Raw genomic sequence first — 230,686 nt, 5'->3', positions numbered from 1 at the left:
GATCTCCGGTGTCGACACGTCCGGCGGTCTGCCGGTCCCGGCGGGCGGAGTCGCCGTGGTCCGGGAGGTGTGAGGTGCTCGCACGGCAGCGTCAGGCGGTGATCCTGGAGGAGATCCGGCGGATCGGCGCCGTCAAGGTCAGCGACCTGGTGGTCCGGCTCGGGGTCTCGGACATGACCGTCCGGCGCGACCTGGACGTGTTGGCCGGCCGAGGATTGCTTGAAAAGGTTTACGGCGGCGCGACCACGGTCGGCGGGCGCAGCACCGACGAGCCCGGCTTCGAGGCCAAGTCGGTCCGGCAGCTGCCGGAGAAGGAGGCCATCGCCCGGCTGGCCGCCGACCTGGTCCGCCCTGGCACCGCGATCGGCCTGTCCGCCGGCACCACCACCTGGACGATGGCCCGCTTCCTGGACGACGTGCCCGACCTGACCGTGGTCACCAACTCCATTCGGGTGGCCGACGTACTCCAACTGCGCGGCCGCACCGACCGCACCGTGGTGCTCACCGGCGGCGTGCGCACCCCGTCGGACGCGCTGGTCGGTCCGGTCGCCGTGCAGGCGCTGCGCTCGCTGCACCTGGACGTGGTCTTCCTCGGCGTGCACGGCATGGCCCCGCGAGCTGGCTTCACCACCCCCAACCTCAACGAGAGCGAGACCAACCGCGCGCTGGTGGACGCCGCCGGTCGGGTGGTCGTGGTCGCTGACAGCACCAAGTGGGGCACCGTCGGCATCTCCACCATCGCCGATCTCGACGAGGCCGACGTGTTAGTCAGCGACACCGGGCTTTCCGAGCAGGCCAAACAGGTGTTGACCGAGAGCGTGGGCGAGCTTCGGCTGGCCGAGCAGGCCAAACAGGGACAGGAACAACAGGGAGTCGGTGCGTGACCGAGGCATCCACCAGCAGCATCCGGCGCACCTCCAGGAGGTTGGCGGACGGCCGCGAGATCATCTACTTCGACGACACCCCGACGGCGCCCGAGCGCGTCGCCGTGGACACGCGTGACCTGCCGGAGCAGGCCCCGCACAGCGAGGTCCGGCGGGACCCGCTGACCAACGAGTGGGTCGGCATCGCCGCGCACCGGCAGACCCGCACCTACAAGCCGCCGGCCGACCTGTGCCCGCTGTGCCCGAGCTCGCCCGGGCGGCCCACCGAGGTGCCCGAGTCCAGCTACGACGTGGTGGTGTTCGAGAACCGCTTCCCGTCGTTCGCCGAGTCGGTGCCGGACGTGCCGTCCACTGTGGACGGGATGCCGATGGTGGCCCGCGCCCCCGGCCGCGGCCGGTGCGAGGTGGTCTGCTTCACCTCCGACCACAACAGCTCGTTCGGCGCGCTGACCCCGCGCCGCGTGCGCACCGTGGTCGACGTGTGGGCCGACCGCACCGAGGCGTTCGCCAAGCTGCCCGGCGTGGAGCAGGTCTTCCCGTTCGAGAACCGCGGCGAGGAGATCGGCGTCACCCTCAGCCACCCGCACGGGCAGATCTACGGCTACCCGTTCGTCACGCCGAAGACCTCGCGCATGCTGGAGGTCGCGGGGGAATATCTTGCGGCACATGGCACTCACGTGCTCGGTGACGTGCTCGCGGCCGAGCGGGCCGCCGGCACCCGGGTCGTCGCGTCGTCCGATCACTGGACGGCCTACGTTCCCTCGGCCGCCCGCTGGCCGGTCGAGGTGCACGTGGTGCCACACCGCCAGGTGCCCGATCTGCCCGCGTTGTCCGAAGTGGAGCGTGACGACTTCGCGGTGCTCTACCTGGAGGTGCTGCGCCGGCTGGACGGCCTGTACAACCGGCCGCTGCCCTACATCGCCGCCTGGCACCAGGCGCCGGTGCGCACCGGGCGTGACCTGGCCTGGCTGCACCTGGAGGTGTTCTCGGTGCTGCGCACCGCGGACAAGCTCAAGTACCTGGCCGGATCCGAGTCGGGCATGGCCGTGTGGATCAACGACACCGCCCCGGAACAGGTAGCTGAGAGGTTGCGGGCGATCTGAGGGGGATTCCTCACAACACGCCCAGGATGGTCTCAGGTCGCTCTCAGCAACACCGGGCACAGTTACTGCCATGACGGAGAACTTCCCGGGTGCCGCTGGGCCCACGCCCGAGCGGCCCGAGCAGCCCGCTGAGCAGGCGACCCAGCACGACCCGGCGGCCAACCACGAGGCGACCCCACCGGCCGCCCCGCCGGCCGCCGGCGCCCCGGGCACGCCCTCGTGGAGCCCGTGGGCTCCGCAGGGCCAGGAGCGACCCGCGCAGGAGCAGGGCCTGCCGGGTCAGGAACCGCCGACTGGGCAGGCGTGGCAGCAGGGTGCCGCGCAGCCCGTCGGCGGCCCCCAGCAACCGGAATACCAGCACACGGCCGCCTTCGCGCAGCCCGGCTACGCCCAGATGCCGCCCGGCACCAACCCGCTGACCCTGAACGCCGAACAGCCGCACGGGGTGTACACCACGCCGCGCAAGCCCGGCCGCACCAAGCTGGTGGTCGGCGTCGCCGTGCTGGCGCTGCTGGTCGGGGGCGGCGCCGGCGCGCTCGGCGGCTACCTGGCCGCCGCCAACGGCGCCGGCGCGTACAACTCGGTGTTCGCCAACACCCCCGCGCAGGCCGCCTCCAACGCCGCGCCGGGCTCGGTCACCGACGTGGCCAACAAGGTGCTGCCGACCGTCGTCGAGATCAAGACCCAGGAGGGCGAGGGCTCCGGCTTCATCGTCTCCTCCGACGGCCAGATCATCACCAACAACCACGTGATCGCCTCGGCCATCGGCGGCGGCGCCATCGAGGTCGACTTCCAGAACGGCAAGACCGCCCAGGCCAAGATCATCGGCCGGGACCCCACGACCGACGTGGCCGTGATCAAGGCCCAGGGCGTCTCCGGGCTGCCGACCGCCACCCTCGGCACGTCCAGCAGCCTGCAGATCGGCCAGCAGGTGGTGGCCATCGGCTCGCCGTTCGACCTGGCCGGCACCGTGACCAGCGGCATCGTGTCCTCGCTGCACCGGCCGGTCAACGTCGGCGACGAACTGGACCAGGGCCAGGGGCAAGGCCAGGGCCAGGGACAAGGCGGCGGTGGCTTCGGCGGCGGTCCGTTCGGCGGGCTCGGCGGCGGCCAGCAGCAACAGCAACAGCAGCAGGGCGCCTCGCAGCAGACCGTGCTGGACGCCATCCAGACCGACGCCGCGATCAACCCCGGCAACTCCGGCGGGCCGCTGGTGAACATGCAGGGCCAGGTCATCGGCATGAACTCGGCGATCTCCAGCCCCAACTCCAGCGCGCAGAGCCAGGGCGGCTCGGTCGGCATCGGCTTCTCCATCCCGATCGACCAGGCCAAGCGGACCGCGCAGCAGATCATCCAGACCGGCAAGGCCACCCAGGCCCAGCTCGGCGTGTCGGTCACCGACACGCAGAACGGCACCGGCGCGACGATCAAGGACGTCACCGCGGGCGGCGCCGCCGACAAGGCCGGCATCAAGGCCGGCGACGTGGTCACCAAGCTCAACGACCGGGTCGTCACCGACGCCGACAGCCTCGTCGCCGCCGTGCACGCCCAGGCCTCCGGCGACAACGTGACGCTCACCCTGTCCAGCGGCAAGACCGCGCAGGCCACGCTCACCGGCAAGACGATCGACGTCCAGAACTGAGTTCTTGCCGCGCGTTCCGCGCGGGGCTCGGCCCCTTCGGGGGCCGATGCCTCGCGCTCCCTTGCGGTGGCGGGGCCGAGCGTGAGTGCAGAACCAGGACCTGGATGGGTCGGTTCCCGGAATTCGGGGCCGGGGACCAATCCATCCACGGAACGGCTGTTCCCGGCAATCGGGGGCCGGGAACAGCCAAGGAATCCCGATCCGCCGCCATCGGATCGGGCCAACGGGACCAGAAGCTCGCCGGGAAACCCCTCACCCGGCCAGCGACTGGTCCCGTTCTGTCGTGTCATGAAGGGGCCCTTCCTGACGTTCAACGTCAGGAAGGGCCCCTTCATGAGCTCGGAGTCGCGCGGTGCGGGTCCGCAGCAGGCCGGCGAGCAGGACCACCGCCCACAGGACCGCCAGGGTGATCAGCGTGTCGGTGACGTAGTCCCGGTCGTGCAGGCCGGGTTTCGGCGGGAAGCCGTACTCGCGCCAGGCCTCGGTGACGGCCAGGTAGGTGATGATCGCCGTCGACCCGATGCCGAAGTGCAGGGGCCAGCGCCAGGCGGGGCTGGTCCAGCGGGCCACGGCCAGGCTGGCCAGGCCGGCGACCGGCAGCACCACGGCGTCGTCGAGGATGGGCGGCGCGAGGAACCAGGTCCAGACGTCCTTGATCATCGGGTACGTCATCCACGCGCCCCAGGCCAGCGCGGCCAGCCCCAACAGCCCGAGCAGGGCCCTGGCAGTCCTCACGTGATCACCTCCAGCCGTCGCACCCACTTGGTCTGCAACACCCCGGGCCGGCTCGGCGCGATGATCCGGCACGGATAGCCGTGATCGAGGTCGAGCACCTGGCCCTCCAGCCGCAAAGCCAGCAGCGTCAACGGATCCGCGGTGTGCGTGCCGGGCAGGGTCGTCGAGTTGTACAGGCCGCCCTTCTCCAGCGAGCTGACCCGGATCGACGAGCCTGGCGGTGCGCCAACGGCGGCCAGCAGATCCATCACCGGCACACCGGTCCAGTTGGCGGTCTGGCTCCAGCCCTCGACGCAGGCGATCGGCAGCGCCGCGGTGGTCTGCCGCATCGTCTGCAACTGCTCCCGGGAGAACATCGTCGTGCCCTGCGGGCCAACGACTTCCAGCCGCCAGCTCGAATCCACCGTCGCCACACTGGCTTCCTTGGCCGTGCGGTTGACCGGCAGGCCCTGCAGACCGTCGTTGGATCGCTCGGACAGCGCGGACACGTTGCGCAGGAACGGAATCGTGCTGCCGCCGAACACCAGCACCGCCACGCCGCTGGTCAGCCAGGTCGTGCGCAGGAACGCCCGTCGGCCCACGTCGATCTCGCGGCGCTTGTCCTTGCTCAGCGACTCCCGGATCAGCGGCAGCTTCACCGCGATGTGCACCAGCAGCGACCCGAAAGCCACCCAGGCCACCGCGTAGTGCGCCGTGGTGAAGAAGAAGTTCCACGGATAGTTCTGTGCCGCGTTGAACGTCCCCGACGCCAGCTCGAAGAACGCCGCCCCGGCCAGCACCAGAATGGAGATCCGCTCCAGCGCGTGCAGGACGGACTTCACGGCCGGCCGCTCGAACAGCTTCGGGTAGACCGTCCACAGCTTGGCGATGAGCAGCGGAATCGCCGCCACCCCGGAGATGACGTGCGCGCCCTGCGTGATCCGGTACAGGTTGACCGGGCGGCTCGGCCAGGAGAACCACCCGGCCGGATGCTGGATGAAGTGGCTGATCACGCCGGTGACGAAGCAGATCGTGAACGCGATACCCAGCCACGTCCCGACCCGCGAGGTCACCTTGGGGTCGTGCACCCGGCTGTTGAACCGCAGCAGTCCGAACGCCCTGTCCTGCAACCGCTTCGCCCGCTCGACCAGCAGCCCCAGTCGGCCCTGCGGGTTCTTGGCCAGGTCCCGAACTCTGGTCAGGACCGCTGGAGCTCGGCGAACCACCGTCCGCCCCTTTCGTTCAGCCATCGGATGTCCAGGCCGGCCTCGGCGGCGGTGCGGTCCAGGCCGTCGGGGCCGACCCGGGCCCAGTCGAACCAGCCGCCACGGCCGTCCACACTGGACAGTCGGACCTGTTGGCGGCGCAGGCCGGTGCCGGGCGGGTCGAGCTCGGTCAGCACGCTGCCGCCCGGCCGGAGCAGTTCACGGACCCGGCGCAGCAGGGCGACCGGGTCGCCGCCGATGCCGATGTTGCCATCGGCCAGCAGGACGTGCCGCCAGCGGCCCTCGCCGGGGATGTGGTCGAACACGTTGCGGCACAAGGCGGGCGCGCCACGGGCGGTGGTCAGTTCCACCGCGACCGGCGACACGTCGACGCCGAGCGCGATCACGCCCCGTCGGACCAGTGCGTCCACCAGTCGACCCGGGCCGCAGCCGACGTCCAGTGTCGGCCCGAGGCATGCGGCCAACAGCAGTTCGTCGGCGCTGTCCGGATCGTCTCGCCACCTGGTCACCGGCAACATCACTCGCTCCCCGTTCGCGCACTCCAGCCAGCAGTGCTCGCCGAGCAGCCCGGGATCGAACTCGGTCGTGGTCACGGGATGGGCTGCCCGGCCGTGCTGATCGCCGCGACCGCGGCCGCGAACCTGCTGCCCGGCACCAGTTTCGCCACCCGCCGCGCGTCCTCGACGGTGTCCACATCGGACAGCACCGGCAGTGGTGCGACGTGCAGGTCCAGGTCGTGCAACGCGTCCAGGGTGCGGCTGCCGGTGTCCGGCTGCGACATCGGGACGTAGCGCAACGCCCTGGCGTGCAATGGATCCTTCAGTCCCAGGACCCACCAGCCGCCGTCCTCGGCGAGGCCGAGCGCGGCGTCGCCGGTCACGGTCCCGGCGATCGCCGAGCCGAGCAGCCAGGGCGTCACCTGCGGCGTGTCCATGCCGATCTGCACCACCGGCAGGTCGGCGACATCGTGGTGGGCGTTCGCCAGCCGTTCGGCGAAGTCGTCGCCACGCTGGGGAATCACGTCGAACCAGCGCAATGTCCGGCGCAGCTCGGCGGCCCGCGCGGTGGCTTCGAGATCACCGGTCATCGCGACGACCCGCCTGACCCGCGGCACCGACAGCACGGCGTCGAGCGTGTCCAGCAACGACGCGGCGGCCACCTCGGCGGCCTGTTCCGGCGTCGCCGCCGGCGTCAGCCGGGTCTTGGCCAGCCCCGGCACCGGAGCCTTGGCCACCACCAGCACACAAGCGCGATCGGTCATCGCAGCACCCCCGCCATGTCGTGCACGGCCCGCAGGGTGCCGCGCACGGAACCGGAAACCTTGGACTTCGTGCCGGCGGTCCGTGGCCGATAGGTCACGTCCGACTCGACGACCCGCCATTTCGCGTCGGCGGCACGAATGAGCAGTTCGAGTGGATAACCGAAGGCGCGGTCCTCGACGCCGAGTCGGAGCAGCTGTTCACGGCGGGCGGCCCGCATGGGCGCGATGTCCCGCACCTTCAGGCCCCGCCGTCGCATCAACGCGGCGAGAATGCGGTTGCCCAGCCGGGCATGCCACGGCCAGCTGCCCCGTCCTTGCGGAATTCGCCGCCCCACAGCCATGTCGGCGTCGCCGTCTCTGACCCGTCGCACGAGTTCGGGCAGCTGCTGGGGATCCAGCGACCCGTCGGCGTCGAGAAAGCAGACTATGTCGGCGGTCGCGTGCTCAAGACCGGTGTGCACGGCCGCGCCGTATCCCCGCCGCGACTCGCGCACGACCGTGGCGCCATGCGCCGCGGCCACCTCCGGCGACCCGTCCGACGACCCGTTGTCCACGACGATCGCGCGATATCCCGGCGGCAGCGCGGTCAGCACGGCCGGCAGCGCCAATGCCTCGTCGAGACACGGCAGCACCACATCGACGGTATCCACCCGGCCGAAGTTAGGGCCGGCGCGGAACCGGCAGAACCCTTTCCGTGCTTACCGAAAACTGACGGATCGGAAAGTCTTACGGAGTTCTTTCGAATCGCGATTCCGGCTGGCGTGGCCGCTACGGTGACAGCCATGGCTCACCGCATCGGCTTGCGCCTCGATCTTGTCGTGGGTGGCGCGGCACTGGTGTTCGTGGGCATCGCCACGGCAGTGGGCCTGGCCGTGCCGAACATTTTCGCGGCGGCGCCGCCGCTGTTCGCGCAATGGATGCCGCACGTCGGCATCGGCACGCCGCTGGCGATTCTCGTCGCTGTCGCTGTGATTGCCTGGCGGCCGCCGCTGCGGTTCGCCTATCCGCTCGCGGTCGCCTGGACGTTCTCGCTCGCGCTGATCGACGGCTGGCAGCGCGGCATCGCCGACCGGCTCACGTCACAGGACGAGTACCTGCACGAGGTGCCGGGCGTGCACGACATCGGGGCGATGCTCCGGACGTTCAGCACCCGGATCCTCGACTTCCAGCCCGACTCGTGGACCACTCACGTCGCCGGGCACCCGCCGGGCGCGCTGCTGGCCTTCGTCTGGCTGGACCGCCTCGGCCTCGGCGGCGGCGCGTGGGCCGGTGTGGTCGTGATCCTCATCGGCAGCCTCACCGCGTTCGCTGTGCCGTGGACGCTGCGCTCGCTCGGTCACGCCGAGCTGGCGACGGCCGTGGTGCCGTTCTCGGTGCTGCTGCCCGGGGCGGTGTGGGTCGGCGTCTCCGCCGACGGCCTGTTCGCCGGCATCACGGCGTTGGCGGTTGCCCTGCTCGTGCAGCGGCACTGGATCGCCTGGCTGGGCGGCGGGCTGCTGCTGGGTTACTCGGTGTTCCTGTCGTACGGGCTGCTGCTGTTCGGTCTGGTCGCCTTGGCGGCGGTGATCGCCACCCGGCGTTGGGTGGCACTGGGGGTGGCCGTGGTCGCGGCCCTCGCAGTCATGGCCGCCTTCGCGGCGGCCGGGTTCTGGTGGTTCGACGGCTATCACCTGGTGGTCGAGCGCTACTACCAGGGCATCGGGGCGCTGCGGCCGTACTCCTACTGGGTGTGGGCCGACCTGGCCACGGTGGTGCTCGCCGCCGGCCCGGCCGCCGTGGCCGGCCTGCGCCGGCTGCCGGGATCGCCGCTGCTGCTGATCACCGGCGCGGCCGTGCTGGCCATCCTGCTGGCCGACGTCACCGGCCTGAGCAAAGCGGAAGTGGAACGCATCTGGCTACCGTTCACCGTGTGGCTGGTGCCGGCGGCGGCGCTGCTGCCGGCGTCGACCCGGCGGTGGTGGCTGGCGGCGCAGGCGCTGACCGCGCTCGCGGTCAACCATCTGGTGCTGACGAACTGGTGAGGACATGACTGGACGGGTCCTGGTCGTCGACGACGACGAGACGGTGCGCGACGTGGTTCGCCGCTACCTGGAGCGCGACGGCCACGAGGTGGTGGTCGCCGGGGACGGGGAGAGCGCGCTCGAACTGGTGGCCCGGCAGCTGCCCGACCTGATCGTGCTGGACCTGATGCTGCCCGGCATCGACGGCTTGGAGGTGTGCCGGCGGCTGCGGCAGCGGCACTCGGTGCCGATCGTCATGCTCACCGCCCTCGGTGAGGAGGAGGACCGCGTGGTCGGCCTCCAGCTCGGCGCCGACGACTACGTGACCAAGCCGTTCAGCCCGCGCGAGCTGGCCCTGCGGGTCGGCTCCGTGTTGCGGCGGGCCAAGGGCACGCCGGCCGCGGCGTCCATGGGCGAGCTCGCCGACGGGGCCCTGCGGCTGGACACCGTGGCCCGCAGCGCGACCCTGAACGGCGCGCCGCTGGCGCTGACCACGCGGGAGTTCGACCTGCTGGTGTTCTTCATGGTCAACCCCGGGCAGGCGTTCAGCCGGCCGCAGCTGCTGGAACGGGTGTGGGGCTGGGACTTCGGCGACCAGTCCACTGTGACCGTCCACGTGCGACGGTTGCGGGAGAAGATCGAGGACGACCCGGCCAACCCGAAGCGGATCGTCACCGTGTGGGGCGTCGGCTACCGCTTCGACGCGATTTCGGGATGAGGCAGCCATGCTGGTCGAGCTGATGCACATCGCGCCGTACGCGATCGCGTTCACGCTGCCCATCGCGCTGCTGGGCCTGGTGCTGCTGCAGTGGCTCCGGGAGCGGTCGCTGGCCACGTCCATGACCGTGCTCGTGCTGGTGCCGCTGGTCGCGACCGCCATCGGCGTGATCGGCGTCAGCGGCTTCATGTTCACCGCGATGCTCAACACCACCATGCTCGTGTACCTCTGGGTCGCGATCGTCACCGTGCCGGCCGCGCTGCTGCTGGGGCGGGGCATCGCCAAGCGGACCGTGTGGGAACGGGAGGCCCGGTCCCGGGAACGCGCCGCCGAGGCCTCACGGCGTGAACTGGTCGCGTGGATCAGCCACGACCTGCGCACCCCGCTCGCCGGGATCCGGGCCATGGCCGACGCCCTGTCCGACGGCGTCGTCTCCGCGCCCGAGGACGTCGCCGGCTACGCGTCGCGGATCAGCACCGAGACCCAGCGGCTGTCCGGCATGGTCGACGACCTGTTCGAGCTCTCCAAGATCACCGCCGGGGCGCTGCGGCTGACCATGTCCGCCGTGCCGCTGCGGGACGTGATCAGCGAGGCCGTCGCCGCCGAGGGGCCCGTCGCCGCGCGCAAGGGCGTGCACCTGGAGGCCAACGCCGAGGCGTGGCCCGTGGTGCTCGGCAGCGACCCGGAGCTGGCTCGCGTGATCCGCAACCTGCTCTCCAACGCCATTCGGCACACCCCCGCCGACGGCACCGTCGCCGTGCACGTCGACGCCGAGGACGATCGCGCCGTCGTCCGAGTCGACGACGCCTGCGGCGGCATCCCCGACAACGAACTGGACCGCGTGTTCGACGTCGCCTTCCGGGGCAGCTCCGCCCGTACCCCCTCTGGCGACGGCGGCGCCGGTCTCGGGCTCGCCATCGCCCGTGGGCTCGTCGAAGCCCATCGCGGCGAGATCGCCGCCCACAACCACGGGCCCGGCTGCCGCTTCGAGGTCAAGCTGCCCATCGCCGTCTAACGTTGGCGGCATGGGGGAGCTGCCCTTCGGGCCCATCGCCGAGCAGTACGACCGCTTCCGGCCGTCGCCGCCCGAGGGACTGGTCGACGACCTCGAACGCCTCGGCGGCGCGGTGCTGGACGTCGGCTGCGGCACCGGCAAGGCGGCGGTGGCCCTGGCCGAACGCGGGCTGACCGTGCTCGGCGTGGAGCCGGACGAGCGGATGGCGTCGATCGCCCGAAGCCATGGCGTGCCGGTGGAGATCGGGGCCTTCGAGACCTGGGACGCCGGCGGCCGGCAGTTCGACCTGCTGACCTTCGCCGACTCCTGGCACTTCGTCGACCCGGCCGTCGCCGTCCGGCGGGCCGCCGAGCTACTGCCTCCCGGCGGCAAGGTCGCCCGGTTCTGGAACACCTACGTGCTGGAGCCGGCGGCGATCAAGGCCCTCGACCCCGTCTACCGCCGGTTCGCGCCCGAGATCCTGCCGACCTGGCGGCAGACCGCCGCGTGGGCCCCGTTTCGCCTCGACGACGACCCGTTCGCGCGGACCGGGTTCACGCCGCTGCGGATGCGCTCCTACCGGTCGTCCGCCCTACGGTCCGCCGACGAGTGGGTTGCCACCATTGCCACGACCAGCGGCCACCTTCGTCTCGGTGACCGCCTCGCGCCGCTGATGGCCGAGGTACACGCGGCCATCGACGCACTCGGCGGCGCACTGCGGGTGCACCGCACGACGTTTCTCGCGCTCACCCGCCGCAGCTAGGGCCGGACCGGGTCGCGCAGCGGGGCGTTGGCGAAGTCGGCGACGCCGGCGGCGAACTCCACCTGGGCCTTGAAGCCGAGGAGATCGGCCGCCTTGGTGGGATCGGCGACCACGTGCCGCACGTCCGCCGGCCGCGCCCCGCCGACGATCCGCGGCGCTGGACCATGGCATGCGACAGCCAGCTCGGCGGCGAGTTCGCCGACGGTGTGCGGATCGCCCGAGCAGACGTTGACCGCCTCCAGCGTGCCGTCCGGGGCGGGCTGCTCGACGGCGAGAGCGTTGACCAGCGCGACATCGGTCACGTGCACGAAGTCCCGCATCTGCCGGCCGTCCTCCAACACGGTCGGCGCCTGCCCGTTGCGTAGCGCGGACCGGAACAGGGAGGCGACGCCGGCGTACGGGGTGTCGCGCGGCATGCGAGGGCCGTAGACGTTGTGGTAACGCAACGCCCATACGTTGCCGCCGGTCTGCCGCGCCCACGCGGCGGCAAGGTGCTCCTGCGCAAGCTTCGTCGCTGCGTACGTGCTGCGCGGCTCCAGCGGCGCGTCCTCCGGCACCTTCCGCCAGTCCAGCTCCGCGCCGCAGCACGGGCAGCGCGGGTCGTAGCGTGCGGCATCCACATCGGACTGCTGCCGTGGCAGCGGCCGTACGACGCCGTGGTGCGCGCAGAAGTAGCGGCCCTCGCCGTACACGACCATGGACGACGCCAGCACCAGCCGCCGCAGCCCCGCGCGATGCATCGCCGCGAGCAGCACCGCCGTGCCGTAGTCGTTGTGGGAGGCGTACTCCGGCGCGTCCGACGGATCCACGCCGTGGCCGACCACCGCCGCTTGGTGGCACACCACGTCCACTCCGGTCAGCAGGCGGTCCAGGAGCTCGCCGTCCCGCACGTCGCCGAGCACGATCTGGTGCCGCGCCGTCCACGCCGGCGGTTCGGCGGTGCCGTGCGCCTTGGCCAGCATGGCGTCGAGCAGGACCACCTGGTGTCCGCGGTCGGCCAGTTCGTCGGCGACGTGGGAGCCGATGAAACCGGCCCCTCCGGTGATGAGGACTCGCACCGCCCCGACGTTATGGGCAGATCCGCCGCCGTGGTCGTCCGCGAGCCGGTACGTCACACAACCGTCAGATCCACCCGACCGCTAGGTTGGTGGCATGGAACGCAGTGCGCAGCGTCTCGGCCGTGCCCTTGTCGTGATCATCAACGACGCGGTGATGCACGGCGAGCACGAGGACACCACCGGGCCGCTGGTGACCGAGCTGTTGGAGGAGGCCGGCTTCATCGTCGACGGTGTCGTCGCGGTGTCCGGCGACGTCGTGGGCATCCGCAACGCGCTCAACACCGCCGTCATCGGCGGCGTCGACCTGGTCGTCACCGTCGGCGGCACCGGCGTGTCGCCCCGCGACCAGACGCCCGAGGCCACCCAGGGTGTGCTCGACCGCCCCATCCACGGCATCGCCGAGGCGCTCCGCTCCTCCGGCCTCGCCGCCGGCGCCGTCGACGCCGGCATCTCCCGTGGCCTGGTCGGCATCTCCGGCAGCACCCTGGTCGTCAACCTGGCCGGCTCCCGCGGCGCCGTCCGCGACGGCATGGCCACCCTGTCCGCGCTGGTGCCGCACGTCATCGAGCAGCTGTCCGGCCTCGACGAGGTCTGACCGCGGCCCGCTCTCGGGGTCCGGGGCGGAGCCCCGGCGTCGGGTCTGGGGGCTCGGCCCCCAGAAAGGACAACGGGAGACCCATGCTCGCGCTTTCAGCGAGCATGGGTCTCCCAGACTCACGTTCCGCTACTTCTTGTCGTTGTTGAACAGCTCGGTGACCTTGTCGCCGACCGCGCGCACGCCCTCGCTGAACTTGCCGCCGGTCAGCTCGTCCATCTTGGCCGCGGCCGCGTCCGCGCCCTTGTTGATCGCCTCGCCGGCCTGCTCCAGGTAGGGCGCGGCCTTCTCCCGCAGCGGCTCGGCCTTCTCGGCGAGGTCGCCGGCGACCTCCGCGGCCTTGTCCCGCAGCGGGGCGGCCTTGTCCGCCAGGTCGTTGGCCATCTCCTTGGCCTTGTCGAAGAAGCTGGTCACTCCGGTCCCCGCCTTCTGCTTGATGACAGCCTGCTCACTCAATGATGGACGATGGTCGGGTGAGCGAGCCACGCGAACAGCCCGAACCCACCCGCCGCCTCGACCCGAAGCGCCTGGGGGAGGTCTTCGGCGACGTGCTGCCCGAGACCACCTCCGACGAGCGGGACCCGGAGCGCCGCCGGGAGAGCAGCGACAGCTGGTACGAGGAGAACCGTCCGCCCCACCACGAGGACCGCTAGCGCGATCCCCGCGGGGGCTGGCGCTGGCCGTTGAGCTGACTCCGCTCATCGGGCCGAGGCTGCTGGTCGGGGACCGGGTGCTGCCTCTGTGCTGGGCGAAGGCCGCCGGCTGGCCCGGGGCGGGCCGACGGTGCCCGGGCTGGTGGTGTCTGTCGTCCCCGCCCGGGTCAGCGCTGGCCCTGCTGGGCGCGCAGGAGGTCGCGGATCTCGGTGAGCAGTTCGATGTCGGTGGGGCCGGCGGGCTTCGCCTCCTCCGGCTTCTTGAAGCGGTTGGTGATGCGCTGCACCGGCACGACGATCAGGAAGTAGACCACCGCCGCGATGATCACGAAGTTGATCACGGCGGTGATGAACAGCCCGTAGTCGAAGGTCACGCCGACGACGGTGAAGGTGCCGCCGATCTCGCCGCCGGTGATGGCCTTTACCAGCGGGTTGATGAACGCGTTGCCCAGCGCCGTCACCAGGGCGGTGAACGCGGTGCCGATGACGACGGCGACGGCCAGGTCGACGATGTTGCCGCGGAACAGGAAGTCCCGGAAACCCTTCAGCATTGCGACTCCTCAGGGGGGCGAGTGATCGGCCCAAGAATGATCAGCGCAGAGTAACGGTGACCGACTGGGCCAATGACGCCGCCGCCACCTTGGCGGCGACCCGGCGCGGCAGCGCCATGACCACCAGCCGGCCCTTCGCCGACACACCCTCGCTCGGACGCACCGCCACCACCACCGCGTCGCTGGCCAGCACGGCCGGATCGCCGACCACGTCCACATGGCTGCCGGGCCGCAGCAGGTCGGCCACGGCCGCGTCGGTCAGCCGCACCGGCACGGCGACGGCATCCGGGTCACCGGTGGTCAGCAGCGTGTTCTCCCGCCCGACCAGCTGCACGTCGGTGATCGGCTCGCCGGCCCGCGCCGGGCCGGCGAGTGTCCGACCGACGGCGGCGCCGGGCTCGGACAGGGCCCCGGCGGGGGCGTAGGCCAGCGGCAGGTCGCGTATTCGCACGTCGTCGACGGTGAGCGTGACGCCGGCCGGCACGTCCCGGGCCGCGACCAGCACCGGGGCGGTGTGCTCCTGGCCGTGCAGCATGGTGGCCGCGGCCAGGGCCACGGCGAGCACGGCCAGCAGCGCCGCCGCGGTCCGGCGGAACAGGATGGTGCGCGCCCAGCTGGACGTGGTCAGCAGGCGGCGGAGTCGGGAGATGCGGGTGACGACCATGCGATCGACGCTAGGGCGTTGTGAACAGCGAAAACACCGGTTGTCCACGACCTGTGGACAACCGGTGTTCCCTGTGGACAACTCAGCTGGCGGCGGCCTTCGCCGGCGTGGATGAGCTACTCTCCGCCTTCGCCGCGGCCGGCTTCGACTCCGACTTGGTCTCGCTCTTGCTCTCGGTCTTGGACTCCGAGCTGCTGCTGGCGGCCGGCGAGGAGGCGGTGGAGCCGTTACGGCTGTCGGTGCGGTAGAAGCCGCTGCCCTTGAAGACCACGCCCACGGAGCCGAACAGCTTGCGCAGCTTGCCGCTGCACTCGGGGCACTCGGTCAGCGCGTTGTCGCTGAAGGACTGGACCGCTTCGAAGCGGTGTCCACATGCGGTGCACGCGTACTGGTAGGTCGGCACGGTTCCTCCGCGAGCGGTCAGGGTTGGCACTCGGGTGCGGAGAGTGCCAACAATCATGATGCGCCACGACGGCGTGGCCATGCAAACAGCAAGGGGAATCGTCACAGTCGCACAAGTCCACCCGTAGGGGTGAGGACCGCGGTCATCAGCACGTCGTGCGGCTCCGCCGGCAGGCGCTCCACGAACTCCTCCGCCCGGACCACCGCGATGCGCGGGGCGGTCACGCCGCCCAGCGACCGGTCGTAATGGCCGGCGCCGCGCCCGAGCCGCACTCCCCGGCGATCCACGGCCAGCGCCGGCACCAGCACGGCGTCGGCATTCGCCACCGCGCCCGGCCCCAGCCGCAGCCCGCTCGGCTCCCGCAGGCCGTACGGACCGGCGACCAGGCTGTCGGTGCCGAAGTAGACGCCCCAGTCCAGCGGTTCGCGGCCGGTGACGATCGGCAGCAACACCCGCCGGCCCGCCGCGCGCAGGGCGTCCAGCAGCGCCGCCGAGCCGGGCTCGGCGCCGACGGGCACGTACGCGCACACCGTCGCTCCCAGCCAACCCACAGCCGACGCAGCCACTTCGGCAAGCGCTTGCGCCTCCGCCGCCCGAACCTCGCTTGACACCTCGGAACGGGCCTTGACCAGGCGTTTCCGCCACAGGTCCTTCTCCGGGGCCGGTCCCGTCGGTGTCACGATCCCACCTCACAGAGTGACGGATAGTCTTTTCGTCCATGAGCTCGCCAAGCGCCTTCCACACGGCCATCGTGCCCGCTGCCGGCCTGGGCACCCGCTTCCTGCCGACGACCAAGGCCGTCCCCAAGGAACTGCTGCCCGTGGTGGACACACCCGGCATCGAGCTGGTCGCCACCGAGGCCGCACAGGCGGGCGCGACCAAGCTGGTCATCGTGACCTCGCCCGGCAAGGACGCGGTCGCCAACTACTTCCGGCCCCAGCCCGAGCTGGAACAGACGCTGGAGGCTCGCGGCAAGACCGAGCTGCTGGCCAAGGTGCAGCGGGCCACCAAGCTGCTGTCGGTGGAGACCGCCATCCAGGACAAGCCGCTCGGCCTGGGCCACGCCATCGGCTGCGCCGAGGGCAACCTCGACGGCTCCGACGACGCCGTCGCCGTGCTGCTGCCCGACGACCTGGTGCTGCCCACCGGTGTGCTGACCAAGATGGCCGAGGTCCGCTCCCGGCTCGGCGGCACCGTGCTGTGCGCGTTCGACATCCCGCGCGAGGAGATCTCCGCCTACGGCGTGTTCGACGTCCGCGACACCGGCGACGACGACGTCAAGCAGGTCGTCGGCATGGTGGAGAAGCCCAAGGCCGAGGATGCCCCGTCGACCTTCGCCGCGGCCGGCCGCTACCTGCTCGACCGGGCGATCTTCGACGCCATCAAGCGCATCACCCCGGGCGCCGGCGGCGAGTTGCAGATCACCGACGCGATCGCGATGCTGATCAACGAAGGTCACCCCGTGCACGTCGTGGTCCACCGCGGCGGCCGGCACGACCTGGGAAACCCGGGTGGTTTCCTGCGTGCCGCGGTGGACTTCGCCCTCGACCACCCGGAGTATGGCGCTGACCTGCGCAGCTGGCTGGAGGGTCGAATCGGGAAGGCTTGAGCGAAACCACGATGAGGTCAGTAGACGAGCAGCTCACCCGGGTACTCGGGGCCGCGGTCCGGCCCTCGCCCGTTCGGGTGGCGATTTCCGAGGCGCAGGGCCTGCTGTGCGCCGAGGAAGTCGTGGCCGAACGCGCCCTGCCCGGCTTCGACCAGGCCGCCGTCGACGGCTACGCGGTGCGCAGCGTCGACGTGCAGCCGGCCACCGACAGCCCGGTCGTGCTGCCGGTGGTCGGGGAGATCGCCGCCGGCTCCCGGCAGCCCCGCCGGCTCCAGCCGGGGCAGGCGGTCCGGGTGGTCACCGGGGCCCCGCTGCCGACGCTGGCCGACGCCGTGGTCCCGCTCGGCTACACCGACGGCCACCCGGCCAAGGTGACCGTGACCATGTCGGTGCCGTCGGCCGCGTTCGTCCGGCGCACCGGCGAGGACGTGCAGACCGGCGACGTCGCCGTGCGCACCGGCACCACCATCGGCTCGGCCCAGGTCGGCCTGCTGGCCGCCGTGGGCCGGGACAAGGTGCTGGTGCACCCCAAGCCGCGGGTGTCGATCATCTGCGTGGGCGACGAGCTGGTCGACATCGACCGCACGCCCGGCCCCGGCCAGGTTTACGACGTCAACTCGTACGCGCTGGCCGCGGCCGCGCGGGACGCCGGGGCCGAGGTGTCCCGGGTCGGCATCGTGCCCGGCGACCCGCGGCGGCTGCGCGAGGTGGTCGAGGGCCGGCTGCTGCTGTCCGAGATCGTCGTGGTCGCCGGCGGGGTCGGCGGCAGCGGCGGCGACGAGGTGCGGTCCGCGCTGGCCGAGCTCGGCGACCTGGACACCACCCGGGTCGCCATGCACCCCGGCTCGGCGCAGGGCTTCGGCCGGCTCGGGCCGGACGCCGTGCCCACGTTCCTGCTGCCCAGCAACCCGATGAGCGCGCTGGTGGTGTTCGAGGTGTTCGTCCGGCCGCTTATCCGGACCGCGCTGGGCAAGGCCAACCCGTACCGGCGCATGGTCAGCGCGCGGCTGCTGTCGCCGCTGACGTCCACCAAGGGCCGGCGCGGCTTCCTGCGCGGCCAGCTGCTGCGCGACAGCGGCAACGACGACTTCCTGCTGCAACCGCTGGGCACGTCCGGCTCGCACCTGCTGGCGTCGCTCGCGGAGGCCAACTGCCTGGCCGTGGTCGACGAGGACGTCACCGACGTCGGCGTCGGGGAGGAGATCCAGGTGTGCTTCCTCGCCCAGCGTGGGTGAGCCCGTGGAGATCGCCGAGTTCGGCGGCGGTCGGCACCCCGGCTGGCCCGCGCGGCTCGGACCGCTGACCGTGCCGGCCGGGGTCGTCGAGCTGCGCCCGCCCCGGCTGTTCGACGCCGGCGCCTGGTCGCGCATCCGCGTGCGGGAGCGGTCGTACCTGGAGAACTGGGAGCCCACCGCGCCCGGCAGCTGGGAGGAGCGCAACGGCGTGCTGGCCTGGCCGAGCCAGTGGTCGGCGCTGCGCAGCCTGGCCCGGCGGGGGCAGACCCTGCCGTTCATGATCATGGTGGACGGCGTGCTGGCCGGGCAGGTCACCGTCGGCAACGTGCTGCGGGGCTCGCTGCGCTCGGCCTGGGTCGGCTACTGGGTGGATAGCGAGGTCACCGGCGGCGGCGTGGCCACCGCGGCCACCGCGATGGTCGTCGACCACTGCTTTCGCCACGCCGCGCTGCACCGCATCGAGGCCACCGTGCGGCCCGAGAACACCCCCAGCGTGCGGGTGCTGACCAAGCTCGGGTTCCGCGAGGAGGGGCTGTTCCGCCGCTATCTGGACGTGGCCGGTGGCTGGCGGGACCACATCTGCTTCGCCCTGACGGCCGAAGAGGTCACCGGGGGTCTGGTAGACCGTTTGGTCCAGGCCGGACGCGCCCGTCACGCGTAGTCGAGTTCACCCGATAGTGCGCTTTTCGCCACACTTGCGGAACCGTGTATCCCCGGCGCGCCTCGGAGACACGTGTGACTGTTGTGACTAACGTGGCGTCTGCGGTCAGCGCACGCCCATCGAACTGACGGGGGAGGTGACGAACGTGCCCAGCTCATTGATCATCGTCGCCCTGGTTGTGGCATGGCTCGTCGTCCTGGTCCCGATGATCGCGCGCAAGCGGCAGGAAGTGGCCAAGACCTCCGACACCGCGATGGCCGCCCGAGTGGTCCACGGCGATCCGGAGGACGTTGAGGAGGAACTCGACATGAGCGTCGACGAGTCCGAGACAGCGATCACGGACGACGACTACCGCGACTACGACGAGGAGCCCCGGCCCTACCGGCCCGGGCGCGGCGGCTACGACCCGGAAGCCGCCGCCGCCTCCGCGCGCGCCAAGTACGCCTTCCGGCAGCGCGCCGTCCTGGCGCTGCTCGTGCTCGCCGTGCTCAGTGCCCTGTTCGCCGCACTGGTCATGCCCATCGCGTGGTGGGGCCACGGCGGCGTCGACCTGCTGCTCGTCGGCTACCTCGGCTACCTGCGCCGCCAGGTCCGCATCGAAGCCGACGTGCGTGAACGCCGGCAGGCCCGCATTCGCGGCCGCGTCGCCGACGAAGCCGAATTCGTCGAGACCGAATACGACGACGAGGACTACGACGAGCCGGCCGTCGCCGAGGCCGAGCCCGTCCAGCCCGAGCCGGTCGAACCCGAGCTCTCCGAATACGAGGACGCCCCCCGCTCCACCCCCGCCCGCGACCCCTACCGGCCCGGGCCGGCCCTCAACGGCACCACCGTCGTCGACATCGACGACGAAGACCCCGCCTTCGAGGACCTCGACCGGCCGCTCCGTCGCGGCTACCACCGCGCCGCCGGCTGACCAGGGGGGTGGCAAAAACCACCCCGCCGACCCTGCTATAGTTCTCCACGTACGGACGCGAGAGCAGAAGTACGACGGGGCTGTAGCACAGTTGGTAGCGCGTCTCGTTCGCATCGAGAAGGTCAGGGGTTCGATTCCCCTCAGCTCCACGCGATTCACGGGAGAGCCCTGCTTGCGGAAAACGCAAGCAGGGCTCTTCGCGTTGTGTCTTCTGGGGGCCCGGCCCCCAGGCCCCCACGCCGGAGGGCTTCGCCCCCGGACCCCCACCGTGGCTGGGTTGGGTGAGTGGGTCCCGTCGGGTGGCGGGCGGGTTACGGGCGGAATGCGTTAGCGGGTGCTTGAGCTTTTGTTCTGGCGGGGGAGTCACGCCGTTCGGTTAGCTCAGGGGTGTGTTGTCAGAACGGTGGTGGGTGGGGAGAAAACGACCGCGGCGCGGGCCCTTGTGCGGGAAGTGGCGAAATTGGCAAATTGGGGGCGGGGGAGAGTTCGCGGCGCGGGCACGAGGGCCGGTCGGTTCGGGGAGGACGTGAAGTTGTGCGAAGGGCTCCCGGAAGCGGTGGTCGGTGTTCTGGTCATCAAAGGGGTAGACGCACAGGCCGAGGCCAGGTTGCCTGCGGGGCGTTGATCGTTGCGGGCGAGGTGGGTTGACGGGGCGGAAGCAGGTGCGGCCCGTCGGTGTCGGCGCAGGTGAGAGCCGGTGACGTGGGGTATGAGGGGCGCGTGGGCCGTGGTCGGGGGACGTGCGGGGGCCCGCGATGCTACTGGTTGGTAACGTGTTGTCGGCAAATCGGACCCCCACATACTTGCCGTCATCGCCGCGCTGCTTACACTGCCCGGCATGGCCTACAGCGAACGAGCACGAACAGCGGCCCCCCGCACCCGATCGCTGGCGTCCGCGTCCTCCACGGCCGTCCTGACGACAACGGGAATCACGATTTTTGGATGTGGGCGGGACGAGGAAGTCCTGTTCCGTGAGATGGCGCCTCAATTTGGTGTAGTGCCAACCATCACCGAGGCGGCGGTGTCCGAGGTCAATGTCGACCTGGCATTCGGAAACCGGTGCATCAGCGTAGGCCACAAGACTCGAATCACGAACTCCACCCTTCTCGCGCTCAGTGAAATCGGTGTGAGGTACATTTCCACGAGAAGTATCGGGTTCAATCACATCGATGTGAAGTACGCGGAGAGCGTCGGCATCTGCGTCGGGAACACCTACTACTCGCCGGACAGCGTCGCCGATTACACGCTGATGATGATGCTGATGTCGATCAGACATGTGAAGTCCCTGATCAGACGCACGGACGCGCATGACTACCGGTTGCACCCGATGCGCGGGCGAGAACTGCGCGACCTGACCGTCGGAGTGGTGGGAACGGGCCGGATCGGCGCGGCGGTCATCGAGCGGCTGCGCGGTTTCGGCTGCCACGTGCTGGCCTATGACAATCGCCCCAAGGCGATGGCCGAATACGTTTCCATCGATGAGTTGCTGGAGCGTAGCGACATCGTGACGCTGCACACGCCGCTCACGACGGAGACCTACCACCTGCTCGATCGCCACCGTATCGAGCAGATGCGCGACGGCGCGTTCGTCATCAACACCGGACGTGGCCCGCTCATTGAGACCGAGGCTCTCGTCTCGGCGCTGGAAAGCGGCAAGCTGGGCGGCGCGGCGTTGGATGTCGTCGAGGGTGAGGAAGGCGTGTTCTACGCCGACTGCCGGAACAAGCCCATTGAGAGCGCGTCGTTGTTACGGCTCCAAGAGATGCCGAACGTGCTCATCAGCCCGCATACCGCGTACTACACGGACCACGCGCTGAGCGACACGATTGAAAACTCCCTCATCAACTGTCTGGAATTCGAAAGCGGGAACCAGCATGGCTAGGTTGAAGCTCGGCATCATCTTCGGTGGCGTTTCCGAGGAGCACCCCGTTTCCCTCAAGTCCGTGCGTGAGGTCGCCAAGAGCCTCGACCTCGACAAGTACGAGCCGTTCTACATCGGCATCACCGAGGACGGCGTGTGGCGGCTGTGCGACGGCGGCCCCGACGAGAACTGGGAGACCAACAGCCGTGCGGCCATGCTGTCCCCGGACCGCGGTGTGCACGGCCTGGTCGTGCTGGAGGACGGCAAGTACGACACGATCCGGCTGGACGTGGTGCTGCCCGTGCTGCACGGCAAGCTCGGTGAGGACGGCGCGATCCAGGGCCTGTTCGAGCTCTCCGGCATCCCCTACGTGGGCTGCGACATCCCCAGCTCGGCCCTGTGCATGGACAAGTCCCTGACCTACCGGGTCGTCAGCGCCGCGGGCATCCCCACGCCGAACTTCCAGATCGTGCTGCCGGACGACACGGTCGACGCCGACCTGCTCAACTACCCGGTCTTCGTGAAGCCGGCCCGGTCGGGCTCGTCCTACGGCGTCACCAAGGTGTCCGGCAAGCAGGAGCTGGCCGAGGCGTTGGAGACGGCCCGCAAGTACGACTGGAAGGTGCTGATCGAGGAGGGCGTGGTCGGCAGCGAGATCGGCTGCTCGATCCTGGGCAACGACGACGACCTGTTCGCCGGCGAGCCGGACCGGGTGGCGCTCACTTCCGGCTTCTTCCGGATCCACCAGGAGGCCTCGCCCGAGACCGGGTCCGAGAACTCCGCGTTCATCTGCCCGGCCGACATCTCGGAGGAGTCGCGCGCGGCCGTGCAGAAGACGGCCAAGGCCATCTACCGCCTGATCGGCTGCCGTGGACTGGCCCGGGTCGACCTGTTCCTCAAGGAGGACGGGACCGTGGTGCTCAATGAGGTCAACACCCTGCCCGGCCTGACCTCCTACAGCCGCTACCCGCGCATGATGAAGGCCGCCGGCCTGTCGCTCGGCGACCTGGTCGACCGGTGGGTGCCGCTGGCGCTGGCGGCGAAGTGACGATGCACGAGGACTTCGTCTTCGTTGACGAGCTCGTGCCCGGCATTCGCTGGGACGCCAAGTACGCCACCTGGGACAACTTCGTCGGCAAGCCGGTGGACGGCTACCTGGTGAATCGGATCGTCGGCACGAAGGCGCTGTGCGCCGCCCTGGAGAAGGCGCGGGACAAGGCGCAGTCCCTGGGCTTCGGCCTGCTCATCTGGGACGGTTATCGGCCGCAGCGCGCCGTCGACAACTTCATGAGCTGGTCGCGGCAGCCGGAAGACGGCCGCACGAAGCAGCGGCACTATCCGAACATCGAGCGGGCGGCGATGTTCGAGTTGGGTTACGTGGCCGCCAAATCGGGCCACAGCCGGGGCAGCACGGTCGACCTGACCCTTTTCCACCTGGACTCGGGCGACCTCGCGGACATGGGCGGCGACCACGACCTGATGGATTCGGTCTCCCATCACGGGGCCGACGGGGTCGGGCCGGACCAGGCGCGAAACCGTCAGCACCTGTGCTCCGTCATGGAGGACTGCGGTTTCAGCTCGTACCAGTACGAGTGGTGGCACTACACGCTGAAGAGCGAGCCGTACCCGGACACCTACTTCGATTTCCCCATCGAATAGGCGGCGTGCCGAAGGGTGATGACGTGCGTCGGACTGGCCGTGGTCGGCCAGCCGCGCACGTCCCCCTACGGGGTCGGTGAAACGGGCCCTGAAGCCGTCGTCCGTGCCGACGCGGTGGGCAGTCGCACCGTGACCCGGAGACCGCCGGTGGGGCGGGGGTCGAGCGTCAGGGTTCCGCTGTGGGCCTGGGCGATGCTCTTGACGATGGCCAGGCCGAGACCGACGCCGGCGTGGTCGGTGTGGATGCGCTCGGTGCCGCGCTGGAAGGGCTCGGTGAACGTCGGGACCAGCTCCGGGGCGAGCTTGTCGCCGGAGTTCTCGACCGTCAGCACCACCGTTTCGGCCTGGACGCCGGTCGTCACCCGCACGGTGCCCCGCGCCGGCAGATTGTGCACGATGGCGTTGTGCACGAGGTTGGTCGTCATCTGCAGCAGGAGCGCCGGTGACCCGAAGGTCGGGGTGATGTCGCCGGCGGCCTCCAGCACGACGCCGCGTTTCTCGGCCAGCGGGAGCAGCGTCTCGGTGGCCTCCTCCGCGAGCAGCGACAGGTCCACGGGCTCACGGGTGAAGGATCCCCGGTCGGCCCGGCTGAGCATGAGCAGCGCCTCGATGAGGTCGATCGCACGGGTGTTGACCTGGGCGATGCGCTCGACGAGTTCGCCGGTGTCGTGGTCCGGGTCGTTGCGGGCCACGTCGAGCAGGGCCCGCGTGATCGCCAGCGGCGTGCGCAGCTCGTGCGAGGCGTTGGCGGCGAACCGCCGCTGCTCGGCGACGTGCGCCTCGAGCCGGGCGAGCATGGTGTCGAAGACGTCGGCGAGCTCGCGGAACTCGTCGTTGCTGCCCTCCAACTGGATCCGGTGGGACAGCGACGCGGTCGAGGCCGTGCGGGCGGCATCGGTGATGCGGGTCAGCGGGGCGAGCATGCGGCCGGCGAGAATCCACCCGCCCACCAGACCGAACGCCAGCAGCAGCACCAGCAGGACGGCGGCGGTCGGCGCGAAGGCACGGATGAGGGTCCGGCCGGACGGGGCGATCACCACGGCCGTCGGCGGAAAGCCGATCCGCTGGTAGCCCATGAGGAAGACGCCCACGGCGGTGAGCAGCAGGGCGCCGGCCACCATGAGGAAGGCGGCGTAGCTGAGGGTCAGTTTGAGACGGACGCTCAGACCGGGCGCTCTATCCACCGCTGCGCATCTCACGTCCGACGACGGGCACCGGTTCGATGCGGTAGCCGACGCCGGCCACGGTGGCGATGATCCACGGCTCGCCGAGCCGTTTGCGCAGGGCCGAGACGGTGATGCGCACGGCGTTGGTGAGCGGGTCGGCGTTCTCGTCCCAGGCCCGGGCCAGCAGCTCCTCGCCGCTGACGACCCCGCCTTCGGCGTTGACCAGGACCTCCAGCACCGCGAACTGCTTGCGGGTCAGCGCGACGTACCGGCCGTCCCGGTAGACCTCGCGGCGGAACGAGTCCAGCCGCAGGCCGGCGATCTCCCGCACCGGCGGCCGGCTGTGGGCCCGCCTGCGGTTGAGCGCCCGCAGCCGGAGCACGAGCTCGCGCAGGTCGAAGGGTTTGGTCAGGTAGTCGTCGGCGCCGAGTTCGAAGCCGGAGGCCTTGTCGTCGATGCGGTCGGCCGCGGTGAGCATGATGATCGGCATCCCGCTGCCGGAGGCGACGATGCGCTGGGCGACCTCGTCGCCGGACGGGCCGGGGATGTCGCGGTCGAGGACGGCGATGTCATAGGCGTTGACGGCCAACAGCTTCAGCGCGGTGTCGCCGTCGCCGGCGATGTCCGCCGCGATCGCCTCCAGGCGCAGGCCGTCGCGAATGGCCTCGGCCAGATACGGCTCGTCCTCGACGATCAACACACGCATGCTTCGACACTCCCCCACGGTGCTGGCATATCGTGAGCGTATCGAGAACGACATACGGGCTGGCAACATCACACTGCCTAGACTGCGTTGATGACCCACAGCGGACCGTCGTCAACGACCCGCCTGAATCGCGACCAGGACGCTGGCGCGCTCGGCGAGGCCGATGGGGTGGCCGACGGCGCTGTCCCGCCCGACACGACCGTCTTCAGCGACGAGGTGCCGGGCGTGGTCAATCTCAATCCGGACCTTCTGGACGCGCTGCGCCGGGCCGCGACCGATGCCGCGGACGACGGGGTGGAGTTCTTCGTCAACAGCGGCTGGCGTTCCCCGGAGTACCAGAATCGCCTTCGGCGCGAGGCGGTTTCGACCTACGGCTCCGAAGAGGAAGCCGCGCGGTGGGTGGCCACGCCGGAGACGTCGGCCCATGTGGCCGGGCAGGCGGTCGACATCGGGCGGCGGGCCGGCGCCCAGACGTGGCTGTCCGAGCATGGCGCGGGTTATGGGCTGTGCCGGATCTACGGCAACGAGCCCTGGCACTACGAACTGCGTCCCGAGGCGATCGAGCACGGCTGCCCGCCGATGTACGCCGATCCCAGCGAGGACCCGAGGATGCGCCGGTGACCGGCATGCCGGCCGACGCCCGCGGACGCACCAGCGGACCGGCCGGCCAGACCTCCAGGGACGACCGACCAGTCGATGCCCGGAGTGTCGGATTTATCACATTCGGGGTTTTCGGCTGCCGGGAGACCGGGTCCGCCGATCGATCGCGACGCACGCCCGTCGAGGCGGGGCGGCGCGCCGCCGTCGGCGACCGCTTCCGGCTCGAACGCGTCGAAATTCTCGCCTGCGTCGAAATTCTCGAGGACGAATCGGGAGCGTCCGACGCCGGCTTCCCGCTCGGGGATGAGGTCGACCGGACGTCGGCGCCGGGCTTGGACCGGATCGTCCACGTCGGTCTCTTGGTTGCACGATCTGTTGCGGCACAAGGGGAATCGGGCGTGCAGGCGAGCTCGGTCTCGTGCCACCCCGGCCACGCGCGGCCGCTCCCGGCGGCTGCGCGGCCCATGCGGTGTCGAGCGCGGCGGGGTCCGGCCCGGTCGGCGCCGTCTCGGTCGCGGCGGACGGCGCGACCACACACTCACATCGGCGCCGCCACGGTGTCTGCCGTCCATCGGACGAAAAGCGTGACTTTTCGGGACGCGGATTCGGTCAAAGGGCGCAACACGATCGAAGGGCGTCACTATCACCCCGCACCGGCGAATTAGGTTCGCAAACGGACGAATTTAGTGACACTTTAGTCCGCTCGGGCGGCGGGTCGCGCATCATACTAATGATTGGCTAGTGCGTCAACACCTTTTGCAGAAATGCACAGGCTCGGGTCTTGGGTGACCACTTCGCTAGGTGGACGCCCATTGTTTGCCGGCGACGATTGCTCATGTCATGCTGGCCCGGGGTTGAGGGGGGTGACGGTGGTACGCGACCACGAGGCAATCGCAGATTCCAACCGGGGAAACCACTGAGCAGGGGCTGTGCGCAGTGGGCGTCGGACTCGGGGCCTCGCATTACCGCGAACGGCGGTCCTGATCGGGCGTATGTTGCTTCTGTTGGCCTTCTGGGAGGCTTCCGGAGGCGGTTCGTAGGCACACGGGGTGGTGTGCTGGGGATCCTCGCTGTGGGAGGAAACCCGCTGCTCGGCCGAGGTTTGGTTGGACCACGAGGCATCGTCCAACCGCTGGGGCTGAGCAGTTGGACGATGCGGTTCTAGTCCGCATCGCATAACTGGCGAAGAAGAGATCCGGTGGGGGCTAGGTGGATCCGACGAGAGTTGACATATCCGCTCTTCCGATCGTCGAAATTGAGTTGTCCCAGTTGTCTGTCATGTGCTCGCCGCGAACCTCGGGAGAGGATCCGGAGCACATTGAGGCACTGTTGTCGGCAGAAGGGGAGCTGCCGCCCATTCTCGTTCACCGGCCGACGATGCAGGTCGTCGACGGTCTGCACCGGTTGGCGGTGGCGAGAATAAGAGGCGACACGACAATTGCGGCAAGATTCGTCAACGGCACCGAATCCGACGCGTTCGTCCTGGCCGTCGAGTCGAATGTGCGGCACGGCCTGCCGCTCTCGCTGGCCGATCGCAAGCGCGCGGCCGTCCAGATCGTCGGCACGCATCCGCAGTGGTCGGACCGGCGGGTGGCCACGGCCACCGGCATTTCCGCCGGCACCGTGGCCGACCTGCGAAGACGCGGCGGCGAGGGGGGCAACGAGGCCAGGATCGGACGGGACGGCCGCATTCGTCCCGTCGACAGCACGGAGCGCCGCAAGCTGGCCGCCGAGCTCATTCGCAGCGATCCGGGCCTGTCGCTGCGGCAGGTCGCCAAGCAGGTCGGCATCTCCCCGGAGACGGTTCGGGACGTGCGGGGCCGGCTGGAGCGCGGGGAGAGCCCGACCCCGGACGGAAACGGGCGGCTGCCGGCCAAGCCGCACACGCTGACCTGGGTGAAACCCGATCTGAGCCGGGCGCTGGACCGGGAGCGCATCGCCGTGCTGGAACGGCTCAAGGCCGATCCGGCGCTGCGGCAGAGCGAGGTCGGCCGGGTCCTGCTGCGCATGCTCGCGATTCACTCCCTCGACGGGCAGCAGTGGGAGAAGATCCTGCACGGCGTCCCGCCGCACCTCTACGGCGTGGTCGCCGCGTTCGCCCGGGACCACGCCCGGGTCTGGGCCGGGGTCGCGGACCACCTGGAGCACCAGGCGACCGATCTGGCCGCCGGATGATCGCCTGACCACGCGGGCGGATAGCCGTACGAGCGCGAACCGCGGGGAGTTCTCTTTCCGGCCCTGATCTGACCGTGTCCATTGTGGATCCGGTTCGGTGGGGCGACGGCCTTGAGAAGCGGGGCCGTTTCCGGTTGTCCGGCTATCCGTCAATTCCTTTTGTTTGCCCAAGTCCGCGGCTGGACTTCGCCCGGTGCGCGGCCTAAGAAGGAGCGGTGACCATCGAGCAGGCGCTCATTGTCGGCACCGGACTGATCGGCACTTCGGTCGCGCTGGCCCTTCGCGAGAAGGGGGTGGCGGTTTACCTCTCCGATATCGACGCGCAGGCCGTGTGGCTGGCGCGGGAACTCGGCGCGGGCCAGGAGTGGAACGGCGAGGAAGTGGACCTGGCGGTGCTCGCGGTGCCGCCGCACATTGTCGGGGAAAGGCTCGCCGAGCTGCAGAAACAGGGCGTCGCGCGGGCCTACACCGATGTCGCCAGCGTGAAGGTGGACCCGATCGCCGACGCGGAGCGGCTCGGGTGCGACCTGGCCTGCTACGTGCCGGGGCACCCGCTGGCCGGCCGGGAGCGGTCCGGCCCGTTCGCGGCCCGCGCCGACCTGTTCCTGGGCCGGCCCTGGGCCCTGTGCCCCGGCCCGGAGACGGATGCCGGCGCCGCGCGGCTGGCGCGGGAACTGGTGTCGATCTGCGGGGCGAACGCCGTCACCGTGGGCGCGGCCGAGCATGACTCGGCGGTGGCGCTGGTGTCGCACGCCCCGCACGTGGTGGCGTCGGCGGTGGCCGCGACGCTGGCCGACGGCGACGACGTCGCCCTGGGTCTGGCCGGGCAGGGGCTGCGCGACGTGACGCGCATCGCCGCCGGGAATCCCTTGCTGTGGCGGATGATTCTGTGCGGGAACGCGCTGCCGGTGGCCGGGGTGCTGGAGCGGATCGCGGCCGATCTGGCGGCGGCGGCCGCGGCGCTGCGGTCCGGCGATCTGGCGGGCGTGACGGACCTGCTGCGGCGTGGCGTGACCGGCCACGACCGGATCCCCGGCACGCAGGGCGGGTGCGCCCTGGTCCGGGTGGTGCTGCCGGAGGGGCCAGGGGAGCTGGCCCGGCTGTGCACCGCGGCGGAGCTCGCCGACGTCGTCATCGAGGACGTCCGGCTGGAGCGGTCGGCGGAGCTGTCGGCCGAGGTGGCCGTGCGCGCGGAGGACGCCGGCCGGCTGGCCGAGGCGCTCCGCTTCCACGGCTGGCGCGTGCCGCCGGTTCGCGGCGTCACGGTGTGATCGGGGAATCCTTTCTCCCCGGGCCGGCCGGAAAATGTTCGCTCGGACGTACTCGTGGACATCGACGCCATTTAGCACGATAAAGATCGCTGACTGCACGTTTCGTGTGAGAGGGGTAGCCGCGTGGAGGTCGTGTTGCGCTTCGGGGGGGTGGAAAAGAGTGAGGGAGACCCCGATCCCTGGCCCACCAGGATCAGCCCGGGAACGCTGCGCCGGGTGTTCGGCTACTTTCGGCCGCACTTGGGCAAGGTGGCGCTCTACGTAATCGTCGCCGTGCTGGAGTCGCTCACCGTGGTCGCGACTCCATTGTTGCTCCAGCAGCTCGTGGACAACGGCATTCTCAAGAATGATGCCGGGGTCGTGGTCACGACGGCGTTGCTGGCCGCCGGGCTCTCGGTGGCGAACGCGGCGTTGGCGCTGGTGTCGGCGCACATCTCCGGGCTGATCGGCGAGGGCGTCACCTACGACCTGCGGGTGCAGGCGCTCGACCACGTGCGGCGGCAGCCGATCGCGTTCTTCACCCGCACCCAGACCGGTGTGCTGGTCGGCCGGCTGCACACCGAACTAATCATGGCGCAGCAGCAGTTCGGCTACCTGCTGGTCGCGGCCACCAGCGCGCTGTCGGTCCTGCTGGTGCTGGGCGAGCTGTTCTTCCTGTCGTGGTTCGTCGCCGTCATCACGCTGCTGATGGTGCCGCTGTTCCTGCTGCCCTGGATCCGGGTGGGCAAGGTGCTGCAGAAGCGCACCGTGCGGCTGATGGACATGAACGCCGGCCTCGGCGGCGTCCTGCAGGAGCGGTTCAACGTGCAGGGCGCGATGCTGGCCAAGCTCTTCGGCCGCCCGGACGAGGAGATGGCCGACTACCGGGACCGGGCCGAGGGGATCCGCAAGATCGGCGTGAACCTCGCGGTGTACGGCCGGATCTCCTTCGTCCTGATGGGACTGATGGCCTCGCTGGCCACGGCCGTGATCTACGGCGTCGGCGGCGGGCTGGTGCTCGGCGGCGCGTTCCAGCTGGGCACGCTGGTCGCGGTCGTGACCCTGCTCGGGCGGCTGTTCGGGCCGATCGCCCAGCTGTCCGGGATGCAGGAGACCGCGCAGACCGTGGTGGTGAGCTTCTCCCGCATCTTCGAGGTGCTCGACCTGAAGCCGCTGATCCAGGAACGTCCCGACGCGGTCGAGCTGGCGAAGGACACGGCGCCGGACATCCAGTTCGACAACGTGGTGTTCCGCTACCCCGCCGCGGACGAGGTGTCGCTGCGGTCGCTGGAGCACGTGCGGGCCGCGCGCGAGCGCGACGAGGTGATGGCCGATGTGCTGCGCGGCGTGGACTTCCACGTGCCGGCGGGCACCATGACCGCGCTCGTCGGACCGTCCGGCGCGGGCAAGAGCACCATGACCCACCTGGTGTCCCGGCTGTACGACCCGACCGGCGGGACCATTCGCATCGGCGGACACGACCTGCGGGACCTCACCTTCGACTCGCTGCGTGGGGCGGTCGGCGTGGTCAGCCAGGACGCCTACCTCTTCCACGACACGATCCGTGAGAACCTGCTCTACGCCCGCCCCACCGCCACCGAGGAAGAGCTGGTCGAGGCCTGCAAGGGCGCGCAGATCTGGGACCTGATCCAGTCCCTGCCCAGCGGCTTCGACACCATCACCGGCGACCGCGGCTACCGCATGTCGGGCGGCGAGAAGCAGCGGCTGGCCATTGCCCGGCTGCTGCTGAAGGCGCCTTCGATCGTCGTGCTCGACGAGGCCACCGCGCACCTGGACTCCGAGTCGGAGGCCGCCGTCCAGCGGGCCCTCAAGACCGCGCTGCGCGACCGCACCTCGCTGGTGATCGCCCACCGGCTGTCCACGATCCGCGAGGCCGACCAGATCCTGGTGATCGACGACGGCGGGGTGCGCGAGCGCGGGACCCACGACGAGCTGCTGGCCCTGGGCGGTCTCTACGCGGAGCTCCACCACACGCAGTTCGCCAACCCGGTCAAGCCGGTCGTCGACGACCCCGAGGAGGACGACGAGCCGGAGCCGTTGCCCCAGGTGGTTATCGGAGGATGACGATGAATTCCGCAGCACGGACCACGCCGACTGTGCTGGATCTGTTCGCCTGCCAGGTGGAGCGGACACCCGACGCGGTGGCCGTGGTCGACGGGGATCGGGTTCTGACGTACCGGCGGCTGGCCGAGCTCGCGGGACGGTTGTCCGGGCGGTTGACCGGCCGCGGCGTCCGCCGTGGCGACCGCGTCGCGGTGCTGATGGACCGCTCGGCCGACCTGGTGGTGGCGCTGCTCGCCGTGTGGCAGTCGGGGGCGGCGTACGTGCCGGTGGACACCGCTTATCCCGCACAGCGGGTGGCGTTCATGGCGGCGGATTCAGCGGTGTCCCTGATGGTCTGCTCCGACGCGACGCGCGACGGTGTGCCGTCGGGGATCGAGCCGGTCGTCGTCACGGACGCGGGTGACGGCGACGCGCCGGCGGTCACCGTGCGGCCGGCGGATCTGGCCTACGTCATGTACACCTCCGGCTCGACCGGCACGCCGAAGGGTGTGGCCGTGCCGCATCGCAGTGTTGCCGAGTTGGTCGGTGATCCCGGCTGGGCGGTGGAATCCGACGACGCGGTCCTCATGCACGCGCCGTATGCCTTCGACGCTTCCCTGTTCGAGATCTGGGTGCCGCTGGTGTCGGGCGCTCGGGTGGTGATCGCCGAGCCGGGGCCGGTGGATGCCCGTCGCCTGCGGGAGGCGGTCGCGTCCGGCGTCACGAGGGCGCACCTGACCGCGGGGAGTTTCCGTGCGGTGGCGGAGGAATCGCCGGAATCCTTCGCCGGGCTCCGTGAGGTGCTGACCGGCGGTGATCTGGTGCCCGTGCACGCGGTGGAGCGGGTCCGCGCGGCTTGCCCCGAAGCCCGGATCCGGCATCTGTACGGGCCGACGGAAACGACCCTGTGCGCGACGTGGCATGTGCTTGAGCCGGGGGACGCGCTGGGTTCGGTGTTGCCGATCGGCCGTCCGCTCTCGGGCCGTCAGGCGCAGGTGTTGGACGCGTCGCTGCGGCCGGTGGCCCCGGACGTGATCGGCGACCTGTACCTGTCCGGCGCTGGACTGGCCGACGGCTATCTGGACCGGGCGAGCCTGACGGCGGAGCGGTTCGTGGCCGACCCGTCCAACCCCGGCACGCGGATGTACCGGACCGGTGACCTGGCCCGATGGACCGCCGACGGCGAGTTGCTGTTCGCGGGCCGGGTCGACGACCAGGTGAAGATCCGCGGCTTCCGGATCGAGCCCGGCGAGATCGAGGCCGCGCTGACCGCGCAGTTGGACGTCCACGAGGCCGTGGTGGTGGCGCTCGACGGCCGCCTGGTCGGCTACGTGGTGGCCGACGTGGACACCGATGTCGTCCGGGAACGTCTTGCGGCGGTGCTGCCGGAGTACATGGTCCCGGCCGTGCTGACCAAGTTGGACACCCTGCCGCTGACCGGCAACGGCAAGGTGGACCGGGCGGCGCTGCCCGCGCCGGAGTTCACCGCGCACGCCACCGGCCGCGAGGCCGGCACCGAGGCCGAGCGGGTGCTGTGCGGTCTGTTCGCCGAGGTACTCGGCCTGGAACGAGCCGGTGTCGACGACGGCTTCTTCGAGTTGGGCGGGGATTCGATCGTCGCGATGCGGCTCGCGGCCCGTGCGGCCAAGGCCGGTCTGCTCGTGACGCCGGCCCAGGTCTTCGCGGAGCAGACCCCCGCTCGGCTGGCCGCCGCGGCCGGTGCCGTGTCGGCTGACAGCGTTGCGGATCGAGACCTGATCACGCTGGCCGCGGAGGACGAGGCGGAGCTGGCGATCGTGGCTCCGGGGGCCGAGGCGGTCTGGCCGCTGGCGCCGCTCCAGGCGGGCCTGCTCTTCCAGTCGAGCATGGACGACCAGGGGCCCGACATCTATCAGACGCAGTGGCTCCTGGAGCTGACCGGGCCGTTGGACACGGCCCGGCTGCGGGCCGCGTGGGAAGGGGTTTTCGCCCGGCACGCCGAGCTTCGCCTGAGCTTCCACCGACTCTCGTCGGGCAAGACGGTGCAGGCCGTCGCCGGGCCCGTCGCCCTGCCGTGGCGGGAGGTGGACCTGTCCGGCGCGAACGATGTCGAGGCCGCGGTCGAGGCCCTGGCCGAACAGGAGCAGCAGACCCGGTTCGATCTGGCCCGGGCCCCGCTGTTCCGCCTGGTGCTGGCCCGCCTCGCCGCGGACCGGTTCCGCCTGCTGGTCGTCAACCACCACATCCTGACCGACGGCTGGTCGGTGGCGGTGGTCCTGAACGAGGTGTCCGAGGCGTACGCCGGCGGCGGGCAGGTCCCGGAACGGGCCTCCTACCGTGACTATCTGTCCTGGTTGGACAGTCAGGACAAGGACGCGGCCCTGGAGGCTTGGCAGACCGAGCTTTCAGACCTCGACGAGCCGACGCTGGTCGCGAAAGCGGTCGACGCCACGGACTACGACTACCGCGTCGCCTACCTGCCGCAGGATCTGTACGCCAGGCTGACCCGGTTGGCCCGCGACCACGGGCTGACGCTGAACACCGTGGTGCAGGGCGCCTGGGCGCTGGTGCTGGCGCGACTCGCGCGGCGGACCGACGTGGTGTTCGGCACCACCGTCGCCTGCCGTCCGGCGGAGCTGCCGGGCGTGGAGTCGATGCTGGGCCTGATGATGAACACGGTGCCGGTCCGGGTGCCGCTGGCCGGCGGGCAGTCGGTCGCGGACCTGCTCACCGACCTCCAGCGCCGACAGACTTCCCTGACGCCGCACCAGCATCTGGGGCTGACGGAGATCCAGAAGGCGGCCGGCCCGGGCGCGGTGTTCGACACCCTGCTGGTGTTCGAGAACTACCCGCGCGACTTCGCCGGCCGGTACACGTACCTGGGCACGATCGAGGGCACCCACTATCCGCTGACCGTCGGCGTCATCCCGGGGGAGCGGTTCCGGATCCAGCTCGCCTACTGGCAGGGGCAGGTCGACGAGGCCGTCGCCGACTCGCTGCTGGCCTGGTTCGTCGGTGTTCTCGACGCGATTGCCGCCGATCCCGCCGGCCTCGTGGGGCGGATCGGCGTGGGCACGGCCCCGGTGCGCGACTGGGATTCGCCTTTGGTGGCCGGGGAATCGCTGCCGACGTTGGTCGGGCGGATGGTCGCGCAGCGACCGGATGGCGTGGCCGTGGCCGACGGCGATGGCGAGCTGTCGTACGCGCGGTTGTGGGAGCGGTCGCTGCGGTTCGCCGGTGCGCTGCGGGCTCGTGGCGTCGAGTCCGAGTCCCGCGTGGGCCTGGTGGTCGGGCGGTCGTCGTGGTGGCTGGTCGGGATGCTGGGCGTGATGCTGGCCGGCGGCACGTTCGTGCCGGTGGACCCGGCGTATCCGGACGAGCGCAAGACTTTCATCTTCGGCAGCGCGGATCCCATGTTGGTGGTGTGCTCCGGGAAGACGCGGGACGCGGTGCCGGCGCAGTACGCGGACCGGCTGGTGGTCATCGACGAGGTGGAACTGGTCGACGGCACGGAGTTGCCGCACGTCGGTCCGCGCGACGCGGCGTACGTGATCTACACGTCGGGGTCGACGGGACGGCCGAAGGGGGTCGTCGTCACCCACGCCGGGCTCGGGAATCTGGCGCTGGCGCACATCGACCGGTTCGTCGTGACGCCGAAGTCGCGGGTCCTCCAGTTCGCTGCGCTCGGTTTCGACACCATCGTCTCCGAGGTGATGATGGCGCTGCTGTCCGGGGCGACGCTGGTGATGCCGCCGGACCAGGACCTGCCACCGCAGGCCTCGCTGACGGATGCGTTGGAGCGGTGGGACATCACGCAGGTGAAGGCGCCGCCGTCGGTGCTCGCCACCGTCGACGCGCTGCCGGCCCGGGTGGACACGGTGGTGGCGGCGGGCGAGCTCTGCCCCCCGGGCCTGGTGGACCGGCTGTCAGCCGACCGTCGGATGATCAATGCCTACGGGCCGACCGAGACCACCATCTGCGCGACGATGAGCTGGCCGCTCACGCCGGGCCAGCACCCGATTCCGTTCGGCGCGCCGGTTCCGGGGGTTCGCGGCTATCTGCTGGACTCGTTCCTGCGCCCGTTGCCGGCGGGGGTCACCGGTGAGCTGTATCTGGCCGGGATCGGCGTGGCCCGTGGCTATCTGGGGCGTTCGGCGCTGACGGCCGAGCGGTTCGTGGCTGATCCGTTCGTGCCCGGTGAGCGGATGTACCGGACCGGGGATCTGGCTTACTGGACGGATCAGGGCGAACTGGTGTCCGCCGGGCGGGCCGACGACCAGGTCAAGATCCGTGGCTTCCGGGTCGAACCCCGTGAGGTCGAGTTCGCCCTGTCCAGCGATCCGAACGTCACGCAGGCCACGGTGACCGTCCGGGACGGCCGCTTGGTGGCGTATGTGTCGCCGGGCGACATCGACACCCAGGCGCTACGGGATGAGCTCGCGTCCCGGCTGCCCCAGTACATGGTGCCGGCCGCCGTGATGGCGCTGGACGTCCTGCCGCTGACGGCGCACGGGAAGATCGACCGCCGCGCGCTGCCCGATCCCGTCTTCACCACCGGGACGGGCCGGGAACCGGCCACCGAGGCCGAGCGGATCCTGTGCGCGGTGTTCGCCGAAGTGCTTGGCCTGGAACAGGTCGGGGTCGGCGACAGTTTCCTGGAGCTGGGCGGGGACTCGATCTCGTCGATGCAGCTCGCGGCCCGTGCACGGCGCGACGGCATCTCGCTGACTCCACGACAGGTGTTCGAACTTCGTACTCCCGAACGACTCGCGCAGCTGGTGGCGGAATCGCCCACGGCGGAGCGTGATCACGCCGCGATGGCCGACGGTGTGGGCGATGTCGCCTGGACGCCGGTGATGCGGATGTTCGGCGACGGTGCTGTGGCTCCTGGGTTCGCACAGTGGGTTGTCGTTGGTGCGCCTTCGGATCTGACCGAGAAGGCGTTGGTGACGGCGTTCACGGCGGTGGTCGACACGCACGACATGCTGCGGGCACGGGTTGCGGACCGACGTTTGGTGGTAGGCGAGCGCGGCTCCGTGAATGTGGCCGGGCTGGTCACGCACGTGAAGGGCGGTTCGCTCGACGACGTCGTGGCGAATGCCGTGGGGCGGTTGGATCCGGCGGCGGGCGTGATGGTCCAGGCCGTGTGGGTGGACGCCGGGACGGATCGGATCGGTCGCCTGCTGGTGGTAGCCCATCACCTCGCGGTCGACGGGGTGTCGTGGCGGGTCCTGGTGTCGGATCTGCAAGCGGCGTACGAGGCGGTGGCCGCGGGACGGGCTCCGGCGTTGGATCCGGTGCCGGTGTCGTTCCGGCGGTGGGCCGGCTTGCTGGCGCAGTGGGCGGTCTCCGCCGAGCGGGTCGCGGAAATGCCGGCGTGGCAGGCGATTCTCGGCCAGGAGGAGCAGCCGGTGCCGCCCGCGCTTGGCGGTGTTCGCACGCAGTCGTGGATGGTGCCGGAAGCGCAGACCTCGGTGTTGGTGGGCCGGGCGCCGGCGGTCTTCCACTGTGGGGTGCACGAGGTTCTGCTGGCCGGGCTGGCCGGTGCGGTGGCCCGCTGGCGCGGCGGCGACGTGGTGCTGGTGGATGTCGAAAGCCACGGCCGCCATCCGGTGGGGGACATGGACTTGTCCCGCACGGTGGGCTGGTTCACCAGCACGCATCCGGTCCGGCTGGACGTGACCGGGATCGACCTGGCCGATGTGCTGGCCGGCGGTTCGGCGGCCGGGAACCTGTTGAAGGCGGTCAAGGAGCAGTCGCGGGCGGTGCCCGGAGACGGCCTCGGCCACGGGTTGCTGCGCCATCTCAACGCCGAGACGGGGGCGGCGCTGGCGGCCCTGCCGTCGGCGCGGATCGGGTTCAACTACATGGGCCGGTTCGTCGCCGGCGACCAGGGCGACGTGCGGGCGTGGCAGCTGGCCGGGGACATCGGCAGTGCCACGGATCCGGGCACGGAACTCCCACATGCCTTGGAAGTCAACGCGATCGTCCAGGATCTGCCCGATGGTCCGCGACTGTCGCTCATGGTGGAATGGCAGGGCGACCTGCTCGACGAGGTCGAGATCGAACGACTGGGCCAGGCCTGGCTGGACACGCTGGCCGGGCTGGCCCGGCAGGCGGGCGATCCCGCCGCGGGCGGACACACCGCCTCCGACTTCAGTCTCCTCGACCTGGACCAGGACGAGATCGAGGGCTTCGAAGCACTAGCAGCGGAACTCAGCGAAGGCCGGGCATCGTGAACAATTCGACCACGTCCTCTGGATCGGCGCTGGCGGAAGTCTGGCCGCTGTCGCCGATGCAGGAGGGAATGTTCTTCCACGCCTCGCTCGACGACGAGGCCCCGGACATCCACGTCATCCAGCAGTCGCAGTTCATCGACGGTCCCCTGGACACCAAGCGGTTCCGCGCGGCGTGGGAGACCGTCGTCAACCGGCACGCGGCGCTGCGCGCGAGTTTCCAGCGGCGCAAGACCGGCGAGACGATCCAGCTCATTCCCCGCCAGGTTCCGCTGCCCTGGGCCGAACACGACCTGTCCCACCTGGCCGAGCCGGACGCGCTGGCCGAGGTGAGCGTGCTCGCCGAGCGGGAGCGGGCCCGGAAGTTCGATCTGACCAGGCCGCCGCTGCTGCGGCTGACGCTGATCCGGCTCGGCCCGGACCGGCACTGCCTGGTGACGACGAGCCACCACCTGCTCATCGACGGCTGGTCGCGGGCGATCATCGAGGCGGACCTGCTCCAGGTCTACGCCGGCGCGACACCGCGGCCCCCGGGGTCCTACGGGGACTATCTGGCCTGGCTGGGCCGGCAGGACCGGGAAGCCGCGAAGGCGGCCTGGCGGGCGGAGTTGGCCGGTGCCGACGGAACGGCGCTCGGGCTCCCGGAAACGCCGGGACGGGCGCCGGGACTGCCGGACCGGGAAGTGGCCAGCTATTCAAGGGAGTTCACTTCCGCGCTGGCCGAGTTCGCCCGCGGTCACGGCCTGACGCTGAACACGCTCATCCAGGGGGCGTGGGCGTTGGTGCTGGCCCGGCTGGCCCGCCGCCGTGACGTGGTGTTCGGCGCGGTGGTCTCGGGCCGTCCGGCCGAGCTGTCCGGCGCGGAGCAGACCGTGGGGCTGTTCATCAACACCGTCCCGGTGCGTGTGCGGTTGGACGGCGGGCAGTCGGTTCTCCAGCTGCTGACCGAGTTGCAGGGGCGGCAGTCCGCGCTGATGTCGCACCACCACCTCGGGCTGCCGGAGATCCAGAAGCTCGGCGAGGCGAGCTTCGACACCATCGTGGTGTTCGAGAACTACGCCGACCCGACGGCGAAATCCGACTCCCCCGGCGGTCTCCGGTTCACCCTGCGGGACTTCCACCAGGCGACGCCGTACGCGATCACGCTGGGGGTCATGCCGGGTGAAAGCCTGGAGTTCGAACTCCAGTACCACCCGGACGTGCTCGACGGCCTCGTCGCCAAGGGGGCGATCCAGGGGCTCACCCAGGTGCTGGAGCGGATCATCGCGGCGCCGGGCACAGCGGTGGGCCGCCTGGACGTGATGGGTGACGCCCAGCGCGAGCTGATTGTCCGGCAATGGAACGAGTCGGGCCCGGCACTGGGCGCGCCGTCGGTGGTGGACCTGTTCCGTCAGCAGGCGGAGAAGACGCCCGAGGCGACGGCAGTGGTCGGCAGCGACCGGGAACTGTCGTTCCGGGAGCTCGACGAGTGGTCCGGTCGGCTGGCTCGGGTCCTGGCCGATCGGGGCGTGCGCCGCGGCGACCGCGTCGGGGTGGTGCTGGAGCGGTCGGTGGAGCTGCTGGCGGCCTGGCTCGCGGTGTGGAAGGCGGGCGCGGCGTTCGTGCCGGTCGACCCGGACTACCCGGCGGACCGGGTGGCCTTTCTGCTGGCCGACTCCGCGGTCGTGGCGGTGGTGTGCCGGGCCGGGATCTCGATTCCGACGGAATATCAGCAGATCATCGTGGACGAGCCGGTCGACGGCCCGGTCCATCTGGCGCCGGTCGGGCCGACCGATCTGGCGTACGTGATGTACACGTCCGGATCGACCGGGACGCCGAAGGGTGTGGCCGTCTCGCACGGCGGCGTGGCCCGGCTGACCGGGTATCCACTGTGGAACATGCACCCCGGCGACGCGATTCTGATGCACGCCCCGCACACCTTCGACCCGTCGCTGTTCGAGGTGTGGGTGCCGCTGGTGGCGGGTGCGCGGGTGATGCTGGCCGAGCCGGGCGTGATCGACGCGCAGCGGCTCGCCGCCCATGTGGCCGACGGTCTCACCGCGGTGAACTTCACCGCCGGGCAGTTCCGGGCGCTGGCCCAGGAAGCGCCGGAATCCTTCTCAGGTCTGCGTTACGTGCAGACCGGTGGCGACGTGGTGCCGCTCGGCGCGGTGGAGCGGGTCCGACAGGCCTGCCCGACGTTGCAGGTCCTGCACACCTACGGTCCGACGGAAACCACGTTCTGCGTGTCGTGGAACATGATCGAGCCCAGCGACCCGGTGGGGCCGACGCTGCCGATCGGCGTTCCGCTGCCGGGCCGGCGGCTGTACGTGCTGGACGTCTTCCTGCGGCCGGTGCCGCCAGGCGTCACCGGTGATCTCTACATCGCCGGCGCCGGGGTGGCCCACGGCTACCTGGGCCGCACGCCGTTGACGGCGGAGCGCTTCGTCCCCGATCCGTTCGTCCAGGGTGAGCGGATGTACCGCACCGGCGACGTGGCGTACTGGAACGGCGAGGGCCAGCTGGTGTTCGCCGGGCGGGCCGACAACCAGGTCAAGATCCGTGGCTTCCGGATCGAGCCGGGCGAGATCGAGGCGGTGCTGGCCGAACAGCCCGGCGTCGACGAGGCGGTGGTGGTGGCCCGGGACGGCCGCCTGCTCGGCTACGTCGTGTCCGCGACCGGGGCGGATCCGGCCCGGCTGCGCGAGCAGCTCGGCGGACTGCTGCCGGAGTACATGGTGCCGGCGGTGGTGATGGCGCTGGATGCGCTGCCGGTGAACGCGAACGGCAAGGTCGACCGGGAAGCGTTGCCGGATCCCGATTTCGGCGGCCGCGTCTCCGACCGGGAGCCGGCCACGGAGACCGAGCGGGTGCTATGCGGCCTGTTCGCCGAGGTGCTGCGGTTGGAGCGGGTCGGCGTCGAGGACAGCTTCTTCGAGCTGGGCGGGGACTCGATCACCTCGATGCGGCTGGCCGCGCGGGCCCGGCGCGAGGGCGTGGCCTTCGGCGCGCGGGAGGTGTTCGAGCACCGGTCGCCGGCGGGGCTCGCGGCGTTCGTCGACGGGGAGGCGCCCGCCGTGCCGGAGCCGGCCCCGGCCGACGTCGCCCTGCTCGACCTGGGCCAGGACGAGATCGACGAATTCGAGACCGAGTTCGACGCCGTGTGAGTTCATCGCTGTCCAGAACTGAGTAATCGCGAATGGCGGGGCCGGCATTTGCCGGTTCGCCATTGGCGGTCGTAGTGGTGTGCGTTGGGCCGGGGGTATTGGACATGTTGTCCGCCCCGGCCCGTCGGGCGGAAGATTCTGCTGCGGGGGACATGCCGTGATCGGCGATGGCCGCGCCGGCCCCGATCGGGGAATTGGCGGCCGGGTTTCGGCGGCGCACGTTTCAGCCCTTCGCTGACCGAGGGAGATAGTTGATGGCTCAGTCGCGGATCGAGGACATCTGGCCGCTGTCGCCGCTGCAGGCCGGGTTGATCTTCCATGCGGTCTACGACGGCGAAGGGCTCGACGTCTATGTGGGGCACTGGATCCTGGAACTCGACGGGCCGGTGGAGGCGGCCCGGCTGCGGGCGGCGTGGGACGCGCTGCTGACCCGGCACGCCCCGCTGCGGGCCTGCTTCCGGCAGCGCAAGTCGGGCGAGACGGTGCAGATCATTCCCCGGCAGGTGGAGCTGCCGTGGCGCGAGGTCGACCTCTCCCACCTCGACGACGCCGACGAGGCCGTGCGGGAACTGGCCGAGCAGGACCGCACGAAGCGGTTCGACCTCGCCACCGCGCCGCTGCTGCGGCTGACCCTGATCCGGCTCGGCGACACCAGCCACCGCCTGGTGGTGACCTGCCACCACACGATCATGGACGGCTGGTCGCTGCCCATCGTGCTCGACGAGCTGTCGGCCCTGTACGCGGCCGACGGCGGCCCGGCGGACCTGCCGGCCGTGACCTCGTACCGGGACTACCTCGCCTGGCTGAGCCGGCAGGACAAGGACAGCGCGCTGGCGGCGTGGGTGGCCCAGCTGCGTGGCTCGGACGAGCCGACGCTGGTCGCGCCCGCCGATCCGGGTCGAGCGCCCTCCGTGCCGGACAGCGTCGAGGTCGAGTTCCCGGCGGACCTCGTGAAGTCGCTGGAGGATCTGGCTCGCGCCCATGGTCTGACGTTGAACACGGTGGTGCAGGGCGCGTGGGCGTTGCTGCTGGCGCGGCTGGCGCGCCGCACGGACGTCGTGTTCGGGACCGTGGTGTCGGCGCGCCCGCCGGACCTGCCCGGCGTGGAGGGCATGGTCGGGCTGTTCCTCAACACCGTTCCGGTTCGGGTGCGGTTGGACGGCTCGATGTCGGCCGTCGAGCTGCTGACGACATTGCAGAAACAGCAGTCGGCGCTCATCCCCGACCAGTACGTGGGATTGGCGGACATTCAGCAGGCGGCCGGCCCGGGCGCTGTCTTCGACACATTGCTGGTCTTCGAGAAGTTCCACCACGCGCCGGACCGGCCGGAATCAGCCGACAGCTTCGGCATTCAGGTGAATCAGGGGCAGGAAGCCGCCCACTATCCGCTGACATTGGTCGCCGTGCCCGGCGACTCGATGCTGGTCAAGCTCGACTATCTGACGGACTTCTTCGACCGGGACACGGCGCTCTCCATTGTCGAGCGATTCGGCGAAGTGCTGCGGCAGCTGACCGGTGACGGGATCACGGTCGCCGAGATCGACGTGACGACCGCGGCCGAGCGTGCGCTGGTGGTCGGCGAATGGGGCACGGCGGCCGCCGCGGCGCCGAGCCGGCTGGCCCTGGAGCTGTTCGACGAGCAGGTGGAGCGGCGCCGCGACCGGCTCGCTGTGGTCGATGGTGATCGCGAGGTGTCGTACGGGGAACTGGCCGAGCACGCGGAGCGGCTTGCCGGCTATCTGAGCGGTCAGGGCGTGCGGCGCGGGGATCGGGTGGCCGTGGTGATGACCCGGTCCCGCGATCTGATCGCGACGCTGCTCGCGGTGTGGAAGACCGGCGCGGCCTATGTGCCGGTGGATCCGGCTTATCCGGCCGAGCGGGTGAAGTTCATGCTGACCGACGCCGAGCCGGCGGCAGTGGTGTGCGCGCAGGCGTATCGCGACGCGGTGCTGGACGGCGGGCTCGACCCGATCGTCCTGGACGACCCGCGGACCCGGCAGGCTGTCGCGGAAAGCACCCGTCTGTCAGCCGGCGTCGGTGCTGATGACGTGGCGTACGTGATGTACACGTCGGGGTCGACGGGCACGCCGAAGGGCGTCGCGGTGCCGCACGGCAGTGTCGCGGCGCTGGTCGGTGAGCCGGGCTGGGATGTCGGCCCCGACGACGCCGTGCTGATGCACGCCTCGCACGCGTTCGACATCTCCCTGTTCGAGCTGTGGGTGCCGCTGCTGTCCGGTGCCCGGGTGGTGCTGGCCGGAACCGGTGCGGTGGACGGTGCGGCACTGGCCGGCTACGTGGCCGGCGGTGTCACTGCCGCCCACCTGACCGCGGGCGCTTTCCGCGTGCTGGCTGAGGAATCGCCGGAGTCGGTCGCCGGCCTGCGCGAGGTGCTGACCGGCGGCGACGCGGTGCCGCTGGCCGCTGTGGAGCGGGTCCGGCGGACGTGTCCGGACGTGCGGGTGCGGCATCTCTACGGCCCGACCGAGGCCACGCTGTGCGCGACGTGGTGGCTGCTGGAACCCGGTGACGAGACGGGATCGGTGCTGCCGATCGGCCGACCGCTGGCGGGGCGGCGGGTCTATGTGCTCGACGCGTTCCTGCGGCCCGTGCCGCCGGGAGTCGCGGGCGAGCTGTACGTCGCCGGAGCTGGTGTGGCGCAGGGCTATCTGGGCCGTTCGGCGTTGACGGCCGAGCGGTTCGTGGCCGATCCGTTCGTCCCCGGCGAGCGGATGTACCGGACCGGGGACCTGGCGCACTGGACCGACCAGGGCGCGCTGGCGTTCGCCGGCCGGGCCGACGACCAGGTCAAGATCCGTGGCTACCGGGTGGAGCCGGGCGAGATCGAGGTGGTCCTGGCCGGCCTGCCCGGTGTCGGCCAGGCCGTGGTCCTAGCGCGGGCCGGGCAGCTGATCGGCTACGTGGTCGGTGATGTCGACCAGGCCCGGCTGCGCGAGCAGCTCGCCGCGACGCTGCCGGAGTACATGGTGCCGGCCGCGGTGCTGGTGCTGGCCGAGTTGCCGTTGACGGTCAACGGAAAGGTGGACCGGCAGGCCCTGCCCGAGCCGGACTTCGCCGCGAAGTCGACCGGCCGCGAGCCGGCCACCGAGGCCGAGCGGGTCCTGTGCGGGGTGTTCGCCGAAGTCCTCGGCCTGGACCGGGTTGGCGTCGAGGACAGCTTCTTCGAGCTGGGCGGCGACTCGATCTCGTCGATGCAGGTGGCCGCCCGTGCCCGCCGCGACGGCATCTCCCTGACGCCGCGGTTGGTGTTCGAGCACCGGACCCCGGAGCGCCTGGCCGTGGTGGCCCAAGGGGCTCCGACGACGAAGCAGTCCACAGTGGACGCCGGCGTGGGGGAGATCCCCCGGACGCCGGTGATGCGGGCCCTCGGCGACGACGCGGCGCGCCCCGGCTTCGTGCAGGCGCGGGTTGTCGTCACCCCGGCCGGCTTCGACCCGGACGCGCTGGTGACCGCCTTGCAGGCTGTGCTGGACACGCATGATCTGCTGCGGGCCCGAGTGGAATCCGACGGTCGGCTGGTGGTGGCCGAGCGGGGCGCGGTGGACGCGGCTCGCCTGGTGACGCGGGTGGCCGCCGGGACCGGGAACATCGACGAGACCGCCGCGCACGAGGTCGAGACGGCAGCGGGCACGGTGGACCCGGCGGCGGGAACCATGCTGCGCGCCGTGTGGGTCGACGCCGGAAGTGCCGAGCCGGGGCGGTTGGCCCTGGTGGCGCACCACATGTCCGTGGACGCGGTCTCGTGGGGAATCCTGCTGCCGGATCTGCGTGCGGCCTACGACGAGGTCATCGCCGGCGGAACCCCCGACCTCGAACCCGTGCCGACGTCGTACCGGCAGTGGGCGCGGCGGTTGACCGAACAGGCGCTCAGCGAGAGCACCGTCGCGGAGATCGAGCACTGGGTCACTGCGCTGGACGGCGTGGACCCGTCGCTGGAGCAGCAGCCCGGGCAGACGCACTCGTGGTCCGCGACCCTGGCCGGCCCCGTGGCCCGTGGCCTGGCGGCTCAGTTGCCGGGCGCTTTCCATTGCGGGATCCAGGAAGTCCTGCTGGCCGGCCTCGCCGGCGCGGTGGCGCGCTGGCGTGGCGCGGACGCCGGGTTGCTGGTGGACGTGGAGGGCCACGGTCGCGAAGCCGCCGACGGCGAGGACCTGCTGCGCACCGTGGGCTGGTTCACCAGTGTGCACCCGGTCCGCCTAGAAGTCGCGGGCGTCGACCTTTCCGCTGCGGTGGCGGGGAATGCGGCGGCCGGGCAGTTGCTGAAGGCCGTGAAGGAGCAGGTCCGCGCGGTCCCCGGCGACGGGCTCGGCTACGGGCTGCTGCGCTATCTCAACCCCTACACCGCGCCCCGGCTGGCCGATTTGCCGTCCCCGCAGATCGGGTTCAACTACCTCGGCCGGACGAGCCTCGCCGCCGCGGACGCCGCCTGGCAGCAGTTGGGCGAAGGCCCGCTCGGCGGCGGCCCGGACATGGTTCTGGCCCACGCGCTGGAGGTTGGCGCGGAAGTCCAGGAAACGCCGGCCGGTCCCCGGGTGGCGCTGGCCATCGACAGCCGGGACCTCGACCCTGCCTCGGTGGAACGGCTTGGCGCGGCGTGGCTGGAGATGCTGACCGGCCTCGCCGCCCACGCCGAGAACCCTGACGCCGGTGGGCACACGCCGTCCGACTTCGCTCTGGTCGAGGTGACGCAAGGGGATGTGCAGGAGCTGACCGCTGCGACGCCGAGGCTGACGGACATTTGGCCGCTGTCGCCGTTGCAGGAAGGCATGCTCTTCGAACGGGCCCTCGATGAGGACGGGGTCGACGTCTACCAGACGCAGCGGATCCTGGACCTCGACGGACCGCTCGACCCGGCCCGGCTGCGCGCGGCGTGGCAGCAGGTGATCGACCGGCACGAATCGCTCCGGACCAGCTTCCACCAGGTGGAGTCGGGTCAGACGGTGCAGGTTGTCGCCGACGGCATCGAGATCCCTTGGCAGGAAGCGGATCTGTCGCAGCTCGACGAGGCGGCCGCGGCCGCGGAGGTCGACCGGCTGGTGGCGGCCGACCAGGCCGAGCGGTTCGACGTGACCAGGGCTCCGCTGCTGCGGCTGCTGCTGATCCGTCTCGGTGCGCAGCGGCACCGGCTTGTCGTGACCTCGCACCACGTTCTCCTGGACGGCTGGTCGACACCGCTGGTCCTGGGCGAGATGTCGACCGGCTACGCGGGCGGACCGGTCCCGTCGACGGCACCGTCCTATCGGGACTATCTGGCCTGGCTGAGCCGTCAGGACCAGGACGCGACGCGGTCGGCGTGGAGGTCCGAACTGGCCGGGGCGGCCGAGTCGACCCTGGTGGACGCCGACGCCGGCAAGACCATGGTGATGCCGGACAACCACTCCGAGTGGCTGCCCGAGGAAACGACCCGCGCCCTGGCCGACTTCACGCGTGGCCACGGCCTGACGACGAGCACCATCGTGCAGGGCGCGTGGGCATTGGCATTGGCGCGGTTGGCCGGCCGGACCGACGTGGTGTTCGGCACCGTGGTGTCGGGGCGTCCGGCCGACGTGCCCGATGTCGAGCGCATGGTCGGCATGTTCATCAACACCATCCCGGTCCGGGTGCCGCTGGATGGCGGCCAGCCGGTGCTGGAGATGCTGCAGGACCTCCAGGCGCGCCAGTCGGCGTTGACCGAACATCAGTACCTGGGCCTGTCGGAGGTGCAGAAGGCCGCCGGCACCGGCGCGGTCTTCGACACCATCGTGATGATCGAGAACTACCCGCACCAGGCCGCCGGTCTCGGCGACGACGGCGGGGTGGCGATCAGCTCGGTCGTCACGCGGGCCGGCACCACCTACCCGCTGACCATGACGGTCAGCCCTGGTGAGCGTTTGCGGATCAACGTGTCCTACCGGCCGGACCGGATCGGCCAGGAGACTGCCGCCGAGATCGCCCAGCAGGTCGTACGGGTCCTGGCCCGGGTGGTGGCGGAGCCCTCGCTGCCCGTCGGCCGCCTGGACGTGACAACCGAGTCAGCGCGCGAGTCCGTGGTGGAGCAGTGGAATTCCACCGGCGAGGCGTCCAGCGCGTCGTCCGTGCTGGAGCTGTTCGGTCGGCAGGTCAACGCATCGCCAGACGCGGTGGCGGTCGTGGACGGGGACCGCACCCTGTCCTACGCCGAACTCGACCGTGAGTCGGACCGGCTGGCCGGACACCTGGCCGGACGGGGCGTGCGGCGTGGCGACCGCGTTGGTGTGGTGCTGGAGCGTGGCGCGGACCTGTTCGTGGCCCTGCTCGCGGTCTGGAAGGCCGGTGCCGCGCAGGTGCCGGTGAACGTGGACTACCCGGCGGAACGAATCGAGCGGATGCTGGCTGACGCCGGTGCCTCGATCGCGGTTTGCGCTGCTGCGACGAGGAATGCGGTGCCGGACGGGATTGAGCCGGTGCTGGCCGACGCGCCGGAGATTGACGGAGTGCGGCCGCCGGTAGCGGTCGGGGCGCACGATGTGGCCTACGTGATGTACACGTCGGGATCGACCGGCGTGCCGAAGGGCGTCGCAGTCCCGCATGCGAGCGTGGCGGCCTTGGCCGGCGACCCGGGCTGGTCGCAGAGCCCCGGTGACTACGTGCTGCTGCACGCGTCGCACGCGTTCGACGCTTCGCTGGTCGAGATCTGGGTGCCGCTGGTCAGCGGGGCCCGGGTGCTGGTCGCGGAACCGGGCGCGGTCGACGCACAGCGGCTTCGCGAGGCGATCGAGCGCGGCGTGACCACCGTCCACCTGACGGCCGGGAGTTTCCGTGCGGTGGCCGAGGAATCGCCGGAGTCCTTCCGTGGGCTGCGCGAGATCCTGACCGGCGGTGATGCGGTGCCGCTGGCCTCCGTCGCTCGGCTGCGCGAGGCCTGCCCGGAGGTTCGGGTCCGGGAGCTCTACGGCCCCACCGAGATCACCCTCTGCGCCACGTGGCACGTCATCGAGCCGGGGGCCGAAACCGGCGACACCCTGCCCATCGGGCGGCCGCTGGCCGGCCGGCAGGCCTACGTGCTCGACGCGTTCCTCCAGCCGGTGGCCCCGAACGTGACCGGCGAGCTCTACCTCGCCGGCGCCGGTCTGGCCCACGGCTACCTGAATGCCAACGGACCGACCTCAGAACGGTTCGTTGCCAACCCGTTCGCGACCGGCGAGCGGATGTACCGCACCGGCGACCTGGCCCGCTGGACCGACCGGGGCGAGCTGCTGTTCGCCGGGCGCGCCGACTCCCAGGTGAAGATTCGGGGCTACCGCGTCGAACCCGGGGAGATCGAGGCCGCACTGGTCGCGATTCCCCTGGTGGCACAGGCAATTGTGGTGGCACGGGAGGACCGTCCGGGCGACAAGCGCCTGATCGCCTACGTGACCGCGGATGCCGGCCTGGAGCCGGACGCGGTGCGGGGGCAGCTGGCGGAGCGGCTGCCGGAGTTCATGGTGCCGGCGGCGGTGGTGGTCCTGGACAGCTTCCCGTTGACGGTCAACGGGAAGATCGACCGGGCCGCCCTGCCCGCCCCCGAGTTCACCGGGAAGCCGGCCGGTCGCGAGCCGCGCACCGAGACCGAGCGGGTGCTGTGCGACCTGTTCGGCGAGATCCTCGGGCTGGACCGGGTCGGCGCCGACGACAGCTTCTTCGAGCTGGGCGGCGACTCGATCCTCTCGATGCGGCTGGCCGCCCGCGCCCGGCGCGAGGACGTCGTCTTCGGTGCGAAGCAGGTCTTCGAGCACAAGACGCCGGCCGGGATCGCGGCGATCGCCGAGCGCGGCGTGCAGCATCGGGCATCCCTCGCTGATGGTGTCGGCGACGTCGAGTGGACGCCGGTGATGCGGGCGCTGCTCGAAGGTGATCCGCACGCGATGACCCGAGGCGCCATGGCCCAGTGGGTTGTCGTGGGTTCGCCCGCCGACCTGACGGAAGCCGTGCTGACGGTCGGCTTCGGCGCGCTGGTCGACACCCACGACCTGTTGCGCAGCAAGGTCGTCGGAGACCCGCCCCGGCTGGTGGTGACCGACCGGGGAACGGTCGACGCGGCGACGCTGGTGGAGCGGGTAGAGGCGGGCGACGGCGACCTGGACGACATCGCCGATCGTTGTGCCGCTGAGGCGGCCGCGCGCCTCGATCCCGCCGCCGGCGTGATGATCCGGGCCGTGTGGGTGGACGCTGGACCCGGCCGTATCGGGCGGCTGGTGGTGGCGGCCCACCACCTCCTGGTCGACGTGGTGTCGTGGCGAATCCTGTTGCCGGACCTGCAACTGGCCTGCGAGGCCGTGGCGGCGGGCCGGGAACCGGTGCTCGACCCGGTGGACGTCCCGTTCCGGAGCTGGGCGCGGACGCTGACCGATGAGGCGGCGATCCGGACCACGGAATTGGCGACGTGGAAGGAAATCCTTGACGGCGCGCTGTCAAGGGTGGGCGAGCTCGACCCGGCGCGCGACACCATCTCGACCTCGGGACGTCGATCCTGGACCGTGCCGAGGGAACACGCGGGCGCGCTGGTGGAGAAGGCCACCACGGCCTTCCACTGCGGTGTCCACGAGGTGTTGCTGGCCACCCTGGCCGGCGCGGTGGCCCACTGGCGCGGCGGCGACGCCGTGGTGGTGGACATCGAAGGCCACGGCCGCCAGCCCATCGGCGAGCTGGACCTGTCACGGACGGTCGGCTGGTTCACCGACGTGCACCCGCTCCGGCTGGACGTGACCGGGATCGACACGGCCGAGGCGATCGCCGGTGGCGGCGCGGCCGGCCGATTGCTGAAGACTGCCAAGGAGAACGTGCGGGCGGTGTCCGACGGCGGGCTCGGTTACGGGATGCTGCGGCACCTCAACGCCGAGACCCGGCCGGTTCTCGCGGCACTGCCGGCGGCGGAGATCGGGTTCAACTACCTGGGCCGCTTCTCGCCCCGAGTCGACGGTGCGACGCAGCCCTGGCAGATCGCGGGAACCATTGGCGGCGCGGCGGAAGAGGACCTGCCGCTGCGGCACGTCGTGGAGGTCGACGCGGTCGTGCTGGACGCCGCCGACGGCCCCGAGCTCACCGTGACCGTGACCTGGGCCGGCCGGATTCTCGACGAAGCGGGGGCCGACGAGCTCGGGCAGGCGTGGCTGGATCTGTTGACCGGCCTGGCCAAGCACGTCGACACCGACGGCGCCGGCGGCCACACGCCGTCCGACTTCCCGCTCACCGCGCTGACTCAGCCGGATGTGGCCGAGGTCGAGGCCGCCGTGCCGAGTCTGGTCGACATCTGGCCGCTTTCCCCGCTCCAGGAAGGCCTGCTGTTCCACGCCGTCGACGAGCGCGGCCCGGACGTCTACGCGGGCATGCGGACCGTCGCCCTCGACGGCCCGCTGGACGTCGCCCGCTTCCGGGCGTCCTGGCAGACCCTGCTTGACCGGCATCCCGCGCTACGGGCGAGTTTCCACCAGCTCGGGTCCGGCACGGCCGTCCAGGCGGTCGCGGGCGATGTGACGCTGCCCTGGCTGGAGACTGACCTGTCCCAGCTGCCCGAGGACGAGGCGCTGGCCGAACTCGGGCGCATCGAGACACAGGCCCACACCGACCGGTTCGACCTGACCAAGTCGGCGCAGCTGCACCTGCACCTGGTGCGCCTCGGCGACCGCCGGCACCGGCTGATCCTCCGGTCGCACCACATCTCGGCCGACGGGTGGTCGCTGCCGGTCTTCCTGATCGAGGTGATGGCCGCCTACGAAGGCCGGGACCTGCCGACTCCGACGTCGTACCGCGACTATCTGGCTTGGCTGGCCCGCCAGGACAAGGCGGCCGCCCGGGAGGCGTGGCTGACCGAGCTCGCCGGCCTGGACGAGGCGACCAACGTCGTGCCGCCGGAGACGATCACCGCGCCGATCGAGCCCGACCGGCTGCGGTTCGCGCTCGACGACGAGCTGAGCCGGCACCTGGTGGAGTTCACCCGTCGCCACGGCGTCACGATGAACACGCTGTTCCAAGGGGTTTGGGCGCTGCTGCTGGCCCGGCTGACCGGCCGTGACGACGTGGTCTTCGGGACCACGGTGGCCGGGCGGCCGATCGAGATCCCCGGCGTCGAGTCGGCGGTCGGCCTGTTCATGAACATGCTGCCGGTCCGAGCCCGTCTCGTTGGCGCGCAACCGGTTCTGGACATGCTGGCCGACCTCCAGCAGCGGCAGGTCGCGCTGATGCCGCACCAGCACGTCGGACTGGCCGAGATCAACCAGTTCGCCGGTCCCGGCGCGGCCTTCGACACGATCGTGGTGTTCGAGAACTACCCGTCCCCGCCGCCCCCGTCCGACGACCCCGACGTGCTCGCCATGCGCCCGGCGGCCATCCCGGACGACACCGGGCACTACCCGCTGTCCATCCGCGCCTCCGAGGGTGGCGGCGTCCACGGCGAGATCATCTACCGTCCGGACGCCTACGACCGGGTCCAGATCGAAGAACTGCTGGCGTCGATTCTCCGGGCGCTGGAACAGGTTGCGGCCAACCCGCTGCTGCCGGTGGGACAGGTCGGACTGATCGGTCCGGAGCAGCGCCGCCTGGTGGTGGACGCGTGGAACCAGACTGATGTGCCGCTGGCCGCGGAGGCTTTGCCGGTGCTGTTCCGTCGGCAGGTGGAGCAGTCGCGGGACGCGGTCGCGGTGGAGGACGGGACGCGGAGCCTGTCGTACGGCGAGCTGCTGGACGAGGTGGAGTCGCTGGCCCGGCTGCTCGTGAAGTTGGGCGTGCAGCGGGAAACCCGGGTGGGCGTGGTGGTCGGGCGCTCGGTCGACCTGGCCGTGACCCTGATGGCGGTGTCCTTCGCCGGCGGGGCGTTCGTGCCGGTGGATCCGGACTATCCGCGTGAGCGGGTCGAGCTGATGCTGGCCAGTTCCGCGCCGAAGGTGTTGGTGTGCACGGCGGCGACCCGATCGGTGGTGCCGGCGGAGTTCACCGGCACGGTGCTGGTGCTGGAGGAACTGCCCGCCGCCGACCCGGCGGTGCAGCTGCCGCCGGTGGCGGCGCGGGACGCGGCGTACGTGATCTACACGTCAGGGTCGACCGGTGTGCCCAAGGGCGTGCTGGTCACCCACTCCGGCCTCGGCAACCTGGCGCGGGCGCACATCGAACGCCTCGGCGTGACGTCCACCTCGCGGGTCCTTCAGTTGTCCGCCATCGGATTCGACGCCATCGTCTCCGAGCTCTACATGGCGTTGCTGGCCGGCGCGACCCTCGTGCTGCCCGACGCGGCGAACATGCCGCCCCGGGTGACGCTGGGCGACGCGCTACGCCGTGGGGGCATCACCCACCTCACCGTGTCGCCGAGCGTGCTGGCGTCCGAGGAAGACCTGCCGGACACCCTGCAAGGCCTGCTGACCGGCGGCGAAGTCTGCACGCCCGCGTCGGTGGACCGCTGGTCGCCGGGCCGTCGGATGATCAACGCGTACGGGCCGACGGAGACGACCATCTGCTCGACGATGAGCGCCCCGCTGTCCCCGGGCCACGAGGTGGTCCCGCTCGGCGGCCCGATCCACAACGTGAGGCACTACATCCTCGACTCCTTCCTCCAGCCGGTGCCGCCCGGCGTGGCCGGCGAGCTCTACATCACCGGCGTGGGCCTGGCCCGCGGCTACCTCGGCCGACCGGGCCTGACCTCGGAGCGGTTCGTGGCCAGCCCGTTCCGTACCGACTCCCTTGGGCCAGGCGAGCGGATGTACCGCTCCGGCGACCGGTTCCGCTGGACCCGGGAGGGCCAGCTGGTCTTCGTCGGCCGGGTCGACGCGCAGGTCAAGGTGCGCGGCTACCGGGTCGAGCCGGCGGAGATCGAGGCCGTGCTGCTGGAGCACCCGTGGGTCGGCCAGGTGGCGGTCGCCGTCCGCCGGGACGGGCCGGGCGACAAGCAGTTGGTGGCCTACGTCGTGCCGACGGCCGACGCCCTGTCCACCGAGCTGGTCAGCGCCCTGCGGGAGCTGGCCGCCGACCGCCTGCCGGAGTACATGATGCCGGCGGCGTTCGTGCCGCTGGACAAGATGCCGTTGACCCCCAACGGAAAGCTCGACCAGCGGGCGTTGCAGGCCCCCGACTTCGCCGCGCTGTCCTCGCGGCGGGAGCCGCGCACGCCGATGGAGGCGACGCTGTGCGAGCTGTTCGCGGAAGTGCTCGGCCTGGACCAGGTCGGCGTGGACGACAGCTTCTTCGAACTCGGCGGTGACTCGATCATCTCGATGCAGCTGTCGGCCCGGGCCCGGGGCCTCGGGCTGAAGCTGACGCCGTGGCAGGTGTTCGAGGAGAAGACGCCGGAACGGCTGGCGGCCCTGGTCACCGAACTCCCGGCCGAGGACGAGACCGGGACCGCCGCGGCGTCGGAGCCCGCCGGGAGCCTGCTGCTCGACCTCTCACCTGACCAGATGGACCAACTCGAAATCGGACTGGCCGGCGAATGACCGCCATTAGGAGCAGATCGTGACCGTTGACGACACTCGGGCGAAGCCGCGCTCCAGCGTGGAAGACGTCTGGCCGCTTTCGCCGCTGCAAGAGGGAATGCTCTACCACACCGCCCTCGACCAGGACGGCGCGTACACCGTGCAGACCGTCTACGGCATCGACGGGCCGCTGGACGCCGCGGTCCTGCGGGCGTCGTGGCAGGCGCTGGTGGACCGGCATGCCGCGCTGCGGGCCTGCTTCCGCTATGTGAGCGGTGCTCGGATGGTGCAGGTCATCGCCCGGGACGCCGAGATCCCTTGGCGTGAAACGGATCTGTCCGGGCTGGCCGATGACGTCGCCGACGCCGAGGTGGACCGGGTGGCGGCCGAGGAGCTGGCCGAGGGGCTGCGCATCGAGGCAGCGCCGCTGATGAAGCTGCACTTGGTCCGGGTCGGCCCGGAGAGCCACCGGCTGGTGCACACGCTGCACCACGTGCTGACTGACGGCTGGTCGATGCCGATCATCCACCGCGAGTTGGCGGCGATCTACGCCGCCGGCGGCGACGCCTCCGGGCTGCCGCCCACTGTGTCCTATCGGGACTATCTGGCCTGGCTTGGCAAGCAGGACAAGGAAGTGGCCCGGTCGGCCTGGCGCGATGAGCTGGCTGGGCTGGACACGCCGACCACGGTTGCGCCGTCCGACCCGACCCGGGTGCCGGACATCGACACCGTGGTGGTCGAGCTGTCCACGGAGCTGACCGACGGCCTGGCCCGGCTGGCCCGTGGCCATGACCTCACGCTGAACACCCTTGTGCAGGGCGCGTGGGCGGTCGTGCTGTCGCAGCTGGCCGGCCGGTCCGACGTGGTGTTCGGCGCGACCGCCTCGGGGCGGCCGGCCGAGTTGGCCGGCGTGGAGTCGATGGTCGGCCAGTTGCTCAACACCCTGCCGGTGCGGGTCCGCCTGGACGGCGGGCGTCGGGCCATGGAGCTGTTCGCCCAGCTTCAGCGCGACCAGTCGGCCCTCATGGCCCACCAGCATCTCGGTCTCCAGGACGTGCAGTCGGTCGTGGGTCCCGGGGCGGTCTTTGACACGCTGGTCATCTACGAGAACTTCCCGCGCAAGGGGCTTGGCCAGGCGCACGACGGCCTGACCTTGCGCCCGGTGAAGCGTGGGCGTAACTCGTCGCACTACCCGTTCACCCTGGTCACCGGTCCCGGCGAGCAGATGCCGCTCATCCTCGACTACGACCGTGGCTTGTTCGACCAGTCGGTTGCGGAGTCGGTCGTGGGCGCGATGGCCCGCGTGCTGGAGCGTTTGGTCACCGAGCCCGAGGTTCTGGTCGGCCGGCTGACGCTGCTGAGCGAGGCCGAGCGTGCCCTGGTGATCGATGAGTGGAACGCCACTGCGGGCCCGGTTCCCGGTGATTCCGTGGTCGAGCTGTTCGGGCGGCGGGTCGCCGCGGCGCCGGAGGCGGTGGCGATCACCGACGCCGTCGGCGCGAACTTGACCTACGCCGAGGTCGACCAGGCGTCGAACCGGTTGGCTCACTACCTCGCCGGTCGTGGCGTCGGTCGCGGCGACCGCGTCGGGGTGGCCATGGACCGGTCGCCGGACCTGCTGATCGCGTTCCTGGCCATCTGGAAGGCCGGCGCCGCCTACGTCCCGGTGGACGTCGAGTACCCGGCCGAGCGGATCGCGTTCATCTTCGACGACGCCAAGGTCTCGGTCGTCCTGTGCACCGAGGCCACCAGCGGGGTCGCGCCAGAGCACGGGATCGTCCTCGACGCCCCGCAGACGCGTGCGGCTGTCGCCGCCGAGGCGGCCACCGCGCCGGAGATCACGTTGTCGGCCAACGACTTGGCGTACGTGATGTACACGTCGGGGTCCACCGGTCTCCCCAAGGGCGTCGGCATTCCCCATGGGGCTGTTGCCGGTCTGGCTGGCGACGAGGGCTGGCAGATCGGTCCGGGTGACGGCGTTCTGATGCACGCGACGCACGTCTTCGACCCCTCGCTCTACGCGATGTGGACGCCGCTCACCGCCGGCGCCCGGGTCCTGCTCACCGAGCCGGGCGTGCTGGACGCGGCCGGGCTTCGGCAGGCCGTCGAGCGGGGCACGACCTTCGTGCACCTCACCGCCGGCACTTTCCGGGCCCTGGCCGAGACTTCGCCGGAATGCTTCGCGGGTCTGGTCGAGGTCGGCACCGGCGGCGACGTCGTTCCCGCGCAGTCGGTGGAAAACCTGCGGCGGGCCCAGCCCGGACTGCGGGTGCGCAACACCTATGGGCCGACCGAGACCACCCTGTGCGCGACGTGGAAGCCGATCGAGCCCGGTGAGACGGTCGGGCGGGAACTGCCGATCGGCCGTCCCATGACCAACCGCCAGATCTACATCCTCGACGCCTTCCTGCGCCCGGTCGCGCCGGGCGTGGTCGGCGAGCTCTACATCGCCGGCACCGGGCTGGCCCGCGGCTATCTCGACAGCCCGGACGTGACGGCCGGGCGGTTCGTGGCCTGCCCGTTCCGTACCGACTCCCTTGGGCCAGGCGGGCGCATGTACCGCACCGGCGACCTGGCCCGCTGGAACCGTGACGGGGAAGTGGTTTTCCTCGGCCGGGCCGACGACCAGGTGAAGATTCGGGGCTACCGCGTGGAGTTGGGCGAGGTGGAGGCCGCGCTGGCGGCCCAGCCCGGCGTGGTCGAAGCCGTTGTGGTGGCACGGGAGGACCAGCCGGGCGAGAAGCGCCTGGTCGGCTACTTCGTCTCCGACGGCAGCGACGCGGGGCCGGCGGAGATCAAGCGGCAGCTGGCGCTGGTCCTGCCCGGATACATGGTGCCGATGGTTGTCGTGGCCCTGCCTGGCCTGCCGGTCACCCCCAACGGCAAGGTCGACCGCCGGGCCCTGCCCGCCCCGGATCTGGCCGAGCGCGCGTCGGAGAAGGCGCCGGAGAGCGAGACCGAGAAGGTCCTGTGCTCGCTGTTCGGGGAGATCCTGGGCGTCGAGCAGGTGGGCGTGGACGACGCTTTCCATGACCTGGGCGGCAGTTCGGCCCTGGCCATGCGGCTCATCGCGCGGATCCGCGAGGAACTGGGCGCGGATCTGCCCATCCGGCAACTGTTCTCCTCGCCGACGCCGGCGGGTGTGGCCCGGGCGCTGGCCGCGAAGTCCCGCCCCGCGCTGGAAGCCGTGAAGCGGCCGGAGCAGCTGCCCCTCACCGCACGGCAGCTGCACAACTGGCTGCTGGCCGGTTCCGGGGACGAGATCGCCGGTCTGCACGTCTCGCTGGCGCTGCGGCTGCGCGGCCGGCTGGACGTGCCGGCGCTGTCGGCGGCGCTCGGCGACGTCGCGACCCGGCACGAGATCCTGCGCACCACCTTCCCGGGCGACGCGCAGACCGTGCACCAGCACATCTACCCCGAGCTGACGCCGGAACTGACCCCGATGCCGGTCACCGAGGAAGACCTGGCCGACGTGCTGGCCAAGCGGCGCGCGAAGAACTTCGTGCTCACGCGGGACGTGCCGTGGCGCTGCGACCTGTTCCGCTTGTCGGAGAAGGAACACGTGCTGCACCTGAAGGCGCACCGCATCCTCGCCGACGACGACTCGATCGACGTGTTCTTCCGTGACCTGGCGGCCGCGTACGGTGCTCGCCGTGACGGCCGGGTCCCGGAACGTGCGCCGCTGGCCCTCCAGTTCGCCGACTACGCGATCTGGGAGCAGCGGCTGCTGGCGGACGAGCAGGAGCCGGGCAGCCTGATCAACGAGCAGGTCGTCTTCTGGCGGGACCACCTGGCCGGCATCGAAGGGGAGACGGTGCTCCCGTTCGACCGCCCGCGGTCGGCCGTCCCGTCGCGGCGGGCCGGCACGGTCCCGGTGCGGCTGGAGGCCGGCCCGCACGCCCGGCTGCGGGCAGCGGTGGACGCGGCCGGCGCGGACGCGCTCCAGTTGGTGCACGCCGCGCTTGTCATGCTGCTGGCCAAGTTCGGCGCCGGCCACGACCTGGTGATCGGCACGAGCCTGCCGCGCGACGAGGACCTGATCGACCTGGAGCCGATGGTCGGACCGTTCGCCCGGCCGTTCGCGCTGCGCACGGACCTCTCGGGCGACCCGACGTTCCTGGAGGTCGTCACCCGCGTGCAGGAGGCGGTGCGGGCCGCGCGCCAGCACCTGGACCTGCCGTTCGAGCGGATCGCCGACCTGCTGGACCTGCCGGCCTCGCTGGCCCTGCACCCGGTTTTCCAGGTGGCGCTGGAGGTCAACGAGGAGGACATCGGCGCGTGGGACGCCGCCGAACTGCCGGCCCTGCGCACCACCGTCGTGCCCGGTGGGGTCGAGGCCATGGAGTTGGACCTCGCGTTCAAGCTGGCCGAGCTGCGTGACGAGGAAGAGAACGAGGACGGCATCGAGGGAACTCTCCGCTACGCCACCGATCTGTTCGACGAGGCCACGGCCGAGTCGGTGGCCCGGAGGCTGGTGCGAGTCCTGGAGCAGGTGGCAGAGGATCCGCAGCGGCGGATCAGCGACCTGAACATCTTCCTGGACGACGTCGAGCGCGACCGGCCGGCCATCGCGCCGGCCCGGTGGTCCGGGGCCGTGCCGGCAGTGGTCGCCGGTCTCGCCGAGCAGGGCCCGCTCGGCGCGCTCCTGCTCGACGACCAGCTCCGGCCGGTTGCTCCCGGAGCGGTCGGCGATCTCTACGTCACCGGTCCGGCCGTGGACGCCGATAAGTCCAGTGTGGACTGTCCATTCGGCACGCCTGGACACCGGATGCTGAACACCGGTCTACTGGCCCGCAAGTCTCCGGCCAAGACCCTGGTCGTGGTGGGCGAACGGCGGCAGTCCAGCGCTTCGGTGAAGGTCAGCACGGGTGACTACGAGATCCTGATGCCGCTGCGTGTCGGCGGTGACCGTCCGCCGCTGTTCTGTGTGCACGCCAGCGGCGGCCTGAGCTGGAACTACGGCGCCCTGCTGCCGCATCTGCCGGCCAACCAGCCGGTCTACGGCGTGCAGGCGCGTGGCCTGGCCCGCACCGAACCGCTGCCCGGCAGCGTCGAGGAGATGGCCGCCGACTACCTCCGGCAGATCCGCACCGTCCAGCCGTCCGGGCCCTATCACTTCCTTGGTTGGTCCCTGGGCGGCAGGATCGCTCAGGCGATGGCCGCGATGCTTGAGGCGGAGGGGGAACAGGTCGGCCTGCTCGCCCTGCTCGACGCCTATCCGGTCTACATGGGCAAGAACGCGACCGGCACGGTGACCGAAGAGGCGGCGCGGGACGAGAGCGCGCTGGAGCAGCGCAAGCAGCAGGAACTGGAACTGGCTGGGGGAATGGTCCAGGGGCCGGGCGCGCGCGAGCGTCTGGAAGCCGTGATGCGCAACCTCTGGAAGGTCGGGCCGACGCACACCGCTTCGCCTTCGGCCGGCGACATCCTGTTGTTCGTCGCCGCGCGGGAGCGGCCGGAGCACCTGCCGGTGGACGCGGCGATCGCCACCTGGAAGGACTTCGTCAGCGGGACCGTCGACTCCCACGTGATCGAGACCAATCACTACGACATGGTGCAACCCGCGGCGCTGGCCCAGATCGGGGCCGTCGTCGCCGAGAAGCTCCGGCCCCGGCCGGGCGCCTGAGAGGACTAGAGCGATGAGCAACCCGTTCGACAACGAGGACGGCTCCTTCTTCGTGCTCGTCAACGACGAGGGCCAGCACTCCCTCTGGCCGACCTTCGCCGAGGTGCCGGCCGGCTGGACCCGGGTGCACGGCGAGGCCACCCGCCAGGAGTGCCTGGCCTACGTCGAGGAGAACTGGACGGACCTCCGTCCCAAGAGCCTCATCCAGGAAGTCGGCGCCTGATCGAGGGTGTCCAGCCGCTCAATGCGGACGGTTGGACGAGCCCGGCGGCTCGTCCAACCGGTCTGAACCAACCGTTTCCGCTTGCCCCGGCTGGGTGAGGCGAAAGGATCCGCGCAGTGTTCGAGGAGATCAACGTTGTCCGGGGTCTGGAGATACACCGGAGGGACCGGTTCGATCCGGGGGCGCAGCTGCGCACCCTGATGGCCGAGGGCCCCTTGTCCATACTGGGCATCGAGGATTCTCCCGAGGGCCGCACCGCGTGGCTGGCCACCGGGTACGACGTGGTCCGCCAGGTTCTCAGCTCGGACAAGTTCAGCTCGAAGCTGATCTACGGGGGGACCGCGGCCGGCTTCGCCTGGCCCGGTTTCCTCACCCACTACGACCCGCCGGACCACACCCGCCTGCGCCGGATGGTGACCTCCGCGTTCACCATCCGGCGGATGCAGGGTTTCCAGCCGCAGGTCGAGCAGATCGTCACGGCCGTGCTGGACGACATCGAGGACATCGGCGGCCCGCTGGACTTCGTGCCGCACTTCGGGTGGGCGGTCGCGACCACAACCACCTGTGACTTCCTGGGCATCGCCCGGGACGACCAGGCCGACCTGTCACGCAGCCTGATCGCCAGCCGGTCCGAGCGGACCGACAAGAAGCGCAACGCGGCCGGCAACAAGTACATGACCTACATGCACAAGGCGGTCAGCCGCACCCGCCAGGATCCCGGCGACGACCTGTTCGGCGTGGTGGTGCAGGAGCACGGCGACGCCATCACCGACGCTGAACTGGCCGGCGTGGCGGCGTTCATCATGGGCGCGGGCGGCGACCAGGTGGCCCGGTTCCTCGCGGCCGGCGCGCTGCTGATGGTCGACAACCCCGAGCAGTTCGCGCTGCTGCGGGAGAAGCCGGACGCCGTCCCGGACTGGTTGGACGAGCTGAGCCGGTATCTGACCACCGATGAGAAGATCCACCCGCGCATCGCGCTGGAGGACATGCGCATCGGGGACTGCCACATCAAGGCCGGCGACACCGTCACGTGCTCGCTGCTGGGCGCGAACCGCGCGGAGTTCCCGGGCCCGGCCGACCAGTTCGACATCACCCGGGAGCGGCCGGCGCACGTGGCGTTCGGGCACGGCATCCACCACTGCCTGGGCCGGCCGCTGGCCGAGATGGTGTTCCGGGTGGCGATTCCGGCGCTGGCGCGACGTTTTCCCACGCTGCGGCTGGCCGAGCCGGACCGGAGGCTGAAGTTCGGGCCGCCGCCGTTCGCGCTGGAAGCCCTGCTGCTCGACTGGTAGCTGAGGAGAGTCATGGTTGTTCCCCTGCCGCACCAACGGATCCGGCTCGATCCGGCGCCGGAGCTGGCCGCGCTGGCGAAGGAAGGGCCGCTGCACAAGTACGACACCGAGACCGGGCTGAACGGTCGCCGGCAGTGGTTGGTCACCGGGTACGACGAGGTCCGCGAGATCCTGGCCGACGCCGAGCGGTTCAGCTCGATGCGCCCGGTCGACGACGAGGCCGACCGGGCCCACCTGCCGGGGATCCTGCAGGCCTACGACCCGCCCGACCACACCCGGCTGCGCGGGACGGTGGCCCCGGCCTACAGCGTCCGGCGGATCGAGCGGCTGCGGCCCCGGGTGGTCGAGACCATCGAGGAGGGCCTGGACGACCTGGAGAGCATGGGCTCGCCGATCGACTTCGTCCGATACGCCGGCTGGCCCATCCCGGCGCTGATCGCCTGCGAGTTCCTCGGCGTGCCGCGGGACGACCGGGCCGACCTGTCGCGGCTGATCCGGGACAGCCGGGAGAGCCGGATTCCCAAGCAGCGGGCCCAGTCCAGCCTCGGCGTCGTGCACTACAGCGAGCGGCTGGCCGCCCGTGAGCGCCGCGACCCGGGTGACGAGCTGATCGGCTTCATCGTCCGCGAGCACGGGGACAAGGTCACCGACGAGGAGCTTTCCGGGCTGGCCGAAGCGATCCTGATCGTGGCGGTCGAGCAGATGGCCGCCCAGCTGGCCATGGCCGTGCTGCTGTTCGCGACTCATCCGACCCAGGCGGCGCTGCTGCGTGAACGTCCGGAGCTGGTGGACAACGCGACCGAGGAAGTGCTCCGCTACGCCACGATCGTCGAAGCGCCTTCGCCCCGGACCGCGCTGGTGGACATGTCCATCGGCGGGCAGGAAATCCAGGCCGGTGACGTGCTGACCTGCTCGATGCTGGCGGTCAACCGCTCGCTGGGCGACCAGTTCGACATCACCAAGGAGAACAGCCGCTCGCACATGGCCTTCGGGCACGGCATCCACTTCTGTGTGGGCGCGCCGCTGGCCCGGCTCCAGCTGCGGGTGGCGCTGCCGGCGCTGGTCAACCGGTTCCCGTCGCTGCGGCTGGCGGTCCCGGAGGAGGAACTGCGGTTCGTGGCGGGCAAGCCGGCCCCGTTCAACCTCGAGGAGCTCCCCATTGAGTGGTGAGGACTCGCGGCCGCTGCACATCCGCCGGCAGGGCTTGGACCCGGCGGACGAGCTGCGCGCCGCCGGCACGCTGACGAAGGTGACCATCGGCTCCGGCGCGGGCGCGGAGACCACGTGGATGGCCGCCGGGCACGCCGTCGTGCGGCAGGTTCTCGGCGACCACAAGCAGTTCAGCACCCGCCGCCGTTGGCACGACCAGGACGAGGTCGGCGGGAAGGGCATCTTCCGGCCGCAGGAGCTGGTCGGCAACCTGATGGACTACGACGTCCCTGAGCACACCAGGCTGCGGCAGCTGGTGATGCCGGCGTTCACACTGCGCAAGATGCGGCGCATGCAGCCGTACATCGAGGAGATCGTGGCGGAGCGGCTGGACGCCATGGCGGACGAGGGTTCCCCGGCCGATCTGATCGAGCTGTTCGCCGACGTGGTCCCCAGGGCCGTGTTGTGCGAGCTGGTCGGGGTGCCCCGGGACGACCGCGCCATGTTCATGCAGCTGTGCCACCGGCATCTAGACCCGTCGCTGAGCCAGAAGCGGCGGGCGGCCGCCGGCGAGGCGTTCTCCCGCTACCTGCTGGCCATGATCGCCCGGGAGCGCAAGGACCCGGGCGAGGGGCTGTTCGGGTCGATCGTCGCCGAGCACGGCGACACCGTCACCGACGAGGAGCTGCGGGGCTTCTGCGTGCAGGTGATGCTGGCTGGCGACGACAACATCTCCGGCATGATCGGGCTGGGAGTGTTGGCGCTGCTGCGAAAACCCGACCAGATCGCCGCGCTGCGGGGCGACGACCAGTCGGTCGAGCGGGCGGTCGACGAGCTGATCCGGTACGTCACGCCCCCGTACGCGCCGACTCCCCGAACCGCCATGACCGACGTCACCGTCGCGGACCAGCTGATCAAGCAGGGGGAGACCGTGCTCTGCTCGCTCCCGATGGCCAACCGCGACCCGGCCCTGCTGCCGGACGCCGACCGTCTTGACGTGACCCGTGACCCCGCGCCGCACGTGGCGTTCGGGCACGGCATCCACCACTGCCTGGGCGCCGCGCTGGCCCGCCTCGAACTGAGGACGGCGTTCACCGCGCTGTGGCAACGCTTTCCGGGACTGCGGCTCGCGGATCCCGAGCAGGAGACCAAGTACCGCCTCAGCACCCCGGCGTACGGACTGACCGAGCTGGTGGTCGCATGGTGATCACGCCGGGGGCTTTCGCTTTCCAGGGGAGACAAACATGGTCATCGTGATGGCGCCGGAGGCTTCGGCGGACGAGGTCGAGGCGATCGTCTCGATCGTGGAATCGGCCGGCGGCGAGGCGTTCGTCAGCCGGGGCGTCAGCCGGACGATCATCGGGCTGGTCGGCGACATCGACCGGTTCCAGACGCTCGGCCTGCGCGGCAAGCCCGGAGTGGCCGAGGTGCTGCGGGTCTCGGTGCCGTTCAAGCTGGTCAGCCGGGAGAACCACCCGACGCGCTCGGTGGTCAGCGTCGCCGGCGTGCCCATCGGCCCCGACACGCTGACCCTGATCGCCGGGCCGTGCGCGGTCGAGACGCCGCAGCAGACCCTGGCTGCCGCGCGCATGGCGCAGCAGGCTGGCGCGTCCCTGTTGCGCGGCGGCGCCTACAAGCCGCGGACCTCGCCGTACGCCTTCCAAGGCCTCGGCGAGGACGGCCTGCGCATCCTGGCCGACGTCCGGGAGACGACGGGCATGCCCATCGTCACCGAGGTTGTCGACCCCAACGACGTGCCGGTCGTGGCCCGGTACGCCGACATGCTCCAGGTCGGCACCCGGAACATGCAGAACTTCGCGCTGCTGCAAGCAGTCGGTGGCTGCGGCAAGCCGGTGATGCTCAAGCGCGGCATGAACGCCACCATCGAGGAGTGGCTGATGGCCGCCGAGTACATCGCCCAGCGCGGCAACCTGGACATTGTGCTGTGCGAGCGTGGCATCCGGACGTTCGAGAAGGCCACCCGCAACACCCTTGACATCTCGGCGGTTCCGGTGGCGCAGGGCCTGACCCACCTGCCGGTGATCGTGGACCCGTCGCACTCGGGCGGCCGGCGCGAACTGGTGCTGCCGCTGTCCCGCGCGGCGATGGCCGTCGGCGCGGACGGCCTGATCATCGACGTGCATCCCGCGCCGGAGCAGGCTTTGTGCGACGGCCCGCAGGCGCTCGTCGCCGACGACCTCGCCGAACTCGGCCGTGCCGTCCGGGAGTTCCCGCCGCTGGTCGGCCGTCACCTCGCCGCGGGCGCCGGCGTCCCCGCGTAGCAATTCCTCATCAGTGAAGGGTTTCCAGTCGGTATGACTCAGGGCATCGATGAGATCGCGCCGCTCCTAGAGCCGACGGCGAACTACATGTTGCGGACGCGGTGCGACCCGCACGAGGACATGTTCACGCTCCGGGCGCACGGCCCGCTGGTCCGCATGGTCGGGGACGCGTCCGTCCAACTCGGGGTCGAGTACGTCTGGCAGGCGCTGGGCTACGACGTCGTGCGCAAGATCCTCGGTGACCACGAGAACTTCACGACGCGGCCGCGGCTGACCGAGTCGGAGTCCAAGACCGGCGAACCGGCGCACGTGTCGCCCCAGTTCGTCGGCCAGATCTCCACCTACGACCCGCCCGAGCACACCCGCCTGCGGCGGATGCTCACTCCGGAGTTCACGGCCCGCCGGATCCGCCGCATGGAACCGGCGATCCAGAGCCTCATCGACGACCGCCTCGACGTGCTGGAGGCCGAGGGGCCGGGCGCGGACGTCCAGGGGCTGTTCGCCGACCCGATCGGCGGCGGCATCCTGTGCGAGCTGCTGGGCATTCCGCGTGACGACCGGAACGAGTTCATCCGGCGGATCCGGCGCAACACCGACACCAGCCGCGGGCTCAAGGCCAGGGCGGCCGACAGCGCGGCGTTCAACCGGTACCTGCTCAACCTCATCACCCAGCAGCGCCGCAACCCCGACGAGGGATTCCTCGGCATGCTGGTGCGGGAGCACGGGGACAACATCACCGACGACGAGCTGAAGGGCCTGTGCACGGCGCTGATCCTCGGCGGCGTCGAAACGGTCGCCGGCATGATCGGCTTCGGCGTGCTGGCCCTGCTGGACAATCCCGACCAGATCAAACTGCTCCTGGACGGTCCAGAGAAGGCCGACCGGGTGATCGCCGAGCTGCTGCGCTACCTCTCGCCCGTGCAGCAGCCCAATCCCCGGCTGGCGCTGCGGGACGTGGTCGTCGGCGGACAGCTGATCAAGGAGGGCGACTACGTCCTGTGCTCGATCCTGATGGCCAATCGGGACGACGCGCTGACGCCCGACCCCAACCGTCTCGACGCGAACCGGGAGTCGGTCTCGGATGTCGGCTTCGGGCACGGCATCCACTACTGCATCGGCGCGGCGGTGGCGCGGACCATGCTGCGGCTGGCCTATCTGAGCCTGTGGCAGCGCTTCCCCGACCTGCGCCTGGCGGTGCCGATCGACGAGGTGAAGCTGCGCAGCGCGTTCATCGACTGCCCGGACCAGTTGCCGGTCACCTGGTAGCCAACGACTTACGGAACAGGGATACGAAATGCGCGTGTTGGTGTGGACGTGTGGGTCACGCGGAGATGTCGAACCGTATGTGGCACTGGCGATGCGGTTGCAGGAACTCGGCGTGGAAGTGCGGTTCTGCGGGCCGCCGGAGAGCGCGGTGCGGCTGTCCGAGATCGGTGTGCCGCTGGTTCCGGTGAGCCGGCCGGAGCGCGCGCCCGGCGCCGAGGGACGGGCCCCCGAACTCGCGGCCGCCGGCATGGCCGAGCAGTTCGAGCAGATTCCGGCGGTCGCCGAAGGCTGTGACGCGGTGCTGGCCGGCGGCCTGCTCTCCGGGGCGGTGGCGGTGCGGTCGGTGGCCGAGAAGCTGGGAATCCCCTACTCCTACGCCGTTCTCTGCCCGATCCACCTCCCGTCGGCGCTCGACCAGGCCCAGCGGGACCTCTACAACCAGGGCGCCGACGGCCTGTTCGGCGATGTCCTCAACGGCCACCGGGCCGCGATCGGCCTGCCGCCGGTGCGCAACATCTTCGACTTCTGCTGCACCGATCGGCCGTGGCTGGCGGCGGACCCGATCCTGGCCCCGCTGGGTCCGGGCCTGGAGGCCGTGCAGACCGGCGCGTGGATCCTGCCCGACGAGCGGCCGCTTTCCCCGGAGCTGGAAGCGTTCCTGGCCGCCGGCCCGCCGCCGGTGTACGTGGGCTTCGGCAGCTCGGCCGGCACCGCTGACGCCGCGCGGGTGACCATCGAGGCGGTCCGGGCCAAGGGCCGCCGGGTCGTCATGTCCCGTGGCTGGGCCGATCTGGTGCTGCCGGACGACCGGGACGACTGCTTCGCCGTCGACGAAGTGAACCTCCAGGTGCTGTTCGGCCGGGTGGCCGCCGCCGTCCACCACGACGGCGCGGGCACCACGCACATCGCCACGCGGGCCGGCGTTCCGCAGATCGTGATCCGCAAGATCGTCGGCCAGGTCTACTACTCCGACCGGGTCGACGAGCTGGGCATCGGCGTGGCCCTGGACGGCCCGACCCCGACCTTCGAGGCCGTGTCGGCCGCGCTGGACAACGTGCTGTCCCCGGAGACCCGCGAGCGCGCGACCGCCGCGGCCGACTCGATCCGCCTCGACGGGGCGACGGTGGCCGCGAAGATGCTGGTCGACTCGATCAGCCAGGGGCAAGCCTGATGCGCGTGTTGTTGTCGACGTCCGGCAGCCGTGGCGACGTCGAACCGTTGGCAGCACTGGCGGTGCGGTTGCAGGCGCTGGGCGCCGAGGTGCGGATGTGCGCGTCGCCGGATTCCGCGGAGCGGCTGGCCGAGCTCGGCGTGCCGCACGCGCCGGTCGGCCGCTCGGCCCGGGCCGCGGTGAGCGAGGGCAAGCGGCCGTCGCCCGAGGACGGGGCCCGGCTCTCGGCCGAGGCGATCGCCATCCAGTTCGAGCAGGTCCCACCGGCGGCCGAGGGTTGTGACGTGGTGGTGGCGACCGGGCTGCTGGCCGCCGCGGTGGCGGTGCGGTCGGTGGCCGAGAAGCTTGGCATTCCTTACTTCCACGCGTGCCACTGCCCGATCTACCTGCCGTCGCCGTACTACGCGCCGCCGCCGCCCCTGGGCGAGCCGCCCGCCCCGGCCGGGGCCGACAACCGGGCGCTGTGGGAGCGCAACAACCAGAGCGCCTTCCGGCGGTTCGGTGGCCCGCTCAACAGCCATCGGGCCGAGATCGGTCTGCCACCGCTGGAGAATCTTTTCGGCTACGGCTACACCGACCACCCGATCCTGGCGGCGGACCCGATCCTGGCCCCCGCGCAGCCGACGGACCTCGACGTGGTGCAGACCGGCGCGTGGATCCGGCCCGACGAGCGGCCGCTTTCCCCGGAGCTGGAGGCGTTCCTGGCCGCCGGGCCACCGCCGGTGTACGTGGGCTTCGGCAGCCTGCCCGCGCCCGCCGGCACCGCCAAGGCTGCCATCGAGGCGGTCCGGGCCCAGGGCCACCGGGTGATCCTTTCCCGTGGCTGGGCCGATCTGGCCCTGATCGACGACCGGGACGACTGCCTGGCCATCGGCGAGGTGAACCACCAGTTGCTGTTCGGCCGGGTGGCCGCCGTCGTCCACCACGGCGGCGCGGGCACCACGCATGTGGCCGCGCGAGCCGGTGTGCCGCAGATTCTGGTGCCCCAGATCGCGGACCAGCCGTACTACGCCGGCCGGGTGGCGGCGCTGGGAATCGGTGTGGCGCACGACGGTCCGGTCCCGACTTTCGACTCCCTGTCGGCCGCGCTGGCCACGGTCCTGGCCCCGCAGACCCGGGAGCGGGCGGCGGAAGTGGCCGGCACGATCCGCACCGACGGGGCGACGGTGGCCGCGCAACTGCTGCTCGACGCGGTCAGCCGGGAAAGGCCGTCCGTTTCGGCGTGAACCACACGGTTTCCTCATCAGCGGGGACGCCCGGGCGATCTGCGGATCGTCTTCGGGCGTCCCCGCTTTTCTGACGGGACGCCGTGTCCACCGTCAGATGTTGAAGCAGGGCAACGCTTTCACCAGACTGATCCCTATGCTTCGCGACCCCGGTGCGATCCGGATCCTGGCGATATCCTCGCATTTGGACGACGCGGTCCTCTCTTTCGGGGCCGGTCTCGCTCAGGCGGTGCGGGACGGCGCGAAGGCGACCGTCTACACGGTGTTCGCCGGCACGGCGGAACCTCCTTACTCGCCGGCCGCGGAACGGATGCACACGGTCTGGGGCCTTTCGCCGAACGAGGACGCGTCGCTGCATCGCCGCAAAGAGGACATCGCGGCCCTCGGCCACCTCGGTGTGGCCCACCACCACGGCCGGTTCCTCGATGCCATCTACCGCAAGTCGGCGGACGGCCGCTGGCTGGCCGATCACGTTGAAGGCGGCCAGAAACTGGCGATGAACAACCGCCCGGACGCCGGTGAGCGGGACGATCTCGTGGCCGAGATCCAGGGCGACATCGAGGCGGTCATCGACGAGTGCGACCCGACACTGATCGTCACGTGCGCGGGCATCGGCGGCCACCCCGACCGGGCGGCCGCGCGCGACGCCGCGTTGTTCGCCGCTCGCAAGAAGAATGTGCCGATCCGGCTGTGGGAAGACCTGCCCTATGCGATATTTCAACCGGGCTCGGTGGAACTGCCGGCGGGTTTTCGGCTCGGCTCACCCAAGTTCGGCTCCGTCGGGTCGGACGTGTGGGCCCGGAAATTCCAGGCCGTGGAGCACTACCCCTCGCAGCTGACGATGCTCAACGGGCGGGACAAGAACTTGTTCGCCCGGCTCGACGACCACGCCCGGAAGGCGTCACCGCAGGGTCAGGGTGAAACCACCTGGCCCGTTCTCCGCGGCTGAGACGACAGCCAGGCCAATCTGGGGGCCTCGCTCACTGACGCGTGAGCCGGAAGTCAAGACCTCCCACTATCGACGCCGTATCACGCCCGGAGGTGCCCGGAGTGTCCGCAACACTCACCTATCTGCCGCCACCGGCCCAGGACCCCGTGCCCGAGGGCCGATCCACCCGATGGGCGGTGTGGCGCTCGCCGGCCGGCCAGCCGCCGTGGGCCCGCCCGGCGTTGCTGGGCATCGCGCTCGTGGCGGCGGTGCTCTACGCCTGGAATCTGCCTCAGGTCGACTACGCGCCACTGTACTCGGACGCTGTCAAGAGCATGTCCGAGAGCTGGCATGCCTTCTTCTACGGCGCGGTCGACCCGCAGGCGACGTACACGCTCGACAAACTGGCCGGGTCCTTTGTGCCGCAGGCCATCTCGGCCCGGATCTTCGGCTATCACGCGTGGTCCCTGGCGTTGCCGCAGGTGATCGAGGGCGTGATCTCGGTGCTGGTGATGTACCGGATCGTGCGCCGCTGGGCGGGTGTGGTGCCCGGCCTGCTCGCCGCCGCCATCTTCACCCTCACCCCCGTCGCCGCATCCATGTTCGGGCACAGCATGGAGGACGGCGCGCTGGTCATGTGCCTGGTGCTCGCCGCCGACTCGTACCAGCGGGCGGTGCTGGAGGGCCGGCTGCGGTCGCTGGTCTGGTCCGGTGTCTGGGTCGGACTGGGCTTCCAGGCCAAGATGGTGCAGGCGTGGATGATCCTGCCCGCCCTGGCCATCGGCTACCTGCTCACCGCGCCCATCGATCTGCGTGGCCGGCTGAAGCACCTCGGCATCGCCGGGGTGGTGACGCTGGTGGTGTCGGTGGCGTGGGTCGCGCTCTACACCGTCACCCCCGCCGCTGATCGTCCGTATGTCAGCGGCAGCACCAACAACAGTGCCGCGGCAATGGTGTTCGGCTACAACGGTCTCGGCCGCATCGGCATCACCCTGCCCGGCGCCGCGACCCCCACCGGCCGCAGCGGCGGCGCCCCGCAGCTCGGCCCGCCCGGAAGCCACGTCGGCGACTCGCAGAGCGGCCCCGGCGGTGGGCCTGGCGGTGGTCCGCAGGGCGGACAGGGTGGCCCGCAAGGCGGCCCCGGCGGTGGACTCCAGGGTGGTCCCGGTGGCGGTCCGCAAGACCCTGGCGGTCAGCAAGGCGGTCCGCAGGGCGGATTCCAGGGTCCCCCGCCCGGCGACCCGCACACTGAGAGCCGGGCCGATCAGCTGGGCACGGCCAAGCTGCTCGACGGCCACCTCGCCGTCGCGATCTCCTGGCTGTTCCCCCTCACCTTGCTGGCCCTGGTGTTCGGCCTCTGGTGGTGGCGCCGGTCCGAGCGCACCGACCAGGTGCGCGGCGGCCTGGTGATGTGGGGCATCTGGCTGGTGACCTTCGGCGCGATCTTCACTGTCAGCGAAGTCGCGCACACCGCTTACGTGGCCTCGCTCGCGCCGCCGATCGCCGCCCTGTCCGCGGTGGGCATCGTGATGTTCTGGCGGGCCTACCAGCGCGGCGGCCGGGCGGCGTGGCTGCTGCCGATCGCGGTCGCGGCCGAAACAGCTTGGGCCGCTTGGCTTTGGTCGCACTTCCCGTACTTCCTGTCGTGGGCGAAATGGGGCACGCTCGCGATCGGCGTGGCCGCCGTCGTCCTGCTGGTCCTGGGGCGACTGGTCAAGCAGGCCCCCAAGAACCTGGTCGCGGCCGGACTGGCCGTCGCCGTGGCGGCCGTGCTGGCCGCGCCGGCCACGTACGCCTTCTCCGTGCTCGACCCCGATTACTCCGGCAGCTCCTTCGACGCCAACGCCGGTCCGGCGTCGGGCTCCAACTGAGGTCAGCCGGTGTCACCGTCCTCGTCCGCGGAAGACTCCGCCGGCCGGAAAGGAAATCCGCACATGCAGGAATCGCTCGACTCCACCGAGGTGTACCGCCGCTTCCAGCTGATCGCCAACGGACCCGCGCTGTTCAACGCGGTGGTGTCCGGCATCGAGCTGAACATCTTCGACTTCCTGGCCGAGCGCGGCGGCGCGGACGCGACGGAACTGCGCGACTTCACCGGCATGGAGGCGCACAAGCTCCGGGTGCTGATGCTCGGCCTGGTCACCACCGGCCTGGTCGAGAAGCGCGGCATCGACTACGTGAACCACCCGGTCGCGGCCGAGCTGCTGGGCACCAGCGGGCCGGAGAGCTGGCGGCACATCCTGCTCAGCTGGAAGACCATCTACTACCCGGCGTTCGCCCGGATGACCGCCGCGCTGGGCGCCGGCACCAACGACGCCCTCGACGCCATCGCCGGCTCCGAGCCCACGCTGTACGAGCGCCTGGGCCACGACCCGGAGCTGGCCCGGATCTTCTACTCGGCCATGTCGGCGTTCTCCCTGCAGACCATGCCGGGCCTGCTGGCGCACCTGGACGTCAAGTCCACCAAGCGGTTGCTCGACGTCGGCTGCGGCGACGGCACCACCTCGGCCGCTCTGCTGAAGGACAACCCCGGCCTCACCGCCACGCTGCTGGACCTGCCGAGCATCGTGGAGCTGGCCGAGCAGCGGCTGCCGGGCGAGGTCACCGACCGAATCACCCTGCGTGGGGCCGACATCCTGCACGACGAGTTCCCCACCGGCGCCGACCACGCCCTGTTCAGCCATGTCCTGGACACCTTCTCGGCCGAGCAGTCGGTGATGCTGCTGTCCAAGGCGTTCGAGGTGCTGCCCTCGGGCGGCAAGATCTCGATCTACGGCTTCGCCGCCGCGGACGACGAGTCCGGCGGCCCGCTGGCCGCGCGGCTCTCGCTGTACCTCAACATCCTGGCCACCGGGCGCGGCATGGCCTGGCCCCAGGCCGAGGCGGTGGCCTGGCTGAAGTCGGTGGGCTGCATCGACATCCGCACCGTCGAGCTGCCCTACGAGCACGCGCTGGTGTCCGGCACCAAGCCCTGACATCGCCGAGGCCCCGACGACGCCAACTCCGGGCAGGCGTCAGGCTCCGCGTGAGGTGAAGCCCGGGCGGGCAGGTTGATGGAAGGGTCCCTACCTTGGCGGCTGATGGAGATTTGGATCAGCGAATCGATACGGATGTGCCCGCCGCTGGAACCGTCACCACACGGGCCGGCTGGAATCTGTGGACGCGGATCCTGTTCCGAGCCTGCGTCGTCTACTTCGGCCTTTTTTGCCTGCTTCTCACCTCGATCCCGTTCGTGTTGCTGGGCATCCTCGGCCCCTGGATAGGCGGGCAGGACGACGAGTGGGCCCTGTCCGTGACCGATCCCGTCACGGGCTGGGTGGGCAGAACGTTTTTCGGGGTCGACTCGGTGCTGCACCGGGATTCCGGAGCCGGCGACCAGGCGGCCATCTGGGTGCTGGTGTTCTGCATCCTGGTTGTGGCCGTGGTGGCAACCGCGGTGTGGACGGCCGTCGACCGTCATGTCCGGCACCCCCGCCTACTGGCGTGGTTCACGCTGTTCCTGCGGGTGTGTCTGGGCGGCCAGATGCTGTCGTACGGGTTCGCCAAGCTGATCCCCACCCAGATGCCCGGCCCCACGCTGGCCCAGCTGTTGCAGCCCTACGGCGACCTGAGCCCGGCGTCGGTGCTGTGGCTGCAGATCGGCAGCTCTCCCGCGTATGAGATGGCTCTCGGCGCGGTGGAAGTCGTGGCCGGACTGCTGCTGTTCGTGCCCCGGACCGCGGTGCTGGGCGCCGCCGTGAGTCTGGCGAGCATGGCTCAGGTCTTCCTGACGGACATGACGTATGACATACCGGAAAAGCTGCTCTCCGCCCACCTGCTGCTGATCAGTCTGGTGCTGCTCGCGCCGTACCTCCGGCGACTGGTCGATGTGTTCGTGCGGCAACGTCCGTGCGAGCCGCTGGCGTCACCCGCGCTGTTCACCGATCGCCGCAGGATCCGCATCGCGCTGTGGGTTCAGGTGGCCATCAGCATCTGGATCGCGGTGGGCTCCGGCTACTGGCGGGGCGTGGTCTGGCAGGAGCAGTACGCCCCGGACAGCCCCAAGTCGCAGCTGTACGGAATTTGGGACGTGCGGGACTTCACCCTCGACGGGCGGCCGGCACCGCCACTGACAACCGACGTGAACCGTTGGCAACGGCTTGTTTTCGACGCCCCGGGTGAAGCGACCTACCAACGGATGAACGGTGAACTGGTGCCGGCGCTCGCCGACTTCCAACCCGACGGACAGCTGGAACTCGCCACGATGACCGGCATGACGGAAGGGGCTGGCGGTAACGCCGGGAGTCAACCACCATTCGCGACGCTGCATGCCGAGCAACCCGCCCCGGACCGGCTGTCACTACGGGGCGAACTGAACGGCCGCCCGGTCGCGATCACCCTGGAACGCGTGGACCTGAACAGCTTCGTCTTGCGTAGCCGCGGATTCCACTGGGTGGAGGACTACCCGTACTTTCGGTAGCCGACTGTAGCCAAGGTATTGCCAAGAAGACCTGACCTCCCCAATCGACCGTCGTACCTGCCCGGAGGTGCCGGAGTGTCCGCAGCACTCACCTATCTGCCGTCACCGCCCCAGGACCCGGTGTCCGAAGACAGAGCCAACCGCTGGGTGTTCTGGCGCTCGCCGGCCGGCCAGCCGCGCTGGGCCCGGCCGGCGCTGCTGGGCATCGCGCTCGTGGCGGCGGTGCTCTACGCCTGGAACCTGCCGCTGGTCGACACCGCGCCGCTGTACCGGGACGCCGCCAGGAGCATGTCCGAGAGCTGGAAGGCTTTCTTCTACGGCGCGGTCGACCCGCAGGCGACCTACACGCTCGACAAGCTGGCCGGTTCCTTTGTGCCGCAGGCCATCTCGGTCAAGGTCTTCGGCTACAGCGCCTGGTCCCTGGCGTTGCCGCAGGTGATCGAGGGCGTGGTCTCGGTGCTGGTGATGTACCGGGTCGTGCGGCGGTGGGTGGGTGTGGTGCCCGGCCTGCTCGCCGCCGGCATTTTCACCCTCACGCCGGTGGCCGCGTCGATGTTCGGGCACAGCATGGAGGACGGCGCGCTGGTCGTGTGTCTGGTGCTCGCCGTCGACTCGTACCAGCGGGCTGTCCTGGAGGGACGGTTGCGGTCGCTGGTGTGGGCCGGTGTCTGGGTCGGGCTGGGCTTTCAGACCAAGATGGTGCAGGCCTGGCTGATCCTGCCCGCCCTGCTGGTCGGCTACCTGCTGACCGCCCCCATCGACCTGCGTGGCCGGCTGAGGCACCTCGGCATCGCCGGGGTGGTGATGTTGGCGGTGTCGGTGGCGTGGGTCGCGCTCTACACCGTCACCCCGGCCGCCGATCGTCCCTACGTCGACGGCAGCACGAACAACAGCGCCGTTGCCATGGTGTTCGGCTACAACGGTCTCGGGCGCTTGGGCATCACCCTGCCCGGCGCCAGGGAGTTCAGCAGCAGCGACGGCGGGAGTGACGGCCCGAACGCGCCGGCCCGGCCGCAGCTCGACCTCCGCCCCGACGTCAGGGGGAATCCGGACCAGGACCCGACGAAGGCGACGAGCCGGGAGAACCCGCGGGGGTGGGGGAAGCTGTTCGACGGCAGTCTCGGCGTCGCGGTCGGCTGGCTGTTTCCGCTCACGTTGCTGGCCCTGGTGTTCGGGCTCTGGTGGTGGCGCCGGAGCGAGCGCACCGACCAGGTGCGTGGTGGTCTGGTGATGTGGGGCATCTGGCTGGTGACCTTCGGCGTGGTCTTCACCGTGGGCGGAGTCGAGCACACCGCCTATGTCGCCTCGCTCGCGCCGCCGATCGCCGCGCTGTCCGCGGTGGGCATCGTGATGTTCTGGCGGGCCTATCAGCGCGGGGGCCGGGCGGCCTGGCTGCTGCCGATCGCGGTCGTGGCCGAACTGGCCTGGGGCGCCTGGCTTTGGTCCCACTACCCCAACTTCCTGCCGTGGGCGAAATGGGGCACGCTCGCGATCGGCGTGGCCGCCCTCATCGCGCTGATACTGCCGCGAGTGATCAGGAATGCCTCCAGCACCCTGGTCACGGCCGCGCTCGCGGTCGGCGTCGCCGCCATGCTGGCCGCGCCCGCCACGTATGCCGTCTCCGTGCTCGACCCCGATTACTCCGGCACCTCCTTCGACGCCAACGCCGGACCGGAGTCAGGCCGAATTCCCATGGCGCCGCCCCCGCCGGAGTCCGGTGGACCGGGTGGCGGCGGCTGAGCAACGGCGTGGCCCGCAGCGACGTGATCATTGCCTTGATCACGTCGCTGTTGCCGCGTCTGTCCGTGATCCGGAACGGGCCACCGCTGAGGTGGCCCGTCTTCCTGTCTAGAGACGTGTGGTGATGAGGGCGGCCAGCCGGGCCACGCCCTCCTCGATCAGTTCCGGGGTGAGCAGGCTGATCGACAGCCGCAGCTGGTTGAACCCGCCCTTGCCACCGAAGAAGTGGTGCATCGGCGTGAACAGCACGCCGTGCTCGCGGGCGGCGGTGGCCAGCAGGTCGTCGTCGACGGTGAAGGGCACGGTGACGGTGATGAAGAAGCCGCCGGTCGGTGTGTTCCAGGAAATCCCCGGCAGGCCGCCGAGCCGTCGGGTCAGCTCGCCCAACGTGTGGTGCAGATTGCGCTGGTAAATGGCGATCTCGCGGGCGTTGGCCTTGGTCAGGCTGAAGTCGTTGAGCAGCAGCTTGCCGGCGATCACCGCCTGGGCGATGGGGGAGGTGTTGACCGTGAGCATGCCCTTGAGCTTGGAGAGCTGGTCGGCCAGCAGGCCGCCGCCGGCCATCGGCTGGTCGGCCACGGCGTAGCCGACGCGGGCCCCGGGCATGCCGGTCTTGGCGAAGGAACCCAGGTAGACCACGCTCGCCGACCGGTCGAGGGACTTCAGCGAGGGCAGGTGGTCCTCGCCGAACAGCCCGTACGCGTTGTCCTCCAGCAGCAGGATGCCGTGCTGCTCGGCCACTTCCAGCAGCCGGTGGCGCGAGGCCAGATCCATGCTGGTGCCGGTGGGATTGGCGAAGTTGGGGGTCACGTAGCAAGCCCGGACCCGCTTTCCCTGCTCCTGCGCCAGTTTCAGCTGGAGCACCAGGTCTTCGGGGTCGATGCCGTTCTCGTTGGAGCGCACCGGCCACACGGGGGTGTCGGTGAGCAGCGCCGCCCCGGTCAGGCCCACGTACGTGGGGGCGGGGGCGAGCAGCACGTCCCGGTCGTCGGCCCGCAATGCCCGCAGCACGAGGAACATCGCCTCCTGCGCGCCGACGGTGACGACCACCGACTCCGGGGCGGCGTCGATGTTCTCGTCCTCGGCCAGGTTGCGGGCGATGAGATCGGCGATGACGCCCTTCGTGGTGCCGTACTGGAACAGCGTGCGGGTGACCGCCGCCTCGGGCAGCTTCCGGTCGCGCCGCAGGTGCTCGCAGTAGGCGTCGATGTACTCGTGGATGAGGCGGACGTCGAAGAACTCCTCGTACGGCCGGCCGGCCGCCATGGAAATGGCCACCGGATATTCCTCGACCAACTCGTTGAGCAGGTTCATCGAGGAGATGGCCGGATCCGAAAGCGATCCGTGCAGCGTTTCCATGCTTAATCTGCTGGACAGCACGTTGGGCTCCATGTAAGTAAGGATTTCCACACGCCGTAGAGGTGTCAAGGAGATCGGACAGCCCTGGCCGCTGCCAAATGGACATGGGCGACGATCGGCTTCGCCGAAGGTACTCTGACGCCAGTTCGCGACGGCGCTCGGGGAGGACCGCACCGTTGACGGGAACCAATAAACGGAAGCCGGCTGTCCACCGGCGGCCGGCCGACGGCGTTCACTGCCGCCGAAGAACGTCGAAATTCGTCGGCACGCCCTTACAGATGCGCGGTGGGCGGGGAGGGCCTTCATGCTGACGACAACTGGGTTGTCCTATCACGACTACGGCGACGGTCCGCCGGTGTTGTTGCTGACCGGCACCGGGGCGCCGAGCTCGGTGTGGGACCTGCACCAGGTGCCGGCGCTGCGGGCCGCCGGATTCCGCGTGATCACCATGGACAACCGCGGCACCCGGCCCGGCCGGGACGACGCGGACGGGTTCACCGTCGACGACCTCGTCGCGGACGTGGCCGACCTGATCGAGCACCTGGATGTGGCGCCGTGCCGCGTGGTCGGCACGTCGATGGGCTCGTACATCGCGCAGGAGCTGGCGCTGGCCCGCCCGGAGCTGCTGGACGCGGTGGTTCTGATGGCGGCCTGTGGTCGCAGCAGCCTGGTCCAGCAGATGCTCGCCGAGGGCGAGGCGGAGCTGATCGACCGGGGCGTCGAGCTGCCGCCGGCCTACCGCGCCGCCGTTCGTGCCATGCACAACCTTGGACCAGCGACGCTGGCCGACGACGACCTCGCCGGCGACTGGCTCGACCTGTTCGCGGCGTCGGAGAACTGGGGCCCGGGTGTCCGGGCGCAGCTGCTGCTGAGCGCGCTGCCCGACCGCCGCGAGGCCTACCGCGAGATCAAGGTGCCCTGCCACGTCGTCTCGTTCGAGCACGACCTCGTGGCCCCGCCGGCCGCCGGACGGGAGCTGGCCGCCGTGATCCCCGGCGCCACGCACCACGTGATCCCCGGCTGCGGGCATTTCGGCTACCTGGAAGACCCGGACGCGGTGAACCGCGAGCTGATCCGGTTCCTGCGCGCCGAGGCCGGACTGGAGGAGAGCGAATGACCGGCACGATCGTGCCACTGGACCACGCCGTCCCGGAGGCCCTGACCACGCCCGCGCTGTTCGAGGCGACCGCGGCCGCGGCGCCGGACCAGCCGGCGGTGGCGATGGGCGCCACCACCCTGACCTACGCCGAGCTGAACTCGGAGGCCAACCGGCTCGCGCGCCGGCTCGTGGCCCACGGCGTCGGCCCGGAGCGGCTGGTCGCCCTGGCGATGCCGCGGTCGATCGAGTTCGTCGTCGCCATGCTGGCCGTGCACAAGGCCGGCGGCGCGTACGTGCCCGTCGACCCGGACTATCCGGAGGAACGCCGGCGGCACATGCTGGACAGCGCGTCCGCGCACTGCCTGCTCTGCCTGCCCGGACAGGACGTGTCCGGCGCGCCGGTGGTCATGAGCGTGGCCCTGGCGGCCGGCTCGCCCGAGCCGAACCTGACCGACCGGGACCGGCTCGGCCCGCTGCTGCCCGGCCACCCCGCGTACGTCATCTTCACCTCGGGCTCGACCGGCAAGCCGAAGGGCGTGGTCGTCACCCACCGCGGCATCCCGAACCTGGCCGCTGACTACGTGCGCCGCCAGCAGCTGCGGCCGGACAGCCGGCTGCTGGCCTTCGCCTCGCCCAGCTTCGACGCCGCGGTCGCCGAGTTCTGGCCGATGTGGGCCGCCGGCGGCTGCCTGGTGCTGGCTCCCGCGTCGGACCTGATTCCAGGCGAGCCGCTGGCTCGGCTGGTCCGGGACCAGGGCATCACCCACGTCACGCTGCCGCCGTCCGCGCTGGCGCCGCTGGAGGAAGCCGGCGGCCTGCCCGCCGGGCTGACGCTGCTGGTCGCCGGCGAGGCGTGCCCGGCCCCGGTCGCGCAGCGCTGGGCCCCGGACCGCGTGATGATCAACGCCTACGGCCCGACCGAGACCACGGTCGCGGTGACCGCGAGCGAGCCGCTGACCGGCGACGGCACGCCGCCGATCGGCCGAGCCATCAGCGGTGTCCAAACCTACGTGTTGGACGACCAGTTGCGGGCCGTCTCGGAGGGTGAGCTGTACGCCGCCGGCCCAGGCCTGGCCCGTGGTTACCTGCGGCGACCGGCCGCGACTGCTGAGCGGTTCCTGCCCAATCCCTTCGGCGCCCCGGGCGAGCGCATGTACCGCACCGGCGACCGGGTGCGGGTGGGCGCGGACGGCCAGCTGGTTTTCGTCGGCCGGGTCGACGAGCAGCTGAAGGTCCGCGGTCACCGGATCGAGCCGGGTGAGGTCGAGGCTGCGCTGCTCGCGGTGGACGGCGTGGCCCAGGCGGTCGTGACCGCGCACGAGAACCGGCTCGTCGCCTACGTGGTCGGCGCGGTGTCGACCGAGGAGCTGCTGCCGCCGCTGCGCAAGCAGCTGCCGTCCTACCTGGTGCCAGACGTGGTCGTCAGCCTGCCGAGCCTGCCGGTCTCGCCGAACGGGAAGGTCGACCGGGCCGCCCTGCCCGCCCCCGAGACGGAGCGCGCAGCCTCGGGCCGGCTCCCGCAGACGCCCATGGAGATCCTGCTGGCCGAGCTGTTCGCCGAGGTGCTCGGCGTCAGCAGCGTCGGCGTCGAGGACAGCTTCTTCGAGATCGGCGGCCATTCGCTGCTGGCGACCCGGCTGGTCAGCCGCATCCGCGAAAGCCTGCGGATCCGGCTGCGGGTGCAGGCCTTCTTCGACGCGCCGAGCGTGGCCCAGCTGGCTCAGGTGCTCGATGGCGCGCTGACGTGAGCGGGGGAGCGACCATGCAGACGACCGAAACCGTCGACCTCGGCGACCCCGACCTGTACACGACCCTGGACCGGCACGCCCGCTGGCGTGAGCTCGCGGCCGCGGACGCGATGGTGTGGAGCGAGCCGGGCAGTTCGCCCACCGGCTTCTGGTCGGTGTTCTCGCACCGGGCCTGCTCCGCGGTCCTCGCGCCGTCCGCGCCGTTCACCTCCGAGTACGGGATGATGATCGGCTTCGACCGCGACCACCCGGACAACTCGGGCGGCCGCATGATGGTCGTCTCCGAGCAGGAGCAGCACCGCAAGCTGCGCCGGCTGATCGGGCCGCTGCTGTCCCGGGCGGCCGCGCAGAAGCTGGCGGAACGGGTCCGCACCGAGGTCAGCGGCGTGCTCGACCGCGTGCTCGACGGCGGCGTGTGCGACGTGGCCACGGCCATCGGACCACGCATTCCGGCCGCGGTCGTGTGCGAGATCCTGGGTGTGCCGGCCGAGGACCAGGACATGCTCATCGACCTCACCAACCACGCGTTCGGCGGCGAGGACGAGCTGTTCGACGGGATGACGCCGCGCCAGGCGCACACCGAGATCCTGGTCTACTTCGACGAGCTGATCACCGCGCGCCGCAAGCAGCCCGGCGACGACCTCGTCAGCACTTTGGTGGCCGATGACGGCCTCACGACCGACGACGTGGTGCTCAACTGCGACAACGTGCTGATCGGCGGCAACGAGACCACCCGGCACGCGATCACCGGCGCGGTGCACGCGCTCGCCACGACGCCCGGCCTGCTGGCCGAGCTGCGGGACGGGAGCCTGGACGTCGACACCGTCGTGGACGAGGTGCTGCGCTGGACCTCGCCCGCGATGCACGTGCTCCGGGTGTCGACCGCCGACGTCACGGTCAACGGCCGCGACCTGCCGGCCGGCACTCCGGTGGTCGCGTGGCTGCCCGCCGCGAACCGGGATCCCGCCGAGTTCGACGACCCCGACGCGTTCCGTCCCGGGCGCAAGCCCAACCGGCACATCACCTTCGGCCACGGGCTGCACCACTGCCTCGGGTCGGCGCTGGCGCGGATCGAGCTGTCGATGGTGTTGAAGGTGTTGGCCGAGCGGGTGTCGCGGGTCGAGCTGGTGGCCGATCCGACCTGGCTGCGGGCGATCGTCGTGCAGGGGTACCGGGAGCTCCCGGTGCGGTTCACCGGGCGCTGACACCCTGTCCAAGGGATGTCCAGGTCCGTGCGGTGTCAATCTGACGCCATTGATGTGAAACTGGCCTGGAGACATCCTGTGAATGAGCACTGAGGCTATTTCACGGAGGAATATCTTGACTCCCACATCTGCTGTCCAGGATTTCGAGATCGACTATGTCGAAATGTATGTCGAAAACCTCGAGGCGGCCGCGTCCAACTGGATGGACAAGTACGCCTTTGTCGCCGCCGGCACCGACCGCTCGGCCGACCACCGGAGCGTGACACTGCGCCAGGGGCCGATCGTGCTGGTTCTCACCGAACCGACGTCGGACCGTCATCCGGCCGCCGCCTACATCCAGTCCCACGGTGACGGCGTGGCCGATATCGCATTACGCACAAGCGACGTGGCCGCCGCTTTCGAGGCCGCGGTGAAGGCCGGGGCCGAGGCGGTCCGCGAGCCGGCGCGCAACCCGGAGACCGGGGCCGTCACGGCCACCATCGTCGGGTTCGGCGACGTCGTGCACACCCTGATCCAGCGCGACGACTCGGCCGAGCCGGACGTGGTCAGCCACGGCGGCACCGACGTGAACCTGCTCGGGATCGACCACTTCGCGGTCTGCCTGACCGCCGGCGACCTCGGCCCCACGGTGGAGCACTACGAGCGGACCCTCGGCTTCCGGCAGATCTTCGAGGAGCACATCCTCGTCGGCGCGCAGGCGATGAACTCCACCGTCGTGCAGAGCGCGTCGGGCTCGGTCACGCTCACCCTGATCGAGCCGGACACCACCGCCGACCCGGGCCAGATCGACGACTTCCTCAAGGAGCACCACGGCGCGGGCGTGCAGCACATTGCCTTCAACAGCGCCGACGCGGTGCGCGCGGTGCGGGCGCTTTCCCAGCGTGGGGTGGACTTCCTGAAGACCCCGGGCGCCTACTACGACCTGCTCGGCGAGCGGATCACGTTGGCCACGCACACTCTCGACGACCTGCGCAGCACCAACGTGCTGGCCGACGAGGACCACGGCGGCCAGCTGTTCCAGATCTTCACCGCCTCCACCCACCCGCGGCACACGATCTTCTTCGAGGTCATCGAGCGGCAGGGCGCGGGCACCTTCGGCAGCGCCAACATCAAGGCCCTGTACGAGGCCGTGGAGCTGGAGCGCACCGGGCAGAGCGACATCGGCGCCGTCCGGCGATGACCCACCTCTGTCTGGCCGACCTCGAACAGGCCGCCCGGGCCGTTCTCCCCGGCGAGATATGGGACTTTCTCGCCGGGGGCAGCGGCGCCGAGGCGTCGCTGGCGGCCAACCGCACGGCGCTGGAGCGGATCTTCGTGATTCCCCGGATGCTGCGCGACCTGACCGGCGGCACCACCGAGGTCGAGCTGCTGGGCCGGCGCGCCGCGCTGCCGATGGCGGTCGCGCCGGTCGCCTACCAGCGGCTGTTCCATCCCGAGGCCGAGCTCGCGGCGGCCCGCGCGGCCCGGGACGCCGGCGTGCCGTACACCATCTGCACTCTCAGCAGCGTTGCCCTGGAAGAGATCGCGGCCGTCGGCGGCCATCCGTGGTTCCAGTTGTACTGGCTGCGCGACGAGAAGCGATCGCTGGAGCTGGTGCGCCGCGCGGAGGACGCCGGCTGTGCGGCGATCGTGTTCACCGTCGACGTGCCGTGGATGGGGCGGCGGCTGCGGGACATGCGCAACGGCTTCGCGTTGCCGGAGTGGGTGACCGCGGCCAACTTCGACGCCGGTGCGGCGGCACACCGCCGTACCCAAGGGGTTTCGGCCGTGGCTGACCACACGGCCCGCGAATTCGCCGCCGCCACCTGGGAATCCGTGGAGGCGGTCCGCGCACACACCGATCTGCCGGTGGTGCTCAAGGGAATTCTCGCCGTCGAGGACGCCCGCCGGGCCGTCGACGCCGGTGTCGGCGGAATCGTGGTGTCCAACCACGGAGGTCGTCAGTTGGACGGCGCCGTGCCGGGTATCGAGATGCTGGGCGAGATCGCCGCCGCGGTCGCCGGCGGCTGCGAAGTGCTGCTGGACGGCGGAATCCGCAGCGGCGGGGACATCCTCAAGGCGGTCGCTCTCGGCGCCTCGGCCGTGCTGGTCGGACGGGCCGTGATGTGGGGGCTGGCCGCCGACGGCGAACAGGGCGCACGCCAGGCGCTCGACCTGCTCGCCGCCGAGTTCCGGGACGCGCTGGGCCTGGCCGGCTGCGCCTCGGTGGCCGCGGCCCGTCGGCTGGGCACGAGGGCCGACGCCTCGGTTCTCCGCTGATCCACGGCCGAGCTTTTCCCGCAGCCGCTGGGAAATGACCAATCCACGCCGTGGATCGGCGCGCGGACCGAGACTATCTTGGCCAGTACGACGAGGAAGATCATCGGCCCGGTGGCAGCGCCCGGGAAGTGCCCGCCCGCCGACCACGTCCCGATCACCGTGCGACGGTTCAACAAGGAGAGTCCTGTGATGCTGCCTTGCCTTGTTCCACCCATCGCGGTGCGTCCCCGGCACGACACCGACCACGCGGACCGCATCGCGCTGTCGGCCGCGACCACCGACGGCGTGCACATGCGGACCGAGGACGTCCGGGCCTGGATCGTGGAACGCCGTGAGGCCAACGTCTTCCACGTCGAGCACATCCCGTTCGCGGACCTGGACCAGTGGGGCTTCGAGGCCGTCACCGGCAATCTCGTGCACCGCAGCGGGCGGTTCTTCGCCATCGAGGGCCTGCACGTGATCGAGCACGACGGCCCGCACGGCGACGGCCCCTACCGCGAGTGGCAGCAGCCGGTCATCAAGCAGCCCGAGGTGGGCATCCTCGGCATCCTGTGCAAGGAGTTCGACGGCGTCCTGCACTTCCTGATGCAGGCCAAGATGGAGCCGGGCAACCCCAACCTGGTGCAGCTCTCGCCGACCGTGCAGGCCACCCGCAGCAACTACACCAAGGCCCACGGCGGCACCGACGTCAAGCTGTTGGAGTACTTCGCGCCGCCGGACCCGGAGCGGGTCATCGCCGACGTGCTCCAGGCCGAGCAGGGCTCGTGGTTCTTTCGCAAGACCAACCGCAACATGATCGTCGAGACCGTCGACGACGTGCCGGTGTGGGACGACTTCTGCTGGCTCACGCTCGGCCAGATCGCGGAGCTGATGCACGCCGACGAGACGATCAACATGAACGCCCGCAGCGTGTTGTCGTGCCTGCCGTTCCACGACACGGCTGCCGGGGCGCTGTTCTCCGACATCCAGCTCCTGTCCTGGTTCACCAACGAGCGCTCGCGCCACGACGTGCGGGCCCGCCGCATTCCGCTCACCGACGTGTGCGGCTGGAAGCAGGGCGTCGAGACGATCGAGCACGAGGACGGCCGCTACTTCAAGGTCCGCGCGGTCGCCGTGAAGGGCAGCAACCGCGAGAAGGTCAGCTGGACCCAGCCGCTGCTCGAATCGGTCGGCACGGGCGTCGCCGCGTTCCTCATGCGCGAGATCGATGGCGTGCCCCATGTTCTGGCGCATGCCCGCGCTGACGGCGGTTTTCTCGACACCGTCGAGCTTGCGCCGACCGTCCAGTGCACGCCCCAGAACTACGCGCACCTGCCGGCGGAGAGCCGACCGCCATTTCTCGACGCCGTCCTGGACGCGCCGAAGTCGCGGATCCGCTACGAGGCAATCCATTCCGAAGAGGGCGGCCGCTTCCTCAACGTCCGGGCCCGCTATCTCGTGATCGACGCGGACGACACGATCGATCCGCCGCCCGGCTACGCCTGGGTCACCCCGGGCCAGCTCACCGCGCTCACCCGGCACGGGCACTACGTCAACGTCGAAGCCCGCACGCTGCTCGCCTGCGTCAACGCCGCGGCGGCCCAGCCCCAAGGAGGTGCATGACATGAAGCTGATCACCGTCCTCGGGGCGTCCGGCTTCATCGGCTCGGCAGTCACCCGCGCCCTTGCGCAGCAGCCGATTCGGCTGCGCGCGGTGGCGCGCCGGCCAGGCACGCCGGTGCCCGGCCGAGCCGAGACGACCGTCGTCTCCACCGACCTCACCGACAGCGCCGCGCTCGCCGAGGCGGTCGCGGACTCGGACGTGGTCATCCACCTGCTCATGTCCGACGGCGGCTGGCGGGTGGCCGACTCGGAGGAAGCCGAACACGTGAATGTCGGCGTGATGCGGAACCTCGTCGAGATCCTCGGCAGCGGTCGTGGTGAGCCCCCGCTGGTGGTCTACGGCGCCGCTGCCTCGCAAGTCGGTGTGCCACCAAGGGAACCGCTCGACGGGACCGAGCCCGACGACCCGGCCACTCCCTACGACCGGCAGAAGCTGACGTCGGAGCAGATCCTCAAGAAGGCCACGGCCAACGGCCAGGTGCGCGGCATCAGCCTGCGCCTGCCCACGGTGTTCGGCGAGACCAAGGCGCCGGGCGCGAACCACGACCGTGGTGTCGTGTCGGCCATGGCGCGGCGGGCGCTGGCAGGCCAGGACCTCACCATCTGGGGCGACGGCACCGTGCGCCGCGACCTGGTCCACATCGACGACATCGCGGCGGCGTTCGCGGCGGCCCTGGCCAATCCTGATCCGTTGGTGGGCGGCCACTGGCTGCTCGGTGCCGGCCGTGGCGACCAGCTCGGTGACGTCTTCCGGATCGTGGCCAAGGAAACCGCCGAGCACACCGGCCGCGGCCCGGTGGATGTCGTTTGCGTGGCCCCGCCGTCGCACGCGCCCGAGACGGATTTGCGCAGCGTCACCCTCGATTCCACGCGGTTCCGGACGATCACCGGCTGGCGCCCGGAGGTCTCGCTGTCCGAAGGCGTGCGCCGCACCGTCGCCGCACTGACGGCATCAGTTCACGAAGGGGCACACGCATGACCACGCGGGTGTGGGACTACCTGGCCGAGTACCAGACCGAGAAGGCCGACCTGCTGGACGCGGTCGAGACGGTCTTCGAATCGGGGCAGCTCGTGCTCGGCAGGAGCCTGGCCGGCTTCGAGTCCGAGTTCGCCGCCTACCACGGGGTCGACCACTGCGTCGGCGTCGACAACGGCACCAACGCGATCGAGCTCGGCCTTCAGGCGTTGGGTGTCGGACCGGGCGACGAGGTGATCACGGTGTCGAACACCGCCGCCCCGACCGTGGTCGCCATCGACGCCGCCCGCGCCACCCCGGTGTTCGTCGACGTCCGCGAGGACGACTTCCTGATGGACACCAGTCAGGTCGAGGCGGCGATCACCGAGCGCACCAAGTGCCTGCTGCCGGTGCACCTGTACGGGCAGTGCGTGAACCTGGCTCCGCTGAAGGAACTCGCGGCCAAGCACGGACTGTCCATTCTGGAGGATTGCGCTCAGGCGCACGGGGCGCGGCAGCACGGCACGATCGCCGGATCCACCGGCGACGCGGCCGCGTTCTCCTTCTACCCCACCAAGGTGCTCGGCGCGTACGGCGACGGCGGCGCGACCATCACGTCCGATGAGTCGGTGGCCGCGCGGCTGCGGCGGCTGCGGTACTACGGCATGGAGAAGACCTACTACACGGTGGAGACGCCGGCCCACAACAGCCGGCTGGACGAGGTGCAGGCGGAAATCCTGCGGCGCAAGCTGAAGCGGCTCGACGCCTACATCGCCGGGCGCCAGGCCGTCGCCCAGCGTTACGTCGACGGCCTCGGCGACACCGAGCTGAAGCTGCCGAAAACTGTGCCCGGCAACGAGCACGTGTACTACGTGTACGTGGTGCGCCACCCCCAGCGCGACGAGATCCTGGAGCGCCTCAAGGCGTACGACATCCACCTGAACATCAGCTACCCGTGGCCGGTGCACACCATGACCGGGTTCGCCCACCTCGGCTACCAGACCGGGTCGCTGCCGGTCACCGAGAAGCTGGCTACCGAGATCTTCTCGCTGCCGATGTACCCCGCGCTCTCCCCGGACCTCCAGGACAAGGTCATTCACGCGGTCCGCGAAGTGCTGTCCACCCTCTGAACCCACTGGAGCAGCTGTGCAAGCACGCAAACTGGCGGTCGAGGGCGCGATCGAGTTCACCCCTCGTGCCTTCCCCGACGACCGGGGCAAGTTCCTCTCGCCGTACCAGGAGGAGGCGTTCATCGAGGCCCACGGCAGCCCGCTCTTCCCGGTGGCGCAGACGAATCACAGCGTCTCCAGGCGCGGCGTGGTGCGGGGCGTGCACTACACGATGACCCCGCCGGGCGTCGCGAAGTACGTCTACTGCGCCCGTGGCAAGGCCCTGGACATCGTGGTCGACATCCGGGTCGGCTCGCCCACGTTCGGCCAGTGGGACTCGGTCCTGATGGACCAGCAGGACCACCGGGCGATGTACTTCCCGGTCGGCGTCGGCCACACCTTCGTGGCGCTGGAGGACGACACCGTGATGGCGTACATGATCTCCGGACGCTATGTGGCACAGGACGAAATGGCCCTGTCGCCGGTGGATCCCGCGCTGGGCCTGCCCATCGGCCTCGACGTGGAGCCGATCCTGTCCGACCGGGACCAGGTGGCCCCCACGCTGGCCGAGGCACGGCGGCGGGGCCTGCTGCCCGACTACGCCACCAGCCGGGAGATCGAGCGGCGGCTGACCGGCGTCCCGGTCCCCAACTGACCAGAAAGGACAGAACGATGGCCTTGCCGCAGGTCAAGAAGCTGCTCCGAAGCAAGCTCAGGACATGGGGGTGGATGTACCGATGACTGCCATCGTCGCACCGGCCGAGGAGCTCTCCGTCCTTGCCGGGCTGACCGAGATCACCAGATTCGCCGGCGTGGGCACCGCGGTGTCCGACACGTCGTACTCGCAGTCCGAACTGCTCGACATCCTCGACATTGAGGACCCCAGGATCCGGTCGGTCTTCCTGAACAGCGCCATCGACCGCCGTTTCCTCACGCTTCCGCCGGAGGGCCCCGACGGGGGACGGGCGGCGGAGCCGCAGGGCGATCTCCTGGACAAGCACAAGAAGACCGCCGTCGACATGGGTTGCCGGGCGCTGGAAGCCTGCCTGAAGTCGGCCGGCGCGACCCTGTCCGACCTGCGCCACCTGTGCTGCGTCACTTCCACCGGCTTCCTGACCCCCGGCCTGAGCGCGCTGATCATCCGTGAGCTGGGCATTGACCCGCACTGCAGCCGCTCCGACATCGTCGGCATGGGCTGCAACGCCGGCCTGAACGCGCTCAACATGGTCTCCGGCTGGTCCGCGGCGCACCCCGGCGAGCTCGGCGTCGTCCTGTGCAGCGAGGCGTGTTCGGCCGCCTACGCCCTGGACGGCACCATGCGGACCGCCGTGGTCAACAGCCTGTTCGGCGACGGATCCGCCGCGCTGGCCGTGGTTTCCGGCGACGGACGCGTGCCCGGCCCGCGGGTGCTGAAGTTCGCCAGCTACATCATCACCGACGCGATCGAGGCGATGCGCTACGACTGGGACCGCGACCAGGACCGGTTCAGTTTTTTCCTCGACCCGCAGATTCCCTACGTGGTCGGGGCGCACGCCGAGATCATCCTCGACCGGCTGCTGTCCGGCACCGGCCTGCGGCGCGGCGACATCGGCCACTGGGTGGTGCACTCCGGCGGCAAGAAGGTCGTCGACGCCGTGGTCGTCAACCTCGGCCTGAGCCGGCACGACGTCCGCCACACCACCGGTGTGCTGCGGGACTACGGGAACCTGTCCAGCGGCTCCTTCCTCTTCTCCTACGAGCGGCTCGCCGAAGAGGGCGTCGCCCGGCCCGGAGACTACGGCGTCCTCATGACCATGGGGCCCGGTTCCTCGATCGAAATGGCGCTGATCCAGTGGTGAGGCTTGCGGAAATGAACGACGAACTCGTGCTGCGTGTCGACGGCGCCCGGCCCCTGTCGGCCGCGTCGGTCGAGGAACTGAACGGCCTCTGCGACCGCGCCGAGGACCAGCGCGAACCCGGCCCGGTCACCATCCACGTCACCGGCGTCCCGGCCGCCGACTGGTCGAACGAGCTGACGGTCGGCCTGGTCTCCAAGTGGGAGCGGGCGGTGCGGCGGTTCGAACGGCTCGGCCGGGTCACGGTCGCCGTGGCGTCGGGCGACTGCGCCGGCGCGGCCCTGGACCTGCTGCTGGCCGCCGATGTCCGGATCGTCGCACCGGGAACCCGGTTGCTGCTCTCGTGGGTCGGCGGGGCTACCTGGCCCGGGATGACCGTCTACCGGCTGACCAAGCAGGCCGGCGCGGCCGCCATCCGACGGGCGGTGCTGCTCGGCGCCCCGATCGAGGCCGACCGCGCGCTCGCCCTCAACCTGGTCGACGAGGTGTCCGAGGATCCGGCGGCGGCGCTGGCCGACCTGGCTGCGGGAGCCAGTGCCGTGGCCGGCAAGGAAATGGCGATCCGCCGGCAGCTGATCTTCGAAGCCGGCTCGACCACCTTCGAGGACGCGCTCGGCGCCCACCTGGCCGCGGTCGACCGGGCCCTGCGGCAGGAAACCGTGTCGTGACAGCGGATTCGGCCATTCTGTCGCCAGGGCTGCTCGACCGAGCGGCCCTGGCGGCGGCCGCCAACCGAGTCGACGACCTGCTCGCATCGCTGCCGGCTCTGCCCGACCGGACCCCGGCGCAGCGTGCGGCGGCATCCTCGGCGCAGGACCAGATCCGCGCGCTGCGTACGGAATACGTTGCGGCGCATGCGGAGGAGATCTACGACGAGCTCACCGTGGGCCGGACTCTGCATCTGCGCATCGACGAGCTCGTCAGGGCTGCCGCCCAGGCCTTTCCCGGCCTGGTGCCCACCGACGAGCAGATGGCAGCCGAACGCGCGCGGCCGCAGGCGGAGAAGGAAGGGCGGGAGATCGACCAGGGCATCTTCCTGCGCGGGATCCTGCATGCCCCGAAGGCCGGTCCACACCTGCTCGACGCCATGCTCCGGCCCACCCCCAGGGCGCTCGACCTGCTCCCCGAGTTCGTCGAATCCGGTGTCGTGCACATGGAAGCGGTCCGGCTGGAGCGCCGTGACGGCGTCGCACACCTGACCCTGTGCCGGGACGACTGCCTGAACGCCGAGGACGCCCAACAGGTCGACGACATGGAGACCGCCGTCGACCTGGCGCTGCTCGACCCGTCCGTGCGCGTCGGGCTGCTGCGCGGCGGCGAGATGAGCCATCCTCGGTATCAGGGTAGGCGGGTGTTCTGCGCGGGCATCAACCTCAAGAAGCTGAGCTCGGGCGGCATTCCGCTGGTCGACTTCCTGTTGCGGCGGGAACTCGGCTATATCCACAAGATTGTTCGCGGTGTGTTCACGGGCGGCTCGTGGCACACGAAGTTCGTCGACAAGCCCTGGATGGCGGCCGTCGACACGTTCGCCATCGGCGGCGGAACCCAGCTCCTGCTGGTCTTCGACCACGTGCTGGCGGCGTCCGACTCCTATTTCAGCCTGCCCGCGGCCAAGGAGGGCATCGTTCCCGGGGCGTCGAACTTCCGGCTCACCCGCTTCACCGGGCCCCGCGTGGCCCGGCAGGTGATCCTCGGCGGCCGCCAGATCCGGGCCGACGAGCCGGACGGGCGGCTGATCGCCGACGAGGTCGTTGCGCCCGAGGAGATGGACGCGGCGATCGAGGCCGGGCTGGCCCGTCTCGACGGCGACGCCGTGCTGGCCAACCGGCGCATGGTGAACCTGGCCGACGAGCCGCTCGACGAGTTCCGCCGCTACATGGCCGAGTTCGCCCTGCAGCAGGCCCTGCGCATCTACGGCGAGGACGTGATCGGCAAGGTCGGCCGGTTCGCGGCGGGATCGGCATGAGCGTGCAGTATGAGAAGAAGGACCACATCGCCTACGTGACGATGAACCGTCCCGAGGTGCTCAACGCGATGGATCGGCGGATGCACGCCGAACTCGCCGAGATCTGGGATGACGTCGAGGAGGACGACGACGTCAGGGTCGTGGTCCTGAGCGGCGCCGGTGGCCGGGCCTTCTCCGTCGGGCAGGACTTGAAGGAACGGGCGCAGCTCAACCAGGCCACGACGTTCGGCAGCCGTGGTCAGACCGGGCATCCTCGTCTGACTGATCGGTTCACGCTGTCCAAGCCGGTTGTCGCCCGGGTGCGCGGTTATGCTCTGGGCGGCGGCTTCGAGTTGGTGCTCGCCTGCGACATCGTGATCGCTTCTGAGGACGCGGTGTTCGGTCTGCCCGAGGTTCAGCTCGGCCTGATCGCCGGGGCCGGTGGTGTTTTCCGGCTGCCCCGGCAGCTGCCGCAGAAGGTGGCCATGGGCTACCTGCTCACCGGCCGTCGCATGGACGCGACCACCGCGCTGCGCTACGGCCTGGTCAATGAAGTGGTGCCCGTGGACGAGTTGGACGGCTGTGTGGCCTCCTGGACCGACAGCCTCGTGCGGGCCGCGCCGCTGTCCGTCCGTGCGATCAAGGAGGCTGCGCTCCGGTCTCTTGACCTGCCGTTGGAGGAGGCCTTCACCGCCAGCTATTTGTGGGAAGAGCGCCGTCGTCGTAGCAGCGACGCCCTTGAAGGTCCTCGGGCGTTTGCCGAGAAACGGGATCCGGTCTGGACCGGGGATTACAGCTGAATCTCGACTGATCTTCACCTGGACTTCTGACCCCTGCTCGCGGAAACCGTGAGCAGGGGTCTCTTTTCGTGATAGCGGCTGCCGATCTTGGCTGCGCTCTCCTGGCTCCGGGGCGCGCCACCCGGCCGGGTCGGCGCCGGGTGAATAGTGATCATGGTGCAGCGGATCTGTCGGTGGTCGTTGGCGGGACGTCATCAATATTGACTACGCCAACCGGGTGACGTTGGCGGCGGTGTGATGGTCGGTTGAGTGGTTGTGAGCTGGGGTGATGACGGTTGAATGATCAATATTCCGGTGTGGACGGTGGGGGGAGATCTCGGGCGAACCCGTTGCGGTGGGTGTTCCTAGGTCGATAGTGGTGGCATGACCGAACACGGAACGCAACCGGGTGAGACGTGGATGGTTTTCGGGTAAACTACCCACAGTTTGCTCCACGCAAGATCCGAATTGAATTCGCCACATCGGGAGCAATCATGAAGCTGGGTGCCGACCCGCACGCAGACTCCGTCCACTACCGCCGCGACCGCTCGCTCAACCCTGTCCTGCTGCCATTCATGATCGTCTTTTTCCTGCTGACGGTGGTCGCCATCGCGGTGCTCATCACCGTGGCCTCGGTGGTGTACCTGCTGGCGGCGGCCGGGGCGGCGCTGTGCGGCCTGGTCCGGCCCCGACCCGAAGGCCTGAGCCGCCGGCAGACCGTGGCCGCCACCGTCCAGGTGATCAACAACATCGCGCTGCGGACCCGCCGTGGCCGGCACGCCCGACCGGGCTTGCTGCCTCGCTCGCTGGTCTCGTTCACTCGCTGAACGTGATCCACTCGACGACCCGCTCGGCCACGAACTCCGCGTTCTGCTCGCCGACGCCGTCCACCTCGACCAGCACGTCGTCGGCCTTGAGCCGGCGGACGGCGGCCCGCGAGGACTCCACCGGCACGTGGTCGTCCTTCGTCCCGTGCACGATCAGCGTCGGCGGCAGGATCTCGCCGAACACGAAGCTGGGCCGCACCCAGAACGCCTCGTTCAGGAACGCCCGCCCGTGTCGCACGCCGGGACCGTGCTCCAGATAGCCCACCTCGGCCAGGCGGGGGGTGGCCAGCCGGCCGGCTTTCCAGTTCGGGTTCTGGTCGATGTAGTCGCCCTTGAAGTTCAGCTGCGGCGTGAGCAGCACGAGACGGTCCAACTCCGTTGGTCTGCGTGCGGCGTAGAAGGCGGCCAAGCCGCCGCTGAACCGGTTGCCGACCAGGGACACTCGGCGCGCGCCGGTCTCGGCCCGGACGTGCTCGACGGCGGCTCGAAGATCGTTCAGATGCTCGGTGAGGGTCCGGTCCTCCTGTGACCCCTCGCTCTTGCCGTGGCCCCGGTGGTCGAAGCGCAGCGACGCCACACCCTCGGCTGCCAGGGCGTCGGCGATCAGCGGAAACAGCCCGTTCTCGTTTTGGTCCAGGCCCTCGCTGTGGGCCAGCACGACCGCCTTGCGCGGCTCGCCCGACGGCGGCGAGGTTATCGACCCGGCCAGCCGCAGGCCGTCGAGCGACCAGAAGCTCCCCATCTGACGATGCTCCCACGGTGGCGGGGGCTGTGGTGGGTTGCGGGCCGGTGGGGGAGGTTGGCCAGGTCGCTCGGTTTGGCGATCCGGATTGGATTGACAAAGTGGCTCCGGGTGGATTTTGCGCGGAGCCTCTGGGCGATGGAGTATCGAGGCGTCATCGGGCAGGCTCCGCCTGCCTCGATTCGCGGATCAGCGTATGCCATCGCCCCCCTCCGCGCAAAATCCACCCTCCGATTCGAGTTGTTGTGGGTTCTTGGGTGGGCCGGGCTGGTTTCGCTGTGGAGTTGTCAAAGAACGGGTGGGGCGGGGGTCAGCATTGGTGGGGGTGGGTGGTGTAGTGGCGGCCCAGTGGGGTGACCCAATGGAGGGTGTTGTCGGAATCCAGGGTGACCGTGTGGTTGCCGTGTTTGAGGTGGTGGTGATGGGCGCAGTAGCCCTTGAGTTGGGTTGCGTTGGTGTCGCCGGCGGGCCAGGGGATGGTGTGGTCGAGTTCTTGGATGGGGGTGGTGCAGCCGGGGGCGGAGCAGGTGCCGCCGGCGTTGAGTTCGGCGAATTCCTTGATGCGTGCGGTGGGGCGGTAGGTGTCGGTACTCAGTTCGGAAGCCCGGCGGTACTGGTCCAGCAGGAGTCCGCGCCAGGGGGCGTGCATGGAGAGTTCGCGGGCGGAGTCGGCAGCGATCGGGCCGTAGCCGTCGAGCAAGCCCGGGTCCTCGGTCAGGCCCATCAGGGTCTCCAGTGAGATGGTGACGTGCACCTTGACCTTGCGGTCGATGCCGTAGCCCAGGAACCGGTCCAGGAAGGCGTCGGCTCGTTTCTGGTCGGTGGTGCGGTCGTCTTTGACCAGGGCCCGGGCGTCCTGGGTGAGGACGTCGTAGACCTGGCGGGCGTCGAGTGCGGTGAGGGTGATCCGCAGCTGGGCCATGCCGTCGGGTAGCGGCGTGAACTCGACCCGACGCTCCTGCTTCGCCTTCAGACGGCGCTGGTCGTACCCAGTCGGATCAACGTTCGCCACCAGCGCGGTGGTGCGCCGAGCCAACTGGGTGCGGGTCAGCTTCGGGGCGACCTCGACCAGTTCGTCTTCGACCTCGGCGATCATGGCGGGGTTGGGCAGGTTGACGATCCGCTCGTCCACGGTCTCCAGCCGCCGCAGGTCCAACTCCCCGCGCCGCAGCAGCTCCGACAGCCGAGGCAACCGGTCCAACACCTCACTACTGCGCTTCTGTCGGACCACCGACTGCTCCGGCTCATGCACCGCCATCGCCAGCTCAGCCGTGTCCTCGACATCGCGCAGAATCGACAACTGCACATAATCGGCGAAGGCTTTGATCTTCCGCGCCACAATGAACGCCGTCACCTGCTGATCGGCGGTCAGAGCGTTGAGATCCACACCCATGAGCAGATCCAGCAGAGCCCCGCAAGGCTCTCTACTCTCCAACTCCCGGGCGAGTTCTTCCATACCTCCAGAATACGCCACTCAAAGATCAAACTCGATTCACTAACGGGTGAATTCGAGTTTCATGCATAATTGCAAAACCAACCCCGCAAACCCAGCCACCGCCCCCTCTCACCTTGAGGGTGGATTTTGCGTGGAGGGGGGCGATGGCGTACGCTCGTCCGGCGAATCGAGGCAGGCGGAGCCTGCCCGATGATTGCCTCGATTGCCATCGCCCAGAGGCTCCACGCAAAATCCACCCGGAGCCACCCCAAAAATCCAACCCATCCCCGCCAAACCCAAACCCAAACCCAAGCCCCTAACCCCCCAAGCCTCTAACCCACCCCACCCTCCACCACAACCGTCGGCTGCTGACACCCCCGCTCCCGCAACGCATTGCCGAGCGCAACCAGTCGAGCACCGAACTCAGCGTGCTCCTGACGGCTGAAGCTGCCGTCGAGCATGGCTAGGGTCACGTGGGGCACGGCGTCGTTGACGCTCATGAGTTCGGCGAGCAGTTCGCGGTCCGCACGAATCAACTTGCGACCTCCTGTTCGACTGTCCGACTGTCCGACCACATCCACGCGCCCCGGTCGCAGCTACAGACGAGGGTGGCCGGTGTTGGGTTGCGTGGACGCCGAGATCGAGACCTCGGCCGCCCGGATCAACGGCCATGGAGAGCGCTCTCTGGCGTGCTACAAATGCTGCATGAGCACCGAGCAGGCGCCGCCGACGCTGGAGCACGTGGCGAAGGTGGCCGGCGTCTCCCGGGCGACGGTTTCCCGCGTGGTCAACGGAATCCGCAACGTGGACCCGGAGCTGCGGGAAGTGGTCGAACGGGCGATCGAGCAGACCGGGTACGTGCCGAACCGGGCCGCCCGGTCGCTGGTGACCCGCCGGACCGGCGCGGTGGCGCTGGTGGTCTCGGAGCCGACCACGCACACCGACGCGTTCCCGGGCGGCGTGTTCGCCGACCCGTTCTTCGGCCGGGTGGTCAGCGGCGTGCTGCGGGTGCTGGGCCCGATGGACGTCAACCCGGTGCTGATGCTGGTGGACTCGGAGAAGGCTCGCAGGCAGTTGATGAACCGGCTCGGCCAGGACCGGTTCGACGGCGTGCTGTTGATCTCCATAGACCCTCGTGACGTGCTGCCGGCGCAGCTCACGATGGCCAAGGTGCCCACGGTGATGTTCGCCCGGCCGGTGCGGTCGATCCCGATCAGCTATGTGGACGTCGCCCACCAGGACGGCGCGCGGATGGCCGCCGATCACCTGGTGGCCCGGGGCTGCAAGCAGGTGGCGACGATCAGCGGCCCGCTGGACACGCCGGCCGGCCAGGACCGGCTGGCCGGTTTTCGGACGGCGATGGCCCGGCACGGCCAGGCCTACGTGCCCAGCGCTGAGGGCGACTTCACCCAGACCGGCGGGGAGCGGGCCACCGAGATGCTGCTCGGGGCCAAGTTCGACGGCCTGTTCGTGGCCAACGACGTGATGGCTATCGGCGCTCTCGAAGTGCTGCGCAAGCACGGGAAACGCGTTCCCGAGGACGTCGCTGTGATCGGGTTCGACGACAGCGGGGCCGCGCTGAGCTGCCGCCCCCAGCTGACCACCATCCGGCAGCCGGTCGAGGACATGGCTGCGGAGATGGCCCGCCTGGTCGTCGGCCACATCGGCGATAAGGGTCGCGACGTCACCTCGGTGATCTTTGAGCCGACCCTGGTGACCCGCGAGTCCGCCTGACGCGAAGCGGACATCCGGAGAGCGCTCTCCTTGACGGCGTTGTGAACTCGCGGTAAAACTGCTGCATCACAACTCGGAGAGCGCTCTCCCGCCAGAGGGGCTACTCGGTCCGCTGCCACGACGTACCCCTGGAGATCCGATGAAGGCTCTCTCCTGTGCGCTGCTGCTCGTGCTCGGCCTGTGCGCACTGGTGCTGAACCCGCCCCAAGTCCATGCCGCCGGAACGCTGCTCTCCCAGGGCAAGCCGGCGCTCGCGTCGAGCAGCGAGGGCGACGGCACGCCGGCGTCCGCGGCTGTCGACGGCGATCCGAACACCCGCTGGTCCAGCGCCTGGAGCGACCCGCAGTGGCTGCGCGTCGACCTGGGCTCGACCCAGACGATCAACCAGGTGGTCCTCCAGTGGGAGGCCGCGTACGCCACCAGCTTCGAGATCCAGGTGTCCGACGACGGCACCACCGGGTGGCGCGACATCTACTCGACCACCACCGGCGCCGGCGGCCCGCAAACGCTTTCGGTGAACGGCAGCGGCCGGTACGTCCGGATCTACGGCACGAAGCGGGCCAACGGCTACGGCTACTCGCTGTGGGAGTTCCAGGTCTACGGCGGCGGCTCCTCGCAGCCCACCGGCTGGAACCCGGTGTGGACCGACAACTTCCCCGGCGCGGCCGGCAGCGCGCCCAGCAGCGCGAACTGGATCACCGACACCGGCCCCAACTCCTCCAGCGGCGAGGTGGAGACCAACACCGCCGCCAACGTCGCCCTGGACGGCAACGGCCACGTCAACCTGACTGCCCTCAACAACAACGGCAACTGGACGTCCGGGCGGATTGAGTCGGAGCGTTCCGACTTCGCCGCCCCGGCCGGCGGGCAGTTGATGATCACGGCGTCGATCAAGCAGCCCAACGTGTCCAACGCGCTCGGCTACTGGCCGGCCTTCCGCACCTACGGAGCGGCCTACCGGGGCAACACCGGGGCGTGGCCGGCGGTCGGCGAGACCGACATCATGGAAGGCGTCAACGGCCGTTCGCAGTCCTCGGAAACCCTGCACTGCGGCACGGTTCCGGGCGGCAACTGCGCCGAGTACAACGGCATGACCAGCGGGCTGGGCACCTGCGGGGACTGCCAGACCGCCTACCACACCTACGCCGAGGTGATCGACCGGACGCTGAGCGACGAGCAGATCCGGTTCACCATCGACGGCCAACAGGTCTGGCAGGTAAGGGAAAGCCAGGTCGGGGTCAGCACCTGGCAGGCCGCCGTCGACCATGGGTTCTTCCTCGTGTTCGACCTCGCGATCGGCGGCGGCTACCCGAACACGGTGTGCGGCTGCACGTCGCCGAGCCCGCAGACGTCCTCCGGCGGGGTGCTCAGCATCGGCTCCGTCGGCGTCTACACCAGCACCGGCACGACTCCGCCGCCGCTGACCAGTCCGCCCGTCCCCAGTGGCGGGAGCGTGGTGAAGGTGACCGGCGGCCAGGGCAACTGGGGCCTGTCGGTGAACGGAAACCCTTACTACATCAAGGGAGTCACGTTCGGGCCGCAGAGCGCCACCGCCGACGCGCACATGCAGGACCTCAAGGAGCTTGGCGTCAACACGGTCCGGACCTGGGGCACTGATGCCTCGAGTCAGCCGCTGCTGGACCGCGCCGCCGCCAACGGCATCAAGGTGATCAACGGGTTCTGGCTCAACCAGGGCACCGATTTCGTCAACGACACCGCCTACGAGGACAGCACCCTCAACTCGATCGTCCAGCAGGTCAACGCCTACAAGAACCATCCGGGCGTGCTGATGTGGGACGTCGGCAACGAGGTGCTGCTGACGTTGCAGAACACCTACTCCGGCGCGCAGTTGGAAGCCGAGCGCAACGCGTACGCGAAGTACGTCGAGCGGGTCACCCAGGCGATCCACGCCGCCGACCCGAACCACCCGGTGACCTCGACCGACGCGTGGACCGGCGCCTGGCCGTACTACAAGGCGAACACGCCGTCGCTGGACCTGTACGCGGTCAACTCCTACGGCGCGGTCTGCAACGTCAAGCAGGACTGGGTCAACGGCGGCTACAGCAAGCCGTACATCGTCACCGAGTCCGGCGAGGCCGGCGAGTGGGAAGTTCCCAACGACGCCAACGGGGTTCCGACCGAGCCGACCGACCAGCAGAAGGTCGCCGGCTACGCCAACGCCTGGAACTGCATCCATGGCCACACCGGCGTCGCCCTCGGGGCCACGTTGTTCAACTACGGCAACGAGAACGACTTCGGCGGCATCTGGTTCAACCTGGAGCCGGGCGGCTGGAAGTTCCCGACCTACTACCAGGTCGCGCAGCTCTACGGCGGCTCGCCGGCGACCCCGGCCGGCCCGGTGATCACAGACATGTCCGTGCCGCAGACGGTGCCGGCCGGCAAGCAGTTCCCGGTCAGCGTCAACGTGTCCGGAACCGTGCGGTACAACGTGATGTACACCAGCAAGTACGTCGACGGCGGCACCACCCTGCGCTACGCCGACTTCACCCAGACCGGCGCCAACTCGTTCAGCGTCACGGCCCCGAACCAGCTCGGCGTCTGGAAGGTCTACGTCTACGCCTACGACGGCCATGGCAACGTCGCCGTCGAGACGCGGTCGGTGAAGGTGACCGTGCCGCCGGTCAGCGGCACCAATGTGGCGCTGGGCAAGCCGACCACCGCCTCCAGCTACCAGCAGACCGGCAACGGCGCGCCGTTCCCGCCGAGCAACGCGGTCGACGGCAACACCGGCACCCGGTGGGCCACCGACTGGAGCGATCCACAGTGGATCCAGGTCGACCTGGGGCAGACCACCGCCATCCACCACATCCAGTTGGTCTGGGAATCCGCCTACGGCAAGGCATACACCATCCAGGTGTCGCCGGACGGCAACTCCAACTGGACCACGATTCACAGCACCACCACGGGCGCTGGGGGCGTCGAGGACTTCGATGTGAGCGGGTCGGGCCGGTTCGTCCGGCTGACCGGGACCCAGCGCGGCACCACGTACGGCTATTCGCTGTTCGAGTTCGGCATCTACCAGTAGGGAGAAGCCCGTGTACCGCAAGGCGTTCCTGCTCGCCGCGGCGGCACTGGTGGTCGCCCTGGCGCCGGCGGCCAGTGCCGACGACGTCGTGACGCACCACGAGTTCCAGGCCGACTGCACGATCACCCACCACCAGCCGGACGATCCGATCGTCTACCCGAACCAGCCGGGGGCCTCGCACGACCACACCTTCCTCGGCAACACCACCACCAACGCGGCGACCACCCTGCAGTCGCTGCTCGCGGCCGGCACCGGGGCCACCACCTGCCTCGCGCCCGACGACCTGTCGGCGTACTGGTTCCCCACGCTGTACAACGGGAACCAGCCGGTGCTGTCCACGTGGTCGCAGGTCGTGTACTACAAGTCCGGGATCCTGGACTACACCAAGGTGCAGCCGTTCCCGCAGGGCCTGAAGTTCGTGGTCGGCGACATGATGGCCACCGAGGACCAGTTCCAGCACGCGCCCGGCGCCATCGAGGGCTGGGAGTGCGGCGACAGCTTCCACAACTGGGACTTCCCGTCCTACTGCGTGCAGGGCAGCCAGGCCAACATCCGTTACCAGGCACCGAGTTGCTGGGACGGCGTGCACCTGGACTCGCCGGACCACAAGAGCCACATGGCCTACCCGGACCCGGCGACACTGACCTGCCCGGCCGACCACCCGGTGCCGGTGCCGATGCTGGAGTTCAAGATCGCGTTCCCGGTCAGCGGCGACATGTCGCAGGTGCACCTGGCCAGCGGCCGGGGCTACTCCTGGCACTACGACTTCTTCAACGCCTGGGACCCGGCGACCCTGGCCGCGCTGGTCAAGCACTGCATCAACGGCGGCCTGCAGTGCGACGCCCGCGGCTTCGACCTCTACAAGCCCGACCGCGGCGCCGCCCTCGGCCCCGACTACCGCCTCCCCGGCAAGTAGTCAACCCCTGAGTGCTTGGAAAGGACCATTCCTGGCGTTGAACGTCAGGAATGGTCCTTTCACGCAGCTCCGGCGGTGTCAGGAAGGGGGCTTTCCTGGCGTTGGACGCGAGGATCGGTCCCTTGATCTTGACCGTTGTCCAGTTCCGGTCAGAATCGACGCCGAGGGGTGCCCGAGCCGTGAGAGCGCTGTCATCCTCCGAAGGGTGATCAGGCTCCTGCCGCTCCTCCTGATCGTCCTGGCCCTGCCGCCGGTCCCTGCCGTGGCGGCCACGACGACCGTGTGCGCCACGTCCTGTGACACCCTCGATCCGTCGAGGGCCCAGCAGGAGACGTTTCCCTTGCCGGACAAGAACATCAACGGCCGCAAGATCCAGCTGCACGTCTCGGTCCCGGACGGCATGGCCTGGGCCAGCATCGATCTGGGCCAGACCGGCGACTCGGTGTGGCTGGACCGCAGCTGGGACGGCGGCGCCACCTGGGAGGGCCTGCTGGGCAAGGCCAGCATCCCGAGCACGTGGACCGGCACCAGAACGCTGATGTACAACATCTACGACCCGGTCGGCCACCGCCGGGGCCTGGTCCGGGCCTGCGGCGATGCGAACGCCGTGGGGTGCACGGACTGGCTGTACCCCCAGGTGTGCGACAAGGCCTGCGACGGGTCGACGACGTCGAACGGCGACACCCAACCCGTTGCCCCGACGACGATCTACGGCCGGACGGTCCGCCTGCACACCGACGCCAACGGCATGGCCTGGGCGACGATGGAGGGCAACGGGCCGGGCGACGAGGTGTGGCTGGACCGGAGCTGGAACGAGGGCGCTAGCTGGCCGGACGGATCGTCGTTGGGGCGCACGACTTCCGGGCGCACGGCGCTGTTCGCGACCCGGGATCCGAGGGCCAAGCTCTACGGCGGCGCAGTAAGGGCCTGCGGCAAGGAAGCCACGCACGCCAACGGAAGTTGCACGGCCTGGGCCCGGCCCGCGCCGACCAGGGCGACCGCGGCGGCCGATGCCCTGATGTACTCCTACGACCCGTACCAGGCCTGGTGGCCCAGCAGCTGGTGGAATTCGGCGGCCACGCTCACGGCGTTGATCGACTACGCCCAGAAGTCCGGAAACCATGACTACGACTGGGTGATCGGCCGCACGTTCGACGTGAACCGGGTGGCCTTCCCGGCCGGCACGAAGTCCAGCGACCCGATCGACGGCGACTTCATCAGCCGGGCCATCGACGACTCGGCCTGGTGGGGCCTGGCCTGGATCGCCGCCTACGAGTACACGCACGACCAGCGCTACCTGACCGAGGCCACGACGATCGCCAACTACGTCAACGGTTTCTGGGACACGAGCACGTGTGGCGGCGGGGTGTACTGGGACCGCGAGCGCACGTACAAGAACGCCGTGACCAACGGCCTCTATCTCCGGCTCACGGCTGCCCTGCACGTCGACACGCCCGGTGACACGGTCTGGGGCCAACGCGCGACCACCGCCGGCGCCTGGTTCCTCAACAGCGGTCTGATCAACGCGCAGAACCAGGTCAACGACGGTCTCACCGGGGACTGCCACAACAACGGCCAGACCGTCTGGACCTACAACCAGGGCTTGGCCGTCGGCGGTTTCAACGAGCTCTACCAGGCCACCGGCAACCAGACCTGGCTGACCACGGCGAACCGCCTGGCCAGCGCCGTCAACCAGGGTGTGCTCACCGAGTCCTGCGAGCCCAACTGTGACGACAACCAGAAGCAGTTCAAGGGAATCCTGGTCCGGTACGTGTCCGAGCTGGGCTATCAGCCGTACCTTCAGACGCAGGCGAACTCGATCTGGGCCAACGACCGCGACTCGCTGAACCACCTCGGCCTGCGCTGGGCCGGCGGCTCGCCCAACCCCACCGACTGGCGCACCCAGGCCAGCGCGCTGGAAGCCCTCACCGCTGTGCCGAATTCGTTCGGGCCGAGTCAAGCAGGAGGTTGACCAGCGCGATCACGTTGTCGGTCGCCGGCTCGTGCCCACCGAGCAGGTGGGTGTACATGAACGAGTCGCCGATGCGCACGATCGCCTGCGCCAGCACCGCTGTCGGCACGGCGAAGTCCACTCCGGACTCGGCCAGCAGCTTGGCGAACAGGTTCGTCGCGCGCTGCTCGACCTGGCCGGGGGCGAGCACGGTCCGGATGAACAGCAGCGGATCGCGGGTGATCAGCGCTCGGATCGGCGCGGCGCCGATCACGGCGTACATGAAGTGCTCGAACACCGCCCGTACGCGGTCCAGGCCGTCGAGGGTGACGCTGTCCAGGCAGTGCCGGAAGGTGCGCTCGGTCTGCTCGGCCAGCACCATCGCGAGCAGTTCGTCGTGGTTGCCGACGCGCCGGTAGAGCGTGGCGCGGCTGAGGCCGACCTCGGTGGCCAGCTCGGACATGTCCAGCGGCCGGCCCGCCAGGTAGGCGGCGGTCGCCGCCCGCACCACCGCGTCGGTGTCGTTCCTTGTCAAGCAGGCCTCCCCTGTGAGACAAATGACATGATTGTCTCACAGGGGAGGCGCGGCGTGACGCATTACGTGGACCACGGCGGCAGCGGACCGGCGGTCGTGCTGCTGCACAGCTTCCTGCAGGACAGTGAGATGTTCGCCCCGCAGATCGCCGCGCTGGGCGACGCGTTCCGGCTGATCACCGTGGACGAGCGCGGCCACGGCCGGACGCCGGTCGACGGCCCCTTCACCTACTGGGACGTGGCTCGCGACGTGCTGGCCGTGCTCGACGAGCTGGGCATCGACCAGGTCGCGGTGGTCGGCACCAGCCAGGGCGGCTTCATCGGCCTGCGGCTGGCCCTGCTGGCCCCGGACCGGATCACCGCGCTGGCCGTGCTGGGCACCTCGGCCGCGCCCGAGGACCCGCAGGTCGCCGAGGCCTACCGCGGGCTGGGCGCGCTGTGGGCCACGCAGGGGCCGACCGACCAGCTGGTCGACATGGTCACCACCATCTGCACCGGCGCCATGGACTCGTCCGCATGGAAGATCAAACTCCGGGCTCTGCCGGCCGACCGGGTTACGCTGCTGATGGAGACGCTGGTCGGCCGGGACGGCGTGCTCGACCGGCTGGGGGAGATCTCCTGCCCCACTCTGGTGCTGCACGGCAGCGCCGACGCCGCCTACCCGGTCGAGCGGGCCACGGAGATCGTCGAGGCGGTGCCCAAGGCCGAGCCGCTGGTGCTGGTCGACGGCGGGGCCCACTTCCTGAGCCTCACCGACCCGGACGCGGTCAACCCGCCGCTGCGGGCGTTCCTGACCGCCAACGCCTGATTCGGCCGAACGGACCTGTACACCTGCCCGTTCGCGGCCCGGATTTGTCGGGGCCGAGAACGTTTGTGATGCTGCCCGGGTGAAATGGCTCTGGCGGGTGGTGCTGCCCGTGCTGTGCCTGGCGCTGGTCGGCGGCGGCGTGGTCACCTACCGGTGGCTCAACACGCCCGCCGGCGCGACCTACATCGACATCGCCGACGCCGGCCCGGCGCCGACCCCGGTGGCGCTCACCTCGACCGGGTCCAGCGGCAGCTGGCACGTCGACTGCGGGCGCAACCAGGAGCGGATGTACAACTCCGACAACCTGGTCGCGCAGCCCGGCGTCGTCGGCGGGGCCCACCACGTGCACGACTACGTCGGCAACACGTCGACCAACGCGCTGTCCACCGACGCGAGCCTGGCCGCCGCCCAGACCACCTGCCAGTTCGGCGACAAGTCCACCTACTACTGGCCCGTGCTGCTGATGCCGTCCGCGATGACGCAGATGGACGGCATGGACGGGATGTCCATGGACCACAGCACCATCGCCGTGCCGACCTCGGTGCGGATCGAGTACCGCGGCAGCCCGGTCAGCAACGTCATCGCCATGCCGGAGTTCCTGCGCGGCACCACCGGAAACCCGCACGCCGTCACCGAGCGCGGGGCCAACACCCAGCACGTGCAGTGGACCTGTTCGGGGGCCCGGGACAAGGTCACCACCGACTACCCGGAGTGCGGTGCGGGGCAGCAGACCGTCCGCGTGTTCGACTTCCCCAACTGCTGGAACGGCACCACCACCGACAGCCCCGACCACCGCGCCCACCTGGTGTTCCCGGCGACCGGCGGCGGCTGCCCGCTCGGCACGTTTCCCGTGCCGCAGCTGCACATCGAGGTGGCGTACACGCTGCCGCCCGGCACCCACTACGCGATCGACGCCTTCCCGGAGGAGCACTACAGCTCGGTCACCGACCACGCCATGTTCGTCGACGCGATGCCCGACTCGCTGATGGCCACCGTCGTCGACTGCGTGAACTCCGGCCGGCACTGCTGACCCACGGGTTTGCGGCGGTTGAAGACGCCCGGCACCGGGGTTTGTGGGTCTTGGAGACACCCAGACGTCACTTGCCGGGCAGGGGCGGGGTTTTGCCGCCGGTCGGGCTGACCGCGAACCACGTGCCCTTCACGCCCTGGCCGTTGATGTCGCCCGGGGCCTTGTCGCCGGAGAAGTAGTAGACCGGCCAGCCGTTCACCGTGACCTGGCAGGTGCCGTCGGCCCGCTCCACGTAGCCGAGCAGTTGCGGGTCCACGCCGGTCGGGTAGATCTTGCCGGGGGAGGCGATCAGCAGCGGCGGCCAGGTCTTCGCGCAGTCCCCGTTGCACGTCGACTTCGGCGGCTTGTTGCTGTCCTTGTCGAACCGGTACAGCGTCATTCCGTTGCCGTCGGTGAGGAACGTGCCGATCTGCTCCGAGGTGGTGGCCCGCAGCTCCAGGTCGTGGCTGCCCGGCGCGGTGTTGGCCGCCTGCACCACCGGCTGGTCGGCGGCGCCGCTGTAGATGTCCACCCGCTTCTGGGTCTTGGCCACCGTCGGCGGCGGGGGAGAGGTCGGGCTGGGCAGCTCGACCACCTTCTGCGCCACCTGGGCCGGTTGGGACTGCGGCGCGCTCTGCACGCCGCAGGCGGTCATCGCGATCGCGGCGGTGACCAGGAGGGACGCGGACATGATCAGCTTGGGCAGCCGCATGGCTCTCAACTCCTCTGCTCGGGTTCGCCGCAGACACGACCGGGTGAGCCCGCCGGTTCAGTGCCGATTTCTTGTGAACCGGGCCGCCGATCCGCTCGTGTGTCACTCAAGGCCGGGCCCGCGCGGTGTGCAGGGCGTCGCGCGGGCCCGGCCGCCTCCACTGTGGACGGTTGTCCGAACGGGCAGCCGTCGGTGGACGGTTCTGCCCCGCGGTCGGCCGACCGCGCGGTCTGGCCGTGTTGCTCGATGAGCCCGATCGGGATTTCCGCTCGGTGCACGGGGGTGAACACGGAAGGGGTAGCTGATGGCAGGGCTGAGCAGGCGCGCCCGCCAGGAAGTCGCCGACGAGGCGCTGCTGCGCTCGCTGTACCGCGAGCACGGCGGCGCCATGCTGGCGTACGCGTATCGGCTGACCGGGGACCGCGCCGCGGCGGAGGACGTCGTGCAGGAGGCGCTGGTGCGGGCCTGGCAGCATCCCGACAGCCTGGTCAACGGCCGGGGGTCCGTTCGGGGCTGGCTGCTGACCGTCGTGCGCAATCTCGTCACGGACAAGGCTCGCGCCCGGGCCTCGCGGCCCCAGGAGGTCGCCGAGCCGCCCGTCGACGTCGCCGTGTCCCGCGACCACGCCGAGGGCGTCGTCAACTCGATGGTCGTCGGGGCCGCGCTGCGCAAGCTCTCCGCCGAGCACCGGGACGTCCTGGAGCAGATCTACCTGCTCGGCGCCACCGCCAGCGAGGCCGCCACCGTCCTGGGCATTCCGCTCGGGACCGTGAAGTCCCGGTCCTACCACGCACTTCGCGCCTTGCGCGCGTTTCTCCCTGGGGTCGAAGCGGGATTGGAACGGTCGGTGTCATGAACAACCCTGATGTGGAGCGCTACCTCGCCGGCACGCTGGACGAGGAGCGGTCGCGGCTGCTGGAAGCGCACCTGCGCACCTGCGCCCGGTGCAGCGAGGAGGTCGCCGAGTTCGCTGAGTTCCAGCGCATCGTCGACACCGTGCTCAACGAGCCGCCGCCCGACGGTGACCTCGTGCTGCAACGAGCCCTTCGCCAGATCCGGGCCGAAGCCGCCGTCAAACGCCGCCGTCGGGCCGCCCTGCTGGGCTCCGCCGCCGCCGTTGTCGTCGCCGTAGCGGCGACCACCGGTGTGCTGGTCGGACGATCCGGTGATTCCCTCGGCCCCGTCCGCGCCAGCGCCACCGACGCGAACACCGGCGCCGCCCTCGCTCTCTCCTTCGCCGACACCTCCGGCTGGTCCCACATCTCCGCCGCCGTCAGCGGAGTCCCCATGGGCACCCAGTGCGAACTCGTGCTCGTGGGCAAGGACGGCCGTCAGACCATCGCCGCCGGCTGGAAGGTGAACGCCGCCAAGTCCACTGTGGACGTCAGCGCCCTGATGGACCCGGCCGACATCGCCAGCGTCCGCCTGGAGAACCCCGCCGGCACGAACCTCGTCACGGTCAACCTCTAGTACCTACGTGAGTGGCTTACTTGGTCTCCACGGCCAAGTAAGCCACTCACGTGTGTGTCAGGGCTCGACGCGGTCGATCAGCTGCCCGCTCCACGAGCGGAAGGCCTCAGTCTGCTGGGGTGTGAGTGAGTCGAAGAAGTAGCGGCGGATGTTGTCGGCGTGCACGCGGATGGCACTCTGCACGGTGCGGCGGCCCTCGGCGGTGAGCCCGATCCCGGCGCGGCGGCCGTCGGCCCCCTGCGGGGTCCTCGTCACGAAGCCGCGGTTCTCCATGCGGGTCAACTGGTGCGATACGCGGCTCTTCTCCCAGTCGAGGGAATCGGAGAGCTCGCAGACGCGCATCTCGCGGCCGGGTGCCTGCCACAGCGTCACCAGCACGCTGAACTCGGCCTTGGAGATGCCGCAGTCGTGCTGTAGGCCACGGTCGAGTTCCCGGGTGAGCAGGCGCTGTGCGCGCATCCAGAGGTCCCAGAGCTCCCACTCCTCGGGCTCCAGCGTCCCGTTCTCGGCCATGCCCGGAATCATACCGACTGAGTTGACGTGTCAACTCGATCGACTTAGAGTTGACACGTCAACTCCATTGGAAAGGGGTTCCGATGACCCTGCGCATCGGCGTCATTCTCGGCAGCACGCGCCCCGGGCGCCGGGGCGAGCAGATCGCCTCCTGGTTGCTCGACACGGCGCGGGCCCACGGCGGCGCCGACTACGAGCTGATCGACCTCGCCCATCACGGACTCGGCAACCTCGACGAGGCCGGAAACCCGAACCACCAGCGGTACGAGCACCCGCACACCCGTGACTGGTCCGCGCTGATCAACGGCTTCGACGGCTTCGTGTTCCTCACCCCGGAGTACAACCACTCGTTCCCCGGCGCGCTCAAGAACGCGCTGGACTACGTCTACCGGGAGTGGAACGACAAGGCCGCCGGCATCGTGAGCTACGGCGGATGGGCCGGGGGCGTCCGGGCCGCCGAGGCGCTGCGGCTCGTGCTCGCCGAGCTCCAGGTGGCCACGGTCCGCGCGCAACCCGCCATCGTGCTGATGCCAGCGTTCGCCACCGGCGCTTTTGTCGCGCCCGACGGCCTCGACGTCGCGGTTCGAGACATGCTCGACCAGGTTCTCGCCTGGTCCGGCGCGCTGCGTGGCGTACGTGAGGCCAAGTCGGCCACGACCGCTTCCTGAGGCAGCTGCTGCCGAACACGACAGAAGGGGACCGGCCGGAGCCGGTCCCCTTCTGGTGTCAGCGGGTCAGTTCGCGAAGCGGATGGAGGCGACCATCTTGTCGAAGCCGATGGCGCTCAGGTCGTTCTGGTTGCCGGTGACGATCATCGACTTGCCGGTGCAGTCCTTGCCGGTCCAGATCTTGTAGGTGCCGTCGGCCTGGATGGACGAGACCTGGTCGGGGTGGGCGACGTTGACGCAGCCGTGGCCGGAGACGCCCTGCGAGCCGTCGGGCTCGGACAGGTTCTTGCCGCTGTCCAGGATCGCGCTGGTGGCGGTCAGGTTGGCGTTGGCCGGGTTGGTGGTGGTCGTCGTGGTGGAGCCGCCGCCGTCGCCGAAGCGCACCGACTGGATGTTGTTGTCGAAGCCGATGGACGCCAGGTTGGCCACGTCACCGTTGATCACGACGGACTTGCCGGTGCAGTTGGGGCCGGTCCACAGCTTGAGCGTGCCGTCGGTGGTGATGGAGGAGGTCACGCCCGGCCGCGGCACCGCCTGGCAGCCGGGGCCGGCCACGCCCTGGGACGCGCCGTTGTCGGAGAAGTTGGCGTCGTCGAACAGGATGGCGCTCTTGGCGGTCAGCGCGGCGGTGGGGCTGCCGGTGGGCTGGGTGGTGCTGGTCGCCGGCGGGGTGGAGCCGGGCGGGGTCTTGCCGCCGAAGTTGCGGGAACCGTCCGGCTGGGACGCCCACCAGATGTTCTGCACGCCCTCGCCGTTGGTGTCGAAGGGCTTCACGTCCTTGCTGAACGTGTAGAGCGGGTGGCCGTTCAGGGTGATCTGGAGGTTGCCGTCGTCGGGGCGCTTGATGAAGCCCACCGCCGACTTGGCGATGCCGGCGATGAACACCTTGCCGCCCTTGGCCACCTCCACCGGCGGCCAGGTGACCTTGCACTGGTCGGTGCAGTTGGACTTGTTGGGCTCGTCCTTGTCGAAGACGTACAGCACCTTGTGCGCGCCGTTGGTGATCACGGGGGAGAGGTCGCCGGCCTTGCCGGCGGCCAGCTGCACCCACTGCTGCGCGACCGGGGCGGGCGCGCCCTGCGGTGCCAGGTCACCGGTGTTGGCCGGGGCGTTGTTGGACTTCGCGGTGCCCTGCAACAGGTTCAGCGGCGTCGAGTCGGCTGCGTTGGAGGCGGCCGGCGGCGGGGTCTGGGGCTGCGTGGCCTCCTGGCTCCCACAGGCGGCCAGCATGGCGGCGCCGGCGGCGACGAGGGCAGCAAGGGACACAACATGCTTGCGCGACATGGGGATTCTCTCCAGTGTGGCTACGGGGTTCCGGTTCCTCCGGAAGCCGTTCGCGATCTACACGGAGAGGTGCGGCGAACGGTTCAACGAATTTTGGCGCGAACCGTTCGCCGCAGGTCAGCCTCAGGGAATCAGCACGATCTTGCCTCGGGTGTGCCGCTGCTCCAGCTCGCGGTAGGCGTCGCGAACCTGGGCCAGCGGGTACTTTCGGGCAACAACGAGGTCCAGACTGCCGGCCGCGATCCGGCCGGCGAGATCGGCCAGCACCTCGGCGCTCGCGCCCTGGGCGTTGCCCTCGGCCTTGACGCCGTACTTCTCCACGGCGGCGAAGTTGATGATCGTGTTGACGCGGCCCTTGTCGACGCCCAGTTCCAGCGCCAGTTCCACGTAATCCGCGCCAAAAGTGTCAATGAACGCGTCGATCTGGCCACCGCTGGCTGCTCGCACCCGGCCGGCCAGGCCCTCGCCGTATTCGACCGGGGTCACGCCGTGAGCGGTCAACCAGTCGGCATTGGACGGTCCGGCGATGCCGATGACCTTCGCCCCCGCCGCTACGGCCAGCTGCACGATCAGGGATCCGACGCCGCCGGCCGCGCCGGACACGACAACAGTGTCCCCCTTGGACAGTGCGACGGCCGCCACCGCCGCGTGGGCGGTGGTCCCGGCTACGAACAGCGATCCAGCCTGCTCCCACGTCACCCCGGCCGGCTTCGGCGTGAGCTGCGTCACCGGCACCACCACGAACTCGGCCTGGCTGGCCCGGTTGTCGGTCCAGCCGATCACCTCATCGCCGACCGACACCGTCGTCACACTGTCACCCAGTTCGGCGATGACGCCGGCGAGGTCGCTGCCCTGACCGGACGGGAACGTCGACGGCCATACCTCGGCGAACACGCCCGACCGGATTGCCGCCTCGCCGGGGTTGATGCCGGCCGCCTTCACCTGCACCAGCGCTTCACCGGGGCCGGGGACCGGCCGGTCCACCTCGACCACGTCCAGCACGTCGATGCCGCCGAACTCGTTGTACCTGACCGCCTTGGACATGGCTGCGAGCCTCCTCGTCGGGTGTATGTGAACTCTCAACCACCCGGCGGCGCGGTTTATGCCAGCAGTCCCCGGTCGTAGGCGAGCGACACCGCCTCGGTGCGGCTGCCTGCCCCCAGCTTGGCCATCACCCGTGACAGGTGCACGCTGGCCGTCTTCTCACTGATGTAGAGCTGCTCGCCGACCTGCCGGTTGGTCAGCCCGGACGCCACCAGCTCCAGCACCGTGCGCTCGCGCGGCGTCAACAGGTCTTCGCTGTCCGGTTCCACGTCGGCCACGGCGATGCGCCCGCGCCGAGCCGATGCCTCGATGGCTTGCCGCAGCGGTGACAGTCCCATGTGGACGGCGACGTCGTGGGCGGCGCGAAGCTCGACAGTGGCCTCATCACGGCGGCCGTCGGCCAGCAGCGCATCGGCCAGCCGCCATCGGGCAACGGCCTGCCAGTACACCATTCGCTCGGCCGCATCCACGGCCGCGCGCCAGAGCGCGACGTCGTCCTCGCCGCGCAGCCGGCCCAGCTCGGCGGCCATCCGAGCCTCCATGCACAGCACTTCCGGATTGCGCATCTCCTGGAGCCACTGGTTCTCCAGCGAGTACTTGCCATGCGCCATGGCGGTCTCGTGCAGTCGCTCGGCCTCGGCCAGGGCGTCGCGGGCCGCGTCGTCGTCCCGCCGTCGCCAGGCCTGCTCGGCCAGATCGGCCAACGCCGTGAGCGCGATCGCGCCGGCGTGCCGGGCGCCGTCGACGTAGGCCCGGGGCAGCTCGGCGAACCAACCGAGAAGCCGCTCGCACTCATCGACGGCCGATCGGGGGTCGCCACGCAGCACGGCCGCCTCGGCCAGCGCGAAGCGGACGCGTTCGATGGTGCGGGTGTCGTCGGTGCTGGCCATGATCCGCCGGGCGCCCGCCTCGACCTCCTCGAACCGCCCGGCCAGCGCCAGCGGATGGAGATTCGCCGCCGATATGTGCAGCGCCGCCCAGCGCGGGGCGGCCGAGTGGTCGTCCACGAGCTCGGTCGTGGTCCGATCGCCCAGCTTGAACTGGATGCTCATGTGCATGATGCGCGCTTCGACCGCGTACTCCGACCAGGTCAGCCCGACCGCGGTGGCCCGTTCGACGCTTTCGGCAAGAACGGCGACCGCCTCCCGGAACCGGCCGGCGTGGATCAGGCTGACCGCGAAGTTCTTCAACGAGCGCAGCTCGACCGTATAGGCGCCGGCCGCGGCGGCCCGGCTCGCCGCCGCCCGGTACAGCCGGTAGGCCTCCTCGTGTCGACCGCTCCACTCTGCGAACACCGCCAGCGTCACCAGCGTGTCGATCTCCACATCCTCGGCCCCGAGCTGGACGGCGGCCGCACGGGCCTGTTCGGCCAGCTGTTCCATCTCACCCAGGTCCAGCCCCGCGCCGCCGTACCAGGCCCATTCCCTGGCCCGCAGCGCCAACATTCGAGCCCGCACCACGCTCGGCGGCCGGTCCCGCACCAGGTCCCAGGCCTCGCTGACCGCGGCCGCCACCTCCGCGCCCGCGTACTCCAACGGAATCAGCGCCACGGCGAGCTCATGCCGGGCCTCCGCACCGGTCTCCGGATCGTCGGCCAGGCTCACCGCCGCCCGCGCGTAGGCGATGGCCCGGTCACCGTCGCCGGCGGCGAGGGCCATTCGGGAGGCCAGGCGTTGCAGGAAGTACTCGGTGACGCCGGGGTCCCGCGTCGCGCTGAACAGTTGCAGCGCCTGCTCGACGTGGTGCAGGGCCTCGGCCGGAGCGAGCAGCGTCGCCGCCTGTTCGGCCGCGCGCACCGAGGCGGCGAAGGCCGCGGGCAGATCATGGCTCTGCAGGGCGTGATACGCCAGCGATGCCGGCGTGGTGACCAGCCGAGCGTAGCTGGCGTGCAGGCGAACCCGTTCGCCCGGCAACAGATCACCGTACACGGCCTCACGCAGCAGGGCGTGCCGGAACGCGTAGCCGTTGTCCGCGGCCACCAACACGTTGTGCTGCACGGATTCCCGCAGCGCCTCGTCGAGATCGTCGGCGTCGAGCTCGGTCACCGCTTGCAGCGCCGAGTGCTCGACGTCGGTCCCGGCGCCGGAGGCGGCCCGCACCACCCGTCGGGCATTGCGCCCCAGCCGTTCCACCCGCGCCAACAGCAGATCCGTCAGCCCGTCCGGCACGCCGGTGCCGTAGGCGGCGGTCAGCTCCTCGCAGAAGAAGGCGTTGCCCTCGGACCGGTCGGCGATGCCCTGCAGCGTGGCCGCCGGCAGCGTGCCGTCCGACAGGGCCGACACGAAGGCCATCGCGTCGGCCCGGTCGAACGGCCGCAGGTCGACCCGATCCACAGTGGACAGGCGGCCCAGCTCGGTCAGCAGCGGCCGCAGCGGATGCCGGCGGTGCAGGTCGTCCATTCGATAGGTGACGACCACGAGCAGCCGCTGCCGGTTCAGCCGGGACACCAGGAACAGCAACAGGTCCCGGGTCGCCGCGTCGGCCCAGTGCAGGTCCTCCAACGCCAGCAGCACGGGATCGTCGGCGGCCAGCTCGGCCAACTCGGTGTGCACGGCCTCGAACAGCCGCAGCTGGTCCATCGCGTCGTCGAGCCGGGAGGCGCCGGACTCGGGCAACCGGCCCAGCGCCTCCACGAACGGCAGATACGGCAGGCCGGCGCCCTCGACGTCCAGGCACCGGCCGGTCAGCACCTTGACCCCGCCGTCCCGGGCACGCGAGGTCAGCTCGGTCAGCAGCCGGGACTTGCCCACACCGGCGTCGCCGGCCAGCAACACCGCCGAGGCCTGACCTTCCGCTGCGGCAGCCAACGCCGATTCCAACACCGCCAGCTCCGCCCGGCGGGCGACCAGCGGAATCCCGGAACCAATGCGCGGCACACCGCATGGTCGCACACCGTCACCGGCTCTGCGGCGGGTTCGACCGCTTCCACCAGCGCCGCCGCTGCCCCCGCCGGGCCATCCGGGCCTGCTCGGCGGCCTGCCGCATCGCCTTCTGCTGCTCCAGCACGAACCGGTAGTCGGAGTCGCTGTTGCGCCACATGACGAACCTCCCCATCTCGACAGGTACGAGATTCGGGCTGAGGTGGCCTCGGCCGCATTGGGCAGTCACGTCGTCCAGGCGCTCGATCGACCGCGATTCGCGGCGGAGCGGGGTAAGGCCCCCTCAGACGACGTAAGTCGGGCATACCCGACGACCGACCTTGACGGGTGTCGAACGGCGGTCCTACCTTCGGCTGGGTAAGGAAACTTTCCTTACCACCTATGGAGTCCGCCGCCCTCCCCTTCCCTGCAAGGAGGGATGGATGTCAGCACGCGTCATTCGACTGCTGGTCGCGGTGTTGAGCCTGGGGCTCGTCCTCACGCTCGGATCGGTGGCCAGCGCCTCCGCCGGCAGCAACCTCGCCACTCAACCGGCCGCCTCGACGCCCAAGGCGTCGACCGCGCTGTTCTACGTCACGCTGTACGGCTACGTGGACAACTCGCCGCCCAGCGCGATCATCTCCAACCCGGTCATCCACAGCAAGGCCGGTGGCACCGGGACGTACAAGGACCCGGTCACCTTCGCCACCGACACGCGCGAGGAGAAGCCGGGCACGATCGTCTACTACTCGTACCTGAAGAAGTACTTCATCATGGAGGACACCTGCACGGAGTGCTCCAAGGACTGGACCGGCAGCAACGGCGACAACCCGACGCCCAAGCGTGACGGGCACTACTGGCGCATCGACCTGTGGGCCGGCGGCAACTCCGGCAGCCTGAAGAACCCGCAGAAGCAGGCCCTGCTGGACTGCGAGGACAACCTTACGCAGGACAAGGGGGGCCAGGTCACCCTGAACCCGGCGTCGAACCTGCCGGTGGACACCACGCCGATCTTCAACACGAGCACGAACAAGTGCTACACGCCCTGACGGGCGTCTCGGCGACCCGGACCGCGCTGCGGTCCGGGCTCGTCGTGCTCGCGACCATTCTCCTGGCAGGCGCGTGTTCCCAGCCCGCCCCGGTGGCCCCCGCGGCCGAGACCTCGGCGGCCGCGCCGGCCGACACGGCTGTGCTCACCCAGCGCGGCGACGCCACGCGTGTTGGCTGGAACCGGCACGAGACCGTGCTCAACCAGGCCAACGTCGGCCGGATCGGGCTGCGCATCACCTATCCGCTGGACGGAGCGGTGTACGCGCAGCCGCTGTTCGTGCCGGGCCTGGGCGGGCACAACCTCGTGATCGTCGCGACCGAACACGGCAGCGTGTACGCGCTCGACGCCGACGCCAAGGGATCGGCGCGAGCCCCGCTGTGGCAGCGTTCCCTGCTGCCGGACGGCGCGAAACCGGTGTCCGCCCCCGACGACGTGAAATGCGAGTCCATCTCGCCCGAGGTGGGGGTCACCAGCACGCCGGTGATCGATCCGGCCACCAACACCATGTACGTGGTGGCCACCATGCACGACCAGACCGGCATCGTGGACCGGATGTACGCGCTGGATGTGGCCACCGGCAACGACAAGCTGCCGCCGGTGACGCTGTCCGCGACCGTCGCCGGCAGCAATTCCAGCAACGGCAAGATCCGCTTCGACGCCGCCTACGAGCAGCAGCGCGTCGGGTTGCTGCTCCAGGACGGCGTCGTCTACGCGGCGTTCTCCTCCTACTGCAGCCGAATGCCGTACGAGGGCTGGATTCTGGGCTACCAGGCCAAGGACCTGCGCCAGGCCGTGGTCTACACCGACAACCCGGATCAGGGCAGCAGCGGCAAACGCCCCGGCGGTGGTGGCATCTGGCAGTCGCAGACCGGGCTGGTCGGCTACCAGGGCTCGATCTTCGTCACGACCGGGAACGGCCCGTACAACCTGAACACCGGCGGCCGGAACGCCGGCATGAGCCTGCTGCGGCTGGTCCGCGACGGCAGCACCCTCAAGGTGGCTGACGCGTTCACCCCGTTCAACGTGACCTGCCTGAACGACCACGACCAGGACCTCAGCTCCGGCGCGCCGCTGCTGCTGATCGACCAGGGCGAGGTGCTGGAGATCAGCAAGGAGGGCCGGATCGAGCTGACGAAGATCGGTTCCCTCGGCGGCTTCCACACCATCAACCAGCCCTGCGACCACCAGGACCGCACCGACGTCGACCAGCTCGTGCAGGAACTGCCGGTGCAGACCGTGGACGGCGGCGTGTGGGGCGCGGAGACGACGTGGACCGGCGGCGGACAGACCTACGTCTACACGGCCGGCGTGGCCGACCGGCTCAGCGCGTGGCAGCTGGTCGACGGCAAGATCGCGAGCAAGCCCAGGTCGCAGGCGGCGGAGGGGCTGGCCTATCCCGGCGGCATCCCGGTCGTCTCCAGCGACGGCGACCGGCCGGGCAGCGCGGTGGTGTGGATCGTCGGCAACGAGGACGGCGGGCCGGTGCTGCGCGCCTACGACCCGACCGACCTGCGGCACGAACTCGTGCACGAGAAGCTGGCCGACTACACCAACTTCACCGTGCCGACCGTGGCTGACGGGCGCGTCGTGGTGGGCACCCAGCACACGGTGGTGATCTACGGTCCACTTTAGGCTGCACCCATGTCGGCGACGCGGTTGTTGGTGCTCGGGGTGGTGCGCGGCTACGGCCGCGCCCACGGCTACCTGATCGGCAACGACCTCATGTCGTGGGGCGCGGACGTCTGGGCCAACGTCAAGTGGGGCTCGATCTACCACGCGCTGAAGCAGGGCGTGAAGGCCGGTCACCTGCGTGAGGACTGGACTGTGCCCGGCCGCACCGACTACGAGCTCACCGAGAAGGGCGAGTTCGAGTTCCAGCGGCTGCTGGCCGACGCCATGCGCAAGCCGGAGCCGCGGCCGGACATGCTGGCCGCGGGCCTGGCCATGCTGCCGGCGCTGACCCGCGGCCAGGCGGTGTCCCTGCTGGAGATCCGGCTGTCGGCGGTGGAGGCGATCTGCAAGGAGGCCGACGGGCAGCTGACCGGCTGGCGGGAGCCGCCGCACGTGCGCGAGCTGTACCGGCTGCGGGTCGCCGACGCGGCCAACGACATCGCCTGGACCAGGGATCTGATCGAGCGGCTGAACGCGGGCGAGTACGCCATGGCCGGCGAGCCGGGGACGGTCGGCAAGGCCGGCAGCTGGCCGCACCCGGACTGACCGCTATTCAAGTTTGCATACCCACCCCTCGCGGGTGCACACTGGAGGCCGCGGGTATTCAAACTTTAGTACTCGGCCAGGGGGATGTATGTCAGTTCTCGTCCACGGGCTGCGCAAGCGGTTCCGTGACAAGATCGCGTTGGACGGCTTCGACCTGCGGGTTCACCCCGGCACGGTGTGTGGGCTGCTCGGCCCGAACGGAGCCGGCAAGACGACCGCCGTGCGCATCCTGAGCACATTGCTGCGGGCCGACGGCGGCCGCGCCGAGGTCGCCGGCTTCGACGTGGCCACCCAGCCCATGGAGGTGCGCCGCCGTATCGGGCTCGTCGGCCAGCAAGCCGCCGTCGACGAAGTGCTCAGCGGCCGGCAGAACCTGGAGATGTTCGGCCGGCTCCACCACCTGAGCTCCGCCGCCGCCCGGGTCCGGGCCACCGAGCTGCTGGACCGTTTCGGCCTGGCCGACACCGGCTCGCGGCCCGTCCGCCGCTACTCCGGCGGCATGCGCCGCCGTCTCGACCTCGCCGCCGGCATGATCCTCGCGCCCCAGGTGCTGTTCCTGGACGAGCCCACCACCGGGCTCGATCCCCGTGGCCGCAACGAGGTCTGGGACTCCGTGCGCTCCCTCGTCGCCGACGGCACCACCGTCCTGCTCACCACCCAGTACCTCGACGAGGCCGACCAACTCGCCGACCAGATCGCCGTCATCGACGCCGGGCGGGTCATCGCCGCCGGCAGCCCCGCCGACCTCAAGTCCCGCCTCGGCGCCGACCGCCTGGAGGTGGTCGTCCACTCCGCGGCCGACCTGCCCACCGCCGCCGAGCTCATGCACAAGATCGCCGGCACCCCGCCCGACCGCGACGACGACCTCCGCCGCCTCAGCGCCCCCGTCCAGGACCGCATCCCCGCGCTCACCGACACCCTCCGCGCCCTCGACACCGCCGGCATCGGCGTGGCGGACATCGCCTTACGCCGCCCCACTCTCGACGAGGTCTTCCTCACCCTCACCACCTGAAGTTCGTGCGTCTCCAAGACCTACAAACCCACGGCGCCACGATCGCCAACCACCACAAACCCCACTGGTGTGTCGCCGTTGAAGACCCCTCCGGTCGGGGTTTGGGGGTCTTGGAGACACCCAAACCCCGACCGTCGCGTCGCCGACCGACACGAACCCTCGAATGGAAAGGTGTCCGCGTGAGCAGCATCCGATGGGCCGTCGCCGACGGGTGGACGATGACCCGGCGCGATCTCGCGCACTGGGTCCGTCAGCCGGCGCCGGTGGTGGTGAGCGTGCTGTTCCCGATCCTGCTGGTGCTGATGTTCGGCTTCCTGCTCGGCGGGGCCATCGCGGTGCCGGGCGGCGGGGACTACCGCGAGTACCTGCTGCCGGGCATGTTCGTGATGACCATGGGGTTCGGCGTGGAGGGCACGCTGCTCGCCGTCACCACGGACGCCTCGCGAGGGGTCACGGACCGGTTCCGGTCGATGCCGATGGCGCCGTCGGCGGTGGTGGTCGGGCGGTGCGGGGCGGACATGCTGAACTCGGTGCTGGTGCTGGTCGTGATGGCGGCCTGCGGGCTGGCCGTGGGCTGGCGGCCGCACGGCGACGCGGCCGCCACTCTGGCGGCGTTCGGCCTGCTGCTCCTGCTCCGGTTCGCCTTCCTCTGGCTCGGCATCTACCTGGGCCTGGTCATCGCCAACCCGAGCGCGGTGACGCTGGTGCAGGTGGTGGTCTGGCCGGTGAGCTTCCTGTCCAACATCTTCGTCTCACCGGACACCATGCCCGGCTGGCTGGGGACGATCGCGACGTGGAACCCGCTGTCGGCCACGGCCTCGGCCACCCGGGAGCTGTTCGGTTCCCCCGGAGCGGCCGACGGCTGGACCGGCGTGGCGGTGGCATGGCCGTTGCTCCTGGTGGCGGTGTTCTTCCCACTCTCGGTACGCGCGTTTCGGAGGTTGAGCCGATAGTGGACGAACTCGCACGCTGCCCGGTCGTGTTCGAGCCCGCAGATCCCCCGAGATTGGGCAGAATGGCTTTCTGGGGCGCCGAGCTCCCCACGGGGATGGGGGAGCTCGGCGCCCTGGACATCATCGAGGCCCACGGCGACCAGGCGCGGGTCCGCACGGTGCCGGCCGTGCGGCTGCCGGTCACCGAGGCGGTGCCGCTGCTCAGCCGGGCCCGCCGCGACCGCCGGGCCCACCCGGCCACCGCGTTCTGGGGTGCGGCCACGGTCGTCGCGCTCCAGCTCATCGCCCGCGGCCGGCTGCAGCCCACGGTGTCGCCCGGCGACTACGACGCGTGGCGCGTCGGCCCGCTCGACCCGGCCGACCACGGCCGCATCGGCGAACTGGTGGCGGCCATGCCGGCGGGGGCCCGGGCGGTGCCGGTGCCCGGCCGGCTGCCGCTGGAACTGCCGGACGCCCGCGGCCTGGTCGAGGGCTTCCTGGACGCGGTCGCCGACGGCATGCCCCGCGGCGGCAGCGAGGCCGCGTTCCTGGCCGCCGCCCCACGGCACGTGCCGGAGCTGCGGGCCTGGGCCGACGGCGTCAGCGTGTCGCTGCGCATCGAGTTCGACGGCCGGTTCCGGGCCGTCGTGCAGCTGCACAGCGTCGCCGACCCCGGCGTGGTCAGCGACGCCGCCGAAGTGTGGGCCGGGGCCGGCCGAGCCCGGGCGCAGGCCCAGGCGGTGGTCGCCCTGCGTCGAGCGGCCCGGGTCTGGCCGGCGCTGGACTCCTTGCTGCACAAGGAGGTTCCGGACGAGATCGGGCTGACCGACGACGAGGTCCGGCAACTGCTGGGCGGCGCGGCCGACCGGCTCACCGCCAAGGGCGTGCCCGTGCACTGGCCCAAGGAACTGGCCCGGCAGCTGGTCAGCCGGGTGGTCATCGGCGGCGACTCGCCGCCCCGCGACCTGCCCGGTTTCCTCGGCGGTGGCCAGGCGCTGCGCTTCGACTGGCAGATCGCCGTCGGCGATGACCCGCTCACCCGTGACGAGCTGGAGCAGCTGACCCAGGCTCACCGGCCGATCGTGCGGCTGCGCGAGCAGTGGCAGCTGGTCGACGCCGACCTGGCCCGGCGCGTCCGGCAGGGGGAGCTGGAGCCGCTGAACCCGTTGGCGGCGCTCGGGCTGGCGCTCACCGGGGCCGCCGAGATCGATGGCGAGCAGGTCGAGGTCGTGCCCAACGGCTGGCTGGCCGCACTGCGGGACCGAATCGCCGACGCCGAGGGCGGCAGCGAGCGGCTGGTGCAGCCGCCGGCGCTGGCCGCCACGCTGCGCGACTACCAGCTGCGCGGCCTGCGCTGGCTGGCCCGGATGACCGAGCTCGGCCTGGGCTGCTGCCTGGCTGACGACATGGGCCTGGGCAAGACGATCACCGTGATCGCCCTGCACCTGCACCGCGCCGCCGCCGGGCCCACCCTCGTGGTCTGCCCGGCCTCGCTGCTGGGCAACTGGGAACGGGAGATCCGGCGCTTCGCGCCCGGCGTCCCGGTCCGGCGCTTCCACGGCTCGGCCCGCGACCTCTCCGGCGTCGAGGGTTTTGTGCTCACCACCTACGGCACCATGCGGGTGGACGCCGCCGAACTCGCCGCCGTGCCCTGGGACCTGGTCGTCGCCGACGAGGCCCAGCACGTCAAGAACGCCCGCTCGGCGACGGCGAAAGCCCTGCGCGCCATCGGATCCGGCGTCCGGGTCGCGCTCACCGGCACGCCGGTCGAGAACACCCTGTCCGAGCTGTGGGCCATCCTGGACTGGGCCGCCCCCGGCCTGCTCGGCTCGCTGGGCTCGTTCCGGCGGCGGTGGGCCAAGCCCATCGAGGCCGACAAGGACGAGGAGACCGCCCGCCGTTTCGCCCGCCTGCTGCGGCCGTTCCTGTTGCGCCGCAGCAAGTCCGACCCCGGCATCGCCCCCGAGCTGCCGGCCAAGACCGAGACCGACCAACTTGTGCCGCTCACCCGCGAGCAGACCGGCCTCTACGAGGCGGCCGTCCGCGAGGCCATGGCCGAGATCGCCGAGAGCGATGGCATGGCCCGCCGCGGCAAGATCGTCAAGCTGCTCACCTCGCTCAAACAAATCTGCAATCATCCCGCCCAGTACCTCAAGCAGACCGATGCCCGCCTCAGCGCCCGCTCCGGCAAGCTCACCCTGCTCGACGAACTCCTCGACACCATCGTCGCCGAGGACCACGCCGTGCTGGTGTTCACCCAGTACGTCGCCATGGCTCAGCTGCTCGCCCGCCACTTCGCCGACCGCGGCCTGTCCAGCCAGCTCCTGCACGGCGGCACCCCCGTCGCCCGCCGCGAGGACATGGTCCGCCGCTTCCAGGACGGTGAGGTGCCGATCTTCCTCATCTCCCTCAAGGCCGGCGGCACCGGTCTCAACCTCACCCGGGCCGACCACGTCGTGCACTACGACCGCTGGTGGAACCCGGCCGTCGAGGACCAGGCCACCGACCGGGCCTACCGCATCGGCCAGACCCGCCCGGTCCAGGTCCACCGCCTCATGACCGAAGGCACCATCGAGGACCGCATCGCCGCCATGCTCGCCACCAAACGCGCCCTGGCCGACGCCGTCCTCACCGGCGGCGAAGCCGCCCTGACCGAACTGACCGACGCCGAACTGGCCGATCTGGTGGAACTCCGATGACCGCGGCCCGTGGCTTTTCCGCCTTTCCGGCCCGCAGCCGGCGTCGGTCCCACACCTGGTGGGGCACCGACTGGCTACAGGCCATGGAAGACACCGCCGTCGACGCAGGCCTGACCCGACGCGGACGGCGTATGGCGACCGAAGGGAGGATCGGGCCGATCACGATCAGCCCGGGGCGCGTGGCCGCCACGGTCGACGGCACCTGCCCGACGGCGGTCACCGTCGAACCCCTGTCGGACAACGTGTGGGCGAATCTCGTGGCCGAGGCGTCCGTCCAATCGGGACACCTGGCGGCCCTGCTCGACGGCCAACTGCCCCATGCCCTGTCCGAATTGCTGCCCACGGTCGGCGACCTGGACGCCCGGTGCACCTGCGACGACTGGGGCAATCCGTGCCAGCACGCCGCCGCCCTGTGCTACCAGGCCGCCTGGCTGATCGACATGGACCCGTCGCTGCTGCTCCTGCTCCGCGGGCGGTCGGTGGAAGCCCTCACTGCCGAGGTCGCAGGCCAGCACGCAGCCCCGCCCAAGGCTGCGCCGTTGGCGTCGATCACCCTTGCCACAGAAGCGTTATCCCAGCCCGTGCCGCCGTTGCCGGACCCGCCGCCGCCCGCCATCGACGCGCCGCAGCTGCTCGCCATCGAAACGCCGCCGGGCAGCGACCCAGGGGCCCTGCACGGCGCGGTGGCCACCGCCGTCAACCGGGCCCGCCGCCTGTTGGAGGCGGGATGAACCCTCCTGGTCGGCGGAAAGGGCTGTCCGCGGGGACGGCCCCTCTCCCGTGACAGTTGTCATGGCCGGGTCCTGACAGAACTGCCAGGGCCCGGTCCCACGGGAACGACAAGCTCTGAGCCATGGACAGCACAGACACCGTCACCCGGGGCGCCGCGGTGAGCCTTCGCGGACTGGTCAAGCACTTCGGCGACGTGCAGGCGGTGGACGGGGTCGACGTCACCATCGCGCCGGGGGAGGTGGTGGCGCTGCTCGGGCCGAACGGCGCGGGCAAGTCGACGACGATCGACATGTTGCTGGGCCTGGCCAAGCCGACCCGGGGCGCGGTGTCGGTGTTCGGGCGGACGCCGCGGCAGGCGGTGGCCTCCGGTCTGGTGGGTGCCATGCTCCAGTCGGGCGGCCTGCTCGACGACGCGACGGTCGCCGAGACGGTGGCGCTGTTCCGAGCCATGTACCCGAAACCGTTGCTGCTCAAGGAAACCCTGCAACGCGCCGGGGTGGCCGAGCTGGCAGGTCGCAAGGTCGGTGGGCTGTCGGGCGGCGAGAAGCAGCGGGTCCGGTTCGCGGCGGCGCTGGTCAGCGATCCGGACCTGCTGGTGCTGGACGAGCCGACGGTCGCGATGGACGTGGCCGCCCGCCGCGAGTTCTGGGCGGCGATGCGCTCCTACACCGACACCGGCCGCACGGTGGTGTTCGCGACCCACTACCTGGCCGAGGCCGAGGACTACGCGGACCGGGTGGTGCTGCTGCGGTCGGGCCGGGTCGTCGCCGACGGCTCGGTGAGCCAGGTGCGCTCGCTGGCCGCCGGCCGGGTGATCACGGCGAAGATCCCCGGCGCCGACGAGACCGTGCTCAGGACGCTGCCTGGTGTCACCGAGGTGCTGGTGCGCGGCGACGCCGCCGAGCTGGCCTGCGCGGACTCCGACCGGGCGCTGCGCGAACTGCTCAGCCGCCACCCCCAGGCCCACGACATCGAGGTCCGCGGCGCCGGACTCGAGGCCGCGTTTGTCACTCTGACCAGGCAGGAGGCCGCCTGATGGGCGCGTTGTTGACGTTCGAGGTGCGCCGGATCGTCCGCTCACCCAGGTTCTTCATCTTCACCGCCGCCTTCCCACTGGCCATGTTCCTGGCGTTCAGCTCCGTCTACGGCGCGGACGCGGTCACCTTCCTGATGGTGAGCATGGCGGCCTTCGGCGCGGTGGCGGCGTCCATCAACACCGGCTCCCGCATCGCGATCGAACGACAGGTCGGCTGGAACCGCCAGCTCCGGCTCACCCCGTTGAGCAGTGTCGACTACCTGGTGTCCAAGGTGGCCACGGCGATGGTGGTCGCGCTGCCCGGCATGCTGCTGGTGTTCGCCGCCGGCGCCCTGGTCGAGCACGTGGACCTGAGCGCCGGCAGCTGGCTGGAGCTGATCATCTTCTGCTGGCTGGGCGTGCTGCCGACCGCGGTGCTCGGCCTGCTGATCGGGCTGCTGGCCACCGGCGACTCGGCCCAGGTCATGAGCACCGTGCTGATGCTGACGCTGAGCATGCTCGGCGGCCTGTGGCTGCCGCTGACCAGCCTGCCGCCAGTCATGACCATCGTCGCGAAGGCCCTGCCGAGTTACTGGTTGGCGGAATTCGGACATGACGCGTTGGCAGGCAACGCGGTGAGCGTCCAGGGCGTGACCACCATGGCGGCCTGGATCGTGGCGGCGGGCGGCTTGGTCGTCCTCCGCTACCGACGGGACACCGCCCGGGCCTGACCGGTGGTGCGCGGACCAGAGGGGAGTCCGCGCACCACCGGTCGGGCGGAATCGGGTCAGTTCGGGCAGGTCCCGCTGCCGGGGCAGCTGCGCAGCAGCCGCACCACGGGGGGCGCCGTGATCTTCGACGGCGCCCCCTTCGCGCCGCCCGGCCACTGGACGGACACCGCGATCGAGGACGAGTCGTTGTCGTAGTTCTTCTCGATCAGCGTCCGGTCCGGGTTCACCGTGTTCACCACGTCGTACACGCCCGAGGCCACCGACGTGATGTCCAGCCACTGGAAGTCCACGTCGTAGCGGTAGTCGTCGCCGCTGCCCACGGAGATGCCCTCGGTGACGTCGGTGGCGTCCGGCTGCTGGTGCCCGCACATGTTGTAGATGAGGAACTGGTGCAGCCTGGCCTCGGGCTGGTCGTCGTCGTGCACCCGATTGGCCAGCGACGTCTTGTCGGCCACGTCGTAGCGGTCGCCCAGGCAGAAGCCGTTCTTGCGGTCGGACACCACCGCGCTGCCGCTCAGGGTCCGCAGCTGGAAGCGCTCGAAGTTCAACAGGTGCCAGTGCATGTGGGCCGGCGCCGGCTCGTAGTAGGCGCTGGTGCCCGAGGGCTTCTGGGCCGCCCGGTACGAGTCGGGGATCGGGCCGTGCACGCCGTTCTGGAACGCCTGCCGCACCGACATCGTCGGGAACAGCGTGCTGTCGCGGTGGGCGTAGAACAGCAGCGGGCCGTCGCCGATGTTCTCCTCCGAGGAGGTGAACCGCAGCCGGACCGCCTTGATGTCGCCGGACGTCACGCACGGCGCGTTGGGCGCGTTGACGTCGGTGACCATGCAGACGTCCCAGGCCGTGCACTCCTTCGGGTCGCCGCGCCAGCCGCCCGGGCAGCCGACCGGTGCCTGACGCAGGTCCGGCAGCAGCGTCGGGGTCGCCGCCTGGGCCGGTGGCGTCGTCGCGAGCAGGGCCAGAACCCCAGCTGCGGCAAGGAACCGCGCAGTCGCCTTCATGTCGTCAACCTAGCCAGCGGGGTGCCGACTCGATCGGGTGATCTCCGCTGTGACGGTGCGTGGATGCCCTTAACCTCGCCGGGTGTCGACTGCTGCCACCGAACCCGTCACCGCCCCGCTTCCGTCCCTCCAGGACGCCCGCGTCGTGCCGGCGCCCGCGCTACGTGAGGCCGCGCTCCTGCTGGACGCCATCGCCGCCGTGGTGCAGAAGGCCGACGCGGCCACCGCCACCCGCATCCGCCAGGTCGTCACCGACCTGGAGGCCGGGGACCGCATCGACCGCCCCTGCTGCGACAACCCCTGGAAGCCCACCCTCACCACCGCCCTCACCCACTGACCCCAACCTGTGTGAAAGGACCATTCCTCACGTTGAACGAGAGGAATGGTCCTTTCCAAACGTCAAGGGGTTGACAAAAGGGTCAGCGCCAGCTGGGGAGCCAGAGTTCGGCCTGCCATTGGGCGGTGCTGATCGGATCGCCGTTGAGGATCGGCCACAGCCAGACGAAGTTGGCCACCACCAGGCCGGTGTAGATGGCCACCACCAGCAGTCCGGTGCCGCGGCGTTCCGCGCCGGCACGCGCCCGCCCGAGGATGTCGCCGCAGGCCAACACCAGGCCCAGCACCAGGAACGGTGCCATCGGGGTGACGTAGAAGAAGAACATCTGCCGGTCGATGTTGACGAACCAGGGCAGCAGGCCGGCCAGGTAGCCGACCATCACGGCCGCGTGCCGCCAGTCGAACTTGACGAAGGCCCGCCACAGCGACCAGCCGATCATCGGGAAGGCCAGCCACCACATCGCCGGCGTGCCGACGAGCATCTGCGCGCTCACGCACTCCGACGCGCCGCAGCCGGCGGCCAGCGGGCTGGGCGTCTGCTCGATGTAGTAGAGCATCGGCCGCAGCCCCATCGGCCACGTCCACGGCTTCGACTCCCACGGATGGGTCCCGACACCGGGCGCGCCGGTGATCAGGTTCTCGTGGAAGTGCAGCACGTTCCCCTCGTAGAAGAAGAACGACTGGAAGGCGTCGGGCAGCCAGCTGGAGACGGGAGTCTGGTTGCCGGCGGCGTGCCGGTCGACCCCGGTCTCGCTGCCGAACCACGCCCACCACGAGGCGAAGTACACGACCACGGCGATGAGCGCGATGCCCCACAGCGCCGGCAGCAGGTCGCGGACGATCGCCCCGGCCCACGGCCGCTCGACGCCGGCGGCCCGCCGGGCCAGCGCATCCCAGATCACCGACAGCAGGCCGAAGGCGACGATGTAGTAGATGCCGTTCCACTTCACGCCGCAGGCCAGGCCCAGCGAGACGCCGCAGGCGAACCGCCACCACCGGAAGCCCAGGCGGGGACCCCACTGCGACTCGCCGACCCAGCCCTCGGAGACCGCGACCGCCAGCCGGCCCCGCACCTGGTCCCGGTCCACCAGCAGGCAGCCGAAGGCGATCACGACAAAAAGAGCGCCGAAGATGTCCAGCATGCCCAGTCGGGACTGGACGTGGCTGACGCCGTCGCAGATCAGGAACACGCCGGCCAGCGCGCCGAGCATGGTGGAGCGGGTCAGCCGCCGTCCGATCCGGACGATCAGGAAGACGCAGAGCGTGCCGGCGATGGCCGAGGAGAACCGCCAGCCCCAGCCGTCGTAGCCGAACAGCCACTCACCGATGGCGATGAGGTACTTGCCGACCGGCGGGTGCACCACCAGCTCGTAGCCGGGGTTGTCCTCGTAGCCGCCGTTGCGCAGCATCTGCCAGGCCTGCGGCACGTAGTGCTTCTCGTCGAACACGGGGGTGCCGCGGTCGGTGGGCCAACCCAGGTCCCAGAACCGGATCACCGCGCCGAGCAGGGTGACGCTGAGCGTGACGAGCCAGCCGCGCACCTTGTCGGTGGGCCGCCAGACGGCCAGCCGGTCCAGCGGCCCGGCGGTGGACGGCTGCGTCGCCGGCGGTAGCTCGCCGACGTCCACCACGCCGTCGGGCTCGGGCTCGGTCCGCTCCACGATCGTCGTCACGGGCCCGATCGTAGGGTGAGCGACGTGAATAACGTATCGGGCGCTGTCCAAGAGGCCGCTGGCCGGCTGCTGTTGGCCGCGACGCCGCTGGGCAACATCGGCGACGCGTCCCAGCGGCTGGTCGATGCCCTGGCCACGGCCGATCTGGTAGCGGCCGAGGACACCCGCAAGCTGCGCTCGCTGGCGTCCGCGCTGGGGGTCGCCCCGGCCGGCAAGATCGTCAGCTTCTACGACGCCGTGGAGACAGCCCGGCTGCCCGGACTGGTCAAGGCGGTCGCTTCCGGACAGACCGTGCTGCTGGTGACCGACGCCGGTATGCCGAGCGTGTCCGACCCCGGCTACCGCCTGGTCGCCGCCTGCGTCGCGGAGGACCTGCCGGTCACCTGCCTGCCCGGGCCGTCGGCGGTGGTCACCGCGCTGGCGCTGTCCGGCGTGCCGGTGGACCGGTTCTGCTTCGACGGCTTCCCGCCGCGCAAGCCGGGGGACCGGCGCAAGTGGCTGTCCGCCCTGGCCACGGAGACCAGGGCCTGCGTGTTCTTCGAGTCACCGCATCGGGTGGCGGCCACCCTGGCCGACGCCGTCGAGGTGCTGGGGGCCGAGCGTCGCGGCGCGGTGTGCCGGCAGCTGACCAAGTCCGACGAGCAGGTTCGCCGGGGCACCTTGGCCGAGCTGGCCGCCTGGGCCGCGGACGGCGTCGGCGGCGAGGTGACGGTGGTGTTCGCCGGCGCCGAGCCGATCGCTGTGGACGTCACCGACGTGGCCGACCTGGTGCCGGCGGTGCAGTCGCGGGTGGCCGCTGGACAACGCCTCAAAGACGTGGTTGCCGAGGTCGCGGCGGCCGCCGGGGTCAGCAAGAAGGCCCTCTACGACAGCGTCGTAGCGGCCAAGAGGTAGCGGGCGGGCGCGCCCCCGTACCCTTTGTCGCATGAGTGCCTCCGTGCTGACGGCGGTGGCCTGGCCTTACGCCAACGGCCCCCGTCACATCGGCCATGTCTCCGGTATCGGTGTCCCCTCCGACCTCTTCGCCCGCTACATGCGAATGTCCGGCCACGACGTGCTGATGGTCTCGGGCAGCGACGAGCACGGCACGCCGATCCTGGTGCAGGCCGACAAGGAGGGCCTGACGCCGCAGCAGACCGCGGACAAGTACCACCGCGTCGTCGCGGAGGACATGCGCGCCCTCGGCGTGACGTACGACCTCTACACCCGCACCACGACACGCAACCACTACAACGTGGTGCAGCAGATCTTCCTGGCCCTCAACGACAACGGCTACATCCTGCCGAAGACCACGACCGGCGCGGTCAGCCCGTCCACCGGCCGCACCCTGCCCGACCGCTACATCGAGGGCACCTGCCCGATCTGCGGCTACGACGGGGCCCGTGGCGACCAGTGCGACAACTGCGGCAACCAGCTCGACGCCGCCGACCTGATCAACCCCAAGTCGCGGATCAACGGCGAGACGCCCAAGTTCGTCGAGACCGAGCACCTGTTCCTGGACCTGCCGGCGTTCACCCGGACCCTGGGCGAGTGGTTGGCGTCCAAGACCGACTGGCGGCCCAACGTCGTCAACTTCACCAAGAACCTGGTCGACGACATGCGACCGCGGGCCATCACCCGCGACCTGGACTGGGGCGTGCCGATCCCGCTGGACGGCTGGCGGGACCAGGGCCTCAAGCGGTTCTACGTGTGGTTCGACGCGGTCATCGGCTACTTCTCGGCCAGCGTGGAGTGGGCCCGGCGCAGCGGCGACCCGGACGCGTGGAAGCGCTTCTGGAACGACCCCGAGACGCCGATCGTGCACTTCATGGGCAAGGACAACATCACCTTCCACGCCCAGATCTGGCCGGCGCTGCTGATGGGCCACAACGGGGCCGGCGACAAGGGCGGCAAGCCCGGGCCGTACGGCACGCTCAACCTGCCCACGGAGATCGCCTCCAGCGAGTTCCTGACCATGAGCGGCTCCAAGTTCTCCACCTCCCGGGGCCGGGTCATCTACGTGCGGGACTTCCTGGCCGAGTTCGGGCCGGACGCGCTGCGCTACTTCATCTCGGCGGCCGGCCCGGAGACCCAGGACGTGGACTTCACCTGGGACGAGTTCGTCCGGCGGATCAACTTCGAGCTGGCCAACGAGTGGGGCAACCTGGTCAACCGCTCGGTCTCGATGGCGCACAAGAACGTCGGCGCGGTGCCGGCGCCGACCGCGCCGACCCAGGCCGACGAGGACCTGAAGACGCTGTCCCGGGCCGCGTTCGACACCGTCGGCACCCACCTGCGGCACTCGCGGTTCCGGGCCGGCATCGGCGAGGCGATGCGGGTGGTCTCGGCGGCCAACAAGTACCTGTCCGACCAGGAGCCGTGGAAGCTCAAGGACGACCCGGCCCGCCGCGACACGGTGCTGCACACCGCGCTGCAGGTGGTCAAGGACGCCAACACGCTGCTCACGCCGTTCCTGCCGCACTCCGCGCAGAAGATCCACGAGCTGCTCGGCGGCACCGGCCTGTGGGCGTCGCAGCCGGAGATGCGCGAGGTCACCGACCTGGACGACCCGTCGCGTGAGTACCCGGTGCTGACCGGTGACTACTCGGCCGAGCAGGCCAAGTGGGAGTCCACCCCGATCGAGGTGGGCGTGCCCCTGAGCAAGCCGACGCCGCTGTTCGCCAAGCTCGACCCGGAGCTGGCCGAGACCGGTCCGGAGTGGGCTCCGATCGAGAAGTGAACGAGCTTGCGAGTTCACCATTGAGCACTGCGACTTCAGCCGCGGCTTCGCCGAGCTCTGCGAGGCGAGAGCCGTGACTCCTCGCAAGGGTGAGCGGCCGCCGATGCCGGAGCGTCTTCCGGTGTCGGCGGTCGACGCCCACACCCATCTGGAAGCCTGTGGCGCCAAGGATTCCGCCGACGTTCGGTCCATGATGGACCGTGCCGAGTCGGCCGGCATCGCCTACGCGATCACCGTCGCCGACGACATGGCGGCCGCTCGCTGGGCCGTCAAAGCGTCCACTTGGGACGATCGGGTGTTCGCCGCGGTGGCGCTGCATCCCACGCGTACCAAGGACTTCGGCGACGCCGAGCGCGAGGAACTCGCTGCCCTGGCCGCGCATCCGCGGGTGGTCGCGGTCGGCGAGACCGGCCTCGACTACTACTGGGACTATGCGCCGCACAACGTCCAGCAGGACGCTTTCCGTTGGCACATCGAGCTTTCCAAGCAGCTCGGCAAGGCGCTGATGATCCACGACCGGGACGCGCACGAGGACGTGCTGCGCATCCTGGACGAAGAGGGCGCCCCGGACACGGTGGTGTTCCACAGCTTCTCCGGCGACGCCGACATGGCGCGACGCTGCGTTGACAACGGTTACGTGCTGTCGTTCTCGGGCACGGTCACGTTCCGCAACGCGAAACCGTTGCGGGAGGCGGCGATGGTTGTGCCGCTACAACAGTTGCTTGTGGAGACCGACGCGCCTTTCCTGACGCCCCACCCGTTCCGGGGCCGCCCGAACGAGCCGTACTGCGCCGCGTACACGCTGCGTGAGCTCGCTGATCTACGCGGAGTGCACGTCGGTGAGTTGGCAACAATTGTCACCGCAACGGTGAACCGAGTCTTCGGCCTGGGCGTATGACCGTGCGTACCGAAAATGTTTCACCCTGTGGTGTGACTGGAGGCACAACAACCCCGGGAATGTTTGCGACTCCGCCCGACCTCCGTTACGGTCCCGTGATCGGTGCGTCTGGACGTTGTGGTTCAACCACCGGCCCGCAGTCAGGTCGGCGTTCGTCGGGGACAGCCGGCACCCGCGAGGGAGCCAGCTGGACGGCGTTGACTACGGGACCAAGCAAGGCAGTCGGAGCACGAGACCCGAGCGAAACGAGGAGTAGCAGCGGCTGACGTCGGCTAGTGGCGAGAACAGCCGCGGAACTCTTCGCGGACCATCGGCTTTTCGGAGGTAACGACCCCGTGACTGGGACCGGTAGGCACCGTAGACCGCGCGTGTCCGAGGAAACGCCCACGCAGGCGCAGAGCGCTCAGAGCTTCTGGGCCCCCCACACCGGGGTGGCCGTGGCCGAGCGCCAGACCTCGGCCTGGACCGCGGTGCGGCCCGACCTCGACTGGGACTGGGACTGGGAGGCCGAGCTCGAGTCGACCCGCCAGTTCGTGCCCGGCGGGGCCTACGTCTCCACCCAGGACGTGATGGACGTCCTCGGCCCGGACGCCCAGGACATCCTCAACTCCGTCAACATGGAGCTCGACCAGCTCCTGGAGCTGATGAACGCCAAGACCACGGTCTTGCCGATCATCCGCGCCGACGCCGGCCCCCTCACCGAGGGCCTGGCCCAGTGCTGGGAAGAGCTCGAAGAGGGACTCGAGGACGCCAACCTCGTCCCCGAGCCCAAGCGCAAGACGGTCGTCAAGACCGAGCTGGACGCCAAGTCCCCGTGGAAGCGCCGGTTCATCAAGGCCGCCGTGATGGCCACCCTGGTCAGCCTGGCCGGTGGCGGCGCCACCGCGCTGGCCATGGACAAGGCCGTGACGGTCGACGTGGACGGCCACGAGATGACCGTGCACACCTACTCCGGCACCGTCAGCGACGTCCTGGCCAGCCAGGGCTTGTCGGCCGGCTCGCATGACTCGCTGATGCCCTCGGCCAACTCCTCCATCGCCGACGGCGGCAAGATCGTCCTGCAGCGCGGCCGCACGATGACCGTCTCCGTCGACGGCGTGCAGCAGACCCAATGGGTCAAGGCCCAGAACGTGGGCGACGCGCTGCGCGAGATGGGCGTCAAGACCGACAACGCCAAGCTCTCGGTCGACCCGTCCAAGCAGATCCCGCTGTCCGGCATGTCGATGGACATCATGACGGCCAAGACCGTCACGATCAGCGACGGCGGCAGCGCCCCCAAGCAGCTCACCACCTACGCGGTGACCATCCAGGAGCTGCTCAAGTCCCTGAACATCTCCCTGGGCTCCGACGACAACGTCGCGCCCGCCGCCGACACCAAGCTGGCCAACGGCGCGCAGATCACCGTCAGCCGCAACGGCGTCACGGTGGTCCAGGAGAACCAGGACATCCAGCCGACGGTGCAGACCGTCGACGACCCGACCATGGACGAGGGCCAGACCCAGGTCATGGACCCGGGCACGGTCGGCAAGCAGACGGTGACCTACCGGGTCACCATGCACAACGGCAAGCAGACCGACAAGCAGCAGATCGGCGTGCAGATCCTGACGCCGATGAAGCCGAAGATCGTCAAGAACGGCACCAAGCCGCTGCCCGGCGACGCCGTCTGGGACAAGATCGCCTTCTGCGAGTCCAGCGGCAACTGGCACATCAACACCGGCAACGGCTACTACGGCGGCCTCCAGTTCGACATCCAGACCTGGCTGGGCAACGGCGGCGGGCAGTACGCGCAGCGGGCCGACCTGGCCACCCGGGAGCAGCAGATCGCCATCGCCAACAAGGTGCGGGCCGCGCGTGGCCTCACGCCGTGGGAGTGCGCGTACAAGCTCGGTCTGGTCTGAGCCTAGAATTCCGCTTCGTGCCCGATCTTCTGGGACCCGTCGAGGTCCGTGCCCTGGCCAAGGAGTTGGACGTCCGTCCGACCAAGAAGCTGGGCCAGAACTTCGTGCACGACACCAACACCGTGCGGCGCATCGTCGCCGCCTCCGGTGTCGGTCCCGACGACGTGGTCCTTGAGGTCGGCCCCGGGCTGGGGTCGCTGACCCTGGCGCTGCTGCCGGCCTGCAAGGCCGTCGTCGCCGTCGAGATCGACCCCGTGCTGGCCGCTCGGCTCCCCACCACCGCCGCCGAGTTCGCCGGCGACGCCGCCTCCCGGCTCACCGTCGTCGGCGCGGATGCCATGCGAGTGACCGCCGCCGAGATCGGCTTGGCGCCCACCGCCCTCGTGGCCAACCTGCCGTACAACGTCTCCGTGCCTATCGTCCTGCATCTGCTCGCCGAGCTGCCGTCGCTGCGGACCGGGCTCGTCATGGTGCAGTCCGAGGTCGCCGACCGCATGGCCGCCGGCCCCGGCAGTCGCGTCTACGGCGTGCCCAGCGTCAAACTTGCCTGGTACGCCGACGCTCGCCGCGCCGGTCCCGTCCCCCGCTCGGTCTTCTGGCCCGTGCCCAACGTCGACTCCGCCCTCGTCGCCTTCACCCGCCGCGAGCCCCCGTCATCGGTTTCCCGCGAGGCCCTCTTCACCCTGGTCGACGCCGCCTTCGCCCAACGCCGCAAAACCCTCCGGGCCGCGCTCGCCACCTGGGCCGGCTCCGCCGACCGTGCCGGCCAACTGCTCACCGCCGCCGGCCTCGACCCTTCCCTGCGCGGCGAACAGCTCAGCATCACCGACTTCGTCCGCGTGGCCGAAGCCGCCGCCACCCCCGCGTAATTCCCCCACGCTCCAGGCCAACGCCCACCCCGCCGCCCTTCTTCCCGCGGCCCCGTGACCTTTTCGCTCGCCAGGACTGACACCGTCCAGATCGGGCAACCCCGTTCAACCCAACAGGCCCCAGCTCAGCGACCGTCTGCCTCTGGGTTCCCGTGGCACCCCGGCGTTCCGGCGGCGCTTCCCCACACCCACCAAACAGCTCGCCCCAAATCGAGCCGCCCCTACACCCGAACAGCCCCCACCCGACCCGGGGGGCGACCCCGGACCCAGCGTATCGAGCAGCGGGCTTCCGGATCTTGGGAAAGAGTCGGCCTGTGGACAACTGCTGAGGCTGTGGATAACTGGGCGTGCCGGGGAACCTACTGTGCGATAGGTCGGAGAGCGACGGATCGTCGGGCATCGGTGTGACTTACCGAACGATCCTAGGGTCTTTGTGGGGATGGCTTGCTTTTCCACATACCGGTCAGGTGTACTGCTACTTGCATCCATCCCGAGCGGCCGAGAGACCTGGATCGACGAAGCCGCAGCAACCACCCGACCCCGGGCAGGTGCTACAGCCAGGACCGATGGAGGACGTCATGGACCTCGCCCGAGTGTGCGCAGCTCGTCTGCTCACTCGCCGTCGAGTCGTCGATCAGTGCCGCCGCACCGCGACGGGCTGTCGGGCCGGCCGGTAACAACCCTACCGCCGCCTGCTGTCGGTTCACCCTCACCGTCTCGTCCCGTTTGGACGGTCCAAAAAGGACGGCTTTTGCGCGCCATCAGCGTGCGGGGCCGCGCGTGCCGTGGAGCAAACAGTGATCACTGTCGACAATCTGGTCAAGTCCTTCCCAGTCCGTGGGGGCGCCGTGCGCGCCCTTGACGGCGTCACCCTCGAGGTTCAGGCGGGCGCGGTCTGCGGCGTCGTGGGCCCGAGCGGCTCCGGCAAGTCGACCCTGGCCCGCTGCATCGCCCTGCTGGAGCGTCCCGACAGTGGTGCGATCCGGGTCGACGGAACAGACCTCGTCACCCTCGACGGCAGTCGGCTGCGCGCCGCCCGTCGGCAGATTGGCGTTGTGCCGCAAGGGGATTCGCTGCTCCGTCAGCGCACGGCGGCCGGCAATGTGGCGCTGCCGCTGGAGACGGCCGGAGTTGACGGCCCGACGCGGCGTCGCCGCGTGGGTGAGCTGCTGGATCTGGTTGGCCTGACGGACAAGGCGGCCTCGTACCCGGACCAGCTCTCCGGCGGCCAGCGCCAGCGCATCGCGGTCGCCCGCGCCCTGGCGGCGAATCCGGCGGTGCTGCTGGCAGATGAGCCCACCTCGGCATTGGACCCGGAGACGACGGGGTCCGTGCTCACCGTGCTGGACCGGGCCCGAGCGGAGCTCGGAGTCACGGTTCTTGTTGTCACACATGACATGGCGGTGGTCCGCCGGATCTGCGACGACGTGGCGCTGCTCGACGGCGGCCGGGTCGTGGAGAACGGCAGGCTGCTCGACCTGGTGTCCGATGTGGACAGTCGTACCGCCAACGCGCTGCTGCCCGCGCTCGACCAGACCGACGGCATCGCCGGCAACCACGACCGCGTCGCGGACGTGGTGCTGGTCGGCTTCGCCGCGGTGGGCGCGCTGCTGCCGGAGGCGTCCAACCGGTTCGGCGTCGACCTCGCCGTGCTCGGCGGCGGACTGACCCGGCTCGGCGAGACCCCGGTGGCCCGGTTCCGGCTGGGCCTGACCGGCGAGCGGGCCGACTCCGCGCTGGAGTGGATCTCCGAGGCCGGCGCCCTCGTTCGACGGGCCCAGAAGGGCCCGCAGGGAGTCGCTGCGTGAGACCGACCACTCCGTGGTCCGATGTGTTCGACCTGCTCCACCCCGCGCTCGGCCAGACGCTGTACATGGTCGGCGTGGCGACGTTGTTCGCCACGGCGTTCGGGATCCCGCTGGGCGTGCTGCTGCACGTGACGGCGCCGGGCGGGCTTCGGCCCGTCCCGGCGCTGCACCGGGTCCTGGGCACCGTGGTGGACTTCGGCAGATCGCTGCCGTTCATCGTGCTCATCGTGCTGCTGCAACAAGTTGTCACCCGCCCGCTGATCGGCACCTCGATCGGCCCGACCGCGGCGATCGTGCCGCTGGCCATCGGGGCGGTGCCGTTCCTCGGCCGGCTCGTCCAGTCCGCGCTGCGTGAAGTGGACGCGACCGTGGTCGAGGCGGCCATCACCACGGGCGCCAGCCGGACCCGGATCGTCAGATCGGTGCTGCTGGGCGAATCCGCTCCGGCGCTGGTGTCCGCGGTCGGCGTCACCGCCGTCACCCTCGTCGGCTTCTCGGCCATGGCCGGGGTTGTCGGCGGGGAAGGCCTGGGCGACCTCGCCATTCGCTACGGCTACCAGCGCTACGACGACCGGGTGCTCTGGTCCACGGTCATCGTGCTGGGCGCCCTGGCCATGCTCATCCAACTGCTGTTCGACGTGACTTCGCGGCTGATCGACCGCCGCCGGCGCGTCACCGCCTGAATCTGAAGGAACCACAGCCCCATGAAGCTCCGTGTTGCGCTCCTCGCTGCCCTCGTGACGGCCACCGCGGCCGCCTGCGGGACCGGCGGCGGCGCGGCCGCCGACCCGAACGCCCCGCTGGTCGTCGGTGTCAGCCCCACTCCGCACGGCCAGATCCTCTCCTACGTCGCCGACAAGCTGGCGCCGGCCAAGGGCCTCAAGATCGAGGTCAAGGAGTTCACCGACTACGTCACGCCGAACACCTCGCTGGTCGACAAGTCGCTGGACGCCAACTACTTCCAGCACCAGCCCTACCTCGCCGACTTCGAGCAGAGCCACGGCGTGCAGCTGTCCTGGGTGACCGCGGTGCACCTGGAGCCGCTGGGGCTGTACTCGAAGAAGACACGGAAAGCAGCCGACCTGCCGGACGGCGCCAAGATCGGCGTGCCCAACGACACCAGCAACGAGGCCCGGGCGCTCAAGCTGCTGGCCGACAACGGCCTGCTCAAGCTGAAGGCCGGCACCGAGACCACGGCCACGCCGCGGGACATCGCCGACAACCCGAAGCACCTTCAGTTCGTCGAGTTGGAGGCGGCGCAGCTGCCGCGCAGCCTGGACGACACCGATGCCTCGATCGTGAACGGCAACTACGCGCTGTCGGCCGGCCTGGACACCAAGACGGCGCTGCTGATCGAGAAGGCGCAGGGCAACCCGAACGCGAACGGCCTGGTCACGCGGCCGGAGCTGGCCGACGACAAGCGGATCAAGGAACTGGCCGGGCTGCTGACTTCCCCGCAGGTCAAGGACTACATCGAGCAGACGTTCCACGGTTCGGTCCTGCCAGCGTTCTAGCCAGCACAGCAACAGCCCGTAGGCTGGACGGGTGCTAGCCGTCGTACCGACACCAGTGACCGTCCGGGCCCCAGCAAAGGTCAACCTTCACCTCGGGGTGGGGGACCTGCGCGCAGACGGCTACCACGACCTGACGACGCTGTTCCAGTCGCTGTCGATGACCGACGAAGTGACCGTCGCCGTCGCCGACGAGGCCGGCTTGGAGGTGCGGGGCGAGGGCGCCGACGCGGTGCCGACCGATTCGTCCAACCTGGTCTGGAAGGCGGTCCGGGCGCTGGCCGCGCACGTGGGCCGCGACCCGGACGAGCCCAAGCTGCGGATCACCATCAACAAGGGCATCCCGGTGGCCGGCGGCATGGCCGGCGGCAGCGCCGACGCCGCCGCCACCCTGGTCGCGCTGGCCAACCTGTGGCGGCTGGAGATCGGCCGTGACGAGCTGGCCGGCGTGGCCGCCGAGGTCGGCAGCGACGTGCCGTTCGTGCTCCAGGGTGGGGTGGCGCTGGGCACTGGGCGCGGCGAGCAGCTGGTGCCGGTGCTGTCCAGGCACACCTACCACTGGGTGATGGCCCTGGACACCGGCGGACTGTCCACCCCGGAGGTGTTCCGGGAGCTGGACCGGCTGCGCGCCGACGGCAACCCGCCGCGAGTGGGCGCCGTCGAACCGGTGCTGGAGGCATTGGCGTCCGGCGACCCGAACCAGCTGGCCCTGTTGCTGGGCAACGACCTCCAGGCCGCCGCCGTGTCGCTGCGCCCCGGCCTGCGCCGCACGCTTCGGGCCGGCGTCAACGCCGGGGCGCTGGCCGGCATCGTCTCCGGCTCCGGCCCCACCTGTGCCTTCCTCTGTTCCGATGGCGACGCCGCGGTGCGGGTCGCCGCCGAGCTGTCCGGTGCCGGCGTGTGCCGAACGGTGCGGGTGGCGCAGGGCCCAGTCGCCGGCGCCCGCGTGGTCACCGGCGAGGACACCGCCCGCCCCACCCCGCCGGAGGTCCACGCCTAGGCCCGTACGCTTTCGGGGTGGCAAACCTCGTCAACCTGGAAGCCGTGAGCAAGTCGTACGGCGTGAAGGCCCTGCTCGACGCCGTGTCCCTCGGAGTGAGCGAGGGCGACCGGATCGGGGTCGTCGGGTTGAACGGGGGCGGCAAGACGACGCTCCTGGAGGTCCTGACCGGCCTGGAGCCGCCGGACGAGGGCCGGGTCAGCCAGACGCGGGACCTTCGGATGGCGGTCGTCACGCAGCGCACCGAGCTCGTCGGCGACACGGTCCGCGCGGCGGTGCTGGACCCGCACGGGTTCACCTCGGAGCACGAGTGGGCGTCGGACGCCCGGGTGCGGTCGATCATGGACGGGCTGGGCATCACCGCGCTGGGCCTGGACTCGCCGGTGGCGACGATGTCCGGTGGCGAGCGCCGCCGGGTGGCGCTGGCGGCGGCCCTGATCCGTGAGCTGGACCTGCTGGTGCTGGACGAGCCGACCAACCACCTGGACGTGGAGGGCGTGCGCTGGCTGGCCGAGCACCTGCTGGCCCGCCGCAGCGCGCTCGTGGTCGTGACCCACGACCGATGGTTCCTGGACACGGTTTGCACCAGAACCTGGGAGGTCGTCGGCGGCGCGGTCGAGCAGTACGAGGGCGGCTACGCGGACTGGGTGTTCGCCCGGGCCGAGCGGGCCCGGCTGGCCGACACGGCCGAGGAGAAGCGTCGCAACCTGGCCCGCAAGGAGCTGGCCTGGCTGCGTCGCGGCGCGCCGGCCCGCACCTCCAAGCCCCGGTACCGGATCGAGAACGCCGAGGCGATCATCTCGGACGTGCCGGCGCCGCGGGACAAGGTCGAACTGATGGCGTTCGCCAAGCGCCGCCTGGGCCGCACCGTGATCGAGCTGGAGGACGTGTCGTTCGCGCTGGGCGAGCGCACCCTGCTCGACCACGTGACGTGGCGGATCGGGCCGGGCGACCGCATCGGCCTGGTCGGCGTGAACGGCTCGGGCAAGACGTCGCTGCTGCGGCTGCTGACCGGCGACCGCGAGCCGGACAGCGGCAAGCGGGTGCAGGGGCAGACGGTGCGGCTGGCCCACCTCACCCAGGAGCTGCACGACCTGCCCGGCGAGCTGCGGGTGCTGGAGGCGGTCGAGGAGGTCGCCCGCCGGGTGGTGCTGGGCAAGGTGGAGCTGTCGGCCTCGCAGCTGGCCGAGAAGTTCGGGTTCACCAAGGTCAAGCAGTGGACGCCGGTGGCCGACCTGTCCGGCGGCGAGCGGCGCCGGCTGCAGCTGGCCCGGCTGCTGATGGCCGAGCCCAACGTGCTGCTGCTCGACGAGCCGACCAACGACCTGGACATCGACACCCTGCAGCAGCTGGAGGACCTGCTCGACTCGTGGCCGGGCACGATGGTCGTGGTCTCGCACGACCGGTACCTGATCGAGCGGGTCTGCGACCAGGTGGTGGCGCTGTTCGGCGACGGCGGGATCACCGACCTGACCGGCGGCATCGAGGAGTACCTGCGCCGGCGCGACAAGCAGCTCGCCGACGCGGCCGCCGCGACGCCCTCGACGGCCGCCCCGAAGGTCAGCGACGCCGCCGAGCAGCGGGCCGCCCGCAAGGAGTTGGCCCGGCTGGAGCGCCGGCTGGACGTGCTGACCAAGAAGGAGGCGGAGCTGCACGCCAAGCTGGCCGAGGCGGCCACGAACCCGGACCGGTTGCTGGCTCTGGACGCCGAGCTGCGCACCGTGCTGGCCGAGAAGGACGACGTCGAGGAGCAGTGGATGCTCGCCGCCGACGCCGCCGAGTAACCCCCGCGAGTCCCGCTCTCCGTCAACCGAATGTCGAGTTCCGGCACATTCGAATGCCACCTGTGGACCACATTCGACTTCCTACGCCACCTGTGGACCACATGTGGCGTAGGAAGGGCGGAACTGGTGGGTGCCGTTTTGTGGGGTTAACGGGCCCATGGGGGTGGGCGGACCCCTTAGGCTCCGCACTATGAGCAAGTTCGTCGACACGTTGCGCGCCACCGGGACGGGCGGCCGCGACAAGGGGTTCATCACCGGTGAGCCGCAGGCGCCGCTGCGCCGGACGTGGGTCGAGGTGCACCAGACCGCGACCGAGTTGGCCGGCGGGCTGGTGGCCGGCGGCCTGCGTCCGGGCACGGCGGTGGCGGTGCTGGCGGCGGACCCGGCGGTGATCGCGCCCGCCGTGCAGGCCGTGTGGCTGGCCGGCGGCAGCGTGACCATGCTGCACCAGCCGACGCCGCGCACCGACCTCGGCGAATGGGCCCAGGACACGCTGAAGGTGCTCGGCATGATCGAGGCCGGCCTGGTCCTGCTGGGCAGCCCCTTCGACGCGCTGTCCGGCGTGCTCGACGAGCACAAGATCACCTACCGCAAGCTGACCGACCTGACCGGCGGGCAGCCGCTGACCGAGCCGGTGCCGGTCGAGGAGGACGCCACCGCGCTGCTCCAGCTGACCAGTGGCTCGACCGCGGACCCCAAGGCCGTGCGGATCACCCACCGCAACCTGATGGCCAACATGACGGCCATGATCGAGGCGTCCAAGTTCGACTTCGAGGCAGACACCATGGTCTCGTGGCTGCCGCTGTTCCACGATATGGGCATGGTCGGCTTCCTGACGCTGCCGATGACCTTCGGCATCGAGCTGGTGAAGGTCAGTCCGGTCGAGTTCCTCGGTGGGCCGCTGCTGTGGTTCGACCTGATCAGCCGCTACCACGGCACCGTCACCGCCGCCCCGAACTTCGCCTACGCCATCGCCGGCCGGCGACTGTCCTCTGTGGATGACGACAACGCGTATGACCTGTCCCGGCTGAGGATTGCCCTCAACGGCGCGGAACCCATCGACGCCGCCGCCGTGAAGTCCTTCACCGACGCCGGCGCCCGTTTCGGCATGAGCCCCGGCTGCGTGCTCTGCGCTTACGGCATGGCCGAGACCACCCTCGGCGTCGCGTTCGCCGCCCCCGGCGACGGGCTGGCCGTCGATGTCATCGACGCCGACGAGTTGGAGGCCGACCAGCGGGCTCTGCCGGCCACCGATGGCAAGACCCGGTCCTTCCCGCTGCTCGGATTTCCCTTGCCGGGCCTGGAAATCAAGATTGTCGACGAGCACGGCCAGACCCGCGGCGACCGTGAGGTCGGCCTGATCATGCTGCGCGGCGAGGCCGTGACGCCCGGCTATCTCACCGTCAACGGCCCGGTGTCCACACAGGACGCGGACGGCTGGCTCGACACCGGCGACGAGGGTTACCTGATCAACGGGCAGGTCGTGGTCTGCGGCCGCCGCAAGGACGTCATCATCATGGGCGGGCGCAACATCTATCCCACCGACATCGAGCGGGCCGCCACCTCCGTCGACGGCGTCCGCGCCGGCAACGCCGTGGCCGTCCGCCTCGATGCCGGCACCCGCCGCGAACGCTTCGCCGTCGCCCTGGAATCCAACCGTGCCAACGATCCCGAGGCCGCCAAGCTGATCAAGGACGAGGTCGCCGCCCGGGTTATGGACGCCGCCGGCGTGCGCCCCTACGCGGTCGTCGTGCTGCCGCCCGGCAACCTGCCCAAGACCCCTTCCGGCAAGCTCCGCCGCGCCTCGGCCGGGGAACAGGTCGCCAAGCTCCTGGCCAAGGACTGAGCGAACCCGGGTGCGGGCAGGCGAACCCCGCACCCGGCCGGTGGTCAGCCGCCGTTCACGTCGAACCAGTAGGTCGTGATGGGCGAGCTGTTGCCGGCGGCGTCGACGCTTTTCACCGCCACCTTCTGCACGCCGAAGGTGGTCGGGGTGATCCAGACCGTCGCGCTGCCGCCCGGCTGGTCCGCCGCCACGTAGGTGCTCGGGAAGTCGGGGCCGTACCGGAAGCCGACGACATCGGTGGAACCGTTGGCGGAGAAGGTGAACCGGCCGGGTCGGCCGATGCCGCCCGCGCTGGCGTTGGGCGGGTAGTCGGGCGAGGAGACGGTCGGCGCCGGCAAGGCCGCCGGGGCGAACGTCGTCGACACGGTCGTGACGGTGGTTGTCGTGGTGGCGAGTGCGGGCGCCGCCAGGCCGGCGGCGATCATCCCTGAAGCCAGCGTGATACCGGCCGCTCGTGCGAGCAGCCTGGACATGCCCAAGGCCATGAGACCTTCCCCCTGCTGTTGTAGGTCGTGACGATCTACATATCGCGGCGGTGTTACCGGGCGTCCAGGGCGGCCATCACCTTGTCGAGGAACTCGTCCACTTCGTCCTTCGTGTACCCGCGGCGGCCGACGCCGGGGTGGGGGAAGTAGGCGGCGCGGACGTCGTCGGGGGTGAGGGTGTCCTCGCCGCGCAGGGTGGCCTCGATGCGGTCGAGGAAGGCGTCGACCGCGGCCTCGTCGTAGGAGTTCTTGCTCAGCAGCGCCCGGCTGAACGTGACGTCGCGGACGTCCTCGGGGGTCATGGCACGGACGGTACCCACGGCCGGGGGAATCCGCCTGTTGATCAGTGGTAGGCGTTCTGGGCGGCTTCCAGGCCCTTGCCGATGAGGGCTTCGACGGCGTCGGCCGCGCGGTCGATGGCGAAGGGCAGTTCCTTGCGCTCGACGGTGCCGAAGTCCTTGAGCACGTAGTCGGCGGGGTCCTGGCGGCCCGGCGGGCGGTCGATGCCGAAGCGGACCCGCAGGTAGTCCTTGGTACCCAGGGACTTGGTGATGGAGCGCAGCCCGTTGTGCCCGTTGTCGCCGCCGCCGAGCTTGAGGCGCAGGGTGGTGAAGGGCAGGTCGAGCTCGTCGTGCACGACGATGACGTCGGCCGGGGCGACCTTGTAGAAGCGGGCGGCGGCGACGGTGGGCCCGCCGGAGAGGTTCATGAACGACCGGGGCTTGGCCAGCACCACCCGGCGGCCGGACAGGCGGCCCTCGACGACCTCGGCGCCGCTCTTGTGCGCCTTGAACTTGCCGCCGACCCGGGCGGCCAGCTCGTCGGCGACCAGGAAGCCGATGTTGTGCCGGTTGCCGGCGTACTGCGGACCGGGATTGCCCAGCCCGACGACAAGAACGACCTCGCTACCGTCCACGAGAGCGCAACTCCTGCTCCAACTCGTCCAACAGGGCGTCCACGGCGGCCACCCGGTAGCCCCGACGCAGCCCGGTGGTGCCGGTGAACCTGGTGTGGAACACCTCGGACGCGGTCATCGTGCCCCGCCCGTCCAGGGTGGCGGCGGCCCGCCCAATGAACGCGTCGACCTCGCCCGGATCGTAGCCGTGAGCGGCCTTCGGCAGCCGAACGGCCAGCAGCACGGCCCCGGACCGCAGCCGGGTCGCGGCGATCCGGCCGGTGCTCAGCTGCCGCCACACCCGCTCCAGGAAGGCGTCCACATCGCGAGGGCAGTAGCCGTGCTTGCGGGAGGCGAAGACCACGTCCCGGACCTGGTCGGCGGTCAGCGTGCCCCGGCCGGCCAGCGCCTGCGCGACCTGGGCCAGGAAAGCGTCCACCTCGTCCACGTCGTAGCCGGGCCCCCGCTCGAACCGCACGGTCCGCACCTCGGTCGGCGTGAGGGTGGGCGGCGGCATCGGCCCCGAACGCGGGAACGGCGCCCGGCCCCCGTGGCTAGGGGGCTGGGCGCCGTCGCGGTGCTCTGCCGTGATGGCTCAGCTCTCGTCGTCGGCCGCGGCGGCCTCGCCCTCGGCGCCGTCCAGCTGGGCGGCGGTCGGGGCGGCGTTGATCGCGGCGATCAGCGCCTCGCCGTCGCTGACCAGGGAGGCGCCGGCGGGCAGCACGATGTCGGAGGCGTGGATCTGGGTGCCGGCCTGCACGCCCGCGATCGAGACCTCGACGTTCTCGGGCAGGTTCAGGGCGTCGGCCTCGACCTGGATGGTCGACAGCTCCTGGGTGACCAGGGTGGCCGGGGCGGCGTCGCCGACCAGCACGACCGGCACGTCGATGGTGACCTTCTCGCCCCGCTGCACCAGCAGCAGGTCCACGTGCTCGATGTAGTTCTTGATCGGGTGCGTGGTGACGGTCTTGGTCAGCGCCAGCTCGTTGCCGCCGTTGAGCTCCAGCGACAGCACGGCGTTGGTGCCGTGCTCACGGACCACGCGGGCGAACTCCAGCGCCGGCAGCGCCAGGTGCTTCGGGTCCGAACCGTGGCCGTAGAGGACGGCGGGGATCTTGCCGGAACGACGGGTGCGGCGGGCCGCGCCCTTGCCGAACTCGGTGCGAGATTCGGCGGCGAGACGTACCTCGGACACGGTGGGGTACTCCTTGTAGCTCTCAGGATCGGGGTGAGGAAGCGGCCTGCGGCGGCGGGGAGCGGCGCGGACCCATGAACAGCGCGCGGCAACCAAGCCGCCGCGTCGATCACGGAGCCACGAGGACGACCCTCGCCGAGGCAACCAATACAGTGTAGGGGGCCGATTCGCACAAGACGAATCGGCCCCCACTTTACTGTGCTTACGCCGCGCGTGCCGCGCGGGGCTCGGCCCCTCGGGGGCCGGTGCCTTCCCTGGCCGGCTCTCAGGCGTTCCCGTCGAACAGGCTCGTCACCGAACCGTCCTCGAAGACCTGCTGGATGGCCTGGGCCAGCAGCGGGGCGATGGACAGCACGGTCAGCTTGTCGAACTGCTTGTCCTTGGTGATGGGCAGCGTGTTGGTCAGCACGACCTCCTTGGCGCTGCTGTTCTGCAGGCGCTCCACCGCCGGCCCGGACAGCACGCCGTGGGTGGCGGCCACGATGACGCCCTTGGCCCCGGCCTCGACCAGCTGCTCGACCGCCTTCACGATGGTGCCGCCGGTGTCGACCATGTCGTCGATGACCACGCACATCCGGTCGCGCACCTCGCCGACGACCCGGTTGGCCACGACCTCGTTGGGCTTGAGCGGGTCCCGGGTCTTGTGGATGAACGCGATCGGGCAGCCGTCCAGCATGTCGGCCCACTTCTCGGCCAGCTTGGTGCGGCCCGAGTCCGGCGAGACGACGGTCAGCGGCTCGCTGCCGTACTTGTCGCGCACGTGCTCGGCCAGCAGGGCCATCGCCCACAGGTGGTCGACCGGCCCGTCGAAGAAGCCCTGGATCTGGGCGGTGTGCAGGTCGACGGTCATGATCCGGTCGGCGCCGGCGGTCTTGAACAGGTCGGCGATCAGCCGGGCCGAGATCGGCTCGCGGCCGCGGTGCTTCTTGTCCTGCCGCGCGTACGGGTAGAACGGCATGATCACGGTGATGCGCTTGGCGCTGGCCCGCTTCAGGGCGTCCACCATGATCAGCTGTTCCATCACCCACTGGTTGATGGGCGCGCTGTGGCACTGGATGACGAAGGCGTCGCAGCCGCGGACCGACTCCTCGAACCGCACGAAGATCTCGCCGTTCGCGAACTCGTACGCGGCCTGCGGCACCACCGAGATGTCGAGGTACTTCGCGACCTCCTCGGCGAGCTCCGGATGGGCGCGGCCGCTGAAGAGCATCAGGCTCTTCTTCGGAGTTCCGGAGATGGAGGCCACGGTCACTGCTCCTTCGGGTCGGGTGTCCCACCGTCCTGCTGGGCGGCGAGTGCCTTGGTGGCGGCCTCGGCCGCCGGGGTGCCTTCGCGACGTCGGGTGACCCAGCCCTCGACGTTGCGCTGCTGCGCCCGTGCCACCGCGAGCGCGCCGGGCGGCACGTCGCGGGTGATCACCGAGCCGGCCGCGGTGTACGCGCCGTCCCCGACGGTCACGGGGGCGATGAACATCGTGTCCGATCCGGTGCGCGCGTGCGAACCGATCACGGTCCGGTGCTTGCGGACGCCGTCGTAGTTGACGAACACCGAGGCCGCGCCGATGTTGGACTGCTCGCCGATGGTGGCGTCGCCCACGTAGGTCAGGTGCGGCACCTTGCTGCCGTCCCCGATCTCGGAGTTCTTCACCTCGACGAACGTGCCGATCTTGCCGGCGGTGCCCAGCTTGGCGCCGGGCCGCAGGTAGGCGAAGGGGCCGACGCTGGCCCGCTCGCCGATCTCGGAGTCCGAGCCGTGCGTGCGGATGACCTTCGCGCCCGCGCCGACCACGCAGTTGCTCAGCGTGGTGTCCGGGCCGATGACCGCGCCCTCGTACACCGCGGTGCCGGCTCGCAGCTGCACGTTCGGCTCGATGAGCACGTCCCGGGCCAGCGCGACGTCGGCGTCCAGCCAGACGCTGCCCGGATCGATCATCGTGACGCCGGCTCGCATCCAGTTCTCGACCAGCCGCCGGTTGAACTCGGCGCCGAGCCGGGCCAGCTGCACGCGGTCGTTGACCCCCTCGACCAGCCACTCGTCGGCGCAGATGAGCGCGCCGACCGGCCGCCCGTCGCGGCGGGCGATGGCCAGCACGTCGGTCAGGTACAGCTCGCCCTGGGCGTTGTCGGTGGTCAGTCGGGACAGGCCGTCGCGCAGCACGGCGGTGTCGAAGACGTAGATACCCGAGTTGATCTCGGTGATGGCCGCCTGCTCGGGAGTGGCGTCCTTCTGCTCGACGATCTCCAGCACGTTGCCGTCGCTGTCGCGCAGGATCCGGCCATAGCCGTGCGGCTCGGGCACCACGGCGGTGAGCACCGTCACGGCGTTGCCGGCCGAGTGGTGCTCGGCCAGCAGCTGGCCGAGCGTCTCGCCGTCCAGCAGCGGCACGTCGCCGTAGGTGACGACGGTGGTGCCGGTCTCGACCTCGGGCAGCGCGGCCAGGGCGCAGCCGACGGCGTGCCCGGTGCCGCGCTGTTCCTCCTGGACGGCAACGGTGATCTTGCGGTCGATGTCCCCGGACAGCCCGTCCAGGTGCTCGGCGACCGCCTGCCGGCCGTGCCCGACGACAACCACCAGGTGGTCCGGGTCCACGCCGACGGCGGCGCGCACCGCGTGCTCGACGAGGGCTCGGCCGGCGATCCGGTGCAGCACCTTCGGTGTCGCCGACCGCATCCGGGTGCCCTCACCCGCTGCGAGCACGATGGTGCTGACCTGTCCGCCCTGAGGCATGGACCTGCTCCCTAGGAGTCGACGCCTTGGATGACGACGATCCTACGGTGCGCCATCCACCGCCACGGCCGACCGGCTGTTGGGCTCGCTCACAGCGTCCCCGGCCACGGCCGCGACGCCGTTGCCGCCGTCGCGCTTGGCCAGGTACATGGCCGCGTCGGCCCGGGCCAGCGCCTGGGCGGCGCTCTCCTGTGGACGGAGCGCGATGACGCCGATCGACAACGTCACACCGCGGGACAGGTCCATGGGCAGCCGGGCGACCGCGTCCACGGCCCGGCTCAGCGCCGCCTCGGCCGCGCTGAGCGGGGCGCCGGGCAGCAGCACCACGAACTCGTCGCCGCCGTAGCGGGCGACCATGTCGTCGCCGCGGACGGCGCTGCGCAGCGTGCTGGCCACCACCCGCAGCACGTCGTCGCCCTCGGCGTGCGAGGCCCGGTCGTTCACGCCCTTGAACCCGTCGAGGTCGACGAGCGCGACGGCCAGCGGCTGGTCGCCGGGCGCGGCCACCAGGGCCTCCAGCCGCTCGTCCAGCGCGCGGCGGTTGGGCAGCCCGGTCAGCGGGTCCTGCTTCGCCTGCTGGGAGATCGCACCGTGCTCACGGGACAGCCGCTCGTGCTCGCGTCGGGTCTGCAGGCTCGTCACCTTGGACTCGCCCATCTGCCACATCTCGTGTTCGAGCTCGGTGGCGTACTGCTCCAGGGCGTTGGCCCCGATCTCGGTCTGCTCCGAACCGGACAGTCGGGCGAACTCCCGCATCAGGCACAGCCGCAGGGTGTTCTCGGTGGTGTCGTGCAGCAGCCGGTCGGCCGCGCCGGCCAGCACGTGGATCGCCTCGGAGAAGTGCTCCTCGCGTTCGAGGCAGCGAGCGAGGGCGATCGACACCATGATCAGTTCACGGGGCGAGGCCGCCCGGTCGGTCAGCCCACGCAGCCGGTCGATGTGCTCGGCGCCGGGCCGGGCCAGCGCGTGCGCGGCCCCGACCACCGGCAGCTGCTCGGCGGCCGGCGCCTCGGACAGCCGGGTCGGCTGCGAGTTGCGCCACGGCACCTCGGCCGCGGCGGCGATGGCCGAGGCGGTGAGGAACTTCTCGGCCGCCTTGTCGTACTGGCCGACCCGCTCCAGCCGCAGGCCCCAGCCCAGCAGCAGCCGGGTCTGGTTGATCATGTGCTCGGCGATCTCGTACGGGCCGCCGTCGCCGCGGATGGCCGCGCCGGCCCGGTTGAACACGCCGGCCGCGATCTCGTACACGCCGAGCTGGCTGAGCAGCTGGCCGATGTCGACCAGCACCGCGGACAGCAGCCGGGTCCAGGACCGGACGCCGATCAGGGTGTCCGGGGTGAGGTCCTCGTCCAGGATGGCCAGCGCCCGCGCGGCCGAGGTGAGCGCCTCGTCCTCGTAGCCGCCGAGGAACAGCCGCCGGCCCCGCAGCGCGTGCGCGCCCGCCTCCATCACGGTCAGGCCGTGCCGGCGGGTGTGCGCGACCATCTCGTCGAGCAGCGGGTCGGTCTCGTTGGTGGGGTGCGCGCCGGACAGCCGGACCAGGCAGCTGGTCCGCAGCACCTGGGCGACCATGCGCGGCTCGCCGCGCCGCTGGGCCTCGGCCAGCAGGCGGTCGGCCTCGGCCACCGCCGCGTCGGACCGACCCTCGACGTCGCCGCCGGAGGACATCGCCAGCTCTCGGGCGCGTCCGACCAGCCACGCGTCCGACATCTCGGCCAGCGCCGGAGCGCTGTCCTCAGGCTGAGCGACCGTGTCCTCGTGCAGCTTCGACTCCTTACCGATGCTCCGCTGCCAGGATTCGAACCTGAACCATTGGAACCAAAATCCAAGGTGCTGCCGTTACACCACAGCGGACCGGGTTGTTGCCTGCCCCCATGTTGTCACGTCTCACCTCGTCAGGTCAGGGCGGCTGCCCAAGAAGTCCCTGAGGTGGCCTTCGTAGCCCGTCGGGTCCACGTTCCAGGCGGCCGTGTGCTCGGCGTTCGGCACCTCCACGTAGGTCAGCGGCCAGTCCAGCCGGCCCGCCGCGGCGGCCAGGTCGCGGGAGGCCTGCACGGGGACAGTGCCGTCGGCCGAGCCGTGGAACAGCAGCGTGGGCGGCCGGTGCGCGGGCGGGGAGTCGATCAGCTCCATCCGGCCGAAGTCGATGCCGGCCCGCCAGCCGGAGACCAGCTCGGCGTCCCAGGTGAGCAGACCGGTCAGCGGCAGGCCGCGGTTCTGGGCCTGCAACACCAACGTCTTGCCCCAGCTGACCGCCGGCGCGTCCAGCACGACGGCGTCCACCTGGCTGGCCAGTGGTGACCGGGCCAGCAGCTGCTCGGCGATCGCGCCGCCCATCGACCAGCCGTAGAGCACGGTGTGCCTGGCGCCGTGGGCGGTCGCGTACTTCATGGCCGACTCCACGTCCTGCCATTCGGAGTCGCCCAGATGGAAGAAGCCGTCGGGGGACGGGGGCGCGCCGCTGTCGTTGCGATAGGTGATGGACAGCACCGACAGGCCCAGCTGGTGCAGGGGCGGGATGGCCCGCAGCGTCTCCTCCGGGGTGCCGCCGCGACCGTGGATGGCGATCACCCAGGTGTTGGTGGTGCCGGGAGTGAGCCAGGCCGGCATCGGGCCGAGCTCCGTCGGCACGTTCACATGCTGGAAATCCAGCCCCAGCGCGGACTTCGGGTCGCCCGGCCACATCTGCGGGCTGAACCGGACCGGCGTGCCGGCCGGCGGGGCCTGGCCCTTGAGCAGCTTGCGCACGGTCGTGCCGTCGCGGTCCGAGAGCACCTCGCCGACCTGGACGTAGCCGCCCGACCAGAGCACCGCCCACTCGCCGGCGTTTGTGGTGTCGGCCGCTTTTCGCAGTGCGATGGAACTCACACCGCCGACAGTCGTTGGACCGAGCGACACGTCCGGATAGCCGGGTCGCGCCTGGGCCGGATCGAGCAGCTGGTCGCTGTAGTACCAGCCGATCCCGAGCAGCGCGAGCACGGCGATGACCAGCAGTACCGGGATGGTGACCAGGGCGAACCGGAGAGGCCGATTGCCGCGTACGCCTTGTGATGGCACGGAGAAGCTGACCGCCTGTCGATCCTGTGAAGATGAAGACAACGTCGCCGCACGGGCTGGTATTCCCGGCCGGTACAACCTACGCTGGCGTAAGTTACGGTTCCGTAGGCAAGGTACGCCTAAGTCAAGCAATTTAAACTGACCGCGAGGTGCACGGTATGACCACAGCCCTGGAGAAGCCAAGGGAAGCGGCCGGCGGGGGGCCGAAGCCGATGCTCGAAGGCCGTAATGGCAACACCGAGCAGGCCCTCATCTACATCTTCACCATCGTGCCATTCGTCGCGTTGGTCGCCGCCGTCCCGCTGGCCTGGGGCTGGGGGTTGAGCTGGGTCGACATCGCGATCGCCGCCGTGTTCTTCTGCATCAGCGGCATGGGCGTGACCGTCGGCTACCACCGCTACTTCACCCACGGCTCCTTCAAGGCCAAGCGCGGCCTGCGGATCGCCCTGGCCATCGCCGGCAGCATGTCGCTGCAGGGCTCGGTGATCAAGTGGGTCGCCGACCACCGCCGGCACCACGCCTTCTCCGACCGCGAGGGCGACCCGCACTCGCCGTGGCTGTTCGGCACCGGGCCGGTCGCGTTGGCCCGCGGCTTCTGGCACGCGCACATGGGCTGGCTGTACGACCGGGACCTGACCAACCGGGACCGCTTCGCCCCCGACCTCGTCGCCGACGAGGGCCTGGTCCGGGTCGACCGGCTGTTCCCGGTGTGGACCGCGGTCAGCCTGCTGGCCCCGGCCGTGCTTGGCGGCCTGATCAGCTGGTCCTGGGCCGGCGCGCTGACCGCCTTCTTCTGGGCCGGCCTGGTCCGGGTGGCCGTGCTGCACCACGTGACCTGGTCCGTGAACTCCATCTGCCACATGATCGGCGAGCGGCCGTTCGCCGCCCGCGACAAGTCGGCCAACTTCTGGCCGCTGGCGATCCTGTCGTTCGGCGAGTCGTGGCACAACCTGCACCACGCCGACCCCACCTCGGCCCGCCACGGCGTGCAGCGCGGTCAGATCGACATCTCCGCCCGCACGATCTGGATCTTCGAGAAGCTCGGCTGGGCGTGGAACGTGCGGTGGCCGAGCCCGCAGCGGCTGGCCAGGATCAGCGCCGCCAAGTAGGTGACATATCGTGGCTGCCAATGGCGGCCCGGCGCAGGACTCGTGACACCAGGGGCGACGCGGATGGCGTCGCCCCTGTGACACGCGTGCGCATGACCGGCAAGGAGCGCCGGCAGCAGCTGCTGGACGTGGCCCGGGAGCTGTTCGCCGAGAAGGGCTTCGACGGCACCTCCATCGAGGAGATCGCCCACCGGGCCGGCGTGTCCAAGCCCGTGGTGTACGAGCACTTCGGCGGCAAGGAAGGCGTCTACGCCGTCGTCGTCGACCGTGAGATGCAGTACCTGCTCGACTCCGTCGTCGCCGTCCTCGGCGACGGCGACGGGCACCCCCGCGAGCTCCTGGAGAAGGCCGCCCGGGCCCTGCTCAACTACATCGAGGGCTCCAGCGACGGCTTCCGGATCATGGTCCGGGACTCCCCGGTGGCCAGCGCCAGCGGCACCTTCTCCAGCCTGCTCAACGACATCGCCAGCCAGGTCGAGCACATCCTCGGCCTGCACTTCGACGCCCGCGGCTACGAACCCAAGCTGGCCGGCCTCTACGCCCAGGCCCTGGTGGGGATGGTGGCGCTGACCGGGCAGTGGTGGCTGGAGGTGCGCAAGCCCAAGAAGGACGAGGTCGCCGCCCACCTGGTGAACCTGGCGTGGAACGGCCTGTCCCACCTGGAGGGCAAGCCCCGGCTCCGGACGCGGTGACGGCGGCTAATTCACGTGTTCGGCGCCGAAACCGAAGTGTTCCACGAACCCCGTGATGAAGCGTCGTGTCTGATCGAGCATCGCACCCTGTTGCTTCTGCATCGGTGCGGCGAACTCCCGTAGCGCACTCTCGGCCTCGACCTGACTGTCGGCCAGGGCACATGCGATGGCCAAGTGCCCTGTCTGCATCTGGTGCCGGCGTTCGCCCCGCAAACGCTCGATGAGGTCGCCGAGCGACCGAACCGCGCTGAATTCGGGAAGTCCGTACTCGACGACGTCGTTGTAGATCGTCTCGGCCACGGTGACGCTCTGCTGTGGCGAGGTGATCTGCCACCGTTCGAACGTGGTCATGAAGGTGAAACCGTTCCTATGCAAGACATCTTCCACAGTGATGCCCGTTGAGCTCAGGGTCACCCCGGCGTCCGGCGGACGGCCGAGAAACTCGGTTGCCAGGCGACTCGTGGCGACATGCTGCACGCCAAGGCTCGGTGAGAACCGCACGCTGCTCTCACGGGTGACGGGGTTGAGTCCGACGGTGATGGCTATGTCGTCAGTGAATTGACGTCGGAACCGCGGCTCGTCCCGGTCGCCGGTGGGATCTTCCCAGTCGTCGGCGAAGAATGGCGCTACGATCTGCTCGAACGTGATCAACTGCACTTGGGGCACCAATCGGGCATGTATTGTTCTTGATTCTGGATGGTTGAGTGGCCGACTGTCCTTGCAAGTCAGATCCGGTAATCCGCGTCCAGTGCGTCGGTGATGAACATGTGCCCCGGCGCGTGAGTGATCGCGAACGGCGGTTTGGACGCCATCACCGCCGCCTGCGGGGTGACGCCGCAGGCCCAGAACACCGGCACCTCGCCAGGCCGAACCTCAACGGGCACACCGAAATCCGGGTTTTGCAGGTCAGATATCCCCAGCTCCGACGGATCCCCGCTGTGCACCGGGGATCCGTGCACGGCGGGCATCAGGCGGGTCACCTCGATCGCCGTGGCCACGAGTTCGGCTGGGACGGGCCGCATGCTGACGACCAGGGGACCCCGGAGCCTGGTCGTCGGTCGGCACTGGCGGTTGGTGACGTACATCGGGACGTTCGTGCCCCGCAACGGGATGCCGGCGTCCCGGAGTGCCGATTCGAAGGTGAAGCTGCACCCGATCAGCACTGCGACGAGGTCGTCCCGCCAGAACTCCGTGGCATCAGGGCATTCCTCGGCCAGCGCGCCGTCCACCCAGATCCGGTAGGCCGGCAGGTCGGTCCGGAGATCGGCGTCCGGGGCCAGCACCGTGCGGGGACTGCCGGGATCGCTGACGTCCAGCACCGGACAGGGCTTGGGGTTGCGCTGCGCGAACAGCAGCACCTCGTACGCCCAGTCGGCCGGCACCGCGATCAGGTTCGCCTGGGTGTGGCCGGCCGCCATGCCGGCCGTCGGCGTCACCAGTCCGTCCCGGAACCTCGCCCGTGCCTGCTCCGCCGTCATTTGTCCAAGCCTAGACGGAGGGCCTTTCCTTGGGGCGCAACCTTTCCGCGCGGTCGACCTGCCCGGCGCGGACCGGGTCACGGACCTCGTGCGCCGAAGCCGTCACGTCGGTGATGTCGTGGGTCCATTCGTCGACGTAGCGCTCCAGCGCCACGCCCTTGAGTCCGATCTGGATCGCCCGGTACGGCAGCGTCTGCATCCGCACGTCCCGGTCGGGATCCCACTGCACCCGCACCGGGCTGCCCTTGAGCTGCCGACGCCATTGCTCGTGGCTGGTGTGGACAGTCGCGTCGTAGGCGCTCAGGCAGGCGTTGGCCACGGCCCAGTCGAAGCCGGCACGGCTGATCCGGATGGCCAGCACCCGTTCCTGGCCGGGGGCGGTGGCCCAGCTGGACCGGTGCATCATCCACCGGAAGGACGGCTTGATCCAGGTCATCCGGGTCCGGCTGAACGGCGGCACGAACGCCCCGGCGGCCAGCGCCGCCTCGGCGATGGCCGGGTGGTAGGCCTGGTACACGGTGATGAGCCGCTCGTCGTAGGCGGCGTTGATCGTCTTCTCGCTCATTTCCCTCCTGACCGTACGGACCGCCGGCAAGCCGTTTTCCCGGGAAATCCACACCCGCGATGGCCGCCGGCACTGCTAACGTGCGCGGGACCGGCGGGTGACCACGTCCCCGCATATCGCGCTGACCAGGCCTTTCAGACCACGGACGGTTCTTGTCGGGGTGGCGTCCTAGGCTTGGCGGCGTGTCGAAGCGCACCCGAGGGGGACTGTCGAAGTGACCCAGCCCGGCCGACTGTCCGGTCTGCTGACCGCCGTGCTCGCGGACAAGTCGCTGCGTGAGGCGCTGGGGGCGGTGGGAGCGCCGCGCCTGGAGTTGGAGGGGCCGCCGGCGGGCCGGTCGCTGCTGGTGGCGGCGCTGGCCACGGAGCGGCCGGTGCTGGCGATCACGGCGACGGGCCGAGAGGCCGAAGAGTTGGGGGCGATCGCCAAGGACCTGCTGGGAGACGGGGCGGTGGAGCTGTTCCCGTCCTGGGAGACGCTGCCGCACGAGCGGCTGTCGCCCCGGGCGGACACGGTGGGTCGACGGCTGGAAGTGCTCAGGCGGCTGGCCCACCCGGAGGAGCACCCGGCCGGCCAGGTGAAGGTGGTCGTGGCCACGGTCCGCAGCCTGATCCAGCCAATGGCCCCGAGCCTGGGCGAGCTGGCCCCGGTGCACCTGGCGGTCGGCGCGGAGCACGACTTCGAGCAGCTGGTGGAGCGCCTGGCCGAGCTGGCCTACGTCCGCGTGGACATGGTGGAGAAGCGCGGCGAGTTCGCGGTCCGCGGCGGCATCCTGGACGTCTTCCCACCGACCTCGGAGCACCCGGTCCGGGTGGAGTTCTGGGGCGACGAGGTGAGCGAGATCCGGCCGTTCTCGGTGGCCGACCAGCGGTCGCTGCCGGGCGAGATCCAGGCCTTCACAGCCCCGCCCTGCCGAGAGCTGCTGCTGACCGACGACGTCAAGGCGAAGGCGGCGGAGCTGGCGGCCGAGCACCAGGCCGACGCGCAGCTGGCGGAGATGCTGGACAAGCTGTCCAACGGCATCGCGGTGGAGGGCATGGAGGCGCTGATCCCGGCGCTGTGCCGAGGCGAGCTCCAGCTGCTCACGGAGGTCGTGCCGGCCGGCACGATCGTGCTGGTCAACGACCCGGAGAAGATCCGCACCCGGGCCCAGGACCTGGTCCGCACCGGCCAGGAATTCCTTGAGGCGTCGTGGATGGCGGCGGCGGGCGGCGGCAAGGCCCCGATCGACCTGGGGGCCTCGGCCTACCGGGCGTTGGCCGACGTCGCGACGACCACAGTGGACAGCGGCCGCTCCTGGTGGACGCTGAGCCAGCTCACCACCGACGCGGAAGGCGTGCTGCGCCTGGACATCGCGCCGGTGGAGGCCTACCGGGGCGATGTGGACCGGGCCTTCACCGATCTGCGCGCGCACGCGGCGGCCGGCGGCACGGCGGTGCTGGTGGTGCCGGGAACCGGCACGGCGCAGCGGGCCGTGGAGCAGATGGCCGAGGCGGAGGTGCCGGCCCGGCTCGCGGAGAACGGCCTGAGCGAGGCCCCGGAGCCGGGCGTGGTGACGGTCGCCCGCGGCTCCCTGGAGGACGGCTTCCTGGCCAGTGGCCTGAGCCTGGTGGTGATCACCGAGACCGACCTGACCGGCGGTCGCGGCGGCACGTCCACTCGGGACATGCGCAAGATGCCGTCCCGCCGCCGCAACGCGGTCGACCCGCTGGCCCTCAAGCCCGGCGACTACGTGGTGCACGAGCAGCACGGCATCGGCCGCTACGTGGAGATGGTGCAGCGCACGGTGGCCGGCGCCACCCGCGAGTACCTGGTGCTGGAGTACGCGGCCAGCAAGCGCGGCCAGCCCGGCGACCGCCTGTTCGTGCCGACCGACCAGCTCGACGAGGTCTCCCGCTACGTCGGCGGCGAGCTGCCCACGTTGAACAAGCTCGGCGGCTCGGACTGGAAGAACACCAAGGCCAAGGCCAAGAAGGCGGTCAAGCAGATCGCCGCCGAGCTGGTGCAGCTGTACGCGGCCCGGCAGTCCGCGCCCGGCCACGCCTTCGGCCCGGACACGCCGTGGCAGCGCGAGCTGGAGGACGCCTTCCCGTTCACCGAGACGGCCGACCAGCTGGCGGCCATCGACGAGGTGAAGGGGGACATGGAGCGCGCGGTCCCGATGGACCGGGTGATCTGCGGCGACGTCGGCTACGGCAAGACCGAGATCGCCGTCCGGGCCGCGTTCAAGGCGGTGCAGGACGGCAAGCAGGTGGCGGTGCTGGTGCCGACCACGCTGCTGGCCCAGCAGCACCTCAACACGTTCAGCGAGCGGATGCGGCAGTTCCCGGTCAACGTCCGGGGCCTGTCCCGGTTCACCGACCCGCTGGAGTCGGAGAAGGTGGTGGCCGGGCTGGCCGACGGCGAGGTGGACATCGTCATCGGCACCCACCGGCTGCTGCAGACCGGCCTGCGCTACAAGGACCTCGGCCTGGTCATCGTGGACGAGGAGCAGCGCTTCGGCGTCGAGCACAAGGAGCACATCAAGGCCCTGCGCACGCACGTGGACGTGCTGACCATGTCGGCCACCCCGATCCCGCGGACCCTGGAGATGAGCCTGGCCGGCATCCGCGAGATGTCCACCATCCTCACCCCGCCCGAGGAGCGGCACCCGATCCTCACCTACGTCGGCGCCTACGACGACAAGCAGGTCGGCGCGGCCATCCGCCGCGAGCTGCTGCGCGACGGCCAGGTCTTCTTCGTGCACAACCGGGTGTCCTCGATCGAGCGGGCCGCCCGCCGGCTGCGCGAGCTGGTGCCGGAGGCCCGGGTGGCCACCGCGCACGGCCAGATGAACGAGGAGCGCCTGGAGAAGATCATCGAGGGCTTCTGGGAGCGCGAGTTCGACGTCCTGGTCTGCACCACGATCGTCGAGACCGGCCTGGACATCTCCAACGCCAACACGCTGATCGTGGAGCGCGGCGACATGCTCGGCCTGGCCCAGCTGCACCAGCTGCGCGGCCGGGTCGGCCGGGCCCGCGAGCGCGGCTACGCCTACTTCCTGTACCCGCCGGACGGCACGCTCACCGAGACCGCGCACGACCGGCTGGCCACCATCGCCCAGAACACCGAGCTCGGCGCGGGCATGGCGGTGGCGATGAAGGACCTGGAGATCCGCGGCGCCGGCAACATCCTGGGCGCCGAGCAGTCCGGACACATCGCCGGCGTCGGCTTCGACCTCTATGTCCGCTTGGTCGGCGAGGCCGTGGAGGCGTTCCGCAAGAGCGCCGGCGCGCCGAGCGAGGAGGACGGCGAGGAGCTGGCCGAGGTCCGGGTCGACCTGCCCATCGACGCGCACATCCCGCACGACTACGTGCCGGGGGAGCGGCTGCGGCTGGAGGCCTACCGCAAGATCGCGGCCGCCGTCGACGACGCGGCGCTGGCGGCGGTCAAGGAAGAGCTCCAGGACCGCTACGGCCAGCCGCCGGCCCCGGTGGAGCGGCTGCTGGCGGTGGCTCGGTTCCGCCAGACCTGCCGCCGCCTCGGCGTCACCGAGGTGGCCACCCAGGCCAGCTCCATCCGGTTCGCGCCGATGGAGCTGCTGGACTCGCAGCTGGTCCGGATGAAGCGGCTGTACCCGAAGGCGACGTACAAGGCGGCCACCCACATCGTGTCGGTGCCCCGCCCGACCGAGGGCCCGGCCGGCGGCCGGATCGGCGCGCCGCCGCTGCGGGACACCGAGTTGCTGGACTGGTGTGCCCACTTCGTCGAGTCGCTGATCGGAAATCCCAAGCCGGTAGTGGCTGGTTGAGATCATCATCGCTGTGAGAGAGTGCGCACTGTGACGATCGCCATTCGCCGTCCCATCGCCGTTCTCGCCGCGTGCGCCGCCGTCGGCGCCCTGGTCACCGGTTGTGGCGCCGGCCCGGGTGGTGAGATCGGCGCCGCGGCCGTGGTGGGCGGCAGCACGGTCAGCCTGGACACGGTCCAGGCCGACATCACCAGCGTGCTGGCCGACAACGCGGCCGCCCGGCAGCTGCAGCAGCAGAAGCCGAGCACCTTCCCGCCGATCGCCCGGACGGTCGTCCAGCTTGCGGTCTGGGACGAGGTGACCAAGCAGCTGGCGGCCAAGCTGGGTGTGAAGGTCAACGAGGAGCAGGTGGACCGCGCCTACACCCAGCAGACGGCCTCCGGCCAGCTGCCCTCGTTCAGCGACACCGCGAACATCCCGGTCAAGGGCGACCTGCTCAAGGGCTACCTGCGCGACTCGCTGCTGTGGAACGCCATCGGCGCCAAGCAGGTCCGCACCACCAGCGTCACCTTCGACTACGCCGTAACCCAGGACCGCAACGGCGCGCAGGCGCTGGTGGACAAGGTCGTGGCCAACCCCGGCCAGCACGCCCAGATTTTCACCGCGGCGATGGCCGGCGCGCAGAGCCAGGACGGCAGCGCCCCCAAGTCGACGGTCAACCAGACCGGCTCGCCGGCGACCACGCCGCAGGAGCTGGGCCCGATGTTCGCCGCCAACGCCGGCTCGGTCCTGGCCTTCCCGGTGCAGCAGGAGAACATCTGGGTCGTCGCCTACGTGATCAAGCGCTCGGACAACGCCGGGGACACCACCGGCGGCCAGGACGTCAGCCAGATCGCCGCCGGCTTCGGCCAGTCGCAGATGGTGCGCTACGCCCAGCAGGTCGGCGTCACGCTCAACCCGCGTTTCGGCGTCTGGGAGCCGTTGACCGGCTTCGTCTCGCCCAGTGCGGGCGAGTCGTCGTCGATCATGAAGACGGTCCGGGCCGCGAACCAGTGACCGCCGTTGTCGTCCTGCTCAGCCCGCGCCTGCCCGGCGTGCTGCCGGCCGCCGCGCTGCCCGCGCTGCGGACCGCCGCCGAGGTGCGGGCCGGCAAGGACGTGCCCGAGCAGCTGCGGCAGTCCCTCGGCGCCGTCGAGGTGGCGGCCGAGGAGCTGGCCGTCGACGCCGACCTGGTGCTGATCGCGGCTGACGCCACCGAGCCGGCGGCGGCCGCGCTGCTCGCCGCCGGCGCGACCCGGATCGACACGCCCGAGCCGGCCGGCTCGGGCCTGCTGGACGCGGCCGCGGTGATGGACCGGCTGCGTTCGCCCGGCGGTTGCCCGTGGGACGCCGAGCAGACCCACGACTCACTGCGGCAGTACCTGGTCGAGGAGACCTACGAGCTGCTGGAGGCCATCGAGGACGGGGACCGCAAGGCGCTGCGCGAGGAGCTCGGCGACGTGCTGCTCCAGGTGCTGTTCCACGCCCGGGTGGCGGCCGAGCACGGCGCGGACCCGTTCACGATCGACCAGGTCGCCGGCGATCTGGTGGACAAGCTGGTCGGACGGCATCCGCACGTGTTCGCCACCGAGGAGCCGGGTTTCGAGCTCGACCACCACGACCGGCGGTGGGAAGAACTCAAGCAGGCTGAGAAGAAGCGCGAGTCCAGCGTGGACGGGGTGGCCCTCGGCCAGCCCGCGGTGTCGCTGGCGGCCAAGCTCACCCAGCGGGTGGCCCGCGTCGGCCTGCCGGTGGACCTGCTGCCTTCCGGCGACGACACCGGGGCCACGCTGTTCGGCGTGACCGCCGTGGCCAAGCTGGCCGGCGAGGACCCGGAGAGCGAGCTGCGGGCGGTGGCCCGGCGGTTCGAGCGGGACGTGCGGGCCGCGGAGCTCTCGGCCAAGTCCGCCGGACTGGACCCGACCCGGTTGACCGCCGACGATTGGCGCCGGCACTGGCCGCGGCGTCAATCCCCTTTGGCCACGTAGCCTGGGGCGCATGGCCTACTCGACCCCTCCGCGCTCGCCGGCCGAGTCGCCATCCACGCCGAGACCGCGCCCGCCCCGACGGGGCCGGGGCGGGGAGCTGTTCGGCAAGGTCTTCCTGATCGCGCTGGTGCTGGCGTTGGGGGCCGGCGCGATCTACGCCGTGAACTGGCTGAGCCACCCCGCGCCGCCGGCCCCGTCCGGGCCGTCCGGCCCGCCGCCGTTCGAGGTGCCGCCGCTGGGGGTGGCCAGGGGCTCGGCCATTCCCGGCCCGGCCACCCCGGTGCCGGCCGCCCAGACCAAGGTGCCGCAGGAGAACTTCCAGGGCTGGATCAAGCGGGTCTCCTACTACACGGACGTGCCCGAGCGGGTGCTGGTCGCCTACGCCAACGCCGACCTGGCCTACCAGGCCAAGAACCCGGCCTGCCACCTCACCTGGGCCACGCTGGCCGGCGTCGGCCGGGTCGAGTCCAAGCACGGCCGCTACGGCGGGGCCACCGTGCTGGACAGCGGCGAGGAGTCCAAGCCGATCATCGGCCCGGCGCTGGACGGCTCACCCGGCTTCCTGGCCGTGCCCGACACCGACAAGGGCGCGCTGGACGGGGACACCAAGTGGGACCACGCCGTCGGCCCCATGCAGTTCGCGCCGGCCACCTGGCACCGCTGGGGCGTGCGAGCCAGCGGCGACGGCAAGGCCCCCGACCCGCAGAACATCGACGACGCCGCGATGACCGCGGGCCGCTACCTGTGCGCGATGGGCGGCGACCTGGCCGTGCCGAAGGACTGGTGGGACGGGGTGCTGGCGTACAACAACTCCACGGCCTACGGCCAGGAGGTCTTCAGCAACGCCGACGCCTACGGCAAGGTCAGCCTCGGCCAGGGCCTCTAACGGTTTGGGAGTCTCCAAGACCTACAAACCCCTGGCAAGGGCGTCTCCAACCACGACAAACGCGCTGAACAGGCCCGGGGGTTTGCGGTCGTTGAAGACCCGAGTCGGTGTGGTTTGGGTGTCTTGGAGACACGCAAACCTAGTTGCCGGCCTGCGCGTCGCCGCGGCCCAGCGCCAGCCGGGCGCTGACCTCGCCCAGGGCTTCCTGGTACTCGGGCAGCGGGCTCATGGCCACGGCCAGCCGCAGCTTGGTGATCGCCTCGCTGAACCGGCCCTGCCGTTGCAGGGTCTTGCCCAGCGCGAACAGCGAGTAGTGGTCGCTGGGGTCCATCTCGATGAGCCGGCTGAAGGCCTCTTCGGCCCGCCGGAACTGGGCGGAGTTGAGGTAGGCGCGGCCCGCGAGCTGCACCACGCTCGGCAGGTCGGGCTCGGCGTCGAGCACCGGGCGCAGCTCGCGCAGCGCGTCCAGCGGACGGCCGTTCGACACCAGCGCCTCGGCCCGTCGGAACGCCTCGAAGGTGCTGTCGCTCATGGTCGTTCCCACAGTACGCAAGATCGGCTGTGAGTTCGATGGACCATCCGGGCACAACACCGGCGACAGGTGGCGCGCGCGACCAGCGGTTTGATAGATTTACCGGTCTGAACACACGGATATGCAACACGAAAAACGTGGCTAGGCCAGAGAATAACGGTGAGTGAGGACAGTTGTCAAGCCCTGCGAGTATTCCCGACACCGAGGAAATCGGCCGTGAGCAGGAATACGTGTCGATGCTCTACGGTCGGCTCGACGACCTCCGGGAACAGACGTCGCGCCGGCTGGCCCGGGTGCTGCTGGAATCGGGCGGCACGCCGCAGGCCCGATCCGAGCGGGACACCGCGACGGCGATGCACTCGAGCGATCTGGCCCAGTACAGCGCGGTCGAGAACGGCCTGTGTTTCGGCCGGCTGGATTTCGAGGACGGCGAGCATCAGCACATCGGGCGAATCGGCATCTTCCGCACCGAGGGGGACTACGAGCCGCTGCTGATGGACTGGCGGGCGCCCGCCGCCCGTCCGTTCTACCTCGCCACGGCTGCCTCGCCGGACGGCGTGACCCGCCGCCGGCACATCCGCACCCGCCGCCGCGACGTCGTCGGCCTCGACGACGAGGTGCTGGACCTGGCCCAGGCGGTGCCGGGCCGCAACGAGGGCCTGGTCGGCGAGGCGACCCTGCTGGCGGCGGTCGGCGCCAGCCGCACCGGGCGGATGAGCGACATCGTCGCCACCATCCAGGCCGAGCAGGACAAGATCATCCGGTCCGAGCTGAACGGCGTGCTGGTCGTGCAGGGCGGTCCGGGCACCGGCAAGACCGCGGTGGCCCTGCACCGCGCCGCCTACCTGCTCTACACCCACCGCCGCCAGCTGGAGAAGCGCGGTGTGCTCGTGGTCGGCCCCAACTCCACCTTCCTCAACTACATCAGCCAGGTGCTGCCGTCGCTGGGCGAGACCGGCGTGCTGCTCAACACCGTCGGCGAGCTCTACCCGGGGCTCAAGGCCGTCGGCGCCGAGCCGGTCGAGGTCAGCGCGGTCAAGGGCCGGCTGGCCATGGCCGACGTGCTGGCCGCCGCGGTGCGGGACCGGCAGTGGGTGCCGCGCGACGGCATCGAGATCCCGCACGAGCGCGACACGCTGGTGCTGGACCGCAAGACCCTGGCCGACGCCCGCGGCCGGGCCCGGCGCTCGCGCCGCCCGCACAACGCGGCCCGGCCGGTGTTCGAGCGGGAGATCATCGGCGCACTGGCCCGGCTGGTGGCCAACCGGCTCGGCTCGCAGTTCCTGGACGCCGACGACGTCGCCGACATCCGCGCCGAGCTCCGCGAGGACGACCGGGTGATGGGCGCCATCGACAAGCTGTGGCCGATCCTGACCCCGGAGCAGTTGCTCACCGACCTGTACGCGTCCGAGAAGCGGCTCAACGCCGCCGGCCGCGCGCTGACCCCGCAGGAGCGGATGCTGCTGCGCCGCGACCCCGGCGCGGAGTGGACGCCGGCCGACGCTCCGTTGCTGGACGAGGCGGCCGAGTTGCTGGGCGAGGACGACCGCGCCCTCAAGGCCGCCGCCGCGGCCAAGCGCCGGCAGGATCTGGCCTACGCCCAGGGCGTGCTGGACATCCTGGACCTCCAGGACGAGTCCGACCCCGACGTGCTGATGGCCGTGGACATGCTGAACGCCGACGCCCTGGTCGCCCGCGTGGCGCAGAGCGACTACCTGACCGCCGCCGAGCGCGCCGCCGACGACCGGACCTGGACCTTCGGCCACGTGATCGTGGACGAGGCGCAGGAGCTGTCGGAGATGGCCTGGCGGGTGCTGATGCGCCGCTGCCCCAGCCGGTCCATGACCGTGGTCGGCGACATCGCGCAGACCGGTGACCTGGCCGGCACCACGTCGTGGGGTCAGGTGCTCAGCCCGTACGTGGCCGAGCGGTGGCGGCTGGCCGAGCTCACCGTGAACTACCGGACCCCGGCCGAGATCATGGCCGTGGCCACCGACGTGCTGGCCAGCCTGGATCCGGACGCGGTGCCGCCGAGCTCGGTCCGCGACTCGGGACTGCCGCCCTGGCACGAGGAAGTCACCGCCGACGCCCTCAAGGACGCGGTGGCCAAGGCGGTCGAGCGCGAGGTGGCGCGGCTGGACGACGGCCGGCTCGCGGTGCTGGTGCCGCGTTCGCTGGCCGGCGAGTTCCCGGTCGGCGGGGACGACCTGGAGAGCCCGGTGGTGGTGCTGACCGTCGGCCAGGCCAAGGGTCTGGAGTTCGACTCGGTGCTGCTGGTCGAGCCGGGCCTGCTGCTGACCGAGTCGCCGCGCGGCGCGAACGACCTGTACGTGGCGATGACCAGGGCCACCAGGAGGCTCGGGGTGCTCCATACCGGACAGCTGCCCGACGTGCTCGGCAAGCTCACCCCTTTCTCCCTCGATTCAGAATGATTACGCTCTCGTTTCGGCACGTGAGCGTGCCGCCTCCGGGTGATCAGTCCACCCGGCTAGGCTGGTTGCGGGATGAGTCCCTGAACGCTGGATAGGAGCTGTTGTGGCGGTCATCGAGCAGGTCGGCGCGCGCGAGATCCTGGACTCGCGAGGCAACCCGACCGTCGAGGTAGAGGTCGCGCTGGACGACGGCACGCTGGCCCGGGCCGCGGTGCCCTCCGGCGCGTCGACCGGTGAGCACGAGGCCGTCGAGCTGCGCGACGGCGACACGACCCGGTACAACGGCAAGGGCGTGGAGAAGGCCGTCACCGCCGTCCTCGACGAGATCGGGCCCGAGCTGGTCGGCATCGAGGCCGTCGAGCAGCGGGTGGTGGACCAGAAGCTGGTCGACCTGGACGGCACCCCGGACAAGGGGCGCCTGGGCGCGAACGCCATCCTCGGCGTCTCGCTGGCGGTGGCCAAGGCCGCCGCCGAGTCCAGCGGGCTGGAGTTGTTCCGCTACCTGGGCGGCCCCAACGCGCACATTCTGCCGGTGCCGATGCTGAACATCCTCAACGGCGGTTCGCACGCGGACACCGACGTGGACATCCAGGAGTTCATGATCGCCCCGATCGGCGCCGAGTCCTTCCGCGAGGGCCTGCGCTGGGGCGTCGAGGTCTACCACGCCCTCAAGTCCGTGCTGAAGAGCAAGGGCCTGGCCACCGGCCTCGGCGACGAGGGCGGCTTCGCACCCAACCTGTCCAGCAACCGTGAGGCGCTGGACCTGATCGCGGTGGCCGTCGAGAAGGCCGGCTACAAGCTGGGCCGCGACGTGGCGCTGGCCCTGGACGTGGCCGCCACCGAGTTCTACTCGGACGGCGCGTACACCTTCGAGCAGAGCAAGCGCAGCGCGGAGCAGATGACCGCGTACTACAGCGAGCTGGTCTCCTCGTACCCGATGGTGTCCATCGAGGACCCGCTGTCCGAGGACGACTGGGACGGCTGGGTGCAGCTGACCGCCGAGCTGGGCGACAAGGTCCAGATCGTCGGCGACGACCTGTTCGTCACCAACCCGGAGCGGCTGGAGGAGGGCATCTCCCGCCGCGCCGCCAACGCGCTGCTGGTGAAGGTCAACCAGATCGGCACGCTGTCCGAGACGCTGGACGCGGTCGCGCTGGCCACCTCCTACGGCTACCGGTCGATGATGAGCCACCGGTCCGGCGAGACCGAGGACACCACCATCGCCGACCTGGCCGTGGCCACCGGCGTCGGCCAGATCAAGACCGGCGCGCCGGCCCGCGGCGAGCGCACCGCCAAGTACAACCAGCTGCTGCGCATCGAGGAGACCCTCGGTGACGCCGCCCGCTACGCCGGCGAGCTGGCCTTCCCGCGGTTCAGCGCGGAGGCCTGACGGCATGCCCGAGCGCGGTCGGCAGCCGCGGCGCAGGCAGGACACCACCTCCGGCCAGCGTCGCGGTTCCGACCGCGCCCGGCGCACGGCCCGCCCGGCCGGCTCCGAGCAGGAGTCGCCGCCGCGGCCGGCCCGGACGCGGCGCACCGCCGACCGGGCCCGCACCGGCGGCGCGTTCGGGCTGTCGGCCACCCGGCAGGCCGCGGTGCTGGCGATGGTGGTCTGCGCGCTGGCGCTGTCCATCGCCGTGCCGCTGCGCACCTACCTGACCCAGCACGCCCAGGTCGAGCAGGAGCTGGCCCAGCAGGCCCAGCTCCAGGCCCAGGCCGAGCAGCTGGAGCAGCGCAAGCAGCAGTTGTCCGACCCCGCACAGATCCAGGCCGAGGCCCGCAGCCGGCTCGGCATGGTGATGCCGGGGGAGACGCCGTACACCGTCCAGCTGCCCGGCGACGGGCAGCTGGCCGACCAGCACGGGTCGCCGCAGCAGCAGGCGGCCAACCAGCCCTGGTTCGGCCAGTTGTGGAATTCGATCACCGGGAGTGGCTCGTGACCGCGGGCGTCAGGGAACCGATCACCGACGAGGACCGCGAGGTGATCGCCCAGCAGCTCGGTCGCGCGCCGCGCGCGCTGCGGGCGGTGGCCCACCGCTGTCCCAGCGGCCATCCCTCGGTCGTGCAGACCGCGCCGCGGCTGGAGGACGGCACGCCGTTCCCGACGCTGTACTACCTGACCTGCCCCCGGCTGACCTCGCTGGCCAGCCGGCTGGAGGCGGCCGGGATGATGAAGGAACAGACCGCGCGGCTGGCCGAGGACGAGGAGCTGGCCGCCCAGTACCTGGCCGCGCACCGCTCCTACCTGGCCGAACGCGACGCCATCGACTCGCTGGGCACCGAGGTGAGCGCCGGCGGCATGCCCGGCCGGGTCAAGTGCCTGCACGTGCACATCGCCCATGCGCTGGCGTGCGGGCCCGGGGTCAACCCGTTCGGCGACGAGGCCCTGGCGGCCCTGGCCGGGGACTGGCCGGCCGGCGACTGCGCCTGACGTCAAGAGGCCGGGATCTGTACGTCAGTGACATCTTTGGTGACTCTGTGTCTACCATTTGGGCTACTCTGCCGTCCCCGAGGTGCAAATCTCCCTCTACGCAGTGACACCTGGACGGGTGTGTAGCAGGCTGACTGTGAGCTAACGGCGTGTAGGCGACGATCGCATCTGGGTCATGTGGTCGAGACGAGGAGCGTGGATCCGCGTGGGTGTGCACAGCGTCAGAGCCCGGACTCCCAAGCCCGCGCGAGTCGCACCCCAGCGGCGATGGCGAGCAGCCGTGACCGTGACCGCGATGCTCGCCCCCATGGTGCTCGCCGGGGACGCCGCGTTCGCGTGGGTCAACACCGCGCACACGACGCCGATCAACCAGCCCCAGCCGCGCAACCCGCTGGGCGCGACCGGCCAGCTACCGCAGAACCTCAACCCCGGCCCGCAGACCCAGCTCGGCACGCCCGCCAACACCGACGCGTCCGACGCCTTAGGTCTGCCCAACGGCCCCCTCGGCATCCCCGGCGCCGCGCTGGCCGCCTACCAGCGGGCCGAGAAGCTCGAGGCCGCGCACAACCCCAACTGCCACATGGACTGGCCGCTGCTGGCCGGCATCGGCCGCATCGAGTCCAACCACGCCCGCGGCGGCGCCGTGGACGGCCAGGGCAACACGCTCGCGCCCATTCTCGGGCCGGTGCTCGACGGCAGCGGCGGCTTCGCCCTGATCTACGACACCGACGGCGGCAAGTGGGACACCAACCCGGTCTACGACCAGGCCGTCGGTCCCATGCAGTTCATCCCGTCCACGTGGGCCCAGTACGCGGCCATCTCCAACGCCAAGTCCTACGGCAGCGCGAACCCGAACAACATCTACGACTCCGCCTACGCGGCCGCGAACTACCTGTGCGCCAGCGGCGGGGACATGCGCAATCCGGCGCAGCGGGCCGCCGCCGTGTTCGGCTACAACCACTCCGACGCCTACGTGGCCAACGTGCTGGCGTGGGCCGCCTCGTACGCCACCGGCGTGGAGACGCTGCCGAACAACACCAGCGTCCCGGTGATCCAGTCGACACCCAAGCCGCCCTTCGTCGGCCAGACCAACCCGCCCAAGCAGACGGTCACCACGACGAACCCGCCGCCGCCCACCGACCCGACCTCGTCGTCGACCACCACGACCACGACCACCCCGACGTCGACGACGACCACGACGACCACCACCACCGGGTCGACCACGACGACGACCACCACCACGACCACCACTGACGGCACGACCACGACGACCACCACCACGAAGCCGACGTGCCCGACGCCGCCGTCGACCACGCCCACCAGCACCACGTCGCCGACCACCACGACGACCGTGCCGCCCGGCTGCCCGACGCCGACCACCACCACGACGCCCAGCAGCACCAGCAAGACCAGCTGACGGGCTAAGTTTGGTGGCATGAAGCACTCGCGGGTGGCCGCCATCGACTGTGGGACGAACTCGATCCGTCTGCTCATCGCGGACGTCACCGTTCAGGACGACGGATCGAGTTCGCTCCGGGACGTCCACCGCGAGATGCGCATCGTGCGTCTCGGGCAGGGCGTGGACGCCACCGGCCGGCTCGCCCCCGAGGCGCTGGACCGCACCCGTGCCGCCCTCGTCGACTACACGGCTCTGTTGCGGCGCAAGGGCGTCGAGGCCGTGCGCATGGTCGCCACCTCCGCCACCCGCGACGCCGCCAACCGGGACGACTTCTTCGCCATGACCCGCGAGGTCCTCGGCGTCGAGGCCGAGATCATCAGCGGCGACGAGGAGGCCCGGCTCTCCTTCACCGGCGCCGTCGGCGACTGCGACCCCGCCGACGGGCCGTTCCTGGTCGTCGACATCGGCGGCGGCTCCACCGAGCTCGTGCTCGGCTCCCTCGACTCCAGCGTCGAGGCGGCCAAGTCCGTCGACATCGGCTGCGTCCGCATCACCGAACGCTGCCTTCGGGATGACCCGCCCACCGCCTCGGAGGTCTCTGAGGCTTCCGACCTCGCCGCCTCCGTTCTGCAGACCGCCTTCGACGCCGTCGCCGTGGCCAAGGCCCGCAGCTGGATCGGCGTCGCCGGCACCGTCACCACCCTGTCCGCCGTCGCCCAGGACCTGCCGTCCTACGACGTGCTGGCCACGCACCTCTCCACCCTGTCCACCGACCAGATCCACTCCGTCAGCGACCGGCTGCTGGCGATGACCCACGACGAGCGGGCCGCCGTCCCCACCATCCACCCCGGCCGCGTCGACGTCATCGGCGGCGGCGCGATCATCCTCCGCGTGCTGGCCGACCACCTCGCCGAGCACGCCGGCATCACCCACCTCACCGTCAGCGAGAAAGACATCCTCGACGGCATCGCCCTCTCCCTGGTCACCCCCTAACCCCGCCCCCCTCTCCTCGTCAACCCCTCACTGTTTGGAAAGGACCATTCCTCGCGTTCAGTGAGAGGAATGGTCCTTTCACAACATGGGGTGTGGCTAGGCGGCGTTGGAGGGAACTGAGCGGACGGGTGGCCGAGGTCGTGTGCTGGCAGCCCGGTAGGCGGCGCGCAGTTCGGCGGTCACCCCGGCGGGATCGTCGCGAAGGCGGGACGGCAGCGTCTGGACCACTACGATCCCTGCCCCGGCGTACCTGGTGTTCCGTGCCACCGTTCTGGCGTAGCCGCGGGCATTGAAATGCCACTCGAACGAGTCGATCTCCCATGCCATCGCGACTTCGTCGCACCAGGCGTCTGGAACGGCGATGAAGCGACCGTCACCGTCGACGACGGGCGCGTTCCAGACAGCCGCAGGCAGACCAGATGCCTGCCAGATCCTGAGGCCAATCGCCTCCGCGACTGAGCGCGCTCCCTGGTTGATCTCCGAAAGCACCTGGCGCGGCAGAGCGGATCCGCGGCGACTGCCGCTGTCCAGTTCGGCCAGTAGCTGCCCAGGGTGACAGCGGCCGCGCTGAACGGCTTCCGCCAGCAAGGCCCGAACAGGATCGGTTCTCCGCCATCGGCGGACGGCGTCAAGGACCGCGCGATCAAGAGGCGCCAGACGGAGGGCATGCCTCTGAACGGCCTCAGGCATATGGATCGTGCGCTCCACAGCGACAAAGCGTGCGCTACGGATGTGTCTGCCCTGTGGCACCAGTATGTGGATGCGGTCGATCTCCGGGATCTGTCTCAACCCGTGCTCGCGGACGGCCTCGCAGCCGGTGAGCAGCGCCTCAGGTCCACCATGGAGTAGGGCAGCCTCGATTTGTTGCCGCCTGGTTGGTTGTGCGTTGGACAAGAGGACGATGCCAGGCAACAGCCACCGCCACGGTCCGCCCGGCTGACATCGTCGGTACGACGTGCCCTCGGGTACGCCTAGTGCCTGGAGCTTCTGGACTCGGATGACACTGTTGCGGCTTGCCCGAACCAACTCGTCGGTGTGGGCGGCCCAAGTTCCTCGCTTCATGCTGTCGATGCTGCCGCGCACCCCTGACAGTTCCGCCGTGCGCTGTGTGAAAGGACCATTCCTGACGTTGAACGTGAGGAATGGTCCTTTCCAAGCATCAGGGGGTTGACATGGGGGTGGGGTTAGCGGTGGGAGGAGGCGCGGATGAAGGCGGCGAGGTCGGCGGACTGTTGGAGGCGGCTGGGCTCGTGGACGTACATCATGTGGCCGGCCTCGTAGTAGGCGAGGTCGATGTTGGCCCGGAGCTCCTCGGGGATGGCCAGGTGAGCGATGACGTAGTCGCTGCCGGCGAAGGGGGTGGCGCCGTCGTGGTAGCCGGCGGCGATGTGCACGCGCAGGTGGCGGTTGGTCCGCATGGCGGAGGCGAGCTTGTCGGCCACGGTGACGTGGGCGTTCTCGAAGTCCTTGTAGGACCAGGGCCGCACGCGGTCGGAGAGGACCTCGTAGGGCAGGTCGTTCTGGTAGCCGAGCTCCCCGCGCAGGTAGTGGTTCAGCGCGGAGGCGTACGGACCGGTGATGGCGTCGATGGAGGGGTCGCTGCTGAAGTGCTCACGCCCGTAGTCGGCCTCCCATCCGGTGAACCGGCCGTCGATGCGGCCGACGGTGAGTCGCCGCGAGCGCAGCAGCTCGGTGAAGAAGCGGATGTGCTCGATGCGCAGGTTGACCCGGTCGACGTAGTCCGCCGACAGGCCGGTCAGCGCGGCCAGGCGGTCCACAGTGGACTGGCGATCTGCGGTGGAGAGACGGTTTCCCTGGTACAGGGCCCAGATGTAGTCGCGCGAGGCGAAGGCGGTGGCCTCGGCGAGCACCTCGGCCAGCGGGCGATCGCCGTGCAGGCCGTGGTAGTGGGCGATGGCGGCGTAGGTCGGCAGGAACAGCGCGTACGGGAGTTCGTTGCCCTCGCTGAAGTCCAGGGCGTTGAAGTCCATCGCGGTGGAGATGAGGATCAGTCCGTTGAAGTACATGCCGTACTTGGACTGCAGCCGCTCGGCGATGGCCGCGCCGCGGGTGGTGCCGTAGGACTCGCCGGCGATGAACTTGGGCGACATCCAGCGGTCGTTGCGCGAGGTCCACAGCCGGATGACCTCGCTGATGTACTCGATGTCGGCGGCGAAGCCGTGGAAGTCGCCGGGCTTGCCGCCCTTGACCGCCCGCGAGTAGCCGGTGGACACCGGGTCGATGAACACCAGGTCGCTCTCGGCCAGCAGCGTCTCGGCGTTGTCGACCAGCCCGTACGGCGGCGGCTCCGGCGCGCCGGCGTCGCCGCTGACCACCCGGCGCGGCCCGAGCAGCCCGAGGTGCAGCCACACGCTGGCCGAGCCCGGCCCGCCGTTGAACGCGAACGTCACCGGGCGGTCGGCGGCCTCGGCGCCGTCGAGGGTGTACGCGGTGAGGAACACCTCGGCCTTGGCCACGTTGCCGTCGAAGGCCCCGTCGGTGTGCTTCTCCTGCCGCAGCACGATCCGCCCGGTGGTCGCGGTGTACGCCAGCTCCCGGCCGTCGACGGTGATCGAGTGCTGGCTGCTCACCAGGTCGTCGGTCGGATCTTCGCTGGGCTTCTGCTCGTCGTTGGCTGCCATGGTGAAACCCTAACCACCGTGGATCTACAAGATCTGGACAACGCGGTCATCGGATGTCGACGGTGCCCGCGGCTGGTGGCCTGGCGCGAAGCTGCGGCGACGCAGAGCCGGGCCCGGCCCGAGGAGTACTGGGCCAAGCCGGTGCCGGGGTTCGGTCCGGCCGACGCCCGGATAGCGGTGATCGGCCTCGCGCCGGCGGCGCACGGCTCGAACCGGACGGGGCGCATGTTCACCGGCGACCGCAGCGGCGACTTTCTGTTCGAGGCGCTGCACGCGGTGGGCTTGGCCTCGCAGCCTCAGGCCGTGTCCCGGGACGACGGGATGCGATTGATCGACACGAGGATGGCGGCGCCGGTCCGCTGCGCACCGCCGGAGAACAAGCCGACGCCGGAGGAGCGGGACAACTGCCGGCCGTGGCTGGCGACCGAGTTGGAGTTGCTGCGGCCGACGCTGCGGGCGGTGGTGGTGCTCGGGGCGTTCGGCTGGCAGGCGCTGCTGCCGGTGCTGAGCGCGGCCGGCTGGACGGTGCCGAAGCCGCGGCCGGTGTTCGGGCACGGCGTCGAGGTCGTGCTGCCGGCGGCCGACGGCGGCCCGCCGCTCACCCTGTTGGGCTGCTATCACGTCAGCCCGCACAACACCTTCACCGGTCGGCTGACGCAGGAGATGGTCCGGGACGTGTTTCGCCGGGCCCGAGCGGTCGCGGATGACCAAGAGTGACGATAGGGTGCGCCGATTCTGACCCGATCGGACGGTGAACCGATTCGGCCAACCGGGATGAACCCGTCAAGTCCGGCAGCTCGGCAACAGACAGTGATCATGCTCACGAGGGATCGCCGTCACATCGGGCCCGTTGTGGGCAGCGGCCCAGGGCGACGGGTGCGACCATTACGCGTATGGCGGCAGTGAAGTCGGAACCCGCGAGGATCCTGATCGTCGGCGGTGGCTACGTCGGCATGTACACCGCGTTGGGGCTGCAGAAGAAACTGCGGTCCCGGGAGGCGTCGGTGACGGTTGTCGATCCGCAGCCGCACATGACCTACCAGCCCTTCCTGCCCGAGGCCGCCGCCGGCTCCATCGAGCCGCGCCACGTGGTGGTGCCGCTGCGCCGGACGCTGCGCAAGTGCCATGTGCTCACCGGCCGGGTCACCAAGATCAGTGACGCGGACAAGGTCGCGACGGTCGAGATGACCGACGGCCACGTCGAGGAGATCCCCTACGACGTGCTGGTCGTCGCCCTCGGCTCGGTCGCCCGCACGCTGCCGATCCCCGGCCTGGCCGACCGCGGCATCGCCTTCAAGACCATCGGCGAGGCCATCTACCTGCGCAACCACGTGCTGTCGCGGCTGGACCTGGCCGCCACCACCGACGACCCTGAGATCCGCAAGCGGCTGCTCACGTTCACCGTGATCGGCGGCGGCTACGCCGGCATCGAGGCGCTGGCCGAGCTGGAGGACATGGCCCGCTACGCGCTGCGCTACTACGAGAACCTGGACCCGGCCGACATGCGCTGGGTGCTGGTCGAGGCGACCGGCCGGATCATGCCCGAGGTGCGCGAGAGCCTGGGCGTCTACACGGTCAAGGAGCTGGAGGCCCGGGGCATCGAGGTCTACCTGGACACCCGGGTGAAGACCATGGAGGACGGCCACGTCGTCCTCGACGACGGCACCGAGTACGACGGCGACACGATCATCTGGACCGCGGGCGTGAAGGCCAACCCGGTGCTGGCCGAGACCGACCTGCCGCTGGACCAGCGCGGCCGGGTGATCTGCACGGCCACCATGCAGGTGCAGGGCCTGGACAACGTCTGGTCGGCCGGCGACAACGCGGCCGTGCCGGACCTGTCCAAGACCGACGTCGACCCGGCCGCCACCTGCAGCCCGTCGGCGCAGCACGCGGTGCGCCAGGCCAACCAGCTGGCCAAGAACGTCGTGTCGGTGCTGCGGGGCCGCAAGCCGAAGCCGTACGTGCACAAGTACGTGGGCTCGGTGGCCAGCCTAGGCCTGTACAAGGGTGTGGCCGACGTCTACGGGGTCAAGGCCAAGGGCTTCGTCGCGTGGGGCATGCACCGCGCCTACCACGTGTCCCGGATGCCCACGTTCAACCGCAAGGTGCGGGTGGCCTTCGACTGGCTCGGCTCGTGGGTGCTCAAGCGCGAGGTCGTGTCCCTCGGTCAGATCAACGACCCGCGGGCTGAGTTCGATCGCGTCACGAAGAGCTGAGAATTTCCCCATCGGCGCACGACACGCCGAGCTTGATCCGCCGAATGGGCTATGATCAGTGTCAGTCGTCTTGACATTGCGTTAGGCGGGTCCCGAAACTACCCGGGGCGGATCGCCTGAACGTGTGATGCGCCTTCGGGGAAAGAGGTGACCGCGATGTCGATGGAGGACCTGGCCGCGCAACTGCGCAGCGGCGAGATCGAGGACCAGGCGCTCGCGGAGTTCGCTGCCGAGTACGCACGCGCGGAGCGGATCTCCCGCAGCAAGAAGGACGACTGAGCATGATCGGCGCTGGGCGGGCCCAGTCGGACGGCCCGCCCCAGCCGATGCTCCCCGCCCGCCCGACTCCTCTGTTGCTGCAGGGCCAGGACTACGTGTTCCGCGCGCCCAGCGGCTGTTTCGACTTCCAGGAGCAGATCCACCGCCTCGACATGGTCGAGGACAGCGGCGAGCCCGCGCCCTGCGTGCTGGTGCTGGCCCGGTCGGCCGACATGGAGATGAACGAGCTGTCCATCGCCCTGGCCGAGCGGGGCATCCGGATGGCCCGCATCGACGTGGACCGCTGCCTCGACCTGGCGTTGACCATCTACACCGACACCCCGCTGCTGGAACTCAACCGCTGGCTGCTGCGGCCCCTGCTGGTCTGGCGGCGCCACTTCGAGCTGGCCGCCATGCCGGTGGACCCGCGGACCATCAGCGGCGCCTACGCGCTGGACCAGTGGTCCACCGTGGCCGGCTGGCTCACCGAGCGGACCGAGTGGGCCCATGTGAACCCGGCTCGGGCCACCGGGCACCTCAACCGGCTCACCCAGCTCGCCGATGCCGCCGCTTTCGGGCTGAGGACGCCCAGGACGGCCGTGACGACCCAACCCGGACGGAGCAGACCCGGCGGCGGTCAGTGCATCGTCAAGACGTCCGGGCGGCACCTCGTCGAGCCTCGGCCCGGCGTGCAGCACGGCCTGTTCCCACGCCCGCTGGACACCGCCCGCGCCGGCGACGTGCCCGAGGTCGCGCCGGTGATCGTGCAGCAGTACCTGGCCGCCGACACCGAGCTGCGGATCTTCGTCGTCGGGGAGCGCCTGATCGGCTTCCAGGTCGACAAATACGACCCGGCCCAGCTGTGGGTCGACCCCGACAACGTGTCGGTCAAGCCCACCGACGTGCCGTGCGCCCTGGCCGACCGGCTGCTGGCCCTGGCCCGGCACTGGCGGCTCCAGGTCGCCGCCTTCGATCTGCTCGTCGTCGACGGCGAGCACGTCTTCCTGGAGGTCAACGTCAACTGCGACTGGCGCTGGTTCGAGCACCGCGCCGGCAGCACCGACGTGTCCGACGCCGTGCACGAGTGGGTGGCCGTGCGTTTCGCCGAGCTGCTCGCCGCCGATCGGGGGCGCTGACCGGTGCCCGTGTACCTCCACCGGATGCCCGAACGATCCGCCGGGTGGGCGAACAGGGTCTCAATTGGCTGCAAGTACCTGACCTTGGGCCGCCGGACCGCTTAGGCTCCCCACGCCCCCGTAGCCCAATAGGCAGAGGCAGGCCCCTTAAAAGGGTCAGAGTGTCGGTTCGAGTCCGATCGGGGGCACTCTCCGTCACCAGGACCCGCCACCCCCTGACCTGTGGTTAATCCGGTCAGGGGATGTGCCCGGCGCGGCTGGTGACATCGGGCCAACGCTGAGTGTGTCTGCCCCATCGCTGCCCTGAGACTTGAGTCTCGACATCTGCCGGTTGCGCGGTGCTCCCGTCGCCGTCCGTCGCGGCACTGAAACAAACGGTGAAACAGGGATACCCGGTGGGCGTGAACGGACACGAGTTGCTGCCTGATCGCACCTCTGGGTAGAAACGGGGCGAAATGGACGGGGGTGTCGGCTAATGTCCCCTCCCGTCGATCGGTGGCCGATTAAGTGTCGGGGTTTCGAAATTGTTTCGAACCGGTGTCGCGATGGCGCCCGTCGGCGTTCGGTTTGTTGTTTCCTGTGTGTAGAAAGTGATGGGTCATGGACTCCACCAGTACCTCTGTCGGCGGTCTTATTGTCGGTGTCATCGCCATCGTCGGCCTGTGGCGCGTGTTCACGAAGGCGGGCCTGCCCGGCTGGGGCGCGATCATCCCGCTGTACAACATCTACCTGTTGATGAAGGTCGCGGGCCGGCCGGGCTGGTGGGTGGTGCTGTACCTGATCCCGATCGTCAACATCATCGTGCACCTCATCGTCTCGATGGACGTGGCGCGCAACTTCGGCAAGAGCAAGGTGTTCGGCGTTGTCGGCCTCTGGCTGTTCAACGTCATCGGTTTCCTGATCCTGGGCTTCGGTGACGCGCGCTATGTCGGGGAGCGTGGAGTCGCCGGCACCGGGAACATGGCGGCCGCGTACTGACGTACGGCGAGCACTGCACTTCCGGGAAACGGGACGCGACTCGGGGAGAACTGCCCTGGGTCGCGTTTCGGCATGCTCGGAATTGGCCCGAATTAATTCACCAGATTCGACGGCTGCCACGGGCCAGTGAGCGGGCCCGGCGGACCAGGTCGTCGATCACCTCGGCCTCGGCCGAGGGCGGGGTGCCGGTGTTCGGGTCGCAGCAGCTGGGCTTGGTGCGGCGGGTGTTGTCGGTCGGCCAGGTACCGGCCAGCTCGTACAGGGCGTCGTAGACGTTGCGGCCGGGGTCGGTCTGCTCGTGCGGGCCGACGAGCACGATCCAGGCCCGGCCGGCTCCCTCGAAGGCCACCACCACCCGGTCGTTGTCACGGAGATGGCGCACGCACAGCCTGGGCAGCGGCGCGGGGCCGGTGACGCGGTAGCCCAGGGCGGCGCAGCCGCGGTGGGCGAGCTCGTCCAGGAAGGACTCGTAGGCCTTGCGGGCCGGTCCGCGCAGCAGCGCGGCCTGCGCCGAGGCGACGCGGGTCTCGACTACTTCGATCACTCAGGGATCGTCGTCCCCGAGCGCACGACCGTTCCCTCGCCCCGGACCACCTGGTCCAGGCTCTCGGCCAGGTCCACGCGCTCCAGCAGCGCCTGGTCGCTCAGCCGGCGGTGCACCTCGTCGAGCAGCCCGCGGGTGCGGCCGATGCGGCGGATCTCCCGGACCAGGTGCATCACCTCGTGCACCCGGCGTGGCTCCAGTCGCATGGTCGGCTCCTGCTCGCTGACCAGCAGCACACCCTCGCTGGCCCAGGCCCGCACCGTCTTCTCGGTCAGCTCCAGCAGGTCGGCGGCCACCACCGGCCGGATCGGCATGGCGCTGTCCAGCAGGTTGTCGGCCACGTCGTACAGCTTGCTGCGCCCGGGAGCGCCGCTGGGCAGCGTGCCGGCGACCTCCTCGATCGCCTCGACGTTGGCCAGCAGCCGCTCGGTCTGCTCCTTCTCGGCGGCCACCGACATGTCTACCTCCCTGGTCGACTACCGATTATGGGGAGTTTTTTCGGTAGTCGCAAGTGTGAGGTTGCGCCGCATGAGCACTGCTTCACGTGAAACGTCAAGGCGGCACGCCGTGCGGTGCGAGGTTTCGCTCGGGGCGGTGACGGGCGTCACGGAGTTGGGACCTGTCTGATGTAGGTTCGTCTCCCTGTTCCCGTAGAGATGACGCGATGCCCAGTCCCGAGTTCGAGGCGCTGCTCACGGCCATCCGGGCCAGTCCACGGCCCGAGCCGGCGGCTGGCGCGGACGGCGTGCGGCAGGCACGCGAGTCGATGGACCTGGCGCTGGGCTCGATCCCGCTGGCCGACGGCGTGCTGACCGGCGAGACCGACGCGGGCGGCTGCCCGGCGGTGTGGGTCCGGCCGCAGGGCGGCGCGATGGACCGGGTGCTGCTCTACCTGCACGGTGGCGGCTACCGGGCCGGTTCGGCGACGGCGTTCAGCGGCTTCGCCTCGCAGTTCGCGGCGGTCATGGGCATGCCGGTGCTGCTGCCGGACTACCGGCTGGCCCCGGAGCACCGGTTCCCGTCGGCGGTGGAGGACGTCGTGCTGGCCTACCGGTGGCTGCTGGACGAGGGGGGCTACTCGCCGGGCCGGGTGGTGCTGCTCGGCGACACCGCCGGCGGCGGCCTGGTGGTGGCGGCCATGCTGGCCGCCCGCGACCTGGGCTTGCCGCAGCCGGCCGCGGGCGCCTGCCTGAGCCCGCTGTTCGACCTGACCGCGAGCGGCGGGTCGTACGACAAGTTCGCCGACGACGACCCGATCTACAGCCGGGCGCAAGCGCTTGCGGCGGCGGCCGACTACCTGGGCGAGGCCAATCCGCGCGAGCCGCTGGCCTCGCCGCTGTTCGCCGACCTGTCCGGCCTGGCCCCGCTGATGGTGCACGCCGCCGAGCGCGAGGTGCTGGTGGACGACGCCCGCTCGCTGGTCGCGGCGGTGCTCGCCGCGGGCGGCCGGGCCAACCTGGAGATCTGGCCGGACCTGATGCACTTCTGGCACCTGTTCGTGCCGGACGTGCCGGAGTCGACCGCGGCCGTCCTAGGCGTCGCGGAGTTCCTGCTGACCTACATCGGAGCCTAGGAGTCGTCGCCCAGGCGGGCGTCCTCCAGGTCGAGGGTGCGCTGCAGGCGGCGGCGGGTGCTGTCGTCGATTTCGCCGTCGTCGAAAAGCCTGGTCAGCTCGGCCATTTCCACGGCCAGCAGTTCACGGCGCAGTTGCTTGTAGGTGGCGGCGACCGAGGAGCCGGGCGGTTCCTCCTGGGGGTCGCCGTGGTCGATCCGGGCCAGCAGGCCCTGTCTGAGCCGGTCGAGGACCGCGTGCGGCGCGGCCTCCAGGTCATAGAGCTGCTCCAGGTGGGCCAGCCCGGCCTCGGCCAGCCGCACGTTGGCCAGGTCCTGCTCGCGGCGGGCCTCGGCCGGCGTACGGGCGATGCCAGCCCGTCTGACCAGCGGCGCGAGCGTGAAACCCTGGGCCACCAACGTGATCACGATGACCGTGGTGGCCAGCGCCAGCACCAGGTCGCGCTGCGGCACCGGTTCGCCGTTGTCGGTGAGCAGCGGGATGGACAGCACCGCGGCCAGCGGCACCACACCCCGGGCGCCGGCCCAGGAGACCACTGTGGACGTTCGCCAGTTGAGGCGGCGGTTTCCGCGCCGCAGCTGCATGATCCAGCCCAGCGGGAACACCCACAGGAACCGGATTGCGATCAGCGCGGCCGTGATCACCAGCGCCTGCCACGGCCAGCCCGGGTCGGAGCCGGCCAGCCCGCGTACCAGGTACGGCAGCTGGAGACCGATCAGCCCGAACACCGCGCTCTCCAGAATGAAGATCACCGTGCCGTAGACCGCGTCCACCTGGAGCCGGATGTGGGCGGTGGTGATCTTCGGAGTCTGCGCGCCGAGCACCACGGCGCACACCACCACCGCCGTCACGCCCGAGCCGCCCAGTGTCTCGGCCAGCACGTAGGCCGAGTACGGGCTGACCAGCGCGATCACCGTCTCCAGCACCGGATCCACCGTGCGCCGGCGGATCAGCCAGATGCCGCCGGCCACCACCAGGCCGACGCCCAGGCCGCCGCCGGCCAGCAGCAGGAACTCGCCGCCCACCGATCCCGCCGACACCGCGCCGCCGGCCAGCGCCGCCGTCACCGCCAGCCGGAACAGCACCAGGCTCGTCGCGTCGTTGAACAGGCTCTCCGCCTGCACCAGCACCTGGATCCGGGGCGGCAGCGACAGTCGGCGGCCCAGCGCGCTCACCGCCACCGGGTCCGTGCTCGCCAGCACCGCCCCCAGCACGAACGCCATGCTCGCCGGCAGTGGGGCCACCAGCGCCGCCACCAGCCCGACCGCCGCCGCCGAGGCCAGCACCAGGCCGACCGCCAGCACTGTCACCGGCCGCCACACCGCGCGCAGGTCACGCCAGGGCATCTCCTCGCCCGCCGCGTAGATCAGCGGCGGCAGCACCACCAGGCTCACCAGCTCCGGCGTCGCCCGGACCTCCGGCACCCCCGGGAACAGGCCCACCACCACGCCCGCCACCACCAGCAGCGAGGGCGCGGGAATGCTCAGCCGGCGGGCGAAGGTCGCGACCACCGTCGCCAGCACCACCAGCAGGAGCACCGTTTCCACGCTCTGCATCGCTGGCACCTTTCGCCGGGGTCCACGAAACTCGCCGACCAGACTTCCCGGCACACCGGGCCCGACCCTACCTGCCACGCCACCCGAATGGGTGGATCACGGGGGTGGGTGAGACCTGGCTTGCAACGATCACCCGTTCAGATAAGCCAGCACCGCCAGCACCCGGCGGTTGTCGTCCTCGTGCTGGTGCAGGTTCAGCTTGGTGAAGATGTTGTTGGTGTGCTTGCCCACGGCCTTCTCGGTGACGAACATGCGGGCCGCGATGGCGGCGTTGGAGCGGCCCTCGGCCATCAGGCCGAGCACCTCCTTCTCCCGCGGTGTGAGGGTGCCCAGCGGGGCGTCGCGCTCACGGCTGGACAGCAGCTGGGCGACCACCTCGGGGTCCATGGCGGTGCCGCCGTCAGCCACCCGGCGCACGGCGTCCACGAACTGCTTCACGTCGGAGATGCGGTCCTTGAGCAGGTAGCCGACGCCGCCGCTGCGGTCGGACAGCAGTTCCCGGGCGTAGAGCTGCTCGACGTACTGCGACAGCACCAGCACCGGCAGCCCGGGGATCTCGCGCCGGGCCTGGATGGCCGCGCGCACGCCCTCGTCGGTGAAGGTCGGCGGCAGCCGCACGTCGACCACCGCCACGTCCGGCTTGTGCTCGGTGAGCGCGGCCAGCAGCTCCGGCCCGGACTCGACGGCGGCGACGACCTCGAAGCCGTGAGCCTGCAACAACCGGATCATGCCGTCCCGAAGCAGCAGCAGGTCTTCCGCGATGACTACACGCACGCGTGAGAGCTAACCACAAGTCACGGGTCACGGAGGGAGGATTGCCGCCGTGGCAACGGGTCTTTGAGCCGATCGTCAGAGCGTGACCACGGTGCCGTCCGGGACGACCTCGACGCCGGCCGCGGCGATCTCGGCCGACTCCGGGGAGGCCGGGTCGAGCAGGGGGTTGGTGTTGTTGAGATGGGTGTAGATCCGGCGCATGGCCGGGAATCGCCGCAGTTCGGGCAGGCTCCCGCCGTCGCCGAAGACGGGCAGGTGGCCCATGGCCGACTGGCCCTTGGTATGGCCGGTGCGCACGCCCATCTCGTCGGTGGAGCAGAAGGTGCCGTCGAGCAGGAGGCAGTCGACGCCGGCCAGCAGGGCCTCGAAATCGGCGGACCACGAGGCCAGACAGGGGGCGTAGAGCAGGGTGCCGCCGGTGACCGGGTCGTGGATGCGGTAGGCGACAACCCAGGGGCCAGGCTGCTCGCCGGCGTACTTGGGGCGTTTGACGCCGACGGCGTGGGCGGTGGCGACGAGCTCGCCGGTCAGCTCGAAGGGCTGCTCCGGCACGGTCTCGTGCCACGACCAGCCGGCGTAGTTGTCGAGCACGGGCCCCAGACCGAGATTCGACCGCAGGGCCGAGAGGGCGTTGGCCGGGGCGTAGAGGGTCTGGCCGCCGCCCTCACGGAGGGAGAAGACGCCGAGGGAGTGGTCGAGCTCCGCCGAGGTGAGCAGGACACCGCGTAGCGGGGTGTCGCGCCGGCCGGGACCAGGGGTGAACTCCGGGGAACCCACCAGCTGCACCCGGATGTCGGGGGAGGCGTTGAGCAGCCACCAATCGGAGCCGTTTCCGCTGACGGCAAGGCAGTCCTGACTACGGGACGGCAGCAAACCCTTGCGGGCCAAGGCACAAGGGGAACAGGCGCAGTTCCACTGGGGGAAGCCGCCGCCGGCGGCGGTGCCGAGCACGACGACCCTCACACCGACCGCCGCATGGCGAAGGCCGGCCGTTCGATGGTGATCTCGGCAGCCAGAATGTCTTGCACCAGGCCATGATCCGGCGACAGCGTGCACACGGGGTCGGTCGCGGCGGCGTCGCCGGTGAGCTGGAAGGCCTGGCACCGGCAGCCGCCGAAGTCGATCTCCTTGCGCGGACAGCTCCGGCACGGCTCCCGCATCCACTCGGTGCCACGGTAGGCGTTGAAGGTCTCGGAGCCGTACCAGATCTCGGCCAGCGAGGAGCGCAGGACGTTCTGCACGGGCAGCGAGGTGATCACGCTGGCGGCCGGGCAGGGCAGCACGTCGCCGTTGGGGGCGACGGTGAGCTGCCGGGCGCCCCAGCCGTACATGCACGGCTTGGGGTTGGCCTCGTGGTAGTCGGCGACCACGTAGACGATCTCCATCCGCCCGGCCAGCCGCTGTTTCGCTTCCTGCACAACGGGTCCGGCGGCGGCGAGCTGTTCCCGGGTGGGCAGCAGGGCGGCCCGGTTGCGCAGGGCCCAGCCGTAGTACTGGGTGTTGGCCAGTTCGAGGCGGTCCGCGCCCATCTGCTCGGCCAGCTCGATGATGCCGCCGATGTGGTCGAGATTCGCCTTGTGCAGCACGGCGTTCACGGTCAGCGGCAGCTCCGCGTCCTTGATCAGCACGGCGGCGGCCAGCTTGCGGTCGTAGCCCTTGACGCCGGCGATCAGGTTGGCGTTGCGGGGATCCGCGTCCTGTACGGACAGCTGGACGTGGTCAAGGCCGAGGGAGACCAGTTCGGCCAGCCGCTCGGCGGTCAGGCCCAGACCGCTGGTGACGAGATTGGTGTAGCAGCCCAGGCCGCTGGCGTGGGCCAACAGCTTCGGCAGGTCGGGACGGGCCAGCGGCTCACCGCCGGACAGGTGCACCTGCAACACGCCGAGTTCCCGACCCTCGTCGAAAACCCGTTGCCACGTCGAGGTGTCCAGCTCGTCGGCGCGCTGCACCAGCTCGACCGGATTGGAGCAGTACGGGCAGTGCAGCGGGCAGCGGTGCGTCAGCTCGGCCAGCAGTCCCAGCGGCGCCTCAGTCAACGTCCACCACCCGTCGGGCCACGAGCCGATCCACCAGCTCGATCACGTCATCGGGCTGCACGCCGTCGAACTCGTCGGCCAGGGCCAGCGCGATGTCGCCGACGCTGGCCGAGCCGTCGCAGCGGAACACCACGGCGGCGGCGGTCTCGTTCAACAGCAGCACACCCTCCGGGAACAGCACGACATCGCTGTCCCGGGTCTTGTCGTACGTGCACCGCACGCCCCGGCGCACCCGAGGCACGGAGTCCAGCGAAGTCATGAGTGATAGTCCACGGCATCCAGGATCGCCTGCAGCACATCGCATTTGAACGCCAGCGCGGCCACACAGGCCTGCTGCTGCTCACGGGTCCGCGCGTGCTCCACCACGATGTCCAAAGTGGACTTTCCCTCGCCGGCGATCACGGTCAGCCGGGACACGAAGTAGGCGAAGCCGTCCTCGCCGATCCACGGGTACTGCTCCCGCATGTCGGCCAGCCGCCGCTTCATCAGGCCGGGGGAGAACATCTCGGTCAGCCCAGAGGCGATGGACTCCACCCATGGCTTGCTGCGGGCGAAGTTCACGTAGGCGTCGACGGCGAACCGCACGCCCGGCAGCACATGCCGCTCGTCCAGCACCTCGGCCCGGTCCAGGCCGACGGCCTCGGCCATGCGCAGCCAGTTCTCCGCGCCACCCTCGCCGTCACGGCTGCCGTCGTGATAGACGATCCGCTCCATCCAGTACCGCCGGACCTGCGACAACGGGCAGTTGGCCAGGATGGCCGCGTCCTTCTGAGGCAGGCTGCGCTGGTAGTACCAGCGGTTGGCCGCCCACCGCTGGAGCTCCTCGCGGCTGAGGTCGCCGGCGTGCAGGCGCAGGTGGAACGGGTGGTCGTGCCAGTAGCGCGGGGCCAGCGCCCGCAGCTCGGCGATGAAGTCCTCGGCCGCCAGCATGTTCGACTCCTCGATGGGCGTGGGTGAAAGGACCATTCCTGACGTTGAACGTGAGGAATGGTCCCTTCCAAACAGTGAACCCTTGACAGGTCAGACCCGCGCGGAGTACGCGGTGACCTCCATCGGCGTGTCGTACTCATTGAAGTCGGGCTTCACCCAGGAACGACGGGCGGGCTTGCGGACGGACTTCTCGGCGCGCTTGACGGTCTTCGGTGCGGACATCGCTCACTCCTTGGACGACATCTGTGTGGGCAAGGCCGCGGCGGAACACCACAGTAAGCCCTTTCTGCGGCTCCCGGCTAGACACCTTCCGATCCGTCCCGGCACTTCTTTCGACGGATTGACCGCGGATTGACCGCCTAGTTGTGGGCCGCCGGCAGCGAGCGCAGCGCGTCCAGGGTGGCCGGGTCCTGCAGCTGCATCCACTGGATCACCTGGCTGTAGGAGGCGCACACCGTCTCCGGCTTGCCGCAGGTCTCGCTCATGAACTGCTCCACCGCGCCGGAGAACGCGCCGCCGGCCCAGTCGTTGAAGTGGTTGGCGATCACCAGCGGAGCCCGGTTGCCGTTGAACACGGTCTGGTACACCGACCGGTAGGTGTCCAGCACGATCGGCGTGAACTCGGGCCCGCGCGCGTCGTCGCCCTCCTTGGCCCCGTCCAACAGGTACCAGAAGTTGAAGTCCATCATCACCACGTTCTTGTCCAGCGCCGGCACCCGCACCTCCGGCAGCGGGAACTCCCACAGCCCGCGGTCCACCGTCGGCCAGGTCACGCCGAACGAGACATGGCTGGTGTCATAGACGAAACCGTGCGACTTCATCGACGGGAACAGTTGGTCCCAGTTGCCCTCCAGGCACGGCGTGCGGCCGCCCTTGATCATGTCGGGCGTGATCCGCAGGCCCTTGCCGTCGATCTCCTTGAGGTACGAGAAGAACTGGTCCAGCTCGGAGTTCCAGCCGGCCGTCGACCAGAAGCCGACGCTGGGCTCCGCGCCCTGGCAGAAGTGCCCGTTGTAGTGCGTGCCGAACTCCATGCCGTCGTCCAGCGCCCGGTTCAGGTAGTCCACACGCAGCTTGATGTCCGCGTCCGAGCCACCGAAGCCGATCTCGCTGGCCCCGTTCGGGTGCCCCGGGCCGGTGTAGGAGTTCTTCTCGCTGTCCGGGATCAGGTACAGCCCGGACAGCATCGCCGTCACCTTGGCCCCGGTCCGCTCGGCGATCGGCAGCACCCGTGACCAGTGGTCCTTGGACGCGCCGCCGTCGAAGGAGAACAGGATGAACTGCGGCGGCTTCTCGCCGGGCTTGAGCTTGTGCATCCACGCCGGCTGGGCCCCGGTGGGCGCGGGCAGCGTCGGGGTCGGGCCGGCGGCCGGGGTGGCCTGGCCGGCCGGCGTGATCGGCCCGGGATTGGTGGTTGTGGTGGCTCCGGCCGGTGTTGTTCCGCCCGATCCCGTTCCCTGCCCCATCACGATCACGACCACCACGGCCAGCGCCAACGCCACCGCGGTCGTCAGCCAACCCCACCTCTGCCTGAGCCCCATGCCGGTTGAGACGACGCAGGCCCCGATCGGGTTGTCGTCAGGACACGGGGTGGGCGATCACCACGCGGTTCTGGTCGTAGCCCAGCGCCCCGCCGACCCACTTGCCACCGCAGGTGACCAGCACCAACCGGTGCGCGCCGGTCTGGCCGAACAGTTCGTCGGCGTGCTGGGGCAGATTGTCCTTGTCCACGGTCAGAACCTGGTCGACGACGAACTTCAGCTGCTTGCCGTCGCCGTCGACGACGGTCACGTCCTGCCCGGCCTGCGCGCCCCAGAGCTCGGCGAACGGCCCGGCGACGCCGTCCCAGTTGATGTGCCCGGCGATCAGCGTCGCCCCGGCTGGCCCGTCCAGGGCCGCACCCCACAGCGCGGCCTTGGTCACGCCGTTGGGGATCTGCAGCGTGCCGTCGCCGGCGACACCGCTGCGCACCAGCGACGACCGGCCGCCCTTGGGCAGCAGGATGGTGTTCGGGGCCGGCGGCTGGGGAGTCTGCTGGGTCGCCGCCGGTGGCGGGGCCGCGGCCGACGACGTGGTGGTCGCCGGCGCGGCGACCGGGGCCGGGCCGGCCTGCGGGTCGACCGTCTGGCTGTGGCCGACCGGCAGCGGCGAGCCCGGCACCGACTGGGGCTGGCCCAACAGGGTCGCCCCGGCCGCCATCACGATCATGGTCAGTCCGACCGCGCCGCTGACGGCCGTGCCGGCGGCGGCGGTCGGATTCCGGTACCTGGACCGGCCGGCAACCGGAAACCCGCCGGCCGAAACCGGCCAGCGGGTCTTCGGAGCCCGGTGCTTAGCCACGCGAGGCGTGCCGCCGCCGGCGCAGCAGCAGGCCGACACCGCCGAGGCCGATCACCGCCAGGCCACCGACCGCGGCCAGCGCGGCCGGGTCGAGCGTGGTGACGGTGGCCGCGTCGGCGACCATCGGCGAGCCACCGGCCGGGATCTTGACCGGCACGGTCGGCGTGTTGGGCGTGTTGGCCACCTTGAGCGCCAGCGTCTGGCCGGCCTGGATGGAGCCGCAGGCGTTCGGCGGCGACGAGGCGTCGAAATTCTGGTCGTAGCCGGCCGGGGCCGCGACCTCGATGATGCAGATGTCCTGCGGCGTCTTCAGACCGTCCACAGTGGCCGTTCCGTCGGCGCCGGTGGTGACCACCAGCGGCTTGCCGTCGGTGCCGTTGAGCGGGCTGCCGTCCTGCTTCACCGCGGCCGCCGTCTTGTCCGCGGCGGTGACCCGCAGCTGCACGTTCGCGATGCCGGCCCCGGTCTTGCTGTCCACCTTGGTCACCTTGACCGAACCCGGCGCGGTGGTGGCGGTCGTCTTGCCGGTGCTGGTGATCGCGCCCTGGCCGCCGGTGAAGACCGTCCACTGGAAGTTGGCCGGCTGGTTCTCCGGCTTCTGCACCGTCGGCTTGGCCAGCGGCGCGTCGAGGTCGATCTTCACTGTCGGGTTGGGACCGGTCGGCGTGACGTTGACCACCAGCGGACTGCCGTCGGCCGGCGTGGTCACGGTGTCGGAGTCGACCTTGCCGTCGGTGACGGTCAGCTTCACCGGCACGCCCTTGATCGCCGCGCCGTCGCCGCCGTCCCGCACGACGTTGATCGTCCACTTGTCGGCGGTGCCGATGACCTGGGCCGCGGTCGGCGGGGTCACGGTCGCCTTCCACGGGCCGTAGTTGGCCGCCGCGTCCGTCTGGATCTTGGCCACGTCGTCCTGGGCGGCCTGCGGCAGTTCCTTCAGGTGCAGGGCCGTGTCATAGGCGACCTCGTTCGGGCCGTCGTTCGGGTTGGCCGGCCGGCCGCCGGAGGTGATGCTGTGCAGGATGTGCGCCACCGCCGCGGCCTGAGCGTCGCCCACATCCTTGGCCAGGCCGGTGGTGTCGCCGTAGCGCAGCAGGATGTAGGAGACCTCGGCGAGCTTCGTGGGGTCGATCGCGCCGCCCCACTTGTCGGTCAGGTCGCCGTCCGGGTCGTACTTCGCGCCGGAGTCGGGCGCGGCTAGGGCGAACCGCACGCAGTAGGCCGCCTTGCCGCCCACGATGTACTGGCCGAGCCAGTCGTTCGGGTCGTTGGCCGGCGAGCCCTTGTACGGCTGCTTCGGCACGTTGAGGCCGGAGCCCGTCTGCACGGCGGCGCTCGCGGTCGGCGCGGCCAACACGCCGAGGCCGGCCACCAGCATCGTGATCCCGGTCACCCCAGCGACCAGTTTGCTCAGTCCCATAACGGTCCTGCGCTCCCTCATGGGCGCCGTGCCGCTTCCCCGCGGCGCGGTGCCCTTCGTGTTAGGTCGGACGTCTTCGTGGCGGCGGTCCGGGGCTCGTTCCCCCGACGGAACGAGAAGGCCGTGGTAGGCCGCCCTGCGAGCCTGGCGGGCGCGCGGACGGCGGGCAAGCCGCCAGCGGGAGGATGTCCGAGGACACTCTGCGTGTCAATACAGTGTGAAGTAGTTGATCGCTACGCCGAACGGATCAGTGCCCGTTCGTCCACGTTGGTAAAATGACCTTTGCCCCACGGGGAACCGATCGATCACGGTTACCGTTGTACGGGCTGTAGGCGCCACACGTTCCAGGAGGACCAGGTGCGCACATCGAGCAACCCGGCGTTCCGCGCGCTGTCCGGCAAGGGTCAGGGCCAGGGCGGCTACGCGAACTTCGGGTACCAGGGGCAGCAACCGACCGGGTACGGCTACCCGGCCGCGCCGCCCACCGCCGCCGACCGGCCGATGACGATCGACGACGTGGTCACCAAGACCGCGACCGCGCTGGGCACGACCATCGTGGTGGGCGGGGTGACCGCCTACCTCGGGCTGCACCCGCTCTTCGCGCTCGCCGCCGGCCTCGTCGGCATGGTGCTGGCGTTCGTCATCACCTTCCGGCAATCCACCAACCCCGCGCTGGTCCTGACCTACGCGGCCGTCGAGGGTGTGTTCCTCGGCACGATCACCAAGGTCATCGACTACCTGGTGCCGGGCGTGGCCGTGCAGGCCATCGTCGGCACCCTGGTGGTGTTCGCCACCATGCTGGTGCTCTACCGGACCGGCGCGGTCAAGGTCACGCCGCGGCTGACCAAGTGGATCATCGGCGCGACCATGGGCGCGTTCGCGCTGGTCGTGTTCAACCTGCTGCTGTCGCTGTTCCACGTCGATCTGGGCGTGCGCGGCAACGGCCCGCTGGCGATCATCGTCAGCCTGCTGTTCATCGGCATCGCCGCGTTCAACCTGCTGCTGGACTTCGACCAGGCCGACCGGGCCATCCGCGCCGGCGCCCCGGCCAGGTTCGCCTGGTACATCGCCTTCGGCCTGATGGTCACGCTGGTCTGGCTGTACGTGGAGATCCTGAACCTGCTGGCCCAGTTGCAACGCAATTAGTCAACACAGCTTGCCAGGAGCGCCGGCATCCGTGAGGATGTCGGCGCTCTTTCATGCCGCGCGTTCCGCGCGGGGCGAGGCCGCTCGTGACCGGTGCCTTCCCTGGCCGGATTTCACCCGCCGCATCGGCTGGGTGGGTGGTTGCGTTGGGTGGCGGCGGGTGAAATCCGGCTGCGGTCCAGGCACCGGCGCGGCCTCGCGCTGTTAACGGGTCGATTTCTCCTTCTGCTGAACCCCAACCGGACCGGGTGCGTAGTGCGGACCGGTGGAGTGGGCTCTCGATGAGGAGTTACCCGTGACAGGAAGACCGATGCGCTGGAAGACGATCCGGCCGACGTTCGTGCTGCCCCAGCTCAAGAAGCTCTCCGTGCGCAGCCGCGTCGCGCTGGGTGCGCCGGCGCTGGCGGTGCTCGCCGCGGCCGTCGCCGTGGTGGCCTCCGTTGCCGTGCAAGGGGATCCGCAGCTGGCCGCGAACCAGGCCGACATCGCCAACCCGGACTGTGTGCTGCAGGTGCCGGCCAACCCGTTGTCCGCGAAGGGCTTGGCCACGCCGTACCTGATCAGCGCGGCCAAGGGCCACTGCACCGAGACCAATGCCGACCAGTCGGCGTTCGTGCAGGCGACGATCCTGGACCCGGCCACCGGCAAGCTGTCGGTGTACGACCCGCTGGTGATCGACAAGGGCAGCCGGCCGGAGATCGCGCCGACCCCGCCGCCGCTGCCGAGCGGCGCCGTCGTCGGCATCTGGTTCGGCTTCAACGGCACCAACCTCACGCTGCGCGGCGACACCGGCACCTGCGTGAACGGCGACAACAACTCCGTGTTCGGGCAGTACGCCTACTGCAACGCCCAGCCGTTCTTCGCCGCGGCAGACAAGGCCATCGCCGGCAAGAAGCTGGCCATCCCGGCGCTGGGCGCCGGCAAGGACGGCAAGCCCTGCATGACCACCCGGGACTTCGGGCTGGTCGACCAGGACCAGAGCGACAACGTGACCACGACCTACCTCCAGGCCAAGGACGGCCGCATCGCGCAGGACACCCCGGCCAACGAGACGAAGCTGGGCAAGGCCAAGGTGCACCCGAAGACCAAGGCCAAGGTCGTCGCCAAGCTGAACAACGGCAGCGACAACGTGCTGCTGGACGCGTTCGTCGACCCGGCCCTGGGCTGCACGCCCTTCACCGCGCCGGATCTGGCCAGCGGCAAGCAGGTCACCTCGCTGGCCCTGGACGAGTTGCAGGCCGCCGCCCGGCAGCAGGCCCCGATCGCGCTGGTGCCGACCAACGACCCGATGGTGCTGGACGGCACGAAGACCAGTGTGACCAAGACGAATCTGTACCGGGTCGGCGTGGACATGCCGGCGATCAATCCGAGAACCGAGACGCCGCAGGCCTACTGCCGCTCCCTGGTGACCACCGGCCTGCAGCGCACCAAGCTGGACGAGCGCTTCACCAAGACCGGCCCGTCGCCGGATCCGGGCGCGGCCAGCAACCTGTTCACGTTCCTGGCCCAGCGGTTGCAGGGCTCGTTCGACAACCTCGGCTGCGGAAACCTGTTGCACACGGCCAATCCCGTGCACCTGACGACGAACAAGGCCGGCGTCGTGGTCGACGCCGGCCTGTGATCGTCACCGCTGGGGGTTCAGCTCAGGCGCTCCAGGACCATCGCCATGCCCTGGCCGCCGCCGACGCACATCGTCTCCAGGCCGAACTGCTTGTCGTGGAACTGCAAGGAGTTCATCAGCGTGGTGGCGATGCGGGCGCCGGTCATGCCGAACGGGTGGCCGACGGCGATCGCGCCGCCGTTGACGTTCAGCTTGTCCAGCGGGATGCCCAAATCCTGGTAGGACGGGATTACCTGGGCGGCGAAGGCCTCGTTGATCTCGACCAGGTCGATGTCCGAGATGGACATGCCCGCCTTGGCCAGCGCCCGCTTGGACGCCTCGACCGGGCCCAGGCCCATGATCTCCGGCGACAGGCCGGAGACGCCGGTGGACACGATCCGGGCCAGCGGGGTGAGGCCGAGCTCCTTGGCCTTGGTGTCACTCATGATCACCAGTGCCGCCGCGCCGTCGTTGAGCGGGCAGCAGTTGCCGGCGGTGACCCGGCCGTCCGGGCGGAACACCGGCTTGAGAGTGGCGGTCTTCTCCAGCGTGATGCCCGGCCGCGGGCCGTCGTCGGCCGAGACCACGGTGCCGTCGGGCAGGGTCACCGGGGTGATCTCACGCTGCCAGAAGCCGTCCGCGATGGCCTTCTCGGCCAGGTTCTGGGAGCGGACGCCGAACTCGTCCATCTCCTCGCGGGAGACGTCCTTGGCCAGCGCCAGGTTCTCCGCGGTCTGGCCCATCGCGATGTAGACGTCCGGCACGAGCTCGTCGCCACGCGGGTCGTGCCATTCGCCGCCGCTGTGCTCCGCCGTCGCGACGGTCCGCGCCTCGGCGTCGGCGAACAGCGGGTTCTTGGTGTCCGGCAGGCCGTCCGAGCTGCCCTTGGCGAACCGGGAGACCGTTTCCACACCGGCCGAGATGAACACGTCACCCTCGCCGGCCTTGATCGCGTGGAAGGCCATCCGGGTGGACTGCAGGCTGGAGGCGCAGTAGCGGGTCACCGTGCAGCCGGGCAGGTGGTCGAAGCCCAGCAGCACCGACACCACCCGGCCGATGTTGTACCCCTGCTCGCCGCCGGGCAGGCCACACCCCATGATCAGGTCGTCGATCTGGGTCGGGTCCAGGGCCGGCACCTTGTCCAGCGCGGCCCGCACCATCTGCGCGGCCAGGTCGTCCGGCCGAATGGACACCAGCGATCCCTTGCCGGCCCGGCCGATCGGCGAGCGGGCTGCGGAGACGATCACGGCCTCGGGCATCGCGAAACTCCTTCGGTTCGCTACTCATTGGTAACCAGCGGAGTCTAGCGACCGGACCCACCCCGTGCCTGTGGCCAAGCTCTCCTCGGGCGACTACGGGGCCAGTTCGCGTGCGGGGCGGCCGAGGCGGAAGTTGACGCGGGCGATGAACCTCGCGGTGGGGCGGCGGGACTCGGCCAGCACCGAGCGGTGCGGGAGCTTGGGCAGGGGCCCGCCGGTCCACACGCCGGCCACGGTGCACAGGGCCGGCAGCAGCACCGAGCAGGCGGCGTCGTAGCCGACGGCGCTGGGGTGGAACTGGTCGGAGCTGAAGAACTCCCGGGGACGGGCCAGGAACTCGGGCGCGAGCAGGTCGGCCAGGGCGACGGGGATGGCCCCGATGCGGGCGACGGCCTTGCGCTGGGCCTGGGCCAACAAGAGGCTCCAGGCCCGGGCGATGGACTTGAGGGGCTGCGCGATGGGGCGGATCACGCCCAGATCGGGGCAGGTGCCGACGACCACGCCACAGCCGGCGTCCTGCAGCGCGCGGATCACCCGTTCGAGGCCGGCGACGGCGTCGGGCACGGTGGTCAGGGTGGTGACGTCGTTGGAGCCGATGATGATCACGGCGACGTGCGGGGGAGCCAGCAGGGCCTGCTCGACCTGGGCCGGCAGGTCCTTGGTGGCGGCGCCCACCACGGCGTAGGTGTCCAGGCGAACCGGGCGGCCGGCCTCCTCGGCCAGGCCCCGGGCCAGCACGACGGCGGGCAGCTGGTCGGGACCGTCCACGCCGAGGCCAGCGGCCATGGAGTCGCCGAACATCGCGAACCGCAGGGCGCTGTCCTCCTCGGCCGGCGGCACGGGGCCGGAGCCGTCGGGGAGGTACACGCCGTCGGCCAGGAACGGCGGGGCGACTGGGGGACCGATGATTCGCTCCGCGCGCCGCGCCTGGTTGGTGAGCAGCCCGTACGCCGCGCCGTAGAGACCGCCGAGCGTGCCGGCGGCGATCGCCGCGAACCGAAGTCCACGCATCACACCCATGTCCGACCTCACCCCATCCATTCTCCCACCGGTTCGATGGTCGATGGTCCATTGGGATCAACGCCACGCAACACCGATGATTCCCCGCAACGCGTTAGGCTGCGGCCAGTTCACAAGACGAAAGGGCCTCCGGTGGAGTACGTCGATCACGTAGTCGACCTTGTCGGCAACACCCCGCTGGTGCGGTTGAACGCACTTGTCGACGGTCTGGCGCCGCTGGTGCTGGCCAAGGTGGAGTACTTCAACCCCGGCGGCAGCGTGAAGGACCGCATCGCGCTGCGCATGGTGGAGGCGGCCGAGAAGTCGGGCGAGCTCAAGCCGGGCGGCACGATCGTGGAGCCCACCTCGGGCAACACGGGCGTCGGCTTGGCCCTGGTCGCCCAGCGCAAGGGCTACAAGTGCGTCTTCGTCTGCCCGGACAAGGTCAGCGAGGACAAGCGAAACGTGCTCAAGGCCTACGGCGCCGAGGTCGTGGTGTGCCCGACCGCGGTGGCCCCGGAGCACCCGGAGTCCTACTACAACGTCTCCGACCGCCTGGTCCGCGAGATCCCGGGCGCCTGGAAGCCCAACCAGTACGCCAACGTGAACAACCCGGAGAGCCACTACCACTCCACCGGCCCGGAGCTGTGGACGCAGACCGAGGGCAAGATCACGCACTTCGTGGCCGGCGTGGGCACCGGCGGCACGATCTCGGGCACCGGCAAGTACCTCAAGGAGATCTCCGGCGGTCGGGTCAAGATCGTCGGCGCGGACCCGGAGGGCTCGGTCTACTCCGGCGGCACCGGCCGCCCCTACCTGGTCGAGGGTGTCGGCGAGGACTTCTGGCCGACCACCTACGACCGCGACATCTGCGACGAGATCATCCCGATCTCCGACGCCGACTCGTTCGACGTGACCCGGCGGCTGGCCCGCGAGGAGGGCCTGCTGGTCGGCGGCTCCTGCGGCATGGCGGCCGCGGCCGCGATCGAGCTGGCCCGCCGCTGCGGCCCGGACGACGTGATCGTGGTGCTGCTGCCCGACGGCGGCCGCGGCTACCTGTCCAAGGTCTTCAACGACACCTGGATGGCCTCCTACGGCTTCCTGTCCCCGGACCACGCCGGCGCGACCGTCGGCAACGTGCTGCGCCGCAAGGACGGCACCATGCCGGAGCTGGTGCACGTGCACCCGAACGAGACGGTGGCCGAGGCGATCGCCATCCTGCGCGAGTTCGAGGTGTCCCAGATGCCGGTGGTCAACGCCGAGCCGCCGGTGATGGCGGCCGAGGTGGCCGGCGCGGTCAACGAGCGGGACCTGCTGGACGCGCTGTTCACCGGCAAGGCGCAGCTGGCCGACCGGGTCGAGCAGCACATGTCGCCGCCGCTGCCGACCATCGGCGCTGGTGAGCCGGTCGGCGCGGCGATGACGGCGCTGTCGGCCGCGGACGGCGCGATGGTGCTGGTCGACGGCAAGCCGGCGGGCGTGGTCACCCGGCACGACATCCTGGGATTCCTCGCCGGTCGATGAGTCCCGCCAGGTGTGCGGCGGGGCTGCGGCGTATGGGCTAGCGTTACCCGCGACGTGACGTCAAGGGCCCAAGGGGGTTGGAAACCCGATGAGTGCTCCACAGCCGCCGGAGACCGGTGACTCCGCGGTGAACCCGGAGGCCACACAGGTGGTCGGGGCGGGATCCCAGCCGCCGGCCGCCGCGAGTCCCGCGGACGCCAACGCCACCCAGGTGGTGCGGCCGGGCGACGTGTCGTCACCGGCTGTGACGCCTCCGCCGCCACCGGCCGACTCCACCCAGGTGGTGCCGCCCGGCCAGCAGCCGCCGGCCGGGCCGACCTACAGCCCGCCCGGCTACGCCAGCCCGGCCAGCGGCCCGATGCCGGTGCAGCCGGCGGCTCCGGCCGCGCCGGCGACGCCGTCGTTCGGGCAGCAGCCGCAGCCGTCCCCGTTCGGCCAGCAGCCGCAGCCGTTCGGCGCGCCGGCCAGCGGCGGCTTCCCGCAGCAGCCTGCGCCGGGCATGCCCGGCCAGCCGGGCCAGTTCGGCCAGGCCCCGTTCGGCGCGCCGCAGCAGCCGGCGTGGGCGACCCAGCAGTCTCCGGGCGGCTACGGCGCCGCGCCGATGGGCGGCTCGGCCGGCGGCGGCGCGAACACGCTGCCGGTCGCGATGTGGGTGACGATCGGCCTGATGGGCCTCGGGCTGATCTTCAGCGTGATCACCCTGATCGGCGTGCTGGGGCTCATCTCCTACGCGCCCGTCTGGGCCGTCATCGCCGCGGTGGTCGAGGTGGTCGTGGTGCTCGGCGCGGGAGCCAGTGCCTGGTTCGCCGGCCAGGGCCAGAACTGGGGCCGGATCGTGATCACCGTGCTCCTTGGGCTGGGCATCGTCATCCAGCTGCTCTCGATCGGCCGTAGTCCGGCGGGCGCGCTGATCCCGATTGTGGTGTTCATCGGCCTGCTGGTGCTGTGGTGGCTGCCGTCGACCACGGCCGGCATGGCGGCCAAGCTCGGCGCGGTCCCGCAGGCCGCCGGCGGCTACGGCCAGTTCGGCCAGCAGCCCTTCGGCCAGCCCCAGTACGGGCAGCAGCCGCAGTACGGCCAGCAGCAGTTCGGCCAGCCGCAGCCGCCGCAGTTCGGCCAGCAGCCCCAGTTCGGCCAGCCCCAGCCGGGCCAGCCCCAGCCAGGTCAGCCGCAGCCGGGTCAGCCGCCGTTCGGCCAGCCCCAGCAGCCGCCGGCCGGCGGTTTCGGCCAGCCGGGTCAGCAGCCGCCGTTCGGCCAGCCCTCGCCCTACGGCCAGCCGCCGCAGCAGCCGGGCTTCGGGCAGCAGCAGCCGCCGCAGGGCCCGTACGGCTCCTGATTCATCGCCACAGCGTCGACCGCCGCCGGGAGGTTTTCCTCCCGGCGGCGGTTGTGTCAGGTGCGCCGGTGGTAGTGGCCAGCAGTCTTTTGGCGGAGCGCATCGTAGGCTCTGTGCATGACGGACAGCACCGCCCGACACGGTTTCGAGACCAGGGCGATCCACGCCGGGCAGGAGCCTGACCCGCACACCGGCTCGGTCATCGTGCCCATCTACCAGACCTCGACGTTCGCCCAGGACGGCGTCGGCGGCCTGCGGGCCGGCGGCTACGAGTACTCGCGCACCGCCAACCCGACGCGCAGCGCGCTGGAGGAGTGCCTGGCCTCGCTGGAGGGCGGCCGGCACGCGCTGGCCTTCGCCTCCGGCATGGCCGCCTCGGACATCACGCTGCGCACGCTGGTCCGGCCGGGCGACCACGTGATCATCCCGGACGACGCCTACGGCGGCACCTTCCGCTTGGTGGACAAGGTGCTCAGCCAGTGGGGCGTCGAGCACACCCCGGTCCATCTGTCCGATGTGGACGCCGTGCGGGCCGCGGTCCGCCCGCAGACCAAGGCGATCTGGGTGGAGACGCCGACCAACCCGCTGCTGGGCATCGCCGACATCGCGGCCCTGGCCGGCATCGCGCACGACGCCGAGGCGCGGCTGGTGGTGGACAACACGTTCGCCACCCCGTACCTGCAGTCGCCGCTGGGCCTGGGCGCCGACGTCGTGCTGCACTCCACCACCAAGTACCTGGGCGGTCACTCCGATGTGGTCGGCGGCGCGCTGATCACCTCCGACGACGAGCTGCACGAGAAGTTCGCCTTCCTGCGCAACGCCGCCGGCTCGGTGCCCGGCCCGTTCGACTCGTGGCTGACCCTGCGCGGCCTGAAGACGCTGGCGGTGCGCATGGACCGGCACAGCGACAACGCCGAGCGGGTGGTGGAGGCGCTGGTCAGTCACCCAAAGGTGACTCGCGTTTACTATCCGGGCCTGGTCGAGCACGGCGGCCACGAGGTGGCGGCCAAGCAGATGCGCCGGTTCGGCGGCATGGTCTCGTTCACCGTCGCCGGCGGCGAGCAGGCCGCCCTGGACGTGTGCGCGCGGACCAAGCTGTTCACGCTGGCCGAGTCGCTGGGCGGCATCGAGTCGCTGATCGAGCACCCGGGCAAGATGACCCACGCCAGCACCGCGGGCTCGGCCCTGCAGGTGCCGGACGACCTGGTGCGCCTGTCAGTCGGCATCGAGTCGGCCGACGACCTGGTCGAGGACCTGCTGGTCGCCCTGGCCTGAACGCGAGGAAGGGGGCTTTCCCTGCGTTCGACGCAGGGAAAGCCCCCTTCCTCGCACTAACCAGCGATCAGGGCTGGACGCCGGACGCCTGGTGCTGGGCGTTCGGGAAGTCCTGCTTGTCGACGCAGCTGCCGACCAGTTCCACCACGTTGCCGGTGACCACGTAGTGACCGGCGTCGGCGCAGCCGGCCTGCGAGACGGTGAACACGGCCGCCCCGGCCAGTGCCGCGGCGCAGGCGACCGCCCCGATCAGCGGCAGCACCCCGGCGATGCGGGCCACGCGTGCCATGCCACCTCCACGATTGTCCATTCCCCGGCGTGCTTGTCTTCTACGTTCCGACGACCGCGCGTGGTTCAGCGGTCATCGCCGCCGGGGCGAGAATGCGCCCAGCCTACCCGTAACGGCCCGGCGGTGTGTCGACTGACAGGATCCTGGCAGGATCAGGCGCCATGGAGCTGGTCACCGTCGAGCGGGTGCGCGCGGCGCAGAAGGTGCTGTCGACCGTCGTGCGGCAGACGCCGATGGAGCACTCGCGGGTGCTGGGGGACTGGCACGGCGGCGAAGTGTTCCTCAAGTGCGAGAACCTCCAGCGGACTGGATCGTTCAAGATCCGGGGCGCCTACGTGCGGATGCACGGCCTCGACGGGGAGGAGCGCTCGCGGGGCGTGGTCGCGGCCAGCGCCGGCAACCACGCCCAGGGTGTCGCCCTCGGGGCCAGCCTGCTCGGCATTCCGGCCACGGTGTTCATGCCCCGCCGGGCCCCGCTGCCCAAGCTCGACGCCACCCGCGGCTACGGCGCGGACGTCAAGCTCACCGGCGAGTCGTTCGACGAGACGCTGGCCGCCTCCATCGTGTTCGCGCAGCGCACCGGCGCGGTGTTCATCCACCCCTTCGACCATCCGGACGTGATCGCCGGCCAGGGCACGATCGGCCTGGAGATCCTGGACCAGGTGCCCAACGTTGGCACGGTCCTGCTGGCCGCCGGCGGCGGCGGGCTGGTCGGCGGCGTGGCCGCGGCGATCAAGGGCACGCGCCCCGACGTCAAGGTGGTGGCGGTGCAGGCCGAGGCCGCCGCCGCGCTGCCGGTCTCGCTGGGCACCGGCTCGCCGGTGAAGCTGCCGGGCGTGCGCACGATGGCCGACGGTATCGCGGTGGCCAAGCCGGGCGCGCTGACCTTCCGGCACGTCCGGGATCTCGTCGACGACGTCGTGACCGTCACCGAGGACTCGATCGCCCGCGCGGTGCTGGTGTGCATGGAACGGGCCAAGCAGGTCGTCGAGCCGGCCGGCGCGGCCGCGGTCGCCGCACTCATCCAGCACCCCGGCCGGTTCGCCGGCCCGGTGGTCGCCGTGCTGTCCGGCGGCAACGTGGATCCGTTGCTGCTCATGCAGATCATGCGCCACGGCATGACCGCGGCCGGCCGCTACATGACGCTGCGGCTGCGCATCGACGACAAGCCCGGCAGTCTGGCCGGCCTGCTGTCCATGATCGGCGACCTCGGCGCGAACGTGCTGGACATCGAGCACACCCGCATCTCCGAGACGCTGCGCATCGGCGAGGCCGAGGTGTCGCTCAACCTGGAGACCCGCGGCATCGAGCACTGCGCCGAACTCGTCGCCGCCCTGCGCGGAGCCGGATTCACCGTGTTGCGCTGATTTCCCGTTCTGCTTGACAGTTGGATGGCCCTTCGTATCATGGTTGCGGGGAGGGAAACCGAGGGTTTTCGGGCGCGTGATCGCGCCTTTCGCGTCCAGGCACTTCGTGTGATTTACGGCCTCTGAGCTGGGGATTTGTCCGGCTCGCGGGTCGAAGGCCCGTCGCGTTCGACTTATTTCGCGCGTCGGGTTGAATTGTCGCGCCCATTTTCCGGTGAGTTGTTTGCAGGGGGAGTGGAACGTTCATGGCCGAACGCAATTCGTGGGCCGTTTCCGGGCCGGCGACCGGACTGATCACCACCGAGGACGCCCGGCTCGCGGTGACCGCGCTGATGCAGGCCGGCGTCACCCCGGTCGCCGGGGCCGACGGCATCCGGGCCGGTGTCGGCGATCCGGGGCGGGTGGCCGCCGCGACCCCGTCGCCGAACACGACCGTGACGGTGCAGCCGTTCCAGATGTTCAGCTCGCCGCGGGCCGGCGGGCACGGCAGCTACGTGCAGACCCTCGACGGCGTGAAGGTCATCGACATCCTCGGCGCGCACCCGGCCAGCACCAGCGTCGCCCGGGACGACCTGATCGTGGCCGTGCAGACCGACACCTTCTACGGCGATCCCGCGAACTCCTTCGTGGTCAAGCAGTTGGTCGGCGGCGTGGACCCGGTGCCGGCCGGCGCGGTCAAGCTCGCCAGCGTGCACATCGCGGCCAACGCCCAGACGGTCAACCCGGAGAACATCACCGACCTCCGCCCGCCCAACGTCGTCGGACTCGGCGGCGTGGTGCCGGTCCGCGACGCCACCCAGCGCGCCGCGCTGTCGGCGTACCGGGGCCTGACGGCCTACCGCGGCGACCGGAACTGGTTGGAGGTCAACGACGGCGCCGCCTGGCGGGTGCCGAGCGTGCCGGTCTGCACGGCGCTGACCGACATCACCAACCCGTACCAGGGACAGCTGGTCGCCAGCCTCACCGACGGGCTGCTCTACACCTACACCGGCACCGCCTGGGTCGGCGCGGTGGCCACCGGCGCCACGCCGCACGAGGCCCGCTACGAGCTGCGCGCCGGCCAGACCCAGACCTACCCGCAGGGCGTCGACACCAGGGTCGTCTTCCCGACCGTCGTGTACAGCACGCCGGACGTCACGACGACGGACAACGCCGTGTTCACCCTCAACCGCGGCGGACTGTGGAGCATCACGCTGAGCCTGCGGCTGAGCCCGGGCGGCGGCGCCAACTCGTACGAGGCCTACCTCGCGATCACCGACGGCGGCGACAACATCACCAAGCGGTACGCCCACCAGAACGGTTTCTTCGGCCCGGCGACCCCGCCCACCATGAGCACGTCGACCCAGGTGCGGCTGCCGGCCGGCGCGACGATCAGCGGCTCCGCGTTCACCCAGGCGCCGACGACCCGCACCACGGACAGCAGCTTCGGCGGTCCGAACCACATCACGTTCACCTGGCTGCGCCCCTGACGCACTCCTGCGCCGCACCGGAGAACCGTTGCGGCGCAGGAGTTCCAAGAAATCGGAGGTTGCCTCGGCAGTGTCGATGGCGCCTCGGCGTCACAGATTGCCTCGGCGCTCCTGCTCGCGCTCGATCGCCTCGAACAGGGCCTTGAAGTTGCCCTTGCCGAAGCCCAGCGAGCCGTGCCGCTCGATCAGCTCGTAGAACACGGTCGGCCGGTCGCCGATGGGCGCGGTGAAGATCTGCAGCAGGTAGCCGTCCTCGTCCCGGTCGACCAGGATGCCGTGCTGCTTGAGCACCTCGATGGGCAGCCGCACCTGGCCGATGCGGGCCCGCAGCTCCGGGTCGTCGTAGTAGGAGTCCGGGGTGTCCAGGAACTCGACGCCGGCCGCCCGCATCGCGGTGATGGTGGCCACGATGTCGTTGGTGGCCAGGGCGATGTGCTGGCAGCCGGGGCCGCCGTAGAACTCCAGGTACTCGTCGATCTGCGACTTGCGCTTGGCCACGGCCGGCTCGTTGAGCGGGAACTTGACCCGGTGGTTGCCGTTGGACACCACCTTGCTCATCAGCGCCGAGTAGTCGGTGGCGATGTCGTCGCCGACGAACTCGGCCATGTTCACGAAGCCCATGACCCGGTTGTAGAACTCGACCCAGTAGTCCATGCGCCCGAGCTCGACGTTGCCGACGCAGTGGTCGACGGCCTGGAACAGCCGCTTCGGCGCGCCCTCGGGCCGCGTCACGGTGCTCGACCTGGCGACGTAGCCGGGCAGGTACGGGCCGTTGTAGCGGGAGCGGTCGATCAGCGTGTGCCTGGTCTCGCCGTAGGCGGCGATGGCGGCCCGGCGCACGGTGCCGTGCTCGTCGGACACGTCGTGCGGCTCCTCCAGCACGGTCGCGCCCTGGGCCCGGGCGTGCCGCACGCACTGGTCGACGTCGCCGACCTCCAGGGCCAGGTCGACCACGCCGTCGCCGTGCTTGCGGTGGTGGTCGAGCAGCGGGCTGTCCGGCGACACCCCGCCGTTGATCACGAAGCGGGCCGAGCCGGACTTGAGCACGAACGACTTGTGGTCGCGGTTGCCGGTCTCCGGGCCGGAGTAGGCGACCAGCTGCATGCCGAAGGCCACCTGGTAGAACCACGCCGTCTGGGTGGCGTTGCCGGCCACGAACACCACGGCGTCCATCGCCCGCACCGGGAACGGGTCCTTCGACACGTCGTAGTCGACCAGCCCGACCAGCTGCTTGAGCGACTCGAAGCTGACGTCGTCCAACATCTCCGTCATGGCGACCCTCCCTTTGTGCAATCCGACGGCACAACCATCGGCGACGTCGTCATCGTGCGCAACACTCAGGGATTTCACTGGACACATTGTTCGGCGACACCTGGTTTTGGGCGGCAGAACTGGGCAGACTGACCAGGGTGGACCGGGAATCGCTGGACGCGCTGGACGCGCGGCTGTTGCTGCTGCTCACCGACGAGCCGCGGCTGGGGGTGTTGGAATGCTCACGCCGGCTGGGCGTGGCCCGCGGCACCGTGCAGGCGCGGCTGGACCGGCTCAGTGAACGGGGCGTGCTGCGGGGCTTCCCGCCGGCGGTGGACCTGGCCGCGATGGGCTACGGGCTGACCGCGTTCGCGGTGCTGGAGATCGCCCAGGGCCGGCGCTCCGAGGTGGCGGCGCAGCTGGAGGCCATCGACGAGGTGTGCGAGGTGCATGCCACCACCGGCCAGGGCGACCTGCACGTGCGCATGGTGGCCCGCTCCAACGACGACCTGCAGCGGGTCGTGGACGAGGTGGTGGCGGTGCCGGGTGTGCAGCGGACGTCGACCGCGATCGCGCTGTCGACGCCCATCGAGCCGCGGGTGCGGCCCCTGCTGCACCGCATCGCCAACGAGCAAAAGCCCTGGTCACCGGCGCGGTGACCAGGGCGACACGGCGTGAGGCTCAGCCGTTGTAGGGCACCGCCTTGACCAGCGTGACCTTCATGGTCTTGCCGTTGGGCAGCTCGTACTCGCGGGTCTCGCCCTCCTTGGCGCCCAGCAGCGCCCGGCCGAGCGGGGACGCCGGCGAGAACACCTCCAGCGGACCCTCCGCACCCTCCTCGCGGGTGGCCAGCAGGAACTGCTCGGTGTCCGAGTCGCCCTCGTAACGGACGGTGAGCACCTTGCCGGGCTCGGCGGTGCCGTCGTTCTTGGGCGCCTCGCCGACCTTGGCCGCCCGCAGCAGCTCCTGGAGCTGGCGGATCCGGCCCTCCTGCTTGCCCTGCTCCTCGCGGGCGGCGTGGTACCCGCCGTTCTCCCTGAGGTCGCCTTCCTCGCGCCGGGCGTTGATCTCGGCGGCAATGACCGGGCGGTTCGCGATCAGCTCGTCAAGCTCGTGCTTGAGCCGGTCGTAGGATTCCTGGGTCAGCCAGGTCACCTGGGTCTCGCTCACGGTCACCAACTCCTCGTCGTACTCCGGGCCCGCGCTCCTAACACGCGGGCGCCGGCATGCCAATGGCATGCCGGGAACTTCCGAGCCGTGAGGCCCGGAACGGAAAAACACGGCCCGTGGAAAGGGGCCGTGCTGTCGAGCGATTCTAGCACGGCCGGAGAGGTGGGCGGCGGAATTTTCGCAGGTCCACGACCGCTTGGCGGCCGGTTCACCCGCTTGGCGGCTAGCTACTCCTCAGGTAAGCGGGCACCTGGTACGAGCAGCCGTACACCTCCACGCTGACCGCTTGTTTCGAGGTGTGCACCACCGTGTCGACCGTTCGTTGGTCGCCGCCGGCCGGCACGTAGACCTCCCGCACACCGGCCTCGTCGCCGTCGGAGGACTTGGTCCGCACGATGCAGTCGGCGTCCTTGCCCGGGTCGTCCCGGGTGACCGTGAAGCTGAACTCCACCGTCTTGTCGTCGACGATCTTGTAGCGGGCCGGCTCGGTGGTGATGGGGCCGTCGCCGAGGTTGACATAGGCCACGTAGGCCACCACCAGGCCGGCCACCACGAAAGCGGCCAGTAACGCCCAGTAGACCCAGCGTGGTCCGCGGCGCTTCTCCCGCGAGCCGTAGCGGCCGACCGGAAGTTCACGTTGGGTGACCATGCCGCCTCCTCACTCCGGGACTGTCGGACCCCTTTGGAACAATGGCCCGCGACGCCTGCGTTGAGTATCCCTGGGCCCCCGGTGGAGACGGCGGGCAGGGTGGATACGACGATGAGGGGACCATGGCCGAGAAGCTGCGCCTGATGGCAGTGCACGCACACCCCGACGACGAGTCCAGCAAGGGCGCGGCCACAATGGCGCGCTACGTCGCCGAAGGCCACGACGTGATGGTCGTGACCTGCACCGGGGGTGAGCGGGGCAGCATTTTGAACCCCGCCATGGACCGGCCGGACGTGCTGGAGAACATGAGCGCCATCCGGCGCGAGGAGATGGCCAACGCGGCCAAGATCCTGGGCATCCAGCACCGCTGGCTGGGCTATGTCGACTCCGGGCTGCCCGAGGGCGACCCCAGGCCGCCGCTGCCCGAGGGCTGCTTCGCCCTGGTGCCGCTGGCCGAGTCGAGCGAGGCGCTGGTCCGGGTGATCCGCGAGTTCCGGCCGCACGTGATCATCACGTACGACGAGAACGGCGGCTACCCGCACCCCGACCACATCCGCACCCACGAGGTGTCGATGGCCGCCTTCGACGCCGCCGCCGACCCCGACCAGTTCCCGGACGCCGGCGCGCCCTGGCAGACCCTCAAGCTGTACTACTCGCACGGCTTCCTCAAGGCCAAGATGCTGGCCTACCACGAGGGGCTGCTGGCCCGGGGCATCGAGTCGCCGTACCAGGAGTGGCTGGACAACTGGGACCCGAACCGCCGCGACAACATGGAGCGGGTCACCACCCGGGTGCCCTGCGCCGACTACTTCGAGCAGGGGCTCGAGGCGCTGCGGGCGCACGCCACCCAGATCGATCCCACCTCGCGGTGGTTCGCCGTACCCTTGGAGATGCAGCGCGAGGTGTGGCCGACCGAGGAGTACGAGCTCGTCCGGTCGCTGGTGGACACCACGCTGCCCGAGGACGACCTGTTCGCCGGAGTTCGAGAGAAGGTGCACGTGTGACCGGTCTTCCGGTCCCGGTGGCGCTGAGCCAGACGACCACCGCCACCACCACGCCGGCCAACACCGACCAGGGCGGTCAGGGGGAGGACTTCGGCAAGTCCACGCCCGTCGGTTTTGTCCTGCTGATCCTGTTCTTCGTCGCGGTCGCGTTCCTGATCCGGTCGATGACCAAGCACCTGAAGAAGGTGCCGGCCAGCTTCGACCCGCCGGACACAGAGTCTTCCGAGGCCGGAGCCGGGTCGACGAAGACCGGGGACTAGGTGGACCACGAGGAAGCCGTCCGGTGGTACGGCCCGTGGGCCATGGTCAAGCCGGACGACGCCGCCGCGCTGTGCGCCGGGCTCGACGTGCCGTGGTGGGTCAACGGCGGCTGGGCCATCGAGGCCTACGCCGCCGTACGCCGCGAACACGGTGACGTCGACCTCGGCGTCTTCCGCCGGGACGCGGCCGCCGTGGTCGAGCACTTCTCCGCCCGGTTCCACGTGTGGGCCGTCGGCGACGGCGCGATGCAGCCCGTCGCCTGGCCGGCCGAGGTGCCGTCGTGGGCGTCCGGGCTGTGGATCCGGGAGCACGCCACCGCGCCGTGGCTGCTCGACCTCCAGCTCACCGACGACCGGGACGGCGAGTGGGTCTGCATGCGCGATTCGTCCGTGGTGCTGCCCCTGTCCGAGGCCACCTGGGAGGGACGCGGGATCCGCTACCTGCGGCCCGAGCTGGTGCTGTTGTTCAAGGCCAAGCACAACGCCGCCAAGGACGAGGCCGACCTGATCGCCACCATGCCCTGGCTGGACGCCGCCGGCCGGCACCGCCTGGCCGACCTGATCAAGGGCGTGCACCCCGACCACCCCTGGCTCAAGCTGCTCGCCTAGTACGCGTTTCTCCGTACGCTCGATTGCCGCCTCCCGACGGACGCCGCCACGCCCGTCCGCCCGGCACTCTTGCCGCCATGCCACGGGGATTCGGAACACTCATGATCATCGAGGCCGCCACCTTCCTGCTGGCCTCGCTCGCCCACCTCACCGTCGAGTGGGAGCCCGGAGCCGCCGGCCCCGAAGCCCTCATCGGCGTCGTCATGGCCGTCGGCGCCTTCTTCGCCTTTCGCGGCCGCTGGGCGGTGGCCCTGGGCACCAGCGCCTTCGCCGCCTTCGGCACCATCGTCGGCCTCACCATCATCAGCAGCGGCCTGGGTCCCAAGTCGGTTCCGGACCTCACGTATCACGCCCTGATCCTGACCACCCTGATCGTCAGCATCGTGCTGATGGTCCGCTCGCGTCAGGCCTTGAGCCGCAGCTGAACCACGAAGTCATGCAGCTCGGGCTCGGCCGAGGGCTGCTCGGGGAGGGTGGACTTCTCCTGGGCCTCCACCAGCGCGGCCAGCCAGCGTTCGTAGGTCTGCCACAGCAGTTCCGGCGACGGACCGTCGGACAGGGGAAGGTGCTCGCCGCCGGCCTTGACGGCGATCAAATCGGGCAGGAACGAGGGCCCGCCGAGCTCGGCGACGAGGGTGGACAGGTTGGCCTCGATCACGCCGGTGCGCATGAGGTGGATGCCGGTGAGCAGAGCCCGGAAGGTGTAGAGCAGGGGCTTGAGCTCGTTGGTGCGGCCGAACAACTGCCACTGGGTGCGGGCGAAGCCCCGGTAGTGGTGGGCATGCCGCCGGGTGACGCAGCCGGGGGCGAAGCGGGCCAGCTCGGTGTGGGCGTCGGAGGTGGACACGACCAGCGGCGAGAGCAGCTGCTCCAGGACGTAACCGTTGGGGCGCAACAGGAGTCGGGCGAACTTGAGCAGGTCATGGGTGACCAGGTCGAGTTCGACGCCGTCCCGCTGCCACATCCGCTCCAGGGTCTCGGGCCCGTGCCGGAGCCCGACGACCTCGTCGGCGGGCAGCAGGTGCACGCCGCGCAGGTCCACGTCGGAGTCGGCGGAGGGGAACCCGTACAGGTGCGCGCCGGACACGGTGGCGAACAGCAGCCGGTACGGCTGCTCGGCGACGACCTCGCGCAGCCCGGGCACGTCCACGGTGATCACAGGTCCTCCAAGGCGGATCTCCGGCGCACCGACACCAGCCAGTCCTCGACGGCGGCGGTGTCGGGCACGGCGGGCAGCGGAGAGCGGAGCACGCCCCGCGCGGTGCGGTCGCGCAGATCCTCCACCCATTTCACGACGTCCTTCCAGGGCACGTCGCCGTCGCGCACGGCCAGCAGCTGCGCCCGGTGTTCGCCGACGCGCACCACCAGCTCCCCGGTGGTCAGCAGCCGGTCGCACTGGGTCAGCAGCCGGATCACGTGCATGACCGCCTTCCACCGGGGCGTGCCGCCGCTGGCCATCGCGGCGGCGGCCCGCGCGAAATGCTGCGCGGTGGCCCGGCGGTAGCTGTCGGCGGCCCGCTGGGACAGCAGCGCCGGCAGCAGGGCCCGCAGCTCGTCGCCGACCGGCGTGCACATCTCGACCAGGTCGGAGGCGAGCATCTCCAGCGCGTTGGGATTGGCCTTCAGCGCCAACGAGAGGAAGTGCTCGACCTCCCAGCTCACCCGCTCCTGCTCCGGGCCGTCGACCGAGGTCGGCGGCTTCTCGAAAGTCCAGAACAGCCGGGTCGGCGGCACGTACACGCCCCGACGGTCCACATCGGACTCGTCGGTGTCCAGGCCCTGCGCGTGCGAGCCGACGACCACGGACAACACGGTGTGCTCAATCATCTACAGCCTCGGATCCACCGGCTCGGACTCCAGCGCCAGCACCGCGAACACGCATTCGTGCACGCGCCACAGCGGCTCGCCCCGGGCCAGCCGCTCCAACCCCTCGATGCCCAGCGCGTACTCCCTCGCCGCCAGCGACCGCTTGGCCGCCAGACCCCGCTGCCGCAGCCGGTCGATGTTGCCCGGCTCGGTGTAGTCGGGCCCGTAGATGATCCGCAGGTACTCCCGCCCGCGCACCTTCAGCCCCGGCTGCACCAGCCCACGCCGGCCCCGCGTGAGGTTCGCGAGCGGCTTGACGACCATGCCCTCGCCGCCGGCCGCGGTCAGCTCCTCCCACCACCGGACACCGGCCTTCACCGACTCCGGATCGGTCGTGTCCACGGTCAGATTGGCTGTGGTGGCGAACAGTTCCGGGTCGGCGGCGGACAGCTGCTCGGCGATGGCGAGGTGCCAGGAGTGCGGCCGGTCGTGGTAGGTGGCGCCTTCCGACGCGAGTAGCTGGAACGGGGCGATCCGCACCCCGTTCAGGCCCTCGGTCGGCCAGCAGTAGCGCTCGTACGCCTCACGGTAGGCGACGACGTTGGCGGCCCGGGATTCCGTGCGCGTCAACAGCTCCGTCACGTCCACGCCGCGAGTCGAAGCTTCCCGCAGCACATCCACGGCTACCGGCAATGCGCCGGTAGCCGCCGCGCCGACCGCCGCGTACTGCTCCCGGATCAACGTGCCGGCCTTGGCGTTCCACGGCAACAGCTCGCAGTCCAGCAGCAGCCAGTCACTGTCCAAAGTAGACCAGATTGAGGACTTCGTGACTGCGGAACGGATCCGCTCCAGTAGCTGCCCGGTCAGCTCCTCGTTGAAGAACGACCGCCCGGTCCTGGTGTGCACGGCGCCGCCGTCGCGCGACACGAGAACCACGGCCCGGGACCCCATGTGCTTCTCCTCGCACAAGACCCGATCCACACCGTCGTGCAGGAAGCCCGAGAACGCCTCCTCCGGGTGCTCCAACACTTCCGGGCGCGCGGACGTGGCGACTGGCGCCATCGTCGGCGGCAAGTACAGCAGCCTGGCCGGCTCGATGGCGAACCGGCTCATCACCTCGATCGCCGCCGCCGCGTTCTCCGCCCGCACGGTCAGCCGCTCGTGGTTCGCGGTCTGCACGATCCGCTTGCCGATCACGTCGGTGAGGTCGAGCTCGTCCGGCGGGCGCGCCGGGGTCGTCGGCGTCAGCGGCCGCACCGGCTCGTACCAGACCTGCTGTGCCGCAACGGAAACAATCTCCCGTTCCGGGTACCGCAGCGCCGTCAGCTGGCCGCCGAACACACAGCCGGTGTCCAGGCAGATGGTGTTGTTCACCCATTCCGTCGACGGCACCGGGGTGTGCCCGTACACCACGGTCGCGCTGCCGCGGTAGTCGTCGGCCCACGGGTACCGCACCGGCAGCCCGTACTCGTCGGTCTCGCCGGTGGTTTCCCCGTACAGTGCGAAGCTGCGCACCCGTCCGGAGGCCCGCCCCTGGTACCGCTCGGGCAGCCCGGCGTGGGCGACGACCAGCTTGCCGCCGTCCAGGACGTAGTGCGACACGAGGTCGTAGCAGAACTGCTCGGCCTGCTTGCGGAACTCCTCCGACTGTTCGGACAGCTGCGCCAGCGACTCCGCCAATCCGTGTGTCACCTGCACATTGCGCCCGCGCAGGGCTCGGACCAGCTTGTTCTCGTGGTTCCCGGCCACGCACAGCGCCGTGCCGGCGGCGACCATGTTCATCACCAGCCGCAGCACGCCCGGCGTGTCCGGACCGCGGTCCACGAGGTCGCCGACGAACACCGCGCGCCGGCCGGCCGGGTGCGACGCGAAGTCGCCGTCGACGTGGTATCCCAGCCGGGTCAACAGTTCCGTCAGCTCAAGCCGGCAGCCGTGCACGTCGCCGATGATGTCGAACGGCCCGGTCTCGGTCCGCTTGTCGTTGACCAGCGGCTCGCGGCGGATGGTGGCGGCCTCGACCTCCTCCGGGGTGCGCAGCACGTGCACCCGCCGGAAGCCCTCCTTCTCCAGGAACCGCAGCGACCGGCGCAGGTCGTTGCGCTGCCGCCGGATCACGTGCACGCCGAAGTCCCGGTCCGGCCGGGCCTGGTTGCGCTCGAAGCACACCGACTCCGGCAGGTCCAGCACGATCGCCACCGGCAGCACGTCGTGCTCGCGGGCCAGCCGCACCAGCGACGCCCGCCCCTCGCGCTGCACGTTGGTCGCGTCGACCACGGTCAGCTTGCCGTTGTGCAAACGCTTGCCGGCGATGTGGTGCAGCACGTCGAACGCGTCGCCGGTGGCCGACTGGTCGTTCTCGTCGTCGGACACCAGACCCCGGCAGTGATCACTGGAGATCACTTCCGTGCCGCGGAAGTGTTTGCGGGCGAAGGTGGACTTGCCCGAGCCGGACGCGCCGACCAGCGCGACCAGCGACAGCTGTGGGATGACCAGCTCGCTCAAGCCCCCTCCTCCCTGGTGAAAACGGCCATCTGCGTCGGCGGACCCAGCTCCGGGTCCGACTCTCCGACGGGAAGGTACTGGACGCGGTAACCATGCTGCGCGGCAACGGCTTGCGACCACGCCGCGAACTGCGCCCGAGTCCACTCGAACCGGTGGTCCGGATGGCGGAACGCACCCGCGGCCAGGCCCTCGTAGCGGACGTTGTACTCGACGTTCGGCGTGGTGACGACCACCGTCCGGGGCTTCGCGGCGGCGAACACCGACCGCTCCAGCGCCGGCAGCCGTGGCGGGTCGATGTGCTCGACGACCTCCATCAGCACCGCCGCGTCATAGCCGGCCAGTTCAGCGTCCCGATAGGTCAACGCCGACTGTCGCAGCGTGATACGTCGCAGCTCACGGTCGTTGAGCCGGTCGGCGGCCGTGCGCAGGGCCGCCGCCGACACGTCGACGCCGAGGATCTCCGTGAACTGCTCGTCCTTGACCAGCAGACGCAGCAACGCCCCCGGCCCACAGCCGAGGTCCACCACACGCCGCGCGCCGGACTGCCGCAGCACGGCCAGCACCGCACCCCGACGCAGCTCCGCGAGCGACTCTCGGCGCTGTGTCAATTCTTTTGGGTCAGGTTCGGCCTCGTCGGTGTCGAACTCGTCCACCTCGCCCAGCCGCTCCAGCGCCGATCGGACGTAACCCCGTTGGTGCGCAAGGTAACGCCGGCTGATCAGCTCCCGTTCCGGATGCCCGGCCAGCCAGCCCTCGCCGGCCCGGAGCAGCTTGTCGATCTCGTCGTGGGACACCCAGTAGTGCTTCGAGTCGTCCAGCACGGGCAGCAGCACGTACAAGTGGTTCAGCGCGTCGGCCAGCCGCAGCGAGCCGGTCAGCCGCAGGTCGACGTACCGCGACTCCTCGATCTGAGCCACGGCCACGGCCCAGCCCAGCGGCTCGAACAGCCGGCGCACCAGGTCCGCGCCGCCGCGCGCCGGCACCACCGGCAGGTGCATGCTCAGCGGCATGTCCCGGCCCGGCAGCTCCGGCTTCAGGTCGCAGCGGCCGTTCATGGCCGTGCGGAACACCGACCCGAGCGCCACCCCCAGCATCGAGCTGGCGGCATAGGGCCGGTCGTTGACGTACTGGAACAGGCCCTGACCTCGGTCGCCACGAACCAGCGCGATGGGGTCGACCTCCAACAGCAGCGCCGCCGTGCACTCCGCGTCGGTCGCGCGCGGGTAGAACACGTGCGCGGCGCCCGCGGACACCGGGAACGTCTGCGCCTTGTCCGGGTGCTTGTGCAGGAGGAAGCCCAGGTCAGTCGCCTGCGGCATGGTGGTGGTCAGGGTCAGGAGCACGCGCGCCAGTGTCCCGGATGGTCACGGGGGTGCGCATGTGGATTGTTGGAGTGGCAGGCTGAGGCGTATGGCCAACCGCCTCGCCGGCTCCACGAGCCCGTACCTGTTGCAGCACGCCGACAACCCGGTCGACTGGTGGCCGTGGTCGGAGGAAGCCTTCGCGGAGGCGCGCCGCCGCGACGTGCCGGTGCTGCTCTCCGTCGGCTACGCGGCGTGCCACTGGTGTCACGTGATGGCGCACGAGTCCTTCGAGGACTCCGAGACCGCCGAGCTGATGAACCGGAACTTCGTCAACATCAAGGTGGACCGCGAGGAACGCCCGGATGTCGACGCCGTGTACATGGCCGCCACCCAGGCCATGACCGGCCAGGGCGGCTGGCCGATGACCTGCTTCCTCACGCCGTCCGGCGAGCCGTTCTACTGCGGCACCTACTCGCCGCCCGACCCGCGGCCCGGCATTCCGTCGTTCCGGCAGCTGATGGCGGCCGTGGTCGACGCCTGGACCACCCGTGGCGACGAGGTCCGGCAGGCCGCCGGCCAGATCGTGGCCGAGTTGGCCAAGAACGCCAAGCCGCTGCCTGAGTCCACTGTGGATGCCGAGGTGCTGGACGGCGCGGTGGTGTCGCTGCTGGCCGAGTACGACCGCGCGCACGGCGGATTCGGCCGTGCGCCGAAGTTCCCACCGTCGATGGCCCTGGAGTTCCTGCTGCGCCACCACGAGCGCACCGGCTCCGTGCAGTCGCTGTCGCTGGCCGAGGGCACCTTCGAGGCGATGGCTCGCGGCGGCATGTACGACCAGCTCGGCGGCGGCTTCGCCCGCTACAGCGTGGACGCCGGCTGGGTCGTCCCGCACTTCGAGAAGATGCTGTACGACAACGCCTTGCTGCTGCGGGCCTACGCCCACCACGCCCGCCGCACCGGCTCGTCGCTGGCTCAGCGGATCGCCGTCGAGACCGCCGAGTTCCTGGCCGGGGCCCTGCGCACCGAGGAGGGCGGGTTCGCCGCCGCTATGGACGCCGACACCGACGGCGTCGAAGGCCTCACCTATGTGTGGACGCCTGCTCAGCTGGTCGAGATCCTCGGCCCGGACGATGGTGCCTGGGCTGCAACCGTTTTCGAGGTCACCGAGGAGGGCACCTTCGAGGAGGGTGCCTCGACCTTGCAGTACCTCCGGGACGTCGAGGACGTGGACCGCCTGGCATCCGTGCGGGAACGTCTGTTGGAGGCCCGACAGGAGCGGCCGCAGCCGGCCCGCGACGACAAGGTCGTGACGGCGTGGAACGGGCTCGCCATCGGTGCCCTGGCTGAAGCCGGCGCCGCGCTCGGGCAGCCGGCGTGGATCGCGCTGGCGGCGACGGCGGCGTCGTTGCTGGTGCGGGTGCACCTGGTCGACGGTCGGCTGCGGCGGACCTCCCGCGACGGGGTTGTCGGCCCTGCGGCCGGCGTGCTGGAGGACTATGGCTGCCTCGCCGAGGGGCTGCTGGCCCTGCACCAGGCCACCGGTGCGGCGGAGTGGCTGGAGGTGGCCGTGGAGCTGCTGGACACCGCCCTGGCCCGGTTCGCCGATCCGACCGAGGCCGGTGTTTTCCACGACACCGCTGACGACGCCGAGCAGCTGGTGGGGCGGCCCGCCGACGTCAGTGACAACGCCAGCCCCTCCGGCGCGGCGGCGCTGGCCGGCGCGCTGCTCACGGCGTCCGCGCTCGTCGGCTACGACCGGGCATCGCGCTATCGGGAGGCCGCCGAGGCCGCCGTCACCCGGGCTGGGCTGCTCGTGGCTCGGGCCCCGCGGTTCGCCGGGCACTGGCTGACCGTCGCTGAGGCCATGACCCAGGGGCCGATCCAGGTCGCCATCGCCACCGCGCACGGCGACCCCCGCGGCGAATCGCTCCGTGACGTCGCGCTGGCCCACGTGCCCGGCGGCGCCGTCGTGCTGGCCGGCGAGCCCGACTCCGTGCCGCTGCTGGCCGACCGCCCGCTCATCTACGACGCCCCCGCCGCCTACGTCTGCCGCGGCTACGTCTGCGACCGCCCCGTCAACTCCACCGACGAACTCCTCGTCGCCCTCGAACGCCGTTAAGCCCTCCCCTTAATCACCTTCAATTTTCTCCCACATGTGGTCCACAGGTGGCGCTGGAAGTCGAATGCGCGCCACATGTGGCGTTCCGCCGCGGGTGAACGAGGGTTGTTGCGGGTGTTGCCGGGCGTACTGTGAAGCGGTGTAATGATGTAATCAACTAGGTGGGAGGGCGTCATGCACGGACGCTTCGCACGTGGACGCGGCTGGCAGCAGGGCGAGGTCCCGTCGGCCGACGACGCGCCGGCCTGGTTCGCCGGGCGGCTGCCCGACGGCTGGTTCACCGGCGCGCCGGAGATCACCATCGACCGTGACGAGATCGTCGTCGTCGGCGAGCTGCCGGCGCTCGACGGGGAGTTCGCCGACGACGCGGCCCGCGCGGCCGCCGAGTCCGGCCGGATCAGCCGGTACCGCGAGCAGACCCGCGACGAGCGGATCGAGATCGCCCGCCAGGCCGAGCACCGCTACGGGCGCAAGGTCGCCTGGGGCGCGAAGCTGGGCGGCACCACGGAACTGTTCACCACGCTGTCCTCGCCGGTGATGACCCGGCTGCGCCAGCCCGAGCGGCTGGTGCTGGACACGCTCGTCGACGCCGGCGTGGCCCGGTCCCGTTCCGAGGCCCTGGCCTGGGCGGTGCGGCTGGTCGGCGAGCACGCCGACACCTGGCTCACCGAGCTGCGCGAGGCCATGCAGAAGGTCAACGACGTGCGCAGCCAGGGCCCGGATCTGGGCTGAACACGCGCTCTGCCCGTGGGCCGGCGCCGCTCACGGATAGAGCGCGAACCAGATGGCGATGTAGTGGCAGAGCGCGGCCAGCACCGTCGCCGCGTGGAAGAACTCGTGGTACCCGAACACCTTCGGCCACGGGTCGGGCCACTTGGTGGCGTAGAAGACCGCGCCGGCGGTGTACAGCGCGCCACCGACGAGCAGCAGCACCAACGACGCGATTCCCGCGTGGTGCAACAGATCGGGCAGCACGAACACCGCGACCCAGCCCAGCGCGATGTAGATCGGCACGCCCAGCCAGCGCGGCGCGTGCGGCCACACCATCTTCAGCGCCACGCCGAGCAGCGCGCCGCCCCACACCACCGCCAGCACGATCGTGCCGGTGGTGCCCGGCAGCGCCAGGACCGCGAAGGGCGTGTACGTGCCGGCGATGAACACGAAGATCATCGAATGGTCCAGGCGCTTCATCAGCGTTCGCGCCCGGGCGCTCAGCCAGTGGTGCCGGTGGTAGAGCGCGCTGACCCCGAACAGGCCGAGAATCGTCAGGCTGTACACAGCGGTCGCGAGCGCGGCCGTCGCCGACACAGTGGCCGCGGCGACCGACACCAGCGTCGCGCCGGTGGCCAGCGAGGCGAAGAACGACCAGAAGTGCAGCCACCCCCGCAGCCGAGGCTTGGGCGGGGTGGGCGGGATGTGGTCGAGGGCCGCAGCGGTCACGTGCCCGAGGTTACGGCACCGTAGGTTGCGCGGTCACCGTGATGTGACCCGCCTCCACTGCCCGGCGTACCCTCCGGTGGCGTGGGTCTTCGCAAGCGCCTCAGCCGGATTGTCTACGGCCTCTACGAGATGCGTCTCAACCAACAGATCACCGCGGCCAGCCGGCGGCCCCGGCACGTGGGCGTGGTCCTGGACGGAAACCGTCGATGGGCCAAGGAAGCCGGCTTCGAGGACGTCGCCGACGGCCACCGCGCCGGCGCCCGCAAGATCGCCGATCTGCTGGAGTGGTGCCGTGAGGCCGAGGTCGAGGTGGTCACGCTGTGGCTGCTGGCCACCGACAACCTGAAGAAGCGCTCCAGTGAAGAGCTGTCGGCGCTGCTGCTGATCATCGCCGACGTGGTCGACGAGCTGGCCGAGCCGGAGAACCCGTGGCGGCTGCGCATCGTCGGCGCGCTGGACCTGCTGCCCACCGACATCGCCAACCGGCTCACCGCGGCCGGGCAGCGCACCGCCAACCGCACCGGCATGGAGGTCAACGTCGCCGTCGGCTACGGCGGCCGGCAGGAGATCGCCGACGCGGTGCGCAAGCTGCTGCTGCAGCACGCCGAGGCCGGCACCCCGATCGAGGAGCTGGCCGAGGTGCTGGACGTGGACCACATCTCCGAGCACCTCTACACCTCCGGGCAGCCCGACCCGGACCTGCTCATCCGCACCTCCGGCGAGCAGCGGCTGTCCGGCTTCCTGCTCTGGCAGTCTGCGCACTCGGAGTTCTGGTTCACCGAGGCCTACTGGCCCGCGTTCCGGCACGTCGACTTCCTGCGGGCGCTGCGGGACTATGCCTGGCGGCACCGCCGCTACGGCTCGTAGACCCCTTGTACACGCCGAGAGGGCCCCGGAACCACCACGGTTCCGGGGCCCTCTCGGCGTGTGGGGGCTTGCTCAGCCGCCGTGGTGGTCGCCGCTGTTGGAGGCGGCCACACCGTCGACGCAGTCCTTGACGAACGTCGGGTTGAGCGCGTTCACCGCGACGGCCACCGGGCCACCGGCGATGGTGTTGTTGGTCAGGCACATCGGCACGTCGACGTTCTCGGCGACGTGGTCGTCGTTGACCAGGTGCAGGTCGTTCACGTTGGCGGTGCCGGCCTGGTCCGGGCCGTGCATCGGGGACGCGAAAGCCGGCGAGCCGACCAGCGCGATGCCGGCGGCGGCGATGGCAACGACGGCAGCCTTCTTCAGCACGTCTGCACACTCCTTCTCGGGGAATTACCGGCGAACCGGCCTTGCTTGGTCAGGAAACCTACTCGGTGTTTACGATCCGCACCGGGCGACTAACACCATTGTGTGATCATCTCGGCGTGTCGCGGGCCGTAAACAGCCGAAAGCACCGGCGCGCGAAATAGCGCTCCGGTGCTTTCGGATCAGGGCTGGGCCGAGATCAGCCGCCGTGGTGGTCGCCGCTGTGCGAGATCGCGGCGCCGTCCACGCAGTCCTTGACGAAGGTCGGGTTCAACGCGTTGACCGCGACCGCGACCAGACCGCCGGCGATGGTGTTGTTCGTGGCGCACACCGGGATGTTCACGTTCTCCAGAACGTGGACGTCGTTCAGCGCGTGCACGTCGTTGATGTTGGCCACACCGACCTGGTGCGGGGTGTGGTGGTCCATCCAGTGGCCCTCGCCGGGGGTCCCGGCGAACGCGGGCGCGCTGAGGACCATCACGCCCGCCGCAGCGGCAGCGGCGACTACGCCAGCCTTCTTCAGCACTTCCAACACTCTCCTTCGTACCGGGGAATAACCTGGAACCACCGAAACGGGGGTTCGTCAGGCTCGGGGCCCTTCGGAGCGAAAACCTACTCGGACTACAGACATGTTGCCCACCGCGCTAACACCATTGTGTGATCGGTTCGCCACCGCGGGTGGCACGTTTCGGTGGTCTTGCCGTCGACTGCATTTCTCGGACAGCAGTTTGCTCCGGACGGTGGTAGGTGTCGCCGCGGCCGGCCGCCTAGGCTCGCAGTTCTCATGGAACTCCAGGTCGTGCGCGAATATCTGATGCTTGGGCTGCGAATCGATCGCGTGCTGCCGGGCGTGGTCGACGCGTACACCGGACCGCCGGCGTTGCGGGCCGAGGTCGCCGGTGAGCCTGTCCCCGATCCGGGTGAGTTGTGTTCGCGTGCCGCCGAGCTGTGCCGGGCCGTCGCCGACGCCGACCTGAGCGCGCCTCGACGGGAGTTCCTCACCGCCCAGCTCGTCGCCATGCAGACCACGTGCGCGCGCCTGGCCGGTGCCCCGATCGGCTTCGTCACCGAGGTCGAGGCCTGTTTCCAGACCACCATCGAGCTCGGCCACCCGGACGTCTACGCCCAGGCCCACCGGCAGTTGCGGCGGCTGCTGCCGGGACTCGGCTCCCTGCGTCGCAGGGTCGCGCGGTATCGATCGGGTGAGGAGATTCCGAAGGAACGCATCGCCGACTGCGTCCGGCTGCTGTCCGCCGACCTGCGCGCCCGGGCCGAAGAGCGGTTCGGGCTGCCGGCCGGCGAGACCGTCGAGTACGAGATCGTCGACAACAAGGCGTGGAGCGGCTTCAACAGCTACCTCGGCGACTACCGGTCCCGGGTGTCGCTGAACGTGGCCCAGGGGCATCGAGTGTCCACCTTGGCCCATCTCATCGCGCACGAGGCGTATCCAGGGCACCACACCGAGCACTGCCGCAAGGAGGCCGGCGCCATCCGGCAGGACGGGCAGTGGGAGCAGAGCATGTTCGTGCTCAACACGCCGCAGTGCCTGGTCGCCGAGGGGCTGGCCGAGCTGGGCGTGCAGGCCGCTGTCGGCGCCCACTGGGGCGGCTGGGCCACCGAGCTGTTCGCCGAGGCCGGCGTGCACGTCGACGGCGAGCTGCTGGCGGCCGTCGACCTGGCCACCACGACGCTCCAGCGCGTGCGCCAGGACGCCATGCTGATGCTGCACGACCGCGGGGCCGACGAGGAGGACGTGGTCCGGTTCCTGTCCCGATGGCTGCTCGTGCCCGAGTTCCGGGCGTACCGGCTGTTGCCGTTCCTGACCGATCCGCTGTGGCGCTCGTACACCACCACCTACGTGGAGGGCTCGCGGCTGGTCCGCCGCTGGCTCGCCGCCGGGGGTTCGGAGCCACCGTCCACCCGGTACTCCCGCCTGTTGGGCGAACCGCTCGTGCCGGTTTCGCTTCGCGCAGAGCTGACAACTACCGACAGTAGTCTTATCTGATCACTCGTATGTCGTATCGACGCAGGTCAGCCCGGGTTTCCCGGAGATGGCCGGTCGGCGGTGGATCTTGACTCTCCGTGGCAGTTCGGTGACGACTGCGTGAATCACCTGTGTGGCAGCCTGCAAACAGGGGGCAGCCGCAGGTAGCTTTCGAAGTGACGGGTCGTGTCCAATGCGAACCGTCCCGGGAGGCCCTGGTCGTGACGGTGAGCGCGAGGGGGCCGGCACCCGGCCCTCTTGGGGCGTGCGGCTGACGCCGACGGCGTCGGACAAGCGTTCCAGCTGGGTGGTGTGCCTGGCCCATCGAGGGAGCGAACGCGGGTGCCGCGCTCGCGAGGGAGTTGCCGTGACTGCACGACGTCCCGCCAGCCGTTCCTCAGGCTCTGCCCGTAGCGCCGCGAAAAGGCGCACAACCCCCACCTTTGTGCTCGACACCTCGGTCCTGCTGTCCGACCCATGGGCGCTGACCAGGTTCGCCGAGCACTCGGTTGTGCTGCCGCTCGTGGTGATCTCTGAATTGGAGGGCAAGCGTAACCACCCCGAGCTGGGCTGGTTCGCCCGGGAGGCGCTCCGCCTGCTGGACGAGCTCCGCCTGCGGCACGGAAGGCTGGACTCCCCGGTCCCGATCGGCGACCAGGGCGGCACCCTGCACGTCGAGCTCAACCACACCGACCCGGAGGTGCTGCCCGCCGGCTTCCGCACCGACTCCAACGACGCCCGCATCCTGGCCTGCGCGTTGAACCTGAAGGCCGAGGGGCTGCAGGTCACCCTCGTCACCAAGGACATGCCGCTGCGGGTCAAGGCCGGCGCGTGCGGCCTGGACGCCGACGAGTACCGGGCCCAGGACGTCATTCCGTCCGGATGGACCGGCATGACCGATCTGGACGTGGAGCAGGAGGTCATCGACACCCTGTTCAAGGAGAACACCATCGAGCCGGCGCTGTTCGACCTGGGCGACGCCGCCGAGCTGCCGTGCCACACCGGCCTCCGGCTGCTCTCCGGCTCCTCGTCCGCGCTGGGTCGCATCACCGCCGACAAGCAGATCCGCCTCGTCCGCGGCGACCGGGAGGCCTTCGGCCTGCACGGCCGCTCCGCCGAGCAACGCATCGCCCTGGATCTGCTGCTCGACCCCGACGTCGGCATCGTCTCCCTGGGCGGCCGCGCCGGCACCGGCAAGTCGGCGCTGGCGCTGTGCGCCGGTCTCGAGGCCGTCATGGAGCGGCGACAGCACCGCAAGGTCGTCGTCTTCCGCCCGGTCTACGCCGTCGGCGGCCAGGAACTCGGCTACCTCCCCGGTTCCGAGACCGAGAAGATGCAGCCCTGGGCCCAGGCCGTCTTCGACACCCTCGGCGCCCTGGCCAGCCAGGACGTGCTGGACGAGGTCATCGATCGCGGCATGCTCGAGGTGCTGCCGCTGACCCACATCCGCGGCCGTTCACTCCACGACTCCTACGTCATCGTCGACGAGGCCCAGTCCCTGGAGCGCAACGTCCTGCTCACCGTGTTGTCCCGCCTCGGCGCCAACTCCCGCGTCGTGCTCACCCACGACGTCGCCCAGCGTGACAACCTCCGGGTCGGCCGGCACGACGGCGTCGCCGCCGTCATCGAGAAGCTCAAGGGGCATCCCCTCTTCGCCCACATCACCCTGACCCGCTCGGAACGCTCCCCGATCGCGGCCCTGGTGACCGAGATGCTGGAGGACTACGCCAACTGAGGCTCGGACACGCCGGAGGCCCGGGACGCGACGCGTCCCGGGCCTCCGGCGTTGCCGTTTCGGGTGGTCCGGCTCCATCTGGCTCGCTTCGCCGACCTGCTCGCCTTGCCGACCCGCCTGCTCGCCTTCAGGCAAGCCCTGCTCTTTACCTTTCCCCGGCCGGTCTCTTTGTCGGGCCTCAGTCCAGAGCGCGGCGCATGAATCCCCGCACCCCGATCGCCCCGAACAGTCCGATCGCGCCGACCAGGACCAGCAGTGAGACCCACAGCGCGATGTTCTGGCTGTTGGGCAGCAGCACGGCCCGCATGGCCTCGCTGGCGTAGGTGAGCGGGTTGAGCGCGCACACCACCTTGAACCAGAGCAGATCGCTGTTCAGCGAGGACCACGGGAACTGGGTCGAGCCGGTGAACATCAGCGGCGTCAGGATGACCGCGAACATGATGTTGATCCGGCGCGGCGGCACCGAGGTGCCGATGACCATGCCGATCGCGGCTCCAGCCAACGACCCGAGCACCAGCACGACCAGCACCAGCGGCAGGCTCGAAGCCGGCCAGGTCAGGCCCAGGATCGCGAACCCGATCGGGATCATCAGGATCGCCGCCAGCAGCCCGCGCAGCGCGCCGAAGACCATCTTCTCCACGGCCACCATGGCGATCGGCATCGGCGCCAGCAGCCGGTCCTCGATCTCCCGGGTCCAGGAGAAGTCCAGCACCAGTGGCAGCGTCGTGTTCTGCAGCGCGCCCAGGAACCCGTTGAGCGCCACCACCCCCGGCAGCAGCACCTCGCTGAAGTTGCCCTGCACGAAGCCGATCTGGGTGAGCACCTTGCCGAAGATGAACAGCGTGAAGAACGGCTGGATGACCACCTGGGCCAGGAAGCTCGGCAGCTCCCGCCCGGTGACGAAGACGTCTCGCCCGAGGACGGCGTTGAAGGTCCGCAGGGCCGTCACCGGAGTTCCCTTCCCGTCAGGTGGATGAACACGTCCTCCAGGCTGGGCTTGCCCAGCGCCAGATCACTGACCTCACAGCCCAGTCCGCCCAGCGCGCTGAGCGCCGACGGCAGCACCACGGCCGCCTCGAAGTCGGAGTAGAGCCGGAACTGATTGGCCTCGGGAGCCCCACCGACCCCGTTGCCCCCATTGGGTCCGCCGGCCCCGCTGGGTCCGCCGGTCGACGGTGGTGCGCCGCCTGGGAACCCGCCGTTGCCCCCGGCGATCTGCTCCACCCGTTCCACACCGTCCACAGCGGACAGCTTCGCCGCCACTTCGCCGCTCGCCACCCCGCCCAGACTGACCGTGAAGGTGATCGTCGTGCGCCCCGGCAACGACTTCGTCAGCTCGGCGGGCGTGTCCAGCGCCAGCAGCTTGCCGTGGTCGACGATGCCGACCCGGTCGCACAGCTTGGCCGCCTCGTCCATGTCGTGAGTGGTCAGCACGACCGTGACGCCCTCGGACCGCAGCTGCGCCACCCGGTCGTGCACGAACAGCCGGGCCTGCGGGTCCAGCCCCGTGGACGGCTCGTCCAGGAACATCACCTTCGGCCGGTGCATCAGCGCCCGGGCGATCATCACCCGCTGCGCCTGGCCACCCGACAGCGTGTCGATGGCGGCCTTGGCGTGGCCGGTGAGCCCCATCCGTTCCAGGATCTCGTCGGCCAGCCGCGTCCGCTCCGCCCGCGCCACCCCGTGGTACGCGGCGTGGAACAGCAGGTTCTGCCGGACGTTCAGCGACCGGTCCAGGTTGTTGCGCTGCGGCACCACGGCCAGCACCTGCCGGGCCCGCTGCGGATCGGCGACGACGTCGACGCCCTGCACCAGCGCGCGACCGCTGGTCGGCAGCACCCGCGTGGTGAGCACGCCAACCGTTGTCGTCTTGCCGGCGCCGTTCGGCCCCAGCAGGCCGAACACCTCACCGGCGTGGACGGTGAAGCCCAGCCCGTCCACCGCCGGTCTCGGGTTCTTGCCGTACCGCTTGACCAGCTCCTCGACCACGACCGCGTCAGTCACGGCGCCACCTTAGGTCGGCCAGTTAATGGGGACAACCCATTTCTTTGTGGCCAGCCGATCTGTGCCCGATGGGGTCACGGCCGCCGAGCAGCGCGAACCGCTGTCCCGGCAGCCACGTGGCACACCCTCATGTCACCAGCCGCCGGGCAGCGGGCGACCCTCGGCGAAGCCGGCCGCCGACTGCACGCCCAACACCACCAGGTCGTGGAACTCCTCCAGGTTGTGCGCGCCCGCGTAGGTGCACGAGGAGCGCACACCGGCGCAGATGGCGTCGAGCAGGTCCTCGACCCCCGGCCGCAGCGGGTCCAGCCGCATGCGGGAGGTGGAGATGCCCTCCTCGAACAGACCCTTGCGCGCCCGGTCGAAGGCGTTGTCGCCACGCGTGCGCGCGCCGACGGCCCGCTTCGAGGCCATGCCGAACGACTCCTTGTAGGGCTGGCCGGCCTCGTCCCGCTGGAGATCGCCGGGCGACTCGTAGGTGCCGGCGAACCAGGACCCGACCATCACGCTGGACGCCCCGGCGGCGAGCGCGAGCGCCACGTCCCGAGGGTGCCGCACGCCGCCGTCGGCCCACACGTGCTTGCCCAGCGCACGGGCCTGCGCCGCGCACTCGGCGACCGCCGAGAACTGCGGCCGGCCGACGCCGGTCATCATCCGCGTGGTGCACATCGCGCCCGGCCCGACGCCGACCTTGATGACGTCGGCCCCGGCCTCCACCAGGTCCCGCACACCGGCCGCGGTGACCACGTTGCCCGCGACCACCGGCACCGATCCCAGGTCGAGCTTGCGCACCGCCTGGAGCGCGGCGAGCATCTTCTCCTGGTGACCGTGCGCGGTGTCCACGACCAGCACGTCCACCCCGGCGTCGAGCAGCTCCGCCGCGCGGGCGGCGACATCGCCGTTCACCCCGGTCGCGGCCGCGACCCGCAGCCGACCGCCGGCGTCCAGCGCGGGCGCGTAGATCTCCGCCCGCAGCGCGCCGACCTCGGTCAGCACGCCGGCCAGCCGGCCGTCGCCGTCCACACCCAGGGCGACCTTGGTGGACCGCCCGTGGAGCCGGTCGAAGACCTCCCGCGGCGCGGTGTCCATCGGCAGCGTCACCACGTCCGGGTTGGCCACCTCGCCGACCCGCGTGAACCGGTCGACGCCGTGGCACGCGGCCTCGTCCACCACACCCAGCGGTCGGCCGTCGCCGTCCACCACGACCACGGCCCCGTGGGCCCGCTTCGGCAGCAGGTTCACGGCGTCCGCGACCGCGTCGCCGGCCCGCAGCACCAGCGGGGTGTCCCAGACCGTGTGCCGGGCCTTCACCCAGGCGGTGATCTCGGCGACCGCGTCCGGGGCCACGTCCTGTGGCAAGACCACCAGACCGCCCCGGCGGGCGACCGTCTCGGCCATCCGCCGGCCGGCCACCGCGGTCATGTTGGCCACCACGATCGGGATCGTGGCGCCGGTGCCGTCGGAAGTCGCGAGGTCCACGTCGAACCGCGACTCCACGGTGGAACGGCCCGGGACGACGAAGATGTCGTCGTAGGTGAGGTCGTACTGGGGCTCATGCCCGTCAAGGAAGCGCACGAGACTCCAGAATACGGGGAGTCCGCGCCGGTCACGAGCGGACTCGCCCCGCGCGGCACGCGCGGCATGAAACGGTCAGCCGGGCAGCAGCGCCCTGACCTGATCGATGGTGTCGGCCTCGCTCACCTCCTTGTCCGGCCGGTAGCGCAGGACCCGCGCGAACCGGAGCGCCACACCGCCCGGATAGCGCGGACTCACCTGCACACCGTCCAACTCGATCTCCACCACGATCTCGGGCCGGACCTGCACAGTGCCGAAGCTCGACCCCGCGAGCGAGTCTTCGGCCAACTCCCCGGAATCGACGGCGATCTCCTGGAACGCCTTGGTCTGCCAGGCCAGCAGCTCGTCGGTGAGGCCCTTGAAGGTCTTACCCACCATGACCGGCGGGCCGCCGTCCGGATCGCGCGCCCCGAGGTGCAGGTTGGACAGGTAGCCACGGCGTCGGCCGTGACCCCACTCCGCGGCCAGCACCACCAGGTCCAGGGTGTGCACCGGCTTGACCTTCTGCCACGACTTGCCGCGCCGCCCGGCCGCGTACACCGAGTCCAGCGCCTTGACCATCACCCCCTCGTGCCCGGCGGCATGCGCCGCCGCAGCGATCTCCGCGGCCCGGTCGGCGTCCGGCTCCATCGCTCCCGGGATGCGGAACGGCCCGGCGACCCGCTCGAGCGCGGCCAACCGGTCGCGCAGGGGCAGGTCGAGCAGGTCGTCGCCGTCCAGGTGCAGGCAGTCGAAGTAGTAGGGCCGCAGCAGCAGCTCCCGGGCGCTGGTCGCCCCGAACCTGCTCATCGTCTCCTGGAACGGACGCGGCCGGCCGTCGTCGTTGAGCGCGAGCGTCTCCCCGTCGAGCACGACCGACTCGCAGGGCAGGCCGCGGACCTGCTCCACGAGTTCGGGCACGCTCGCGGTGATCTCGCGCAGCGTTCTGGTGTAGACGTGCACCTCGGATCCATTGCGGTGCACCTGAATGCGGGCTCCGTCGAGCTTGTACTCGACAGTGACCTCGCCCAGCTCGGCCAGCGCCGACTCCAGCGACTCGGCCGGGGAAGCCAGCATGGGCCGGATCGGCCGGCCGACTTCCAGGCCGAACGCGGCAAGCGCCGCCGCGCCGCCGGACCTCGCCTGCTCGGCCGTGGTGTGCAGCCGGCCGCTGAGCATGAACGCCCGGCGGACCGCGTCCACCGGCACGTCGAACGCGGCGGCCACCGCGTCCGTCATCACCCCTTCCAATGCGCCCTGCCGGAGTTCGCCGGTGAGCAGCCGGAGCAGGAAATCCTGTTCCGGTGCCGTCGCACGGGCCAGGGCGGCGGTCAATAGCTCGCTGCGCCGCTGGGTCGACCCCTTGCCACTGGTGCCTGCCACCTGGGTCAGCAGGTCGTCGACGTCAAGGATGGACAGGTCCGGCTCGGCCGCGGCCGGCACCTCGATCGAGACCAGCGTGCGCCAGCCCGCGCCGACCTTGCCCTGCCTGGGCAGGCCGACCAGGAACGCGGTGGCCGCTTCCACTTCACGTGGGTCTTCGAGCTGCCGCAGCAGCTCGCTGAGCGCGGCCACCTTCGCCAGCCGGGACCTGGTTTGGGCCACGGCTGCCGAGGTGGATACGACTTCGGCGAAGCGCATGGGCCCATCTTGCGCCCCCACCCTGACAATCACATGCCGCGCGTTCCGCGCGGGGCGAGTCCGCTCGTGACCGGCGTCTTCGCTTGCTGGATTTTCGAGCGCCGCGTCAGCGGGATGGTGGGGCGCGTCGGGTGGCGGCCCTCAAAAAATCCAGCAACCGCTCCAGACGCCGGCGCGGCCTCGCGCCTCCCATGGTCAAGAAGCTATGTCCGCAATCAGATCCACGGCCGACCGGAGGCGATCCGGGCCGAGCGACGCGTAGCCGACGACCAGACCCGGGTAGGGCGCGATCCGTCCACTCGGGACGTAGCCGGACAGCGCCATCGCGTTGACCCCGCTCGCGGCGAGTGCCCGCTGGAGAGCGGTGTCGTCCACGCCGTCCGGCAGCCGCAGCACCACGTGCAGACCCGCCGCCACACCGACGGCCTGCCACGAGGGCAGCCGTTCCGACACCGCTGCGAGCAACGCGTCCCGACGACGCCGGTACAGCGTCCTGGTCCGCCGCAGATGCCGTTCGTACCCACCCGTCCGCAGCAGGTGGGTGAGCGCGGCCTGGGGGAGCGGGCTGCCACCGAGGTCGTTGTAGTGCTTGGCGTCGATGACGGCTGGGCGTAGCGCGGACGGCGCGATCAGCCACCCGATGCGCAGCGCCGGCGACAGCACCTTGCTGACGCTGCCGAGGTAGGCCACCCGCGTGGGGTCCAGTGCCTGCACCGCGCCCATGGCGTGCCGGTCGTACCGGTGCTCGGCGTCGTAGTCGTCCTCCAGGACCAGCCCGTGACACGCGCGGGCCCATGCGACCAGCGCCCGCCGGCGCTGGGGGTGTAGCACAGTGCCGAGCGGGAACTGGTGCGCCGACGTCACGTGCACGACGCGGCAGCCGGTCGAGGCCAGTTCGTCGACGCGGATGCCGTGGCAGTCGACCGTGACCGGAACCGGCCGCAGGCCGTGCGCCGCGAACAGCTCGGCCTGGCCTAGGTGGCCGGGGCACTCGAGGGCGACGCTGGTGTGGCCGGCGGCCCGCAGCACGCGGGCCATGAGGGTCAGGCCTTCGGCGACGCCGTGGGTGATCACGACGTCCTCGGGACCGGCCGCTACCGCACGGACCCGGCTCAGGTAGCCGGCCAGTTCGGACCGGAGTTCGGCGAGCCCCGCGTAGTCGGGGTAGCCGAGTGCCTCGTCGGGCAGCGTGGCCAGGCCTGCTCGGGTCGCCGCGACCCACTCGGCGCGGGGAAACGCACCCAGCGCCGGGATGCCGGGTCGCAGGTCGTAGTGCCAGCGGGCCGGTCGGCTCGGTGTGGTCGCCGCGGGCGCGGCGCCACACTCGGTGTCGGCGACCAGGGTGCCAGAACCGTGCCGTGCGACCAGGTAGCCCTCGGCGATCAGCTGGGCGTATCCGGCGGTGACGGTGCCCCGGGCGATGCCGAGCTGGCCGGCGAGGTCGCGGCTGGACGGCAGCCGGGTGCCCGGCTGCAGGCGGCCGGTTCGGATGGCCTCACGGAGTGCCGACTCCAGGGCTCGGCCGCGGGAGCGGACGGGCTCGGCCGAGACAGCGGGCAGCAGCAGTTCGCGGGTGGACGGTGTCGTGTTCGAGGTCATGAGTACGGCGGTCCGCCGCCGGGCGGTTGTCGGTCGACTGGGGACACCAGTCGAGCATGCCCGAGAACCACCCGCCGGCCAGGGCCCGCACGTGCTCACGCGGCGGCCTGGGCTCCGGTCATGAGCGCTCGGCCGGCGGCGGTCAGCACGGCTGGCACCCGCTGGTCGGGCGGGCCCGGCCGGCCTGGGCGGATCAAGCCCTGGTGCGCCAGCGTGTGAGCGGTGAACTGGTCGCAGCACGGCACGCCGTCCACGAACAGGTCCGGCTCGGCGCTGCAGGTCAGCTGAGCCCGGCCGGCGTCGATGGCGCGCAGCATGGCCAGCACGCGGTGGTTCACCGCGGGCGGTTGTGACGTCGCGTGCGGTGCGGTCATGTCGGTCCTCCCAATGCGGTGGCCGCCTTGTGACGGCGGCCACACCCCCACCTAGCAAGAGGGCGAACCGGTCGCCGAGATGCGTTGCCGACCTGGTCAGTCCGCACGACTTGGGCAAACCTGCGGTCTGGTGCGGCCCTCGGTCGGGCTCGGTTGTTCGAGCCCGTGGAGACCGCAAGTGGTCCGCCAGCAAGAGCGTCAAGTGGTGCAGGTACGCGGACCAGTCGCGCGCAGACTGGGGGACATGGCGAACACGGGGGACCTCAGGGCGGTCGCGTTCGGCGCGACGAGCATCCTGCTGGTCGGCGCGTCCTTCCCGGTGACCGGGCTGCTGGAGGGCTACCCGGTGCTGTCCGGGCAGGCGATCCGGTACGCGATCGGCGGGCTGATCCTGCTCGGCGTGTTGTTGGCGCGCGGGCGGCGGCTGCCGCGGCCGGGTCTGCGCGACCTGGCTGGCCTGCTCGGCATGGTCGTCGCCGGCATGCTCGGCTTCAACGCGGCCATCCTGATCGCCGAGCGCTATGCCACGCCGGGATTTGTCACGGCCGTGGTCGGCTGCACGCCGCTGGTGCTCGCGATCGCGGTGCCACTGCTGGGAAAGCGCCGTCCGGCGATGGCCGCTGTCCTGGGTGCCGCGATCGTGGTCGGTGGTGTCGCGGTGTTGACCGGCGGTGGCTCGTGGCACGGACCGGGACTGCTGCTCGCCTTGGCCTGCATGGCCGGCGAAGTGTTGTTCACGCTGTGCGGAATTGGGCCGGTGCAACGGTTAGGTGCGATGGAAGCGTCCACGTGGGCCAGTTTCATCGCGGCTGCCGGCGGAGCCGTCATCGCGACCATTGTGGACGGTGGCGGCGCGTGGCGGATGCCGACCCTGAGCGAGGGAACGGCGTTGGTGGTGTTGGGAGTCTTCGTCACCGCCGTCGCGTTCAGCGGCTGGTACACGTGCGTGGCGGCGATCGGCGCGGACCGTGCGGGCGTGCTCGTCGGGCTGATGCCCGTGTCCGGCCTCATCGTGTCGGTGCTGCTGCACGCTCAGGCGTTGACCGTTACGGCGGTGGTGGGTGCTGCCGCCGTAGCCGGCGGCTGCACCCTCGGTCTCTACCGCCGCCGGGTCAGCGACCGCCGCGAGCCATCCGAAGCACGTCCAGTGCCTCGTCCAGTTGCTCGACAGTGATCCGGCCGGCGTCGACGTGCCCACGGGCCAGCACGACGTCGCGGATGGTGCGCCGTTCCTTCAAAGCCTGCTTGGCGATCGACGCCGCCTCCTCGTAGCCGAGATACCGGTTCAGGGGCGTGACCACTGAGGGGGAGGACTCCGCGTACTCGCGCATCCGGTCCACGTCGGGCACCGCGCCGGCGATCACCTTGTCGGCCAACAGACGCGCCACGGCGGCCAGCAGTCGGGCCGACTCCAGCACATTGCGGGCGATCACCGGCAGCATCACGTTCAGCTCGAAGTTGCCCTGGGTGCCGGCGAAGGCGACCGCCGCGTCGTTGCCGATCACCTGGGCGACGACCATCATGGTCGCCTCCGAGATCACCGGGTTGACCTTGCCCGGCATGATCGACGATCCCGGCTGGAGGTCGGGCAGCGCCAGCTCGGCCAGCCCCGTCCGCGGCCCGGAGCCCAGCCAGCGCAGATCGTTGGCGATCTTGAACAGGGACACCGCGACGGTGCGCAGCTGGCCGGAGATCTCCACCACACCGTCCCGGCTGGCCTGCGCCTCGATGTGGTCGCGGGCCTCGGTCAGCGGAAGTCCAGTCAGCGAGGCCAGTTCCGCCGCGACGGCGGCCCCGAAGCCCTCCGGCGCGTTGAGCCCGGTGCCCACGGCCGTGCCGCCGATCGGCAGCTCGCCCAGCCGCGGCAGGCTCGCCTGCAGCCGCTCGACGCCGTAGGCGACCTGCGACGCCCACCCCCCGGCCTCCTGGCCGAGCGTGATCGGCACCGCGTCCATCAGGTGCGTACGGCCCGACTTCACCAGGTCGCCCCACTCCTGCGACCGCTTGCGCAGCACGGCGACCAGGTGCTCCAGCGCCGGCACGACATCGCGCACGACGGCCTCGGTGGCCGCGACGTGGATCGTCGTCGGGAAGGTGTCGTTGGACGACTGGGAGGCGTTCACGTGATCGTTGGGATGCACGTCACGGCCCAGCGCCCGGGTGGCGAGGGTGGCGATCACCTCGTTGGCGTTCATGTTCGACGAGGTGCCGGAGCCGGTCTGGAACACGTCGATCGGGAAGTGCTCGTCGTGCCGACCGTCGGCGACTTCGCGCGCCGCGGCCACGATCGCGTCGGCCATGTCCTCCGGCAGCACGCCCAGCTGCTGGTTCACGGTGGCGGCCGCGGCTTTGAGCAGGCCCAGCGCCCGGATCTGCGATCGCTCCAGGCCCCGTCCCGAGATGGGGAAGTTCTCCACGGCGCGCTGCGTCTGGGCGCGCCACAGCGCCTCGGCGGGCACCCTGACCTCGCCCATCGTGTCGTGCTCGATCCGGTACTGCTGCTCAGCCATGCTTCGAGTCTGGACCTCCGTGCGGGCCCCGGCAGCGTGGCCTGCGGCACGCCGGGGTCCCGGAATATCCGGCGATCTTCTGACACTCGCACCGGAGACCGCACTAGAGTCGATGGTGTTCGCGATCACTGCCTCCCACCACAGGCGGAAAGCGGGGCCAACGGCCATGGATGACATCGAGGTTGATCTTCTGGTGGTCGGCGCCGGCCCGGTCGGGCTGTTCGCCGCCTACTACGCGGGTTTCCGGGAGCTGTCCACCGCGCTGGTGGACGCGCTACCGGAACCGGGCGGCCAGGTCACCGCGATGTATCCGGAGAAGATGATCTTCGACGTCGCCGGCTTCCCGGCGGTCCGCGGCCGCGACCTGATCAACGCGCTGGTCGAGCAGGCCGCCCAGTGGAAGCCGCGTTACCTGCTGGGTCGCCAGGCCCGCACGGTCGAGGGCGGCGAGAACGGTCTGGTCGTCGGCCTCGCGGACGGCACCACCGTGCGCGCCGGCGCGGTCCTGATCACCGCCGGCATGGGGGAGTTCAACCCGCGCCCGCTGCCGGCTGGCGATGGCTGGGTCGGCAAGGGTGTTGTGTACTTCGTGCCCTCGCTGGAGGCGCACGTCGGCCAGGACGTGGTGATCGTCGGTGGCGGCGATTCCGCGTTCGACTGGGCGCTGGCGCTGCACGGGATCGCCAACAGCGTCACCCTCGTGCACCGCCGCGCGGCGTTCCGGGCCCACCCGGCCACCGTCACCAAGGTGCGCGAACTCGGCGTGCCGATCATCACCGACGCCCAGGTCACCGAGCTGCGCGGCGGCGACAACGGCCTGCTGGCCGAGGTGGAGATCGAGGTCAAGGGCGGCGGCCGCAAGGTGCTGCCGGCCCAGACCGCCGTCGCCGCCCTGGGCTTCACCGCCGACCTCGGGCCGATCGAGTCCTGGGGGCTGGAGCTGGACCACCGCGCGGTGTCCGTCGACACGACCATGCGCACCGCGCGGGCCCGGGTCTACGCCGCCGGCGACGTCGCCACGTACCCGGGCAAGGTCAAGCTGATCGCCACCGGCTTCGGCGAGGCCGCGACCGCGGTCAACAACCTGGCCGTGGAGCTGAACCCCGAGGCGCACCTGTTCCCGGGGCACTCCAGCAACGAGGGCTGATCAGGCGACGACCTCGACCGGGTCGCCGACGTCCAGCGTCGCGTAGAACTTCGCGGACGCCGTCATCGACAGGTGCACGCAGCCGGCCGACGGCCGGCTCAGGCTGCCCTCGTGGAAGGCGATGCCGCCGGCCGCGAAGAACACCGAGTTCTCCATGGGCGCGTTGTTGAACTCGCTGCTCTTGTGGTGCTTGTCCTTCCACTCCACGTGGAAGAAGCCGTTCGGGGTCGGCTCGGACGCCTTGCCCGGCATCATCGGCACCGGCCCGTAGCTGACCTTGCCGTCGATGATCAGCCAGGCCTGCCCGCTGCTCTTGTCCACACACGCGGCCATGGTCGCCAGGCACGGCGTGCCCGGCGCCTTGCCGACCGGCTTGGGCTTCGTGGTGGTGGTCGGCCGCACCGTCGTGGTCGTGGTGGTCGGTGGCGGAGTCGTGGTGGTCGTCGTGGGCGCCACCGTCGTGGTCGTGGTGGTGGTCGTCGTCGCGCTGGCCGACGTGCTCGCCGGTGACGCGTCGGACGCCAGGTCCACCCCGGTCGAGCACGCCGTCATCAGCGTGGTGGCGCCCACGGCGGCCAGCGCCAGCGCGATCTTGTTCACCCGCACGCGACTCTCCCCTGCAACACCCGGCGGCACGTCGATCATCAGCAACGACGCGACACTGTATGCGGGGGTTGTCGCGAGAACTCCGTTACTTCGTAACGGTTGGAGCTCCGATTGGCTACGGCAGCGGCGGCAGGGCGTCCCCCTCGGCCAAACGGCCGAAGTCCACATTGGAGTACTCGCGCAGCTTGGTCAGCCGGTGGAAGCCCTCGATCACCCGCACGGTGCCGGACTTGGAGCGCATCAGGATCGAGTGCGTGGTGCAGCCGCCGGCCCGGTACTGCACGCCGCGCACCAGGCTGCCGTCGGTCACGCCGGTGGCGCAGAAGAACACGTTGTCGCCGCGGACCAGGTCCTCGGTGGTGAGCACGCGGGTCAGGTCGTGCCCGGCGTCGAGGGCCTTCTGCCGCTCTGCGTCGTCACGCGGCCACAGCCGGCCCTGGATCTCGCCGCCCATGCACTTCATGGCGCACGCCGTGATGATGCCCTCCGGCGTGCCGCCGACGCCCAGCAGCAGGTCCACACCGGTGCCCGGCCGCGCCGCCGAGATCGCGCCGGCCACGTCGCCGTCGGCGATGAAGTGGATCCGGGCCCCGGCCTCGCGGACCTCCTTGACCAGCTGCTCGTGGCGGGGCCGGTCCAGGATGCACACCGTGACGTCCTCGACGCCGCCGTGCTTGGCCTTCGCCACCCGGCGGATGTTCTCCGACACCGGCGCGGTCAGGTCGATCACGTCCGCGGCCTCGGGGCCGGCGGCGATCTTCTCCATGTAGAACACGGCCGACGGGTCGTACATGGCGCCGCGTTCGGCCACGGCGAGCACCGCGACGGCGTTGGGCATGCCCTTGCTCATCAGCGTGGTGCCGTCCACCGGGTCGACGGCGACGTCGCAGTCCGGCCCGTCGCCGTTGCCGACCTCCTCGCCGTTGTACAGCATGGGCGCCTCGTCCTTCTCGCCCTCGCCGATCACGACCACGCCTCGCATCGACACCGTGCCGATGAGCTTGCGCATGGCGTCCACCGCGGCGCCGTCGCCGCCGTTCTTGTCGCCCCTGCCCACCCAGCGGCCGGCGGCCATCGCGGCGGCCTCGGTCACCCGGACCAGTTCCATCGCGAGGTTGCGGTCGGGGGCCTCCGGCGCGCGCCGGGGCTCGGTGGTGGTCATGGCGGCCTCCCTGTGCTGCTTGTGGCAGGACTACCCGAAAATCCTCGCAGATCACCCGCCCCGGACCGGTCCGTGATCGATTCCGCGGTGAGAAACAGCACCCGGTGCGGCCCCGGCCCGCCAGCTTGAGACGATGGCTGGGTGCCCGACACGCAGACGCCCACGCCACCGAAGCCCGGACGCGGCGCGCAGACCGCCCGCGACATGGTGCTGTCGCTGGCCGCGCTGCTGCTGATCCTGCTGGCGGTGCTGGGCTTCAGCAACGCCTGCCAGTTCAGTCCGGGCGGACCGACCATCAACACCAGCGCGGTGCCGTCCGTGGACGTGCACTCCGCGCTGTCGGGCGTCGCGTCCGGCCTGGACCTGCCGGTGCGGGAACCGAAGCTGCCCGCGGGCTGGCGCGCCAACTCGACCGACACGATCTCCATCGGCGCCGGCGACCAGGCTCGGCCGGTGGTCCGGGTCGGTTGGCTGGCCCCGGCCGGCGGCTTCCTGCGGCTGTCCCAGACGCAGGGCGGGGCCCGCGAGCTGATCGCCTCGGAGACCGACGACCCGAAGTCGGAGCCGGCCGCGACCGGCACCATCGACGTGGCCGGCGTGAACTGGACGATCTACCCGGCCCGCCGCGACGAGACGTCCTGGCTGGCCGAGGTCGGCGGGGTGCGGCTGCTGATCTCCGGCAACGGCAAGGACGCCGACTTCCGGACGCTGGCCCAGGCCGCGCAGACCGCGACGCCCCTACCCAAGAAGTCCTAGCCCTCGGCGACGTCCTCCTCGACGACCGCGAGCGCCGTCTCCACCCGCTGCCGGGCACCGGCCAGGTGGGCCTCGCAGACCTTGGCCAGGGCCTCGCCGCGCTCCCACAGCGCCAGCGAGTCCTCCAGCGACAGTCCACCCGCCTCCAGCTTGCGGACAACCTCGGCCAACTCGTCGCGCGCGGCCTCGTAGCCGAGCGTCGGTTCCGTCATGTCGCGCTGGTTCCCATCTGGCTCTGCACCCGGACCACAACCGCCGCGACGGCCTGGTCGTACCCGACGAACGCCTCGGCGAACTCGGCGCCGTCGCCGTCCTGCGCCGCCTCGCCGATGCGGTCCTCGGCATCGGCCACGCGGCGCCGGTGCACCGAACCGTCGCCGTACCACCACTGCGTCCCCACGTAGACCGAAGTCGCCTCGGTCAGCTCGCGGAGACGCGAGGGTAACGCCCGGCGGCCGGGGTAGTCGCAGCCGGCCAGCATGGCGGTCCAGGTGTCCACGGCGGCCGTGTTCGCGGCCTCGGCGCAGTACTGCACGACCCGGGCGCTCCGGGTCAGCTCGGACTGTTCGGGGTTGTCGGCCGCGGCTCGCGCGGTGGCCACCGTCAACGGGAGGAACGTGGGCTCACGCGCCGGGTATGGCACCCCTACCTCCGCTCACGGGTGTCGTCGTCGGGCACGACGGCACGGATCGCCCCGTCAACGAGCCGCACCCGCAGCTGTGTTCCCGGCGGGGCGTCGTCCACGGACCGGAGCACGGAGGTGGCCCCGTCCTCGGCCACGCTCTGCACCACGGCGTATCCACGCGCCAGCGTGGCGGCTGGTCCGAGGGTCGTCAAGCGTGCGCGGACGGCCGACTGGGCACTTTCCTCGCTGCTCAGCATCGACCGGATCTCCCGCCGGCCGCGGTCACGCAACGCGGTCACGTCGTCGGCCCGCCGCCGCAGCGGCGTGAACGGGTCGGCCAGCGCCGGGCGGCTGCGCAGCGCGTCCAGCAGCCGCCGCTCGCGGTCCACCCAGCCGTGCAGCGCCCGCCGGGTGCGGTCGCGCAGCTGGCGGATCCGCTGCGTCTCCTCGGCGACGTCGGGCACGACCCGCTTGCCGGCGTCGGTCGGCGTGGAACACCGCAGGTCGGCGACGTGATCCAGCAGCGGCGTGTCCGGCTCGTGGCCGATCGCGCTGATCACCGGCGTGCCGCAGGCGGAGACCGCCCGGCACAGCGTCTCGTCGGAGAACGGCAGCAGGTCCTCGACGCTGCCGCCGCCGCGGGCGATCACGATGACGTCCACGTCGGGGTCGGCGTCCAGCGTCTTCAGGGCGGTCATCACCTGCGGGACGGCGGTCGTGCCCTGCACCGCGACGTTGATCACCCGGAAGTGCGCCGCCGGCCACCGGCCGCGGGCGTTGGTCAGCACGTCGCGCTCGGCGGCCGAGGCACGGCCGGTGATCAGCCCGATGGTGTGCGGCAGGAACGGCAGCGGCCGCTTGCGGCGCGGGTCGAACAGGCCTTCGGCGGCC

Annotated in this window: 196 protein-coding genes, 3 tRNA genes, 1 pseudogene and 1 riboswitch (2 of these 201 only partly in view); of the genes and pseudogenes, 121 read left to right on the top strand and 79 right to left on the bottom strand. The window is 70.5% G+C overall.

The window, feature by feature from the left end; translation table 11 throughout:
• The 4 genes from JJ691_RS35430 to JJ691_RS35415 form a co-directional block, all read left to right on the top strand.
• A protein-coding gene (locus JJ691_RS35430) for a beta-galactosidase (protein WP_211763905.1) crosses the window boundary here: on the top strand, positions 1-73 show its end. Its footprint begins 1,919 nt before the window's first position; the window shows 73 of its 1,992 coding nt (coding positions 1,920-1,992); its start codon lies off the left edge, out of view; the stop codon is at positions 71-73.
• Between the two features lies 1 nt (position 74).
• Positions 75-884 (top strand): DeoR/GlpR family DNA-binding transcription regulator, encoded by an 810-nt coding sequence (locus tag JJ691_RS35425; protein WP_211763904.1) that lies wholly within the window; start codon positions 75-77, stop codon positions 882-884.
• Positions 885-904: 20 nt separating this feature from the next.
• Entirely contained in the window at positions 905-1,987 is a 1,083-nt protein-coding gene (gene galT / locus JJ691_RS35420; protein ID WP_211771905.1) for a galactose-1-phosphate uridylyltransferase, read from the top strand.
• Between the two features lie 70 nt (positions 1,988-2,057).
• The gene (locus JJ691_RS35415; RefSeq protein ID WP_249227219.1) at positions 2,058-3,629 is read left to right on the top strand and encodes a S1C family serine protease; all 1,572 of its coding nucleotides are present in this window, start codon (positions 2,058-2,060) and stop codon (positions 3,627-3,629) included.
• A 252-nt stretch (positions 3,630-3,881) separates the two neighbouring features.
• Here JJ691_RS35415 and JJ691_RS35410 read toward each other — a convergent pair whose 3' ends face one another.
• The 5 genes from JJ691_RS35410 to JJ691_RS35390 all read right to left on the bottom strand — a co-directional run bounded on the left by JJ691_RS35410 (position 3,882) and on the right by JJ691_RS35390 (position 7,480).
• Positions 3,882-4,364: a hypothetical protein gene (locus JJ691_RS35410; protein WP_211763903.1), complete on the bottom strand. Its 483-nt coding sequence runs from the start codon at positions 4,362-4,364 to the stop codon at positions 3,882-3,884.
• Entirely contained in the window at positions 4,361-5,473 is a 1,113-nt protein-coding gene (locus JJ691_RS35405; RefSeq protein WP_249228317.1) for a molybdopterin-dependent oxidoreductase, read from the bottom strand. Before JJ691_RS35405 ends, JJ691_RS35410 begins: the two co-directional genes overlap by 4 nt.
• 68 nt (positions 5,474-5,541) lie before the next feature.
• Positions 5,542-6,162 carry a methyltransferase domain-containing protein gene (locus JJ691_RS35400; RefSeq protein ID WP_249227218.1) on the bottom strand — a complete coding sequence of 207 codons (621 nt, stop codon included), beginning with the start codon at positions 6,160-6,162 and terminating at the stop codon, positions 5,542-5,544.
• Entirely contained in the window at positions 6,159-6,830 is a 672-nt protein-coding gene (locus JJ691_RS35395; protein WP_211763901.1) for a TIGR04282 family arsenosugar biosynthesis glycosyltransferase, read from the bottom strand. Before JJ691_RS35395 ends, JJ691_RS35400 begins: the two co-directional genes overlap by 4 nt.
• Positions 6,827-7,480, bottom strand: coding sequence for a glycosyltransferase family 2 protein (locus tag JJ691_RS35390; protein WP_249227217.1), 654 nt, complete (start codon positions 7,478-7,480; stop codon positions 6,827-6,829). Before JJ691_RS35390 ends, JJ691_RS35395 begins: the two co-directional genes overlap by 4 nt.
• 132 nt (positions 7,481-7,612) lie before the next feature.
• Here JJ691_RS35390 and JJ691_RS35385 point away from each other — a divergent pair, with 132 nt between their 5' ends.
• Genes JJ691_RS35385 through JJ691_RS35370 form a run of 4 tightly spaced genes read left to right on the top strand, consistent with a single transcriptional unit; the run spans position 7,613 to position 11,305 of the window.
• The gene (locus JJ691_RS35385) at positions 7,613-8,851 is read left to right on the top strand and encodes a hypothetical protein (RefSeq protein ID WP_211763900.1); all 1,239 of its coding nucleotides are present in this window, start codon (positions 7,613-7,615) and stop codon (positions 8,849-8,851) included.
• A gap of 4 nt (positions 8,852-8,855) precedes the next feature.
• The gene (locus JJ691_RS35380) at positions 8,856-9,548 is read left to right on the top strand and encodes a response regulator transcription factor (RefSeq protein WP_211763899.1); all 693 of its coding nucleotides are present in this window, start codon (positions 8,856-8,858) and stop codon (positions 9,546-9,548) included.
• 7 nt (positions 9,549-9,555) lie between these two features.
• Complete coding sequence (locus JJ691_RS35375) at positions 9,556-10,563, top strand: sensor histidine kinase (protein ID WP_211763898.1); 1,008 nt, start codon at positions 9,556-9,558, stop codon at positions 10,561-10,563.
• 10 nt (positions 10,564-10,573) lie between these two features.
• A complete protein-coding gene (locus tag JJ691_RS35370) occupies positions 10,574-11,305 on the top strand; it encodes a class I SAM-dependent methyltransferase (RefSeq protein ID WP_211763897.1) in 732 nt (243 codons plus the stop codon).
• Here the strand turns inward: JJ691_RS35370 and JJ691_RS35365 are convergent.
• Positions 11,302-12,363, bottom strand: a complete 1,062-nt coding sequence (locus JJ691_RS35365; protein ID WP_211763896.1) for an NAD-dependent epimerase/dehydratase family protein — start codon at positions 12,361-12,363, stop codon at positions 11,302-11,304. The genes JJ691_RS35370 and JJ691_RS35365 overlap by 4 nt on opposite strands.
• A gap of 94 nt (positions 12,364-12,457) precedes the next feature.
• Between JJ691_RS35365 and JJ691_RS35360 the strand changes: the two genes are divergently transcribed.
• Positions 12,458-12,958, top strand: coding sequence for a MogA/MoaB family molybdenum cofactor biosynthesis protein (locus tag JJ691_RS35360; RefSeq protein WP_211763895.1), 501 nt, complete (start codon positions 12,458-12,460; stop codon positions 12,956-12,958).
• Positions 12,959-13,087: 129 nt separating this feature from the next.
• Here the strand turns inward: JJ691_RS35360 and JJ691_RS35355 are convergent, their stop codons facing one another.
• Positions 13,088-13,414, bottom strand: a complete 327-nt coding sequence (locus JJ691_RS35355; RefSeq protein ID WP_249227216.1) for an Rv0909 family putative TA system antitoxin — start codon at positions 13,412-13,414, stop codon at positions 13,088-13,090.
• Between the two features lie 17 nt (positions 13,415-13,431).
• Here JJ691_RS35355 and JJ691_RS35350 point away from each other — a divergent pair, with 17 nt between their 5' ends.
• A complete protein-coding gene (locus JJ691_RS35350) occupies positions 13,432-13,611 on the top strand; it encodes a hypothetical protein (protein ID WP_211763894.1) in 180 nt (59 codons plus the stop codon).
• A gap of 167 nt (positions 13,612-13,778) precedes the next feature.
• On the opposite strand, the gene mscL is transcribed toward JJ691_RS35350, so the two are convergent.
• From mscL to JJ691_RS35330, 4 genes are all read right to left on the bottom strand, one after another.
• Positions 13,779-14,162: a large conductance mechanosensitive channel protein MscL gene (gene mscL, locus JJ691_RS35345; protein ID WP_211763893.1), complete on the bottom strand. Its 384-nt coding sequence runs from the start codon at positions 14,160-14,162 to the stop codon at positions 13,779-13,781.
• A 40-nt stretch (positions 14,163-14,202) separates the two neighbouring features.
• Complete coding sequence (locus JJ691_RS35340; protein ID WP_211763892.1) at positions 14,203-14,826, bottom strand: SAF domain-containing protein; 624 nt, start codon at positions 14,824-14,826, stop codon at positions 14,203-14,205.
• An 82-nt stretch (positions 14,827-14,908) separates the two neighbouring features.
• Positions 14,909-15,229, bottom strand: coding sequence for an FmdB family zinc ribbon protein (locus JJ691_RS35335; protein WP_211763891.1), 321 nt, complete (start codon positions 15,227-15,229; stop codon positions 14,909-14,911).
• A gap of 101 nt (positions 15,230-15,330) precedes the next feature.
• A complete protein-coding gene (locus tag JJ691_RS35330) occupies positions 15,331-15,909 on the bottom strand; it encodes a 5-formyltetrahydrofolate cyclo-ligase (RefSeq protein ID WP_306291326.1) in 579 nt (192 codons plus the stop codon).
• Between the two features lie 38 nt (positions 15,910-15,947).
• Here JJ691_RS35330 and JJ691_RS35325 point away from each other — a divergent pair, with 38 nt between their 5' ends.
• From JJ691_RS35325 to vanX, 8 genes are all read left to right on the top strand, one after another.
• The gene (locus JJ691_RS35325; protein ID WP_211763890.1) at positions 15,948-16,838 is read left to right on the top strand and encodes a UTP--glucose-1-phosphate uridylyltransferase; all 891 of its coding nucleotides are present in this window, start codon (positions 15,948-15,950) and stop codon (positions 16,836-16,838) included.
• Positions 16,839-16,849: 11 nt separating this feature from the next.
• On the top strand, positions 16,850-18,073 hold the full coding sequence (gene glp, locus JJ691_RS35320) for a molybdotransferase-like divisome protein Glp (RefSeq protein WP_211763889.1): 1,224 nt from the start codon (positions 16,850-16,852) through the stop codon (positions 18,071-18,073).
• Complete coding sequence (locus JJ691_RS35315) at positions 18,066-18,734, top strand: GNAT family N-acetyltransferase (RefSeq protein ID WP_249227215.1); 669 nt, start codon at positions 18,066-18,068, stop codon at positions 18,732-18,734. Before glp ends, JJ691_RS35315 begins: the two co-directional genes overlap by 8 nt.
• A 145-nt stretch (positions 18,735-18,879) precedes the next feature.
• Positions 18,880-19,650 (top strand): divisome protein SepX/GlpR, encoded by a 771-nt coding sequence (gene sepX / locus JJ691_RS35310; protein WP_211763888.1) that lies wholly within the window; start codon positions 18,880-18,882, stop codon positions 19,648-19,650.
• Positions 19,651-19,726: 76 nt separating this feature from the next.
• A tRNA-Ala gene (locus JJ691_RS35305) sits at positions 19,727-19,799 on the top strand.
• 764 nt (positions 19,800-20,563) lie between these two features.
• Positions 20,564-21,532: a D-lactate dehydrogenase VanH gene (vanH, locus tag JJ691_RS35300; protein WP_211771898.1), complete on the top strand. Its 969-nt coding sequence runs from the start codon at positions 20,564-20,566 to the stop codon at positions 21,530-21,532.
• A complete protein-coding gene (gene vanA / locus JJ691_RS35295) occupies positions 21,525-22,559 on the top strand; it encodes a D-alanine--(R)-lactate ligase (RefSeq protein ID WP_211763887.1) in 1,035 nt (344 codons plus the stop codon). The genes vanH and vanA overlap by 8 nt, the downstream gene beginning before the upstream one ends.
• A gap of 2 nt (positions 22,560-22,561) precedes the next feature.
• The gene (gene vanX, locus JJ691_RS35290; protein ID WP_211763886.1) at positions 22,562-23,170 is read left to right on the top strand and encodes a D-Ala-D-Ala dipeptidase VanX; all 609 of its coding nucleotides are present in this window, start codon (positions 22,562-22,564) and stop codon (positions 23,168-23,170) included.
• 65 nt (positions 23,171-23,235) lie between these two features.
• On the opposite strand, the gene JJ691_RS35285 is transcribed toward vanX, so the two are convergent.
• Positions 23,236-24,354 (bottom strand): sensor histidine kinase, encoded by a 1,119-nt coding sequence (locus tag JJ691_RS35285; RefSeq protein ID WP_211763885.1) that lies wholly within the window; start codon positions 24,352-24,354, stop codon positions 23,236-23,238.
• Positions 24,347-25,042: a response regulator transcription factor gene (locus JJ691_RS35280; RefSeq protein WP_211763884.1), complete on the bottom strand. Its 696-nt coding sequence runs from the start codon at positions 25,040-25,042 to the stop codon at positions 24,347-24,349. Before JJ691_RS35280 ends, JJ691_RS35285 begins: the two co-directional genes overlap by 8 nt.
• A 90-nt stretch (positions 25,043-25,132) precedes the next feature.
• On the opposite strand from JJ691_RS35280, the gene JJ691_RS35275 reads away from it, so the two are divergent.
• The 20 genes and pseudogenes from JJ691_RS35275 (at position 25,133) to JJ691_RS35180 (ending at position 74,267) form a co-directional block, all read left to right on the top strand.
• Complete coding sequence (locus tag JJ691_RS35275) at positions 25,133-25,663, top strand: M15 family metallopeptidase (RefSeq protein ID WP_211763883.1); 531 nt, start codon at positions 25,133-25,135, stop codon at positions 25,661-25,663.
• A gap of 1,389 nt (positions 25,664-27,052) precedes the next feature.
• Positions 27,053-27,817, top strand: coding sequence for a winged helix-turn-helix transcriptional regulator (locus JJ691_RS35270; protein WP_442912503.1), 765 nt, complete (start codon positions 27,053-27,055; stop codon positions 27,815-27,817).
• Between the two features lie 215 nt (positions 27,818-28,032).
• Positions 28,033-29,088 (top strand): prephenate dehydrogenase, encoded by a 1,056-nt coding sequence (locus tag JJ691_RS35265; protein ID WP_211763881.1) that lies wholly within the window; start codon positions 28,033-28,035, stop codon positions 29,086-29,088.
• Between the two features lie 123 nt (positions 29,089-29,211).
• On the top strand, positions 29,212-31,152 hold the full coding sequence (locus JJ691_RS35260; protein WP_211763880.1) for an ABC transporter ATP-binding protein: 1,941 nt from the start codon (positions 29,212-29,214) through the stop codon (positions 31,150-31,152).
• A gap of 32 nt (positions 31,153-31,184) precedes the next feature.
• Positions 31,185-40,492, top strand: a pseudogene (locus JJ691_RS53470) (amino acid adenylation domain-containing protein).
• Positions 40,493-40,746: 254 nt separating this feature from the next.
• The gene (locus tag JJ691_RS35250) at positions 40,747-52,926 is read left to right on the top strand and encodes a non-ribosomal peptide synthetase (protein WP_211763879.1); all 12,180 of its coding nucleotides are present in this window, start codon (positions 40,747-40,749) and stop codon (positions 52,924-52,926) included.
• 19 nt (positions 52,927-52,945) lie between these two features.
• Positions 52,946-58,531 carry a non-ribosomal peptide synthetase gene (locus JJ691_RS35245; RefSeq protein WP_211763878.1) on the top strand — a complete coding sequence of 1,862 codons (5,586 nt, stop codon included), beginning with the start codon at positions 52,946-52,948 and terminating at the stop codon, positions 58,529-58,531.
• 13 nt (positions 58,532-58,544) lie between these two features.
• Positions 58,545-58,754 (top strand): MbtH family protein, encoded by a 210-nt coding sequence (locus JJ691_RS35240; protein ID WP_211763877.1) that lies wholly within the window; start codon positions 58,545-58,547, stop codon positions 58,752-58,754.
• Positions 58,755-58,870: 116 nt separating this feature from the next.
• A complete protein-coding gene (locus JJ691_RS35235) occupies positions 58,871-60,046 on the top strand; it encodes a cytochrome P450 (RefSeq protein ID WP_211763876.1) in 1,176 nt (391 codons plus the stop codon).
• A gap of 12 nt (positions 60,047-60,058) precedes the next feature.
• Positions 60,059-61,216 (top strand): cytochrome P450, encoded by a 1,158-nt coding sequence (locus tag JJ691_RS35230; protein WP_211763875.1) that lies wholly within the window; start codon positions 60,059-60,061, stop codon positions 61,214-61,216.
• A complete protein-coding gene (locus tag JJ691_RS35225; RefSeq protein ID WP_211763874.1) occupies positions 61,206-62,402 on the top strand; it encodes a cytochrome P450 in 1,197 nt (398 codons plus the stop codon). Before JJ691_RS35230 ends, JJ691_RS35225 begins: the two co-directional genes overlap by 11 nt.
• Before the next feature lie 37 nt (positions 62,403-62,439).
• Positions 62,440-63,477, top strand: coding sequence for a 3-deoxy-7-phosphoheptulonate synthase (gene aroF, locus JJ691_RS35220; protein ID WP_211763873.1), 1,038 nt, complete (start codon positions 62,440-62,442; stop codon positions 63,475-63,477).
• Between the two features lie 33 nt (positions 63,478-63,510).
• On the top strand, positions 63,511-64,743 hold the full coding sequence (locus JJ691_RS35215) for a cytochrome P450 (protein WP_211763872.1): 1,233 nt from the start codon (positions 63,511-63,513) through the stop codon (positions 64,741-64,743).
• A gap of 28 nt (positions 64,744-64,771) precedes the next feature.
• Positions 64,772-65,914: a glycosyltransferase gene (locus JJ691_RS35210; RefSeq protein WP_211763871.1), complete on the top strand. Its 1,143-nt coding sequence runs from the start codon at positions 64,772-64,774 to the stop codon at positions 65,912-65,914.
• Positions 65,914-67,140, top strand: a complete 1,227-nt coding sequence (locus tag JJ691_RS35205; RefSeq protein ID WP_211763870.1) for a glycosyltransferase — start codon at positions 65,914-65,916, stop codon at positions 67,138-67,140. The genes JJ691_RS35210 and JJ691_RS35205 overlap by 1 nt, the downstream gene beginning before the upstream one ends.
• Positions 67,141-67,276: 136 nt before the next feature.
• A complete protein-coding gene (locus JJ691_RS35200; RefSeq protein ID WP_211763869.1) occupies positions 67,277-68,089 on the top strand; it encodes a PIG-L deacetylase family protein in 813 nt (270 codons plus the stop codon).
• A 101-nt stretch (positions 68,090-68,190) separates the two neighbouring features.
• Positions 68,191-69,939 (top strand): ArnT family glycosyltransferase, encoded by a 1,749-nt coding sequence (locus tag JJ691_RS35195; protein ID WP_211763868.1) that lies wholly within the window; start codon positions 68,191-68,193, stop codon positions 69,937-69,939.
• Positions 69,940-70,002: 63 nt separating this feature from the next.
• Positions 70,003-71,043, top strand: coding sequence for a methyltransferase (locus tag JJ691_RS35190; protein WP_211763867.1), 1,041 nt, complete (start codon positions 70,003-70,005; stop codon positions 71,041-71,043).
• A gap of 137 nt (positions 71,044-71,180) precedes the next feature.
• Entirely contained in the window at positions 71,181-72,527 is a 1,347-nt protein-coding gene (locus JJ691_RS35185; RefSeq protein ID WP_211763866.1) for a DoxX family protein, read from the top strand.
• A 75-nt stretch (positions 72,528-72,602) separates the two neighbouring features.
• The gene (locus tag JJ691_RS35180) at positions 72,603-74,267 is read left to right on the top strand and encodes an ArnT family glycosyltransferase (protein ID WP_211763865.1); all 1,665 of its coding nucleotides are present in this window, start codon (positions 72,603-72,605) and stop codon (positions 74,265-74,267) included.
• 108 nt (positions 74,268-74,375) lie between these two features.
• Here the strand turns inward: JJ691_RS35180 and JJ691_RS35175 are convergent, their stop codons facing one another.
• Positions 74,376-75,659: an aminotransferase-like domain-containing protein gene (locus tag JJ691_RS35175; RefSeq protein ID WP_211763864.1), complete on the bottom strand. Its 1,284-nt coding sequence runs from the start codon at positions 75,657-75,659 to the stop codon at positions 74,376-74,378.
• A 271-nt stretch (positions 75,660-75,930) separates the two neighbouring features.
• Between JJ691_RS35175 and JJ691_RS35170 the strand changes: the two genes are divergently transcribed.
• From JJ691_RS35170 to JJ691_RS35105, 14 genes are all read left to right on the top strand, one after another.
• A complete protein-coding gene (locus tag JJ691_RS35170) occupies positions 75,931-76,743 on the top strand; it encodes an alpha/beta fold hydrolase (RefSeq protein ID WP_211763863.1) in 813 nt (270 codons plus the stop codon).
• Positions 76,740-78,473, top strand: a complete 1,734-nt coding sequence (locus JJ691_RS35165; protein WP_211763862.1) for a non-ribosomal peptide synthetase — start codon at positions 76,740-76,742, stop codon at positions 78,471-78,473. Before JJ691_RS35170 ends, JJ691_RS35165 begins: the two co-directional genes overlap by 4 nt.
• Positions 78,474-78,487: 14 nt before the next feature.
• Positions 78,488-79,678, top strand: a complete 1,191-nt coding sequence (locus tag JJ691_RS35160; RefSeq protein WP_211763861.1) for a cytochrome P450 — start codon at positions 78,488-78,490, stop codon at positions 79,676-79,678.
• Between the two features lie 82 nt (positions 79,679-79,760).
• On the top strand, positions 79,761-80,858 hold the full coding sequence (gene hppD, locus JJ691_RS35155) for a 4-hydroxyphenylpyruvate dioxygenase (RefSeq protein ID WP_442912502.1): 1,098 nt from the start codon (positions 79,761-79,763) through the stop codon (positions 80,856-80,858).
• A complete protein-coding gene (locus JJ691_RS35150; protein ID WP_211763859.1) occupies positions 80,855-81,937 on the top strand; it encodes an alpha-hydroxy acid oxidase in 1,083 nt (360 codons plus the stop codon). Before hppD (JJ691_RS35155) ends, JJ691_RS35150 begins: the two co-directional genes overlap by 4 nt.
• Positions 81,938-82,126: 189 nt before the next feature.
• A complete protein-coding gene (locus tag JJ691_RS35145) occupies positions 82,127-83,539 on the top strand; it encodes an NDP-hexose 2,3-dehydratase family protein (RefSeq protein ID WP_211763858.1) in 1,413 nt (470 codons plus the stop codon).
• Position 83,540: 1 nt separating this feature from the next.
• On the top strand, positions 83,541-84,518 hold the full coding sequence (locus tag JJ691_RS35140) for an NAD-dependent epimerase/dehydratase family protein (protein WP_211763857.1): 978 nt from the start codon (positions 83,541-83,543) through the stop codon (positions 84,516-84,518).
• Positions 84,515-85,624 carry a DegT/DnrJ/EryC1/StrS family aminotransferase gene (locus JJ691_RS35135; RefSeq protein WP_211763856.1) on the top strand — a complete coding sequence of 370 codons (1,110 nt, stop codon included), beginning with the start codon at positions 84,515-84,517 and terminating at the stop codon, positions 85,622-85,624. Before JJ691_RS35140 ends, JJ691_RS35135 begins: the two co-directional genes overlap by 4 nt.
• A 16-nt stretch (positions 85,625-85,640) precedes the next feature.
• Positions 85,641-86,258: a dTDP-4-dehydrorhamnose 3,5-epimerase family protein gene (locus JJ691_RS35130; RefSeq protein ID WP_211763855.1), complete on the top strand. Its 618-nt coding sequence runs from the start codon at positions 85,641-85,643 to the stop codon at positions 86,256-86,258.
• Between the two features lie 82 nt (positions 86,259-86,340).
• A complete protein-coding gene (dpgA, locus tag JJ691_RS35125) occupies positions 86,341-87,441 on the top strand; it encodes a 3,5-dihydroxyphenylacetyl-CoA synthase DpgA (RefSeq protein ID WP_211763854.1) in 1,101 nt (366 codons plus the stop codon).
• An 11-nt stretch (positions 87,442-87,452) separates the two neighbouring features.
• Complete coding sequence (gene dpgB / locus JJ691_RS35120) at positions 87,453-88,106, top strand: enoyl-CoA-hydratase DpgB (protein ID WP_249227211.1); 654 nt, start codon at positions 87,453-87,455, stop codon at positions 88,104-88,106.
• A complete protein-coding gene (gene dpgC / locus JJ691_RS35115; protein ID WP_211763852.1) occupies positions 88,103-89,404 on the top strand; it encodes a (3,5-dihydroxyphenyl)acetyl-CoA 1,2-dioxygenase DpgC in 1,302 nt (433 codons plus the stop codon). The genes dpgB and dpgC overlap by 4 nt, the downstream gene beginning before the upstream one ends.
• Entirely contained in the window at positions 89,401-90,183 is a 783-nt protein-coding gene (gene dpgD, locus JJ691_RS35110) for an enoyl-CoA-hydratase DpgD (RefSeq protein ID WP_211763851.1), read from the top strand. Before dpgC ends, dpgD begins: the two co-directional genes overlap by 4 nt.
• A 473-nt stretch (positions 90,184-90,656) precedes the next feature.
• On the top strand, positions 90,657-90,989 hold the full coding sequence (locus JJ691_RS35105) for a hypothetical protein (RefSeq protein WP_211763850.1): 333 nt from the start codon (positions 90,657-90,659) through the stop codon (positions 90,987-90,989).
• On the opposite strand, the gene JJ691_RS35100 is transcribed toward JJ691_RS35105, so the two are convergent.
• The 3 genes from JJ691_RS35100 to JJ691_RS35090 all read right to left on the bottom strand — a co-directional run bounded on the left by JJ691_RS35100 (position 90,979) and on the right by JJ691_RS35090 (position 93,702).
• Positions 90,979-91,731: an alpha/beta hydrolase gene (locus JJ691_RS35100; protein ID WP_211763849.1), complete on the bottom strand. Its 753-nt coding sequence runs from the start codon at positions 91,729-91,731 to the stop codon at positions 90,979-90,981. The genes JJ691_RS35105 and JJ691_RS35100 overlap by 11 nt on opposite strands.
• Positions 91,732-92,041: 310 nt before the next feature.
• Positions 92,042-93,187: a DUF222 domain-containing protein gene (locus JJ691_RS35095; RefSeq protein ID WP_211763848.1), complete on the bottom strand. Its 1,146-nt coding sequence runs from the start codon at positions 93,185-93,187 to the stop codon at positions 92,042-92,044.
• A gap of 311 nt (positions 93,188-93,498) precedes the next feature.
• A complete protein-coding gene (locus JJ691_RS35090) occupies positions 93,499-93,702 on the bottom strand; it encodes a hypothetical protein (RefSeq protein ID WP_211763847.1) in 204 nt (67 codons plus the stop codon).
• Between the two features lie 169 nt (positions 93,703-93,871).
• Between JJ691_RS35090 and JJ691_RS35085 the strand changes: the two genes are divergently transcribed.
• The 4 genes from JJ691_RS35085 to JJ691_RS35065 all read left to right on the top strand — a co-directional run bounded on the left by JJ691_RS35085 (position 93,872) and on the right by JJ691_RS35065 (position 100,834).
• A complete protein-coding gene (locus JJ691_RS35085) occupies positions 93,872-94,900 on the top strand; it encodes a LacI family DNA-binding transcriptional regulator (RefSeq protein ID WP_211763846.1) in 1,029 nt (342 codons plus the stop codon).
• Between the two features lie 139 nt (positions 94,901-95,039).
• A complete protein-coding gene (locus JJ691_RS35075; protein ID WP_249227210.1) occupies positions 95,040-97,946 on the top strand; it encodes a discoidin domain-containing protein in 2,907 nt (968 codons plus the stop codon).
• Between the two features lie 10 nt (positions 97,947-97,956).
• Positions 97,957-98,862 (top strand): DUF1996 domain-containing protein, encoded by a 906-nt coding sequence (locus JJ691_RS35070; protein ID WP_211763845.1) that lies wholly within the window; start codon positions 97,957-97,959, stop codon positions 98,860-98,862.
• 205 nt (positions 98,863-99,067) lie between these two features.
• Positions 99,068-100,834, top strand: a complete 1,767-nt coding sequence (locus tag JJ691_RS35065) for a glycoside hydrolase family 76 protein (protein ID WP_249227209.1) — start codon at positions 99,068-99,070, stop codon at positions 100,832-100,834.
• Here JJ691_RS35065 and JJ691_RS35060 read toward each other — a convergent pair.
• Positions 100,788-101,348: a QsdR family transcriptional regulator gene (locus JJ691_RS35060; RefSeq protein WP_211763844.1), complete on the bottom strand. Its 561-nt coding sequence runs from the start codon at positions 101,346-101,348 to the stop codon at positions 100,788-100,790. The genes JJ691_RS35065 and JJ691_RS35060 overlap by 47 nt on opposite strands.
• Before the next feature lie 54 nt (positions 101,349-101,402).
• Here JJ691_RS35060 and JJ691_RS35055 point away from each other — a divergent pair, with 54 nt between their 5' ends.
• Both JJ691_RS35055 and JJ691_RS35050 read left to right on the top strand, forming a co-directional pair.
• The gene (locus JJ691_RS35055; RefSeq protein WP_211763843.1) at positions 101,403-102,155 is read left to right on the top strand and encodes an alpha/beta fold hydrolase; all 753 of its coding nucleotides are present in this window, start codon (positions 101,403-101,405) and stop codon (positions 102,153-102,155) included.
• Positions 102,156-102,234: 79 nt separating this feature from the next.
• A complete protein-coding gene (locus JJ691_RS35050) occupies positions 102,235-103,185 on the top strand; it encodes a DUF1996 domain-containing protein (protein ID WP_211763842.1) in 951 nt (316 codons plus the stop codon).
• Between the two features lie 67 nt (positions 103,186-103,252).
• Here the strand turns inward: JJ691_RS35050 and JJ691_RS35045 are convergent, their stop codons facing one another.
• Positions 103,253-103,876 (bottom strand): hypothetical protein, encoded by a 624-nt coding sequence (locus JJ691_RS35045; protein ID WP_211763841.1) that lies wholly within the window; start codon positions 103,874-103,876, stop codon positions 103,253-103,255.
• Positions 103,877-104,180: 304 nt separating this feature from the next.
• On the opposite strand from JJ691_RS35045, the gene JJ691_RS35040 reads away from it, so the two are divergent.
• Positions 104,181-104,732 carry a sigma-70 family RNA polymerase sigma factor gene (locus JJ691_RS35040; RefSeq protein ID WP_211763840.1) on the top strand — a complete coding sequence of 184 codons (552 nt, stop codon included), beginning with the start codon at positions 104,181-104,183 and terminating at the stop codon, positions 104,730-104,732.
• Positions 104,729-105,346 (top strand): anti-sigma factor family protein, encoded by a 618-nt coding sequence (locus JJ691_RS35035; RefSeq protein WP_211763839.1) that lies wholly within the window; start codon positions 104,729-104,731, stop codon positions 105,344-105,346. Before JJ691_RS35040 ends, JJ691_RS35035 begins: the two co-directional genes overlap by 4 nt.
• Before the next feature lie 57 nt (positions 105,347-105,403).
• Here JJ691_RS35035 and JJ691_RS35030 read toward each other — a convergent pair whose 3' ends face one another.
• Positions 105,404-105,859 (bottom strand): MarR family winged helix-turn-helix transcriptional regulator, encoded by a 456-nt coding sequence (locus JJ691_RS35030; protein ID WP_211763838.1) that lies wholly within the window; start codon positions 105,857-105,859, stop codon positions 105,404-105,406.
• A gap of 83 nt (positions 105,860-105,942) precedes the next feature.
• Here JJ691_RS35030 and JJ691_RS35025 point away from each other — a divergent pair, with 83 nt between their 5' ends.
• A complete protein-coding gene (locus tag JJ691_RS35025; protein ID WP_211763837.1) occupies positions 105,943-106,527 on the top strand; it encodes an NADPH-dependent FMN reductase in 585 nt (194 codons plus the stop codon).
• Positions 106,528-106,593: 66 nt separating this feature from the next.
• Here JJ691_RS35025 and JJ691_RS35020 read toward each other — a convergent pair whose 3' ends face one another.
• From JJ691_RS35020 to JJ691_RS35005, 4 genes are all read right to left on the bottom strand, one after another.
• Complete coding sequence (locus JJ691_RS35020; RefSeq protein WP_211763836.1) at positions 106,594-107,811, bottom strand: COG4315 family predicted lipoprotein; 1,218 nt, start codon at positions 107,809-107,811, stop codon at positions 106,594-106,596.
• A 123-nt stretch (positions 107,812-107,934) separates the two neighbouring features.
• Positions 107,935-108,855, bottom strand: a complete 921-nt coding sequence (locus JJ691_RS35015) for an NADP-dependent oxidoreductase (protein ID WP_211763835.1) — start codon at positions 108,853-108,855, stop codon at positions 107,935-107,937.
• Between the two features lie 56 nt (positions 108,856-108,911).
• Positions 108,912-111,731, bottom strand: a complete 2,820-nt coding sequence (locus JJ691_RS35010; protein WP_211763834.1) for a helix-turn-helix transcriptional regulator — start codon at positions 111,729-111,731, stop codon at positions 108,912-108,914.
• 19 nt (positions 111,732-111,750) lie between these two features.
• Positions 111,751-111,894, bottom strand: a complete 144-nt coding sequence (locus JJ691_RS35005) for a hypothetical protein (RefSeq protein ID WP_211763833.1) — start codon at positions 111,892-111,894, stop codon at positions 111,751-111,753.
• A 262-nt stretch (positions 111,895-112,156) separates the two neighbouring features.
• On the opposite strand from JJ691_RS35005, the gene JJ691_RS35000 reads away from it, so the two are divergent.
• The 9 genes from JJ691_RS35000 (at position 112,157) to JJ691_RS34960 (ending at position 122,102) form a co-directional block, all read left to right on the top strand.
• Positions 112,157-112,762, top strand: a complete 606-nt coding sequence (locus tag JJ691_RS35000) for a hypothetical protein (RefSeq protein WP_211763832.1) — start codon at positions 112,157-112,159, stop codon at positions 112,760-112,762.
• Positions 112,747-114,396, top strand: coding sequence for a hypothetical protein (locus JJ691_RS34995; RefSeq protein ID WP_211763831.1), 1,650 nt, complete (start codon positions 112,747-112,749; stop codon positions 114,394-114,396). The genes JJ691_RS35000 and JJ691_RS34995 overlap by 16 nt, the downstream gene beginning before the upstream one ends.
• A gap of 9 nt (positions 114,397-114,405) precedes the next feature.
• Entirely contained in the window at positions 114,406-114,981 is a 576-nt protein-coding gene (locus tag JJ691_RS34990; protein WP_211763830.1) for a PadR family transcriptional regulator, read from the top strand.
• A gap of 88 nt (positions 114,982-115,069) precedes the next feature.
• Entirely contained in the window at positions 115,070-115,993 is a 924-nt protein-coding gene (locus JJ691_RS34985) for an ATP-binding cassette domain-containing protein (RefSeq protein ID WP_211763829.1), read from the top strand.
• Between the two features lie 188 nt (positions 115,994-116,181).
• Positions 116,182-116,946, top strand: a complete 765-nt coding sequence (locus tag JJ691_RS34980; protein ID WP_442912790.1) for an ABC transporter permease — start codon at positions 116,182-116,184, stop codon at positions 116,944-116,946.
• Between the two features lie 62 nt (positions 116,947-117,008).
• Complete coding sequence (locus tag JJ691_RS34975) at positions 117,009-119,624, top strand: DEAD/DEAH box helicase (protein WP_211763828.1); 2,616 nt, start codon at positions 117,009-117,011, stop codon at positions 119,622-119,624.
• A complete protein-coding gene (locus JJ691_RS34970) occupies positions 119,621-120,355 on the top strand; it encodes an SWIM zinc finger family protein (protein WP_211763827.1) in 735 nt (244 codons plus the stop codon). Before JJ691_RS34975 ends, JJ691_RS34970 begins: the two co-directional genes overlap by 4 nt.
• 122 nt (positions 120,356-120,477) lie before the next feature.
• Positions 120,478-121,392 (top strand): ABC transporter ATP-binding protein, encoded by a 915-nt coding sequence (locus tag JJ691_RS34965; RefSeq protein ID WP_211763826.1) that lies wholly within the window; start codon positions 120,478-120,480, stop codon positions 121,390-121,392.
• Positions 121,392-122,102, top strand: a complete 711-nt coding sequence (locus JJ691_RS34960; protein ID WP_211763825.1) for an ABC transporter permease — start codon at positions 121,392-121,394, stop codon at positions 122,100-122,102. Before JJ691_RS34965 ends, JJ691_RS34960 begins: the two co-directional genes overlap by 1 nt.
• Positions 122,103-122,158: 56 nt before the next feature.
• On the opposite strand, the gene JJ691_RS34955 is transcribed toward JJ691_RS34960, so the two are convergent.
• Positions 122,159-123,103 carry a lysyl oxidase family protein gene (locus tag JJ691_RS34955; RefSeq protein WP_211763824.1) on the bottom strand — a complete coding sequence of 315 codons (945 nt, stop codon included), beginning with the start codon at positions 123,101-123,103 and terminating at the stop codon, positions 122,159-122,161.
• An 82-nt stretch (positions 123,104-123,185) separates the two neighbouring features.
• Between JJ691_RS34955 and JJ691_RS34950 the strand changes: the two genes are divergently transcribed.
• Positions 123,186-123,440, top strand: coding sequence for a hypothetical protein (locus JJ691_RS34950; RefSeq protein WP_211763823.1), 255 nt, complete (start codon positions 123,186-123,188; stop codon positions 123,438-123,440).
• A gap of 82 nt (positions 123,441-123,522) precedes the next feature.
• Here JJ691_RS34950 and JJ691_RS34945 read toward each other — a convergent pair whose 3' ends face one another.
• Positions 123,523-125,112, bottom strand: a complete 1,590-nt coding sequence (locus tag JJ691_RS34945) for a dolichyl-phosphate-mannose--protein mannosyltransferase (protein ID WP_249227207.1) — start codon at positions 125,110-125,112, stop codon at positions 123,523-123,525.
• A 15-nt stretch (positions 125,113-125,127) separates the two neighbouring features.
• Here JJ691_RS34945 and rsmI point away from each other — a divergent pair, with 15 nt between their 5' ends.
• The 11 genes from rsmI to JJ691_RS34890 all read left to right on the top strand — a co-directional run bounded on the left by rsmI (position 125,128) and on the right by JJ691_RS34890 (position 139,445).
• Complete coding sequence (rsmI, locus tag JJ691_RS34940; protein ID WP_442912501.1) at positions 125,128-126,006, top strand: 16S rRNA (cytidine(1402)-2'-O)-methyltransferase; 879 nt, start codon at positions 125,128-125,130, stop codon at positions 126,004-126,006.
• A gap of 31 nt (positions 126,007-126,037) precedes the next feature.
• Positions 126,038-127,831, top strand: coding sequence for a methionine--tRNA ligase (gene metG / locus JJ691_RS34935; protein WP_211763822.1), 1,794 nt, complete (start codon positions 126,038-126,040; stop codon positions 127,829-127,831).
• 103 nt (positions 127,832-127,934) lie between these two features.
• Complete coding sequence (locus JJ691_RS34930; protein WP_442912500.1) at positions 127,935-128,729, top strand: TatD family hydrolase; 795 nt, start codon at positions 127,935-127,937, stop codon at positions 128,727-128,729.
• 368 nt (positions 128,730-129,097) lie between these two features.
• The gene (locus JJ691_RS53130) at positions 129,098-130,627 is read left to right on the top strand and encodes a resuscitation-promoting factor (RefSeq protein WP_211763820.1); all 1,530 of its coding nucleotides are present in this window, start codon (positions 129,098-129,100) and stop codon (positions 130,625-130,627) included.
• Between the two features lie 17 nt (positions 130,628-130,644).
• A complete protein-coding gene (gene rsmA, locus JJ691_RS34920) occupies positions 130,645-131,496 on the top strand; it encodes a 16S rRNA (adenine(1518)-N(6)/adenine(1519)-N(6))-dimethyltransferase RsmA (RefSeq protein ID WP_211763819.1) in 852 nt (283 codons plus the stop codon).
• A 482-nt stretch (positions 131,497-131,978) separates the two neighbouring features.
• A riboswitch (SAM riboswitch) is annotated at positions 131,979-132,069 on the top strand.
• 224 nt (positions 132,070-132,293) lie between these two features.
• On the top strand, positions 132,294-133,304 hold the full coding sequence (locus JJ691_RS34915; RefSeq protein ID WP_211763818.1) for a methionine ABC transporter ATP-binding protein: 1,011 nt from the start codon (positions 132,294-132,296) through the stop codon (positions 133,302-133,304).
• Positions 133,301-133,987, top strand: coding sequence for a methionine ABC transporter permease (locus JJ691_RS34910; RefSeq protein ID WP_211763817.1), 687 nt, complete (start codon positions 133,301-133,303; stop codon positions 133,985-133,987). The genes JJ691_RS34915 and JJ691_RS34910 overlap by 4 nt, the downstream gene beginning before the upstream one ends.
• 21 nt (positions 133,988-134,008) lie before the next feature.
• A complete protein-coding gene (locus JJ691_RS34905; RefSeq protein ID WP_211763816.1) occupies positions 134,009-134,818 on the top strand; it encodes a MetQ/NlpA family ABC transporter substrate-binding protein in 810 nt (269 codons plus the stop codon).
• 31 nt (positions 134,819-134,849) lie between these two features.
• Complete coding sequence (locus tag JJ691_RS34900) at positions 134,850-135,815, top strand: 4-(cytidine 5'-diphospho)-2-C-methyl-D-erythritol kinase (RefSeq protein ID WP_211763815.1); 966 nt, start codon at positions 134,850-134,852, stop codon at positions 135,813-135,815.
• 17 nt (positions 135,816-135,832) lie between these two features.
• Entirely contained in the window at positions 135,833-137,599 is a 1,767-nt protein-coding gene (locus tag JJ691_RS34895; protein ID WP_211763814.1) for an ABC-F family ATP-binding cassette domain-containing protein, read from the top strand.
• Positions 137,600-137,789: 190 nt separating this feature from the next.
• Positions 137,790-139,445 carry a fatty acyl-AMP ligase gene (locus JJ691_RS34890; protein ID WP_211763813.1) on the top strand — a complete coding sequence of 552 codons (1,656 nt, stop codon included), beginning with the start codon at positions 137,790-137,792 and terminating at the stop codon, positions 139,443-139,445.
• 44 nt (positions 139,446-139,489) lie between these two features.
• Here JJ691_RS34890 and JJ691_RS34885 read toward each other — a convergent pair whose 3' ends face one another.
• From JJ691_RS34885 to JJ691_RS34840, 10 genes are all read right to left on the bottom strand, one after another.
• Entirely contained in the window at positions 139,490-139,918 is a 429-nt protein-coding gene (locus JJ691_RS34885; protein ID WP_211763812.1) for a hypothetical protein, read from the bottom strand.
• Between the two features lie 65 nt (positions 139,919-139,983).
• The gene (locus JJ691_RS34880) at positions 139,984-140,232 is read right to left on the bottom strand and encodes a DivIVA domain-containing protein (RefSeq protein ID WP_211763811.1); all 249 of its coding nucleotides are present in this window, start codon (positions 140,230-140,232) and stop codon (positions 139,984-139,986) included.
• A 41-nt stretch (positions 140,233-140,273) separates the two neighbouring features.
• A complete protein-coding gene (gene pth / locus JJ691_RS34875; protein ID WP_211763810.1) occupies positions 140,274-140,846 on the bottom strand; it encodes an aminoacyl-tRNA hydrolase in 573 nt (190 codons plus the stop codon).
• Positions 140,836-141,342: a DivIVA domain-containing protein gene (locus JJ691_RS34870; RefSeq protein ID WP_211763809.1), complete on the bottom strand. Its 507-nt coding sequence runs from the start codon at positions 141,340-141,342 to the stop codon at positions 140,836-140,838. The genes pth and JJ691_RS34870 overlap by 11 nt, the downstream gene beginning before the upstream one ends.
• A gap of 78 nt (positions 141,343-141,420) precedes the next feature.
• Positions 141,421-142,020, bottom strand: a complete 600-nt coding sequence (locus tag JJ691_RS34865) for a 50S ribosomal protein L25/general stress protein Ctc (protein WP_211763808.1) — start codon at positions 142,018-142,020, stop codon at positions 141,421-141,423.
• A gap of 265 nt (positions 142,021-142,285) precedes the next feature.
• Positions 142,286-143,266: a ribose-phosphate diphosphokinase gene (locus tag JJ691_RS34860; protein WP_211771892.1), complete on the bottom strand. Its 981-nt coding sequence runs from the start codon at positions 143,264-143,266 to the stop codon at positions 142,286-142,288.
• 2 nt (positions 143,267-143,268) lie between these two features.
• Positions 143,269-144,747 (bottom strand): bifunctional UDP-N-acetylglucosamine diphosphorylase/glucosamine-1-phosphate N-acetyltransferase GlmU, encoded by a 1,479-nt coding sequence (gene glmU, locus JJ691_RS34855; protein ID WP_211763807.1) that lies wholly within the window; start codon positions 144,745-144,747, stop codon positions 143,269-143,271.
• Positions 144,748-144,789: 42 nt separating this feature from the next.
• Complete coding sequence (locus JJ691_RS34850; protein ID WP_211763806.1) at positions 144,790-146,457, bottom strand: GGDEF domain-containing protein; 1,668 nt, start codon at positions 146,455-146,457, stop codon at positions 144,790-144,792.
• Positions 146,458-146,530: 73 nt separating this feature from the next.
• Positions 146,531-146,601 (bottom strand) — tRNA-Gln (locus JJ691_RS34845).
• 33 nt (positions 146,602-146,634) lie between these two features.
• Positions 146,635-147,804: an alpha/beta hydrolase family protein gene (locus tag JJ691_RS34840; RefSeq protein ID WP_211763805.1), complete on the bottom strand. Its 1,170-nt coding sequence runs from the start codon at positions 147,802-147,804 to the stop codon at positions 146,635-146,637.
• Positions 147,805-147,962: 158 nt separating this feature from the next.
• On the opposite strand from JJ691_RS34840, the gene JJ691_RS34835 reads away from it, so the two are divergent.
• Both JJ691_RS34835 and JJ691_RS34830 read left to right on the top strand, forming a co-directional pair.
• On the top strand, positions 147,963-148,913 hold the full coding sequence (locus JJ691_RS34835) for an acyl-CoA desaturase (protein ID WP_211763804.1): 951 nt from the start codon (positions 147,963-147,965) through the stop codon (positions 148,911-148,913).
• Between the two features lie 92 nt (positions 148,914-149,005).
• Complete coding sequence (locus tag JJ691_RS34830) at positions 149,006-149,605, top strand: TetR/AcrR family transcriptional regulator (RefSeq protein WP_211771891.1); 600 nt, start codon at positions 149,006-149,008, stop codon at positions 149,603-149,605.
• A 6-nt stretch (positions 149,606-149,611) separates the two neighbouring features.
• On the opposite strand, the gene JJ691_RS34825 is transcribed toward JJ691_RS34830, so the two are convergent.
• From JJ691_RS34825 to JJ691_RS34815, 3 genes are all read right to left on the bottom strand, one after another.
• On the bottom strand, positions 149,612-150,262 hold the full coding sequence (locus JJ691_RS34825; protein WP_211763803.1) for a hypothetical protein: 651 nt from the start codon (positions 150,260-150,262) through the stop codon (positions 149,612-149,614).
• A 68-nt stretch (positions 150,263-150,330) separates the two neighbouring features.
• Positions 150,331-151,083 (bottom strand): putative hydro-lyase, encoded by a 753-nt coding sequence (locus tag JJ691_RS34820; RefSeq protein WP_211763802.1) that lies wholly within the window; start codon positions 151,081-151,083, stop codon positions 150,331-150,333.
• 10 nt (positions 151,084-151,093) lie between these two features.
• Positions 151,094-151,648 (bottom strand): DUF4291 domain-containing protein, encoded by a 555-nt coding sequence (locus tag JJ691_RS34815; protein ID WP_211763801.1) that lies wholly within the window; start codon positions 151,646-151,648, stop codon positions 151,094-151,096.
• Between the two features lie 214 nt (positions 151,649-151,862).
• Here JJ691_RS34815 and mfd point away from each other — a divergent pair, with 214 nt between their 5' ends.
• The 4 genes from mfd to JJ691_RS34795 are packed head-to-tail and all read left to right on the top strand — an operon-like array spanning position 151,863 to position 158,291.
• Complete coding sequence (mfd, locus tag JJ691_RS34810) at positions 151,863-155,438, top strand: transcription-repair coupling factor (RefSeq protein ID WP_211763800.1); 3,576 nt, start codon at positions 151,863-151,865, stop codon at positions 155,436-155,438.
• A gap of 30 nt (positions 155,439-155,468) precedes the next feature.
• Entirely contained in the window at positions 155,469-156,434 is a 966-nt protein-coding gene (locus JJ691_RS34805; RefSeq protein ID WP_211763799.1) for a SurA N-terminal domain-containing protein, read from the top strand.
• Positions 156,431-157,405, top strand: a complete 975-nt coding sequence (locus JJ691_RS34800) for a MazG family protein (RefSeq protein ID WP_211763798.1) — start codon at positions 156,431-156,433, stop codon at positions 157,403-157,405. The genes JJ691_RS34805 and JJ691_RS34800 overlap by 4 nt, the downstream gene beginning before the upstream one ends.
• A gap of 10 nt (positions 157,406-157,415) precedes the next feature.
• Positions 157,416-158,291, top strand: coding sequence for a murein transglycosylase (locus JJ691_RS34795; RefSeq protein ID WP_211763797.1), 876 nt, complete (start codon positions 157,416-157,418; stop codon positions 158,289-158,291).
• A gap of 139 nt (positions 158,292-158,430) precedes the next feature.
• Here JJ691_RS34795 and JJ691_RS34790 read toward each other — a convergent pair whose 3' ends face one another.
• Positions 158,431-158,823 carry a tetratricopeptide repeat protein gene (locus tag JJ691_RS34790; RefSeq protein WP_211763796.1) on the bottom strand — a complete coding sequence of 131 codons (393 nt, stop codon included), beginning with the start codon at positions 158,821-158,823 and terminating at the stop codon, positions 158,431-158,433.
• Between the two features lie 173 nt (positions 158,824-158,996).
• Here JJ691_RS34790 and JJ691_RS34785 point away from each other — a divergent pair, with 173 nt between their 5' ends.
• The 6 genes from JJ691_RS34785 to JJ691_RS34760 all read left to right on the top strand — a co-directional run bounded on the left by JJ691_RS34785 (position 158,997) and on the right by JJ691_RS34760 (position 166,078).
• Positions 158,997-161,255: a HelD family protein gene (locus tag JJ691_RS34785; protein WP_442912499.1), complete on the top strand. Its 2,259-nt coding sequence runs from the start codon at positions 158,997-158,999 to the stop codon at positions 161,253-161,255.
• Positions 161,256-161,358: 103 nt separating this feature from the next.
• Positions 161,359-162,645, top strand: a complete 1,287-nt coding sequence (eno, locus tag JJ691_RS34780) for a phosphopyruvate hydratase (RefSeq protein ID WP_211763795.1) — start codon at positions 161,359-161,361, stop codon at positions 162,643-162,645.
• A gap of 4 nt (positions 162,646-162,649) precedes the next feature.
• Positions 162,650-163,195 (top strand): FtsB family cell division protein, encoded by a 546-nt coding sequence (locus tag JJ691_RS34775; protein WP_211763794.1) that lies wholly within the window; start codon positions 162,650-162,652, stop codon positions 163,193-163,195.
• Between the two features lie 20 nt (positions 163,196-163,215).
• A complete protein-coding gene (locus tag JJ691_RS34770; protein ID WP_211771889.1) occupies positions 163,216-163,686 on the top strand; it encodes a DUF501 domain-containing protein in 471 nt (156 codons plus the stop codon).
• Between the two features lie 280 nt (positions 163,687-163,966).
• Positions 163,967-165,103 (top strand): lytic transglycosylase domain-containing protein, encoded by a 1,137-nt coding sequence (locus tag JJ691_RS34765; protein ID WP_211763793.1) that lies wholly within the window; start codon positions 163,967-163,969, stop codon positions 165,101-165,103.
• A gap of 18 nt (positions 165,104-165,121) precedes the next feature.
• Positions 165,122-166,078, top strand: a complete 957-nt coding sequence (locus tag JJ691_RS34760) for a Ppx/GppA phosphatase family protein (RefSeq protein WP_211763792.1) — start codon at positions 165,122-165,124, stop codon at positions 166,076-166,078.
• Positions 166,079-166,174: 96 nt separating this feature from the next.
• Here the strand turns inward: JJ691_RS34760 and JJ691_RS34755 are convergent, their stop codons facing one another.
• Positions 166,175-167,161 carry a hypothetical protein gene (locus JJ691_RS34755; RefSeq protein WP_306291325.1) on the bottom strand — a complete coding sequence of 329 codons (987 nt, stop codon included), beginning with the start codon at positions 167,159-167,161 and terminating at the stop codon, positions 166,175-166,177.
• 101 nt (positions 167,162-167,262) lie between these two features.
• Entirely contained in the window at positions 167,263-168,720 is a 1,458-nt protein-coding gene (locus tag JJ691_RS52640; RefSeq protein ID WP_249227204.1) for a S10 family peptidase, read from the bottom strand.
• Between the two features lie 18 nt (positions 168,721-168,738).
• Here JJ691_RS52640 and JJ691_RS52635 point away from each other — a divergent pair, with 18 nt between their 5' ends.
• From JJ691_RS52635 to JJ691_RS34730, 6 genes are all read left to right on the top strand, one after another.
• Complete coding sequence (locus JJ691_RS52635) at positions 168,739-169,437, top strand: uracil-DNA glycosylase (RefSeq protein WP_249227203.1); 699 nt, start codon at positions 168,739-168,741, stop codon at positions 169,435-169,437.
• A gap of 176 nt (positions 169,438-169,613) precedes the next feature.
• Positions 169,614-170,939 carry an NAD(P)/FAD-dependent oxidoreductase gene (locus JJ691_RS34745; protein ID WP_211763791.1) on the top strand — a complete coding sequence of 442 codons (1,326 nt, stop codon included), beginning with the start codon at positions 169,614-169,616 and terminating at the stop codon, positions 170,937-170,939.
• Positions 170,940-171,095: 156 nt separating this feature from the next.
• Complete coding sequence (locus JJ691_RS52980) at positions 171,096-171,218, top strand: hypothetical protein (protein WP_255360895.1); 123 nt, start codon at positions 171,096-171,098, stop codon at positions 171,216-171,218.
• 2 nt (positions 171,219-171,220) lie between these two features.
• A complete protein-coding gene (locus JJ691_RS34740) occupies positions 171,221-172,333 on the top strand; it encodes an ATP-grasp domain-containing protein (protein WP_249227202.1) in 1,113 nt (370 codons plus the stop codon).
• A 114-nt stretch (positions 172,334-172,447) separates the two neighbouring features.
• Positions 172,448-172,521, top strand: a tRNA-Leu gene (locus JJ691_RS34735).
• Between the two features lie 412 nt (positions 172,522-172,933).
• The gene (locus JJ691_RS34730) at positions 172,934-173,311 is read left to right on the top strand and encodes a DUF5684 domain-containing protein (RefSeq protein WP_211763790.1); all 378 of its coding nucleotides are present in this window, start codon (positions 172,934-172,936) and stop codon (positions 173,309-173,311) included.
• A gap of 97 nt (positions 173,312-173,408) precedes the next feature.
• Here JJ691_RS34730 and JJ691_RS34725 read toward each other — a convergent pair whose 3' ends face one another.
• Complete coding sequence (locus JJ691_RS34725) at positions 173,409-173,855, bottom strand: hypothetical protein (RefSeq protein ID WP_211763789.1); 447 nt, start codon at positions 173,853-173,855, stop codon at positions 173,409-173,411.
• Positions 173,852-174,313, bottom strand: a complete 462-nt coding sequence (locus JJ691_RS34720) for a hypothetical protein (RefSeq protein ID WP_211763788.1) — start codon at positions 174,311-174,313, stop codon at positions 173,852-173,854. The genes JJ691_RS34725 and JJ691_RS34720 overlap by 4 nt, the downstream gene beginning before the upstream one ends.
• 206 nt (positions 174,314-174,519) lie before the next feature.
• On the opposite strand from JJ691_RS34720, the gene JJ691_RS34715 reads away from it, so the two are divergent.
• Positions 174,520-175,428 (top strand): alpha/beta hydrolase, encoded by a 909-nt coding sequence (locus tag JJ691_RS34715; protein ID WP_211763787.1) that lies wholly within the window; start codon positions 174,520-174,522, stop codon positions 175,426-175,428.
• Here JJ691_RS34715 and JJ691_RS34710 read toward each other — a convergent pair.
• The 10 genes from JJ691_RS34710 to JJ691_RS34665 all read right to left on the bottom strand — a co-directional run bounded on the left by JJ691_RS34710 (position 175,425) and on the right by JJ691_RS34665 (position 184,484).
• Complete coding sequence (locus JJ691_RS34710; protein ID WP_211763786.1) at positions 175,425-176,984, bottom strand: Na+/H+ antiporter; 1,560 nt, start codon at positions 176,982-176,984, stop codon at positions 175,425-175,427. The two genes, JJ691_RS34715 and JJ691_RS34710, sit on opposite strands and share 4 nt — an antisense overlap.
• Before the next feature lie 129 nt (positions 176,985-177,113).
• Positions 177,114-177,758: a LuxR C-terminal-related transcriptional regulator gene (locus JJ691_RS34705; RefSeq protein WP_211763785.1), complete on the bottom strand. Its 645-nt coding sequence runs from the start codon at positions 177,756-177,758 to the stop codon at positions 177,114-177,116.
• 75 nt (positions 177,759-177,833) lie between these two features.
• The gene (pqqB, locus tag JJ691_RS34700; protein WP_211763784.1) at positions 177,834-178,721 is read right to left on the bottom strand and encodes a pyrroloquinoline quinone biosynthesis protein PqqB; all 888 of its coding nucleotides are present in this window, start codon (positions 178,719-178,721) and stop codon (positions 177,834-177,836) included.
• Complete coding sequence (gene pqqE / locus JJ691_RS34695) at positions 178,718-179,794, bottom strand: pyrroloquinoline quinone biosynthesis protein PqqE (RefSeq protein WP_211763783.1); 1,077 nt, start codon at positions 179,792-179,794, stop codon at positions 178,718-178,720. The genes pqqB and pqqE overlap by 4 nt, the downstream gene beginning before the upstream one ends.
• Positions 179,787-180,053 carry a pyrroloquinoline quinone biosynthesis peptide chaperone PqqD gene (gene pqqD, locus JJ691_RS34690; protein WP_211763782.1) on the bottom strand — a complete coding sequence of 89 codons (267 nt, stop codon included), beginning with the start codon at positions 180,051-180,053 and terminating at the stop codon, positions 179,787-179,789. The genes pqqE and pqqD overlap by 8 nt, the downstream gene beginning before the upstream one ends.
• Entirely contained in the window at positions 180,050-180,724 is a 675-nt protein-coding gene (pqqC, locus tag JJ691_RS34685) for a pyrroloquinoline-quinone synthase PqqC (RefSeq protein WP_211763781.1), read from the bottom strand. Before pqqC ends, pqqD begins: the two co-directional genes overlap by 4 nt.
• A 90-nt stretch (positions 180,725-180,814) precedes the next feature.
• A complete protein-coding gene (gene pqqA / locus JJ691_RS53465; protein WP_211763780.1) occupies positions 180,815-180,946 on the bottom strand; it encodes a pyrroloquinoline quinone precursor peptide PqqA in 132 nt (43 codons plus the stop codon).
• Positions 180,947-181,083: 137 nt separating this feature from the next.
• The gene (locus JJ691_RS34675; RefSeq protein ID WP_211763779.1) at positions 181,084-182,265 is read right to left on the bottom strand and encodes a polysaccharide deacetylase; all 1,182 of its coding nucleotides are present in this window, start codon (positions 182,263-182,265) and stop codon (positions 181,084-181,086) included.
• Between the two features lie 37 nt (positions 182,266-182,302).
• Positions 182,303-183,064, bottom strand: a complete 762-nt coding sequence (locus tag JJ691_RS34670; RefSeq protein ID WP_211763778.1) for a class F sortase — start codon at positions 183,062-183,064, stop codon at positions 182,303-182,305.
• The gene (locus JJ691_RS34665) at positions 183,057-184,484 is read right to left on the bottom strand and encodes an MSCRAMM family protein (RefSeq protein ID WP_249227201.1); all 1,428 of its coding nucleotides are present in this window, start codon (positions 184,482-184,484) and stop codon (positions 183,057-183,059) included. Before JJ691_RS34665 ends, JJ691_RS34670 begins: the two co-directional genes overlap by 8 nt.
• Before the next feature lie 357 nt (positions 184,485-184,841).
• Here JJ691_RS34665 and JJ691_RS34660 point away from each other — a divergent pair, with 357 nt between their 5' ends.
• Positions 184,842-185,630 carry a Bax inhibitor-1/YccA family protein gene (locus JJ691_RS34660; RefSeq protein WP_211763777.1) on the top strand — a complete coding sequence of 263 codons (789 nt, stop codon included), beginning with the start codon at positions 184,842-184,844 and terminating at the stop codon, positions 185,628-185,630.
• Positions 185,631-185,925: 295 nt separating this feature from the next.
• Entirely contained in the window at positions 185,926-187,251 is a 1,326-nt protein-coding gene (locus JJ691_RS34655) for a hypothetical protein (protein ID WP_211763776.1), read from the top strand.
• Positions 187,252-187,268: 17 nt separating this feature from the next.
• Here JJ691_RS34655 and JJ691_RS34650 read toward each other — a convergent pair whose 3' ends face one another.
• Complete coding sequence (locus JJ691_RS34650) at positions 187,269-188,489, bottom strand: acetyl-CoA C-acetyltransferase (RefSeq protein WP_211763775.1); 1,221 nt, start codon at positions 188,487-188,489, stop codon at positions 187,269-187,271.
• A 93-nt stretch (positions 188,490-188,582) separates the two neighbouring features.
• Positions 188,583-189,509, bottom strand: a complete 927-nt coding sequence (locus tag JJ691_RS34645; protein ID WP_211763774.1) for an SGNH/GDSL hydrolase family protein — start codon at positions 189,507-189,509, stop codon at positions 188,583-188,585.
• Positions 189,510-189,641: 132 nt separating this feature from the next.
• Here JJ691_RS34645 and JJ691_RS34640 point away from each other — a divergent pair, with 132 nt between their 5' ends.
• The 3 genes from JJ691_RS34640 to JJ691_RS34630 all read left to right on the top strand — a co-directional run bounded on the left by JJ691_RS34640 (position 189,642) and on the right by JJ691_RS34630 (position 193,623).
• Positions 189,642-191,012, top strand: coding sequence for a cystathionine beta-synthase (locus JJ691_RS34640; protein ID WP_211763773.1), 1,371 nt, complete (start codon positions 189,642-189,644; stop codon positions 191,010-191,012).
• An 88-nt stretch (positions 191,013-191,100) separates the two neighbouring features.
• Entirely contained in the window at positions 191,101-192,348 is a 1,248-nt protein-coding gene (locus JJ691_RS34635; protein WP_211763772.1) for a hypothetical protein, read from the top strand.
• Positions 192,349-192,465: 117 nt separating this feature from the next.
• Positions 192,466-193,623 (top strand): cystathionine gamma-synthase, encoded by a 1,158-nt coding sequence (locus JJ691_RS34630; protein WP_211763771.1) that lies wholly within the window; start codon positions 192,466-192,468, stop codon positions 193,621-193,623.
• A 67-nt stretch (positions 193,624-193,690) separates the two neighbouring features.
• Here JJ691_RS34630 and JJ691_RS34625 read toward each other — a convergent pair whose 3' ends face one another.
• Positions 193,691-193,912, bottom strand: coding sequence for a hypothetical protein (locus JJ691_RS34625; protein WP_211763770.1), 222 nt, complete (start codon positions 193,910-193,912; stop codon positions 193,691-193,693).
• A gap of 161 nt (positions 193,913-194,073) precedes the next feature.
• Between JJ691_RS34625 and ilvA the strand changes: the two genes are divergently transcribed.
• On the top strand, positions 194,074-195,279 hold the full coding sequence (ilvA, locus tag JJ691_RS34620; protein WP_211763769.1) for a threonine ammonia-lyase: 1,206 nt from the start codon (positions 194,074-194,076) through the stop codon (positions 195,277-195,279).
• A 245-nt stretch (positions 195,280-195,524) separates the two neighbouring features.
• Entirely contained in the window at positions 195,525-196,748 is a 1,224-nt protein-coding gene (locus tag JJ691_RS34615; RefSeq protein WP_211763768.1) for a hypothetical protein, read from the top strand.
• Between the two features lie 90 nt (positions 196,749-196,838).
• Here JJ691_RS34615 and hppD (JJ691_RS34610) read toward each other — a convergent pair whose 3' ends face one another.
• Complete coding sequence (gene hppD / locus JJ691_RS34610) at positions 196,839-198,020, bottom strand: 4-hydroxyphenylpyruvate dioxygenase (RefSeq protein WP_211763767.1); 1,182 nt, start codon at positions 198,018-198,020, stop codon at positions 196,839-196,841.
• A 137-nt stretch (positions 198,021-198,157) separates the two neighbouring features.
• Here hppD (JJ691_RS34610) and JJ691_RS34605 point away from each other — a divergent pair, with 137 nt between their 5' ends.
• The gene (locus JJ691_RS34605; RefSeq protein ID WP_211763766.1) at positions 198,158-198,658 is read left to right on the top strand and encodes an Lrp/AsnC family transcriptional regulator; all 501 of its coding nucleotides are present in this window, start codon (positions 198,158-198,160) and stop codon (positions 198,656-198,658) included.
• A 22-nt stretch (positions 198,659-198,680) separates the two neighbouring features.
• Here the strand turns inward: JJ691_RS34605 and greA are convergent, their stop codons facing one another.
• Complete coding sequence (gene greA, locus JJ691_RS34600) at positions 198,681-199,178, bottom strand: transcription elongation factor GreA (protein ID WP_211771884.1); 498 nt, start codon at positions 199,176-199,178, stop codon at positions 198,681-198,683.
• Between the two features lie 214 nt (positions 199,179-199,392).
• Entirely contained in the window at positions 199,393-199,818 is a 426-nt protein-coding gene (locus JJ691_RS34595) for a DUF4307 domain-containing protein (protein ID WP_211763765.1), read from the bottom strand.
• 122 nt (positions 199,819-199,940) lie between these two features.
• On the opposite strand from JJ691_RS34595, the gene mca reads away from it, so the two are divergent.
• From mca to JJ691_RS34575, 4 genes are all read left to right on the top strand, one after another.
• Positions 199,941-200,822, top strand: a complete 882-nt coding sequence (mca, locus tag JJ691_RS34590) for a mycothiol conjugate amidase Mca (protein ID WP_211763764.1) — start codon at positions 199,941-199,943, stop codon at positions 200,820-200,822.
• A gap of 17 nt (positions 200,823-200,839) precedes the next feature.
• The gene (locus JJ691_RS34585) at positions 200,840-201,082 is read left to right on the top strand and encodes a hypothetical protein (RefSeq protein ID WP_249228314.1); all 243 of its coding nucleotides are present in this window, start codon (positions 200,840-200,842) and stop codon (positions 201,080-201,082) included.
• On the top strand, positions 201,083-201,691 hold the full coding sequence (locus tag JJ691_RS34580; RefSeq protein WP_211763763.1) for a nucleotidyltransferase domain-containing protein: 609 nt from the start codon (positions 201,083-201,085) through the stop codon (positions 201,689-201,691).
• A gap of 101 nt (positions 201,692-201,792) precedes the next feature.
• Positions 201,793-202,116 (top strand): hypothetical protein, encoded by a 324-nt coding sequence (locus JJ691_RS34575; protein WP_211763762.1) that lies wholly within the window; start codon positions 201,793-201,795, stop codon positions 202,114-202,116.
• On the opposite strand, the gene JJ691_RS34570 is transcribed toward JJ691_RS34575, so the two are convergent.
• The 4 genes from JJ691_RS34570 to JJ691_RS34555 are packed head-to-tail and all read right to left on the bottom strand — an operon-like array spanning position 202,095 to position 207,342.
• The gene (locus JJ691_RS34570) at positions 202,095-202,850 is read right to left on the bottom strand and encodes a nucleotidyltransferase domain-containing protein (RefSeq protein WP_211763761.1); all 756 of its coding nucleotides are present in this window, start codon (positions 202,848-202,850) and stop codon (positions 202,095-202,097) included. The two genes, JJ691_RS34575 and JJ691_RS34570, sit on opposite strands and share 22 nt — an antisense overlap.
• Positions 202,847-203,518: a nucleotidyltransferase domain-containing protein gene (locus JJ691_RS34565; RefSeq protein WP_211763760.1), complete on the bottom strand. Its 672-nt coding sequence runs from the start codon at positions 203,516-203,518 to the stop codon at positions 202,847-202,849. Before JJ691_RS34565 ends, JJ691_RS34570 begins: the two co-directional genes overlap by 4 nt.
• The gene (locus JJ691_RS34560; protein WP_211763759.1) at positions 203,519-205,999 is read right to left on the bottom strand and encodes a polynucleotide kinase-phosphatase; all 2,481 of its coding nucleotides are present in this window, start codon (positions 205,997-205,999) and stop codon (positions 203,519-203,521) included.
• The gene (locus tag JJ691_RS34555) at positions 205,996-207,342 is read right to left on the bottom strand and encodes a 3' terminal RNA ribose 2'-O-methyltransferase Hen1 (RefSeq protein WP_211763758.1); all 1,347 of its coding nucleotides are present in this window, start codon (positions 207,340-207,342) and stop codon (positions 205,996-205,998) included. The genes JJ691_RS34560 and JJ691_RS34555 overlap by 4 nt, the downstream gene beginning before the upstream one ends.
• Before the next feature lie 67 nt (positions 207,343-207,409).
• Here JJ691_RS34555 and JJ691_RS34550 point away from each other — a divergent pair, with 67 nt between their 5' ends.
• Together JJ691_RS34550 and JJ691_RS34545 are read left to right on the top strand one after the other, a co-directional pair.
• Positions 207,410-209,422 carry a thioredoxin domain-containing protein gene (locus tag JJ691_RS34550; protein WP_211763757.1) on the top strand — a complete coding sequence of 671 codons (2,013 nt, stop codon included), beginning with the start codon at positions 207,410-207,412 and terminating at the stop codon, positions 209,420-209,422.
• A 174-nt stretch (positions 209,423-209,596) separates the two neighbouring features.
• Positions 209,597-210,154: a hypothetical protein gene (locus tag JJ691_RS34545; protein ID WP_211763756.1), complete on the top strand. Its 558-nt coding sequence runs from the start codon at positions 209,597-209,599 to the stop codon at positions 210,152-210,154.
• Between the two features lie 30 nt (positions 210,155-210,184).
• Here JJ691_RS34545 and trhA read toward each other — a convergent pair whose 3' ends face one another.
• Positions 210,185-210,862 (bottom strand): PAQR family membrane homeostasis protein TrhA, encoded by a 678-nt coding sequence (trhA, locus tag JJ691_RS34540; protein WP_211763755.1) that lies wholly within the window; start codon positions 210,860-210,862, stop codon positions 210,185-210,187.
• Between the two features lie 81 nt (positions 210,863-210,943).
• On the opposite strand from trhA, the gene JJ691_RS34535 reads away from it, so the two are divergent.
• Positions 210,944-211,729 (top strand): isoprenyl transferase, encoded by a 786-nt coding sequence (locus JJ691_RS34535; RefSeq protein WP_211763754.1) that lies wholly within the window; start codon positions 210,944-210,946, stop codon positions 211,727-211,729.
• Positions 211,730-211,801: 72 nt separating this feature from the next.
• On the opposite strand, the gene JJ691_RS34530 is transcribed toward JJ691_RS34535, so the two are convergent.
• Both JJ691_RS34530 and JJ691_RS34525 read right to left on the bottom strand, forming a co-directional pair.
• On the bottom strand, positions 211,802-212,101 hold the full coding sequence (locus tag JJ691_RS34530; RefSeq protein WP_211763753.1) for a hypothetical protein: 300 nt from the start codon (positions 212,099-212,101) through the stop codon (positions 211,802-211,804).
• A 196-nt stretch (positions 212,102-212,297) separates the two neighbouring features.
• Positions 212,298-212,624, bottom strand: coding sequence for a hypothetical protein (locus tag JJ691_RS34525; protein ID WP_211763752.1), 327 nt, complete (start codon positions 212,622-212,624; stop codon positions 212,298-212,300).
• A gap of 258 nt (positions 212,625-212,882) precedes the next feature.
• Between JJ691_RS34525 and JJ691_RS34520 the strand changes: the two genes are divergently transcribed.
• Positions 212,883-214,103 carry a DUF885 domain-containing protein gene (locus JJ691_RS34520; RefSeq protein ID WP_211763751.1) on the top strand — a complete coding sequence of 407 codons (1,221 nt, stop codon included), beginning with the start codon at positions 212,883-212,885 and terminating at the stop codon, positions 214,101-214,103.
• 424 nt (positions 214,104-214,527) lie between these two features.
• Complete coding sequence (locus JJ691_RS34515; protein ID WP_211763750.1) at positions 214,528-215,817, top strand: PhoH family protein; 1,290 nt, start codon at positions 214,528-214,530, stop codon at positions 215,815-215,817.
• A 178-nt stretch (positions 215,818-215,995) separates the two neighbouring features.
• Here the strand turns inward: JJ691_RS34515 and JJ691_RS34510 are convergent, their stop codons facing one another.
• From JJ691_RS34510 to JJ691_RS34485, 6 genes are all read right to left on the bottom strand, one after another.
• Positions 215,996-216,766: an ABC transporter permease gene (locus JJ691_RS34510; RefSeq protein WP_211763749.1), complete on the bottom strand. Its 771-nt coding sequence runs from the start codon at positions 216,764-216,766 to the stop codon at positions 215,996-215,998.
• Entirely contained in the window at positions 216,763-217,821 is a 1,059-nt protein-coding gene (locus tag JJ691_RS34505; protein ID WP_211763748.1) for an ABC transporter ATP-binding protein, read from the bottom strand. The genes JJ691_RS34510 and JJ691_RS34505 overlap by 4 nt, the downstream gene beginning before the upstream one ends.
• A 132-nt stretch (positions 217,822-217,953) precedes the next feature.
• The gene (locus JJ691_RS34500) at positions 217,954-219,396 is read right to left on the bottom strand and encodes a GuaB1 family IMP dehydrogenase-related protein (protein ID WP_211763747.1); all 1,443 of its coding nucleotides are present in this window, start codon (positions 219,394-219,396) and stop codon (positions 217,954-217,956) included.
• Positions 219,397-219,471: 75 nt separating this feature from the next.
• Positions 219,472-221,016, bottom strand: a complete 1,545-nt coding sequence (locus JJ691_RS34495; protein ID WP_211763746.1) for an ATP-dependent DNA ligase — start codon at positions 221,014-221,016, stop codon at positions 219,472-219,474.
• 195 nt (positions 221,017-221,211) lie between these two features.
• Positions 221,212-222,615, bottom strand: a complete 1,404-nt coding sequence (pdxR, locus tag JJ691_RS34490) for a MocR-like pyridoxine biosynthesis transcription factor PdxR (protein WP_211763745.1) — start codon at positions 222,613-222,615, stop codon at positions 221,212-221,214.
• Positions 222,616-222,710: 95 nt separating this feature from the next.
• On the bottom strand, positions 222,711-222,989 hold the full coding sequence (locus tag JJ691_RS34485; RefSeq protein WP_211763744.1) for a hypothetical protein: 279 nt from the start codon (positions 222,987-222,989) through the stop codon (positions 222,711-222,713).
• A gap of 244 nt (positions 222,990-223,233) precedes the next feature.
• On the opposite strand from JJ691_RS34485, the gene JJ691_RS34480 reads away from it, so the two are divergent.
• On the top strand, positions 223,234-224,163 hold the full coding sequence (locus tag JJ691_RS34480) for a DMT family transporter (protein WP_211763743.1): 930 nt from the start codon (positions 223,234-223,236) through the stop codon (positions 224,161-224,163).
• Here JJ691_RS34480 and JJ691_RS34475 read toward each other — a convergent pair.
• Positions 224,102-225,499, bottom strand: coding sequence for a class II fumarate hydratase (locus JJ691_RS34475; protein ID WP_211763742.1), 1,398 nt, complete (start codon positions 225,497-225,499; stop codon positions 224,102-224,104). The two genes, JJ691_RS34480 and JJ691_RS34475, sit on opposite strands and share 62 nt — an antisense overlap.
• A gap of 166 nt (positions 225,500-225,665) precedes the next feature.
• Here JJ691_RS34475 and JJ691_RS34470 point away from each other — a divergent pair, with 166 nt between their 5' ends.
• Entirely contained in the window at positions 225,666-226,646 is a 981-nt protein-coding gene (locus tag JJ691_RS34470) for an NAD(P)/FAD-dependent oxidoreductase (protein WP_211763741.1), read from the top strand.
• Here JJ691_RS34470 and JJ691_RS34465 read toward each other — a convergent pair whose 3' ends face one another.
• A complete protein-coding gene (locus JJ691_RS34465) occupies positions 226,647-227,252 on the bottom strand; it encodes a L,D-transpeptidase (RefSeq protein ID WP_249227200.1) in 606 nt (201 codons plus the stop codon). It abuts the gene before it with no gap.
• Positions 227,253-227,367: 115 nt separating this feature from the next.
• The gene (gene glpX, locus JJ691_RS34460; RefSeq protein WP_211763740.1) at positions 227,368-228,414 is read right to left on the bottom strand and encodes a class II fructose-bisphosphatase; all 1,047 of its coding nucleotides are present in this window, start codon (positions 228,412-228,414) and stop codon (positions 227,368-227,370) included.
• Between the two features lie 141 nt (positions 228,415-228,555).
• Between glpX and JJ691_RS34455 the strand changes: the two genes are divergently transcribed.
• A complete protein-coding gene (locus JJ691_RS34455) occupies positions 228,556-229,170 on the top strand; it encodes a DUF4245 domain-containing protein (protein ID WP_211763739.1) in 615 nt (204 codons plus the stop codon).
• On the opposite strand, the gene JJ691_RS34450 is transcribed toward JJ691_RS34455, so the two are convergent.
• The 3 genes in view from JJ691_RS34450 to xseA are tightly spaced (at most 2 nt apart) and all read right to left on the bottom strand, a layout consistent with a single transcriptional unit that may run on beyond the window.
• Complete coding sequence (locus tag JJ691_RS34450; protein WP_211763738.1) at positions 229,167-229,382, bottom strand: exodeoxyribonuclease VII small subunit; 216 nt, start codon at positions 229,380-229,382, stop codon at positions 229,167-229,169. The genes JJ691_RS34455 and JJ691_RS34450 overlap by 4 nt on opposite strands.
• The gene (locus JJ691_RS34445) at positions 229,379-229,813 is read right to left on the bottom strand and encodes a sugar ABC transporter substrate-binding protein (protein ID WP_211763737.1); all 435 of its coding nucleotides are present in this window, start codon (positions 229,811-229,813) and stop codon (positions 229,379-229,381) included. Before JJ691_RS34445 ends, JJ691_RS34450 begins: the two co-directional genes overlap by 4 nt.
• Before the next feature lie 2 nt (positions 229,814-229,815).
• On the bottom strand, positions 229,816-230,686 hold the 3' portion of the coding sequence (xseA, locus tag JJ691_RS34440) for an exodeoxyribonuclease VII large subunit (RefSeq protein ID WP_211763736.1). The gene runs 377 nt beyond the window's last position; 871 of the gene's 1,248 nt are visible here — the last part of the coding sequence; its start codon lies beyond the right edge, outside the window; the stop codon is at positions 229,816-229,818.

This window comes from Kutzneria sp. CA-103260 (genome assembly GCF_018263855.1).
GTDB lineage: Bacteria > Actinomycetota > Actinomycetes > Mycobacteriales > Pseudonocardiaceae > Kutzneria.
Note: the sequence above shows the minus strand (reverse complement) of the source record. Positions and strands in the feature narration are given on the sequence as shown.

Bases quoted from the DNA above. Each gene is read 5' to 3' on its own strand.
- JJ691_RS34470 (WP_211763741.1), top strand. From the start codon at position 225,666: ATGGATGACATCGAGGTTGATCTTCTGGTGGTCGGCGCCGGCCCGGTC.
- JJ691_RS34475 (WP_211763742.1), bottom strand. From the start codon at position 225,499: ATGGCTGAGCAGCAGTACCGGATCGAGCACGACACGATGGGCGAGGTC.
- JJ691_RS34485 (WP_211763744.1), bottom strand. From the start codon at position 222,989: ATGACCGCACCGCACGCGACGTCACAACCGCCCGCGGTGAACCACCGC.
- JJ691_RS34565 (WP_211763760.1), bottom strand. From the start codon at position 203,518: ATGATTGAGCACACCGTGTTGTCCGTGGTCGTCGGCTCGCACGCGCAG.
- JJ691_RS35385 (WP_211763900.1), top strand. From the start codon at position 7,613: ATGGCTCACCGCATCGGCTTGCGCCTCGATCTTGTCGTGGGTGGCGCG.
- pqqC (WP_211763781.1), bottom strand. From the start codon at position 180,724: ATGCTGGCGGCCGAGGACTTCATCGCCGAGCTGCGGGCGCTGGCCCCG.
- JJ691_RS34970 (WP_211763827.1), top strand. From the start codon at position 119,621: ATGACCGCGGCCCGTGGCTTTTCCGCCTTTCCGGCCCGCAGCCGGCGT.
- JJ691_RS35135 (WP_211763856.1), top strand. From the start codon at position 84,515: ATGACCACGCGGGTGTGGGACTACCTGGCCGAGTACCAGACCGAGAAG.
- JJ691_RS34820 (WP_211763802.1), bottom strand. From the start codon at position 151,083: ATGACGGCGGAGCAGGCACGGGCGAGGTTCCGGGACGGACTGGTGACG.
- JJ691_RS35045 (WP_211763841.1), bottom strand. From the start codon at position 103,876: ATGCGGCTGCCCAAGCTGATCATGTCCGCGTCCCTCCTGGTCACCGCC.
- JJ691_RS34595 (WP_211763765.1), bottom strand. From the start codon at position 199,818: ATGGTCACCCAACGTGAACTTCCGGTCGGCCGCTACGGCTCGCGGGAG.
- JJ691_RS35145 (WP_211763858.1), top strand. From the start codon at position 82,127: ATGCTGCCTTGCCTTGTTCCACCCATCGCGGTGCGTCCCCGGCACGAC.
- JJ691_RS34965 (WP_211763826.1), top strand. From the start codon at position 120,478: ATGGACAGCACAGACACCGTCACCCGGGGCGCCGCGGTGAGCCTTCGC.
- JJ691_RS35005 (WP_211763833.1), bottom strand. From the start codon at position 111,894: ATGTGGCGCAACAGCGACTCCGACTACCGGTTCGTGCTGGAGCAGCAG.
- dpgD (WP_211763851.1), top strand. From the start codon at position 89,401: ATGAGCGTGCAGTATGAGAAGAAGGACCACATCGCCTACGTGACGATG.
- JJ691_RS35150 (WP_211763859.1), top strand. From the start codon at position 80,855: ATGACCCACCTCTGTCTGGCCGACCTCGAACAGGCCGCCCGGGCCGTT.
- JJ691_RS34795 (WP_211763797.1), top strand. From the start codon at position 157,416: ATGGCCTACTCGACCCCTCCGCGCTCGCCGGCCGAGTCGCCATCCACG.
- JJ691_RS35105 (WP_211763850.1), top strand. From the start codon at position 90,657: ATGAAGCTGGGTGCCGACCCGCACGCAGACTCCGTCCACTACCGCCGC.
- JJ691_RS34885 (WP_211763812.1), bottom strand. From the start codon at position 139,918: ATGTCCAGGCTGCTCGCACGAGCGGCCGGTATCACGCTGGCTTCAGGG.
- JJ691_RS34815 (WP_211763801.1), bottom strand. From the start codon at position 151,648: ATGAGCGAGAAGACGATCAACGCCGCCTACGACGAGCGGCTCATCACC.
- JJ691_RS35360 (WP_211763895.1), top strand. From the start codon at position 12,458: ATGGAACGCAGTGCGCAGCGTCTCGGCCGTGCCCTTGTCGTGATCATC.
- JJ691_RS35275 (WP_211763883.1), top strand. From the start codon at position 25,133: ATGACCCACAGCGGACCGTCGTCAACGACCCGCCTGAATCGCGACCAG.
- JJ691_RS34665 (WP_249227201.1), bottom strand. From the start codon at position 184,484: ATGGGACTGAGCAAACTGGTCGCTGGGGTGACCGGGATCACGATGCTG.
- JJ691_RS35325 (WP_211763890.1), top strand. From the start codon at position 15,948: ATGAGCTCGCCAAGCGCCTTCCACACGGCCATCGTGCCCGCTGCCGGC.
- JJ691_RS34835 (WP_211763804.1), top strand. From the start codon at position 147,963: ATGACCACAGCCCTGGAGAAGCCAAGGGAAGCGGCCGGCGGGGGGCCG.
- JJ691_RS34520 (WP_211763751.1), top strand. From the start codon at position 212,883: ATGGAACTCCAGGTCGTGCGCGAATATCTGATGCTTGGGCTGCGAATC.
- JJ691_RS34615 (WP_211763768.1), top strand. From the start codon at position 195,525: ATGGCCGAACGCAATTCGTGGGCCGTTTCCGGGCCGGCGACCGGACTG.
- JJ691_RS35100 (WP_211763849.1), bottom strand. From the start codon at position 91,731: ATGGGGAGCTTCTGGTCGCTCGACGGCCTGCGGCTGGCCGGGTCGATA.
- JJ691_RS35035 (WP_211763839.1), top strand. From the start codon at position 104,729: ATGAACAACCCTGATGTGGAGCGCTACCTCGCCGGCACGCTGGACGAG.
- JJ691_RS35165 (WP_211763862.1), top strand. From the start codon at position 76,740: ATGACCGGCACGATCGTGCCACTGGACCACGCCGTCCCGGAGGCCCTG.
- JJ691_RS34890 (WP_211763813.1), top strand. From the start codon at position 137,790: ATGAGCAAGTTCGTCGACACGTTGCGCGCCACCGGGACGGGCGGCCGC.
- JJ691_RS35020 (WP_211763836.1), bottom strand. From the start codon at position 107,811: ATGTCGCGCAAGCATGTTGTGTCCCTTGCTGCCCTCGTCGCCGCCGGC.
- JJ691_RS34635 (WP_211763772.1), top strand. From the start codon at position 191,101: ATGAGTGCTCCACAGCCGCCGGAGACCGGTGACTCCGCGGTGAACCCG.
- JJ691_RS34775 (WP_211763794.1), top strand. From the start codon at position 162,650: ATGCCCGAGCGCGGTCGGCAGCCGCGGCGCAGGCAGGACACCACCTCC.
- JJ691_RS35085 (WP_211763846.1), top strand. From the start codon at position 93,872: ATGAGCACCGAGCAGGCGCCGCCGACGCTGGAGCACGTGGCGAAGGTG.
- JJ691_RS34760 (WP_211763792.1), top strand. From the start codon at position 165,122: ATGAAGCACTCGCGGGTGGCCGCCATCGACTGTGGGACGAACTCGATC.
- JJ691_RS35025 (WP_211763837.1), top strand. From the start codon at position 105,943: ATGACCCTGCGCATCGGCGTCATTCTCGGCAGCACGCGCCCCGGGCGC.
- vanA (WP_211763887.1), top strand. From the start codon at position 21,525: ATGGCTAGGTTGAAGCTCGGCATCATCTTCGGTGGCGTTTCCGAGGAG.
- JJ691_RS34495 (WP_211763746.1), bottom strand. From the start codon at position 221,016: ATGCGCTTCGCCGAAGTCGTATCCACCTCGGCAGCCGTGGCCCAAACC.
- JJ691_RS35215 (WP_211763872.1), top strand. From the start codon at position 63,511: ATGACTCAGGGCATCGATGAGATCGCGCCGCTCCTAGAGCCGACGGCG.
- JJ691_RS34575 (WP_211763762.1), top strand. From the start codon at position 201,793: ATGATCATCGAGGCCGCCACCTTCCTGCTGGCCTCGCTCGCCCACCTC.
- JJ691_RS35160 (WP_211763861.1), top strand. From the start codon at position 78,488: ATGCAGACGACCGAAACCGTCGACCTCGGCGACCCCGACCTGTACACG.
- vanX (WP_211763886.1), top strand. From the start codon at position 22,562: ATGCACGAGGACTTCGTCTTCGTTGACGAGCTCGTGCCCGGCATTCGC.
- JJ691_RS34985 (WP_211763829.1), top strand. From the start codon at position 115,070: ATGTCAGTTCTCGTCCACGGGCTGCGCAAGCGGTTCCGTGACAAGATC.
- glpX (WP_211763740.1), bottom strand. From the start codon at position 228,414: ATGACCACCACCGAGCCCCGGCGCGCGCCGGAGGCCCCCGACCGCAAC.
- JJ691_RS35280 (WP_211763884.1), bottom strand. From the start codon at position 25,042: ATGCGTGTGTTGATCGTCGAGGACGAGCCGTATCTGGCCGAGGCCATT.
- JJ691_RS35375 (WP_211763898.1), top strand. From the start codon at position 9,556: ATGCTGGTCGAGCTGATGCACATCGCGCCGTACGCGATCGCGTTCACG.
- aroF (WP_211763873.1), top strand. From the start codon at position 62,440: ATGGTCATCGTGATGGCGCCGGAGGCTTCGGCGGACGAGGTCGAGGCG.
- JJ691_RS34880 (WP_211763811.1), bottom strand. From the start codon at position 140,232: ATGACCCCCGAGGACGTCCGCGACGTCACGTTCAGCCGGGCGCTGCTG.
- JJ691_RS35015 (WP_211763835.1), bottom strand. From the start codon at position 108,855: ATGTCCAAGGCGGTCAGGTACAACGAGTTCGGCGGCATCGACGTGCTG.
- JJ691_RS35205 (WP_211763870.1), top strand. From the start codon at position 65,914: ATGCGCGTGTTGTTGTCGACGTCCGGCAGCCGTGGCGACGTCGAACCG.
- JJ691_RS35040 (WP_211763840.1), top strand. From the start codon at position 104,181: ATGGCAGGGCTGAGCAGGCGCGCCCGCCAGGAAGTCGCCGACGAGGCG.
- JJ691_RS34960 (WP_211763825.1), top strand. From the start codon at position 121,392: ATGGGCGCGTTGTTGACGTTCGAGGTGCGCCGGATCGTCCGCTCACCC.
- JJ691_RS35175 (WP_211763864.1), bottom strand. From the start codon at position 75,659: ATGGAGCCCAACGTGCTGTCCAGCAGATTAAGCATGGAAACGCTGCAC.
- JJ691_RS34740 (WP_249227202.1), top strand. From the start codon at position 171,221: ATGATCGGCGCTGGGCGGGCCCAGTCGGACGGCCCGCCCCAGCCGATG.
- mca (WP_211763764.1), top strand. From the start codon at position 199,941: ATGGCCGAGAAGCTGCGCCTGATGGCAGTGCACGCACACCCCGACGAC.
- JJ691_RS35380 (WP_211763899.1), top strand. From the start codon at position 8,856: ATGACTGGACGGGTCCTGGTCGTCGACGACGACGAGACGGTGCGCGAC.
- JJ691_RS34790 (WP_211763796.1), bottom strand. From the start codon at position 158,823: ATGAGCGACAGCACCTTCGAGGCGTTCCGACGGGCCGAGGCGCTGGTG.
- JJ691_RS34630 (WP_211763771.1), top strand. From the start codon at position 192,466: ATGACGGACAGCACCGCCCGACACGGTTTCGAGACCAGGGCGATCCAC.
- ilvA (WP_211763769.1), top strand. From the start codon at position 194,074: ATGGAGCTGGTCACCGTCGAGCGGGTGCGCGCGGCGCAGAAGGTGCTG.
- JJ691_RS35415 (WP_249227219.1), top strand. From the start codon at position 2,058: ATGACGGAGAACTTCCCGGGTGCCGCTGGGCCCACGCCCGAGCGGCCC.
- JJ691_RS34650 (WP_211763775.1), bottom strand. From the start codon at position 188,489: ATGCCCGAGGCCGTGATCGTCTCCGCAGCCCGCTCGCCGATCGGCCGG.
- JJ691_RS34930 (WP_442912500.1), top strand. From the start codon at position 127,935: ATGCCGGAGCGTCTTCCGGTGTCGGCGGTCGACGCCCACACCCATCTG.
- dpgB (WP_249227211.1), top strand. From the start codon at position 87,453: ATGAACGACGAACTCGTGCTGCGTGTCGACGGCGCCCGGCCCCTGTCG.
- JJ691_RS34990 (WP_211763830.1), top strand. From the start codon at position 114,406: ATGTCGGCGACGCGGTTGTTGGTGCTCGGGGTGGTGCGCGGCTACGGC.
- JJ691_RS35170 (WP_211763863.1), top strand. From the start codon at position 75,931: ATGCTGACGACAACTGGGTTGTCCTATCACGACTACGGCGACGGTCCG.
- pqqD (WP_211763782.1), bottom strand. From the start codon at position 180,053: ATGACTTCGCTGGACTCCGTGCCTCGGGTGCGCCGGGGCGTGCGGTGC.
- metG (WP_211763822.1), top strand. From the start codon at position 126,038: ATGAGTGCCTCCGTGCTGACGGCGGTGGCCTGGCCTTACGCCAACGGC.
- JJ691_RS34545 (WP_211763756.1), top strand. From the start codon at position 209,597: ATGCACGGACGCTTCGCACGTGGACGCGGCTGGCAGCAGGGCGAGGTC.
- JJ691_RS35000 (WP_211763832.1), top strand. From the start codon at position 112,157: ATGTCAGCACGCGTCATTCGACTGCTGGTCGCGGTGTTGAGCCTGGGG.
- dpgA (WP_211763854.1), top strand. From the start codon at position 86,341: ATGACTGCCATCGTCGCACCGGCCGAGGAGCTCTCCGTCCTTGCCGGG.
- JJ691_RS35240 (WP_211763877.1), top strand. From the start codon at position 58,545: ATGAGCAACCCGTTCGACAACGAGGACGGCTCCTTCTTCGTGCTCGTC.
- JJ691_RS35230 (WP_211763875.1), top strand. From the start codon at position 60,059: ATGGTTGTTCCCCTGCCGCACCAACGGATCCGGCTCGATCCGGCGCCG.
- JJ691_RS34710 (WP_211763786.1), bottom strand. From the start codon at position 176,984: ATGCAGAGCGTGGAAACGGTGCTCCTGCTGGTGGTGCTGGCGACGGTG.
- JJ691_RS34645 (WP_211763774.1), bottom strand. From the start codon at position 189,509: ATGGGTGTGATGCGTGGACTTCGGTTCGCGGCGATCGCCGCCGGCACG.
- JJ691_RS35030 (WP_211763838.1), bottom strand. From the start codon at position 105,859: ATGGCCGAGAACGGGACGCTGGAGCCCGAGGAGTGGGAGCTCTGGGAC.
- hppD (WP_442912502.1), top strand. From the start codon at position 79,761: ATGAGCACTGAGGCTATTTCACGGAGGAATATCTTGACTCCCACATCT.
- JJ691_RS34715 (WP_211763787.1), top strand. From the start codon at position 174,520: ATGCCCAGTCCCGAGTTCGAGGCGCTGCTCACGGCCATCCGGGCCAGT.
- JJ691_RS35250 (WP_211763879.1), top strand. From the start codon at position 40,747: ATGGCTCAGTCGCGGATCGAGGACATCTGGCCGCTGTCGCCGCTGCAG.
- JJ691_RS35095 (WP_211763848.1), bottom strand. From the start codon at position 93,187: ATGGAAGAACTCGCCCGGGAGTTGGAGAGTAGAGAGCCTTGCGGGGCT.
- JJ691_RS34550 (WP_211763757.1), top strand. From the start codon at position 207,410: ATGGCCAACCGCCTCGCCGGCTCCACGAGCCCGTACCTGTTGCAGCAC.
- JJ691_RS35200 (WP_211763869.1), top strand. From the start codon at position 67,277: ATGCTTCGCGACCCCGGTGCGATCCGGATCCTGGCGATATCCTCGCAT.
- JJ691_RS34450 (WP_211763738.1), bottom strand. From the start codon at position 229,382: ATGACGGAACCGACGCTCGGCTACGAGGCCGCGCGCGACGAGTTGGCC.
- JJ691_RS34745 (WP_211763791.1), top strand. From the start codon at position 169,614: ATGGCGGCAGTGAAGTCGGAACCCGCGAGGATCCTGATCGTCGGCGGT.
- JJ691_RS35190 (WP_211763867.1), top strand. From the start codon at position 70,003: ATGCAGGAATCGCTCGACTCCACCGAGGTGTACCGCCGCTTCCAGCTG.
- JJ691_RS34720 (WP_211763788.1), bottom strand. From the start codon at position 174,313: ATGTCGGTGGCCGCCGAGAAGGAGCAGACCGAGCGGCTGCTGGCCAAC.
- JJ691_RS35210 (WP_211763871.1), top strand. From the start codon at position 64,772: ATGCGCGTGTTGGTGTGGACGTGTGGGTCACGCGGAGATGTCGAACCG.
- JJ691_RS34850 (WP_211763806.1), bottom strand. From the start codon at position 146,457: ATGTCGGACGCGTGGCTGGTCGGACGCGCCCGAGAGCTGGCGATGTCC.
- JJ691_RS35340 (WP_211763892.1), bottom strand. From the start codon at position 14,826: ATGGTCGTCACCCGCATCTCCCGACTCCGCCGCCTGCTGACCACGTCC.
- JJ691_RS52640 (WP_249227204.1), bottom strand. From the start codon at position 168,720: ATGGCAGCCAACGACGAGCAGAAGCCCAGCGAAGATCCGACCGACGAC.
- JJ691_RS35075 (WP_249227210.1), top strand. From the start codon at position 95,040: ATGAAGGCTCTCTCCTGTGCGCTGCTGCTCGTGCTCGGCCTGTGCGCA.
- glmU (WP_211763807.1), bottom strand. From the start codon at position 144,747: ATGCCTCAGGGCGGACAGGTCAGCACCATCGTGCTCGCAGCGGGTGAG.
- JJ691_RS34625 (WP_211763770.1), bottom strand. From the start codon at position 193,912: ATGGCACGCGTGGCCCGCATCGCCGGGGTGCTGCCGCTGATCGGGGCG.
- pqqA (WP_211763780.1), bottom strand. From the start codon at position 180,946: ATGTCCGCACCGAAGACCGTCAAGCGCGCCGAGAAGTCCGTCCGCAAG.
- pdxR (WP_211763745.1), bottom strand. From the start codon at position 222,615: ATGACCTCGAACACGACACCGTCCACCCGCGAACTGCTGCTGCCCGCT.
- mscL (WP_211763893.1), bottom strand. From the start codon at position 14,162: ATGCTGAAGGGTTTCCGGGACTTCCTGTTCCGCGGCAACATCGTCGAC.
- JJ691_RS34955 (WP_211763824.1), bottom strand. From the start codon at position 123,103: ATGAAGGCGACTGCGCGGTTCCTTGCCGCAGCTGGGGTTCTGGCCCTG.
- JJ691_RS35370 (WP_211763897.1), top strand. From the start codon at position 10,574: ATGGGGGAGCTGCCCTTCGGGCCCATCGCCGAGCAGTACGACCGCTTC.
- JJ691_RS34480 (WP_211763743.1), top strand. From the start codon at position 223,234: ATGGCGAACACGGGGGACCTCAGGGCGGTCGCGTTCGGCGCGACGAGC.
- JJ691_RS34730 (WP_211763790.1), top strand. From the start codon at position 172,934: ATGGACTCCACCAGTACCTCTGTCGGCGGTCTTATTGTCGGTGTCATC.
- JJ691_RS34675 (WP_211763779.1), bottom strand. From the start codon at position 182,265: ATGGGGCTCAGGCAGAGGTGGGGTTGGCTGACGACCGCGGTGGCGTTG.
- glp (WP_211763889.1), top strand. From the start codon at position 16,850: ATGAGGTCAGTAGACGAGCAGCTCACCCGGGTACTCGGGGCCGCGGTC.
- JJ691_RS34975 (WP_211763828.1), top strand. From the start codon at position 117,009: ATGGCTTTCTGGGGCGCCGAGCTCCCCACGGGGATGGGGGAGCTCGGC.
- JJ691_RS35395 (WP_211763901.1), bottom strand. From the start codon at position 6,830: ATGACCGATCGCGCTTGTGTGCTGGTGGTGGCCAAGGCTCCGGTGCCG.
- JJ691_RS35140 (WP_211763857.1), top strand. From the start codon at position 83,541: ATGAAGCTGATCACCGTCCTCGGGGCGTCCGGCTTCATCGGCTCGGCA.
- JJ691_RS34905 (WP_211763816.1), top strand. From the start codon at position 134,009: ATGAAGCTCCGTGTTGCGCTCCTCGCTGCCCTCGTGACGGCCACCGCG.
- JJ691_RS52980 (WP_255360895.1), top strand. From the start codon at position 171,096: ATGTCGATGGAGGACCTGGCCGCGCAACTGCGCAGCGGCGAGATCGAG.
- JJ691_RS34870 (WP_211763809.1), bottom strand. From the start codon at position 141,342: ATGCCGCCGCCCACCCTCACGCCGACCGAGGTGCGGACCGTGCGGTTC.
- JJ691_RS34830 (WP_211771891.1), top strand. From the start codon at position 149,006: ATGACCGGCAAGGAGCGCCGGCAGCAGCTGCTGGACGTGGCCCGGGAG.
- hppD (WP_211763767.1), bottom strand. From the start codon at position 198,020: ATGACGGAGATGTTGGACGACGTCAGCTTCGAGTCGCTCAAGCAGCTG.